Below are 226,617 nucleotides of genomic sequence, written 5' to 3'. Positions count from 1 at the left end.
GGCTTCACGGTAGTAGGGACCTCGGCGCAGGCGCGCCGCGATCCTCGGGTGCAACAGCACGTGGGCGCGCGATGGAGGCACCAGCTGGTAGGCGTCGATCTCTTCGGGCTGAAGCCGGATACCGGCGATCTGCCCGGCGGTGAGCGTTGGAGCGGTGAATACGAACGCCAGCCGCCCACGCCGCCCGGCCGTGCGGGCCGGTACCCATTCGACGACATGAAGAGGGCCGGGCTCGATGTCCAATCCGGTCTCCTCCCGGGCCTCCCGGCGCGCGGCGGCGCGCGGGGACTCGTTCGCCTCGACAAGACCCCCGGGCAACTGCCAGTACGTTCGGTCACGTGGGTGGAGGAGCAGCACGCGTCCGGCGGTGTCGCGGAGCAGCAGGGCGGCGGTGAGCGGATGGCCCGGGGCACGCATCAGTTGCTCTCGGTGGTGTCGGGCATGGCGGTTCTCCTTCGTGGGGTGTCGATCCTGGCGAACGCGTTCGCCCGTCCGGATGTCCGCTTCGTGGTCACCGCGAGGTGGCGGTCATCGGGGTCGGCCGCGCGGGATGCGGGGGTTGTGGCGGCGGGCGGCCCAGAGGACGGTGGTGCGGTTCATGACCAGGGTTTCGCCGGAGTGGAACTGAAGCCGTTTGCGTCCGGCGGCCAGTGCGGTCAAGTCCCGCACGACGAGAGGCTGTCCGCCGATCATGATCTGGTCTCCGACGGCGACGGTGCGGGCGTCGATTTCCACTGCGATGATGACGCCCTTCACCGGCTGGCCTCTTCGGCCGGCTTGGGGTCGGTGTCGGAGGCGGGTTGAGGGGTGGGCGGGCGCAGGTGGGCGCAGGCGCTTGCGGGGTAGATCAGGGCGTCGCAGCTCGGGCAGTGCGCGCCGTCCTCGCGGCGGTCCAACTCCGGGCCGAGGTGGCGACATGTGGACATGACGTGCTCCTACGGGGCGAGAACGAAGCAGGCCACGAGCAGGCAGGCCACGGGCGCGGTCACCGCGCCTGCTCCAACGCGCCGCGCAGCGCGTCCGGGTCGGTCAGGCAGGTAGCGTTCGGGGGGATCGCCCACCAGACGACGAACCGGCACGAGTCGAGCGCGTCAGCGGGCGGCACGAGGAGCGCGAGCCCGCGCCCGAGGACCTGCACGCCCAGCAGCCCGGCGTCCCACCCGGCCGTCGTCCCCGTCGGAACGAACCACGTCATCGTCCGCGCGAACTGGTCCTCGACCACCGGCCCGGACTGCTCCCGCAGCACACCGACCGTGCGGGTGCCGACGAACGACGGGGCCCTGACGGCATCCCACCAGCGGCCGGACGGCAGTATCGCCCCGAACCCGGACGGCAGCCATGAGGGTGCTGTCTCGGACATCGTCATCGTGCCTCCCACGCCCAGGGGTCTGTGCCGAGGACGGTAGAGAGCGCGAGAGATCAGCCACCAGAGAGTTGCGAGAAATTGCGGAAATTCACCCTAGGGCGTTCAGTGCGGCCAAGATCAGGCGACGCGCGCGGTCTCCGTGTACAGCCAGGTCCAGCAGGCGAGCGTGCGCCCGCACATATAGATCCACCTCGCCGGGCGCGGTCACCGTCACCTGGGCGCCGAGAAGTTCGACATGCACTCGCTGGTCATCGAACATCGTGAACCCTTCCAGTACCCATTGCGGGCGGGCTGGGGCGGAGAACGGCACGATGCCCAGGGACACGGCGGGCAGAGCCATGGCCGACAGCAGCGCCCCGAGCTGCCCAGCCATGACATCCGGCTGGCCGATCTGGTAGCGCAGCACGGATTCCTCGATTAGGAGCACGAACCGGTGCCGCCCCGACCGGATCACATCGGACCGCGCCAGCCGCGCCTCGACAGCCTCCGCGACGTCGTCAGGTGTGCCGTGAAAAGTGGCAATCGCAGTCAGCAACGCGGCAGCATATGCTGGCGTTTGGAGCAAGCCGGGCACGACCTGAGAGGAGTAGACGCGAAACAGGCTCGTGCGTTCGTACAGCGGCACGCGAGATTCTTGCAGGTGCCGCAGGCCGCCACGTTGGAGCCGACGCCACTCGATGTACATCGAATCGGCATTGCGCGAGGCCACGATCAAGTCGCTGATCTGGTCCTCGGCGTCACACGCTCTGCACCATGCGCGAATGTCGGCGTCCGAGGGTGCTGCCTTGGCGCTCTCCAGGCGTGATGTTTTCGCGGGGTGCCACCCGCACCGAGCGGCCACGTCGCGCCCAGTCAGTCCTGCGTCGAGTCGTATCTCACGCAGCCTACTCGCAATGGCACCGCGAGCGGCCTGAGCGCTGGATGATGATGATCCGGACATGGGTAGCTGCTCGGCGCGGTGATCAGACGCGGTCCTCGGCGTGCGGTGTTGCTCGCTCCCATACGGCCTCGAACGCCGTGGCGCACAGCTTCACCACAGCCGGGTCACCGACGACTTCGGGACCGGCGCTCGCGCCGTCACCGGTGAAGTGGTTGAACCGGACGACCTGGTCGTCGAAAAGCCAGAAGTCGTTCCCCGGGGGCGTGATGTCGGAGGCCCCGCGCCGTGACAGCCACCGCACGTCTTCGCCTGCCTCGATGTTGAGGGGAGTTCCGGCGTGCTCGAAGCGGATGTACCCGCTCACGGGCTCGGAGACAATGCGGGCGCGGCGGATGACCACCTCGCGGGCAACGGCGGCGCGTACGGTGTCGAGCCACGCATCGCGGCGCCCGGAGTGGTCGTGGCGGCTGCTGTCGTCGCCGGCCTTCCAGGCAGCAAAATCGGCCCCCTCCTCGGCAATGCCGTAGGCGTCACGCATCTCCAAATGGACGGCCAGCTGGCGGCAGTCGGCCAGTTGCTCAGTGAAGCTTGGTGGCTTCTGCTGCATCGCACGCCTTCCTGAGGATGGGGACCATACGAGCGGGGAGTCGGACGACGCCCTCGCTGTCGGGGATCTTGCCCGTCCTAAGACAGTCAGCCTCGGTGGCCGCATCGGCCTTCCAGCCTTGGATCACCAGGTCGAGGTCGCCTCGTCGACCCACACGGTGGGGCATTGGTTGCCGTCCGTGTTGGGGGCGATACCCATGAACCGTAGCGCCGTGGCCCGTACTCCTGTCGAGTGGGTTGCGTCTACTTGCGCACCATCGCCCATCCGTGGCGCTTCCGTCGACAGGTCGGCACTAACTGTGACGGGTCCAAGTGGCCGAGCTGCTTGGGGAGGTGACGCACGCGCATCCTTCTCCTCAGGGCGCCCCCGCGTAGGCGGGGAGAAGTTCCGCACAACATTAGGCATTTGCCCGTCTTCAGGAACACCCCCGCGCGTGCGGGGACGAGCCCAACGCTCCACTCCTCCCCGGCGACCTCGTCGGAACACCCCCGCGCGTGCGGGGACGAGGAACCGGATGTCGACGCTGTCCGCAGCGCGCAGGGAACACCCCCGCGTGGGCGGGGAGGAGGCTTTCTGACCCGCGGGTTCAGGGCGCGTGAGGTGCGTTTTTATTCGGTTGCATCTTGTGTCCCTTTCAGGATGGCTGCAACGAAGTGCTGAGGCGGGGCTGGTGGTTGCCCGTGTTGCTTCGATCGTAGGGGAGATAATCGATGCGGTGACTCGGCCGTGACGTCGCTGTGGCGGGTCGCGGTTGTCGGGTTAGCGGCTGCGGGCCTGCGCCGTTGGGCTGCGGCGCTCAAGCCGCGGGCGTGGTCCCCGGCGGTGGCTCGTACACGAACCCGCGCACAGCGACCCCGAGTCAGGGTGACGACAGCCCGGCTATCTGGACCGACACAGACCGTCGCGAAGTCGTGATCCGAGGCTGGAAAGCCACTCTGAGGAGGAGCGCTCTGCTACAGCGTGGGCACAGCCTCCAGTCCGCGAGGTCATTGTCCGCGTCCCCTTCATCCATATGGCTCCAACCATCAGGGAGGTACTGAGTGCCCTCGAACGTCCCACCGATCGCTGAACTGCTGGACGCGACGCAGCACAGTGCCGTTCACCTGGAAACGCGCGACGTGTACGCCGTTGACCCCGAGAACGCGGAACTGGCTGTGTGGCGGCGGACCGGTCGGCGATCGGGTCCGGACAGCGAGTATTGGCGCCCGTGGGTGCAGTTGATCCGGTGCACGGTCGCCCGCGGCGTTGCTGTTCGCCGGGCCCGTATCGTCTCGGAACCGACGACCGAGTACATCCGCTTCGAGCACGCAGGCACGGCCGTCAACGTGTCGGCGGGCGAGGAGGTGCGGTGGCTGCCGCGCAAGCGGACGTCCGATCTGCTGTTGCCCGGCAACGACTTCTGGCTGTTCGATGGCCGTCTTCTGCGGATCGGGCACTTCAGCGGAGACGGCTACCTGGCCGGCCACGAGGTCATCCGCGACTCGAACGTTGCCGGGATGTGCGCGAAAGCCTTCGAAGCCGTGTGGGTTCGCGCGACGCCACACGACCAGTACACGATCGCCTGACCGGGTTGGCCAGCTCATGACTGCGTCCCCGTCCGCGTCGGCGCAGGTTGTGCGCCAGGCCGTTGGCATCCAGGTCAGGGAACTACGACTTGACGCCGGGCGGACAGTCGTCGAGCCGGTCAGCCGGTGCGGCTGGCACCCCCGGGCCCGCCCGGCGCACCACCGGCCCGCCCGGCGCGGCTCCGCACCACCGCGCCGGGCCCGGCCCCGCCCCACGGGCCCGGCGCGGGGTCAGTAGGCGAAGATGCCCCAGCCGAAGCCCGGGACGGTGACCTCCTGGCCGTCCACGGTGGCGCCGCCCGTCTCCACCGGCCTGGCGCCGGGGGCGCCGGGGGCCGGGAGGGTGAACGAGGCGGGTTCGCGGCGCGGGTTGACGGCGACGAGGTAGGCGTCGCCGCGCGTGTACACCAGCGGGTAGCCGCTGTGCAGGACGTTGACGGGGGAGCGGCTGCCGAGTTCGGGCGTGGACGTGCGCAGCGCGATCAGGCGGCGCACCAGGTGCAGCAGCGAGCCGGGGTCGGCGCGCTGCGTCGCGACGTCGGGGCGCCCGGGGTCGGGGTCGAGCGGCAGGTAGTAACGGTCCTCGGGGGCCGTGGAGAACCCCGCGCCCGGCGTGTCGTCCCACTGCATCGGCGTCCGCGACCCGGCGCGGTTGTAGCCGGGGTCGAGCACGCTGCCCTCGTGGTCGGGCAGGCCGGGCAGGTACCGCATGCCGATCTCGTCGCCGTAGTAGATCGCGGGCAGCGTCGGCCAGGTCAGCTGGAACGCGAACGCGGCGGGCAGTTGCTCGGCGGTGCGCGGGCCGCAGGCCAGGCGGGAGAAGTCGTGGTTGGCCGTGGGCAGGGTGATGAAGCCCTGGTCGCCGATGACCGCGCTGACCGACTCCCAGGCGGTGACGAACGTGCCGGCGGTGCCGCCGCCGTCCGCGTCGAAGTAGCAGTGCTTCTGCGTCCAGTGGTCGGCGACGGTGCCGTGGCCGTTGTTCCACAGCGAGCGCAGGGGCAGGCCGTCCGATGGGCCGCCGAACTGGAGGAAGAAGTCGGAGTGGAAGCCGGCCGGGACCGAGACGGCCGGGTCGCCCCACTCGGCGAGCAGCGCGGCGTCCGGGTGGGTGGCGTCGAGCCATTCGCGCAGTTCGGTCCACAGCCGGCCGGTCTCGGTCAGGTCCGGGTCGTCCTTGACGAGGGAGTGGGCCATGTCGACGCGGAAGCCGGCCAGCCCGAGGCGCAGCCAGTGATCCATGATCTCGCGCAGCGCGGCCCGGTTGGCGCGCGGCCCCTCGGCGTGGACGGGCAGCCGCCACGGCTCTGCCGGGTTCTCGCGCGCGTAGCCGAAGTTGAGCGCGGGCTGGGACTCGAAGAAGTTCGGCAGGTAGCCGCCGGCCCGCAGGCCGGGCGAGGGCACGAAGCCGGGCGGCAGGCCGTCCCGCGCCTCGGTCCAGATGTACCGCTGGTCGGCCGGGTCGTCGATCGCGGCCTGGAACCACGGGTGCCGGTCCGAGGTGTGCCCGGCGACGAGGTCGAGCATGACGCGGATGCCGCGCCGGCGTGCGGCGTCGACGAGGTTGGCGAGGTCGTCGGCGGTGCCGTAGCGGGGCGCGACCGACAGGTAGTCGGAGACGTCGTACCCGGCGTCGTCGAAGGGGGAGGCGAAGCAGGGGTTGAGCCAGACGGTGTTGACACCCAGCCACGCCAGGTGGTCGATCCGCTCGGTGACGCCGTTGAAGTCACCGATGCCGTCGCCGTTGGAGTCGGCGAAGCTCTGCGGGTAGATCTGGTAGAGAACGGCGTCGGCGAGCCAGGCGGGAACGGGGCGGAAGGAGGGCATCGGGCGGCACACCTTTCGGTTCGCGGGTCGGGTGGCGGTTCAGCCCTTGACCGCGCCGGCGGTCAGCCCGGACACCACCGCGCGGCGGAACACCAGGACGAGCAGCGCGATGGGGAGCACCGAGACCGTCGCGGCGGCGAAGATGGTTCCGTACGGGACGGTGAACTGGCTGCCGAACAGCGCGAGCCCGACCGGCATGGTCCTGAACCGGTCGGCCGTGTTGAGCGTGAGCGCGATCAGGAACTCCGTCCAGCACGCGGTGAACGTGAAGATCGCCGCGGTGAACATGCCGGGTCTCGCCTGCGGCAGGATCACGGACAGCACCGTGCGCACCGGTGAGGCGCCGTCCACCCACGCGACCTCCTCCATCTCCTTCGGGATCCCGAGGAAGAAGTTCCGCAGGATCCAGACCGCGAACGGCACGTTCAGGGCCGTGTACACGAGGATGAGCCCCTGGTAGCTGTTGAGCCAGCCGATATCGCGCATCAGCAGGAACAGCGGGGCGGCCAGCGCGATCGTCGGGAACAGCGAGATCATCAGCAGGGCCACCATGATCGGCCCCTTGCCGCGCAGCGGCAGCCGGGCCAGCGCGTACCCGGCGAACGCGCTCAGGGACAGCACCAGGATCGTGGCCACGATCGAGACCGCCACCGAGTTGAGCAGGTAGGTGCCGAAGTTGTTGTCGGAGAACGCCTGCCGGTAGTTGTCCCAGGTGGCGCTCTTCGGCCACAGATCGGGCGGGTTGGCCCCGATCTCGTCCGGCCCCTTGAACGAGGACGCGGCCATCCAGTACAGCGGCGCGGCCACGAATGCGGCGATGGCCAGGGCCGCGAGGTGCGTCCAGGTCAGCCGGAGCCGCGTGTGCCCGATTCTCATGTGCCGGCCTCCTCCTCGCCGACCTGGGACCGGAAGGCGCGCAGGAACAGCAGGCAGCCGACCAGCACCAGGGCCGCCGTGCTCGCCGCCACGGCCGCGCCCGGGCCGAAGTCGAGGTTGGTGAACATGACCTGCCAGCCCAGCAGGGCCAGGGATTCCGTCGCGTTGCCCGGCCCGCCGCCGGTCAGCACGAACGGCAGGTCGAAGATGCCGAACGCCTGGAGGATGCGGAACAGCACGGCGATGGTCAGCGCGGGCCGCAGCAGCGGCAGCCGCACCCGCCAGAACGCGGTCCACGCGTCGGCGCCGTCCACCCGGGCCGCCTCGGTGACGTCCTTGGGCAGCATCATCAGCCCCGCGAGCACGATGATCGCGACGAACGGGGTGGTCTTCCAGATGTCGGCGACCGCCATCGAGATGATGGCGGGGAAACGGGTGCCGAGGAACTGCACGGGTTCGCCGGTCAGGTTCTCGGACGCGGAGGTCAGGATGCCGTAGACGCCGTTGTACATGTACGCCCAGAGCTGGGCCGAGACCACCGTGATCATGGCCCAGGGAAGCAGCAGCAGCGCCATCATCCAGCTGCGCCCGGCGCCGCCGAGGCGTTCGAGCACCAGGGCGATCAACGTCCCGAGCACCAGCTCGGCCAGCACGGTGCCGATGGTGTACAGCACCGTGAACAGCACCGCGTACCGCCACCGCTCCGAGCCGAGGAGCAGCCCGTAGTGGCCGGTGGTGAAGCCGGAGAGGCGGAAGCCGCCGGCGGAGACGTCGACGTTGCTCAGGCTCATGGCGACCGAGAAGGCGATGGGGAACAGCGTGACGGCCAGCACCACGAGCAGCCCGGGCAGCGCGAACCCCCAGCCGAGCCGGGCGAACTTGCGTTCCAGCGCGGTCCGTCCGCCGCGGTCCGGCCGCGATCCGCCCTTCTGGCCCTCGGGGCCCGGCGGCCCCTCCGCCGCGGCGGCGTCCGCCCGGTTCTGGCCGCCGCGCGGGGCCGGGTGGCGCAGGGAGTGCCCGTAGGCCAGCGTGTGGCCCTCGTCCTCGCCCGTCGGGGGACCGTCGGCCCGGGGGGTGCCCTCCGGGGGTGTGTCGCTCACAGGGCGTCGCCTTCCAGGGCCCGCTGGATGTCGTCGCACGCCTCGCGCAGGGCCGCGTCCGGCGGGGTCGAGCCTGCGAGCGACGCGTTGATGTTGCTGAAGATGCCGTAACTGACCTGCGCGTAACGGGGGATGACGGCGGGCCTGGCGACCGTCGGCACGTCGGCCGCGATGGCGAGCACGGGGTCCTCGCGTTGCAGCTCCTTGTCGTTCAGCACGTCGGAGACCGTGGGCAGCACGGCGTTCTCCGCGAGCATCCGCTGCGCGCGGTCCCCGGTCATCCACTCGATGAACGTCAGGACGGCGCCGATGGACTCGCTGTGCGGGTTGACCATGAGGTTCCAGCCGCCCGTGCCTGAGGGGCCGGGGTGCTCGCCGCCCTCGAACGCGGGCAGCGGGGCGATGCCGACCTTGCCCGCGATGGCGGAGACCTCGGGGTTGTTCGACTCGCCGAAGCCGTAGCCCCAGTTGCGGTGGAAGACCGCGTCGCCCTCGATGAACGTCTGGAGCGACTGCGGCTCCTGGAAGCTGGTGCTGGCCGAGGGCGCGATGCCCTCGTCGAGCATGCGGCGCATGAAGTCGAGCACCCGGCGGTTCTCCTCGGAGTCGATCGCGCAGCGCTCGCGGTCCTCGGTGACCACGCGCCCGCCGGCCGCGGCCGTCAGTTCGAGCCAGTTGACGCTCAGCCCCTCGTAGTTGGCCCACTGGCCGACGTAGCCGTAGCGGACGTCGCCCGCGTCCTGGATCGTCTTGGCGGTCTCGGCCAGCTCCTGCCACGTGCGCGGCACCGGCAGGTCGTGCTTCTCCAGCAGGTCCTTGCGGTAGTAGAGGAAGCCGGCGTCCGCGTAGAAGGGGGCCGCGACGTGCTCGCCCTGGTACTCCGCGAGCCGGGCGCGTTCCTCCGGGTAGCGGTCCCAGAAGTCGTCGGGCAGGTGCTCGTCCAGCGGCATGGCCAGGTCGGCCCGGCCGAACTGCGCGGGCCAGATCACGTCGCTGCTGAACACGTCGATGCTGCCCGAGCCGCCGGAGATCTCGGTGGTCAGCGTGGCGCGCATGGTGTCGGTGTTGTTCGGCGCCGCCTGATAGGTCACCGAGATGTCCGGGTGTTCCTTCTCGAAGGCGTCGATGAGTTTCTGTGGCAGGCCCTCGGGCCCGAAGTTGATGGCGTACCAGGTGATGGCGCCGGACGCCGGCCCCACGTCCCGCGGATCGACCGCCGCGGAGCCGACGCCGGAGCCGCATGCGGCTGCGGCCAGCAGAACGGGGACGGCGCAGAGCGCAGCTGCTCTGCGGATGGACATGCCCAGGACCTACTCCTCGTGGATGACCGCGTTCCTGGGCCTCAGAGTCCCGTGCGCACCTCCCGACACGAAGCGGAAAACGCTCTTATCGGAAATATTCACCGGGATGGCGCCGCGTGCTCCGGGCGGTCGCGGAGCGGGCGCCCGCGGTTCAGGGGGTCAGGGCGTCGCCCAGGTCCTGGAAGACGGCCGTGTTCAGCGCGAACGCCCGCTTGCACTCGTCCACCACGCGCAGCCGCTCGGGGCCGTCGAGGGGGAGCGCGTCGAGCAGGGCGCGGTACTCCCGCTTGAACGCCGCCGGGTTGTCGATGGCGTCGAACACGTAGAACCGCACGCCGTCGCCCTTGCGCTCGAAACCCCACCGCGCCTCCGCGGTGCCGCGGATGACCTGGCCGCCGGAGAGGTCGCCGAGGTAGCGCGTGTAGTGGTGCGCGACGTAGCCGCCGGGCCAGTCGCGGGCCACCTCCATCACGCGCGCCGCGTACGCCTCGGTCGCGGGCAGCGGGCGCAGCGCCGCGCGCCAGTCGGCGCCCTCGTGCAGGTGGTCGAGGTCGCGTTCGAGCGCGGCGGTGCGGAACAGCTCGGGCCGGATGAACGGGCCGGCCACCGGGTCGCCGGCCAGCCGGTCGGCGGCCCCCTCAAGGGCCCGGTACACGAACCACAGCTGTTCTGTGTACGCGCGGAAGGCGGCCACGCCGAGGCGCCCGCCGAGCAGGTCGCCCATGAACGCCGAGTTCTCGGCCTCCGTGTGCTGCTGGTGCGACGCGTCACGGATCAGGGTCGAGAACGGGGTGGCTTCGAGCACGGTCACAGCGGGCCTCCAGGCCGAACCGGGGCAGCGCGCGGCGGGGCGCCGCGCCCGGCCATCCTCGCTACTTAGGCTTACCTAAGTCAAGCGTTTGCCGACACCGTGTCGGTAACCCGCGCCTCGCCGTCCGGGCCTTGGAGCGGGCCCGGCGCGCGTTCACGGCAGCGTCAGGATCTCCGCCCCGCCGTCGGTCACGACGAGCGTGTGCTCGAACTGCGCCGTGCGCTTGCGGTCCTTGGTGACGACCGTCCAGTTGTCCGCCCACATGTCCCACTCGTGGGTGCCGAGGGTGAGCATCGGTTCGATGGTGAACGTCATGCCCGGCTGGAGGACCGTCGTCGCGTTCGGGTCGTCGTAGTGCGGGATGATCAGGCCCGAGTGGAACGAGCTGTTGATGCCGTGCCCCGTGAAGTCGCGCACCACGCCGTAGCCGAAGCGCTTGGCGTACGACTCGATGACGCGCCCGATCACGTTCACGCGGCGGCCGGGGCGCACCGCCTTCACCGCGCGGGCCAGCGCCTCGCGCGTGCGCTCGACGAGCAGGCGCGACTCCTCGTCGACGGCGTCCTCGCCGCCCACCAGGTAGGTGGCGTTGGTGTCGCCGTGCACGCCGCCGACGAACGCGGTCACGTCCAGGTTCACGATGTCGCCGGCGCGCAGCACGGTGGAGTCGGGGATGCCGTGGCAGATCACCTCGTTCACCGAGGTGCACAGCGATTTGGGGAACTTCCGGTAGCCGAGCGTGGACGGGTAGGCGCCGTGGTCGCACAGGTAGGCGTGCGCCACCTCGTCGAGCCGGTCGGTCGTCACCCCCGGCTCGATGTGCGCCGCCGCCTCCGCCAGGGCGCGCGCCGCGATGCGCCCGGCGGTCCGCATCCGTTCGATGGTCTCCGGGTCCTGCACGTCCGGGCCCTGGTAGGGCGAGGGCGCCTCGCGGCCGACGTACTCGGGCCGGGGGATGGCGGAGGGGACGGCGCGGGCCGGCGAGATGCGGCCGGGGACGAGAAGCGACTGGCCAGACATGCGAATGAGTTTACGGGTGGGCAGGATGAGGGCATGGCTGCTCTGTTCCGACGCACGACGGCCGGCCGGTCCGGCGAGTGGTACTACTGCCTCAGGCACCGCGCGGTCGAGGAGGGACCCGACTGCCCGGCCCAGGACCGCTTCGGCCCGTACCCCACCCGCGCCGAGGCCGAGCACGCGATGGACACCGCGCGCGAGCGCAACGAGGCGTGGCGCAAGGACCCGCGCTGGCGCGACGACGACGCCGAGGACGACGACGAGGACGGGAACGGCGGTCCCGCGGCCGTCTGACCGGGGGATCGCCGCCCCGGCCCTCTCGCTCCCCGCCCGTCGCTGGGTATCGTGCAACGGCCTCGCGCCTGTTCCGGCCGTGGCGGGGTATTGAGCGGAGGGGCGGCACGATGGTCGCAGGTCTTGAGGCGGACGACCCGCGTCAGGTGGGGCGCTACCGCATGGTCGCGCGGCTCGGCGCGGGCGGCATGGGCCGGGTCTACCTGGGGCGTTCGCCCGGCGGCCGGGACGTCGCGGTCAAGGTGGTGCGCGCCGAGCTCGCCGAGGATCCCGGGTTCAGGCAGCGGTTCGCCCGGGAGGTGGCGGCGGCCCGCCGGGTCACCGGCGTCTTCACGGCCTCGGTGGTCGACGCCGACCCGGAGGGCTCTCCCGCCTGGCTGGCCACCGAGTACGTACCCGGCATGTCGCTCGGGCAGGCGGTCGCCGGGCTCGGGCCGTGGCCGGAGCCGGCCGTGCTGGCCCTCGGGGCCGGCCTGGTCGAGGCACTTGAGGCGATCCACGGCGCCGGGGTGGTGCACCGCGACCTCAAGCCGTCGAACGTGCTGCTGGCGCCGGACGGGCCGCGCGTCATCGACTTCGGGATCTCGGTCACGGACGAACTCGGCGCCCTCACGCGGACGGGGACGGTCGTCGGCACCCCCGGGTTCATGGCGCCCGAGCAGCTGACGACGAACGGCAGGCCGGGCCCGGCGAGCGACGTCTTCGCGCTGGGGGCGGTGCTGGCCTTCGCCGCCACCGGCTCGGGCCCCTTCGGGTCCGGGGCGCCGCACACCCTGCACTACCGCACCGTCCACGAGGAGCCCGACCTGAGCCGGCTGCCCCCGGTGCTCGGCGCGGTGGTGGCCGGGTGCCTGGCCAAGACGCCGGAGGAACGGCCGGAGCTGGCCGCGCTGCTCCAGGAGCTGTCCCGGGCGTTCGAGGACGAGGCGGGTCAGGCGCCGGGGCCCCGTTCCGCGTACGGCTGGCTGCCGGGGCCCGTGGCCCTGGCACTCAGGGAGGAGCGCGCCGGCGGGGACCGCGGCGCCGGGGAGGGCGGCCTGCCCGACGCCCCCACCACGACCGGCGCGGCGCCGGGCACGAGCGCTCCCGCCCACCCGCCGACCGTCATCGGCGCGCCGGTGTCCCCGCCCCCGGCGCCCCGCACGCCCCCCGCGCCGGCGACCGCGCCCCCCAGGAGCAGGACGCGGCGCCAGGTGCTGGTGGCCGCGGCGGGCGCCGTGGGCGCCGGGGGCATCGCCCTCGCCGGCTGGCGCCTCCTCGGCGGGGACGGCGACGAGGCACCGGGCGACTCCTCGGGCCCGGGGCCGGGCGGCGGCGCTCCCGGCCCCGACGCCGAAAGCGGCACCGAGCGCTGGTCCCTCACCGACCTCGTCGCGCTCGACGCCGTCACCGTCGCCGACGGCGTCGTCTACGTGAGCACCGCCGAGGGAGTGGAGGGCCGGGTCGCCGGCCTGCACGCCCTGGACGCCGCCGACGGCGGGACGCGCTGGACGTTCCCCCTCGACGCCACGCTGGTCCGCCCGGCGGTGGCCGACGGCACCGTCTGGGTGACCGCGCGGAGCGACAGGCTGTACGCGCTCGACGCCGAGGACGGGCGCCTGCGCTGGACCTACGAGGGCAACGACACTCCGGCCTCGACCCCGACGGTCGTCGGCGACACGGTCTACGTCTGTAGTGGAGAGGGCAGGCTGTACGCCCTCGACGCCGCGAGCGGCGAGCGGCGCTGGCTCTACACCTACCCGTGGGAAGGCGGCTTGTCCGCCCCGAGTGCTCCGACGGTGGCCGACGGCGCGGTCTACGTGGGGGACGGGGACGGTGCCCTGCACGCGGTCGACGCCGCGACCGGGAGCGGCCGGTGGACGCATCCGTCCGAGAGCGGCCACCGGGTGTTCCCACCGGCCGCGGTCGCGGACGGCACCGCCTACTTCTCCAGCAGCAACGGCATCGTGTACGCCGTCGACACCGCGGGCGGGGAGCGGCGCTGGTCCTTCCGCGCCTCGGAGTACCAGCCCTCGGGGCCCGTCCTCGCGGACGGGACCGTCTACGCCCACGACTTCAGGGAGAACCTGTACGCCTTGGACGCCGCGAGCGGAGAGCAGCGCTGGGCATCCCCTCTCGGCGGCGACGTGGTCTTCGACCCGGCCGTCAGCGACGGCACGGTGTGCTTCGTCACCGAGAACGTGCTCCGCGCCGTGGACGCCCGCACCGGCCGCGCGCTGTGGTCCTTCGACATCCTCGCCGAGTCCGAGATCAGGACGCCTCCCGTGATCGCCGACCGCACCGTGTACTTCGCCATCAACGACGTGTACCACGAGGAGCACTTCGTGCTGTACGCGGTGGCGCTCTGAGGCACCGGGACGCCGCCCCGCCGCGCGCCGGCGGCCCGGCCGCCCGGCGCGTGCCGCCGGGGTGGCAGGATTTGGGCATGACTACCGCAGAATCCGGCGGCGCCAAGCCCGCCGCGAAGGACCCCTGGGAGCTGCCCGACGTCTCGGGCCTCGTCGTCGGCGTGCTCGGCGGCACCGGGGACCAGGGGCGCGGGCTCGCCTACCGCCTGGCCAGGGCGGGCCACCGGGTCGTCATCGGCTCGCGTTCCGCCGACCGGGCCGAGGCCGCGGCGGCCGAGCTGGGGGAGGGCGTCGAGGGCGCGGACAACGCGGGCTGCGCGCGCGCGAGCGACGTGGTGATCGTCGCGGTGCCCTGGGAGGGGCACGCGGCCACCCTGACCGCGCTGGCCGACGACCTCGCGGGCAAGCTCGTCGTCGACTGCGTCAACCCCCTCGGGTTCGACAAGAAGGGCGCCTACGCCATCGTTCCCGAGGAGGGCAGCGCCGCCGAGCAGGCCGCCGCGCTGCTGCCGCGCTCCCGGGTCACCGCGGCGTTCCACCACCTGTCCGCCGTGCTGCTCCAGGACCCGGCGGTCGAGCGCATCGACACGGACGTGATGGTGCTCGGCGAGGACCGGGCCGACTGCGCCGTCGTCCAGGCGCTGGCCGGCCGCATCCCCGGCATGCGCGGGGTGTTCGCCGGGCGGCTGCGCAACGCGCACCAGGTCGAGGCGCTGGTCGCCAACCTCATCTCCGTGAACCGCCGTTACAAGGCGCACGCGGGCGTCCGCCTCACCGACGTCTGACGGCGCGCCCGGCGGCGGTCCGCGCGGACCGCCGCCGGACCGCCGAAAGACCACCGCCGCACAGCCAAGCAGCTCAACGAAAGCCACCGGAGTCCCCAGATGCCCCCCGTCGCCCCGGCCGCCCGCCCGAGCCGGCTCGCCCTGTACGCGCTCGTCGTCTGCGTGCTCACCGTCGTCGCGGCGGTGGTCTCGTTCAGCCGGGGCAACTGGCTCGGCATCGTCTGGGTCCTGATGGCCGGCCTGTCCTCGAACCTGGCCTGGTACTACTTCAAGAAGTCCAGGACCCGGCCGACCGCCTGAAGCGGCCGGCCGGGCCGCCGGGCCTTTTCCGTCCGGTGTCAGTGGAAGCTGTGCTCCTCGGCCGGGTAGGCGCCGCCCACGACGTCCTCGGCGAACGCCCGCGCGGCGTCGCCCAGCGCCTCGCGCAGCCGCCCGTACTGCTTCACGAACCGGGGCGTGCGACCGCCGGGCCAGTCGGTCATCCCGGCCATGTCGGTCCACACCAGCACCTGCGCGTCGCACTCGGCGCCCGAGCCGATGCCCACGGTCGGGATGTGCAGGCTCCGCGTCACCTCGGCCGCCAGTTCCGCGGTCACGAGTTCGAGCACGACCGCGAAGGCGCCCGCGTCCTGCACCGCCTTGGCGTCCCGCAGCAGCTGCTGCGCGGCCTCCTCGCCGCGGCCCTGCACCGGGTGCCCGCCGTAGGCGTGGACGGACTGGGGGGTCAGCCCCACGTGCGCCATGACCGGAATCCCGGACTCGACGAGCAGCCGGATCTGGTCGGCGGAACGCTCGCCGCCCTCCAGCTTCACCGCGCCCACGCCGGCCTCCTTGACCAGGTGCGTCGCGCTGCGCAGCGCCTGCACGGCGCTCTCCTGGTAGGAGCCGAACGGCAGGTCGCCGACGATCAGGGCCCGGCGCGTGCCGCGCACCACGGCGGCGGCCAGCATGGTCATGTGGTCGAGGGTGACGGGCACGGTGCTCTCGTACCCGAGGTGGGCGTTCCCCGCCGAGTCGCCCACGAGCATCACCGGAATACCGGCCTCGTCGAACACCGAGGCGGTCATCGCGTCGTAGGCGGTCAGCATCGGCCACTTCTCGCCGCGCCGCTTGGCCGCCGCTATGTCCCGGACCGTGATCCTGCGGCTGGCGCTGCCGCCGTACAGACCGGGCCTGGCAGGCTTGTCCGTCGTCATCGCGCTGGTCATCGCGCTGCTCCTGTTCGTCGTCTCGAAGCGCCTTCACGGCGTCCCCGGATCACCTCCCATGGTGGCACCGACGCGGCACGCCCGGAAAGGGGTGCTGATATAACGGAACCCCGCACCCCGCCGTGACCGTCCTGAGATCACATGAACGCCTCACGCGATTCGCAGCCCCGGCCTGCCGGGTCGGGTCTGGCCCTCGGGGCCTATGGTTGCCGGGGCGGATCGCGACGGTCAGCGAGGGCAACGGATGGCACGTTTGGACACGACGGCAACCCGTTCGGACGGGGGCGACGACGAGGGCGCCGGGCCGGGAGCGGGCGAGGACCGTGCCAAGCCGCGCTGGCGGGACCGGATCGGCAGGTGGCGCCGCGGCTGGATCGTCGCCGGGTTCGCGCTCGTCCTGGCGCTGCTGCTGCTCCTGCACTCCCGCATCCCCAACCAGATCGGGAACCTCGGCAGCCTCACCCAGACCTTCCTGCCGTGGTTCGGCCTCGCGATCCCCGTCCTGGCGGCCTGCGCGGTGCTGCGCCGCTCGGCGACCGCGGTGATCGCCGTGCTGGTGCCCTCGCTGGTGTGGCTCAACCTCTTCGGCGGGCTCGTCGTCGACAAGACCGGCGGTGCCGACGGCCTCATGGTCGTCAGCCACAACGTGGACGCCGACAACGGCGACCCGGCCGCCACGGCCCGCGACCTCGCGGCGAGCGGCGCCGACCTCATCGCCCTCCAGGAGCTGCCGCAGGACGAGCAGTCCACGTACGAGGAGGGGCTGGCCGAGACCTATCCCCACCACAGCGTGCTCGGCACGGTCGGGCTGTGGAGCCGGTACCCGCTCAAGGACGCCGAGCCCGTGGACATCGGCATGGGCTGGACCAGGGCCATGCGCGCCACCGTCGAAAGCCCGGAGGGCGAGGTCGCCGCCTACGTCGCGCACCTGCCCTCGGTCCGCGTGCAGTTCCGCGCCGGGTTCACCGCGGGGCAGCGCGACGACGCGGCCGACCTGCTCGGCCACGCCATCGCGGAGGAGCCGGTGGCCCGCACCGTGCTCCTCGGGGACCTCAACGGCACGATGAACGACGGCGCCCTCGCCCCGCTCACCTCCCAGCTGCGCTCCACGCAGGGCGCCGCGGGGGCGGGCTTCGGCTTCAGCTGGCCCGCCGGGTTCCCGATGGCCCGCATCGACCAGATCCTCGTGCGCGATCTCGAACCCGTGTCGTCCTGGACACTGCCCGCGACCGGAAGCGACCACCTGCCCGTCGCGGCCCGCGTCGGCCTCTGAGCGGGCCGTTCCGCTCCCGTTCTCCCTTTTGCCCGGTCCTGCTCTACTTTTGAGAGAGAAGGAGACAAAGGGACAACACGGGACCGAAGGGACCGGTGAGGACGGCAGGCATGGCACGCACCCGATACGCGCCCGACCACGGGCTCACGCGCCGCATGGTGCTCACCATGTTCCTCATCGGCCTGCTCTACGTCGTCTTCGTCGGCGTGCTGATCGCCGCGCTCGGCAAGGCGTGGCCGCTGGTCATCGTGCTGGTCGGCGGCTTGTTCGTGGCCCAGTTCTGGTTCAGCGACCGGATCGCCGCGTTCAGCATGGGCGCCCGCGAGGTCACCCCTGAGCAGGCGCCGGAGCTGCACGGCGCGGTGGACCGGCTGTGCGCCCTGGCCGACATGCCCAAGCCGCGCGTCGCCATCGCGGACAGCGACGTGCCCAACGCGTTCGCCACCGGCCGCAGCCAGCACAAGTCCCTGGTCTGCGTCACCACGGGGCTGCTGCGCCGCCTGGAGCCCGAGGAGCTCGAAGGCGTGCTGGCCCACGAGCTGTCGCACGTCGCGCACCGCGACGTGGCCGTCATGACGGTGGCCGCGTTCCTCGGCGTGCTCGCCGGGCTGATCACCCGCATGGCCCTGTGGACCGGACTCTTCGGCCGCACCGGGCGCGACAACAACCAGAACGTGCTCCTGCTGCTGATCCCGCTGATCAGCGCCGTCGTCTACGTGATCAGCTTCCTGCTGACCCGGCTGCTGTCCCGCTACCGCGAGCTGTCCGCCGACCGCACCGGCGCACTGCTCACCGGCCGCCCCGCGGCGCTGGCCTCGGCCCTGACCAAGGTCTCCGGGCAGATGTCGCGCATCCCCACCCGCGACCTGCGGCAGGCCGAGCCGTTCAACGCCTTCTTCTTCGCCCCCGCCCTGTCGCCGGGGGCCAGCCTCGGGCGCCTGTTCTCCTCGCACCCGACGCTGGAGCAGCGCCTCGACCGGCTGGCGAAGCTGTCCTCCCAGCTCGGCGGGTGACGGCCATGGGTCTCCTCGACATCATCCTCGGCCGCCGCAAGCCCGCACGGCCCGACCTCGACCAGCTGTTCGCCGTGCCGTCGGCCGCCGTCACCCTCCAAGCCGGGGCGGGCCTGACCCCGACCGGGCGCGGCTCGGTGTGCTTCGCGAGCGTCGAGGGCGGCGCGTTCGACCGGGTCAGGCGGGAGGTGCGCGACCTGCTCGACGCCGACACCGCGACCGGCGGCATCCCCGTGGAGTTCAGCCAGGACGCCTACGGCTACACCTGGCTGCTCGCCGAGCACGCGCCGGACGACCTCGGCGGCCTCGTCAACGACCTGCACGCCGTGAACACCCTGCTCCAGGACGCGGGCTTCGGCCCGCAGCTGCTGTGCTCGCTGACCGGCTTCCGCACCGCGCCCGACGAGCGCGGCGAGCAGCGTTCCGTGGCCCTGGTCTACCTGTACAAGCGCGGCACGTTCTACCCGTTCGCGCCCCTGCCGGGCCGGGCCGAGCGCCGCGACAACGCGCTCGAACTCCAGACCCGCGCGCTGCTCGCGGACGACCTGCGGCTGGAACGCGACCTCGCCCGCTGGTTCCCGGTGTGGGGCGCGCCCGGCCTGTAGCGGCCGGGCGCGCCCCGCGGGTCACTCGCGCCAGCCGTTGGTGATGGGCAGCCTGCGGTCCTTGCCGAACCCCTTCGGGCTGATCTTCGTGCCCGGCGGGTACTGGCGCCGCTTGTACTCGGCGGCGTCCACCATCCGCAGCACGCGGCCGACCAGCTCGTCGGGGAACCCGGCCGCGACGATCTCCGCACGGCCGCGGTCGCGGTCCACGTAGAGTTCGAGCACGGCGTCGAGCTGGTCGTAGTCGGGCAGCGAGTCCGTGTCCACCTGCCCGGGGCGCAGCTCCGCGCTCGGCGGCTTGGCGATGGAGTTCTCCGGGATCGGCGGCGTCTCGCCGCGCCGGGCCGCGACCTCGTTGCGCCAGCGCGCCAGCCGGTAGACGCCCGACTTGTAGACGTCCTTGATCGGCGCGTAGGCCCCGACCGAGTCGCCGTAGAGGGTCGAGTAGCCGACGGCGAGCTCGCTCTTGTTGCCGGGGGCGAGCACGATGTGGCCCTCCTGGTTGGACACCGCCATGAGCAGGGTGCCGCGCAGCCGCGACTGGAGGTTCTCCTCCGCGAGGCCCGTCAGCTCCACGGCGGACATGTAGGCGTCGAACATCGGGCCGACCGGCACCGTGCGCAGGTTCAGTCCCGTGCGGCGCGCGAGTTCCGCCGCGTCGCTCCTGGAGTGCTCCGAGGAGTACCGGGAGGGCATCGAGATCCCGTACACGTTCTCGGGGCCCAGCGCGTCGCACGCGATGACGGCGCACAGCGCCGAGTCGATGCCGCCCGACACGCCGAGCAGCACCGAGCGGAAGCCGTTCTTCCTCGTGTAGGCGCGCACCCCGGTGACCAGCGCCCGGTACATCTCCTCGGCGTCGTCGATGCGTTCGGCCTCGCCGCCCGGGTACTGCGGCGCGTAGGGCGGCAGCGGGTCGGCCGACAGCGTCACGTGGTCCACGCGCAGCCCGTCGTCGACCCGCCCGGACGGGGGCGCCGGCGCGGCGGCCGGCAGCTGGAGGTCGAGCAGCAGGCTCTCGGCCGTGAACTGCGGCCCGCGCGCGAGCACCGCGCCCTCGTGGTCCACGACGATCGAGTCGCCGTCGAAGACCAGTTCGTCCTGCCCGCCGACCATCGCCAGGTAGGCCAGCGCGCACCCGGCCTCCCTGGCCCGCCTGCGCACCAGTTCGAGCCGCGTGTCGTCCTTGTGCACCTCGTAGGGCGAGGCGTTGATGGCCAGCAGCAGCCCGGCGCCCGCCGACCGCGCGGCCGGCACCCGGCCGCCGTCCTGCCACAGGTCCTCGCAGATCGCGAGCGCCACGTCGACGCCGTGGACGCGGACCACAGGCAGCGTCGCGCCGGGCACGAAGTAGCGGAACTCGTCGAACACCCCGTAGTTGGGCAGGTGGTGCTTGGCGAACGTCAGCACCACCTCGCCGCGGTGCAGCACGGCGCCCGCGTTGCTCGGCGAGCCGGGCGGAAGACCGGCGTTGACCCGGGTCTCCTCGGTCGAGCGGTCCAGGTAGCCGAGGACCACAGGCACCTCGCCGAGCCCCTCCCCGGCCAGCCGCGCGGCCAGCTCGCCGAGCGCCGCGCGGCTCGCGGACACGAACGACGAGCGCAGCGCCAGGTCCTCCACCGGGTAGCCGGTCAGCATCATCTCGGGGAACGCCACCAGGTGCGCGCCGCGTTCCACGCCGTGCCGGGTCCAGCGCAGCACGGCCTCGGAGTTCGCGGACAGGTCACCGACGGTCGCGTCGATCTGGTTCAGGGCGATACGTAGCTGAGGCACGCGGCCGAGTGTAATCGTCCGACTGACATTATGGGCTGACCCGCGGTCCCGGCCGGTCCCCGCCCGGCCCGGGCCGCGCGGGGACCGCGCGCCGGGCGGCCGTGAACCGGTGGGTCACCCGGCATATTCGGCCAGGGTGTGCCGGAGGGCGGTTGCCGGCGGCCCGGCCGGGGCAAGGCACCCCGGAAGGCCCGTCGCAGCGCCGTCCATGCCGGAGGGGTGGCATGCCGCAGGACGTCAGCTTCTTCCTGCCCTTCCAGCCGAGGACCAACCCGGAGGCGGACCGCGCGCGCGAGCGGCACCTGGGCTGGGCGGCAGGACTCGGCCTCGTGCGCGGCGCGCCCGCCCTGCGCCGCTACCGCGGCTGGCTGCTGACGGAGCTGGCCGCCACCGCCTACCCGGACGCCCGCGGCGCCGACCTCGACCTCGTCACGGACGCGGTGTGCCTCGGCTTCCCGCTGGACGACCAGTTCGCCGGGCCCGCGGGCCGGCAGCCGGACCGCGCCGCGCGGCTGTGCACCGAACTCGCCGCCATCCCCTACCGCGCCCCGGACGCCCGGCTGCTGCTCGACCTGCCGGTGACGCGCGCCTACCGGGACGTGTGGCGGCGCGGCGCCGAGGGCATGTCGCCGGCCTGGCGGCACCGGGCCGCCGGCCACCTCACGCGCTTCTTCCGCGCCTACGTGACCGAGGCGCTCAACCGGTCCCTCGGCGTCCGGCTGACCGAGGCGTCCTACCTGGCCGTGCGGCGCGACGCGGTGGGCACCGCGCCGTGCTTCGACCTGATCGAGCGCGCCGGGCACTTCGAGGTGCCGCCCGCGGCCTACTGGAGCCGCGAGGTGCGCACCCTGACGCGGTGCGCGGGCGACATCATCCTGCTGTGCAACGACGTGCACTCCGTGGAACGCGAGGAGGCCGGCGGCGATCCGCACAATCTGCTCCTGGTCAGGCAGCGCGCCCTGCGCTGCTCGCGCGCCGAGGCGATCGCGCACGTGGCCGCCCTGGTCGAGGAGCGGGCCCGGCTGTTCGGGACCGTGGCAGGGCGCCTGCCCGGCCTGTGCCGCGACCTGCGGCTCGACGCGGCGGGCGGTGCGGCCGTGGCGGCCTACGCGGACGGGCTGCGGTCCTGGATGGCCGCCAACGGCCGCTGGGGCGCGCTCTCCGGGCGCTACGCGCCGGGCGGCGCCCCCGGCGCGGGCGAGGACGACGGGGACGGCGCGCCCGGCGGCCGGGGCGCCCCCGGCGGCGGGCCGGGGGGCACCGGCCCCGCAGCCGGCCGAGTGCCGCCCGCGCCCCCGGGACCGCCCGCACGGCCGGCGCCGGTCGCCTGACCCACGCGCTCCCCGGCCGGGCGCGGCGTGAACACCACGGGGAGCGCGTCCAGGCGCCGGGACCAGGTCGAGGACGACCAGGTCAGCTCGCCCGCCGCCACGGCGGGCGCCAGGTCGGGCAGCCGGGAGAGCAGCACCTCGATCGTCGTCTCGGCGATGGCCCGGCCGATGTCCTGCCCGGGGCACTCGTGCGGGCCGCTGGTGAACGCCAGGTGGGAGCGGTTGCCGTGCATGGGCGTGCCGGCCCGGGGCCGGACCAGGGGATCGGCGTTGGCCGCGGCGAGGCCGAGGAGCAGCACGTCGCCCCCGCGGATGCGGCGACCGCCGAGGTCGGTGTCGCGCAGCGCGAACCCGCCCGGGCACACCGCGATCGGCGGCTCGTCCCACAGCACCTGCTCGACCGCCTCCGACAGCGTCATCCGCCCGTCCAGCAGGGAGCCGCGGAACACCGGGTGCACGAGAACGAGCCGCAGGACGTTCGCGACGAGGTTGGTGGTGGACTCGTTGGCCGCCACGAGCACCAGCCGCAGGTGGTGCTTGACCTCGTCGTCCGAGAGCGCGGCCGGGTGGGCGATCAGCCAGGACGCCAGGTCGTGCCCCGGCGCCTCGTGGCGGCTGAGCACCAGCCGGTGCAGCACCTGCTGGATGTGCCGGTCGCTGGTGACGGCCCGTTCCGTGCCGGTCAGCAGCTGGCGGCTCGCCTCCGCGAGCCCGGGCCCGAGCGGCCCAGGCACGCCGAGCAGGCGCGTGAGCGTCAGCGTCGGCGCCACGCGCGCGTACTGGCCGAGCAGGTCGGCCCGCCCGTCCGCGGCGAAGCGGTCGATCAGCCCGTGGGCGGCCGTCCGCGTCCAGCGGCGCAGCGCCCCGCGGTCGAAGCGCTGGAGGCTCTCGTGCACCGCGCCGCGCAGCCGCTGGTGCGCGGCGCCGTCCACGTGGGTGCAGTCGGGGCCCCACAGCAGGACGGGCGCGATGGGGGAGTCGGGCAGGACCCGCCCGCGCCGCCACTCCGTCCAGTTGCGCCCGTCGCGGCTGAAGCGGTGCGGATCGCGGGTCACTTCGAGCACCTCGCGGTAGCCGAGGACGAGCCACCCGGGCACGTCGCCCTCCAGCAGGACCGGGGCCACCGCGCCGTGCCGCGCCCGCAGCCGTTCGTACAGCGCGGCCGGGGCCGCGGACGCCGCGCGGCCGTACAGCCGCTGCACCCCGCCGGGGCCGAGGCCGTGCGCCGGGCAGCCCGGCGGAGGGGCGGCCCTCGGGCCTGCCGGGGGCGGATCGGGCGGGGGCGGGGTCACGTGGCGCTCCTTGGGACGTGGGGCTGCGGGCGAGGGCTGCGGGCGGGAACGGCGGGGAAACGGCGCCGGGTACGGAACGGACGGGCCCGGCGGCGGTCGGGTCCCGGCACCGCCCGGTGGCACGCCGGCGGGCGCGGTGACATTGGGTCACGGGCGCGGCGCACCGGGTGACTGGGAGAGTAGAGCGCGGTGGGCGCGTGTCGCAGGCGGTTGCCGAAACCTCCTCCGAACGAGCCCGCCGGCCCGGCCGGCGCGCGGTGCGCGGCGTCGCCCCGACCGGCGCTGACCTGCGGCCGGCCCCGCCGCCCCGGGCGGAGCCGGGGCCGTGCATCCTTGGCCAAAGGTCAAGTCGGCCGCCCGGGCGCCGGTGCCCCACAATGGACCTGGGCCGCCCCGGTCGCGCACGCGCAACGCCCTCGAAATCCCGTGCTGGGATGCTCGGGGCCCATGGCGGCCCGCGGCCCGGGGACGAAGCCGTCCGACCAGCGAGGAATGGGTGGAAATGGAGAAGCAGCAGGAGTTCGTGCTCCGCACGCTGGAGGAGCGGGACATCCGGTTCGTGCGCCTGTGGTTCACCGATGTGCTCGGCTTCCTCAAATCCGTCGCCGTCGCCCCCGCCGAACTTGAACAGGCGTTCGACGAGGGGATCGGGTTCGACGGCTCGGCCATCGAGGGCTTCGCCCGCGTCCACGAGTCCGACATGATCGCCAAGCCCGCGCCCAGCACGTTCCAGATCCTGCCCTGGCGCGCCGAATCCCCCGGCACGGCCCGCATGTTCTGCGACATCCTGATGCCCGACGGCTCCCCGTCCTACGCCGACCCCAGGTACGTGCTCAAGCGCGCCCTGGCCAAGAGCTCCGACCTCGGCTTCACCTTCTACACCCACCCCGAGATCGAGTTCTTCCTGCTCAACGAGAAGCCCGTGGACGGCACGCCGCCCACCCCGGCCGACACCTCCGGCTACTTCGACCACACCCCGCAGAACATCGGCATGGACTTCAGGCGGCAGGCCATCACCATGCTCGAATCCATGGGCATCTCCGTGGAGTTCTCCCACCACGAGGGCGCCCCCGGCCAGCAGGAGATCGACCTGCGCTACGCCGACGCGCTGTCGACGGCCGACAACATCATGACGTTCCGCCTGGTGATGAAGCAGGTCGCGCTGGAGCAGGGCGTGCAGGCGACGTTCATGCCCAAGCCGTTCTCGGAATACCCCGGCTCCGGCATGCACACCCACCTCTCGCTGTTCGAGGGCGACCGCAACGCGTTCCACGAGACCGGCGCCGAGTACCAGCTGTCCAAGGTCGGGCGCTCGTTCATCGCCGGGCTGCTGCGGCACGCGGGCGAGATCTCCGCCGTCACCAACCAGTGGGTCAACTCCTACAAGCGGATCTGGGGCGGCAGCCAGCGCACCGCGGGCGCCGGCGGCGAGGCGCCCTCCTACATCTGCTGGGGCCACAACAACCGCTCCGCGCTCATCCGCGTCCCCATGTACAAGCCGGGCAAGACGGGTTCGACCCGCGTCGAGGTCCGCTCGCTCGACTCGGGCGCCAACCCCTACCTCGCCTACGCGGTCCTGCTCGCCGCGGGGCTGAAGGGCGTGGAGGAGGACTACGAGCTGCCGGCCGGCGCCGAGGACGACGTCTGGGCCCTGTCCGACCGCGAACGCCGCGCCCTGGGGATCGAGCCCCTTCCGCAGAACTTGGGCGAGGCCATCCACCTCATGCAGCACAGCGAACTCGTCGCCGAGACCCTGGGCGAGCACGTCTTCGACTTCTTCCTGCGCAACAAGCGCCAGGAGTGGGAGGAGTACCGCTCCGAGGTGACCGCGTTCGAGCTGCGGAAGAACCTGCCGGTGCTGTAGGCCGGAACGCCCGCGCGGGCGTTCCGGCGCCCCGCGGTCCGGCCACCGGGCCGCCCCGGCTACCGGGCCGCGTGGGCGAACAGCAGGCCGAGCCAGAGCCAGCCGACGACGATCGCCGCGCGCTGGACGAGGCCGGTCCTCGGGTGGTCGTTCTCCCACGCCTGCCCGAACGCGAGCGCGGCCACCAGCATGACGGCCCCCGTCAGCACCGAGTACGTCTGCCACACCACCCCGTCCAGCACGAACGCGGCGACGACCGCCGTGACGGGCAGGGAGAAGAAGACGACGACCCCGGCCTCGTCGTGCCGCCGGTGGCGCCACGAGGTCTCCTCCGGCGTCCCCTCGGGCGCGCCCGGCGGATAGCCCCGCATGGCGTCCATCGGGAACACGCCCGACGCGACCAGCGCCACGCCGAACACCCCGATCAGCACCGCGAGCAGCACGCTGCCCCCGGTGGCAGCGAGGGCGACCGCGCCCGCCGTGACCGCCGCGCCGCAGACGACGAAGTTCGCCACCTGGAGCCAGCCGCGCGGGCCGAGCGCCAGCGCGCTGACGGCGTGCCTGACGGGGTGGTACCCGGGGCGGGTCCAGCCGTCCACGAGGAAGGTGACGACGAACAGCCACGCGCCGGCCGCGCCGAGCCACAGCACCGCCGTCACCGCGCGGGCCGTCCGGGAAGCGGTCCGGCGGGGCAGGGGCATCGGAACATGGGCGGCCGTCCGTTCGGGGCAAGGTGCGCGGTGCCGGCCGAACGTAGGCAGCGCCGGGCGCATCCGTCAAGCGCGGAAGGCGCCGCGCCCGGCTGCCGTGCCCGCGCCGCCGCCGCGCTGGCTACTCTCTATGCGGGGCCGGCCCCGCATGCCGGCCCCGCTGACCAAGCGGGACACCGCCACAGAGGGGACTTGCGACGTGCCGGTCGGTGGGCGAAGGGACAGCCGCTTCGGACAACTCCTGCGCCGGGGGTTCACCGATCCCACGGCCGCGACGCGGCTGCTCGACGCGCCCGCGCTCGGCCAGGCGGCGGCGGACGGCGTCCTGCTCGACGCGCTCGGCGCCACCGCCGACCCCGACCTCGCGCTGCGCGGACTCGTCCGGCTGGCCGAGGCGCAGCCGGAGGCGGAACGCACCCTGCTGCTCGACACCCTCCTGGCCGCCAAGCCGCTGCGGGACCGGCTGCTCGCCGTGCTCGGCGCATCGGAAGGGCTCGCCGACCACCTCGCCCGCCACCCGGGAGACTGGCGGTCCCTCGTCGCGTTCGAGACGGCCGACCTGCACCCGGGCACGCCCGAGTTCGAGGCCGCGCTCGCGCCGGCCGACGACCCCGACGCGCTGCGCGTGCGCTACCGCAGGGCCCTGCTGACCATCGCCGCCCGCGACATCACCGGCACCACCGGCTTCGCCGAGGCTGCGGCCGAGCTGGCCGACCTGGCGACCGCGACGCTGCGCGCCGCGCTGCGCCTGGCGGCCGAGGCCGCGCCCGAGGACGCGGCCCGCTGCCGGCTCGCCGTCATCGGCATGGGCAAGTGCGGCGGCCGGGAGCTGAACTACGTCTCCGACGTGGACGTCGTCTTCGTCGCGGAGCCCGCCGAGGGCACCGAGGAGGGCCCCGCCCTCCAGGCGGCGACCCGGCTCGCCTCGCACCTGATGCGGCTGTGCTCGGAGACCACGGGCGAGGGGACGATCTGGCCGGTGGACGCCAACCTCCGCCCCGAGGGCCGCAACGGCCCCCTGGTGCGCACCCTCAGCAGCCACCTCGCCTACTACCGCCGCTGGGCGAAGACCTGGGAGTTCCAGGCCCTGCTCAAGGCCCGCCCCGTGGCCGGCGACGCGGCGCTCGGCGAGGACTACTGCGCGGCCGTCGCCCCCCTGGTGTGGCGGGCGGTCGAACGGGAGAACTTCGTCCCCGACGTGCAGGCCATGCGGCGCCGCGTCGAGCAGTCCATCCCGGCCGGCCAGGCCGAACGCGAACTCAAGCTCGGCCCTGGCGGCCTGCGCGACGTCGAGTTCGCCGTCCAGCTGCTCCAACTCGTCCACGGCCGCACCGACACCGCCCTGCGCCCCGGGCCCCTCGGCGACGCCGACGGCATCCCGAGCGCCACCACGCTCGACGCCCTGGCCGCGCTGGCCGCCGGCGGCTACGTCGGCCGCCAGGACGCCGCGTCCCTCGACGCCTCCTACCGCTTCCTGCGCACCGCCGAGCACCGCCTCCAGCTGCACCGCCTGCGCCGCACCCACCTCATGCCCACCGACGAGGCCGACCTGCGGCGGCTCGGCCGCTCGCTCGGGTTCACCGGCGAGCCGGTCAGGGAACTGACCGCGGCCTGGCGCCGCCACACCGCGGCCGTGCGCCGCCTGCACGAGAAGCTGTTCTACCGGCCGCTGCTCGACGCCGTCGCGCGCCTCGACGCGGGCGGGGTGGGTCTGGGCGAGAACGCCGCGCGCGAACGCCTCGTCGCCCTCGGCTACGCCGACCCCGTCGCCGCCCTGCGCCACCTGAGCGCCCTGGCCTCCGGCGTCTCGCGCAAGGCGGCCATCCAGCGCACCCTGCTGCCCGTCCTGCTCGACCGGTTCGCGGACTCCGCCGACCCGGACGCCGGACTGCTCGGCTTCCGCAAGGTGTCCGACGCGCTCGGCGCCAGCCCCTGGTACCTGCGGCTGCTGCGCGACGAGGGCGCCGCGGCCGAGAACCTGGCCCGCGTGCTGTCCGCCGGGCGCCTGGCGCCCGACCTGCTGCTGCGCGCCCCCGAGGCGGTGGCCCTGCTCGGCGACCCGGTCGGGCTCAGGCCGCGCCCGCCGGCTGCGCTGACCCAGGAGATCAGGGCCGCCGTCCGCCGCTCCGAGTCCGCCGAGGGCGCCGCGGCCTTCGCCCGCGGCGTGCGCCGCCGCGAACTGTTCCGCACCGCCGCGGCCGACATCATCGACGCCTACGCGCCGGGGGAGCAGACCGGGGCCGGGGCCCCGGGCCGCGTACTCGACCGGGTCGGCGACGCGCTCAGCGACATCAACGCCGCCACCCTGGGCGGCGTGCTCGCCGCCGCCGTCGCGGCGCGGGGCGAGGAGCCGCCCACGCGCCTGGCCGTGATCGCCTTCGGCCGGTTCGGCGGCCACGAACTGAACTACGGCTCGGACGCGGACATCGTCTTCGTCCACGACCCGCTGCCGGGCGCCGACGAACAGTCCGCCGCACAGGCCGCGTTCGCCATCGCCAACGAGCTGATCCGGCTGCTGCACCTGCCGAGCGTCGACCCGCCGCTCGTCGTCGACACCGGCCTGCGGCCCGAGGGCAGGAACGGGCCGCTGGTCCGCTCGTTGGCCAGCTTCGCCGCCTACTACCGCCGCTGGTCGCTGAGTTGGGAGAGCCAGGCGCTGCTGCGCGCCGAACCCGTCGCGGGGGACCCGGAACTCGGCGCGCGCTTCATGGACCTCGTCGACCCGCTGCGCTACCCGGAGGGCGGGCTCGCGGACGACGCCGTCCGCGAGATCAGGCGGCTCAAGGCCCGGATGGAGGCCGAACGGCTGCCGCGCGGCGCCGACCCCACCACGCACACCAAGCTCGGCCGCGGCGGCCTGTCGGACATCGAGTGGACCGTCCAGCTGCTCCAGCTGCGGCACGCCCGCGAGGTGCCCGCGCTGCGCACCACCCGCACCCGCCGCGCGCTGGCCGAGGCCGCCGCCGCTGGCCTGCTCGACGGCACGGACGCCGAAGTGCTCGACGAGGCGTGGGTCCTGGCCTCGCGCGTCCGCAACGCCGTGATGCTGGTCCGCGGCCGGCCGCTCGACACCTTCCCCGCCGACACCCGCGAGGCCGCGGCCGTCGCCCGCTACCTCGGCTACGAGCCGGGCGCGGTCGGCCGCATGCTGGACGACTACCGGCGCGTCACCCGCCGGGCCAGGGCCGTGGTGGAACGCCTCTTCTACGAGGGCTGATTTCTGGGGGTCCCGCGGGTCCTGCGGGTTCGGCGGCGGTCCCGGGGACCGGGCTTCACGCTCCCCATTCCCGCCACGTCGGCAAAGGGCTGCCCGCGGTGTCGCGGGCTCCGTCAACTCTCCGGTAATCGCGGAGACTTGCGCGGTTACTCGACCTTCACGCACTCTCCCGCTGTGTGAAGACGCGGGCTAGACTGCCGCCTCGGTTCACCGAATCGTGACCATGCGACGAACTGCCCAGGAGGGCACATGACATCTCGCGACACACCGGCGTCGTTCGACCTCGACGGCCTCGACCTCGGTGAGATCACGGTCACCGCCATGCGCGACACCGCGGGCATCGGGGAGTCCACGTACTCCCTCTCCTCCTCGTCGTCCACCTCTTGTGCGGCGTGCAGCGGTTGCAGCGTGCAGCCGCCGACACACGGCCTGATGTGACACGAGGACACCTCGGACCTCCGGCGGTTCCCGGGCGCTTCGCCCGGCGCCGCCGGAGGTGCGCCCGCCCAGCCGCCCGCGCCCGCCGACGGGACCCACGTGACGCCCACCGCCCCTGAGCCCCGCACCGAGACCCGGCCGGCCGACCGCGCCGAGCCGGCGCCCGCCGTTCCCGCACCCGCCGTTCCCGACGTTCCCGCACCCGCGGCCCCGGCCGCGCGTCTCGCCCCCGGCGCCCTGGTCCGCGCCACGCTGGCGGCCCGGCCCCCGGAAGGCCAGGCCGCCGCCGTCTTCCGCGCCCGCCTCGCCGAACTCACCGAGGCCGAACGCCGACTCGCCGCGCTCGCGCCCGCCCTGGGCGACGCCCTCCACGCGAGCCGCGCGGGCCACTCGCAGGACTTCCACCGCGCCGTCGTGCTGCCCCTGCGCCGCGCCCTGCACAACGGGCGCCCCCCGCGCGCCGCAACCCTCGAACGGCTGGGCGACCTGCCCGGCCGCCTGCCAGAACTGCGCGCCTGGCTCGCGCTGTCGGAACGCCGCGCCCACCTGCTCGCCGCCCTGCGCGCCGCGGGCCCCGAGGCGCTCGCGGAGGACCGCGCGGCGCTCGCGGCGCTGTGCCGGGAGCCGGCGTTCCAGCGGGCCGCCTCGTTCACCAGCGCCGACTTGCTGCGCGCGGTGCTGCGCGCGGGCACGGGCCGCGAGGACCGCAGGGCCAGGAAGGAAGAGGCCGGCGTGCTGCGCTACGCGGCCCGTGCCGTGGCCCGCACCACCCCGCTGTCGTGGTTCGCCGCCGTCGGCTGGGGCGCGCTGCCGCCCCCGGCCGACGGGCCGCCGCCCGCCGCCCGTGGCGGCATCTCCCTGCCGGCCCGGGACGCCACCGCCGTGGTCCGCCCGAACCGCACCCTGGTCGACACCCTGAGCGCGGCCCTGTTCGCGTCGCCGCGCCGCGGCGCCCTGCTGCCGCACCGGATGTGCAGCGGCCCCCGGCTGGACGGCGACCGCGCCACCTTCGCCCGCGCCCGCACGGCCTGGACGGCCGCCAGGTTCCTCGCCGTCGAGGACGACGAGGTCACCCTCGCCGCCACGCAGCCGCTGCGCCGCCTCGCGGAGCTGGCCGCCGCACCGGCCGCCCTCGACACCCTGGCCGACGCGCTCGGCGGACCGGAACGCCGCGCGGAGGCCCGCGCGTTCCTCGACCGCGTGCGCGCGGCGGGGCTGCTGGTGCCCGTCGAACCGTTCGACCCGCAGGACCCCGACCCGCTGCCCCGCCTCGCCCGCTGGCTGCGCGAGCGCGGCGGCACGCCGGAGGACCTGCGACTGGCCGACCGCATCGCGGAGATAGCCGAGGCCACCGGCGCGTTCCGCACCGCGCCGCCGGAACGCCGGGCCGCGCTGCTCGCCACCCTCCGCGACCGCTGGGGCACCCTGCTCGACGACGTCGGCCGACCCGTCGGCCCCTCCGCGTCGGCCCTCTCCGTGCTCTCCGAGGACGTCGTGGTCCGCCGCCCTGTCCCGCTGGCCGGCGCCCTCGACCGCCGCGACCACCAGGCCCTGGGCGAACTCGCCCACATCGCAGAGCTGTTCGACGTCGGCCCGGCCCTGCGCCGTTTCGTCAGGGACCGGTTCGTCGCCCGGTACGGCGAGGGCGGCACCTGCGCGCAGGTGTGGGACTTCGGCGCCGAGGCGTTCGCGGCGTGGCAGCAGGCCGCCCGCGCGCCGGAGGGCGACGCGGCCGACCCGCTCGCGGCGCCGCGCGCCGACCTGGTGTCCGCCGTCCTGGCCGCGCACGACGGCGACCCCGGGCGGGACGCCGTCCTGCCCGCCGGCCTCGTCGCGGACCTCGGCCGCCGGTTACCCGAGGCCGTGCTGCGACGCCCGGTCTCCTACACGTGGTTCGTCCAGCGCGGAACGGACGGGCTGCTGGCCGTCAACCAGGTCTACGGCGGGTGGGGCCGCTTCACCAGCCGCTTCCTCGCCGCCCTCGACCCGGCGGCGGCCAGGGCGACCGCGGCGGCGGTGCGCGCGGCCACGCGCCCCGGCGCGCGGATCGCGCAGGTGCGCCCGGTCAGCGGCTTCAACGCGAACCTGCACCCGCTGTTCGCGCCGGACGAGATCGGCCCCGACTCCTCGCGCGCCTCGCTCGGCCCCGACGACATCGAACTCGCCCACGACCCGCGCACCGACGAGGTGCGGGTCCGGGTGCGCGCCACGGGCGAGCCGCTCGACGTGCTCTACGCGGGGGTGTTCGCCCCCGTGCTGCTGCCCCCGCGCCTGGCGCCCCTGCTGACCGACCACCCGCACGGCACCACCGACTTCTCCGCGCTCGTGCCCCGGCACACCTCGGCCGTCCCCGGCGGCCACCTGGTGCGGACGCCCAGGCTGCGGCACGGCCACGTAGTGCTGCGCCGCGGCCGCTGGCACCTGGCGGCCGGCAGCGTCGCGGCGCTGCGCGCCGAACTCGCCGCCGACGCCGACGTTCCCGCGGCCACGGCCGCGAAGTGGCGCGCGCTGCTCGGCGTTCCCGAGCACGTCTTCCTGCACGCCGTGCCGGAGCCGGGGGGCACCGGCCTCACGGACGGCCTGCTGGCCGCGCTCGACCGCAGGAAACCGCAGTTCGTCGACCTGGGGAACGCCCTGCACCTGCGCTGCCTCGGCAAGTGGCTGGCCAGGCACCCGCACGGCGTCGTGGTCGAGGAGGCGCTGCCCGTACCGGGAGCCGCCGGGGGCGGCCCCGCCGTCGAACTCGCCGTGGAGACCTACCGGCCCGGGCGTGACGCGTGAACGCCGGCGGCCCGCCGCCGGGGCGGCGCACCGGGCGGTCCGCGAACGCCCCCCGCGCGGACGGCCGGGCGACGGGCGGGGACGGCCCCGGGACGGACGGGGCGGTCCTGGCGTCCGCCGCCGCCGCGCCCCCCGACGCGCTTGACGAGCTGCCCCGATGGCGGCTGCGGCCCGGCGTCGCGGTGACCGCGCTCGCGTCCGGCGTCCACCTGAGGGGCTGGATCACCAGCGTCACCCTGGAGGGCAGCCCGGCGCTCGCCGCCCTCTGGCGGCACGTGGACCACGCGCTGGCGACGGACGGCGGCACGGCACTCGCCCGCGACACCCCGCGCGGCTCGCCGCTGCGCGCCGCGTTCGTCACCCTGATCGAACAGCTGCGCGCGCACGACCTGTTGACCGCACGCTCCCACGCGGGGGCGGGGCCCGCCGCCCCCTGGCTCGACACGGTCGCCGGCCGGCCAGGGCGCGCCGCCGCCCACCTCGCCCGCACGCACACCGAGGTGCGCGCCGCCGAGCGGGCGGGCGCGCTCGCGCGCGCCGCCGAACGCGCCCTCGGCGGCGCCGACCGGGCCCCGGCCCCGGCTCAGGAGGTCGGCCCCGACCTGCCCGCGGGGCAGGTGCTGCTGACCGCCACGACCGGCCGGCAGGTGCGGGCCGTGGCGGCCGGCGTGCGCGGCGGCACCGGGTTCGTCACCCCCGTCGGCAGCCCGGCCCAGGTCCGCGCCGACGCCCGCGCGCTGGCCGCGCGGCTGGCGGAGCGGGACATCCAGGACGTCCAGGACACCGGCGTTCCGCCCGGAACCGCCCTGACGGCGCTGGTGGCCGCAGGCGCGGCGCAGCGCCTGCTGTGCGCGGCGGCCGGGCTGCGCGACCCGTCGGCGGAAGCGGGCGACACGCGCCTGCTGCCCTGGCTGCCCGCCGTGCTGATCGCGGAGGAGGAGCCGTTGCGCGGCGAGTACCGCACCTGGCCGCGCCCGGCCCCGCCGGCCGGTGAGCGCGCGCCCTCGGGCCCCGCGCCCCGCACGCTCGCGGAGGCCCTGGCCCGGGTGCCCGTGCTCGGCGACCCCCTCGTCGGCGTGCTGGACGAGCCGTCGCCCGGCGCTCTGCCCCAACTGCCGGTGGCGCTGGCCGCGTGCGCCGTGCCGCACGGCCGCCTGCTCGCCGGCGCGGCGCGGCCCGACCTGGCGCGCCTCGAAGCGCTGTGCCGGGCCGCGGAGTCGCGGCTCGGCGGCGAGCGGGCCGGCATCGTCGTGGGCCTGAACCCCGGGCACGCCCGGGGCCGCGCGCTGCGCCGCGCCGCCGGACACGAGGACGCGGTCGGGCGCGAGGACGCGGCGCGGCACGCCCCGGCCGAGGGGGAAGGCGGCGGGGCGCCGGTCGACTGGCGCCCGTGCGTGGCCGAGGACCCCCAGGCCGGGCACTGGTGGTCGGTCCTGGTCCGCAGGCTCGGGGCGCGCGCGGAGCTGGGCCTGTGGCGGGTCGGCTCCACCGGCGCGTTCCGCGCGGTGGTGCGCGCCACTTCCGTCACTTCCGCCACCCCCGTCACCCGCGCCCCCGCCCCGCCGCCCGGGTCGGGCCGGCCGCTCGGCACCGCCGTCGAGGCGACCGCGGCCGACGCCGTCGCCTTCGCGGCGCTCTCGGCCGCCGTCCGCGTCCAGGCCCGTGACCGGGCCGCGGACGCGACGCACCTGGCCCTGCCCAGCGGCGCGCTCGCGCCGCTCGCCGCGACCGGGGACCGGGCGCCGTGGGAGGACCGGGGCTGGACGAGCGGGTGGCTCGCGGAGGTGGCCGACCGCGAGGCGGCCCTCCAGGCCGCGCTCGCCGCGTCGGCCGCGCCGCGCCTGGCCCCCTGGGCTCCCCGGCACCCGGCCGACGGCCCCGAGCACGAGCTGTGGACCGCGTTGCACGCGTCGGGCCTGACGGTCCTGGCCCTCGACCCGGCCCCCGGCGCACGCCACGACCTCGCGCCCGTCGGCGTGCCGGCGGCGGAGGGCGCCCGGTGACCCCGGCCGCCGATCCGCTCCTGCGCGCCCTGGCCGGCCACGGCGTCACCGCGCTGGACGCGGACGCCGCGCTCGCCCGCACCGAGGGGCGGGCGGTCGTCGTGCTCGACGCGTGGTCGCTCGGCACCGCCGCCGCCCTGTCGCGCCACGCGCTGCGCCACCCGGTCACCCTGGTCCCCGTGCGCGGCGACGGCGCCCTCACCGTCGTGGGGCCGGTCCTGCGGCCCGGCGCGCGCGGCTGCGCCGCCTGCGGCGAGTACCAGCGCCTGGCGACCATCGGGGGGCGCGTGCCCTGGGACAGCGAGCAACTGCGGCTCGCCGGGCGGCCCTCGCCCGCCTTCACCGACGCCGTCGCCACCCTGGCCGCCGGCCTGCTCGCGGCGGCGGGCGACACCGCGCACCCGCCCGCAGGCGACGACCAGGAGCCTGCCGCCGTGCACGTCGTGCACAGCGCGCGCGGCACCTGGACGACGCACGCCTTCCGGCCCACGGCCGGCTGCCGCGTGTGCCGCCCGCTGCCGCCCGAGGGCCCCGAGGTGGCCGAGGCGGCCTTCGGCCCGGCCGCGCGCCGCCGGCCGGGGCCGCCGCACGACCCGGCCACGCTGCGCGCACCGAACGCGAGGACGGACAACGCCGGGCTGCGGCGCGAACTGCTCGACGCGCGCTTCGGGCCCGTGCACCAGATCCTGCGCACCGAGGAGTCCGCCTACAGCCTGACCAGCGCCTACGTCACCTACGGGCGGCACCTGCGCGACGGCGGCTACGGGCGCGCCGCGGACTTCGCGAGCAGCGAGCGCGTCGCGCTCTTCGAGGCGGCGGAACGGCTCGCCTCCATGGCCCCCACGGGCCACGCGACGGTGCTGCGCGCCCCGTTCGCGGAACTCGGCCCGCACCGCGCGCTCGACCCGGAACGGCTCGGCCTGCCCGACCCGGCCCACCACGGCCACCCCGCGTCCGCCACGGTCCCCTACACGCCGGACCTCGAACTCGACTGGGTGCACGGCTGGTCCCTCACCCGCGACCGGGCCGTGGCGGTACCGGAGCACGTCGCCTACTGGGACCCGGCCCCCGGCGGGCCCCGCGTGGTGTACGAGAGTTCCAACGGCTGCGGCCTGGGCAACAGCCCGCAGGAGGCCGCCCTGTTCGGTCTTTTCGAGGTCGCCGAGCGCGACGCGTTCCTCATGGCCTGGTACGCCAGGACCCCGCTGCGCCGCGTCGCCCTGCCCGAGGACCAGGACACGCTGGCCCTCGTCGACCGCGCCGCGCTCGCCGGCTACCGGGTGACCGTGTTCGACGCGACCAACGACCTCGGCGTGCCCGCCGTGCTCGTGGCCGCCCTGCACCGGGGCGAGCCGGCCGCCGCGCCGCAGGCGTTCCTCGCGGCGGGCGCGCACCACGACCCGCGCGCCGCGATCCGCTCCGCCGTCGCCGAGGTGGTGACCAACGTGGTCAACGCCCCGCACCGGCACGCGGCCGAGCCCGACCTGTTCGACCCGGCGCGGCTGCGGCCCATGCTGGAACGGCCCGAGCTGGTCACCACGCTCGCCGACCACGTGGCCCTGCACACCCTGCCCGAGGCGCGGCCCCGGATCGAGTTCCTGTTCGCGGGCGGCCCCGAGGCCGACTGGCGCGAGGTCTGGCCCGGCGCGCCCGCGCCGGTCGCGGGCGCCGCCGCGCTCCTGGACGCGACCGTCGGCCGCCTGGCGGCGCTGGGCCTGGAGGTGGTCGTCGTGCCCCAGGACCTGCCAGGGGCCCGCGAACGGCTCGGGCTGCACACGGCCAAGGTCATCGTGCCGGGCACCCTGCCCATGACGTTCGGACACGTCAACCGCCGCACCCGCGGCCTGCCGCGCCTCCTTGAGGTGCCGCACCGGCTGGGCCGCGCCGACCGCGTGCCGCGCCACGACGAACTCGCCCTCCACCCGCACCCGTTCCCCTGACCGTCCCGCCGAAGTCCCCGGCGCACGACCGCCGGGACACCGACCGCCGACCGCCGAGCCGCCGAGGACACCGCGTGACCGAATCAGCCGATGCGACGCCCGCGCGGAACGCCGCCGCCGGCACCTGGCTCAGCCTGCACTGCTTCCTGCGGTGCGCGCCCGAGGAGACCGACGCGCTGCTGCACGAGGACCTCGCACCGCACCTCGACGGGCTCGTCGCCCGGGGCGACGCCTCGGCCTGGTTCTTCATCCGGTACGACGAGGGCGGGCCCCACCTGCGCGTCCGCGTGCGGGACCCGGCGCAGGACGCGGCGGCCGGCCTGCCGGGTGCCCTGTCGCGGATGGCGGCGCGGCGGCCCGCCGCGGCGGACGGCGGGCCGCGCGCGGCGGACGGGACGGGCCGGCACGGAGAGGTGCGCGCCGTTCCCTACGAGCCGGAGACCGACCGGTACGGCGGCCCGGCGGCCCTGCCGGTGGCCGAGGAGGTGTTCGCGCTGTCGAGCCGCGTCGCCGTGCGGGCCGTCGCCTCGGCGCCGCGCGGCAGCGCGCGCCTGGCCGCCGCGATCGACCTCGCCCACGCCACGGCCCTGGCCTGCGGCATGGACCGGCTCGCCGCGGCGCGCTGGCTGCGCGGGCACGCGGCCGGCTGGCGGTGGGTCGAGGGCGTCCCCCTGCTCGCCCCCCGGCACGTGCACGCGCGCGTCAACCACGTATACGCGGCGCAGCGCGAGGCGTTCGGCAGCCGCGCGGCGGCCCTGTGGGAGTCCCTGGGCGCGGGCGGCGGGCCCGAGGCCGCCCGGGACTGGCACGACGGCGTCCGCGCGGCCGACCTGGCCCTGCGGGCCGGGCCCGCTGCCGGGGCGCGGCCCCGCGTGTGGGCTTCCCAGCTGCACATGCTGCTGAACCGGCTGGGCGTCGCGCCGGACGAGGAGCGGGCCGTGTGCCGGCTCGCCGCCCGCACCCTGCTCGACTCCGCGGGCGAGGACGCCGGCGACCCCTACTTCCCCGGCGGGCACGCCTCGCCCGACCTGCGGTACCTGGAGCGCAGCAAGTTCCACATCGGCCGCGAGCAGGACTCGGCGGCCCGTCCGCTGCCCCCGCCCCCACCGGCCCAGGCGCCCGCGGCGGGAGCAGCCGACGACCGGCAGGCCGCGGACGGCGAACGCGGCGCCCCGGTGCCCGGCCTGCTGCCGCTGCCGGCCGGCCCGCTGCCCGACACGCCCCTGCGCGAGGTGCTGGCGAGCCGGGTCTCCGTGCGCGGCGCGCTGACGGGGCCGTTGACCGCGACCACCCTCGGGACCCTGCTGTGGCGGGCCCACGCCTCCTGGCACACCTCCGCGCCGCGCCTCGCCGACGGCACGCGCGGGCTCCTGCGGCACCGGCCCTACCCGAGCGCGGGCGCCCTGTACACCGCGGGCATCCGGCTCGTGGCCCTGTCGGTCGACGGCCTCGCGCCCGGCACCTACCAGTGCGTTCCCGAACGGCGCGCCCTGCGGCGCGTGGGGCCCGCGCCCGCGCTCGACGACGTCCGTTCGCTCTCCTCCTACCTGTCGCGCGCGCCGGAGGACCCCGACGCGATCGTGCCCGACGCCGTTCCCGCCGTCCTCGGCCTGTACGTGGACCTGGGCCGGCTCAGGCAGCGGTACGGGCTGCGCGCGCTGCGCCTCGGGCTGCTGGAGACCGGCCACCTGGCGCAGACGCTGCTGCTGACCGCCACGGCGCTCGGCCTGGCGACCACGCCGCTCGGCGGATTCCGCGACGACCTGGCGCACGAACTGCTCGGCCTCGACGACCTGGCGCAGCCCCTCCAGTACCTGCTGCCCGTCGGCCGCGGGCCGCAGGACGCCCCCGCGTGACGCCGCGGCGGGCCGGGGGCGCGGCGGCGGCCGTCAGGAGGCGCGGGGGCCGGCCGGCGCCGGCCCGTCCACGCGGCGCGGGAGCCGGAAGCAGGACCTGCCGTACCACAGGCGCGCCACGGCGAAGCCGAACGCGACGCACAGGACGCCGCCGACCGCGTCCAGCCAGAAGTGGTTCGCGGTCGCGACGATCACGAGCAGCGTGACCACCGGGTAGAGCACGCCGAGCGCCTTCAGCCACAGCGGCGCGGCGAGCACGCAGATCGTGATCCCGCACCACAGGGACCACCCGATGTGCATGGACGGCATGGCCGCGTACTGGTTGGACACCGAGGCCATGGCGCTGCCCTCGGCGGACAGCGACCCCCACGTGTTGTGGACGCTCGCGGTGTCGATGAAGTCCATGCCCTCCATCAGCCGCGGCGGCGCGAGGGGGTAGAAGTAGTAGCCGAGCAGCGCGACGCCCGTGGTGGCGAACAGCACCAGCCGGGTCGCGCCGTACCGCCCCGGGTGGCTGCGGAACAGCCAGACCAGCACGGCGATGGTCACCACGAAGTGCAGCGTGGCGTAGTAGTAGTTCATTGTCACGATGAGCCACGTCACGCCCTCGATGGCGTGGTTCACCGTGCGTTCGAACGCGAGCCCGAGCGCGTCCTGGACGTCCCAGATCCAGCGGGCGTTCTCCTGCGCCTTGTCGACGCGGGTGGGCGCGGCGTTGCGGATGACCGAGTAGACGCCGTAGCTGAGCGCGATGAGGAGCAGTTCGAACCAGAGTCTGGGGCGCTTCGGGACGCGCAGCGTGCTCAGGCGCCTGGGGGCCGGGGCGGCAGGGTCCTCGATGTCCTCGGTCACGGGATCTGCCGGGTCCACTCGCTCAACTTTCGGACTGATGCTTGTTGCCCCCATGGGCCAACAGTCTGCCAGAGGCCGTTCGCCGTCCGATCATCCTCCGGTCTGGTCCTGGCACCGGTGTATACACCGAGTGGAGGAGACGCCCCTGAGACCGGCCCCGGGGACGGCCCCGGACGGCGGCGGTTCCGGCCCGGCCGGGCGCGGGGGCGCGGGCGCGGTCAGGCGCGCTGTATCACGGGGGCGGTCGCGGTGGAGCCGCGCACCACCAGCTCGGGCATGAACACGAATTCGCTGTGCGGCGCGGGCGTGCCCCCGATCGCTTCGAGCAGCGCCCGGACGGCGGCCTGGCCCATCGCGGGCACCGGCTGGCGGATCGTGGTGAGCGGCGGATCGGTGAACGCGATCAGCGGCGAGTCGTCGAACCCGATGACCGAGCAGTGCTCGGGCACGGCGAGCCCGCGCTGCCGCGCCGCGCGGATCGCGCCGAGCGCCATCATGTCGCTGGCGCAGATCACAGCCGTGCAGCCCCGGTCGAGGAGCGCGACGGTGGCGGCCTGCCCGCCCTCCAGGGTGTAGAGGGAGTGCTCGACCAGCTGCTCCGCGGCGGCGGGCGGCGTGGCCACCTCGTCCTCCATGGCGCGCAGGAAGCCCTCGATCTTGCGCCGCACCGGGACGAACCGCGCGGGGCCGAGCGCCAGGCCGATCCTGCGGTGCCCCAGGGAGCCGAGGTGCGTGACGGCCAGCCGCATCGCGGCCCGGTCGTCGGGCGAGACGAACGGCGCCCGCACCTTGGGCGAGAAGCCGTTGATGAGGACGAACGGCACCCCGTGCCCGCGCAGCCGCTCGTAACGCCCCATGTCGGCGCTGGTGTCCGCGTGCAGTCCCGAGATGAAGATGATGCCGGCGACGCCGCGCTCCACGAGCATCTCGGTCAGCTCGTCCTCGGTCGAGCCGCCCGGGGTCTGGGTGGCGAGCACGGGCGTGTAGCCCTGCCGGGTCAGCGCCTGGCAGATGACCTGCGCGAACGCCGGGAAGATCGGGTTCTCCAACTCGGGCGTGATCAGCCCGACGAGGCCGGCGCTGCGCTTCTGGAGGCGCGCCGGGCGCTCGTACCCGAGCAGGTCGAGAGCCGCCAGGACGGATTCGCGGGTGCCGGAGGCGACTCCCGGCTTGCCGTTGAGCACCCGGCTGACGGTCGCTTCGCTGACCCCCGCCTGGGCTGCGATGTCGGCTAGCCGTGCGGTCACGTCCGGGACTGTACCGCCAGGGGGCACACCGTGCCCACCGGGCAGGGGAGAAGTTTCCCGGAAGGTATGAATCCGGCACCGGCCCTGACCGTTCCGGTGCCCGCGGTGTCACGGTGCGTGAGGCGCGCGGCGCTTCCGGCGTGAGGCGCGCAACGGACTTGCAGAAAATTGCCGCAAGGTCTTTCCAAAGCGGGGGTGCGCTGTTACGTTCCTGACCGGCCCGGCGCGGCAGTGGCGCGGCGCATAAAGTGGGATTCATCCGCTTGAAACGGGCGGAACGTTTGAAGGAGTTCACATGCGGCGCAGCATAGGGACGACGGCCGCCGTGGCGGCCCTGGCTCTTGCGGCAACGGCTTGCGGAAGCGACGGCGACAGCGAGGACACCGGCGCCGCCGACGGCGAGCTGTCCGGCACGGTCACCTACTGGGACACCTCCAACGAGACCGAGGCGGCGGTCTTCGAAGCCGTCGCCAAGGACTTCGAGGAGCTGCACCCCGGCGTCACCGTCGACTACGTGAACATCGGCTTCGACGACGCCCAGAACCGTTTCAAGAACGCCGCCGGCGCCAACGACGCCCCCGACGTCATGCGCACCGAGGTCGCCTGGGTCGCCGACTTCGCCAGCCTCGGCTACCTGTACCCGCTGGACGACACCGCCGCCCTCGACAACCAGGACGACTTCCTCGACGAGGCGTGGGCCAGCACCCAGTACGACGGCCAGACTTGGGCCGTGCCGCAGGTCACCGACACCCTGGCGCTGTTCTACAACCGGGCGCTGCTCGACGAGGCCGGCGTCGAGGTGCCCACCTCGCTCGCCGAGATCGAGGAGTCCGCCGGCGCGTTCGAGGACAACGGCGTCACCCCCCTCTACGTGCGCGGCGACGACCCGTACTGGTTCCTGCCGTTCCTCTACGGCGAGGGCGGCGACCTGGTCGACGCCGAGGCCCAGGAGGTCACCATCGACAACGAGGCCGGCGTGGCCGCGTTCGAGCGCATGCAGGGCCTGATCGACTCCGGCGCCGCGATCACGGACACCAGCGACGGCTGGGAGAACATGATGGCCGGCTTCTCCGGCGGCGACATCGCCATGATGGTCAACGGCCCGTGGGCCATCGCCGACGCCACCGCCGCCCTCGGCGACGACCTGGGCGTCGCCCCCGTCCCGGCCGGCGGCCAGCAGCAGGGCTCGCCCCTCGGCGGCTGGAACTACGGCGTCTACGCGGGCACTCCGGACGCCGACGCGTCCTTCGAGTTCGTCAAGTACATGGCCTCGGCCGAGACCCAGCAGCGCATCACCGAGGAACTGAGCCTGCTGCCCACGCGCGCGTCCGTGTACGAGGTGCCCGCCGTCCAGGACAACCCGATGGTGCAGTTCTTCAAGCCCGCCGTCGACGTCGCGCACGAGCGCCCCTGGATTCCCGAGGCCCAGTCCCTCTTCGAGCCGCTGCGCGTCTCCATCGAGGCGATGCTGACCGGCTCCGCCTCCCCCGAGCAGGCCGCGGCCGACACCGGGGACGCCTACCGCGACCTCCTTGAGGACTGGAGCTGACCACCATGGCTGACGCTGCGAGCCCCGGCGGGACGGCGGCCACCACCGCCGCCCCCCGGGACGACCGGCCGCGCGCCGGGCCGGCTGCGCCGGAAACTGACCGAGTACTGGTACGCGTGGGCGATGGTCGCCCCCGTGGTCCTGGTGATCGGCGTCATCATCGGCTGGCCGCTGGTCCGCGGGGTGTACCTCTCGTTCACCGACGCCGACGAGGCCAACGTCGAACGCACCATCGGCGTCAACACCATCCCGGCGACCTACGAGTTCGTCGGCCTGGACAACTACGCCGACATCCTCGGCGACGGCGCCTTCTGGGACCGGCTCGGCTGGACGGTCGTGTGGACCGTGGCGTGCGTCGCCGTCACGTTCCTCATCGGCCTCGGCCTGGCCAACATGCTCAACCGGAGCTTCCGCGGTCGCGCCGTCTACCGCATGGCGCTGATCCTGCCCTGGGCGATCCCCGCGTTCGTCTCCGTCTTCGCCTGGCGGATGCTGTACAACGAGCGCAACGGCATGCTGAACAGCCTCCTCGAAGGCCGCGGCATCGACGGCATCGCCTGGCTGTCCGACCCCACGTGGGCCAAGGTCGCCGTCATCGCCACCAACGTGTGGCTCGGCGTGCCGTTCATGCTCGTCGCGATCCTCGGCGCCCTCCAGTCCATCCCGGGCGAGCAGTACGAGGCGGCCGAGATGGACGGCGCCAACCCCTGGCAGCGGTTCCGCAACATCACGCTGCCCGGCATCAGTTCCGTCGCCATGACGGTGGTGCTGCTCAGCACGATCTGGACGTTCAACATGTTCCCGGTGATCTTCCTGCTGACCCGGGGCGGTCCCGCGGGTTCCACCGACATCCTCGTGACCGAGGCGTTCCGGCTGGCCTTCGTGTCCAGCCCCCGCGACTTCGCGAACTCCGCGGCCTGGGGCGTGCTCATCCTGCTGCTCCTGGTCCTCTTCGCGATGTCCTACCGCAGGGCACTGCGCAAGCAGGGAGAGGTGTGGTGACGATGGCCACCCCGACGACTCCGAGAAACGGCAGCGGCCCCGCCGCCCCCGCGGCCCGCCCGCAGGAGCCGCGCCCCGCGCCGAACGGCGGCGGCCGGCGCCCCGGCCGGGTGCGCCGGCGCGGCGAACGAAGCCGGGCGGCCTCCGTCGGCCTGCACGCCACGCTGCTCCTCGCGGCGCTGATCGCCATCTTCCCGCCGTTCTGGCTGCTGGTGACGTCCTTCAAGCCCAAGGCGGACACGTTCACCAGGTCCCTGGTGTCGAACTTCACGCTCGACAACTACGACCACGTGCTGAACAACACCGAGTTCCTGACCTGGTTCGGCAACTCCGTGCTGATCGTGCTGATCACCACCGTCATCGGCGTGTTCATCTCCTCGACCACCGGCTACGCGCTCAGCCGCTTCCGCTTCCCCGGCATGCGCCCGCTGATGTGGACCCTGCTGATCACGCAGATGTTCCCGATGGCCGTGCTCATCGTGCCGCTGTACAACCTGATGTCGCGCTACGGCCTGCTGAACCAGCCCACCGGCCTGATCGTGACCTACCTGACCATCGCGGTGCCGTTCTGCGCCTGGATGATGAAGGGCTTCTTCGACTCGGTGCCCGTCTCCATCGACGAGTCGGGCCGCGTCGACGGCCTCAGCCCGTTCGGCACGTTCTGGCGGCTCATCATGCCGCTGGCGCGCCCCGGCCTCGCGGTCACCGGGTTCTACACGTTCGTCACCGCCTGGGCCGAAGTGGCCTACGCCACCGCGTTCATGACCGGCGAGGAGAACCTGACCCTGGCCGGCGGGCTCCAGACGTTCGTCAACCAGCACACCCAGGACTGGCACCTGATGACCGCCGCCGCCGTGCTCATCGCGGTGCCCGCGATGCTCGTCTTCGGCTACGCGCAGCGCCACCTCCAATCCGGGCTCACCGCGGGCGCCATCAAGTCCTGACCGCGTTCCGGCCGGGCGCGCCCGGCCGGAACCACGGCTCCCGCCCCCACCAGGCCACCCCCCGCCCGCATGCGATCACTCACAGGGATGACATGACCCAGTACCTCGCTGACCGCACCGAGCCGACCGGCGACCCCACAGGCGACACGGGCCACCGCCCCGACTGGTGGCGCGACGCGGTCATCTACCAGGTGTACCCGCGCTCCTTCGCCGACGGGAACGGCGACGGCATGGGCGATCTGCCCGGCATCCGCAGCCGGCTGCCCTACCTGGCCGGCCTCGGGGTCGACGCCGTCTGGCTCAGCCCGTTCTACGCCTCCCCGCAGGCGGACGCGGGCTACGACGTCGCCGACTACCGGGCCATCGACCCGATGTTCGGCGACCTGCACGACGCGGACGCCCTCATCCGCGACGCCCACGACCTCGGCCTGCGCATCATCGTCGACCTGGTGCCCAACCACTCGTCCGACCGGCACGAGTGGTTCCAGCGCGCGCTGCGCGAGGGCCCGGACTCCCCGCTGCGCGCCCGCTACCACTTCCGCGAGGGGCGCGGCCAGGCCGGTGAACTCCCGCCCAACGACTGGGAGTCCATCTTCGGCGGCCCCGCGTGGACCCGCACAGAGAACCCCGACGGCACCCCGGGGGAGTGGTACCTGCACCTGTTCGCCCCCGAGCAGCCCGACTTCAACTGGGACAACCCGGCGGTGCGCGACGAGTTCCGCTCGGTGCTGCGCTTCTGGCTCGACATGGGCGTCGACGGCTTCCGCATCGACGTCGCGCACGGCCTCGTCAAGGCCGCGGGGCTGCCCGACATGGGCCACGCGGAGCAGCTCAGGCTCCTCGGCACGCAGACCCTGCCCTTCTTCGACCAGGACGGCGTGCACGAGATCTACCGCTCCTGGCGGCGGATCTTCGACGAGTACCCGGGGGCGCGCATCGGCGTCGCCGAGGCGTGGACCCCGAACGCCGAGCGCACCGCCCTGTACGTGCGCTCCGACGAGCTGCACCAGGCGTTCAACTTCCATTACCTCAACACCCCGTGGAACGCCGCGGAGCTGCGCCGCGTCATCGACTCCTCGCTGGACTCGATGCGGCCCGTCGGCGCGCCCACCACCTGGGTGCTGTCCAACCACGACGTCGTGCGGCACCGCACCCGCCTCGGCGGCGACCTCGGGCGGGCCCGCGCGGCCACGCTGCTGATGCTCGCGCTGCCCGGCTCCGCCTACATCTACCAGGGCGAGGAGCTGGGCCTGCCCGAGGTGACCGGGCTGCCGGACGAGGTGCGGCAGGACCCGGCGTTCTTCCGGCGCGGCACCGGGCCCGAGGCCGACGGGCAGGACGGGCTGCGCGACGGCTGCCGCGTTCCCGTGCCGTGGTCGTCGCAGGGCGACTCCTACGGCTTCGGCAGCGGCGGCAGCTGGCTGCCGCAGCCCGAGTCCTGGGCGAAGCTGGCCGTCGACGCGCAGACCGGCGACCCGGAGTCGACCCTGGAGATGTACCGGCGGGCCCTGGCCGTCCGCCGCGAGCACCCGGCGCTCGGCGCGGGCGACGCCGTCGAGTGGCTTCAGGCGCCCGAGGGCGTGCTCGCGTTCCGCCGCCGCGGCCCCGAGGGCTCCGAGCTGGTCTGCGCCGTCAACACCACGGACACCACCGTGTCCCTGCCCGGGCTGCTCACCGGGTCCGGCCGGCCGCTGCTCGCCAGCGGCCCCTGCCCGGGCGACGCCTCGCTGCCCGCGGACACCACCGTGTGGTGGCAGGCGTGAGGGCTGCCGCGCCGAGCGCGGGCGCGTGCGCGGGCGGGCTTCGCGGCCAGGACCGCGCCGCCGCCCGCCCAGGGACCGCCGCCCCGCCGGGGAGCGGTCGTGGCTGAGCCGGGCGCCCCGCTGCCGCAGCCGGCCCGGCTGGCCGACATCGCCGAGCAGGCCGAGGTCAGCGAGGCGACGGTCAGCCGCGTGCTGAACGGCAAGTCCGGTGTCGCCGCGGCCACCAGGCAACGGGTGCTCGCCGCGCTCGACGTCCTCGGCTACGAACGCCCGCTGCGGCTGCGGCAGCGCAGCGCCGGCCTGGTCGGGCTGGTCATCCCCGAGCTGACCAACCCGATCTTCCCGGCCTTCGCGCAGGTCATCGAGCAGGTCCTGGCGGGCCACGGCTACACGCCCGTGCTGTGCACGCAGAGCCCGGGCGGCGCGACGGAGGACGAGCTGGTGGACCAGCTCGTCGAACGCGGCGTCACCGGCATCGTGTTCATGTCCGGGCTGCACGCGGACACCAGCGCGGACCCGGCCCGCTACGCGCGGCTGGCCGGACGCGGGGTGCCGTTCGTGCTCATCAACGGGTTCAACCCGCAGGTGAAGGCGCCGTTCGTCTCGCCCGACGACGCGGCGGCCACGCGCATCGCCGTCCAGCACCTGCGGGCGCTGGGCCATCGCGACATCGGCCTCGCCGTGGGGCCGCAGCGGTTCGTGCCGGTGCGGCGCAAAGTGGCCGGGTTCCACGAGGAGACCGGCGGCCTCGGCGCCGTGCGGCACTCGCTGTTCAGCGTCGAGGGCGGGCAGGCCGCGGCCTCCGCGCTGCTCGACGCGGGCTGCACGGGCATCGTGTGCGGCAGCGACATGATGGCGCTGGGCGCCATCCGCGCGGTGCGGCAGCGCGGCCTCGACGTGCCGGGGGACGTGTCGGTCGTCGGGTACGACGACTCCGACCTGTTCGCGTTCACCGACCCGCCGCTGACCACGCTGCGCCAGCCGGTGCGGGCGATGGCCAGCGCCGCGGTCGACTCGCTGCTCGAAGAGATCAACGGCAACCCGGTCCAGCACACCGAGTTCGTCTTCCAGCCGGAACTCGTGGTCCGCGGCTCGACCGCGCAGGCCCGCTGAAAAACCCCGGCGGGCATCCCCCGGCCGGCCGTGCGCGTGGGGCCCGATGAGCCCTCGGCCGGCCGGGGGATGCCGGAAAGGTAGCAGCGCGCAAGTTCTTGCGAAAGAGGTTGCGGGGGGATCACGCGAACATTTCTGCCCGATGTCCTGGCTATTGACCGCCTCTCTGGGCGCCTCTACCGTCTGCGGTGCAACTTCTTGCAGAAAGAGCCTTCCGGCTCCGCCCGCCGCGCGGGCACGGCGCGTTGCTCAATGCGGCAGCACCTCACCCCCCAAGGAGGCGTTGTGTCCGCACGCACCCGTCGCGGCATCCGCGGCCTGGCCCGTTCCGCCCTGGCCGGCCTGGTCGCCCTCTCGGCCGCCGCACTCCCGCTCACCGTGGCCGCGCCCGCCGCCCAGGCCGCGCCCCCCGGTACCAGGGACGTCACCGCCGTCCTCTTCAACTGGAACTTCGACTCCATCGCCCGCGAGTGCACCCGCACCCTGGGCCCCGCCGGCTACGGCTACGTGCAGGTCTCGCCCCCGCAGGAGCAGATCCAGGGCTCGCAGTGGTGGACCAACTACCAGCCCGTCAGCTACCGGATCGACAGCCGCCTCGGCAACCGCGACCAGTTCGTCGCCATGGTCGACACCTGCCGCGACGCCGGGGTCGGCGTCGTCGTCGACGCCGTCATCAACCACATGACGGCCGGCTCAGGCACCGGCACCGGCGGCTCGCGGTACACCAAGTACGACTACCCGGCCGCCCCCTACAGCGACGGCGACTTCCACACCTGCCGCCGCGACATCGGCAACAACTACGGCGACCGCGGCAACGTCCAGAACTGCGAACTCGTCGGCCTCGCCGACCTCGACACCGGCAAGGACTACGTCCGCCAGCGCATCGCCGACTACCTGAACGACCTGCTGTCCCTGGGCGTCGCCGGGTTCAGGATCGACGCCGCCAAGCACATGTCGGCCGCCGACCTCGCCGCCATCAGGTCCCGCATGTCCGACCCGGGGGCCTACTGGAAGCAGGAGGTCATCCACGGCGCCGGCGAGGCCGTTCAGCCCGAGGAGTACACCGGCAACGGCGACGTGCAGGAGTTCCGCTACGGCCGCGACCTCAAGCGCGTCTTCCAGCAGGAGAACCTCGCCTACCTGGAGAACTTCGGCGAGGGCTGGGGCTACCTGCCCGACGCCGGCGCGGGCGTGTTCGTCGACAACCACGACACCGAACGCAACGGGTCGACCCTCAACCACAGGGACGGCGCCGACTACACCCTGGCCAACGTGTTCATGCTCGCCTGGCCCTACGGCTCGCCCGACGTCCACTCCGGCTACCAGTTCACGAACCACGACGCGGGACCGCCCAACAACGGCCGCGTGGACGCCTGCTGGCAGGACGGCTGGACCTGCCAGCACGCCTGGCCCGAGATCAGCGCGATGGTCGGCTTCCGCAACGCCACCCAGGGCCGCGCCGTCACCAACTGGTGGGACAACGGCGGCGACGCCATCGCCTTCGGCCGCGGCAACGCCGGATTCGTCGCCATCAACCACGAGTCCGCGTCCCTGACCCGCACCTTCCAGACCTCGCTCGCCGCCGGCTCCTACTGCGACGTGCAGTCCGGCAGGTCCGTCACGGTCGACGGCTCGGGCCGGTTCACCGCGACGCTGCCGAGCAACACCGCGCTCGCCCTGCACACCGGCGCCCGCGACTGCGGCGGCGGCGGCGAACCCGTGCCCGCCACCGGCGCCTCGTTCCAGGTCGACGCCAGGACCCAGTGGGGCGAAAGCGTCTGGGTGGTCGGCAGCGTGCCGCAACTCGGCGCCTGGGACCCGGCCCGGGCCGTGCGGCTCGACGCCGGCTCCTACCCGCTGTGGCGGGCCGAGCTGTCGCTGCCCGCGGGCACGACGTTCGAATACAAGTACATCCGCCGCTGGGACAACTCCGCGACCGTCACCTGGGAGAGCGGCGCCAACCGCACCGCGACCGTCCCCCGCGAGGGCCGGGTCAACCTGAGCGACGTCTGGCGCACCTGACACGCCGCGCCCGCGGGCGCCGCGGCCGGTGACCGGGTCACTCCCCGCCGGTCACCGGCCGCAGCCAGCCCGTCGGGACCACGGTGCCGTCCCCGAACTCCCCGGCCAGCTCCTCCCGCAGCTCCTGCGAGTCGAGCACCACGTCGGCGCGCACCACCCCGTGCTCCTCGTCGACGTGGGCGGAGAGCACGTCGTGCGGGAAGTCGTCCACCAACTCCCGCTGCACCTCGGTCAATCGCTCGGCGTCCAGCTCTTCCGCCGGCGCCTCGGGCCGCTCCGGCTCCCGGGGCGCGGGCGGCGCGCCGTCCGGCGCCTCCCGCTTGGCCGGGGCGGTGACCGTGAACCGCTCGCCGTCCCACGTTCCCGTGAGCACGAAGTGCCCCCACCGCACGCCCGAGGCCGACTCCGCCGCGACCGCGTCCCAGTCCCAGCCCGCCACGGGCAGGCCGTTCCCGCACTGCGGCGGCATCGACTCCATCAGGGCGGCGCACAGCATCGGCTCCCCGCCCGCCTCCTGGAACATCGTGCCCGACACCTCGTACCGCTGCCCCTCGCCGCCGCCCCCGCCGACGGGGGCCTGCGCGCCGGAGTCACCGGCCGGCGGGTCGCCCGGGTCGGCGGACTCCTCCCCGCAGGCACCGAGCAGCAGAACAAAGGGCACCATGCCGACAATCGTTCGCTTTCTCATACCGGTCCGACGCGGCCCACCGGCCACGGGTTCCGCCGCCCCGCGCGACGCCCGGGCTCAGCCCAGCATCCGCAACTCCCCGCCGCCGTCGAGCTCCCCGGTCAGCTCGGCCTGCGCGCCCTCCTCGGCGGCCAACGCCACCGTGTTGCCCGCACCGCGCCCGGTGACCCCGCCCTCGGCGACGATCGCCGACACCTGCTCGCTGCCCGCCGCCACCAGATACCACGCGTCCTGGGGCGAACGCCACAGCACCCCGCTGAGCACCCGCGGCTCGCGCGGCCCGCACGCCGGGGCGTCCTCCGCGCTCGCCGTCACGGAAGCCGGCTCGCCCGCCCGCCCGGCGGGCGCCACGAACTGCGCGAGCGTCCTGCTGCCCGCCCCCCGCCACGTCTCGGCCCGCGTGCACACCCACTGCGCCGTGCCCGCGCCGTCGGGCAGCGTCTGCTCCGCGAACTGCCACGCGTTCACCGAGCGCACCCCGCCGCCGTTCGCCGTCGACAGGTTGCACGCCAGACGCGTCCACCGCTCCCTGGCCTCCTCGTCCGCCGCGACCCGCCGCCCCTCGCCCGGCTCGCCGTGCGTCAGCAACGCGGGCACCAGCTCCCCGAGATCGGCCAGCATGAACGGCAGGTCGCCGCCCTGCGCGCCCACTTCGAGCACGGGCACCTCCGTGCACGCCGCGCCGTTCCCTTCCGGCGCCGCGACGGGCGTGCGCAGCGCCTCCGTCACACCGTGCGCGTCCACCCCGACCTCCGTCGCCCGCCCGTCCGGCACCAGCAGATCGCGCCGCACGGTCTCCGTGACCCACGGAGCCATCAGGTACCGGGTGTTGCCGTCGCTGCGGCCGATCACCACCGCCGAGGCCCCCAGCACGTCCGCCCCGTCGACCCGCGCGAAGTCCAGCGCGGCCCCGCCCGAGTCCGCCCCCACCGGCTCCGCGTACCGCACCAACCGCAGCCCGTCGTACAGCAGCACCACGGAAGCCCCGCCCGCCTCCCCCGCGAACAGCAGCTGCGCGGGTCCCGGCGCCGGGCCCGTCTGCGTTCCCGGCGTCGCCGACACCGCCACGTCGTCGCCCGGCCGCGCCCACACCGCCAGCGCGCGCCGCAGCAGCCCCGCGTCGTCGAGCGCGGAACCCCGCGCGGGCCACACGGAGAAGTCCGTGCGCGTGGCCCGCTGCCACACGCCCTCCGGCATGCGCCGCAGCCCCTGCGGATCGAGCGCGGCGCGCGCCGAGGCGTTCTCGCTGTACGGCGGCGCCGCCGCCCCGTCGGGGCCCCACCCGTCCGGCAGGAACGCCACCGTCCCCGCCGCCACCGCGAGCGCCACCCCGCCCAGCAGCGCGGTCCGCGCGTACTGGCGCCGGCGCAGCAGATCGGTCGGCCGCGCCTGGAGCGCGCAGGGATCGGCGAGACCGTCCGCAGGCGGCAGCTCGTCGGCCGTCCGCACCCCGGCCCTGGCCCGGCTCTCGGAGACCCCGGCCGCCTGCAACAGCTCCCGGACCGCGTCCTCGCCCAGCCCGTCGAGCCGCCGCAGCGCGAACGCCGCCCGCGCCGCCGCAGGCAGCCCCGCCACCTCCTGTTCGAGCGCCACGTCCCCGGCCTCCGCGGACCGCGGGATCAGCCGCAGCCCGACCACGTGCGGGAGCAACCGCGGCACCCGGCGCAGCCACCCGGGCCGCGCCGCGCCGAGCGCGGCCCGCAGCACGCGCAGCCGCAGATACGCGTACCCGGCGTCCTCCTCGCCCCGCTGCTGGGGCACCGCGCCGCCCTTCGGGCCACCCTTCCCGCGCGGCAGCGCGCGCTGCACCACCGCGTGCGCCGCGAGCACCCGCCGGTGCCGTCCCGGTGCGGCGGGCAGGACGAGGTAGGCGAGCCGCACCAGCCGCGGGTAGTGCTCGACGAGGGCCGCCTCGGCCTGGCTCAGCTCCGGCGTGGACTGCGTGGGGGAGGGAGACACATCAAGAGGAGACACAACCGGCAGAACGAGCCGCCCCGCCCGCGGTTACGACCCCGCCCGGCGCGCTGCGGTCCCGCGACTGCCGAGGCCACCGGGTGCGGCGCCGCGGCGATCCGGGTCACGCGCCGGGTGAGGGGCGTTCCGGGGGCGGGGCGGAGCGGTCGACGAGCCGCTTCGCCTCGGCCCTGACCTCGGCGTCGATCTCGGCCTCCGGCCTGGGGATGTACCCGAGGCTGCCGTAGACGTTGTCGTAGTCGTCGTCGAGCGCGGCGAGCGGCTGCGCCAGGGGCACGCGGTGCCCGCAGTGCCAGTGGACCTGGCGGGTCAGCTCGCGCGGGGTCAGCTCACCGGCCAGCAGCCGGGCGGCGAGCACGCGGGTGGCGGCCTCAAGGCCGGAGACGCTGTCCACCGGGTGGAAGACCAGGCCGAGTTCGTCGAGCGCGGGAGGAAGGAGGTCGGGCACGTCGCTCGCGGCCTCCGCGCGCGTGCACGCGGCCAGCATGCGCAGGGCGGGGCTGTCCAGGCCGGCGACGAGGGCGTCACAGGCGCCGTCGACGACATCGGTCGGCGTGGCCTCGCCGATGCTCCAGAGCGCGGCGAGATCCTGGAACTTCCCGGCTGCTGCTTCGGATGAGGGCACGCGGCCATTGTGCCGCCGCTCGCCCTGGCCGCACGACGGGTTTTCGCGGCACCGCTCACCCGCGCTCGGCGGCGCGGCTCATGGACGGCCGCGGGGCCAGCACCTGCTCCTCGGCGTCCAGCCACGGTGTCGCGGAGCCGTCCGGCCGGACGGTCAGCCCGAAGCGTTCGATGCCGGGCTCGCCGACCCTCCGCCACCAGGAGTGGGCCGCGGTGTACTCCTCCCACAGCGGTCGCCGCCCGGCCCGCCGCACCACGACGCCAGGCGCCACGCCGTCCCGCCGCACCGCCGCCGTCCACCCGGCACCGGCCAGGTCGTACAGCCACACCGTGCGCCCGTCCTCGTGGCGCTGCTCCGCGTACGCGGCGTCCGTCAGGCGCAGCCCGGCGAGAAAGGGGAACGGCGCCCAGCCGCCCGGCGGCCAGACGGCGGACTCGTGGTCGTGCAGCGGAAGATCCGGCGGATACGAGGGCAGCCGGTCGCGCTGGCTCCGGATACGCATGAACGACACCAGGCCGGCGAAGCGCCCGGCGGCCGTCCCGTCCGGCCGGGACGTCAGGGAGACGAGGCCGTCCCGGTGGAGGACGAACGGCGTTCCCCAGGGCATCAGGAGCCGGCCACCCGGGCGCAACTGCCGCAGCCACGCGGCCGGGACGTGCCGCATGCCGCACGTCACGACAATCCTGTCGAACGGCGCGTGCCCGGGCGCGCCGAGCGCGCCGTCCCCCACGACCAGGCGGGGGTGAAGACCCGCGCGCCGCAGGGCGCTTCCGGCCGCCCGCGCCACCCGTGCGTCGATCTCCACGCTGGTGACGTGCCCGGCGCCGAGCCGGTGGGCCAGGAGTGCGGCCGTCCAGCCGGTGCCGGTCCCGATCTCCAGCACGCGCATGCCGGGCTCGACGTCCAGGGCCGCGAGCATGGCGGCGACCAGGGACGGCTTCGACGACGAACTGGTGGCGTCCCGCCCGGCCACCGGGCCGGTGTGCCGGCCGTCGTCCCACTGGGTGACGATCGGGACATCGGCGTCGGCGGCGGCCCGCCATCCTTCGGGGTCGCTCGCGCGGTCGACGGTGGCGAACGTGTCCGTGACCTGGTCGTGCGGCCACATCACGCGCGGCAGGAAGGCTGCACGGGGCAGCGCGGCGAACGCCTCCTCCCACCCGGCCGGACGGGCGAACGTCACCGCTCGGTGCCGTCCTCGTCGTCCCCGCGGTGCCGCCCGTCCCCGGCGGGGGCGTTGCCGTCCGTACTGGGCGGCGGGGGCTCTGGCTTGGTGCGGTGTGCCAGGGCGGACTTGTCGAGCAGACAGCGCACGGTCACGCTGTCCTGGCGTCATGAGCGAGGTCGATTTCACCGCTGTCGATGGCATCCATGAGCGCGATCCGCTTGTGCAGCTTGACCGTCTCGTCGATGGCACGGCGAACGGCCTCGGCCTTGGTCTTCGCCCCGTACAGTCGCATCAGTTCCTCGGTTGCCTGGTCGTCCAGGTCGATCATGGCCCTCGACATGCTTGCCTCCCTCGTGGCGACCGCCGCAGCGCCTCCGCCGCCGATCTGATCACCGCCGCCGCCACGGCCTACCACGGCGCGGCCGTGCCGCACGATGACGCGCCATCCCCCGGTAAGAGGGCGCGCGTGCGCCTCGTTCTCCGCCCTGCCGGCCTGCCCGGCGTGCGTCATACCTGCGGGGTGCGCGCTTGGTGGGCGCGTTCGAGCAGTCGTCGTGCGGGGGCCGACCGCCGGTGCGGCCGGAGCCTGCGGACCATGGTGTCCAGGTGGTCGTCGCCACGCGCCGTCGACACCGCCGGGTAGGCGTCCAGGAAGCGGTCCCAGCTTTCGCAGGCGGCGTCGAGGTGACCCATCTCGAACTGCCTGCCGGCCAGCACCGCGTACGCGTGGACGCGCCCCTGCCGTTCCTGCGCCGGCTGCTCCCTGAGAGAGGCTTTCAGGGCCTTGACCGAGCCCGGAAGGTCGCGGCAGTGGTAGAGCACGGATGCCACGTGGAACTCGTACGCGCAGCGGTCGTACCCGCCGATGGCCTCCCGGCGGGCATCGGCCCGGTCGAGAGCGGATTCCGCCTCGCGCAGCCAGGCGAACGCCTGCCGCCGGTCGCCTGTCATCGCCACGGCGTACGCCTGCTGGCCTCTGAGGAACGCCGTGAGCCGCGGCCCCCCGGCGGGAACCGCCGCTGCCGCCGCTTCGGCGAGTTCGGATGCGCGCACGCCGTGACCGAGATGGGCCGCTTGCAGGCTCATGCCCCGCAGCGTGCGGCCGTAGGCCGTCGGGTCGTCGGCCGCCGTTGCCAGTTCGAGAGCCTTGAAGTAGTACCGCTGGCCGATCCCGTGATCCTTCTCGTACATCGCCATCCAGCCCAGCAGGTAGACCAGATCCGACGCGGCGGACAGCATGTCCTTCCTGACCTCGTCGCGGGCGGATGCCCTGAGGTAGGGAGCGACCGTGTTGACCAGGTAGGCGGCGGCCATCGGGCGGGCCTGCCTGCCCCCGAGTTCGTCGAGGATGTCGGCCACGCGTTCGGTCATGGTGCGGACCCTGGCGACCTCACCGGCGCCGATTCGGACTCCGTGCCCGGAATGGACCGCGACTGAGCGTTCGGTGAGTTCGCCGAACAGCGGTGTTCCCAGCGCTGTCGTGTACGCACCGGTCCTGAGCACTTGCCTGCGTGACGGGTCCATATCGCTTCTCCCTATGTCGACAAGTTGTTCGGCGAGGTCGATGCGCTGATCGTCGTTGTCAGGGGCGCTGGGAAACCCGGCTTCCGCCAAGGTCACCGGCCGGTGCAGGCGGCGAGCGAATGCCTCACACACGAGCGGGCGCACCGGGGCCCTGGGCACGGTTCCCGAAATTCAGTGTGAGACAGCCGACTGCTCGTAGGACAACTCCATACCGGTCTCGACGGCGACACGGTTGACGGCGTTCGCCAATTGCGTGCGGGACCATCGCGCTTGTTCGAGCAGCGAGGCGAGAGCGGCGTTTCGTGTGCGTGGGGGTGCCATGCGTGCGGACTCCCAAACTTTCATGGCTTTCACGTTCACTCGCCCACCCAACGGTACCGCCTCAGTGGCTCAGTGCAGTTGTCTCTTCACGTACGGGCACCGTGCTCACCGGTGCCGACGCCGGAGGAAGAGGAGACTGCGAGTTGACGGATCGACACATCGCTTCGTCGGCCCATGACATGTCGTGGATGCCGAGGGAGGGCCCGGCGCCGCTGCCGTGCGGGCGCTGGTGGGACGGAGTCCAACTGCCGACGATCACCGGAACGCAGATCATCGGCCACCTTCGGGAACGGTCAGGACCGGTCGTGGAGGACCAGGCGACAGGGCTCATGACCTGGCTGATCCCGGTCGGCGCGGCGGACGCCTGGGAGCCGCGACGTGCCGATGTCTCCGTGCTGGGCGCGGGGCGTGTGCTGCTGGTGCCGCCCGTGGAGTGGTCCGGAGGCCCGTGGCACGGCGGTTTCCCGACACGCTGGCTGATCCCTCCGCGGGAGACGTGCCTGACCGGGCCGGCCGACCTGTTCGCGGCCCTGCGCACGGTGAGCCCATCGCACGGGCAGCGGGGGGTGGCACGGCGGTTGCCCGCGGTGAGGCAGGTGTCGGAATGCGCGTCGTGCGGCGGCCTTGATGTCGTGGGGGTGCCTCATCGCTGCCCCGATGGGCACGGTCCGCACCGGCTCCCGCTGCTGCTCTCCGATATCGACGTGCGGCACCGCTTGTCCTGGCGGCAGCGGCACGGCTTGGACTGCGCCCTGTGTGCGCGGCGGCTGACCGGCGCGTCCCGTCGTCCGCTGGCCACCATCGAGGGGCAGGAGCTGTGCGCCTGTGCACCCGCCTGTCGGCCCTGACGGCTCGCTGTTCCTGCCCCCGCCCTTCCTCTCCGGAGAGCGATATGAGCGTTCGAACACTGTCGCGACCCGCCGGGCCGCACCTCTCGCGCCCATGCCGTGCCAGGGCGGTGATGCCGGGATGACCGCAGGGGTTCGGGTCGCTGTGGAGATCGACGCGGGCACCGTGCGACGCGGCGACCAACTCATGATCGGAGGCCAGGCGTTCGTCGTCGAGGACATGACCTCCATGGCGCATGGCGCCAAGCGCCTGATTTTCACGACCGGCGAGACGTTCACGCTGCGCCGGACCACCGTGCTGTGGGCCGCACGGTGCGTCGATCCGCGGCGGCGGGGAGGGCGCGGGCCCAACTGGTCGCGTAGTCGGATCAGTTAATCGTTTTGGGCCGGGAGGTCTTCCGTCTACGGTGGCCGGATGGCTTCTCCGCGTGTCCTGCTGCCGCGTTCCACCCCGGCCGCCTGCGGGGTGTCCTCCCGGTCGGTCATCGCGCTGCTCGACCGGTTCGAAGCGCGATCCGTCGAGTGCCACTCGCTCATGGTCGTGCGGCGCGGGCACGTCGTCGCCGAAGGCTGGTGGGCTCCCTACTCGGCCGGGCGCCCGCACCTTCTCTACTCGCTGACCAAGTCGTTCACGTCCGTCGCCGTGGGGCTCGCGATCGACGACGGACTGCTGTCGCTGGACGACCGGGTGGTGGACGTGCTGCCCGAGCACGTCCCGGCCGGCATGCCGGAGCAGGGGCGCCGGCTCACCGTCCACCACCTGCTGTCCATGACGACCGGGCACCGTGAGGACAGCCTCGCCGAAGCCTGGCAACGGGAACCGGGCGACCTGGTCAAAGGCTTCCTGCGCGTGCCGTTCCCCGAGCCCGAGGGAACGCGGCACGCCTACGACAACCCGACCACCTTCGTCCTGGCCCGGATGGTGGAACGGGTCACGGGCCGCAGCCTCCCCGACCTGCTGGACGAGCGGCTCTTCCGGCCGATGGGCGTCGACCACGCCGAATGGGACCGGGTGGCGAGCGGTGCCGCCTTCGGGTTCCACGGACTGCACCTCACGACCGAGGCCGTGGCCGCCTTCGGTGAGCTGCTGCTGCGCGGCGGGCTCTGGGGCGGGCGGCAACTCGTCCCGCGCGCATGGGTGGAGCTCGCGACGAGGCGGCACATCGGCACCCGGCAGATCGAGGGCTGGTCGGAGTACCCCGACGCGCTGTGCGGGTACGGCTACCAGTTCTGGATGTCGCGGCACGGCTACCGGGGCGAGGGCTCCTTCGGCCAGCTGTGCCTGGTCGTCCCCGCGCACGATCTCGTGGTCGCCGTGACCGGTGCCGTCCCGCAGGGCGAGGCCCTGCTCGACCCCCTGTGGGAGTGCCTGCTGCCCGGCCTCGACCACGCGGGGAGCAGCCGGGACGACGAGGTGCTCGCCGCACGGTTGCGGCGGCTGTCGCTGGCTCCGGTTCCGGGTTCTGCCGCGCCGGAACGTTCCGCCAAGGCGGTCATCGACGCCCCCGCCGGGGACGCGCCGCTGCCCGGCGGGACCACGGTGGCGGTGGAGCCCGTGGACGGCGGATGGCTGCTTCGGCTCGGGGCGTTCCCCGACATCGCGGTGGGCCACGGGAGTTGGCGGGAGAGCGCGCCGCTCGGCCGCGCGGTTGTCGCGGCGGGCGCCTGGCAGGGCGACACGTTCGTCGCCGACCTCTACGTCATCACCACACCGCACCGGGTCCGGCTGTCGGTCGACGCCGGCACGGGGACCGCGAGGGCGACGTGGAACGCCGTGCCCCTGACCGGCCCGAGCCTGGCGCCGCACCTGCGGTCGCCGCTGATGACACGGCCCGACGTCGCGTAGGTGCGAGCGTTCCGGCCGGTCACTCGCGGCGGCTCGCGGGCGACGGCCGAGGTCGCCGTGCGCGGTCGAGCAGGGCGCCCGGCCCACACGTCCGGGTGTTCGCCGCTCGCGCCGCGTTCGCGGCCCTCCGGGGCGGTCGCACGCCTTCGGTCCGCGGCACGGCGCGGCGTGGGCGGGCCGCGCGTCGGTCATTCCTCCCGGACGGAGACGGCCGGCAGGCCGCGCGGCGCGTTCTCGTCGACGAGGCGCTGGATGAGCGCGGTCCTGCCCTTGGTGGAGGCGAGCCCGTCCGTCTCCTGGGCGGCGAGGCGGCGCTTGAGCGGTCCGTACTCCCGCGCGGCCTCGGGGTCGGCGCGCAGCCGGTCGCGCGGGAGGCGTTCGTTGCGGCTGGGCCACGAGTCGGCCGTGACGACGTGCAGGTGGTGCGTGCGGCTGCCGGCGTCGTCGGAACGGCAACGGGCGACGCCGGTCACCTCAGGTGAGGTGCGGGCGGCTCGTGTTCACCGTTCGAGGTAGGCGAGGACCGCAAGGACGCGGCGGTTGTCGTCGTCGGACGGGGGGAGGCCGAGTTTGGTGAAGATGTTGGAGGTGTGCTTGGCCACGGCGCGTTCCGTGACGACAAGGCGCTCGGCGATGGCGGCGTTGGACCGGCCCTGCGCCATGAGTTCGATGACCTCCCGCTCGCGCGGGGTGAGCCGTTCCAGCGGAGAGTCCTGGCCGGCGCGCTGGGCCAGCAGCTGCTGGATGACCTGCGGGTCCATGGCCGTTCCGCCGGCGGCGACGCGGCGCACGGCGTCGATGAACTGGTCGGCGTCGAACACCCGGTCCTTCAGCAGGTAGCCGACGCCGCCGTTGCCGTCCGCGAGCAGTTCGCGGGCGTAGAGCTGCTCCACGTGCTGGGACAGGACGAGCACGGGCAGTCCCGGCTGCTCCCGGCGGGCGGTCAGGGCGCATTGCAGCCCCTCGTCCGTGAACGACGGGGGCAGCCGCACGTCCACGATCGCCACGTCGGGGCTCAGGTCGGCGAGGGCCCGGGTCAGTCCTGGGCCGTTGTCCACCGCGGCGGCGATCTCGAAGCCGTGGGCTTCGAGCAGCCGGACCAGTCCGTCCCTGAGCAGGAAAAGGTCTTCGGCGAGGACAACGCGCACGGGGTTCTCCGTCTCGTTCGGCGAGGCGGCCCTCAGCCTATCCGGCCCGGCGCCCCCCTCCGGCACGCCGCCCGCCGTTGCGGACCCGGGCCGCCGCGGCGGCGGGCGGCCGGGCCGGGACGGCGGGCGCGGAGGCGGCCCGGCTCAGCGGGTGGTGACGTGGGCGACGAGCCGGGCCATGTTCTCCGTGAACGAGCCGGTGGTGATGCCGTCCACCGGCTCGCGCGGCGCGTACGGCGGCTCGGCCGGCGGCGCGGCCGGGTCGTAGGGCGAGGTGTCGTACAGGTCCCCGACGTGCGTGCCCTGGTAGGCCCGCCCGTCGTACGGGGCCGGCGGGGGAGTGCCGCGGAACGGGTTCGTGGTGGCGTCGAGCGGCACGAGCCAGTGGTCGCGGTCGCCGAGGCCGGCGATCAGGTCCGCGGCCTCCGCCTCGCCGACGGCGGGCAGCGGCGGCGGGGCGGCCTCACGGAACAGGTGGGAGATCTCCACATCGGCCACGGAGAACCAGCGCGGAAGCGCCACCCGCCCGCCGCGCGAGAGGGGCGAACGGGCGCGCCAGTCCGCGAGTTCGGCGTCGCTCATCGCCATGATCCGGTCGTACCGCTCCCACAGATCGGCCACGTTCAGCCGCTTCGCGGCGTGCGAGTGGCCGAGGGTGTCGCGGTGGTCGTGGTCGAACCAGTAGGCGCCGTTGCGCACGTTCGACCCGAAGCGGTGGGTGAAGCGCGCCCGGTCGGTGCCGAGTTCGACGTACGTGGGGTGCGTCCGGCCGGCGAACCTGGGGTTCTCGGCGATCTGCTCCTCGGTCAGCCGGCAGCGCTCAAGCCAGTCGATGGCCTCGGGAACGCGCCGCACGTGGGAGCGGTCGCCGGTGAGCAGCGCGAACGTGCACAGGTGGCGCACGAGGTTCTGCGTGATCTCGGGGGCAAGACCGCGCGGCTCGTACGAACGGGCGCCGGCGGGCGCGCCCGCGGGCCGGCCGCGGCGCGCGGTCGCGAGGTGCTGGAGGCCCCAGCCGGGCTGCGGGGCCGGCTGCTGGAGGCGGTGGACGAGGGCCATGGTGCGTTCCACCACGGGGACCAGGTCGTGGCGGCCGAGCGTGTTCACGCACATCAGCAGGAAGACGAGGTTGCCGGTGAGGACGCCGTCGTTGAACGTCACGTGCCGCGTGTACTCGCCGTCCTCCATGCCGTGCGCGACGCCGTCGGGCAGCCAGGGCGGGCGGTGGCGCGGCCAGGGCACGGAGTCGGCGGCGCCGCGCACGCGCGGGTGGCGCTGCGGCCAGCCGCCGTCCGCGGCGCCGCCGCGGTACTGGGCGTCCACGACGAACGCGATGGCCCGCCCCAGCGCCTCGCCGACGCGCGGGTGGCGGCGTTCGAGCCACAGGCGCAGCAGCAGCTGCGCTGCCTGCGTGGTGCCGCCGTCGTCGAACGTGGCGTTGCCGTAGTAGTGCTGGAACTCCTCAAGGCGCCAGCCGTTCGCGCCGACGGTCGCGTACCAGTGCGCGAGGGCGCGTTCACCGGCGAAGTCGTGGACGTAGTTCCAGCCGCCGGAGGGCAGTTGGGCGTCGACGAGGGCCAGGGCGGTGTGTTCTGCCGCGGCGAGGAAGGTTTCCTCGCCGGTCGCGTAGTAGGCGTCGAGCATGCTGTGGCCGACGGCGGGCGTGCCGGGCGGCTGGACCCAGCACATGGTGCGCCGGGCGGCCATCTCCCCCCAGGACTGGGAGAGGTCGGGCAGGTAGCTCCACACGTAGGCGCCGCGGTAGGAGACGTGCTCGTCCATGAAGCGCGCGGCGCGGCTCATGGCGGGCACGATCCGGGCCGGCGGGTCCGGCGCGGCCGTGCGGCCGGCGGCGGCGGCCGGGGCGGGGAGCGGGCCGGCGAGCGGGGCGAGCAGGGAGGCGGCGGTGAGGCGTGCGAAGGTGCGGCGTTCCATGGGCGTCCCTCCAACGGGCGCATGTCGCGCGGGACTTCGGCCCCGTGCGGGCGGGGCGCGACCACGGTAGGGGAGCGTGCGCGACAGGGCCAGGCCCCGGCCGGGAACGGCCGGGAGCGGCCGGGGCCTGGCGGGGAGGGCGTTCAGCCGCGCGGCAGGACGGTGGGCAGCACCGAGGGCAGGCCGGACCAGTCGGAGGTGACGGTGGTGGCGCCGGCCGCGGCGAGTTCGCCCACGCGGGCCAGGGCCTCGGCCTCGCCGGGGGCGACCGGGTCGATGGCCGGCGGGACGGCGTGCGCGTCCGTCATGACCAGCAGGTAGTTGCGGTCCCGGTACCAGGAGGTGTCGATGGTGCCCTGGGTGTAGGCGGTGGCGCTGCCGTCGAAGACGACGAACCAGGGCCGCAGCGACGCGTCGGTGTAGCGGGTGCGCGGGTCGCCCGGCGCGGCGCCGAGGACGGCGGGGAACGCGGCGGTGCCCGCCAGCGTGCCGGCCGCCGCCGCGTCGCGCAGGTGGGTGGCGTACTCGCGGTCGGTCCACAGGCTGTCGAACGGGTTGCCCTGCTCGACCGTGCCGGGTATCAGGTGCACGATGAACCGGCCGGCCAGTTCGTCGCGGCCGGGGAAGCCGCCCGCCCGCACGGCCTCGTCGAGCGTGGCGTGGCCGCTGCCGGCCAGGAGGTCGCCGGGGCCGAAGACCGCGTCGCCGAGGGCGCCGCGCAGCAGGGCGTCCAGCTCGTCGGGCCCGCGGCCGAGGTTGTCGGCGAAGCCGTCCTTCAGTTCGATCTTGAGCTGGATCGGCGGGTGGTCGGGGTTGGCCTCGTGCCAGGCGCGGATGTCGGCCAGGCAGCCCGCGAGGTTCTGGTTGACCGGGCCGCTGCGGAACTCGGCGGCGGATGCGGCGTTCTCGCAGTTGTTCACGTTGCCGAGCGGGTTGCTGTGGGACACCCGCCAGTCGCGGCTGGTGAAGTTGGTCCAGACGTCGAGTTCCAGGAGGCCGGCTCCCGAGTCGAGGGCGTCGGCGAGGTAGGGGAACGTGCCGGTCTCGTAGGCGTTGTGCACGCCGACGGACGTGGTCGCCGAGTAGGCCGCGGCGGGGGCGTCGGCCTGGGCGGGGAGGGGGGAGCTGAGGACCAGCGCGGCCGCGGCGAGGGTCGCCGTGCCCGCCGCGGCCGTGAGCTTGACTGCCATGCAGTGCCGCCTTCGGTGAGTCGTGAGATCAGGGACTCGCAACGAGGCGAAACTGTACGCCAGTTCGGGTGCGGGCAGGTGACGTGCGGGAGGGGCGGGAGCGGCCCGCCGGCGACGGCGCGACGGCCCGCCCGCGCGATGGCGGGCGGGCCGTGCGGGGCCGTCGTGTCAGCGGGAGGTGGTCCGGTGGCCCGGTTCCGCCGGGGCGCAGGGGATCTCGATGGTGACCAGGGTGGGGCCGCCCACGGGGCTGCTGATGGCCAGCACGCCGTCGAACGCGCCCAGCCGCCGCTCCAGCCCGCGCAGCCCGCTGCCGCCCGCCGGGTCGGCTCCGCCGCGGCCGTCGTCGGTGATCGCGATGCGCAGCGTTCCGGCGCGCTCGTCGTAGTAGATGTCGAGCCACGCCTGCTTGGCCTCGGCGTGCTTGGCCGCGTTCGTCAGCACCTCGCTGATCGCGAAGTAGGCGGCCGACTCGACGGGTTCCTCCAGGCGGCTCGACAGGTCGACGTCGACCTCGACGGGCAGCTGCATGCGCAGGGCCAGCGCGCGGGCCGCGTCGCCGAGGCCGCGTTCCGCGAGCACCGGCGGGTGGATGCCGCGCACCAGGTCGCGCAGTTCCGACAGGGCCTCGGCCGAGTTCTCCCTGGCCTGCGCCAGCAGGCGCTTGGCCTGTGCCGGGTCCTTCTCGATCAGTGCCTCGACGGTGCCGAGGCTCATGCCCATCGCCACCAGCCTGGCCTGCGCGCCGTCGTGCAGGTCGCGTTCGATGCGGCGCAGCTCGGCCGCGGAGTTGTCCAGCGCGTCGTGCCTGGTCTCGGTCAGCCGGGCGACGCGCTGGGCGAGCATGCGCTTCTCGGAGGCCCCGATGAGGGCGCGGGTCATCTCGAAGTGGCCGACGAGGATCAGCGGGTTCCAGCGCAGGGCCACCGCGGCGAGCCCGAGGCCGGTGAAGGCGGCGAGCACGGCGGTCGGCCAGGAGGAGATGGGCACGAACAGGTACCAGAACGTGCCGCCCGCGTCCACGATCGGCATCCAGACACCGCACACCAGGACCAGGCCGTACAGCGTGTAGCCGAACATCAGCCACGGCAGCATGGCGGTGAAGAAGCCGGCCAGCGCGTCGACGAACAGCCAGCCCGCGTCGCGCCAGGTCGCCGGGTCCTTCAGCATGTGCACGGTGCGTTCGACCTGCCCCGCCAGGCCGCGGCGGGCGTTGCCGACGGGCAGCGGGCGGTAGCCGGCGTGGATGTCGATGCCGTACCAGCTCCTGGCGAGCGCCCTGCGGTGGTTGGCGTGCGCGCGGATGGTGTCCACGATCACCGGGGTGGTGAAGAGGCCGAAGCCCAGCACCATGAACACCAGGGACACGACGAAGAGTATGAACAGCAGGAGCGAGACCCCGAGCGAGAGCAGCGAAAGCAGCAGTCCCTGTGCGGCGGCCAGCAGAGAGCCGCGCACTCGGTGCCCGTTCATGGTGGAGCCTTCCTGTTTCCGTGGGTGCTGCTCATAGTCTCCTGTCCGCGATGGGCGCGGTCACGGGGGGCGGCCCGTGCGTGCGGGGGTGTACCCAGCACCACCCGGAACGGGGGCGGAGCGCACCGGCGTGCGCCCCCTCGCCGGGCCGCGTCCGAGCGGATTCCGGAGCCGCCGTACCCAGGGGGCACGCACGGAGGGCGCCCGCCGGATGGCGAGCGCCCTCAGTGTCTCCCCGGTACCGCGCCCGAGCTGCCGGCCCGCGGGCCGGGGAGACGTGTGATGCGGTTGGTCGGCCCGGGCCGGCCCTGGTCAGCCCTGGTCAGACGAGGTCGGCCTGCTCAAGCTCGGCGCAGACGGTGTCCACGAGCAGCCGGGTCACGACGTACGGGTCGCAGTTGGCGTTGGGGCGCCGGTCCTCGATGTAGCCCTTCTTGTCGCGCTCGACCTGCCACGGGATGCGCACGGAGGCGCCGCGGTCGGAGACGCCGTAGCTGTACTTGTCCCACGGCGCGGTCTCGTGGGCGCCGGTGAGGCGGTCCTCGACGCCGACCCCGTAGTTGCGCACGTGTTCGAGCGGCTTGCCCTCCTTGCCGAGGGCGTCGCAGGCGCCGATGATCGCGTCGTAGTTCTCGCGCATGGCCTTGGTGGAGAAGTTGGTGTGGGCGCCCGCGCCGTTCCAGTCGCCCTTGGCGGGCTTGGGGTCGAGCGTCGCGGAGATGCCGAAGTCCTCCGCGGTGCGGTACAGCAGCCAGCGCGCGATCCACAGCTGGTCGGAGACTTCGAGCGGGGACAGCGGGCCGACCTGGAACTCCCACTGGCCCGGCATGACCTCGGCGTTGATGCCGGAGAGGCCGAGACCGGCCTTCAGGCAGTTCTCCAGGTGCGCCTCGACGACCTCGCGGCCGTAGATCTCGTCCGCGCCGACGCCGCAGTAGTAGCCGCCCTGCGGTGCGGGGAAGCCGTTCTCGGGGAAGCCGAGGGGCCGGGAGCCCTTGAAGAACGTGTACTCCTGCTCGATGCCGAAGATCGGCTCCTGCGCCGCGAAACGCTCGGCGACCGGGCGGAGCTGTGCACGCGTGTTCGAGACGTGCGGCTCGCCGTTGACGTCGTAGACCTCGCACAGCACCAGCAGGTGGGCGCCGCCGCGGATCGGGTCGGGGTAGGAGGCGACCGGCTTCAGGACGCAGTCCGACGAGTGGCCCTCTGCCTGGTTGGTGCTCGAACCGTCGAAGCCCCACTCCGGCGGCTCCGCGCCGTCCGCCAGGATCTTCGTCTTCGAGCGCAGCTTGGCGGTCGGCTCGGTGCCGTCGATCCAGATGTACTCGGCCTTGTAGCTCACGGTCTTGCTCCTCGTCGGCAGCTCGGCGGGCGATCGCGGGTGCGCGTCATACGCTGCTCGTACCCTCGCGACCTGCGATTTCCCTTCAGTTGCCCGTTTGTTAAGCGGGTGTGAATCATGTCCGGACCGCCGCCTGGGGTGAACGGGGAACGCCACTGCGGTTCGTGCCGGAGACGGCGGCCTGGGTCGCCGCGCAGAGCACGACCGACGGCTGGCTCACGGGCCGCGTCGACCGGTACTCGCCGGTGTCCGCCGGGGCCGACACCCCGTACGCGGCCTCGGCGCGGCGCCGGGAGCGCGGCGCGCTGTGGGACGTCGGGCCGCACGCCCTTTCGCTGCTGCCGCCGCTCGGAGAGGTCACCGGCGTCACCGCGGCGCGTGGCGCGGGGGGACCTGGCGCACGTGGCGCTGCGGCACGCCTCGGGCGCCTCAAGCCTGCTGACGCTGACGCACACGATGCCGCCGCAGGCGTCGTCGGTGACGGCGGAACCGCGCGGCAGCGCCGGCATATCGTCGCTGCCGGAACGGGCGGACGGCGGCGCGGTGCGGCCGTTCATGCGCGCCTTCGACGCGCTGCTCGCGTCCGCGCGCACGGGCGAGGCGCACCCCTGCGACGCGCGGTTCGGGCTGCGCGTCACTCAGATCCTGGCCCGCGCGGAGACGGCGCTCGCCGCCCCCGCGCACTGAGGCCGCGGCCGGGGCGGCGCCGGTCGCTCCCGGGGCGTCGGGGGGCGGCGGGACGTATACGGCCGACCGCGATGCGTGGCCATGGCTCGGACGTCCTGAGCGCGGCCCGGCGGCGCCCGCCGAACGGGTGCCGTCCGCGCGGTCCCGTGTCGGCGGCCCGTCGCGCCGCGCCAGCGTGAGCACAGTGGACCATGCCGTTCACCTCATACGACTCATCGGACAAGTCGTACGTGCCAAGCGTGCCACGGCGCACGGGCGTCTCCCGGCGTGTCCTGCTCGGGGCCGCCGCCGGCGTGGGGCTGCTCGCCCTCAACCGCCTGCTCGTGGACTCCTCGGGCGCCGGCGGCGCGCTGGGCGCTGGCGGCGCCGACACCGGCACACCCGGCCGGCCGGACGCCGCCCCCGGCGCTGCCGGGGCGCGGCACGCCCCGGGCCGCGTGCTCGCGGGCTCGGGCCGCCGGCTCGCCCTGACCTTCGACGACGGCCCGCACCCCACGTGGACCCCGCAGATCCTCGGCCTGCTGCGGCAGCACGGCGTGCCCGCCACGTTCTTCGTCCTCGGCGAGAACGCCGTCTGGCAGCCCGACCTGCTGCGCGCCATCGCGGCCGACGGCCACCTGGTGGCCAACCACTCCTACGACCACCCGAGGTTCGACCGGCTGCCGCGCGATGAGGTGCGCGCGCAACTCGGCCGCACGAGCGAGGTGATCGAGAACGCCCTCGGCGCGCCGCCCGGCTGGGCCCGCGCCCCCTACGGGCTGTGGACCGCGGTGAGCCTGGAGATCTGCGGGGAACTGGCCATGAAGCCGCTCGACTGGTCGGTCGACACCGACGACTGGCGCCGCCCCGGCAGCGCAAAGATCGCCGACAACCTCATGCGCCGCGCCCACCCCGGAGGCATCGTGCTCGCGCACGACGGGGGCGGTGACCGCGCGCAGACGGTCACCGCCCTGCGGGACTGCCTGCCCCGCCTCCGTGAACGCGGCTACGAGCTGGTGCGGCCCGCGTGAGCGCGCCGCGCCGGAACGCCGCAGGTCACGCCTTGGGCTTGCGCCCGAGCGCGTCGACCACCTCTTGGACGTTCGCGTAACGGTGGTCGGCGGGCAGGTCCCGGACCGGCTCGGCCAGCCCGTCCGGCGCGTGCTCGGCGGCCAGCGTGTCGAGCAGCGTGTCGCGGTCGGCCGGGAACACCGTGCGCCGCAGGTGCCGTGCCAGTTCGAAACGGAAGCTCTCCCGCTCCGCCTCCTCGGTCGTCGGCGCGCCCCGCGGCGGTACCGGCCCGTCGGCCAGGGGCGGGTCGTCGTCGGCGCCAGGCTCGGCCTCGCGCCACTCCTCCGCCCGGTTGGGGTGATCACCGCGCAGCATGCCCTGAAGGTCGTGCTTCATCACGTCGTCCTGGTGGACGTTCACGTGATCGCTGCCCCGTTGCTGCATGGCTTCCTCCTCGCCGGCTCGCTTGCTGAGGAAGACCCGGGTACCCGGCGGGGCGCCATCCGACACGGCGTGCGCGCCGCGCGCTCGTCTCCTCGCGGCCGACCGCGGCGCGGTGTTTGCCCCGAGGGGGCGGGGGAACCCGGACCCCGGCCGAGCGAGCGGCCTCGTGGGGGCACGAGAGGCTCCGGGCGCGGGAATTCAGGGGCCCGCCCCGGGGCCCGTTCCGTTGAGCGGGAAAACGGGCGCCGGGGGAGACGGCCGCCCCGGCCCTGACGGGCCCGGTGCCGCTCCCTCGCGGCGGCTCAGCGGGCGAGGGCCGCGGTGATCTGCCGCGTGGTCTGCGCCGCGACGCGGGAGTCGACGGCGGCGTAGATGGTGTAGGCCGTCAGACCCGTGGCCAGGGCCCAGCCGCGCCCTCTGGTCCAGGTGGCGTCGTCCACGTCGAGCGCGGCCCTGAAGGCGGCCCGGCTGCCGGGCGACATCAGCGTGAAGGCGATCATCAGGTCGCGGGCCGGGTCGCCGATGCCGAGCCCGCCGAAGTCGATGACCGCGCTGAGGCGGCCGTCCACGGTCAGCAGGTTGCCGGTGTGGAAGTCCCCGTGGAACCAGACCGGTGTCCGGTCCCATGCCGGAGCGCTCAGCGCCGCGTCCCACAACGCGGTCATGGCCGCCGCGTCGAACACGCCGCCGGTCTCCGCGATGGCGGCGCGCGTCGTCCGGTCCAGGTCGGCCAGCGGCCGGGCGGCGAGGTCTCCGCCGGGGGCCACGGCCAGGAGGTCGTCGGCCGCCGGTCGTTGCAGGGCGGTCAGGAACCCCGCCAACTCGACGGCGGCGCCGACCGAATCGCCCAGCGTTTCGACGGTCGCCACCTCGCCGTCCAGCCAGCGGGAGACGGACCACGGCCACGGGTAACCGAAGTCCGGCTCGCCCACGGCCACCGGCACGGGCACGGCCAGGGGCAGGTGCGGGGCGAGCCTGGGCAGCCACGCGGCCTCCTTCTCCGCCTGCCCGATGGCTCCGGCGTGCCGGGGCAGCCGTACGGACAGCTCCCCGCCGAGCCGGTGGATCACGTGGTCGGAGCCCGCCGGGGCGACCGGCGCGAGAGGCAGGCAGGACCACTGCGGGAACTGCGTGTCGACCAGGCGCCTGGCCAGTCGGGTGTCGACGGCGGGACGCATGTCCTCCGGCTCTCCGGTCGGCAACGGCAACTCCCTCGGTGGGCCCGCTCGGTGGTGCGGACGGTACGGGCCATCACAGCGCGTCCCGGGCCGGCTGTCGACGCGTTTTCCCGGCGCGCTCCGCCCCGCGGCTGCGCCCCGCGTCTCCGCCCCGCGTCTCCGCCCCGCGCGCGTCAGCGGGCACCCGCACGGTCCGTCGCGGACCGCGGCCCGTTCCCGGGGCTCAGACCCGCCACGGTCAGGCGGAACATCCGGTCCGCCTGGGCGGCGGGGTCCTGGCGGTGCTCCGTGGCGAGCGCGATGCCGACGACCAGGGTGATCAGGTCGGCGACCGTGACCTCCGCCGCCACCGCGCCGTCCCGCACGGCGCGGTCGAGCAACGGGGCGCCCGCCTCCTCAAGCGTCGCCGCGCAGGAGTTCTCGTACACCGGGTCGGGCGCTGAGCCGTCATAGGCCAGGGCGGCTGCCAGCCCGCGGGCCGAGGCCGCGTAGGCGACGACGTCGCTCAGCCAGTCGAGCAGCGCCTTCCGGCTGTCGTCCTCGCCGGCCAGGTCGCGGGCGCGGGCGCTCAGGGCCTCGACCCGCCGGTGCGACACCGCTTCGAGCAGGGCGCGGCGGGTGGGGAAGTGCCGACGCACGGTGGCCGAGCCGACGCCCGCGACGCGGGCGATCTGCTCAAGGGACGCGTCGGCCCCGTGGGCCGCGACCTCGTCCTCGGCCACCGCGAGGATGCGCGCGTAGTTGCGCCTGGCGTCCGCGCGTTGGCGGCCGGTCATGGCGTCACCTCCGGTCTGGCGAAATGGCGGGCCCCGCCATATCGTATCGGGAGCGAAACGGCGGGCCCCGCCGTTTCTGTCGTCGATCATCCTGGGAGCCTCATGTCCATCGATTCCGCGCCCGTCCTGGTCACCGGCGCCACCGGCAGGCAGGGCGGTGCGACCGCCCGTGCCCTGCTCGCGAACGGCGTCCCCGTGCGCGCCCTGGTGCGCGATCCGGCCTCCGCGCGGGCCGCCGCCGTCGCGTCGCTCGGCGCGGAACTGGTCGCGGGCGACCTCCTCGACCGCGACTCCCTCGTGCGGGCCGCCGAGGGCGTTCGCGCCGTCTTCTCGGTGCAGATGCCGACCGCGACCGCGAACGGGTTCGACTTCGACGGGGAGGTGGCCCAGGGCGTCAACCTCATCGAGGGCGCGAAGGCGGCCGGAGTCCCGCAGTTCGTCCACACCTCCGTCAGCGGCGCCGGGCAGCACACGGCGACCCCCGGCTGGGCCGAGGGCCGCTGGGCGGCGCTGGAGCCCACGCTCGGCGCCAAGAGCGCGATCCAGGACCGGCTCCGCGAGGCGGGCTTCCCCGCGTGGACGCTCATCAAGCCGGGCTTCTTCATGGAGAACGTCCTGCCCGCCATGGCCTTCCTGTTCCCGCGCGGCGTCGAGGGCGGCATCGTGAGCGTCCTCAGGCCCGAGACCCGCCTGTCCCTCGTCGCGGTCGACGACATCGGCCGGGCCGCCGCCGCGGCGGTCGCCGCGCCGGAGCGGTTCCACGGGGTCGAACTCGAACTGGCCGGCGACCACCTGTCGATGACGCGGATAGCCGACGTGCTCTCCCGCGTCCTCGGCGTCCGCCTGTCCGCCCCCGACATGACCGAGGAGCAGGCCCGCGCCGCCGGAATGCCGGACATGGGGGCCTCGCACGCGTGGATGAACGCGGTCGGCCAGCCGGCCCGCCCCCAGTTCGCCAGGGAACTGGGCCTTCCACTCACCGACTTCGAGACGTGGGCGCGGGAGCACCTGCGGGCCGCCGCCTGACGCGCCCCGCGCGGCCCGGCACGCGCCCGCCCCCGGGCGGGCGCGTCAGCGGGCCAGGAGCGCGCCGAGCACCGAGTCGAGGTACCTGCGGTTCTCCTCCTCGCCGTGCGGCAGGAGTTCCGGCACCGCGCGGGCCAGTTGGGCGCGGCCGACGTATCCGGAGTAGGTCTGGATGCTGCGCTGGCGCGCGTCCTTCTCGTCGAGCCCGAGCTCGACGAACAGGCCGGACAGGTAGTCGAGCCGCCTGGCCACCACGCGCCTGAGAACGGGCGCCACCTGCGGATGCGCCGCCTCGCCGATCAGTACCAGCTCGGTGGGGTCCCTGGTGGCCAACGCCGTGACATGCGCGAAGAGTTCACGGATGCGTGCCAACGCGTCGCGCTGGCGGCCGAGATCGGCGATGACCTCTTCCGTCTGTGCCTTCTCCCAGCGCGCGAGCGCCGCCTCGATCAGCGCCTCGCGGTTGGTGAAGTGCCAGTAGAAGCTGCCTTTCGTCGCGCCGAGGCGGACCGCGAGCGGTTCGATGGCGATGGCCGCGAGGCCGCCCCCCTCACGAAGCGCGGACAGCGCCGCATCCGCCCAGTCCGCGGCCGACAAGCGGCTCCGTCCCCCTGGTCGTGGCATGTCTGAACGGTAACGTACCGTATATGCATACGCTGCCGCATGGAGTCGTCCGGCCCCCTCGGCGGCCATCGGCCCCGGACCTGCCGTAGACCGGTGCCGGCGAGGGCCGCGGCCCCGTGACCTCGCCCTGGCCAGCGGCAACGCCTCCGGTCCGGCGCCCAGGCCGCCGCCGCGACCGCCGCGACCTCGGGGTGCACACCCGAGAGTAACGGTCCGGTCACATGTCCGTTCGCCGGGGGATCGCGCGTCCGCTTCGCGCCCGTCACCCCCCGGCGCGCCCCCGGGGGCGGCGTTCCGGCGGTGCTTCGGCGGTGCTTCGATGGGAAGTCCCGCGCGGGCGCCGGGCGTTCACGCGTGCGCGCCCGTTTGTGACGTGGGTCACGGGAACTCGCGCCGACGGCACGGACAGGGGTGGGGGTATGCAGATGACACTGCGAGCGCGCATTCGCGACGGCGACAGCGAGGCGTTCGGCCACCTCTTCGACGCGTACGCCCGCTCGGTCTACAACCACGCGTTCCGGCTGGTGGGGGACTGGTCGGCCGCGGAGGACATCGTCTCGTTGACGTTCCTCGAAGCCTGGCGGCTGCGCGGACGCGTCGACCCCGAGGGCGGCTCGCTGCGGCCCTGGCTGCTCGGCATCGCCACGAACACCGCGCGCAACACCCGGCGCGCCGCCCGGCGGCACACCGCCGCGCTGGCCCGGCTGCCCAGGGGCGAGGACGTGCGCGACATCGCGGACGAGGTGGCGGGGCGGCTCGACGACACGGAAGTGCTGGCCGCCGTCCGGCTCGCCCTCGACACCCTGCGGCGCGGTGAACGCGAGGTGATCGCCCTGTGCGTGTGGTCCGACCTCGACTACGCGACCGCCGCCGAAACACTCGGCATCCCCGTCGGCACCGTCAAGTCACGGCTGTCCCGGGCCAGGAAGAAGCTCGCGGCGGCGGCGCGCGACCTGGAACCGCGCCGCCGCCCAGGACAGGTGAAGGGAGGCCGCACCCCAGCGGCCTGGCCCGCCCAGGAGGAATCACGATGAACGGATTCTTGCCACTCCCCGAGAAGGAGCTCCCACCGGGCCGTCACGGACAGCTCAAGGAGTTCATGATGCAGGAGATCCAGAACGCCGCGGCGCCGAGCGGGGCCGCGCCCGGCCGCCGCCGGTGGGCGCGCCCCGCGTTCGCCGTCCCGGGCCTCGCGGGTGCGCTGGCCCTCGCCGTGGCGGCGGGCATCGCCGTGTGGGGCCCGGACGACGCCGGGCGGCCGATCGGCAGGGACGGCGAGGCGACCTACGCCTTCGCGCCCAACGTGAACGCGGACACCACCGACGGGGCCGGCGAACTGCTGCTCCAGGTCGCGGCGGCCGTCGACCCCCAGGCCGAGGACATCCGCGACGACCAGTGGACGTACGTCCGCAGCCGGGAAGCGCACGTGACCGTGAACGACCACATCGAGACCGTGCTCCCCCCGCTGTCCGACCAGGAGCTCTGGCTGCCCGTCGACGGGCCGGGGAAACAGCACGCGCCCTACGACCTCAACTACCGCCATCTCCAGACGCTGCCCACCGACCCGGACGCGATGCTGGAGTGGCTGCGCTCGCACCAGGACATGGAGTCCGATGACCGCAACTACGACCAGGACGCCTTCGTGCGCGCGAGCGGCCTGCTGCGGGCCCCCCTGATGCCGCCGGACGTCACCGCCGCGCTGCTCGGCGCCCTGGCGCAGATCCCCGACGTGTTCGTGGTGCGCGACGCGGTGGACGCGGCCGGCCGGCAGGGGTTCGCCATCGTGCGCTACGACTCCTACAACCCCGGAGTCCGCGACGAGGTGCTGTTCGACCCCGGGACCCTGGAGTTGCTCGGCTTCCGCAGCGTCGCGACCCGGGCCACCGACACCATCGAGGCCGGCCAGGTCCTGAGCACGACGGCCGTGCTGGAACGCGCCGTGGTGGACGAGGACGGCCAGCGCCCGTAGCCGCGGGGCCGCCCGGTGTCCGGCGGACACCGGGCGGCCGGCTGCCGGGGGTGTCGCGGCTCAGACCCGGCGCCAGCGGGCCAGCGCGAAGGAGAACAGCCCGAACAGCGCCAGGCCGACGGCCATCGCCACCAGCAGCCACGGCCCGGCCGGGGTATCGGCGAACGTGCGGAGCGTGTCGTCCATGCCCTTGGCCTCGTCCGGGTCGTAGTCGGCCGCGGCCCGCACCGCGAAGGCGCCCGCGGCGGCGAAGAACGCGCCGCGCGCCACGCCGCCGGTCACCCCGAGGACATCGACCGCCCGCCGCGCGCCCTGCGGCATCTCCGCACGCTTCAGGTCCTTGTGGAACGACCGCCTCAGCGCCCGCACCCCGATCCACACACCGGCCCCGGCGATGGCCAGGCCGGCGCCGGCCACGAGCCACTGCCCGCCCGGCAGGCCGAGGGCCTGCGCCGTGACGTCCCGCGACTGCTCGTCGCTCGACCCGCTGCCCTGCTCGCCCGCGGCGAACGACAGGACCGAGTAGGCGATCACCCCGTAGAAGACGGCTCTGGCCCCCGACATCGCCCGCTTGTGCTTCTTGCGGCCGTCGGGGCCCGAGGCGCCGAACGCGGCCTCGGACAGGCGCCACAGCGCCATTCCGACGAGCCCGACGCCGACCGCCCAGATCAGGAATTCCCCGAACGGGCGGCTCGCCAGTTCGCGCAACGCGCCGCCCCGGTCGGCCTGTTCGTCGCCGCCGAAAGCGATGCTCAGCGCCAGCGCGCCGATCAGCAGGTACAGCGTCCCCCGGGCGGCCAGCCCCCAGCGGGCCGCCGCGTTCATGGGTGAGCTGCGGGCGGCGCGGCGGGCCGCCGACCTGCCGCGGAGTACGGCTGATGTTCCCATCTCGGGCCTCCAGGGTTGGTGACCCCTTTCCGGATGCCCCCGCACCCCGCACGAAAACGGCCTCCGGAACGGGCGGCCCGTGCCGCGTCACACCCCCCGGACCACGCGCGCCCTGCCCTGCGTGCGGAAACCGAGCGCGTGCCGGTAGATCTCGGGCATGCGGTAGCGCCCGTCGGCGTCCCTCGCCAGGGCGCCCCACTGTTCCAAGGACTCGACGTCGTCGGCCGTGAGCCCGACGTCGGCGGCGTCGAACGGCATCCGAACGGAGTCCGCGTATCCCGACATGCGCCCCAGCAGACTGCCGAGCGGCGGGTTCTCCTTGTTGATCTCTTCCACCTTCGCCCGGCTGCACGCAACGAGGGCGCGGCGCATCGCGGCCGGGGTCAGCACCCGGTCCGGCCACCGGTCGTCCCCGATGGACGCGGCGGCGGCTTCCCGCAGGAACCTGACGACATCGCGCGCCTGGATCTGTTCGTTGAAGTCCGCGAGTGCCGCGGGGACCCACCGCTCGCTCCACGCCTCACGTGACGTCTCCGTACCCAGCTTCGCGCCCCAGAGAGGCACGAGGGCCCGAACGATCTCGTCGTGCCCCAGGTTGACGACCGCATGTTTCGGCGCTTGCACCGCGCCGGCGTTCAACGTGACCCACAGGGACAGCCGCAGCGCGTCCTCGGTGTCCCAGCGCAGTTCGTAGGGGGAATAGCGGTCGAGGAACTGGCCGAGGTTCTGCCGGATCGCCCTGCGGACCAGGTCCTGGCGGACGAAGACCACGAGACCGAGCGAGCGGTTGCGCACCGTGCGCAGCCAGGCCGGGACGTCGAGCAGCAGCGTCCGGAGGGCGATGCGCTTCGGTTCGGTGTCCACCGTTTCGAGCCAGTCCTCCAGGCCGTCGACGATGAACAGGACGGCTTTCGACTGGTCGAGTGTGCGCTCGATCAGCGACTCCTCGGCGGGCGCGCCGCGTTCGCCGCCCGCCGCCAGGAAGAGGCATTCGAGCCAGCGGGTGCGCCAGAACTCCGGGTCATCGGCCCGCTCGTCGCGCAGTCCGGAGTTCAGGTGCCTGCGGATCTCCTCCGCCGTAATGCCGGTCCCTCCGGCGGCGAGGTCCCTGAGCCGCTGCGGCGACACCGCGCCCGGCTGCGGCTCGGCGATGTTCAGCGGGTCGAGAACGGGGACCACCGGAGCGGACCGCTCCACGACGTGCCCGTTGTCCTCGGCGAAGATGAGCCAGGAACCGGCCGCGCACATGCGGGCGAAGGTGAAGGTCTTGCCCGAGCCCTTCGCGCCGACCATGACCGCCACCGGCAGGTCCGTGCTGTGGTCCGTGATGAGCCGGCGCACCGGCTCCGTGGTGAGGAAGCCGAGCCCCAGGTCCGTGCCGCGCCGCTCGGCGAACACGAGCCGGTCCGCGGTGTCCTCAAGCGCGCGCCGCCGGTCGTCCAGGGCGGCCGGCTCCTCGGGGTGGGGCTGCGCGTCGGGGGCCGCCGGTGCGGCGCCGGCCGCGAAGTCGGTCAGAAGGGCGGGCAGGGAACACCGCCGGATGACGTCGACCACCGCGTCCCAGCTCTCCGGGAGCGCCAGCAACTCCTCGCGGAACGGGCTCAGCACCGGCTCGGTCAGCACCTGCTCGTCCACGGCGAGATCGTCCTCCGGGTGCTCGTCCGCCGCTGTGCCGGCCAGGCCGATCGTGGCGGACAGCGCCGCCGCGAGGCTTCTGCGTGCCGCGTCCGCGTGCTCCTGGTGAACGTCGAGCCGGTACTGCGTCACGATCGCGCCGGGCGCCGGATCGGTGCCCACCACGGCGGGGGACTGCGCCCCCAACTGCCGGATCATCGTCTCGGTGCCCTGGAGGGACTGGCTGCTGACGGTGGTGACGAACACGCGCGCCACCCGGGGGTCGAGCAGGATCGGCGCCGCCAGTTCCGAGGCCCCGGCGCGCAGATCGAGGATCACGGTGTCCACGTCGGCGGCGATGGCGAGTGCGGCCAGGGACTCGCTGAGGAAGTACGGCGAGCGGTCCTCGGTGAGCACGTCGGGAGGAGCGATCCGGGGCGGCCCCAGCTGTGTGCGCCGACTGGCCGGGAGAACGGTCACCCGGCCCGTGCCCGGGTAACGCGAGACGCGCTGGTTCGGCAGGTAGGCGGCGGCGGTCCGAACGGCCGGCCCGGGATCGCCGTGCTGGGCGGAGTGCAGCAGCGCGATGAGGTCCTCGTAGGCGATGTCGCACCGGCCGCCTTGCGCCTGGTACATCCACGTGATGCCGGGCGCCTCCAGGTCCGCGTCGATGAGCAGGACGTGCTGCCCCTGGGAGGCGAGCAGGTCGGCCAGCGCGACGGCGTGCAGGGTCCGTCCCACGCCGCCCTTGAAGGAGTGGAAGGCGACGAGCTGCTTCCCCTCGGGAAACCGGGGCTGCGCCGGGCGGGGCAGGGCGTCGCCGAGGGCGGAGGTGACACGGCGTTCGGTCAACCTGGGCCGCCGCGGCGCCGTTTCGGTGTCGGTGGCCTCGATCAGACGTACCGGGAGGGACGCGGGAGCGTGGGCCGGAGGCCGGTCCAGGAGGAGTTCGAGACCGCCCTCGTGCGCGGCGGCCGATCCGATGCCGAACCGCTCGTCGAGCCAGGCCCGGACCGTGGCGATCTCCGTCCCTGGCAGGACGGTCAGCTCCACGCCGTCCCACCAGGCGTCCACTTCGAGCAGCCAGGGACGCCACTGGCCGGCGACGGCCGCCTCCGCCAGCCGGGAGTCGACATCGACCCAGGTGTAGAGCTTGCCGGCCATGGCTCAGAATCCCTTCCTGGCATCCCGCACCAGCGACTTCAGAGCCTCGACGGCCGCCTTCTGGTCACTGGCGTTCAGCTCCGCACCATAGCGCCACGCCTCGTGCAGCTCGTGACTTTCGATCCAGCCACCGCCCTTGTGTCTGCGGCAGCGCAAGGGGTCGGGGCCCGGTCCCGGGGCGCGCAGGTTCAGTGCTTTCGCCAAGCGGCGCAGCTGGTGCGTTCTCAGGGCGTCCGGGAGCCCCGAGGTGTCCGCGCGCTGGAGGACCGAGCGCAGCACTTCCGCCTTCAGCGCGCACTCGGCAGCGTAGAAGAGCAGCAGTCCGCCGACGGCGTCCTCGCCCGCCTGCGAGGCCGCCTCGGCCCGTCGGGCGAGCCGGTCGCGGCTCCGCCGCAGTCCGCTGACCCCCACATCCACCATGGCGGCAGGCTACCGGTGTCCGCGCGCCGCCCGCCCCGGCCGCCGCCCTGGCATGGCGGAGGCCGCCGCCCTGGCAGGGCGGCGGCCTCCGGTGCGCGGGCGGTGCCCGCCGGTCACACGTCGAAGTACAGCTCGAACTCGTGCGGGTGCGGGCGGAGCTGCATCGGGGCGATCTCCTTCTCGCGCTTGAAGTCGATCCACGTCTCGATCAGGTCGGCCGTGAACACGCCACCGGCCTGGAGGTACTCGTTGTCCGCTTCGAGCGCTTCGAGCACGGCGGGCAGCGAGGTCGGCACCTGGGGCAGCTCGGCGTGCTCCTCGGGGGCCAGCTCGTACAGGTCCTTGTCGATGGGCTCGGCCGGCTCGATCTTGTTCTTGATGCCGTCAAGGCCCGCGAGCAGGAGCGCGGAGAACGCCAGGTACGGGTTCGAGGACGGGTCGGGCGCGCGGAACTCGACGCGCTTGGCCTTCGGGTTCGAGCCGGTGATCGGGATGCGCATGGCGGCCGACCGGTTCCGCTGCGAGTAGACCAGGTTGACCGGCGCCTCGAAGCCGGGCACCAGGCGGTGGTACGAGTTCACCGTGGGGTTGGTGAACGCCAGCAGCGACGGCGCGTGCCGCAGGATGCCGCCGATGTAGTAGCGCGCGGTGTCGGACAGGCCCGCGTAGCCCTGCTCGTCGTAGAACAGCGGCGTGCCGTTCGTCCACAGCGACTGGTGGACGTGCATGCCGGAGCCGTTGTCACCGAAGATCGGCTTGGGCATGAACGTCGCGGTCTTGCCGTTGCGCCAGGCGACGTTCTTGATGATGTACTTGAACAGCATCAGGTCGTCGGCGGCGGCGAGCAGCGTGTTGTACTGGTAGTTGATCTCCGCCTGTCCCGCGGTGCCCACCTCGTGGTGCTGGCGCTCCACCTTGAGACCGGCCTTGCTCAGTTCGAGCGACATCTCCGCGCGCAGGTCCGCGAAGTGGTCCACCGGGGGCGCCGGGAAGTAGCCGCCCTTGTAGCGGACCTTGTAACCGCGGTTGCCGCCCTCCTCGATGGCGCCGGTGTTCCACGCGCCGGCCTCGGAGTCGATGTAGTAGTAGCCGGCGTTCGACTTGGTCTCGAACCGCACGTCGTCGAACACGTAGAACTCGGCCTCGGGGCCGAAGTACGCGGTGTCCGCGATCCCGGAGGAGGCGAGGTACGCCTCGGCCTTCTTCGCCACGTTCCGCGGGTCGCGGCTGTACGCCTCGCCCGTGATCGGGTCCTGGATGAAGAAGTTGATGTTGATCGTGCTGTCCTTGCGGAACGGGTCGACCCGCGCGGTGGACAGATCCGGGACGAGCGCCATGTCGGACTCGTGGATGGCCTGGAAGCCTCGGATCGACGAACCGTCGAACATCAGGCTCTCGGCCGGGTCGAACGTCTCGGCCGGCACGGTGACGTGCTGCATGATGCCCGGCAGGTCGCAGAAACGCACGTCGATGAACTTGACGTCGTTGTCCGCGATGTACTTGTTGATCTCGTCGGCGTTTCGGAACATCCGGATGTCCTCCTAGTCCCGGCCGCGGGCCGGGAGCGTGCAGCTCGGGGTGGCCCGGTGCGCGGGCCTGCCGGGCCCGACCCTAAGGACGGGCCATTTCTCAAGCATGACCCATTTGTTTCACCGCTGTTAACCGGACTTCTCACCCGATACCGCCGACCACTCGTCCGGCCGGGCGCGCTACGGTTGACGGGTGGACAATCGGCAGGTACTTGGCTCCTGGCTCTCCGGACCCCGCGCGACGGCCGAGAGCATGGGCATCGACTTCGGTTACCGCGGGCAGCGGCTCGGTCTCCCCGAGGAGGGGCCCGGATCGGTCGCCCCCCTCGCCAAGCGGGTCGTGGCCATCCTCGTCGACTGGGCGATGTGCCTGCTGATCGCATACGGTCTCATCAGCCGCGAGCCGGCCACTCTCAGTAACTGGGCCCTGGCCGTCTTCGTCGTCATGGTCACGCTCACGGTCGGCACGCTCGGCATGACGCCCGGGAAGCGGCTCCTGCGCATCCGCGTCGTCAGCGTCCACGGCGGCCGGCTGACGTTCCCGCGCGCCGTGCTGCGCACGTTCCTGCTCGCCCTGGCCATCCCGCCGCTGGTCTGGGACCGCGACGGCCGCGGCCTGCACGACCGGTTCTCCGGCGCCGTGCAGGTCCGCGTCTGAGCCCGCGCGGGAACGGCCGCCTGAGCGCCCGGCCCCGCCGGAAGCCGCGCCCGGACGGCGCGCCACCGGATCGCGCCAGCGGAGCGCGCGACCGGCACCGTGGAGGACCACGCCGGGCCACCGGCGCCCGTCCCGAGCCGGCGGAGGCCGGATCGGGACACGGAAGACGGACCGGGGACTGAGAAAACGTTTCGGGCCCGCCCCTCTCGGAGGGACGGGCCCGATGAACGCGGGGGCGCGGGCTCAGCGACCGCCGCGGCGCGGCATGTTGCCGCCCTTCGGAAGGCGCATGCCCTTGGGCATCGGGCCCTTCGGCAGCGGCATGTTGCTCATCAGATCGCCCATGGCGCGCAGCCGGTCGTTCACCTCGGTCACGCGGGGCCCGGCCAGCACCCGCGGGAACTTCAGGATCGTGGAACGCAGCTTCTTCAGCTCCACCTGGCCCTCGCCGCGACCCACGATCACGTCGTGCACCGGCACCTCGGAGACCGCCCGGTTCATCCGGCGCCGCTCCGCGGCCATCAGGGCCTTCAGCCGGTTCGGGTTGCCCTCGCCGACCAGCACCACGCCGCACTTGCCGACCGCCCGGTGGACCACGTCCTGGTTCCGGTTGACGGCGATGGCGGGCGTGAACGCGATGCCGCGGCGCATGTTCTCCAGAACGGCCGCCGCCGCACCCGGCTGGCCCTCCATCTGGCCGAACGCCGCCCGCTCCGCGCGCCGCCCGAAGACGATGGCCGTCGCGAGCAGCGCGACGAGGAAGCCGAGGATGCCGAGGTAGATCGGGTGCCCGATCCAGAAGCCGAAGGCGAGGACCACCGCGAACGTGCCCAGGCCGACCGCCGAGATGATCAGACCGATCCAGCGGTCGGCCCGCTTGGTCATCTTGTACGTCAGGGCGATCTGCTTCATCCGCCCCGGAGTCTCGGAATCCTGAGCCTTTTCCTTCCGCGCCATGGCCCAAGTCTACGCGGCGGCGCGGTCGGGCGACTCCGCGGGGCGCGGGCCCGCGCCCCGCGGGCCGTCGCTCAGGTGCGCGGCGCGGGAAGCGCCGCGGGGCCGCCGCGCTCCACGACGGCCGCGAGCGCCCGTTCCGCGTCCCGGCGGGCCGCCGCCCGCGCCCGGTCCTCCAGGACGGCGGCGTGCGCGTTGGCGAGCGCGGTCCGCCGTCCACCCCGCGACAGCACTCCTTCGAGCGCGCGCAGTGCCCCGGTCACGCTCGCACGTGCCTCACGCGTGTCAGGCATGGACGGCCCCTCCCCTGGCAGTCGGACAACGTGCCCCTATTGTTATCGAACGGTGTTACGACGCCGTGACCCGGGGGTCAATCCCGGGGGAAGGGGCCGTCACGCGGCGGAGCGCTGCTCGACCGCCTGCCGGTACAGCCGCCCGGCGCGGTAGGAGGACCGCACCATCGGTCCCGACATCACGCCGGAGTAGCCGATCGCCTCGGCCTCCTCGCGCAGCTCGACGAACTCGTCCGGCTTCACCCAGCGCTCCACCGGGTGGTGGCGCGGCGTCGGCCGCAGGTACTGCGTGATGGTGATCAGCTCGCAGCCCGCCGCGTGCATCTCCCGCAGCGCCTGGCTGATCTCCTCGCGGGTCTCGCCGAGCCCGAGGATCAGGTTCGACTTGGTGACCAGGCCCGCGGCGCGGGCCTGCGTCAGCACGTCGAGCGACCGCTCGTAGCGGAACCCGGGCCGGATGCGCCGGAAGATGCGCGGAACGGTCTCGACGTTGTGCGCCAGCACCTCGGGCCGCGAGTCGAAGACCTCGGCCAGCTGCTCGGGCACCGCGTTGAAGTCGGGGATCAGCAGCTCGACTCCGGTGCCGGGCACCAGCGTGTGGATCTGGCGCACGGTCTCCGCGTACAGCCACGCGCCGCCGTCCGGCAGGTCGTCCCGGGCCACGCCGGTCACCGTCGCGTAGCGCAGCTCCATCTGCCGCACCGACTCCGCGACGCGCCTGGGCTCGTCGCGGTCGAGATCGGCGGGCCTGCCGGTGTCGATCTGGCAGAAGTCGCAGCGCCGCGTGCACTGCTCGCCGCCGATCAGGAACGTCGCCTCGCGGTCCTCCCAGCACTCGAAGATGTTGGGGCAGCCGGCCTCCTGGCAGACCGTGTGCAGCCCCTCCCGCTTCACCAGGCCCTGCAACTCGCGGTACTGCGGGCCCATTCTCGCCCGGGTCTTGATCCACTCGGGCTTGCGCTCGATCGGGGTCTGGCTGTTCCGGACCTCAAGGCGCAGCATCTTGCGGCCATCGGGTGCGACAGCGGACACGTCCGGCTCCCTACACTTTCGAATCTTCGGCGAACTCCAGCGTACGCCTGTGCTTGTGGTGCTCTCAGACGGCCCGCGGCAGCGGGACCTCGGCGTCGAGCACGGCGCGCAGGTGCCGCTCCACCACGGGAACCACCTCGGTCACCGGAACCTTCCGGCCGAGTTCCTGCGAGATCGACGTCACCCCCGCGTCGCGGATGCCGCAGGGCACGATGCGGTCGAACGAGGTGTTGTCCGGGTCGCAGTTCAACGCGAACCCGTGCATCGTCACGCCCTTGGCCACGCGGATGCCGATCGCGCACAGCTTGCGGTCCTCGTCGCGCTGGCCCGCGTTGGACGGCGCGTACTCGGGGCCGCTCAGCCGCGGGTCGAACTCCTCGTCGTGCAGCCGCGGGTCGAAGTCGAGCGACAGGCCGCCGGTGCCCGGCCGCTCCGTGCCCTCAAGCGCGGAGCCGAGCACCCACACGCCGCTGCGGCCCTCCACGCGCGTGGTGTCGAGGCCGAACTCGGCGCAGGCCCGGATCACGGCCTCCTCGATGCGCCGCACGTGCGCCACGACGTCCACCGGGCGCGGCAGCTTCAGGATCGGGTAGCCGACGAGCTGCCCGGGTCCGTGCCAGGTGATCTTGCCGCCCCGGTCGACGTCCACGACGGGCGTGCCGTCCAGCGGGCGCTCACTGTCCTCGGTGCGCCGGCCCGCCGTGTACACCGGGGTGTGTTCGAGCAGGAGGCAGGTGTCGGGGATCTCGTCGGCGAACCGGGCCGTGTGCACCCGCCGTTGCTCCTGCCACGCCACGTGGTAGTCGACGGCTTCGGTACCGAAGCCCAGATGGGCAAAGCGCAGCTCGCTCACGGCCGCGGCTCCTTCGTTTTCGTACACATGTGTCGTGTCTCGGTTCCACTCTAATCCCGCGCGGAAGCCATCCTCCCGAGACCCTCAGGCTCACACATATGGATGAATCCACGGGCGAGGAGCCGACTAAACCGGGCAGGACCGTTACATTCACGCCGTTCCAGCCGCACAGCCGTAAGGCAGGAGACCGCACCGCCGATGTCCACGGAACGACCCGGAGGCCCGCCCTCCCCCCAGCCCACAACCCCGCGCACTCCGAACCGCCAGCTCGCCGCACTCATCGCCGAGGCCGGATTCTCACACGCCGGTCTGGCCAGACGCGTCGACCAGCTCGGCCTCGAACACGGCCTCGATCTCCGCTACGACAAGACGTCGGTCACCCGCTGGCTGCGGGGGCAACGGCCGCGCGGCACGACCCCGGCGCTGATCGCCGAGGTGTTCACCCGGCGGCTCGGCCGCCGGTTGTCGGCGCAGGACCTCGGCCTTGAGGCGTGCGCGCCGGTCTACGCGGGTCTTGAGTTCGCCGCGAGTCCTGCCGAGGCCGTCGACATCGTCGCCGGCCTGTGGCGCAAGGACTCCGGCAGCTACGCCGAGCTGCGCAAGATCGCGTTCACCCCGGCCGGCCTCGTGGTCCCGAGCCGCGACTGGCTCATCGGCCGCCCGGACGAACGGGTCGCGCGCGGCGAGCCGCCCGAGCCCCCGGCCCCCGGGGCCGAGGCGCCGCCGGCCGCCCGCGTGCCCGAGCAGGCGCGCGGGCCCGTCAGGCCGCCGCAGCCGGGCGTGCCGCCCCAGCCGGGCGCGGCCGACCCGGCGGCCCAGGGCCGGCCGCCGCAGCCGCCGGGCGCGCGCCGCCCGGTGCCGCAGGCCGCGCGGCCCAGCCGCCTCGACCGCGTCGAGCGCGGGCCTGGCCAGCGCGTCACGGCCGGCGACATCGCGGCCCTGCGCTCGGTCGCGGACCTGTTCCGCACCCTGGACCAGGCGTACGGCGGCGGCCACGCCAGGCAGGCCCTTGTCCGGTATCTGGAGAACGAGCTCGAACCGATGCTGCGCGGCGCCTACGGCGAGCAGACCGGCCGCAAGCTGTTCTCCGCCGCCGCCGACCTGACCCGCCTCGCGGGCTGGACGGCCTACGACATCGCCGCCCACGGCCTGGCGCAGCGCTACTTCGTGCAGGCGCTGCGCCTGGCGCAGGCCGCGGGCGACCGCAGCTACGGCGCCTACGTGCTGGTCTCGATGAGCCGGCAGGCCGTGTACCTCGGGCACGGCAGGGAGGCCGTCCAGCTGGCCAGGGTGGCCCAGCAGGGCATGGCCAGTTCGGTGCCGCCCGTGGTGCAGGCGCTGCTGCACAGCGTCGAGGCGCGCGGCCACGGGCTGCTCGGCGAGGTCAGATCCTGCACGGCGGCCCTCGCCCGCGCCGAGCGCGCCCTGGAGGCCGCGCGGACGGCCGACGACGTGCCGGCGTGGGCGCGGTTCTTCGACGAGGCGCAGCTGGCCGACGAGTTCGCGCACTGCCACCGCGACCTCCAGCAGTACCGGGCCGCCGCCCGGCACGCGGAGCGCTCCCTCCAGCTGCGCAGCCCCGCCTACGCCCGCAGCAGGCTGTTCTGCCGCGTGGTGCTGGCCAGCGCGCGGCTGGGCCTCGGGGACGTGGAGCACGCCTGCACGCTGGCCGCGGAGGCCGCCGCGCAGGCGGGTGAGATGCGGTCGGTCCGCGTCCACGAGTACCTCCAGGACTTCGAGAGCCGCCTGGAGCCGTTCCGGGACGCCGCGGCCGTCCGTGTCTACCGCGAGCGCCTGGCCACGCTCGGCTGACCCGTCATCCGGCCGCCGCGGGGGCGAGCCCCGCGTCTGCGAGCACCGCGGACGCGGCGCGGCGGGCCGATGCCAGGTCCCCCGAGGGGCCAGGGGCGTCCCGGTGGTCGCCGCACACGTACAGGCCGTCGAGCAGGCGGGCCGACCGGGCGCCGGTGTACGGGGGCGGCACGGCCGGGACGGCCTGCGGGTCGTGGTGGGCGGCGAGCAGCTCCCAGTCGTCGGCCGGTGCCTGGTGCATCTCGGTGAGCTGGGGCCGCGCGGCCTTGTCGAGCAGCTCGGCCGGCTCGGCCGCCCGGTGCCCGAGGACCACGGAGGTGACCAGGGTCCTGCCCTCGGGGGCGCGGGACGGGTCGGCCGCCGAGGCGGCCAGGCTGTGCGCGAGCGGGCCGCGCCCGGCGGCCTCCACGACGAGCGTGGCGCCGGAACGCACCCCGTCAGGCGCCGCGTGGTGCAGCACGGTCACCGGGCGGAACGCGGGCACGCGCAGCCCCGGCAGCAGCCGGGCGGCCTCCGCGGCACCGGTCGCGACCACGACGCCGCGGCAGGCGAACGTCCCGTGCGCCCGCGTCGTGACCTCCGTCGTCGAGACCGACTCGACCCGCACGCCGGTGCGCACCGCCCCGGGCGGCAGGCAGGCCGCGAGCAGGCCGGGCAGCGCCGCCGCGCCGCCGGCGGGCAGGCCGAGGCCGTGCCGGGCGAACGCGCGCAGCGCGAGGTCCCCGAGGCGGCTCGATGTGGCCAGGTCCGGGTCGTGCAGCAGCGCCGACAGCAGGGGGCGCAGGGACGATTCGGCTATGCGCGGGGGTATCCCGCGCGTGCGCAGGGCGCCGGCCGCGGTCGGCTCCGAGCCGCGCGGCCGGGGCCCGGGGGAGCGGCCGAGCCTGGCCAGGTTGGCCTTCAGCCAGACCCGGTCGAACGCGGGGCCGTCGCGGTCGGCCGCCTGCTCGTCGGGCGCGCCCGGCGGCCGGCCGCCCGGCGGGGAGCCGGCGGGCTCGCCCTCGTGGCGGTGCCGCCGGCCCGCGCTGCCGCCGATCCGCCGGGCCGCGTCCGGGCCGCACAGCAGCACGCCGCCGGTGAGGGGGCGCAGCGGAAGCGGGCGCGGCAGGCGGCGGAGCGCGGGGGAGTCGGTGAGCGACAGCGGGCCCGACCGGTCGAGGCGGAAGCCGTCGCGGCGTTCCGTCGTCATCCGGCCGCCGATGTCGTCCGCGGCCTCAAGCAGGACCACGGTCAGCCCGGCGGCGGTGAGGTGGTGGGCTGCGGCCAGTCCGGCCGTTCCGCCCCCGACGACGACGATGTCGGCGATGTCCTTGAACGCGCGAGGCGTTCGACGCTTGAGCACGGGGCCTCCTGGTGAGGTGGTCGCTGCGTCGGAGCGGCGGGCACGCGGCTGCCTGTGGGCCTTCGGTGCTCCTGCCCGCGAGTGGCCGGGCAACGCCCTGGCCGCAGCCGACCATCTCACGCCGGGCGGAAGGAGTCAGAGCGCACGGACCGGGCATGGGGGCACACAGGTCGCACACCGGGGCGGGTGCGGCAGATGGCCCGATCCCGGCCCGGGGTCAGGGGCGCGGCGGGGTCACGCGGTCCGGTCGAGCGCGGCGCGCACCGCGTCCTCGATGCCGGGGTGCCTGAAAGTGAAGCCGGCGTCGAGCAGCCGCGTCGGCAGCACCCGCTGGCTGCCGAGCACGTCCTCGGCGAACTCGCCGAGGACGAGCCTGAGCACCGGTGCCGGCACGGCGCACACCGTGGGGCGGCGCAGGACGCGCCCCATCGCGCGGGTGGCCTCGCGGTTGGTCACGGGGGTGGGCCCGGTGAAGTTGACCGGCCCGGCCAGCTCGCAGCCGTCGGCGAGCAGGAAGCGCGTCGCGGCGATGTGGTCGGCCAGGGAGATGGCGCTCCAGAACTGGCGGCCGTTGCCGAGCCGGCCGCCGAGCCCGGCGCGGAAGATGGGGAACAGCTTCGCCCAGGCGCCGCCGGCCCTGGCGACCACGAGGCCGGTGCGCAGGAACGCGGTCCGCACGCCGGCCTCCGCGGCCGGGGCCGCGGCGGCCTCCCAGTCGCGGGCCAGGGCCGCGAGGAAGCCGGTGCCGTTCGGGGCGTCCTCGGTCACGGCCACGTCGCCGGTGTCGCCGTAGTAGCCCACGGCGCTGCCGGACAGGAAGACCCGCGGCGGCGTGTCGAGGGAGGCGATGGCGGCGGCGAGCGCGGCCGTGCCCAGCACGCGGCTGTCGCGCAGCACCTGCTTGTACCTGGTGGTCCAGCGGCGCCCCGCGACGGGGGCGCCGGCGAGGTGGACGACCGCGTCGCAGCCGCGCAGGGCGGCGGCGTTGCGCTCCTGCTCGCGCCCCGTGGGGTCCCAGCGCGCCTCGTCGCCGGCCCGCGGTTCGTGCCGCACCAGCCGCACGACGGTGTCCCCGTCCGTGCGCAGCGCGTCGGCGAGCGCGCCGCCGACGAGCCCTCGGGTGCCGGTGATGGCGATGCGGCGAGACGTCATGCGCCCATCCTCGTGGATCACGTCGCGGGCCGCTCACCCGGGGCGCTCGCTCCGGGGCGAGCGCCCCCTCGTGCGCCGGGCGGAACCGGCGGGGAAAGCCGGACACGAGGTGTCGGGTTTCGCTGTGAGAGTGCTCGCGATCGGCAAGGTCTCTGCCACGGAAGGACGAACGGTGCACGAGGTGGAACGGGCGGAGCGGCGGGAACGGCCGCTGGCGGGGCGGGTCGCGCTCGTCGCGGGCGCCACGCGCGGCGCGGGCCGGGCGATGGCGGTGGAGCTGGGCGCGGCGGGCGCGGTGGTCTACGCGACCGGCCGCACGACCCGCGCCTCGGTGAGCGAGGTCGGGCGGGACACGGAGACCATCGAGGGAACGGCGGAACTGGTCGCGGCGGCGGGCGGCGAGTGCGTCGCGGTGCCGGTCGACCACCTGGAACCCGACCGGGTGCGGGCCCTGGTGGACCGGATCGACCGGGAACGCGGCCGGCTCGACGTGCTGGTGAACGACCTGTGGGGCGGCGACCACCTGCTCGACCACCCGTTCACCGGCAGAATGTGGGAGCACAGCCTCGCTGACGGCCTGCGCATGCTGGAACTGGGCGTGCACGCCCATGCCATCACCAGCCACCGCGCGCTGCCGCTGCTGACCCGGCGGCCGGGCGGGCTGGTCGTGGAGGTGACGGACGGCACCGCGGAGAGCGACGCCGCCTACCGCGGGCACTTCTTCTACGACCTGGCGAAGCACGCGCCGATCAGGATGGCGCTGGCCCTGGGCGAGGAGTTGCGCGACGCCGGCTGCACGGCGGTCGCGCTCACGCCCGGCTACCTGCGCTCGGAGGCGATGCTCGACACCCACTTCGGCGTCACCGAGGAGAACTGGCGCGACGCCGTCGCGCGTGACCCGGCGTTCGCGGTCTCCGAGTCGCCCCGCTACGTGGCGCGGGCCGTCGTCGCGCTGGCCGCCGACCCGGACGTGGCCAGGTGGAACGGCAGGTCCCTGTCCTCGGGCGGCCTCGCGAAGGAGTACGGCTTCACCGACGCGGACGGTTCGCGCCCCGACGCCTGGCCGTTCATCGCGGCCCTGGCGGCGGGGGAGCGGCCGGACCCGGCCGACTACCGCTGAGGGGCCGCGCGGTAGCGGGCGGCGGTGCGTTCCGCCGCCCGCGCCACGCGCTCCCTGAGCGCGGCGGGCGCGAGCACCTCCGCCTCGGGCCCGAGCGCGAGTATCTGGCCGTACGCGACATCGGCCGACTCCACGGGCAGGGTGATCTCGACGCTGCCGTCCGCGTCCCGCGGCCCCGCGGCGGCCAGGGCCGCCTCGGCCGCCGCGCGGTCGGTGACGTGCCGCAGGACGCGTGCCCCGGCCGGCGTCAGGCGCAGACGCACCTCGTCCCGCAGGAGGGAACGCGCGAAGGCGGCGGCGTGTTCGGCCCAGAACGCGGGCAGGTCGAACGCGTCCTCCCGCGTGAACCGCGTGCCGTCCGGCTCGGCCGCGGTGAAGCGGGCCACGCGGTACACGCGCGGGCCCTCGCCGGGCGGGCGGGCGGCCACGTACCAGACGCCGGCCTTCAGCACCAGGCCGTAGGGCTCGATCAGGCGCTCGACATGGCGGCCGTCGCCCCTGCGGTAGCCGACCCGGAGCGTCAGGTCCCCCCACACGGCCTCGGCGACCACGGGCAGCAGCTCCGGTGCCTCCGGCGGCTGCCACCAGCCGGGGGCGTCGAGATGGAAGCGCTGGGTGGCGCTGTCGTGGGCGGTGCGCAGCTCGGGTATGAGGGCGGCGGACACCTTGAGGCGGGCCGCGGAGGCGGCGTCGGCCAGGCCCATGTCGCGCAGCGCGGAGGGGACCCCGGAGAGGAAGAGCGCCTCGGCCTCGCTGCGGCCGAGGCCCGTCAGGCGGGTGCGGTAGCCGCCGATCAGCCGGTAGCCGCCGGACCGGCCGCGATCGGCGTACACCGGCACCCCGGCTTCCGCCAGGGCCAGGACGTCGCGGGCCACGGTGCGTTCCGAGACTTCGAGCTCGCCGGCCAACTCCGCGGCCGTCATGGCCGACCGGGCCTGGAGCAGCAGAACCAACTTGATCAGGCGGGCAGCTCGCATGGCACCATGATGGACGAGCCGTGAGGGCCGGGCCCCGTGCGTTGGCGCGACAATCGGGACCCGGGCCTCGGGCGGGAGCCGCGCCACTGGGCAGGACAGGAGCTTGGCGGCGCGGCTCACTCTCCCGGGAACTGTATGCCCCTGATCGATGATCGATCAAAGCTTTCGAGGGAAAATCTCTGCGAATCGGGGAAATTGGCATCCCGTGCCAATCGGAGCCCGGGACATCTCCGGCGAATCGCCTTGGATCAGGCACGCGGTGCACAGTTGAGGACGTGCTCCTTGACCAGGCGGCCGATGTGCGGATCGCGGCGCAGGAACGCGTCGATCAGGTCCTGGTGCTCCTCGGCGTAGGCGCGCTGCCGCGTGCCGAGCCAGCGGATCGACAACGCCGTCCACACCTCGATGCCCAGGGACTCCCAGGTGTGCAGCAGCACGCTGTTCCCCGACGCCTTGACCAGCTCGCGGTGGAAGGCCACCGTGTGCCCGACCTGGGCCTCGGCGTCGCCGAGCCGGTCGGCCCTGTGCAGGGCCGCGACCTCGGGCACGAGCGCGGAGGCGTCGCGGGCCAGCCGGTCCGCGGCCAGCTCGGCCGCGATCTGTTCGAGACCGGCCCGCACCGGATAGATCTCCTCCAGGTCGGCGGCGCTCAGCGCCCGGACCCGCACGCCCTTGTTCGGCGCCGACTCGATCAGCCGCAGCGCTTCGAGTTCGCGCAGCGCCTCCCTGACCGGCGTCTGGCTGACGTCGAGTTCGACCGCGATCCGCCGTTCGACGATCCGCTCGCCCGGCTGCCAGCGGCCGGAGACGATTCCCTCCAGGATGTGCTCCCGGATCTGCTGGCGCAGCGAGTGGACGACGGGCGGACTCATCTCACCCTCCTATCGGGCCGCGCGGCGGCCCCAACAGGCCGCGCCCCGCCCGGTGGGTCCGGGCGGGGCGCGGCCGGTTTCTGCGGTGTCACCGGCCGGAACGGGCCGGGATGCTGCTACAGGCCGAGTTCACCTTCGAACTCGCCGGCCTCAAGGCGGGCCTTGACGTCCGTCAGGTAACGGGCGGCGTCGGCGCCGTCGACCAGCTGGTGGTCGTAGGACAGGGTCAGGTAGACCATGTCCCTGATGGCGATGGTCTCGCCCAGGTCCGGGTGGTTCACGACGACGGGGCGGCGCACGGTGGCACCGATGCCCAGCTCCGCGACCTGCGGGTAGTTCACGATGATCGTGTCGAACAGCGCACCGCGCGAGCCGGTGTTGCTGATCGTGAACGTGCCGCCCGACATGTCGTCGGGCGCCAGCCCGCCCTGGCGGACCTTGCCCGCGAGCTCGGCCGTCTTCTTCGCGATGCCGGCCAGGCTCAGGTCGCCCGCGTCCTTGATGACCGGGACCATCAGACCCTTCTCGGAGTCCACGGCGATGCCGACGTTCTCCACGTCGTGGTACGTGATGGTGCCGTCGTCGTTGATCCTGGCGTTGATGGCCGGGTGCGCCTTGAGCGCCTCGGCCGCCGCCTTGACGAAGAACGGCATCGGGGAGAGCTTGACGCCCTCGCGCGCCAGGAACGCCTCCTTGGCGCGCGCCCGCAGCCGCATCACGCGGGTCACGTCGACCTCGACGACGGAGGACAGCTGCGCCTGGTTGTGCAGCGCCTTCATCATGTTCTCGCCGATGAGCTTGCGGATGCGCGGCATCTTGACCGTCTGGCCGCGCAGCGGCGAGGGCTCGACCTTGGCGGGCTTCTTGGCCGCCGGCGGCGCGGGCGCGGGCGCCGTCTGCGCGGACCTGGCCGCCTCGGCCGCGGCCAGCACGTCCTGCTTGCGGATGCGGCCTCCGACGCCCGAGCCCTTGACGGTGCTCAGGTCCACGCCGTTCTCGCCGGCGAGCTTGCGCACCAGCGGAGTGACGTAGGCGCCGTCCGCCCCGGCGGAGGACGCCGCGGGGGCGGGCGCGGGAGCGGGCTTGGGCTCGGCCTTCGGCTTGGGCGCCTCCTGCTTCGGCGCGGGCGCCTGGGCCTGGGGGGCGGGCTTCGGCTCGGCCTTCGGCGCCTCCTGCTTGGGCGCTTCCTGCTTCGGCGCGGGCGCCGGCTCGGGCTCCGGCGCGGGCGCGGGCGCCTGCTGGGCGGGTGCCGCGCCCGGGGCGCCGATGACGCCGAGCTTGGCGCCCACCTCGGCCGTCTCGTCCTCACCCACGGTGATTTCGAGCAGCGTGCCGGCGGCCGGGGCCGGGATCTCGGTGTCGACCTTGTCGGTGGAGACTTCGAGCAGCGGCTCGTCCGCCTCCACCTCCTCGCCGACCTCCTTCAGCCAGCGGGTGACGGTGCCCTCGGTGACGGACTCGCCGAGCGCCGGCAGCACCACGTCGGTGCCCTCGGCGCCGCCCTGTGCGGCGGGCGCGGGGGCGGGCGCCCCGGACTCCGCCGGGTCGGCCGCGGTCTCCGCCTCGGCCTGCTGCTCCTGAGCGGCCTGCGGCTGCGCGGGCTGCTGCTCCTGCTGCGGCTCGGGGGCGGCGGGCGCGGGGGAGCCGGAGCCGTCGTCGATGACGGCCAGCTCGGCCCCCACCTCGACGGTCTCGTCCTCGGCGACCTTGATGGCGGACAGGACGCCGGCGGCGGGCGCGGGGATCTCGGTGTCGACCTTGTCGGTGGAGACTTCGAGCAGCGGCTCGTCGGCCTCCACGTGCTCACCTTCGGCCTTCAGCCAGCGGGTGACGGTGCCCTCGGTCACGCTCTCGCCGAGCGCCGGAAGGGTTACGGAAACCGCCATGGTTTCTGTTGCTCCTTACGAAAAGTGGCAAAGTGGCAAAGGAATACTGCGCGCTTCGGTGATGACGCGGCCGGGTCAGTCGTGGGAGTGCAGCGGCTTGCCGGCCAGGGCGAGGTGGGCTTCGCCCAGCGCCTCGTTCTGGGTCGGATGGGCGTGGATCAGCTGCGCGACCTCGGCGGGCAGCGCCTCCCAGTTGTAGATCAGCTGGGCCTCGCCGACCTGCTCGCCGAGCCGGTCCCCGACCATGTGGACGCCGACGACCGCGCCGTCCCTGACCCGTACGAGCTTGATCTCGCCCGCAGTCTTCAGGATCTTGCTCCTGCCGTTGCCCGCCAGGTTGTACTTGAGCGTGACCACCTGGTCGGCGCCGTACAGCTCCTTGGCCTTGGCCTCGGTGACGCCGACGGAGGCGACCTCGGGGTGGCAGTAGGTGACCCGGGGGACCCCGTCGTAGTCGATCGGCACCGGCGAGAGGCCCGCAAGGCGCTCGGCGACCAGGATGCCCTCGGCGAAGCCGACGTGGGCGAGCTGGAGCGTCGGGATCAGGTCGCCCACGGCCGAGATCGTCGGCACGTTCGTCCGGCAGTACTCGTCGACCAGCACGAAGCCGCGGTCCGTGGCGACCCCGGCCTCCTCGTAGCCCAGGCCCTGGGACACCGGGCCGCGGCCGATCGCGACCAGCAGCAGCTCGGCCTCGAAGGTCTTGCCGTCCTCCAGGGTGACCCGCACCCCGTCGGCGGTGTACTCGGCGGACTTGAAGAAGGTACCGAGGTTGAACTTTATGCCCCGCTTGCGGAAGGCGCGCTCCAGCAGCTTCGAGCTGTTCTCGTCCTCGGCCGGCACCAGGTGCGGCAGCCCCTCCACGATGGTGACGTCCGTGCCGAACGACTTCCACGCGGACGCGAACTCGACGCCGATGACGCCGCCGCCCAGCACGATCGCGGACTTCGGCACCCGGTCGAGCACCAGCGCGTGGTCCGAGGAGATGATCCGGTCGCCGTCGATGGTCAGCCCCGGCAGCGACCTGGGCACGGACCCGGTCGCGAGCAGGACGTGGCGACCGGTGTAGCGCCGGCCGTCCACGTCGACGGAGGTCTGCGAGGACAGCCGGCCCTCGCCCTCCACGTAGGTGATCTTGCGGGAGGCGACCAGGCCCTGAAGGCCCTTGTACAGGCCGGCGACCACGCCGTCCTTGTACTTGTGCACCCCCGCGATGTCGATGCCGTCGAAGGTCGACTTCACGCCGAACTCGGCGCCGTCGCGCGCCGCGTCGGCGATCTCCCCGGCGTGCAGCAGTGCCTTGGTGGGGATGCAGCCGTTGTGCAGACAGGTGCCGCCCAGCTTGTTCTTCTCGATCAGGGCGACGTCGAGACCGAGCTGCGAGGCGCGCAGGGCCGCGGCGTAACCACCGCTGCCGCCACCGAGGATCACTAGGTCGAAAACGGTGCTGGCGTCGTTCGCCACGTCACGTTCCTCCAAGGATGGGTTCGCCGCTGGCCGGTCGACGGTGACCGGCCGACAGCCCTGTGTGAGCCGCTGGTCGCGACCCGTGTGTGGCTCGCCTTGGTGGTTGAGCCCGGCCCTGTCCTGCCGGAAACCCATCTTCGCACGCTGCCGCGCCGGGCCGGGTGTCCGGGGCCGGGCCCGCAGGTCACCCGGCCAGCTCACCGTCCGCGACCCGCTCGGCCAGCCGCACGAGCGTCCGCACCGCGGAGCCCGTGCCGCCCTTGGGGGTGTAGCCGTAGGGCGCGCCCTCGTGGAACGCGGGGCCCGCGATGTCCAGGTGCGCCCACCGCGTGTCCTCGGCCACGAACTCCTTCAGGAACAGGCCCGCCGACAGGCCGCCGCCCATCCGCTCGCCCACGTTCGCCAGGTCGGCCACCGGGGACTTGAGGCCCTCGGCGAGCTCTGCGGGCATCGGCATCGGCCAGGACTGCTCCCCGGCCTGCCCGGCCGTCTCGTGCAGCAGCGAGCGGAACGCCTCGTCCGGGCTCAGCACGCCGAACGTCCGCTTGCCGAGCGCGAGCACCATCGCGCCGGTCAGCGTCGCCACGTCCACCAGCGCGTCGGGCGACTCCTCGCAGGCGCGGGCCAGCGCGTCGGCCATCACCAGGCGGCCCTCGGCGTCGGTGTTCAGCACCTCGACCGTCTTGCCGCTGTACATGGTCAGCACGTCGCCGGGGCGCACCGCGCCGCCCGACGGCATGTTCTCGGCGAGGGCGAGCCAGCCGGTGACGTTCACCTCAAGGCCGAGCCGCGCCGCGGCGACCACGGCGGAGAACACCGCGGCGGCGCCGCTCATGTCGCACTTCATCGTCTCGTTGTGCCCGACCGGCTTCAGCGACAGGCCGCCGGAGTCGAAGGTGATGCCCTTGCCGACCAGCGCGAGGGTCGCGGAGGCCGCCGGGTGGGTGTACGCCACCCGCACCAGCCGCGGCGGCGTCGCCGAACCCTGCCCGACGCCCATGATGCCGCCGTACCCGCCGTCGATCAGGGCCCGCTCGTCCCAGACCTCGGCCGTCACCCCGTACTCGGGCGCCGCGGCCTCCACGACGGCCGCGAAGTCCGCCGGGGACAGGGCGTTGGGCGGGGTGTTGATCAGGTCGCGCGCCCTGGCCACCTCCTCGGCCACGACGAGGGCGCGTTCGGCCGCCGCCGTGTGCTCGGCGTCGCCCGCGTCCGCGTCGAGCACGGTGATCCGCGCCAGCGGCGTGCTGGCGGCCGAGGCGTTCGCCCGGCCGCGGAACGCCGTGAACGCGTACGCCCCCATCAGCGCGCCCTCCGCGACCGCGCCGATCGCGTCGGCGTCGGCCACCGGCAGCGCGAACGTGGCGTGCTCGGAACCCGCCAGGGCGCGGGCCGCCGCGCCCGCCGCGCGGCGCAGCGTCTCCGGCGCCCAGCCGCCGGCGGGCTCGGCGCCGAGTCCGACCGCCACCACCAGCGGAACCGCCCAGCCCGCGGGGGCCGGCAGCCGGGTGATCTCGTCCTCGGCGCCCTTGGCGCCGAGGGTCGCCAGGGTCGTGGCCAGCGAGCCGCCGAACGCTTCGTCGGCCGCCGCGGCGGCCGGTGAGCCGGCCGGCGGAACCGGCCCCGACTCGCCCTTGGCGACGCCGATGACCACGGCGTCCGCGGGCACCGTGGTCGCGGGGAGGTTGCTGAGGGTGAGGGCAGTCACGGTGATGGTGTTCCGTTCTGTCTGAGCTTGCTTGGGGTTGCCTGGGCTTGTCTGTGCTTGTGCGGGTGTGTCCGAGTCGTTGCCGCGTGGCGGGCGCGGTGTCGTGCGCGCGCCGCCGTGCGGTGGTGCGCGCGGTGCGCCGCCGCCGCGGTCCGGCAGAAGACTACGCCGCGCCCCTCGTTCAGGGCGCGCCCACGGTCATGACCAGCAACGTCACCGTGGCCGCCGTCTCCGTGACGGCTCCGAGCACGTCCCCCGTGACCCCGCCGAACCGCCGCCGGCAGTGCAGCAGCAGCATCTCGGCGGCGCTCAACGCCAGCAGCACGGCGCACGCGCCCACCACCACGCCCGTGCCCGGTGGGCCGCCGGCCACACCCGCCGCGACGGCGGCGGCGAAGGCCACCACCCCGGCGACGGCGAACGCCGCGCCCGCCGGCACGGTGCCCGCCACCGTCGCGCCGAGCCCGTCGGCGCGCGCGGCGGGCACGCCCGCGCGGCAGGCCCAGGTCAGGGCCGTGCGCGAGACGAGGCCCGCCAGGACGACGGCCGTCAGCGCCCAGCCGCGGCCGTGCGCGTACAGCTCGTACAGCGCGGCGATCTGCGCGAGCAGCACGAACACCAGGGTGAGCACGCCGAACGGGCCGATGTCGGAGCGCTTCATGATCCGCAGCGCGTCGGCCGCGGGCCGGCCGCTGCCGAGGCCGTCCGCGGTGTCCGCGAGCCCGTCGAGGTGCAGGCCGCGGCTGAGGGCGGCCGTCACCGCGACGGTGAGCACGGCCGTCAGCAGCCACCCGGCGTCCAGCGCGAGGAACGCCCACGAGACGCAGGCGGCGGCCAGCCCGATCGCCAGCCCGGGCAGGGGCGCGCACAGCATGCCGGAACGCGCCGCCTCGCGGTCCCAGCGCCCGGGGCGCACGGGCAGCACGGTGAGGGCGCCGAACGCGAAGCGCGCCCCGCCGCCCGCGCCCCCGGGCGGCGGGCCGCCGCCCGGGGGGTCGGCGTCCGGAGGCGGCGGCGCGCCCGGCGGAGGGCCGGGCGGGGGCGGCGGGGCGGCGGGCGGCGGCGTGGCGTTCATCGTCGGGCAGCGTAGCGCCGGACGCTGGGGAGCCATGGAGCACTGGTGGGAACGCAACATCATCGAGCCGGGCAAGCTGCCGCTGCTGCTCGCGCTGACGGCTCTGGTCTGCGCGTTCGTCGTGACGCGCGGGGTGACGCGGCTGATCAGGGCGGGCCGCGGCCCGTTCCGCGACGTCTCGGCGGGCGGCACGCACGTCCACCACGTCGTGCCCGGGGTGGTGCTGATGACCGCGGGCGGCTTCTGCGGGCTCGCGGCAGGGAACCGAGGCTGGGCCGTCGCGGCGGCGGCCGTGGCGTTCGGCGTCGGCACGGGCCTCGTGCTCGACGAGTTCGCGCTCGTCCTCTACCTGCACGACGTCTACTGGTCGGATCAGGGCCGCAGGAGCGTGGAGGCGGTGGTACTCACCGTGGCACTGGCCGGAACGCTGCTGATCGGCTTCGCGCCGCTCGGCGTGGACGACGTGGACCCGGAGGAACGCCTCACGCGCGGCGGTGCGGTCCTCACCGTGCTGATCAACGTGCTGTTCGTGCTCGTGGCCCTCGTCAAGGGCAAGACCCGGCTCGGCGTGGCCGGGGTCCTGGTGCCGCCGGTCGCGCTGGTCGGGGCGTTGCGGCTGGCCAGGCCCGACTCGCTGTGGGCGCGGCGCCTGTACGCCCGCCGGCCGCGCACGCGGGCGCGCGCCGAACGGCGGGCCCGCGCGCACGACGCGCGCTGGGGGCGCGTGCGGCGCCGGTTCCAGCAGGTCGTGGCCGGCATCCCGCGCGACGCCGGGGACGCGTGAGGCGCACGAGGCCCGAGGGGGAAGTCAGGTCGCCTCGGCCGCCGTGGTGGAACGGGCGGCCTCGTGCGCCTCCCCGAGCGCGTCACCGGCCTCGTCCGCGGCCTCGTCATCGGGCAGTTCCGGCAGCTCGGCGGCCAGCGCGCCGGCCGCGCGGACCAGCGGCAGCGCGAGCAGCGCCCCCGTGCCCTCGCCGACGGCCACCCCGTGGTCGAGCAGCGGTTCGAGCGCCATCCGGTCGAGCGCCTTCGCCTGGCCCGGTTCGCCGCTCGCCTGGCCGGCCACCCACCAGTCCGGGGCGCGGAAGGCGACCCGCTGCGCGACCAGGGCGCACGCCGCGGAGACGACGCCGTCCAGGATCACCGGCGTGCGGCGCACGGCGCTCTGGAGCAGGAAGCCGGTCATCGCCGTCAGGTCGGCGCCGCCCACGGCCGCGAGCAGGCGCAGTTGATCCCCGAGCACCGGGCGGGCCCGGCGCAGCCCGTCCCTGATCGCCGCGCACTTGCGCATCCACGTCAGGTCGTCCACGCGCACGCCGCCGCGCCCGGTGACCACCGAGGCGTCGGTGCCGCACATGGCGGCGATCAGCACCCCGGCGGCCGTGGTGCCGCCCACCGAGAGGTCGCCGAGCACCAGCAGGTCGGTGCCCGCGTCGGCCTCCTCGTCGGCGACGGCCATGCCGGCGCGGAACGCCTGCTCCGCCTCGGCCGCGGTGAGCGTGTCCTCGATGTCCAGGCGCCCCGAGCCCCTGCGCACCCGGTGGCGGGTCACCTCGTCGGGCAGCTCCTCGGCCGGGCAGTCGACGGAGAGGTCGACGACCCGCAGCGGTACGCCGGCCTGCCGGGCCAGGATCGCGGCCGGGCTGTCCCCGTCGAGCACCCGGCGCACCAGCCCCGCGGTGGACCCGGCCGGCCGGGCCGAGACGCCGAGGGCCGCGACGCCGTGGTCACCGGCGAACAGCACCGCTCGCGGACTGGCCACGGGCGTGACCGGCACCCGGCCCTGGGCGGCGGCCAGCCAGCCGCCGAGCCCGTCGAGCCGTCCGAGCGCCTTGGGCGCCAGGCCGGTGCGCGTGCGCCGCTCCTCCGCCCTGCGCCGCAGCCGGACGCTCGGGCGCTCGATGAGGTCGCCGAAGTCGTCGAGGTTGAGACCGCCGTCACTCATGTGCACGAGACTACCGGCAGTCCCGGAGCGCAACTCGGCGCAGTGGCGGCGCGATACCGGCGGCGGGCACGGCGGGGGCCTCCCGCGCGGCGGCGCCCGCCGGCGCACCCCGGAGCGAGCGTGCGGTGACGGGCGCGAGCCCCGGCGTGCGGTCGAGCAGGAGTGCGGCGCGCGGTGGTGCGCGGGGAGCGCCCGCCGTGATTTAGTCTGCGATCAGGCAGTCGGGCCATCGGGCAGTCGGTCAGGAAGCGGAGGCTTCGCATGGCGTGGGAGTGGCGGTTCGAGAAGGCGGACGGCACGGCGGCCGAGCCGGCCCAGCCGCCGGGCGACTTCGGCACGCAGGGGGACGCGGAGTCCTGGATCGGCGAGGTGTGGCCCGAGCTGGTCGCCGACGGTGTGGACCAGGTCTCGCTGTTCGAGGACGGCACGAAGGTCTACGGGCCGATGAGCCTGCACGCCACCGACGACTGAGGGACCGCGTCCCGGACGGCTCCCGCGGCATCGCGCTCACGCCTCCCCGAGCGTGACCCCGGCGGTCCGCCGCTCCCCGTTCCGCTCGTAGACGACCTCGACCCGGTCCTCGGGGCGGTGCCCGGCCAGGGCCTCGGCCAGCGAGACGACGTCGGTGACCTCCTCGTCCCCCACGCGCACCACGACATCCCCCGGCCGCATCCCGGCGCGGTCGGCCGGGCCCGACGCCTCGACCTCGACGACCGCCGCGCCGGCGGGCTCGAAGCCGTCCCCGAGCACCGTGCGCACCGAGACGCCGAGCGCGGCCCGGCCCGAGTCGACGACCCGGCCGTGCTCGATCATCTGATCGGCCAGGAACGTCACCGTCGAGGCCGGGATCGCGAAGCCGATGCCGGGCGCCTGCCCGCCGCCGAGACTCGGGTCCCGCGCGGCCAGCGTGGGGATGCCGACGACCTGTCCCGAGAGGTTGACCAGGGCGCCGCCGCTGTTGCCGGGGTTGATGGCGGCCGAGGTCTGGACCATGTTGCCGAGGGTGGCGCGCCCCTCGCCCTCGCTCACCGAACGCCCGACCGCGGAGACGATGCCCTGGGTGACGCTCGACGCCAGGCCGAGCGGGTTGCCCATGGCCAGGACGATCTGCCCGACCTCCACCCGTGAGGAGTCGCCGAACGTGGCCGGGTGCAGCCGGTCCGGCGCGTCCGTGAGCACGACCACCGCGAGGTCCTGCTCGGGGTAGGACGCGACCAGCTCGGCGCGTTCCGGCTCCCGGCCGGTGGCGAGCAGCACTTCGAACTCGCGTTCGCTGCCCACGACGTGCGCGTTCGTGACGATGTGGCCCTCGTCGTCGTAGACGACCCCGGAGCCCTGGCCGTCCGCCGTGCTGATCTGCACGACCGAGGGCAGGACGTCGCCGACGACGTCCTCGTACTTGTCCTGGAGCGCGTCGGAGACGGTGGGCGCGGGCGCGCGGGCGGCGCGCGCCGCCGGCGTCTCGCGCGGTTCCGAGCCGGCGGTGCAGCCGGCGGTGAGCAGCGTTCCGGCGCAGACCAGGACCACGGCGCGCCGGGGCATGAAAGGTGCGTTCAGGACCATAGCCGCATTGTGGACGCGGGGAGGGCCGTGGACGCGGAGGGACGCCGGGCCGTGTCAGGCGACCGGGCGGCGGGCGCCGGGCCGGATCGTCAGCGCGGCGCCTCGCCCCGCTTGATCTGCGGCTTGGGCAGCCGCATGCGACGCATCTGCATGCTGCGCATCAGCGCGTAGGCCGAGGCGCCGCGCAGGCTCTCGTCGGGGAACCGGGTCCGCAGCTGCTTCTTCAGGCGCCTGCTCAGCAGCAGCGAGTCGAAGACGATCATCAGGATGACCGCGAGCCACATCAGCAGCGCGATGTTCCGCAGCTGGATCGACGGCATCATGCTCAGGATCAGGATGACGACGGCCATCGGCAGGAAGAACTCCGCCACGTGCCACTTCGCGTCCACGAAGTCGCGCGTGAACCGGCGGACCGGGCCGCGGTCGCGGGCGGGCAGGTGCCGCTCGTCGCCTGAGAGCAGCGCCTCGCGCTGCTTGGCCAGCGCGGCGCGCCTGGCCTCCTTGGCCCGCCTGGACGCCTCCTTGCGGCTCATCGCCGGCTTGACGACGGCGCGGCGCAGGGCCTCCGCCTCGCTGCGCTTGGGCGTGGGGCGCCCCTTGGGCGCCTGCGGGTCACGGACCTGGGGCTGCTCCGTCACGGTACGGGTGGCGGAATCTTCTTTCGAGCGGCTTCGGAACACGCCACCAGGGTACGTTCTCGCGCGCCTGCCCCCAATGGGTGAGGCGGGGGAGTCCCGGATGGGCCTCCGCGGGGGACCGGGCGGCACCCGGGCGACCCGGAGCCGCCGGGCGCCGGTGTCTACTCCTCTGGCGTGAGGGAACGGGCCGCGTGATCGTCCTGTGGGAGGAGTCATTCGCGGACGAGCAGTGCGCTAATGGATAAGGGCCCCGTAGGGTAGTAGGGGATCAGCAGCAGTATGGCCAGAGGTTCGAGCCGTCATGAAGGGGGCGCGCGAAGCCCATGAGCGGTGTCATGAAGCGGATGGGGATGATCTTCCGCGCGAAGGCCAACAAGGCCCTGGACCGGGCCGAGGACCCGCGCGAGACGCTGGACTACTCGTACCAGAAGCAGCTTGAGCTGCTCCAGAAGGTCAGGCGCGGGGTCGCGGACGTCGCCACGTCACGCAAGCGGCTCGAACTCCAGCTCAACCAGCTCAACGGCCAGTCCTCCAAGCTGGAGGACCAGGGCAAGAAGGCGCTGGCCCTGGGGCGCGAGGACCTGGCCCGCGAGGCCCTGACCCGGCGCGCGGCGTTGCAGCAGCAGGTGAGCGACCTCCAGCAGCAGCACGCGACGCTCCAGTCCGAGGAGGAGAAGCTCACCCTCGCGGCCCAGCGGCTCCAGGCGAAGGTGGACGCGTTCCGCACCCGCAAGGAGACGATCAAGGCGACCTACACGGCCGCCCAGGCGCAGACCCGCATCGGCGAGGCGTTCTCCGGCATCTCCGAGGAGATGGGCGACGTCGGCATGGCCATCCAGCGGGCGGAGGACAAGACCGCCCAGATGCAGGCCCGCGCCGGAGCCATCGACGAGCTGCTCGCCTCGGGCGCGCTCGACGACCCGACCGGGACCTCCAAGGACGACCTCACCGCCGAGCTGGACCGCATCTCGGGCAACTCGGACGTAGAGTTCGAGCTGGAGCGGATGAAGGCGGAGCTGGCCGGCGGCACCTCCTCGGGGCGGCAGGCCCTGGAGGGCGGCAACAGCGCGGGTGCCCAGCCCGAGACCCAGACGCAGGAATCCCCCAAGTTCGACAAGCAGTGAGTTCCTGGAGGGCATCGTGATCGTTCGGATCATGGGGGAAGGGCAGGTGAAGCTCGACGACAGCCACTTCCCCACGCTCAACGCGCTCGACGACGAGTTGATGGCGGAGGTGGAGTCGGGCGACGGGGACGGCTTCCGCAGGACCCTCGGTGCCCTGCTCGAAGCGGTCAGGACGATGGGCACCCCGCTGCCGGACGACGCGCTCGAACCGTCGGAGCTGATCCTGCCGTCGCCCGAGGCGTCCATCGACGAGGTCCGCGCGATGCTCACCGAGGACGGGCTGATCCCGGACTGACACCCGGGAGTGACCCGGGACCGACCCGAGCCGGAAGACCGAGACGAAGCCGCGAGGCCGTGACCTCTCCGCATCCGGTCCGCGCCGTCCACTGGCTGCGGACCCACCCCCGCGCGTTCGACGCGCTGCTCGCCGTGGGCGTCCTGGTGGCGATGCTGTGCGCGTCCGTGACCGTGGCGCGCCCACCGGACGGCGGCCCCGGCTTCGGCAAGCGCGACCTGCCCGTCCACACGCTGCTGCTCGCGGTGCTGGCCTGCACCGTGCTGGTGCGCCGGCGCAGGCACCCGATGGCCGTGCTCGTGGTCGTCGGCGCGCTGTCCCTGGTCGAGCTGGTGCTCGGCACCTTCTCGCACCGTCCCGAGGAGCGCCATTCCTCGTTCCTCATCATCCTGGTCGTCGCGCTGTTCACGGTGGCCGTCAGTACCGACCGGGCCACCACGCTGCGGGTGGGCACGGCCGTCGCCCTGGTGTTCACGCCGGCCGCGATGGTGCTGGGCGCGCAGCCCTGGTACGACCCGGCGAACCTGAGCGTCTTCGCGTGGACCGCGCTCGCGGCGGCCTCGGGCGAGGCGGTGCGCAGCCGCAGGGCCGCCGTCGACGCCATCTGGGAACGCGCGGAGCGGGCCGAGCGGACCCGCGAGGAGGAGGCGCGCCGGCGGGTCGCCGAGGAGCGCGTGCGGATCGCGCGCGAGCTGCACGACGTGGTCGCCCACCACATCGCCCTGGTCAACGTGCAGGCCGGGGTCGCGGCGCACGTCATGGACAGCCGCCCCGACCAGGCCAAGGAGGCGCTCGGCCACATCAGGGAGGCCAGCCGCAGGGCGCTGGGGGAGTTGCAGACCACCGTGGGACTGCTGCGCCACCGCGACGATCCGGTGGCGCCCACCGAGCCCGCGCGGGGCCTGGCGGTGCTCGACGAGCTGGTGGACGGCTTCGCGAAGGCCGGCATGGCCGTGACCGTCGAGGCCCCGGCGGCGGCCGGGCCGCTGCCTTCCGCGGTCGACCTGGCCGCCTACCGGGTGGTGCAGGAGGCGCTGACCAACGTGCACAAGCACGCCGGTCCCGAGGCGACCGCCCGGGTGCGCATCGTGCGCACGGGCACGGCGAACGACGCGGCGCTCGACGTCACCGTCGACGACGACGGCGTGGGCCAGGGGGGCGGGTCGGCCTCCGGCAGCGGGCACGGGCTCACCGGCATGCGCGAACGGGCCGCCGCGCTCAGCGGCACCTGCGAGGCGGGCCCGGGGCCGGAGGGCGGCTTCCGGGTGCGGGTGACACTGCCGCTCCAGGCCCCCAGGCAGGTCGCGCCCGCGGTCGAACACGCACGGCATGGAGGATGGTGCTCGTGATCCGGGTGGTGCTGGTCGACGACCAGGCGCTGCTGCGCAGCGCGTTCCGGGTGCTGGTGGACTCGGCGCAGGACATGACGGTCACCGGCGAGGCGTCCGACGGGGCGCGGGCGCTCGCGGTGATCCGCGAGGCCGGCGCGGACGTGGTGCTGATGGACATCAGGATGCCCGGCATGGACGGCCTCGCCGCGACCCGGGAGATCGGGGCCGACCCGGCGTTCGAGGGTGTCAAGGTCGTCATCCTCACCACCTTCGAGTCCGACGACTACGTGGTGGAGGCGGTGCGCGCGGGGGCCTCGGGGTTCCTGGGCAAGGGGGCGGAGCCGGACGACCTGCTGGCCGCCATCCGGCTCGTCGCGGCCGGTGAGGCGCTGCTGTCGCCCGCGGCGACGCGCGGCCTGATCGAGCGGTTCGTCGCGGAGGGCAGGGACCGGGACGCCTCCGCGCTCGACGCCTCGGCGCTCGACGTGCTGACCGCGCGCGAACGGCAGGTGCTGGCGGAGGTCGCGGCCGGCCTGTCCAACGACGAGATCGCCGGGCGGCTGTCGGTCAGCCCGCTGACGGTGAAGACCCACATCAACCGGCTGCTGACGAAGCTGGCGGCCCGTGACCGCGCCCAGCTCGTGGTCACCGCCTACGAGACGGGCCTGGTCCGCCCGCGGGCCGGCTGAGGCCGCGGCGCGCGGGCGCGTTCCCCCGGCGGCCCCGCGGGCGGCTCACAGGTACTGGACGGACGGCAGGTAGGGCGCGGGCGGGCGCATGCCGCGCAGGCACAGGAACCCGTCCGCCGACAGGTCGAGCCCGGCGGCGAGCCCGACGTCGACGGCCCACTCCTGCTCGGCCGTCAGGTGGCGGACCGAGGCGGCGACGCCGGGCGGCAGGCTCAGCAGGGCGGAGCCGAGCAGCCGGACGGCGATGCGGCGCGAGGTGGCCGCGAGCAGTTCGACGCGGCCCGAGTCGTCCAGGTAGCAGTAGCCGCTGCCGGCGAGGTCGTCGGCGACGACGACCCGGCAGTGCCGCAGCAGCTCGGTGTGGTCGGGCCCGTGCGCGGCGCCGCGCACCCGGCGGTCCACGGAGTCCATCAGGTCGCGGTGCGCGGCGCCGCCCTCGATGGCGGGCCCGTCGGGAGCGGCGAGCCGGCCGGCGTCCACCGCGCCGGTCAGTCGCACGGTGGGGTGCAGGGTGAACCCGGCGGCGCGGTAGAGGCGGGTCGCCGCCGGGTGCGGGCGGGCGCAGATCATGCCGCGCAGCACGCCCCGGCCGTACTCCGCCACGCGGCGCATCAGTTCGGTGCCCGCCCCCTTGCCCTGCGCCCGCGGCACGACGGCGAACAGCGACAGGCCCCACACGTTCTCGCGCAGGCAGGCCAGGGCGGCGCCCAGCGGCCGGCCCGCGTCGTCCTCGGCGAGCCAGCACCCGTCCGGGTCGGTGGTGACCAGGTGCCGCACCCGCCGCAGGAAACGGACGGCCTGCCGGTCCTCCGGCGCCCCGCCGAACGCTCCGTCGCCGAACGCGGCGGTGGCGACCGTGCGGACGGCCTCGGCGTCGGCGCGGCTGTCGCGCAGGCGGCGCAGGATCATGGCCCCATCGTGGCGCGGGCCCGCCCCCGTGGGCCAGGGGGCGTGCGGGGGCGCGGGGCTGTTGGTCCCCGCGCCGCCGCACGCCGTCACAGCGCTACCGCGCCACCGGGTCACCAGGGCACCGGGGCACTTGGGTCACGGCAGGGCCAGCATCCGGTCGAGCGCGACCCGGGCGAAGTGCGCGGTCTCGGGATCAACCGTGATTCGGTTGACCACCTTGCCGTCGGCCAGGGACTCCAGGGCCCACACCAGGTGAGGGAGGTCGATGCGGTTCATGGTGGAGCAGAAGCACACCGTGCGGTCGAGGAAGACGATCTCCTTGCCCTCGGGGGCGTACCGGGCGGCGAGCCGCCGCACGAGGTTCAGCTCGGTGCCGACGGCCCAGCGGGAGCCGGCCGGCGCCTCGTCGAGCAGCCGGATGATGTGCTCGGTCGATCCGACGTGGTCGGCCGCCGCGACGACCTCCTGCCGGCACTCGGGGTGCACCAGGACGTTCACGCCGGGTATGCGGGCGCGCACCTCGGTCACCGAGTCGAGCGAGAAGCGGCCGTGCACGGAGCAGTGGCCGCGCCACAGGATCATCTTCGCGCGGCGCAGCTCCTCCGGGGTCAGGCCGCCGCCGGGGCGGTGCGGGTTGTAGACGACGCAGTCCTCGGGCGCCATGCCCAGGTCGCGCAGCGCGGTGTTGCGGCCCAGGTGCTGGTCCGGCAGGAACAGCACCTTGCCGTTCTCGCCGGCCTGGGCGAACGCCCAGGTGAGGGCGCGCCTGGCGTTCGAGGAGGTGCAGACGGTGCCGCCGTGCCTGCCGGTGAACGCCTTGATGTCGGCCGAGGAGTTCATGTAGGTGACGGGCACGGTCGAGGCGGCCACGCCCGCGTCGGTCAGCACGTCCCACGCCTCGGCGACCTGCTCGGCGGTGGCCATGTCGGCCATGGAGCAGCCCGCCGCGAGGTCGGGCAGGATCACCTGCTGGGAGTCGTTGGTGAGGATGTCGGCGGACTCGGCCATGAAGTGCACACCGCAGAAGACGATGTACTCCGCCTCCGGGCGGGCCGCCGCCTCGCGCGCCAGCTTGAACGAGTCGCCGGTGACGTCGGCGAACTGGATGACCTCGTCACGCTGGTAGTGGTGGCCGAGCACGAACAGGCGGCTGCCGAGCCGTTCCCTGGCGGCGCGGGCGCGCCCGACCAGGTCGGGGTCGGAAGGCGCCGGCAGGTCGCCCGGGCAGTCGACGCCGCGTTCGCTCGCCGGGTCGGCGGCACGCCCCAGGAGCAGCAGGGCGAGCGGGGAGGGGGTGACGTCCAGGGGCTGGGCGGTGGTCACGGCACACAGCCTTCCTTCTGTTACTGGTCCGACGACTTTTCGTCGAATTGACGCAATGGATGATATCTTCTTCGCGTCAGTTTGACGATGCCGATAGCGTCAGTGTGACGCATTCCGCCCCACCGCCGGGTGTGCGAGCATGAGGGGAAAGGAACAAGGACGGCCCCGCCGGAATGAATCCGGCCCCCCGTCTGTTGGTGCACTCGCCAGAGCTTTCCGTACTACCCGGGAGATACTCAGATGTCCGTAACGGAAGAGACCGCTGTCAGCGGCGGCATCATCCTTTCCGACACGGCCGTGGGGAAGGTCAGGAGCCTGCTTGAGCAGGAGGGCCGTGACGACCTCGCGCTCCGCGTGGCGGTCCAGCCCGGCGGATGCTCCGGTCTGCGCTACCAGCTCTTCTTCGACGAGCGCTCGCTCGACGGCGATGTCGTGAAGGACTTCGACGGCGTGAAGGTGGTCACCGACCGCATGAGCGCCCCCTACCTGGGCGGCGCCTCCATCGACTTCGTCGACACGATCGAGAAGCAGGGCTTCACGATCGACAACCCGAACGCCACCGGCTCCTGCGCCTGTGGCGACTCCTTCAGCTGAGCCGCCCGCGGCCACCCGCACGGCGCGTGGCCGCGCCAGGACCGCGCACGAGGGACCCGGCACCCCAGGGGTGCCGGGTCCCTCACGCGTCCGCGCCCGCGCGAAACGGCCCCGCCGCGCGTCCCGCGGCCCCGCTCAGCGCACCGGCAGCTCGCGTCCGCTCTCGTCAAGAACGGTCCGGTCGCCGACCGGCGCGGCGAGGCGCACCTCGGCGGTCCGCTCCTCCGCGAGCATGACGCACACCCGCTCGGGGTCGGGGTTCGTGACCTCGACGCCCACCGTCACCTCGTCGGCGGACTCGCGCGCGACCGCCTCGTACTCGTCGCAGGGCGAGGCCCAGAACGTCACCGTCAGCGTCTCGTCCGACGCCTCGTACGGCGCGACGGACCACCCGCCGCCGTCACCCGCGGGCGCCTCGTCGGGCGTGCCCGGCTCGACGGGCCGAGCGGGGTCCGCGGGCCGGTCCGGCTCGGCCGGCTGCGCGGGCTCGGCCGGCTCGTCGGGCCGCGCCGGTCCGGCGTCCCCGGGCTCCGCCCGGTACTCGAACGGCACCGCGGGCTGGCTGCCCGCGAACGGCTCACCCGACGGCAGCGTGCCGCGGAACAGCCAGGACGGGACGAGCACCGGCTCGCCCTCCGCGTGGTTGAGCGCGAGACCGAACTCCGCCGTCACCTCGACCGGCTCCGGCTTCTCCGCCGGCGCGGGGCAGGTGCCCTCCGCCGCCGAGGACGGTTCGGCCGGCGCGCCGGCCGAACCGTCCTCGGGCACGGGCAGCGTGTCGGCCGGGGCACCCGGGCCGCACCCGGGCACGGGGCCCGGCGCGTCCGCCGCCCGGTTGTAGGCGTCGACCGCCTCCGCGACGCCCGTCACCGCGCGCGGCTCGCCCGCCTCGTGGGCGTGCAGCGTGCCGAAGGCCAGTCTCAGCTCCCCGGCCCCGCCGATGTACAGGTGGGTCTCGGTGCCCTGCACGGGCAGCCCGCCGACCTCGGGAGCGGCCCGCACGATCCGGTCGGGGCCCGCGACCTCTTCGGCCGTCACCTCCGAGCCGCCGAGGCCCAGGGCGTCGAGCACCGGTGCCGCGGCCGTCAGGGCCTCGTCCTTGGAGGGCGCCGCGCCGCCCGTGCCCCCCGTGCCCGCGTTCCCTGTGCTCGTATCCCCGGTGCCAGTATCCCCGGCACCCGCCTCGCCGCCGCCCGCCGCGTCCGCGCTCCGCGAGTCGCCGTCCCCCGCGTCCGCGCTCCGCGAGTCGCCGGCCCCCGCCTGCGCCGCGGCGTCGGGGCCGAAGTACCAGTGCCCCGGCGCCTCCTCGCCGACCCGCAGGGACAGGCCCCCGCCGTCCGCCGCGCCGGCCCTGCCGTGCCCGTCCGCCGCGGCCCCGTCGGCGCGCACCGTCCAGGACCCGTCCTCGCCCTGCTCGGGCGCCCCGGCCAGGCCGAGGGCCGCGCCGAGCCCGGCGACCCGCTCCTCGGTGACGTCCGCGAACCAGTGGACCGGCGCCTCCTCCGGCGCCGCGCCCGGCGATCCGGCCAGCCGCACCTGGGCGGCCCCCGACCACACGGCCCCCAGCTCCGCGCCGCCCGCGCCCTCCGCGGCGCCGACGGACCGCGGCGACGGCCCGTCGAGCACGAGCATCGCGGACTCGCCGCTCCCCGCCCCGCCCCCGGAATCGTCCCCGGTGACGGCCCGCGCGCCGTACAGGCCGCCGGCCGTCACCGCCACCGCGACGGCCGCCGCGACGACCGGCCACGCGCGCCGCGCCCGGCCCCCGGGAACGGGGCCGCCCGCGGCGCCGCCGCCCGCTGTCTCCGCCTCCTCGCGAGGCTTCTCGTCAGCCACTGCAATCGCTCCTCGGCTACTCGGGTCGCTCGGTGCCGTCCGGGGTGCCCGGCGCCCCGGACCCGGGCGCGGCCCATGACCCCCCTTGGACGGCGGCGCCCCGAAGCCGGTTCCCGCCGCCGGGCGTGCGCCGTTTCCGGCCTCGGAACGCCGTGCGCGAACCGTCGTGCGCCGTCCCGGCCGGGCCCACGCGCGCCCCGCGCTCGGTAGCCTGGTTCCCCCTGTCGCCTTCCCGGGAGCAGACCACCGTGCGTATCGCCGTTTCCGGCTCCATCGCCCATGACCACCTGATGACCTTCCCCGGCCGCTTCGCCGACCAGTTGGTGGGCGAGCAACTGCACACCGTTTCCCTGTCGTTCCTGGTCGACGCCCTCGAAGTCCGCCGCGGCGGGGTCGGGGCCAACATCGCCTACGGCATGGGCCAGCTGGGGGCCAGGCCCATCCTCGTCGGCGCCGCGGGCGCCGACTTCGACGAGTACCGGGCCTGGCTCGACCGGCACGGCGTGGACACCGGCTCGGTCCGCATCTCCGACATACTGCACACCGCGCGTTTCGTGTGCACCACGGACGCCGACCACAACCAGATCGGCTCGTTCTACACCGGCGCGATGAGCGAGGCCCGCCTCATCGAGCTGAAGTCCGTCGCCGACCGCGTGGGCGGCCTCGACCTGGTGCACATCGGGGCCGACGACCCCGAGGCCATGCTGCGGCACACCGAGGAGTGCCGCACCCGCGGCATCCCGTTCGCGGCGGACTTCTCGCAGCAACTGGCGCGCATGGAGGGCGAGGAGATCAGGACCCTGACCGAGGGCGCCGCCTACCTCTTCCACAACGAGTACGAGAAGGCGCTCGTGGAGACCAAGACGGGCTGGTCGGCCGACGAGGTGCTGAGCAAGGTCGGCACCCGCGTCACCACCCTCGGGCCGCGCGGCGTCCTGATCGAACGGGCCGGCGAGGAGCCCATCGAGGTCGGCTGCGCCGAGGAGGAGCGCAAGGCCGACCCGACCGGGGTCGGGGACGCCTTCAGGGCCGGCTTCCTCTCCGGTCTCGCCTGGGGGAGCACGCTGGAGCGGGCCGCGCAGGTCGGCTGCATGCTGGCCACCCTCGTCATCGAAACGGTCGGCACCCAGGAGTACACCCTCTCCCGCGGCCCGTTCCTCGAACGGTTCGCCAAGGCCTACGGCGCCGACGCCGCCGACGAGGTGCGCGTCCACCTCTCCTGAGCCGCGGGCGGCGGCCCCGCCGCCCACCGGGTGCTACGCCGTGCGCCGCACCCGGTAGGCGGTGCCGGGGCCGCCCTCGCGGGGCGCCTCGCCCAGGTACTCCTGGCCGCGCATCGCGCACCAGGCCGGGATGTCGAGCCGCGCGGCGGCGTCGTCGGCGAGCACGGTGATCACCCCTCCCACGCGCACGCGGGTGAGGTGCGCGGCCAGTTCGATCACGGGCACGGGGCAGCGCTTGCCCAGCGAGTCCACCGTGAACGCCTCCGCCCCGCCGCCGGCAGTGTCCCCCGTGTCCCCCGTGTCCCCCGTGTCCCCCGTGCTCGCCGTGCTCGCCGTTTCCGCCGCCGGGCCGTCGGCGGCCCCGGGCGGCAGCAGCTGCGCCCGCACCCCGGCCACCGCGTCCGGCAGGACCGCCAGGAACCGGTCCACGTCCTCCGACGTGGTGCCGGGCGGCAGCGAGACCCGCACGTTCCCCTCGGACAGCACTCCCATCGCGCGCAGCACGTGACTGGGCGTCAGGGTGCTCGACGTGCACGAGGAGCCGGACGAGACGGCGAACCCCGCCACGGCCAGCGCGTGCAGCAGCGCCTCCCCGTCGACATGGAGACAGGAGAACGTGACGACGTGCGGCAGCCGGTGCACGGGGTCGCCCACCACCACGGTGTCCGCGACCAGCTCGGGCACCCGCGCGCGGACGCGTTCCACCAGCTCGGACAGCCGGGCCGCCTCGGCCTCCGCCTCCGCCCGGAACGCGCGCAGCGAGGCCGCCGCGGCGACCACCGCGGGAATGTTCTCGAAGCCCGGCGCCCGCCCCGACTCCCGCTCGTCCGCGGGCCGCGCGGGCGCGAAGCGCACGCCCTTGCGCACCGCGAGCAGCCCCACGCCCCCGGGGCCGCCCCACTTATGCGCGCTCGCCGCGAGCAGCGACCAGGCCCCCGGCTCCGGGCCCCACGGCAGCGACTGGGCGGCGTCCACCAGCAGCGGCACGCCCGCCGCGCGGCACACCTCGGCGATCTCGGCCACCGGCTGCCGGGTGCCCACCTCGTGGTTGGCGGCCTGCACGCACACCAGGCCCGTGCCGCCGGGGGCGGCGGCCAGCGCGGCGGCCACGTCGGCGGGCGCCACCCGGCCGCCGCGGTCCACGCCGACCTCCGCCGCGGTGCCGCCCGCGTCGCGGTGCGCCGCCGCGGCGTGCAGCACCGCCGAATGCTCCACGGCCGAGACCAGCAGGTGCCGGCCGGCCCGCGCGCGGCCGGTGAGGGCGCCGGCGATCCCGGAGTGCAGCGCGTGCGTCCCCGAAGGAGTGAACGTCAGTTCGTCGGGACGGCACCCGACCGCCTCAGCGGCGGTCTCGCGCGCGGCGTCGAGCAGCATCCTGGCCCTGCGCCCCTCCCGGTGCGGGCGCGCGGGGTCGGCCCAGCCGTCGTCGAGCGCGGCGAGCAGGGCCTGGCGCGCGACCGGGTGCGGGGGCAGCGATGAGGCGGCGTCGAAGTAGGGCACCGCAGCACGCTAACGCCCCGCACCCGTCCGGCCGCGGGCGCGGTCGCGCCGTTCCCGTCCCGTGGCCGCCCGCCGTTCCCGGTCCCGTGGCCGCCCGCGCCGGCCGCCCGCGGCCCGCTCGGAGGGCGCCCCGGCGCGTTGACGCACCCTCCCCGCGTGCCGCCCGGGGGCGTCCAGTAGGGTTTGGTCCGCATAAACATCCAAACCCCTGCCCGTGTCAGGGCCGGCCCCCGCACTCCGCGCGAAGGCAAGCCCGGGCCATGGGCGAGACTCTCGGGAAGGCGCTACGTGAGTCCCAACGGCTCCGACCGCTCGTCGCGGCGCCCGATGCGGCGGACCCTGCCGCAGGCGCTGATCGCGGGCCTGGTCCTGGCAACCGCGACAGGTTGCACATCCGAGGACTTCCCCCGTCTCGGCATGCCCACCCCGGTCACGGAGGAGGCCCCGCGCATCCTGTCCCTGTGGCAGGGCTCGTGGGCCGCCGCGCTCGTCACCGGCGTGCTGGTGTGGGGCCTGATCCTGTGGAGCGTGTTCTTCCACCGGCGGTCGCGGACGAAGGTCGAAGTTCCCCCGCAGAACCGGTACAACCTCCCCATCGAGGCCCTGTACACGCTCGTTCCGCTGATCATCGTGTCGGTGTTGTTCTACTTCACCGCGCGGGACCAGACCGAGCTGATGAAGACGTCGGACGAGCCCGACCACATCATCAACGTCGTCGGTTTCCAGTGGAGCTGGGCGTTCAACTACATCGAGCCGGTCGGTGCCTCCGACAACGACGCGCGCACCGCTCCCGAACTCGCCTCGATCCCGGACCGGATCGCCGAGCGCTTCCCCGAGAACGCCGACGGCGTGTACGAGGTCGGGACGCCGAGCGACCGGAACGAGAACACCGGCAACCCCGGGCCCACCCTGGTGCTGCCCGAGGGCGAGACGGTCCAGTTCGTCCTCACCTCGCGGGACGTCATCCACTCGTTCTGGGTCGTGCCGTTCCTGATGAAGCAGGACGTGATCCCGGGCCACACCAACACCTTCGAGGTGACCCCGGACCGGCAGGGCACCTTCATGGGCAAGTGCGCGGAGCTGTGCGGCGTCGACCACGCCCGCATGCTGTTCAACGTCGAGGTCGTCTCCCCCGAGGAATACGACGCGTATCTACAGGAACTGGCCGACGCCGGCCAGACCGGCTACGTCCCGGCGGGCATCGAGCAGACCGACGCCGCCAGGAACGCCGAGACCAACGAGGGGCAGTCGTGACCATCCTCGACAAGAACCAGGCGTCGGACGTCGCACCCGCGATCTCCGCCGCGCGCCGGCGCGAGCCGGGCTCCATCGTGGTCAAGTGGCTCACCACCACCGACCACAAGACGATCGGCACCATGTACCTGGTGACGTCGTTCCTCTTCTTCGTCATCGGCGGCGCGATGGCGCTCATCATGCGCGCCGAGCTGGCCAGGCCGGGTACGCAGCTGGTCAGCAACGAGCAGTTCAACCAGCTGTTCACCATGCACGGCACGGTGATGCTGCTGCTGTTCGCGACGCCGCTGTTCGCCGGGTTCGCCAACTGGATCATGCCGATCCAGATCGGCGCGCCCGACGTGGCGTTCCCCCGGCTGAACATGCTGGCCTACTGGCTGTACCTGTTCGGCGGCCTGCTCGTCGTGGCCGGCTTCTTCACCCCGCAGGGCGCCGCGAGCTTCGGCTGGTTCGCCTACTCGCCGCTCTCCGACGCGATCCGCTCGCCCGGTGTGGGCGCGGACATGTGGGTGATGGGCCTGGCCCTCTCCGGCTTCGGCACCATCTTCGGCGCCGTCAACTTCATCACCACCATCATCTGCATGCGCGCGCCCGGCATGACGATGTTCCGCATGCCGATCTTCACCTGGAACGTGCTGCTGACCGGTGTGCTGGTGCTGCTCGCGTTCCCGGTGCTCGCCGCCGCCCTGTTCGGCCTTGCGGCCGACCGGCTGTTCGACGCACACGTCTTCGACGCGGCCAACGGCGGTGCGATCCTGTGGCAGCACCTCTTCTGGTTCTTCGGCCATCCAGAGGTGTACATCATCGCGCTGCCGTTCTTCGGCATCGTCTCCGAGATCATCCCGGTCTTCAGCCGCAAGCCCATCTTCGGCTACATCGGCCTGGTCGCGGCCACGATCCTGATCGCCGGCCTGTCCGTGACGGTCTGGGCGCACCACATGTACGTGACGGGCGCGGTGCTGCTGCCGTTCTTCTCGTTCATGACGTTCCTCATCGCGGTCCCGACCGGTGTGAAGTTCTTTAACTGGATCGGCACGATGTGGAAGGGATCGCTCAGTTTCGAAACGCCGATGCTGTGGTCGATCGGCTTCCTCGTGACCTTCCTCTTCGGCGGTCTCACCGGCGTCATCCTGGCCTCGCCGCCGCTGGACTTCCACATCTCCGACAGCTACTTCGTGGTGGCCCACTTCCACTACGTGGTCTTCGGAACGGTGGTCTTCGCGATGTTCGCAGGCTTCCACTTCTGGTGGCCGAAGTGGACGGGCAAAATGCTCGACGAGCGCCTGGGCAAGATCACGTTCTGGACGCTGTTCATCGGCTTCCACGGCACCTTCCTTGTGCAGCACTGGCTGGGTGCCGAGGGCATGCCGCGCCGTTACCCCGACTACCTGGCGGCGGACGGCTTCACGGCCCTGAACACCATCTCCACCATCAGCTCGTTCCTGCTCGGCATGTCGCTGCTGCCGTTCTTCTACAACGTCTGGAAGACGTGGAAGTACGGCGAGAAGATCGACGCGGACGACCCGTGGGGTTACGGCCGCTCGCTGGAGTGGGCGACGTCCTGCCCGCCGCCGCGGCACAACTTCACCACCCTGCCCAAGATCCGCTCCGAGTCCCCGGCCTTCGACCTGCACCACCCCGAGGTGGCGGCGCTCGACCGGCTGGAGAACGACGCCCGCCACGAGGCCGAGGCCCTGACCGGAAAGGAGGCGGGCCAGTGAGGATTCAGGGGCACCTGTTCGCCTGGATCGCCGTCTTCATGCTCGCCGTGGCCGTCGTCTACGGCCTGTGGTCGAAGGAGCCGGTCGGCACCACGGCGCTGTTCCTGTCCTTCGGGCTCTCCGCGATGATCGGGTTCTACCTGATCTTCACGGCCCGCCGGGTCGACACCGGGGCCCAGGACAACAAGGAGGCGGACGTCGCCGACGACGCCGGCGAGATGGGCTTCTACAGCCCGCACAGCTGGGCGCCCCTGGTGCTCGGCGCCGGCGCGGTCTGCGCCTTCATGGGGCCGGTCTTCGGCTGGTGGTTCCTGTACTTCACCGCCCCCCTGCTGGCCGTCGGCCTGTGGCTGTGGGTCTTCGAGTACTACCGCGGCGAGAACCAGAACCAGTAGCACCGGCACCGCCGGCGTACCGACGGCGCGGCCCCCGGGGGACTTCCCCGGGGGCCGCGCCGCTCGTTTGCAGTAGGCCGCCGCGCCCGGGACCGGGCGAGTCCGTACGTTGTGGCTATGAATCACAAAACCGCCCATAGCCGTAAGAAGCGCCTCATCCGCCTCCAGGGCCGGCACGGCCGTACGGGTGAGAAGAGCGGCATAAAACTTGGCTGCCTGCTCATACTCGCGCCGCTGCTCGCCGGGCTCACCGCCTGCGGTGGCGGCGGCCGGTCGCTCACCGGCGACCTCGTGGACGCCTCGGGCGCCCTGTCGTTCGGCTCGGCCGACGGCGAGAACGCCACCGGCGTCGACCCCGACCAGCCGCTGAAGATCAGCACCAAGGGCAGCGGAACGCGCATCACCGACGTCAGGGCCGCCGACGCGGGCGGGCGCCCGCTGGCCGGCGAACTCTCCGCGGACGGCCGCGGCTGGCGCAGCACCTCGCCCCTGGCCGCCGACGCCACCTACACGGTCCGGGTCAGCACGGAGAACAGCGACGGCGCCCCGGGACGCGGCGTGCACAGCTTCACGACGGCCCCGGCGGGGGGCGAGCGCCTCGACGTCACGTTCGGCCCGGAGCCGGGCACCTACGGCGTCGGCCAGCCGGTGACGGCCGAGCTGAGCCGTCCCGTCGACGACCCGGAGGAACGCGCGCTGGTCGAGGGCGCCCTGACGGTGACCTCGTCCCCCCGCGTCGAGGGTGCCTGGCACTGGGTGGACGGCACGAAGCTCCACTACCGCCCGCGCGACTACTGGCCCGCGCACGCCCGCGTCTCCGTGCGTTCCCACCTGGCGGGCCTGCCGATCCGGGAGGGGCTGCGCGGCGGCAACGGCAAGGCGCTCGACCTGACCACGGGGGACCGCGTCGAGGCCGTCGCCGACATCGCCGCGCACACCATGACGGTCTCCCGCAACGGCGAGGAGCTGCGCACGATCCCCATCACGACGGGCAAGGAGGGGTTCGCGACCCGCGACGGCAAGAAGGTGATCCTGGGCCGCGAGCAGTTCGTGCGGATGACCGGCACGAGCATCGGCATCGCGGCGGGCTCGGCGGAGGACTACGACCTGCCCGTCTACTGGGCCGCACGGCTGACCTGGAGCGGCGAGTACGTGCACGGCGCGCCCTGGTCGGTCGCCTCCCAGGGCTCGGCCAACGTCAGCCACGGCTGCACAGGACTGAGCACGGAGAACGCCCAGTGGTTCTACGAACTGGTCAGACCGGGAGACATCGTTGAGCACGTCAACGGCTTCGGCGAGGACATGGCGCCGTTCGGCAACGGCTTCGGCGACTGGAACCTCGACTGGGACCAGTGGCTGGCCGGCAGCGCCCTGCACGCGGGCGGCGGCGGGGACGCGGCAGGCGACGACCCGCGGCCCCTGCGCGGCTCCGGCCGCCTCCAGCCCCGCGTCTGATCCCCCGCCGCCCGGTCGGCGCGGGACCGGGCGGCGGGCGGGGGAGGCGTCAGACGGCCGAGGGCAGCCGCTCGCGCAGCAGCGAGGCCAGCGAGGCGGCCATGTCGGAGGGGTCGAGCGGGTGCGCCACGGTGGCGTCCGCGCGGCACCACGTGGCCAGCCACGCGTCCTGCGGGCGCCCGATCAGCAGCAGTACCGGCGGGCACGCGAAGATCTCGTCCTTGATCTGCCGGCACACGCCCATGCCGCCCGCGGGCGCAGACTCGCCGTCGAGGACGCACACATCGACCCCGCCCTCCTCCAGCGCGGCGAGCACCGCGGGCAGCGTCGCGACCTCCAGGTACTCGATCTCGGGGACGTCGGGGGCGGGTCGCCTGCCGGCGGCCAGCCGCACCTGCTCGCGGGTGGTGGTGTCGTCGCTGTAGACCAGCACCGTGGCGGTGCGCTGCATCGTTCCTCCGCGAGGTGGACGGATCTCGTTGGGCCGGATGCTACTCCGTCAGCGCCGGTGTGGGCAGTGCCGCGACCGCCGGGACACACCGAACCCCACCCCCGGGACAAGCCCCGGAAAACCGACCGACATAATGACGGGCGTGGCGACAGCAACAGCAGCAGAAACCGGGCACGCGATCCCCTCGGTCAACCGGCCGAACGTCACCAGTGTCGGAACCGTCATCTGGCTGAGTTCCGAGCTGATGTTCTTCGCGGCCCTCTTCGCGATCTACTTCACCCTGCGGTCGGTGACGGGGGCGGACTACTGGCAGGAGAACGCCGATACGCTCAATCTGCCGTTCTCCGGGGCCAACACCACGATTCTGGTGCTGTCCTCCCTCACGTGTCAGCTCGGTGTGTTCGCCGCCGAGCGGGGCGACGTCAAGAAGCTCCGCAAGTGGTTCGTGGTCACCTTCGTCATGGGGGCCATCTTCATCGGCGGACAGGTGACGGAGTACGTCGAGCTGGTGGTGCACGAGGGCCTCTCGCTGTCCTCCGGGCCCTACGGTTCGGCCTTCTACCTGACCACCGGCTTCCACGGGCTGCACGTCCTGGGCGGGCTGATCGCGTTCCTGTTCGTCCTCGCCCGCACCTATGCCGCTCGGCGCTTCACCCACGAGCAGGCGACCACGGCCATCGTCGTGTCCTACTACTGGCACTTCGTCGACGTCGTCTGGATCGGCCTGTTCGCCACGATCTACCTGATCAAGTAGCTCCGCCGACCGCACCGGACGCGCACCTTTCAAGCACCGACGCAGAAGATCCTGACACCGGGGTAATCCGTGAAAAAGCTCTCCGCACGACGGCGCCATCCGCTGGCGGCGCTCGTCGTCCTCCTCTTCGCGCTGGCGGCCACGGGGGGGCTGTACGCCGCGTTCACCCCCGCGGGTGAGGCCAAGGCCGACGCCTCGGCGCAGTCCCTGGCCATCGAGGAGGGCAAGAAGCTCTACGACGTTGGCTGCTCAAGCTGCCACGGCCGCGAGGGCGAGGGCGGCAGCGACGGCCCGAGCCTGGTGGGCGTCGGCGCCGCCGCCGTCGACTTCCAGGTCGGGACCGGCCGGATGCCGCTCCAGGCGCCAGGGCCGCAGGCCCCGGAGAAGCCCACCGCCTACACGCAGGCCGAGATCGACCAGCTGGCCGCGTACGTCGCCTCTCTCGGCCCCGGGCCCGCCGTGCCGGAGGAATCGAGCTACGACCCCTCGCAGGGCGATGCCGCGCGCGGTGGGGAGCTCTTCCGCACCAACTGCTCGCAGTGCCACAACTTCACCGGCCAGGGCGGCGCGCTGACGCACGGCAAGGAAGCGCCCGGCCTGGACGACGTCAACCCGCGGTACATCTACGAGGCCATGATCACCGGCCCGCAGGCCATGCCCTCCTTCCCGGACTCGACGCTGCCCGAGGACCAGAAGCAGGACATCATCGCGTGGCTGCACGCGGTCAACACCTCCGAGTCCCCGAACCCCGGCGGCTTCTCGCTCGGCGGCTTCGGCCCCGTCAGTGAGGGGCTGTTCGCCTGGACCTTCGGTATCGGCCTGCTGATCGCCACGGCCGTGTGGATCGGCGCCAGGACCGCAAAGGCCAGGAAGTCATGAGTAGCCACACCGACCACAGCGAAGCGCGCTCGGACGCGCCGGACGAACACCTGCCGGAAGGCCGCGGGAGCGGCGCCGTCTCGACCGCGGACGACCCGTTCGCGGACCCGGGACTGCCCCCCCACGAGCACCGCAGGCAGGACATCGACGAGCGGGCGGCCAAGCGTTCCGAACGCACCGTCGCCCTGCTGTTCACGCTCTCGATGCTCGCGACGGTGGGCTTCATCGTCTCGTACGTGGCGATCCCGATCGACGAGATCGTCTACATCTGGCCGTTCGGGCACGTCAGCGGGCTGAACTTCGCCCTCGGCCTGACCCTGGGCGCCGCCCTGTTCTGCATCGGCGCCGGCGTCGTCCACTGGGCCAGGACGCTGATGTCCGACGTCGAGGTCGCCGAGGAGCGGCACGGCGTCGAGGCGAAGCCCGAGGTCAAGGCGTTCGTCCTGGAGGAGTTCGCCAAGGGCGCCGAGGAGTCGCAGCTCGGCCGCAGGAAGCTCATCCGCGGCACGCTGTTCGGCGCGCTGGCCCTGGTGCCGCTCTCCGGCGTGGTGCTGCTGCGCGACCTCGGCCCGCTGCCGGGCAACAAGCTGCGCGTCAGCGCCTGGGAGGAGGGCTCGCTGATCATCAACGAGTCCACCATGCAGCCGCTGCGGCCCGAGGACATCACGGTGGGGTCCCTGACCCAGGCCATGCCCGAGGGGCTCGACCCGCACTCCCCGGACTTCAACACCGAGATCGCCAAGGCCGCGGTCATGCTGGTGCGGCTTGAGCCCGAGGACATCAAGGACGAGCGGTCCGCCGACTGGGGCCACGAGGGCATCCTGTGCTTCTCGAAGATCTGCACCCACATCGGCTGCCCCGCCACGCTCTACGAGCAGCAGACCCACCACGCGCTCTGCCCCTGCCACCAGTCGACGTTCGACCTCTCGGACGGCGCCCGGGTGCTGTTCGGCCCCGCGGGCCACCCGCTGCCGCAGCTGCGCATCACGGTGAACGACGAAGGCTTCCTCCAAGCGCTCGGCGACTTCGAGGAGCCCCCCGGCCCGAGCTTCTGGGAGCGCGGATGAGTACGGCCACGAAGTCCCCCACCCCGACGAAACGGGGCAAGGCACCCGCGGGCGAGAAGGTCGCCGACTGGGCCGACGGCAGGCTTGGCATCTACAGCCTGGCCAAGGCCAACATGCGCAAGATCTTCCCCGACCACTGGTCGTTCCTGCTGGGCGAGATCTGCCTCTACGCCTTCATCATCGTCATCCTGACCGGCGTCTACCTGACCCTGTTCTTCGTCCCCAGCATGGGCGAGATCGAGTACGACGGGTCGTACGTGCCGATGCAGGGCGTGGTCATGACCGAGGCGTACGCCTCGACGCTCGACATCAGCTTCGACGTGCGCGGCGGCCTGCTGGTCCGGCAGATCCACCACTGGTCGGCGCTGATCTTCGTCGTCGCGATCATGTTCCACATGATGCGGGTGTTCTTCAACGGCTCCTTCCGCAAGCCGCGCGAGGTCAACTGGCTGTTCGGCTGGACCCTGTTCCTGCTCGCGGTCTTCACCGGCCTCACCGGCTACTCGCTGCCCGACGACCTGCTCTCCGGCACCGGTGTCCGCTTCGCCGAGGGCGCCATCCTGGCCGTGCCCGTGGTCGGCACCTACCTCCAGATGTTCCTGTTCGGCGGGGAGTTCCCCGGACACGCCATCATCCCGAGGTTCTTCGTCATCCACGTCCTGCTGCTGCCCGGCATCATGCTGGGCCTGGTCGTGGCGCACCTGATCCTGGTGATCTACCACAAGCACACCCACTACGCGGGCCCCGGCCGCACCAACGACAACGTGGTCGGCATGCCGTTCCTGCCCGTCTACATGGCGAAGGCCGGCGGCTTCTTCTTCCTGGTCTTCGGTGTCATCGCGGCCATCGCGGCGACCGTGACGATCAACCCCGTATGGGTGCTGGGGCCATATCGACCCGACCAAGTGTCGACCAACGCGCAACCGGACTGGTATCTCGGCTTCTCCGAGGGTCTGGTGCGCATGATGCCCGGCTGGGAGTGGGTGATCCCGGGCGGCTACACGCTGAACTTCGGGCTCCTCGTCCCGCTCGCGGTCTTCCCGCTGATGCTGGTCCTCATCGCGGTCTACCCGTTCTTCGAGGCCTGGGTCACGAAGGACAACCGCGAGCACCACATCGCGCAGCGGCCGAGGAACGCGCCGACCAGGACCGGCCTCGGCGTGGCCTGGCTGACCGCGTACTTCGTCACCCTGGTGGCGGGCGGCAACGACGTGTGGGCGGTCAACTTCAACCTGTCCATCAACGCCATCACCTGGTTCTGCCGGATCGGCTTCTTCGTCCTGCCGGTGCTGACCTTCCTCGCCACCCGGCGCATCTGCCTCGGCCTCCAGCGCCGCGACCGCGAGAAGGTGCTGCACGGCCGCGAGACCGGCATCATCAAGCGGCTGCCGCACGGCGAGTTCATCGAGGTGCACGAGCCGCTGTCGGCCGAGGAGCGCTACACCCTCACCGCGCACGAGCAGGCCAAGCCGGCCGAGCTCGGCCCGGCCACGGACGAGAACGGCGTCCGGCGCAAGGTGAGTCCGCTGGAGCGGCTGCGGGTCAGGATCAACCGCGGCTACTTCGGGGAGAACGCGCAGATCGCGAAGCCGACCGCCGAGGAGTACAAGGCCATCACCAGCGGCCACGGTCACCACTGAGGCGCCGGGCGCCGGGGCACGCCCCCGGCGCCGGGCCCTCACCTGAAGGGGCCGTTGCCCCCCGCCCGTGCGGGCGGGGGGCAACGGCCCCTTCCGCGCGCCCTCGCGCGCTTCCGCTCGCGCCTGTCGCGGGCGTCCGCAGTACGGGCATGCTGTCCGCGGCGCACCGCGCCACCGCTAGGCTCGGGCCGGACCGTCAGCCGACTCGCCAGGAGTGATTCCCATGAGCGTTGTGACCCCCGCCGGAGGCGACCCCGCGGCGGCACACACCTGGCCCGACGTGCTGAGTACGCTGCTCGCCGGCCAGGACCTCACGCCCGACGAGGCGGCCTGGGCGATGGACCGCATCATGAGCGGCGAGGCCACCGACGTGCAGATCGCCGGCTTCGCGGTGGCGCTGCGCGCCAAGGGCGAGACGGTCGGGGAGGTCACGGGACTGGTGCGGGCCATGTACCGGCACGCCCATCTCATCGAGGTGCCGGGCCCCGCGGTCGACATCGTCGGCACCGGCGGCGACCGGGCCAGGACGGTCAACATCTCGACGATGTCCGCGATCGTCGTGGCCGGCACCGGCGCGACGGTCGTCAAGCACGGCAACCGCGCCGCGTCCAGCGCGAGCGGCGCCTCGGACGTGCTGGGCGAGCTGGGCGTGAACCTCGACCTGGAGCCGCGGCGGGTCGCGGAGGTCGCGGTCGAGGCCGGCATCAGCTTCTGCTTCGCGGTCACCTTCCACCCCGCCCTGCGGCACGCGGGCCTGGCCAGGAAGGAGCTCGGCATCCCGACCACGTTCAACTTCCTCGGCCCGCTGACGAACCCGGCCCGCGTCCCCGCGCAGGCCACCGGTGTCGCGGACCGGCGGATGGCGCCGATCGTGGCGGGCGTCCTGGCGGAACGGGGCACCTCCGCGCTCGTCTTCCGCGGCGACGACGGTCTTGACGAGCTGACCGTCACCTCTACGTCCACGGTGTGGATCGTGCAGGACGGCAAGGTCACCGAGCAGTCCTTCGATCCGCGGGACGTCGGCCTCTCACTGGCCCCGGTCGAGGCCCTGCGCGGCGCCGACGCCGCCTACAACGCGGATGTCGCCCGCAGGCTCCTCGACGGCGAGACAGGACCCGTGCGGGACGCGGTCCTGCTCAACTCGGCTGCTGCCCTGGCCGCGCTCGACCCGAGGGACGCGCCGCTCACCGACCGGATCGCCGAGGGGATGGCGCGCGCGGCCGAGTCCATCGACTCGGGCGCCGCGGGGGAGACGCTCAGGCGCTGGGTCGCCGCCACCCACAGGTAGGCCCGCCGCGGCACGGCGGGGGGCGTTCAGGCGTCGAGGCCGATGGCGAACGCGGCTTCCAGGTCGTGCCGCGAGTAGGTCCTGAAGGCGATGTGGGTCTCGGTCGACTCGACGCCCGGAACCTTGCTGATGCGGCCGGGGATCACTTCCGCGAGATCGTCGTGGCTGTGCACGCGGACCATGGCGATGAGGTCGTGGGGGCCGGTCACCGAGTAGACCTCGCTGACCCCTTCGAGCGCCGCGATCTGCTCCGCGACCTCCGGGACGCGGTCCACACTGGTCTTGATGAGCACGATCGAAGTGATCACGGCTGGGGCCTCTTCCTTGCGGCGGACGCGGTACGCAGGGCTCACCATAGCCCGGTACGTGGGCCGTGACGGCTACCAGGCCGTAGGGTGAACGTCGACGACGACCGGGCCTACGGATGGTGTGAACGGTGGTGGACTCCACGGAGGGCGAGCAGGAGACGGGGCGGTCCGAGCCGGACGAGACGCTCGACCGTCCCCTGCCGGACCGGGTCCGGCACCGCGTCATCGCACTCGCCGGTGACGCGTTCGGTGCCCTGACCCTCGCGGAACTGCCCCCCGCACTCCGGCAGTACGCGCGGTTCACGCCCTCCCGGCGGGTGAAGTTCGGCGGCACCGCCATGGCCACCGCGCTGGAGGACGACGCCGTCTTCCGCCAGCGCGTGGCCGCGCGGCTGCGCGCCGTGGAACCCGAACTGGCCGAGGCGGTGGAACGCGGCACGCCGCCGCCCGCGGCCGACCCGGCCGACGTGGCCGCTGCCGCCTTCCTGCTGCGCCCCTCGGGCTGGGCCAAGCTGGTGGCCGCCGCGAGCGAGGAGGCGCAGCGCGCGCAGTCCGAGCAGCGGGAACGCGAGCGCGAGCGGGAACTGGCCAGGCTGCGCGAGGAACTGGACCAGGCGCGCGCCGGCGCGCGCGCCGAGGGCGAGCGCCTGCGCACGGAACTTGAGGCGGCGCGCAAGGAGAACGACGCGGTGCACCGCAAGCTCCGCAGCGCGCTGGCCGACGTGCGGCGCGGCGAGGCGGCGCTGCGCAAGCTGCGGGCCGAGTCGGAGGCCGCCCGCGCCGAGGCGACCGCGGCCAGGGCCGCCGCCGAGGGCGAGGCCCGGCGGCTGCGGGCCCGGCTGAGCGAGGCGGAGTCGGCCCTGGAGTCCAGCCGCAAGGCGGTCCGCGAGGGGCGGGGCATCGAGGACATGCGGCTGCGGCTGCTGCTCGACACCGTCCTCGACGCGGCCCAGGGCATCCGGCGCGAACTGGCCCTGCCACCGACGGAGCTGAAGCCCGCCCAGACCGTCGAGGCCATCGAGCCCGGCGGGATGTCGCCGCAGGACATCGCGCACCGCGCGCTGGCCGAGGACGACCCCGCGCTGCTCGACCAACTGCTCGCGCTGCCCCAGGCCCACCTGGTGGTGGACGGCTACAACGTGACGAAGACGGGCTACCCGGCGCTGCCCCTTGAGCGGCAGCGGCTGCGGCTGATGCGGGGCCTCGCGGTGCTCGCGGCGCAGACCGGGGCCGAGATGACGTGCGTCTTCGACGGCGCCGAGCTGACCGCGCCGGTGCTGCTCAGCCCGCCGCGCGGGGTGCGCGTGCTGTTCAGCAAGCCCCGGCAGACCGCGGACGAGCTGATCCGGCGGCTGGTACGGGCCGAACCGCCGGGGCGGCCCGTGGTGGTGGTCTCCGCCGACCGCGAGGTCGCCGACGGGGTGGCGAGGGCCGGGGCCCGCCCGGTGTCCGCGACCCTGCTGCTGAGGCGGCTCGACCGCACGTGACCCGTTCCGCCGGCGACGCCTCCCGCCCGCGCCGCCGGCGTTCCGGTGGGTACGGGCCGATCCGGCGGGATGCGGGCGGATTGCCCGCGGTTCGCGCCCCTGGTCCGGTCGGTCCCCCCTCGTCCGCCACCCAGGGTGCCGTGGCGGTCGCGGCCCGTGTGAGGTAAGTAAAAAATCGCCGGGGGGATTTGAAGGAACGAATCCGACCTCGCTAAGGTCGGGCGTCGAACCTCCGCGCGGTAGACCATCCACCAGGGATGTCCGCGGGGGAACCGCCGATTCCGCGCCGCGCGGAGCCGGGGCCAGGCCCCCACACCCGGCAGGCGGCTGAGGAAGAAGGAGCTCGCCCCAGTGGCGTCCCACCGTCGTCCCAAGCAGCCGAGCCGGGCCCGTGTCACCTTTTTCGGCGCCACCGCGGTCGCGACCGTCGCGCTGTCCTCGCAGACGGCGCAGGCCGACCCCGCCCCCTCCGTCCAGGATGTGCAGGAGGAGGTCGACCGGCTGTACCAGGAGGCGGAGGCCGCCACCGAGGAGTACAACGGCGCCAAGGAGCGCGAGGAGGAACTCCAGGCCGAGGTCGAGGAGTTGCAGGACTCCACCGCGCGCGGCCAGGAGGAGCTGAACGAGCTGCGCAGCACGCTCGGCTCCGTCGCCTCCGCCCAGTACCGCAACGGCGGGCTCGACCCGTCGCTGCAACTGTTCCTCTCCTCGGACCCGGACGCCTACCTCGACCAGGCCTCCACGCTCGACCAGGTCAGCGGCAAGCAGGCCGAGACGCTGCGGCTCATCGAGGAGCGGCAGCGCACCCTCGACCAGCAGCGCCAGGAGGCCACCGACCGGCTCGCGGAGCTTGAGGAGCTGCGCGGCGAGCTGGGGGACCAGAAGGACACCATCCAGGGCAAGCTCAACGACGCCCAGTCGCTGCTCAACACCCTCACCGAGGAGGAGCGGCAGCGCATCGCCGACGAGGAGGCCGCGGCGGCGGCCGAGGCCGAGGCGCGGGCCAACAGGGACGCCTCCTCGCGCTCGGGCGGGGCGGGGGCCGGCGGTGGCGGCGGCACCGTCGAGAGCGCCGGCATCGGCACCTCCTACGGTCTCACCGCGCTGAACGCCGCGGCGACCAAGATCGGCGCGCCCTACGTGTGGAGCGCCACCGGTCCCGACGCGTTCGACTGCTCGGGCCTGACCACCTGGGCGTTCGGCCAGGCCGGCGTCTCGCTGCCCCGCACCTCGCAGGCGCAGGCCGGGATGGGCCCGGCGTTGAGCCAGAGTCAACTCGCGCCCGGCGACCTCGTGTTCTTCTACAGCGACCTGCACCACGTCGGCATCTACGCAGGCAACGGGCAGATCATCCACGCGCCGCGGCCCGGCGCCAGCGTCGAGTACCTCTCCATCAACGCGATGCCGTTCCAGTACGGCGTCCGCGTCGGCTGACCCGGGCGGTCCGAACCTGCGCCAACCAGGTGATCCGGGGTCAACGCGCGCCGTCGCGCGCCCCGGGTGACCTGCGGTTGTGCGTTCCGTCCGGGCGCGCGGGCGGCCGTCATCCGTCAACTCCCACTGCCTCGCCGCTACATTCTGCTGCGCTCAGGTCCCCACCGAAGGGAGCGCGGCCCGCAGTGGTTTCCCAACGACGCAACGTGCCCGCCTGTCCGAGACGGGTGGCCAAGGCCACCGTGCTGTCCGCCGCCGCCACCGCGGCGGCCGTCATGAGCGCCGTGCCGGTGCTCGCGGAACCCGGCGCACCCCCCGCCGACAGCGCCGCCGCGGCGCGCGAGGTGGATCGTCTCTTCGCCGAGGTCGAGCGGGCCGTGGACCGGTACAACGGCACCGCGGAGCGGGTCGACGCGCTGCGGGACGTGCTCGAACGACGGCAGGGCCGGGTCGCCAGGAGCCAGGAGGCCGTCAACGCCAAACGGCGCGCGCTGGGTTCCGCCGCCGCCGCCGAGTACCGGGTGGGCGGCTTCGAACCGACGCTGACGCTGATGCTCTCCGACAGCCCCGAGACCTACCTGGACCGCGCCGCGGTGTTCGACCGGCTCGGCACGCGGCGCGCGGCCGAACTGCGCGACCTGCTCGCCGCCCAGCGCGTGCTCGACCAGCGCCGCGAGGAGGCCGAGGAGCAGCTCGCGGAACTCACCGAGGAGCAGGCCCGCCTCGCCCGCGACAAGCGCGCCGTGCAGACGAGGCTGGCCGCCGCGCGCCGCTTGTACGAGCGCCTCGACGACGCGGAACGCGCCGCCAGGGAACGGGCCGACCGCGCCGCGGAGCGCCGTTCCCCCGGCGCGGACGCCGAGACGCGCGCCGCCGCCCCGGCGCCCGCGAGCGCCGTTTCGTCCCGGGCCGCCGCCGCGGTGGCCGCGGCCCGCGGCGCGGTCGGCCTGCCCTACGGCTGGGGGCAGGCAGGGCCCGACGCGTTCGACTGCTCGGGGCTCATCCAGTGGGCCTGGGGCCGCGCGGGCGTCGCGCTGCCGCGCACCTCCCAGGCGCAGGCGGGCGCGGGCCGCAGGGTGGCGCTGTCCCAGGCCCGGCCGGGCGACATCGTCGTCTACCGCGCGGACGCGAGCCACGTGGCCATGTACGTGGGCGGCGGGCAGATGGTGCACGCCCCCTACCCGGGCGCGCGGGTGCGCTACGAGGCGGTCGACGTCATGCCGGTCTCCTCCGTCGTCCGCCCCTGACCGGGCTCGGTATCGTCTCACCCGATGCGTAAGACGTTGATCGTGACGAACGACTTCCCCCCGCGCCCCGGAGGCATCCAGGCGTTCCTGCACAACATGGCGACGCGCCTCGACCCGCAGCGCGTGGTCGTCTACGCCTCCTCGTGGCAGCGGAGCGGCGAGAAGGCGCGCGAGATGGCCGAGTTCGACGCGGCGCAGCCGTTCCCCGTGGTGCGCGACCGCACCACCGTGCTGCTGCCGACCCGGCGGGCCACCCGGCGCGCCGCCGCGCTGCTGCGGGCGCACGGCTGCACCGCCGTGTGGTTCGGCGCCGCCGCGCCGCTCGGGCTGATGGCCCCCGCCCTGCGGGCCGCGGGCGCCGAGCGCCTGGTGGCGACCACGCACGGGCACGAGGCCGGGTGGGCGCAACTGCCCGGGGCGCGCACGCTGTTGCGGCGCATCGGCGAGTCCGTCGACACCGTGACCTACCTCGGCGAGTACACCCGCGGCCGTATCGCCCGCGCGCTCACGCCAGAAGCGGCCGGTCGGATGGCGCAACTGCCGCCCGGTGTCGACGAGAAGACCTTCCACCCGGGCTCGGGCGGCGACGCGGTGCGCGCCGCGCTCGGCCTCACGGACCGCCCCGTGGTGGTGTGCGTCTCCCGGCTGGTGCCGCGCAAGGGCCAGGACACGTTGATCCGGGCCCTGCCGCACGTCCTCGCCGCGCACCCGGAGACGGTGCTGCTGATCGTGGGCGGCGGCCCGTACCGGGCCGATCTGGAGAAGCTGGCGGCGGGCCTGGGCGTCAGCGAGGCCGTGCGGTTCACGGGCGAGGTGCCGTGGGAGGAACTGCCCGCGCACTTCGGCGCGGGCGACGTGTTCGCGATGCCCTGCCGCACCCGGCGCGGCGGCCTCGACGTGGAAGGGCTCGGCATCGTCTACCTGGAGGCGTCGGCGACCGGCCTGCCGGTCGTCGCGGGGGATTCCGGCGGGGCCCCCGACGCGGTGCTCGACGGGGAGACCGGGTGGGTCGTGCGCGGCGCGGGGGAGGGGGCGCCGGCGGAGACCGCGGAGCGGATCTCGACCCTGCTCGGGGACGCGGAGCTGCGCCGCCGCATGGGCGAACGCGGCCGGGCCTGGGTCGAGGAGCGCTGGCGCTGGGACCTGCTGGTGCAACGGCTGCGCGCGCTGCTCGACTGAGCGCGGGGCGGCCCAGGACACCTCAGCCCCGCCCCGCCGCCGCGCCGGGGGCCCCTGAGCCGTCGGCGGCGGTCGCGGGCAGCTCCATCAGCACGTGCTCGCTCCCCCCGTACCTGACGGTCCCGACGCGCGAGAAGCCGTGCTTCTCCAGCAGCCGCAGCGATCCGGTGTTCCCCGCGAAGGGGTCGGCGTACAGCGGGCGGGTGGTCTCGCGGGCCAGGAAGAGCGCGAGCGCCCGGGTGCCGACGCCCCGGCCCCAGTACCGCCTGCCCAACCAGTACCCGAGGAAGCGCCGCTCCTCCTGCCACCAGGCCACCACGTTGCCCGCCAACTCCCCGTCGACGGTGACGGCCTGGACGAGCACGGTCGGGTCGCCGAGCACCCGCGTCCTCCAGTGCGCCATGAAGGCGTCGCGCTCCCGGGGCGGGAAGTCGGCCCGCCGCGCCGCCTCCGGGTCCTGCTCCTGCGCGAAGAACACCTCCACGTCGCCCGGCTCGACGTCCCTCAGACCCACTCGCTCGCTCATGCGACGGAAGTCTGCCACCGCCCACTGACACAGAACCGGCCGCGCGGCGGCCGGGCCCGTCGGCACGCGGGCCCCCGCGCGGTCAGTGCGCGCGGCCGTGGTGCTCGACGAGACGGGTGAGCAGGCCGGTCAGGGCGTGCCGGTCGGCCGCGGGCAGCGGGGCCAGGAATTCGTCCTGCGCGGCGGCGAGCAGCCGGTCGAGGTGGGCGAGCCGGTCGCGGCCCGCCGCCGTGATGCTGATGACGTTGCGCCGGCGGTCCCGCGGGTCGGGCGCGCGGTCGAGCAGGTGCCGTTCGGCGAGGTCGTTGACGGTCGCCACCACGTCGCTGCGGTCGATGCCGGTGCGGAGCCCGAGGGCGGCCTGGCTGGCCGGGCCGTACTCCTCAAGCGCGGCGAGCAGGGCGTAGTGGTAGCGCCGGGAGTCGGCCCCCGCGAGCGCCCGGTCCACGATCCGGTTGGCGGCCAGTGCCGCCTGGTTGGTCAGCCTGCTCGGCAGCGTGCGCAGGCGCTGCGGCGGCGTTGTGTGCTCGGTGTCCACGGAGGCACGGTAGCAATTCGTTGGCCGCGCCCACGAACGCGTGTATGGTTGGCCGCGCCAATGTTGGTCGATCCAATGAAAGGGAGACTCATGGATGACGCCGACCGCCACCAGCTCACCGACCTCGTGTCCCGCCTCGGACGCTGCCTGGACCAGAAGCGTTTCGGCGACCTGCGCGCCGTCTTCGTCGAGGACGCCTCGGTCGCCACGGCCGGCGGCACGGTCCTGGGAATCGACGCCATCGTCGAGAAGGCGCGCGCGGCCCGCCCGGCGGACGTCATGACCCAGAGCTTCGCCACCAACCCCCTGATCGAGGTGGACGGCGGGACGGCCACGATCACCGCCAACCTGCTCGTGGCCTTCGTCGGCCGGCCGGAGGGGCGCGGGCGGCTGTTCGCCGAGCGCTACCACCTGGCCGCCGCCCGCACTCCGCGCGGATGGCGCGTCTCCCGGGTGGACGGCGTCCCCCTGTGGGAGGCGGCGCTGCCCGAGGTCACCCGGTTCGACGCGGACGCCTCGCGAACGGGCGCACAGGCCGCGGCGGTTCCGGGTACGTGAGCGGGCCCGCGCGTCCCGGCGCCGGACACGGCCCGCGCGGCGTTCCGCGACGTCCCCGACCCCGCGCGGTCAGTGCGGGCGGCCCGCGCCGTTCCGCGTGTCCCGGTCGTAGAGCGCGTCGATCTCGGCCGCGAAGTCCCGGGCCACCACGTGCCGTTTCAGCTTCAGCGACGGCGTCAGGTGCCCGGACTCCTCGGTGAACTGGCCAGGCAGCACCCGGAACGCGCGGACCGACTCGGCGCGCGAGACCGCCGCGTTGCCCTGGTCGACCGCCTCCTGGACGGCCGCGAGCAGCCGCGGATGGCGCAGCAGCTCCTCCGGCGGCAGGCCGCCGAGGCCCTCGCCCTCCGCCCAGCCGCTCAGGAACGCGTCGTCCAGCGTGATCAGCGCCCCCACGAACGGCCGGCCCTCGCCCACCACCATGCACTCGGCGATCAGGGCGTGCGCGCGCACCCGGTCCTCGATGACCGCGGGCGCGACGTTCTTGCCGCCCGCCGTCACCAGGATCTCCTTCTTGCGCCCGGTGATGCTCAGGTAGCCGTCCTCGTCCAGCGCCCCGAGATCCCCGGTGCGGAACCACCCGTCCACCATCGCCGCGGCGCCCGCGGCCTCGTCGTTCAGGTAGCGCGTGAACAGGTGCTCGCCGCGCACCAGCACCTCGCCGTCGTCCGCGATGCGCACGGAGGTGCCCGGCAGAGGGCGGCCCACGGTGCCGATGCGCGGCGCGTCCCACGGGTTGAACGCCGTCGGCGCGCACGTCTCGGTCAGCCCGTAGCCCTCAAGCACGGTGAACCCGATGCCCCGGTAGAAGTGGCCGAGGCGCGCGCCCAGCGCGGCGCCGCCGGAGATCGCGTGCGTGGCGCGCCCGCCGAGCGCGGCGCGCAGCCGCCGGTACACCAGGCGGTCGAAGATCCGGTGCCGCAGCCGCAGCGGCCACGAGGGCCCGGCCGCGGTGTCGAGCGCGCGGCTGTACGCCACGGCCGTGTCGGCGGCCCGGTCGAAGATCCGGCCCTTGCCGCCCGCACGGGCCTTGGCCCGGGCCGCGTTGTAGACCTTCTCGAAGACCCGCGGCACGCCCAGCACGATCGTCGGCCGGAACGACGCCAGGTCGTCGGTCAGCCTGCCGACGTCCCCGACGTGGCCGAGCCGGATCGGCGCGAGCGCCGCGGCGACCTGGACCATGCGCGCGAAGACGTGCGCGAGCGGCAGGAACAGCAGCACGGAGCTGTGGCCCGTGCGGAACAGCGGCCCGAGCGCGGCGACGACGTTCCCGCAGACCGTGAGGAACGCCCGGTGGGTCAGCACGCAGCCCTTGGGCCGGCCCGTGGTGCCCGAGGTGTAGATCACGGTGGCGGGGGAGTCGGGCGTCAGCGTCGCCGTCGCCGCGCGCAGGTCCTCGTCGGGCACGTCCGCGCCCGCCGCGGTGAGCAGGCCCACCGCCTCCTCGCCCGGCGCGTCGAGGCACCACACGTGGTCGAGCGCCGGCAGCTCCTCGCGCACCGACGCGACGGCCGCCCGGTGCTCGGGCGTCTCCACGACGACGGCGACCGCGCCGGAGTCCGAGAGGTTCCAGGCGATCTGCTCGGCCGAGCTGGTCTCGTACACCGGCACGGTCACCGCGCCGACCGTCCAGATCGCGAAGTCGACCAGGGACCACTCGTACCGGGTGCGCGACATCAGCCCCACGCGGTCGCCCGGCGCGATCCCGGCCCGCAGCAGCCCCTTGGCCACGGCCTCGACCTCGGCGTGGAACCGCCGCGCGGTCACGTCGGCCCACCCCTCGCCGCCGTCGCGCGCGTACACCGCGACGTCCCCGTGCCGCTCGGCGTTCGCCGCCAGCAGCCCGGGCAGATGGCCGTCGGCGGGTACCTGGTACCGGGCCGGAAGGCTGAACTCCTGCACCACTGCTCCTCGTCTGTCGCGTTCCGGACCCTTCACGCAGCCTACTGCCCGAACTCCCGTGGCCCCGCCCCCACCGGCGCGCGATAGCCTTCCCACGACGGACGCCGGCGGAGAGCAGCGCGAGGAGCCACGGCCATGGCCGAACACACCAGGTCGAGCATCACCATCGAGGCCAGCCCGGCCGATGTCATGGCGGTGATCGCCGACTTCGGCCGCTACCCCGAGTGGACCGGTGAGGTCAAGGAGGCGGAGGTGCTCGGCACCGACGCCCGGGGCAGGGCCGAGCAGGTCAGGCTGCTCCTCGACGCCGGGGCGATCAAGGACGAGCACACCCTGGCCTATACCTGGCAGGGCGAGGAACAGGTCAGCTGGTCGCTGGTGAAGTCCCGCATGCTGCGCTCCCTGGACGGCTCCTACCGCTTGGTGCCGACGGCCGGCGGGCAGCGGACCGAGGTCACCTACCAGCTCACCGTCGATGTGAAGATCCCCATGCTGGGCACGATCAAGCGCAAGGCCGAGAAGGTCATCATCGATCGGGCGCTCGACGGCCTCAAGAGGCGCGTGGAGAACGGCCCGGGCGCCACCGCGCGCGGCGCCGAGGGCTGACGGAGGTGGACGCGCCGGCCACGCTGTTCGTCACCGGGCCCGGCGGGGACGGCGCCACCACCGTCGCCGCCGCCACCGCCCTGGCCGCCGCCCGCGCCGGCCGGCCGGCCCTGCTGCTCAGCCCCGCGCCGCCCGCCCGCCTGGCCGCGCTGCTCGGCGCCGTTCCCCCGACCCTGGACGACTCCCCGCCCGAGATCGAGCCCGGGCTGACCGCGGCACGCGTCGACCCGGCCGCCGCGTTCCGCGCCGGAGTGCTGGCCGCGCAGCGGCGCGCGGGCCCCCTGCTCGACGTGCTGGGCGCCACGCCGCTGGACGACGACGAGCTGACGGACCTGCCGGGCGCGGCCGAGGCGGCCCTGCTCACCGCGCTCCACGCGGCGCACGCCCCCGGCGCGGACCGGCTCGTCGTGCTCGACCTGCCCGCGGTCACGGACGCCGTGCGGCTGCTCGCGCTGCCCGGCCGGCTCCGGCGCTACCTGCGCCGGCTGCTGCCGCGGGAGCGGCGCACCGCCCGCGCGCTGCACCCGCTGCTCGCCCAGCTCGCCGGGGTGCCGATGCCCGTGGCCGGGCTGTTCGGCGCCGCGGACGGCTGGGACGCCGGGCTCGCCGCCGTCGAACGCCTGGTCCAGGGCCCGGGCGCGGCCGTGCGGCTCGTGCTCGACCCCACCGAACGTTCGGCGGGCCTGGCCGCCGCCGCGCGGGCCGGCCTCGCGCTGCACGGGATCGCGGTGGAGTCCGTCGTCGCCAACCGACTGGCCCCCGCCGGGCCTTCCGGCACCTGGCCCGCCGCGCTCGCCGAGCGGCAGGAGGCCGTGCTCGGCGGCCTCCTGCGCGCGACAGGGCTGCCGGAGGCGCACCGGGTGCCGCACCTGGGCGCGGGCCCCGGGCGCGCCGACCTGCCGGACCTGGGAGTCCCGCCGCCCGGGCCGCCGCGGCGGAGCGAGCCCGTGCTCGACGACCGGCTGGCCACCGAGGGGCTGCTGGTGTGGCGGCTGCCGCTGCCCGGCGCCACCCGCGACACCCTGGGACTCGTGCGCCGGGGCGACGAACTCATCGTCACCACGGGACCGTTCCGCCGCGCCCTGCCGCTGCCCGCCGCGCTGCGCCGCTGCACCGTCACGGGGGCCGCGCTCGGCGACGACGGCGAACTCGCCGTGCGCTTCGCGCCCGACCCCGAGCACTGGCCGGCGGGGGAGGGCGGGACCGGCGGTGGCACCGGCGCGCCGGGGTAGTCTCGAAGGAGGCGCATGTCCCAGGAGGCCGCGATGAGCAACCCGAGCGAGCACCCCGCAGCAGACCCGGCGGAACCGGGCCCTGGCCGCGCCGCGGACGCGGGGCCCGCGGGCCAGGGGCCGGACCCGGACGCCTGGGCCACGGCGTGCGAGGAGGATCTGGCCGCCGAGCGGGCCAGGCGGCGCGAGCGGTACGGAGCGCCGCCCGGTGACGCGGCGGACGAACTGCGCAAGCTGGCCGATGCCGTGACCGAGCGGCTCGGGCACCTCGGCGCCGCCCTCGGCGGGGCCCTCGGCCCCGCGGCGGGGCTGGCCGCGGGCCCGCTCGCGGAACGGGCGAGGGCCGCGGTGGAGCCGGTGATCGAGCGCAACGCCGACGTGATCCAGCACTTGGCGGGCGCGGGGCAGGAACTGCTGGCCGCCTACCGGTCCGCCGTCATGAAGCAGGAGCAGCGCTGGGCGCGGCCGTCGGGTGCCGCGACCGAGGGGTCCGGGGCGCGTTCCGGAGCCGCGGCGGACGATGCGGGGGCCCGTTCCGGTGGCGCCGCGGACCCGGAGCGGCCCGGCGGGCAGGACGGACCCGGGGCCGGGGAGAAAGCGGCGGAGCGGGACGATCCGGACGGGCCCGCGGGGTCGGGCGGCTCCCAGCGCATCGACCTGGACTGAAGCCGGGGCGGCGACGGGGGCAGTCGGGCACGCCTCCCTCCGGTACCGTGGTGCCGGGGAACCACTACCTGACATCACTTGAGGGACCAGTCACTCCACCCCCTTGGGCGCGAGGGGGACTTCACCCGGCCGCGTCGGCCTCCGGAGCGGCCCGGCCTGTCCTGTGCCCGAAAGGGGGCCGGGGCGCGGTCGCGGTGCGGCCTCGTCGCGCGCGGGTGGCCGGGGTGCGCGGTCCATGCGAAGGAGATCTGATGGGACTGACCATCGGCGTCGATATCGGTGGCACGAAGATCGCGGCCGGCCTGGTCGACGAGGCCGGAACCATCCTCGACACCTGTCAGGTGGCGACCCCGCCCTCCCCGGAGGGCGTCATCGAGGCCATCGCCGACGCGATCAAGGCGGTGGGCGAGGGCACCTCGGCCGAGGCGGTCGGCATCGGCGCCGCGGGTTACGTCGACGACAAGCGCGCCACCGTGCTCTTCGCGCCGAACATCGCCTGGCGGCACGAGGCGCTCAAGGACAAGATCGAGCAGCGCGTGAGCCTGTCCGTCGTCGTGGAGAACGACGCGAACGCCGCCGCCTGGGGCGAGTACCGCTTCGGCGCCGGCACGGGACACGACGACGTCGTGGTCATCACCCTCGGCACCGGCCTCGGCGGCGGCATCATCATCGGCGGCCGGCTGCACCGCGGCAGGTTCGGGGTCGCCGGCGAGTTCGGCCACCTGCGGGTCGTGCCCGACGGGCTGCTGTGCGGCTGCGGCAGCCAGGGCTGCTGGGAGCAGTACGCCTCGGGGCGGGCGCTGGTCCGGTACGCCAGGCAGCGCGCCACCGCGACCCCCGAGGCCGCGAAGATCCTGCTCGCCGAGGGCGACGGCACCCCCGAGGGCATCGAGGGCCGGCACGTCAGCTCGGCCGCGAGGCAGGGCGACCCGGTCGCCATCGACTCCTTCCGCGAGCTGGCCCGCTGGGCCGGCGCGGGACTCGCCGACCTGGCCTCGCTGTTCGACCCGTCCGCGTTCATCGTCGGCGGCGGCGTCTCGGACGAGGGCGACCTGGTGCTCGACCCGATCCGCAAGTCGTTCCGCCGCTGGCTCGTCGGCAGCAGGTACCGGCCGCACGCCCAGGTGCTCGCCGCCCGGCTCGGCGGCAGGGCCGGCCTGGTGGGCGCCGCCGACCTCGCCCGCCAGGGCTGACGGCGCGCGGGCCGGCCCTGGCCGTGGAGGTGCGGCTGCTCAGCTACAACGTCCGCTCGCTGCGCGACGACCGCGCGGCGCTCGGCCGCGTCGTCCGCGGCTGCGCCCCCGATGTGCTGTGCGTCCAGGAGGCGCCGCGGTTCTTCGGCTGGCGGTCCGCCGCGGCCCGCCTGGCCCGGGAGACGGGCCTGCTGTACGTGACCGGCGGCGCGCCGTCCTGCGGCACGATGATCCTCGCTGCGCCGCGCCTGGCGGTCGAGCACGCCGAGGACGTGACGCTGCCGCTCACCCCGGGGCTGCACCGCCGCGGCCTGGCCACCGCGGTGCTGCGGGCCGCGGGCGGGCCGCGGTTCACCGTGGTCAGCTGCCACCTGAGCCTGGACGCGGCCGAGCGCGCCCGGCAGGCCGGTGCGCTGCTCGACCGGCTCGCGGCGCTGTCCGCGCGGGGCGGGCCCGCGGGGATCGTGGCCGGAGACCTCAACGAGGTGCCGGGCGGGCGGGCGTTCCGGCTGCTGACCGGGCCGTTGCGCGACGCGTGGCGCGAGGCGCCCGAGGGGGGCGGCGACACGTTCCCCTCGCGCCGCCCGGCCCGCCGCATCGACGCCGTGCTGTGCACGCCGGCCGTGCGCGTCCTCGGCTGCGGCGTGCCCGCCCGGCCGCAGGGGACGGAGCCGGGGGACCTGGCGCGGGCGACGGACCACCTGCCGCTCCTCGCACGGCTGAGCGTGCCCGCGCCGGGGTGACGCGTCGGGCCGCCGTCACCTGGAGGAGTGAACGGCCGCCGCGGCCGGGACCGCCTGCGGGCCGCCGCGCGCCCCCGGGCCCCGAGGGCTGACGCGGAGTGGGGTGTCAGACGACGGCTCCGTTGCCCGGGTCGGTCCAGTCGTCGTCGTGGCCGTCCCGCATGCGGGACACCAGGGTGGCGAAGCCGCCGAGGAACCCGCCGATGCCCAGGGTGACGACCCACCAGCTCATGTCGCGCTGGAGCAGCGTCGTGCCGACGAGCAGCAGAGGGCCGCCGATGACCGCGAGCCAGGCCAGTTTGGTGGACAGGTCGGTCTCCGGCAGCGGCGGCGGCTCGGGCGGGACGAAGTGGTCCTCCTCCTCGTCCTCGGCCGCCTCCCAGTCCCGCGGGCCGGGCGGCGCGTCGCCCGCCGGCGGTTCCGCCACGTGCACGCGGTCGGCGCCGTCGGCCGCCGCGTCCTTCCCGTCGGTCTCCGCGGGCGGCGTCGCCGAGGACGCCGGGGGCCACATGCCGGGCGGGTCGGCGGGCTCTTCGCCGTAGCCGGCGACGATCTCGGCCCACGCGGCTTCCTCGTCGATCGGGTCGCGGCCGTCACCGCGCTCCTGGTCACGTTCCGTCACGGGCTGTCTTCCTTGTCGCGAGCCGGCTGATGAAGGCGTCCGTCTCTTGAAAGATACGCTCCGCGTCGCGGTCAAGGGTGGCCACGTGAAAGCTGAATTCGAGCACATGCTCGGTGACGTCCGTGGCCGACACGGCGGCCCGCACGAGGGCCGAGTCCGAGGCGGGCACGACGTGGTCGACGCGGCTGCGCAGCAGCAGGACGGGCTGGGTGACCTGCGGCAGTTCCTCGCGCACCCGGGCGAACAGCGCGCGCAGCGAGTACGCCGCGTGCAGCGGCACCCGGTCGTACCCGACCTCCGCCACCCCCTCCCTGGCGATGTCCGAGATCAGACCCCGGGTGGTCGGCACCACGTGCCGCAGGACGGGCAGGGCGCGGCCCTGGAGCCTGGGGAACGTGACGGCCGGGTTCACCGCGACCACCCCGCGTACCGCCGCCCCGCGGCGGGCGGCGAGGCGCAGCGCCAGCGCGGCCCCCATCGACAGGCCGCCGACGAACACGTGCTCGCACCGGTCGGTCAGCTCCCGCAGCGCCCGGTCGACGGCCGCGTACCAGTCCTGCCACCCGGTGCGTTGCAGATCCTGCCAGCGCGTGCCGTGCCCGGGCAGCAGCGGAAGGGACACCGTGAGCCCCCGGTCCGCGAGGTGCTCGGCCCAGGGCCGCAGGGACTGCGGGGAGCCGGTGAAGCCGTGGCACAGCAGCACGCCTGTCGCCGACCCCTCGTGCGAGAAGGGCTCGGCCCCGGGAAGAAGCAGCATCGGCTCGACTCCGTTCCTCTTCTCGGAAACGGCTGCCACCCTACGCGGGCCCCTCCTCGGCGCGCCATGCGCGGCCGTTGCCCAGTAAGGTCGGGCCAGGCGGACAGAAGGGCGAACGGGTGCTTTACGGGGCGATGAAGGTGTCGGTGGGGGCGGGTCTCAAGCTGGCGTTCCGGCCCTGGGTCGAGGGGAAGGAGCACGTGCCGGCCGAGGGGCCCGCGATCCTGGCGAGCAATCACCTGTCGTTCTCGGACTCCTTCTTCCTGCCGGCCGTGCTCGACCGCAAGGTCACGTTCATCGCGAAGGCCGAGTACTTCACCTCGCCCGGCGTGAAGGGGCGGCTGACGGCCGCGTTCTTCAAGGGCGTCGGGCAGCTGCCGGTGGACCGCTCGGGCGCGAGGGGAGCCGGCGAGGCGGCGATACGCAGCGGCATAGCCGTGCTGGAGCGCGGGGAGCTGTTCGGCATCTACCCCGAGGGCACCAGGTCGCCGGACGGGCGGCTGTACCGCGGCAAACCGGGGGGACTGGCCAGGGTGGCCCTGGCCACCGGGGCCCCCGTGCTGCCGGTCGCCATGATCGACACCGAGAAGATCCAGCCGCCGGGCAAGGTCGTGCCCAAGCTGATGCGGCCCGGCATCCGGATCGGCGAGCCCCTCGACTTCCGCAGGTACCAGGGGATGGAGGGGGACCGTTTCATCCTCCGCTCGCTGACCGACGAGGTGATGTACGCCATCATGAAGCTGTCCGGCCAGGAGTACGTCGACGTGTACGCCACCGCCGCCAAGCGGGCCCTGGCGGAGAAGCAGAAGGAAGCCCGCAGGAGCGGCGACTGAGACCGCCGCGCGGGCGGCCCCGGTGCCGGGGCCCGGCGGGCGCCGGTCCTGGACGGGGAGGGAACGGGGGAGCGCATGGCCGGGGGACCGGCGATATCCGTGGAAACGCCGCTGTGGCGCGCGCTGTCCGGGTACCGGCTGCTGTCGGCGGGCTACGCGTGGCTGCTGTTCCTGACCGCGTACGGCGCGTACGACCGGGCCTGGGTCGGCGCCGCCTACCTCGGGGTGCTGCTGCTGTGGACGCTGGTGACGTTCCGCGCCGTCTCGTCCGCCGAGCGCTGCCCGCCGCGCTTCCTCGCCGCCGACCTCGTGCTGGGCGTCGCGGGCGTGCTGCTGAGCCCGGTGGCCGACCCGGGGGACGCGGTCGCTCCCACGCTGCCCTCGATCTGGGTCGCGGGCTCGGTGCTCGCCGTCTCGCTCAAGGGCGGGTGGCGCTGGGGCCTGGTCGCGTCGGTGCTGGTCGGGGCCGCGAACCTCGTCGAGGACGGCGAGTTCTCCGGCGTCACGGTGCAGAACGCGGTCCTCGTGTGCGTCGCGGCCATCACCATCGGCTACGTCGTCGAGGTGGCGCGGGCCAGTGAACGCACCCTGGCGAAGGCGCTGCGCATCGAGGCGGCCACGAGGGAACGGGAGCGGCTGGCGCGCGACATCCACGACAGCGTCCTCCAGGTGCTCGCGATGGTGCAGCGCCGCGGCGCCGCCATCGGCGGCGAGGCCGCCGAGCTCGGCCGGCTGGCCGGCGAGCAGGAGCGGGCGCTGCGCGCCCTGGTCAGCGCGGAGCCGGCGCCGGGCACGGCCGGCGGGGACACGGATCTGCGGGCGGTCCTGGCGGGCGCGGCAGGCGCGGACGAACGCGTCACCTACGCGGGCCCGGGCGAGCCGGTGACGCTGCCGGCGCCGGTCGCGACGGAGCTCGCCGCGGCCGTGGCGGCGGCGCTGGACAACGTGCGCAGGCACGCGGGCGAGGCGGCGAGCGCCTGGATCCTGCTGGAGGACGAGCCGGACGAGGTGCTGGTGACGGTGCGCGACGACGGCCGCGGCATTCCCGAGGGGCGCCTGGCGGCGGCGGAGGCGGAGGGCCGGCTCGGCGCCGCGCTCTCCATCCGCGGCCGGCTGCGCGACCTGGGCGGTGACGCGGAGTGGGTGTCCCTGCCCGGGCAGGGCACGGAGGTGGAACTGCGGCTGCCGAAGCGGCCCGGCGGAAGAGACGGAGGGAGCGGCGGAACATGAGCGAGAAGCCGTTGACCGTGATGGTCGTCGACGACCATCCCATGTGGCGGGACGCGGTCGCCCGCGACCTGGGTGCGGCGGGCTGCGAGGTGGTGGCCACCGCGGGCGACGGCCCGCAGGCGGTGCGCAGGGCACGGGCGGCCAGGCCCGACGTGCTCGTGCTCGACCTCAACCTGCCGGGCCTGCCGGGCGCCGAGGTGTGCCGGCAGCTCGCGGGGGACGTCAAGGTGCTGGTGCTCTCGGCCAGCGGCGAGCAGGAGGACGTGCTCGAAGCGGTGAAGGCGGGCGCGACCGGCTACCTGGTGAAGTCGGCGAGCGCCGAGGAGCTGGTCGCCGCGGTGTGGCGCACGGCGGACGGCGACGCGGTCTTCACGCCGGGGCTCGCGGGCCTGGTGCTCGGCGAGTTCCGGCGGCTGGCCACGGCCTCGGCGCCGGGCACGGCGGACGAGGCGGACGTGCCGCGCCTGACCGGGCGCGAGACGGAGGTGCTGCGGCTGGTCGCCAAGGGGCTGACGTACCGGCAGATCGCGGACCGGCTGGTCATCTCCCACCGCACGGTGCAGAACCACGTGCAGAACACCCTCGGCAAGCTCCAGCTGCACAACCGGGCCGAGCTGGTGCGGTACGCCATCGAGAGCGGCCTCGACGCGGAGTGACCCGGCGGGCGGGCGGCGCGGGGTCAGGTGCCCGTCGGCGCGCGGGGCGCGACGGGGGCGGGGGCCAGCAGGTCAGCCGCGATGCGGGGGCCGTTCAGGGTCAGCACCGACTCGGGGTGGAACTGCACGCCGCGGAACCCGGGCCCGCGCAGCGCGTGCACCTCGCCGGTCGCCGCGTCCCTGGCCACCTCGATGCCGCGGCCGGCCAGTTCGGTGGCCGCGTCGTCGTCGCAGCGGGCCGCCCACGAGTTGTAGAACCCGACGGTCTCCGCGCGGCCGAAGAGGTCGACGCGCTCCTGCGCTCCCTGCCGCGGCCGTTCCTTGCGCACGACGGGCAGGCCGAGTTCCGCGGCGATCAGCTCGTGGCCCAGGCAGAGCCCCACCACCGGGTGCGGGTGGCGGCCGAGCAGCGCGGCGGTCAGCGCGCGCAGCCGCCGCATCTTCGGGTCGGCCGCGTCGTTCGGGTTGCCGGGGCCGGGCCCGAGCACCACGGGACCCGGGTGCCGGCGCGCCAGGACGCACGCGCCCGGCGCGTCGTGGCGCACCACACGGACCCGCGCGCCGGTGGCGCGCAGCAGGTGCGCGAGCATCGAGGTGAACGTGTCCTCGCCGTCGACCACCAGCACCTCGCGCGCCGCGGGCCCGGCCTCGGCGGGTTCCCGCATGCGGAGCCAGAACGGGGCGAGCGCGGTCCTGCGGTGCGCGAGCGCCGCCCGCACCCGGGGGTCGGCGGCAAGGCGCGGGCTACTCGGCGCGCGCGCCGGCGCGGCCGGGCGCACGCCGAGCGCGGAGAGCACGGCCGCGGCCTTGGCGTGCGTCTCGGCCACCTCGCCCTCGGGGCGCGAGCCGCGCACGAGTGTCGCGCCGACCGGGACGCGGAGCGTGCCGTCCCGGGCGTCGATGTCGGCGGTCCTGATGAGGATGGGCGAGTCGAGGGTCTGCGCCCCCGAGGCGTCCCGGCCGATCAGCGCGAGCGCGCCGGCGTAGTAGCCGCGCCCGCCGCGCTCGTGGCGGCGGATGACGCGGCAGGCGTTCTCCACGGGGCTGCCGGTGACGGTGGCGGCGAACATCGTCTCGCGCAGCACCTCCCGCACGTCGAGGGACGTCCGCCCGCGCAGCTCGTACTCGGTGTGCGCGAGGTGCGCCATCTCCCGCAGCCGGGGGCCGACGACCAGGCCGCCGCGGTCACCGACGGCGCACATCATCTTCAGCTCCTCGTCGACGACCATGGACAGCTCCTCGGTCTCCTTGCGGTCGGCGAGGAACGCCAGCAGGCCCTCGGGGTCGGGGCCGTCCTCGGGATAGCGGTAGGTGCCCGAGATCGGGTTCATCACCACCGTTCCGCCGGCCATCCGCACGTGCGCCTCCGGGCTGGCCCCCACGAGCACGCGGCGTCCTGTGTGCACCACGAAGGTCCAGTAGGCGCCGCGTTCGCCGGTCAGCAGGCGGCGGAACAGGGCGAGCGCGTCCCGCGCGGAGAAGCCGTCGACGCGGCCGGTGAAGGTCCGGCGGATGACGAAGTTCGCGCCCTGCCCGGTGCCGATCTCCTCGCGCAGCACCGCGCCGACGGTGTCCGCGTAGGCGTCGTCACCGACGTCGAAGCCGCCGTCACGGACGGCGACCTCGTGGCGCGGCAGCGCGTCGAGGACGTCGCGCAGGGGCAGGCGCGCGGTCAGTTCCGGCACGAGCACCGAGAGCGGCGTGCCGTCGTCGGCCGCGGCGAAGCCGCGCTCCGCGATCTGCCGGAACGGCACGAGGGCCAGGGCCCCCGAGGCGGGCAGCGGCAGGTCGGCGAGCCGGGCGAGGTCGGTCACCGGCCCGCTCAGGGCCTCGATGACGGCGGGGTCGGCGCCCGGGGCCCCGCGGTGCAGGAGGGCGAACGGGGTGCCGCCGGCCGCGAACGAGGCGAGCACGGCGGCGGTGTCCGCGTCCGCGGGCGGCGTGGTGTGCGGGGTGAGATCGGTCACGGGACGGGTTCCCTTCCGGGAATCGGGAGGGACGGGCCCGCGAACGCGCCGAAGGCCGCCCCTCGGGCGGCCTTCGTGGCGCTGGCGCCAGTGCGATGACGCGCAGTCAGTGGGCCGCCGGATGAGCGGTCCACCACCAGGTGCGGGTGTGCTGCGCGAACATGCGGGCACTATACGCGAAGCCTTGACCGGCGTCTCACTCCTCGATCAGGGCGGCCCGTGCGGTTGCCGACCCCGTAACCTGGAGCGGTGACCGTGAACGCTGACAGCAGCACTTCCATCGCCACCTCATGGCGGGACCTGCCCGCGGCGCAGCAGCCCGACTACCCGGACCTAGAGGCTCTGCGCGCTGTGACCACGGATCTAGAGACCTATCCGCCACTCGTCTTCGCCGGCGAGTGCGACCAGCTGCGCGCCCAGGTGGGCGCGGTCGCCAGGGGCGAGGCGTTCCTGCTCCAGGGCGGGGACTGCGCCGAGGCGTTCGACCAGGTGAGCGCCGACCAGATCAGGGCGAAGCTGAAGACGCTCCTCCAGATGAGCGCGGTGCTCACCTACGCCGCCGCGGTTCCCGTCGTGAAGGTGGGGCGCATCGCGGGGCAGTACTCCAAGCCGCGTTCGAAGCCGACGGAGACCCGGGACGGCGTCACGCTGCCCAGCTACCGGGGCGACTCGGTGAACGGCCCCGAGTTCACGGCCGAGGCCCGGGTGCCCGACCCGGAGCGGCTGCGGCGGATGTACCACGCCTCCGCCTCCACCCTGAACCTGGTGCGCGGCTTCACTACCGGTGGGTACGCGGACCTGCGGCAGGTGCACGCCTGGAACCAGGACTTCGTGCGCACCTCGGCCTCCGGGCAGCGCTACGAGGCGCTGGCCCGCGAGATCGACAACGCGCTCAACTTCATGAAGGCGTGCGGAGCCGACCCGGCGGAGTTCCACTCGGTGGAGTTCTACGCCTCGCACGAGGCGCTGCTGCTCGACTACGAGGCGGCCCTGACGCGTGTCGACTCCCGCAGCGGGGCGCTGTACGACGTCTCGGGACACATGGTGTGGATCGGGGAGCGGACGCGGCAGCTGGACGGCGCGCACATCGCGTTCGCTGCCAACATCCGCAACCCCATCGGGGTCAAGCTGGGGCCGACGACGACGCCGGACGAGGCCCTGGCGCTCATCGACCGGCTGGACCCGGAGCGTGAGCCCGGCCGGCTGACGTTCATCACGCGGATGGGCGCCGACAAGATCCGCGACCGGCTGCCGGCGCTGGTGGAGCGCGTCACCGCTTCGGGCGCGCAGGTGGCCTGGGTGTGCGACCCGATGCACGGCAACACCTTCGAGGCGGCCTCCGGGCACAAGACACGCCGTTTCGACGACGTGCTCGACGAGGTCAAGGGCTTCTTCGAGGTGCACAAGGGCCTCGGCACCCACCCGGGCGGCATCCACGTGGAGCTGACCGGCGACGACGTCACCGAGTGCGTCGGCGGCGGCGACGAGATCTTCGTGCACGACCTGCACCAGCGCTACGAGACGGCGTGCGACCCGCGGCTCAACCGCAGCCAGTCGCTCGACCTGGCGTTCCTGGTGGCCGAGATGTACCGCGGCTGACGGCGGGCCCGCGCGAGCCCCGGGGGTGGCCCGAGCCACAGCCCGGGGCTCTGTCGCGTCCGCACCGGCGCCGGGTAAGGTTAGGTTTACCTCAGTAGGCCGTCGGAGGGTGGACCGTGTTCGTGTGCTCGTGCTTCGGCATCACGGAGCAGCAGGTGCGGGAGCACGCCGCCGCGGGCGCCTGCACTCCGCGGCAGATCGCGTCCGCCTCCGGGGCCGGGACGGACTGCGGCTCCTGCGTGCGGCGCATCCAGGGCCTGCTCGGCCGGGAGGGCTGCCCGCGCCGTGAGGCCGCTGCCGCCCGGGCGGCAGCGGCGGTCACCGCTCCCGCCGCGCCCTCCGTTCCCACGGCTCCCGCGCCCTCGCCCGCCGCCGCCGTGGCGCGGGAGGCCCGGAAGGCGGCCGTCGCGGCGGTGTAGGAGCGCGCGGTCAGGCTTGGCCCGGCTGCTGCTGCTCGATCTGCTGCGCCAGGTAGAGCGCCTCACCCAGCTTGTCGACGAGGTCGAGCTGCGTGTCGAGGTAGTCGATGTGGTGCTCCTCGTCCTTGAGGATGTCCTCGAAGATGTTGGCCGAGGTGACGTCCCCCTTGGCCCGCATCACCTCGATGCCGCGCCTGAGGCGGTCGATCGCCTCCACCTCGATCTGCCGGTCGGCCTGGAACATCTCGGTGACGGTCTGGCCGACCCGCACGTGGAACAGCCGCTGGTAGTTCGGCAGTCCTTCGAGGAAGAGAATGCGGTCGGTGAGCACCTCGGCGTGCCGCATCTCGTCGAACGACTCGGCGCGGGTGTAGGCGGCGAGCTTCGTCCACCCGAAGTGCTCCTGCATCTTGGCGTGCAGGAAGTACTGGTTGATGGCGGTGAGTTCGGCGGTCAGCTGCTCGTTCAGGAACTCGATGACCTCGGGGTCGCCCTGCATGGCGGCGCGCTCCTTCTCTTCGGCTTTTCCGGCTCTTCTGGGTCTTCGTCGGGTCTCGTCGGTTCTTCGTCGGGTCTCGCCGGCGTGGTGATCGGCTGCGATCGTCAGGACCGGTGTCCTGTTCCGGTGCCCGGTCGTGGTGTGGCTGAACGCGCATCGTGGCACCGCCGAGGCGATCCGTCCAGTAAGCGAAGGCTTACCGAATTGGCCGGATTCCGCGTCGTTCGTGCAGGTCGGGGCGGCTTGCGGGGTGGCGGTGCGAGCCCGCCGAGCGGGTCTGACACCATGGACGCATGGGTCAGCCGGACAGCCGCGGGGGAGGAGAGCGCCGGCCGGACGCGGACGGGCTCCCGCCGGGGCAGCGCCCCCAGCGCGGGTGGCCCGTCACGCACTACGGGCCGGTGCCGAGGTTTCGGCCGGAACGCTGGGAGTTCCGCGTCTTCGGAGCCACGGCCGACGGGGACAAGCGCTGCTGGACCCACGAGGAGTTCTCCGCGCTGCCCCACGAGACCGTCCTGGCGGACCTGCACTGCGTGACCAAGTTCAGCATGCGGGACGTCGAGTGGGGCGGGGTGCGGGCGCGCACGCTCCTCGCCCTCGTCCCGCCCGCCCCCGGGGTCACGCACGTGATGGTGTGGGCCGAGTACGGCTACAGCGCGAACCTGCGGATCGAGGACTTCGCGGCCGGGCACACCGTGTTCGCCACCCACAGGGACGGTGAGCTGCTGACGGCCGAGCACGGCTTCCCCGTGCGCCTGGCGGTGCCGCACCTGTACGCGTGGAAGGGCCCCAAATGGGTCCGCGGTGTCGAGTACATGACGGCCGACCGGCGCGGGTTCTGGGAGGAGCGGGGCTACCACAACATCGGTGACCCCTGGCGCGAGCAGCGCTACTCCTACCAGGAGCAGCCGGGCGAGGGCCCCGAACTCTAGATCCGAACGCCGAACGGCCGTGCCCCGCGCGGTGCGGGGCACGGCCGTTCGGACGTCGCGATCGCGACGCGTTGTCAGTAGGGGCCGTTGACGTTGTCGATGGAGCCGTAACGGTCCGCGGCGTAGTTGGCGGCGGCAACGATATTGGCGACCGGGTCGTACTGGTCGTAGGGAGTTCCCTCGACGTGATAGGCGTCGAACGTCGGCTTGATCACCTGCAACAGGCCTATGGAAGGCGTGCCGTTGATGGCGTTGATGTCCCAGAGATTGATGGCGTTCGGGTCACCGCTGGATTCACGCATGATGTTGCGGTGAAGTCCCTCGTAGGTGCCGGGAATTCCGTGCTGCGCCATGATGTCGAGGGCCTCGCGGATCCAGCCGTCGAGATCGTCCGTGTAGACGGGCGCCGCGGGCTCGGCGGCCGGGGCCTCGACGGGCTCGGGCGCGGGCTCGGGCTCGGCGACCGGCAGCTCCTGCCGCTGCGCGGCCCGGCTCGCCGCCTCCTCGGCCGCGCGCTCCTCGGCGGCCAGGCGCTCGGCCTCGGCGCGCTGCTCGGCCCGCTCGGCCGACACGGCCGCCTCCGCGGCCACGGCCTGCTGCCCGGCCACGGCAGCGGCCACGACCGACGCGGTCGCCGGGGCGAGGTCGGGGCGCCGCGGCTCCTCCTCGGGCTCGGGCGTCGCGGGCCCGCGCTGGCCCGGTACGCCGGCGGACTTCACGGTCCAGTCGGCCGCGCCGCCGTCCGCGCCCGCGCCGCCCGTTCCCGCGACGGCAGGCACGGCGGTGAGGGCGAGTGCCGCGGCGCCCGCGGTGGCGAGAGCCGCGGTCGTGGTTCTCCGCAGTCTCCTGCGGGGCTTCTGCGTGCTGCGGTGAGCGGGCATGTCAGGGGACCTCGTGTTCCTCGCGTGGCTTGCGATGGCTCTTCGTAACAGCACCCGAAAAGCGGACGCAAAGACGTCCCTTACTAGGTCGGATAGTGCTCGAAGGTCCGGGAACAGGTCCGGATAAAAGAATTGAGCCCGGTCAGTGGCTCACTACGAAAATCCTAAGCATCTTCGTATGTGACCCAACTCCTATGACCGGGCTCACACGCTTCGCGCGTTGTTCTGATGTTTCGCGAGGGCAAAGCTGTGGGATCAGCGGACCCAGATGGTGATCGTCGAGCCACGCGGAGCGCGGTCCCCGCTGTGCACGGACTGGTTGAACACCGTGCCGGTGAAGAAGACGCGGTTCACGTCCACCTCGAAGCCCTCGGCCTCCAGCGTGTCGCGGGCCTCGTCCTCGTCCATGCCCCGCACGTCCGGCACCTCGACCAGCTCGGGCCCCCTGGAGACGGCCAGCTCCACCGTGTCCCCCTCGCCGAGGCTTTCGCCGGCCCCGGGGGACTGCTCCGCGACGGTGCCCGACTCCTCGTCGGAGTAGACCCGCTCGTCCGCGATCTCCACATCGAGGCCCCGCGAGGCCAGCTCCTCGATCGCCGTCCCCTCGGGCAGTCCGACCACATCGGGCACGGACACCTCACGGCCCCGGCTGACCGCGATCCCCACCGCCGAGTCGGGCCGCCGCTGCTCGCCGGCGACCGGGTCCGTCTCGATGACGGAGCCGCGCGGCACCTCCCCCGAGTACCGCCGGGTCTCCTCGCCCGGGGTGAGTCCCGCGGCGCGCAGCTCCTCCCGTGCCTCGTCCAGCGGCATGCCGCGCACGTTGGGCACCTCGGCGACCTCGGGGCCGGTCGAGACGGTGATGGTGACGGTCGCGTTCCTCCTGACGCGCTCCCCGCGTTCGGGGTCGGTGCGCAGCACGAGACCGCGTTCGACGGCCTCCGAGGTGTCCCGCGCCACCTCCACCTCAAGGCCCGCGTCCCGCAGCACCTCGACCGCCTCGGCCTCTTCGAGCCCGAGCACGCCCGGTGTGCGCATGAACTGGCCCGAGTTGATGTACCAGACGCCCACGCCGCCGGCCAGGACCACGAGCACCGCCACGATCAGCGCGAGCGCACGCCCGCGCGGCAGCCGCCGCCCGCCGGGGGCGGAGCCCGGCGGGTGCGGCGGCGGGGCCGGCGGCAGGTCGATGCGCGCCGTCACGTCGGTCCCGTCCCGGCCGTCAGGACCGGTCGCGGCCACCCCCGGCGGCCGGGGCACGACCCTGGTCCTGTCCTCGGGGCCCACGGGCGACCGGCCCGCCGCGCCCGCCTCGCGGGCCGCGACCGCGGCCGGCGGCTCCGCGTCGAGCTGCGCCTCGGTCAGCGACTCCCGCGCCGCGCGCAGCAGCGAGAGCGTCGCGGCGGCGTCCTCGGGGCGTTCGCGCGGCTCGCGGGCCGCGACCTCGGCGACCAGCCGGTCGAGCGCGGCCGGCAGCCCCGCCGCCTCGCGCGAGGGCGCGGGCACCTCCTCGTGCACCCGCGCGTACATCACCCGCGCCGGGGAGTCCGCGTCGTGCGGGCGCGCGCCCGTCAGCATCTCGTACAGCAGCAGCCCGCAGGCGTAGACGTCGGTGCGCGCGTCGACCTCGCCGTCCTCGATCTGCTCGGGCGCCAGGTAGGCGACCGTGCCGAGCAGCGATCCGGTGGTCGCCGAGGTCCGGCCGTCCACACCGCGCACCAGCCCGAAGTCGGCGACCTTCACGCGGCCGTCGTCCCCGATCAGGACGTTCTCCGGCTTGATGTCGCGGTGCACCAGGCCCGCCCGGTGCGCGGCGGCGAGGCCGGCCAGCATGGGCTCCAGGATGTCGAACGCCGCGCGCGGGCGCAGCGCGCCCCGGTCGCGCAGCACGTCCCGCAGCGTGCAGCCCGCGACGTACTCCATCGCCAGGTAGACGTACTCACCCGCCGTGCCCTGGTCGTACACGCCCACCACGTTCTGGTGGTCGAGCCTGGCCGCCGACTTGGCCTCGCGGATGAACCGTTCGACGAACGCCGCGTCGTCCGCCAGGGACGGGTGCATCACCTTCAGCGCGAGCACCCGGTCGAGCCGGACGTCCAGGCAGCGGTAGACCGTGGCCATGCCGCCGACGGCGATCCGCTCCTCGACGCGGTAACGGCCGTCGAGGACGGCGCCGATCAGCGGGTCGTGAAGGGTGGTGTCCACGGCCATCGAGTCTACGAGCCGCCGCGCCCGCACCGGCCGTCACCACCGTCTCGCGGCAGGACTGGAACGGGATGGTGACGCGCGCGGCGCCCCGTTCCGGCGGACGGCGGCCGAGGGCCCCGGGGGCGCGGGACCGTCAGGGCGCGAACGCCGGCCGTTCGGGATCGAACGACGCCAGCCCCGTGACCGGCGACGACGCCTCCGCGAAGTGCCGGCGCGGGATCCGGCCCGCGAGCCGGGCGAGCCGGCCGGCCGCGACCGCGTGCCGCATCGCCCGCGCCATCCGCACCGGGGAGTGCGCCCGCGTGACGGCGGACGCCAGCATCACCCCCGCGCACCCCAGCTCCATCGCGAGCGCCGCGTCGGACGCCGTGCCCGCGCCCGCGTCCATGATCACCGGCACTCCGGCCCGCTCGGTGATCAGCTCGAAGTTGTGCGGATTGCGGATGCCCAGGCCGGAGCCGATGGGGGAGCCGAGCGGCATGACCGCCGCGCACCCCACGTCCTCAAGCCGCCGCGCGAGCACCGGGTCGTCGTTGGTGTAGGGCAGCACCGTGAAGCCGTCGTCGACGAGGATCTCGGCCGCGTCGAGCGTGGCCACCGGGTCGGGCAGCAGCGTCCGCTCGTCCGCGATCACCTCAAGCTTGACCAGGTCGGTGCCCAGCGCCTCGCGCGCCAGCCTGGCCGTCAGCACCGCGTCGCCCGCGGTGTGGCAGCCCGCCGTGTTCGGCAGCGCGCGCACACCGAGCTCGTCGAGCACCGAGAGCACGGAGCCGTGCACCGACGGGTCGACGCGCCGCATCGCCACCGTCGTCAGCTCCGTTCCCGAGGCGGCGAGCGCGTCGCGCAGCACGGCCAGGCTCGGCGCGCCGCCGGTGCCCATGATCAGCCGCGAGGTCAGCCGCAGCCCGCCGATGACGAGAACGTCCTCGGCGTCGCGCGGCCCGCTGCCCTCGCCGCGGTCGTGCGTCGTCACGGTCATGCGGTCAGCCTCCCTGAACGGCGGTCAGCACCTCGACGCGGTCACCCTCGGCCAGCGTCGTGTCCGGCCACTGGCCGCGCGGTATCACCGATTCGTTGACGGCGGCGGCAATGCCCGCGGGCGCCGCGGACAGCTCCGCCACCAGGTCGGCGAGCGTCGTTCCGGCCGCGATCCGGCGCGGCTCGCCGTTCACCCGCACCGCCACGCGGGGCGCGGCGGTGTCCTGCGCGCCCCGCACGTCCTCCCGCTCGTCCTCGCGCCCGCTCACGCCGGCACCCCCGGGGCGCCGACGGAGAACCTCTGGGCGCCGAACGGGCGTGCGTAGTCCGGCAGTTCGCCCGTGACCAGCGCCTCGGCCACGGCGTCCCCCGTGACCGGCGCCAGCAAAATCCCGTTGCGGTGGTGTCCGGTGGCCAGGTGCAGCCCCGGCAGCGCGGTCGGGCCGAGCAGCGGCGCGTTGTCCGGCGTGGCGGGGCGGAGGCCCGCGCCCGTCTCCACCAGCGGCAGCTCCGTGATCCCTGGCACCAGCTCGTGGGCGTCGCGCAGCAGTTCGTACACGCCGCCCGCGGTCACGGTCGTGTCCCGGCCGCGCTCCTCCGAGGTCGCCCCGATCACCAGCTCGCCGCTCACCCGGGGCACCAGGTAGACCGGGTTGCCGCGCACCACCGCCCGCACCGTCCTGGACAGGAACGGCGGCTGCGTCCGCGGCATGCGCAGCCGCAGCACCTGGCCCTTCACCGGGCGCACCGGCACCGCGACGCCGGGCGGCAGCCCGGCCGGCTCACCGCTGCGGCAGCCGCCGGCCAGCACCACGCGGCCGGCGGCCAGCGCCGTGCCGTCCGCGAGCAGCACACCGGCCGCCCGGCCGCCCCGGACGTCCACCTCCCGCACCCAGTCGCGGTGGAACGCCACGCCGGCCCGTTCGCACGCGGTCAGCAGCGCCGCGGCCAGCAGGCGCGGATCGGCCTGGTGGTCGCCGTCCACGCGGAGCCCGCCGCGCACGCCGGGCGCGAGCATCGGTTCGAGGCGGCGGCACTCGCGCCCGGTCAGCCACTGGGCGTCGAGGCCGCACCGCTGCTGGAGCAGGTGCACGTCCCGCAACTGCGCCCGGTCGTCGGCGTCCAGCGCCACGGAGAGGGTGCCGCAGGACCGGTAGCCGATGCCGGCCCCGGCGGCCTCGGACAGCTCGGCGGCGAACCGCGGATAGCGCGAGGCCGACTCCAGGTTGAGGTCGAGCAGCGCCTCCTCGCCGTGGTGCAGTTCCGTGACGGCCGCCAGCATCCCGGCGGCGACCCGGGCGGCCCCGCCGCCCGGCTCCGGATCGACGACCGCGGTGGTCAGGCCGCGCCCGGCCGCCCGCCAGGCGACGACGAGACCGATGACGCCCCCTCCGACGACCACCGCGTCGAACGCGCGGCGCGCCGGGGGCGACTGCTGGGTGCGCGTGTCCACGCGCCTCCTCCCTTCGCCGGCATGACCCGGATCAGGTGCGTACGGTCGGAGGCCGGAGAACGCCTCCCTCTCAGCCCGGTGCGCCGGGCTCCCGCGGAATGCCTTGCCTCCGCCAGCCTAGTACGCGCGCCGGGGACGGGTCAGGCGCGGGGGCCGGACGCCGCGGCCCGGGGCGGGGCGGGGGCCGCCGCCGCGTTCCGGGCCCGGACGCCGGGAGGGCTTCGTGGCCGCCCCGCGCTCCTCCCCTCGTAGGGTGGGGCCGTGACTGATGAGCGTGCCGTGATCGTCGGGGCGGGACTCGCGGGTTCGTGGACCGCGGCGCGGCTGCGGCAGGAGGGGTTCGAGGGCCGGATCACCCTGCTCGGGGCCGAGCCGCACCCGCCGTACGACCGGCCGCCCCTGTCCAAGGACGTCCTGCGCGGCGCCCACGAGCCGGGCGCCGACGCGGAGGCCGCCGGGCTCGGCCTCGACTTCGACGCCCTCGGTGTCGAACTGCTCACCGGCCGCGCCGCGACCGGCCTGCGCCCGGGACCGCGCCTGCTCGACACCGACCAGGGCCCGCTGCCGTACGACCACCTCGTCCTCGCCACGGGCGCCGAGCCGGTGACGTTGCCCGGCACCGAGGGGCGGCCGGACGTGCACGTGCTGCGCACGCTGGACGACGCGCGCCGCCTCAAGCGGGTGCTCGACGCCCGTGCCGCCCTCGTGGCGGTCGGTGCGGGCTGGATCGGCGCCGAGGTCGCGACGGCGGCCAGGGCAGCCGGCTGCCGCGTCACCGTCGTCGAGGCCGCGGGCCGGCCCCTGGCCGGCACGCTGCCCCGCGAGGCCGCCGAGCCGATGCGGCGCTGGTACGCGGAAGCCGGCGCGGAACTGCGCACCGGGCACGCCGTCACCGCCGTCCGCGACGGCGAGGTGGAGCTGGCGGACGGCACGGTCGTCGGCGCCGACGCCGTGCTCGTCGGCATCGGCTCCCGCCCCGCGACCGGCTGGCTCGCCGGTTCCGGCGTGGCCCTGGCCCCGGACGGCTCGGTGCGCGCCGACGCGCGGCTGCGCACCTCGGCCCCCGGCGTGTGGGCCGTGGGCGACTGCGCCTCCTACCCCTCCGCCCGGTACGGCGAACGGCTGCTCGTGCACCACTGGGACAACGCGCTCTCCGGGGCCGGGGCGGCCGCCGCGGGCGTCCTCGGCCGGGAGGCCGCGCACGACCCGGTGCCGTACTTCTGGTCCGAGCAGTTCGGGCGGCGGGTGCAGTACGCGGGCCATCGCGGCCGGGACGACCTGGCGGTCACGCGCGGCGACCCGGGCGCGGGAACGGACGGCTGGTCGGTGTGCTGGCTGCGCCCCGACGGCACGCTCGCCGCGCTGCTGACCGTCGACAGGCCGCGCGACCTGGCCCAGGGCCGCCGCCTCGCCGAGCGCGCGGCGCCGCTCGACCCCGGACGTGTCGCCGACCCGTCCGTACCACTCAAGGCGGCCGTCCGCTGACGAGTGTCGGTGCGAAGTGGCAGGCTGGAGGGGTGACCGAGATTGATGCGAAGACCGACGCTCTCGTCCCCGCCTGGCTCACCCTCCCCGACATCGCGGAGGAGCTGGACGTGGAGGTGACCCGCGTGCGGCAGCTGGTCAAGGAGGGCCAGCTGATCGCGGTCCGCAGGGGCGAGAACCGAGTCCTCCAGGTGCCCGCCGCGTTCGTCGGCGAGGGCAAGATCGTCCGCGGCCTGGCCGGGACGCTGACCCTGCTCAGGGATGACGGCTTCACCGACGAGGAGATGCTGGAGTGGCTGTTCACGCCCGACGACAGCCTCCCCGGCACGCCGGCGCAGGCCCTGCGGGAGAATCGGGGCACGGAGGTGAAGCGCCGCGCCCAGGCGCTCGCCGTGTGAGCTGACCACCGCACCACCCGACCGCGACCCAGGGGGACCCATGCGCCTGGCCGATGCCCGGCTCTACCTGTGCACCGACGCGAGGAAGCGGCAGGGCGACCTGCCGGCGTTCCTCGACGCCGTCCTGGCGGGCGGAGTCGACATCGTGCAGTTGCGCGACAAGGGCATGGAGGCGGCCGAGGAGCTCGACCACCTGGCCGTCATGGCCGACGCCTGCCGCAGGCACGGCAAGCTGCTGGCCGTCAACGACCGTGCCGACGTCGCGCACGCCGCGGGTTCCGACGTGCTCCACCTCGGGCAGGGCGACCTGCCCGTCGCCGCCGCCCGGGCCGTCCTGGGCGGCGGCGTGGCCATCGGCCGCTCCACGCACGCCCCCGAGCAGGTGGACGCGGCCCTGGCGGACCCCGACGTGGGCTACTTCTGCACCGGTCCCTGCTGGCCGACCCCGACCAAGCCGGGGCGGGCGGCCCCCGGGCTGCCCCTGGTGCGGTACGCGGCGTCCGTGGCGGGCGACCGCCCGTGGTTCGCGATCGGCGGCATCGACGCGGGCAACCTCGACGAGGTCGTCGCGGCCGGGGCCCGCCGCGTCGTGGTCGTCAGGGCGCTGACCGAGGCGGAGGACCCGGGCGCGGCGGCAGCCGCCCTGGCCGCCCGCCTGCGCGCGGTGACCGGCCCCGTCCGTGGGGCGGACACCGGTGCCCTGCCGGCGCCGCCTGGGTAACCTGCACGCATGGCCCTAGGGATTGCCAGCAGGATGTACGGACAGGCGCAGACCGTGCGCGAACTGCTCGCCGCGGGCGAGCGGTCGTTCTCCTTCGAGTTCAGTCCACCGAAGACCGAGAAGGGCGAGCGCACGCTGTGGAACGCGATTCGCCGGGTCGAGGCGGTCGGCCCGACGTTCGTGTCGGTCACCTACGGCGCCGGCGGCTCCTCGCGCGAGCGGACCGTGCGGGCGACGGAGCGCATCGCCACCGAGACCACCCTGACCCCCGTCGCCCACCTCACGGCCGTCAACCACTCCGTGGCCGAACTGCGCAACATCGTCGGCCAGTACGCCGACGCCGGCATCCGCAACATGCTGGCGCTGCGCGGCGATCCGCCCGGCGACCCGATGGGGGAGTGGACCCGGCACCCGGAAGGGGTCGGGTACGCCGCCGAACTGGTCAGGCTCATCAAGGAGTCGGGCGACTTCTGCGTCGGGGTGGCCGCGTTCCCCGAGATGCACCCGCGGTCGACGGACTGGGAGACCGACGTGCGGCACTTCGTCGACAAGTGCCGCGCCGGCGCCGACTTCGCCATCACGCAGATGTTCTTCTACCCCGACGACTACCTGCGGTTGCGCGACCGGGTGGCCGCGGCGGGCTGCGATACGCCGATCATCCCCGAGATCATGCCGATCACGAGCGTGCGCCAGATCGAGAAGTTCACGCAGCTGAGCAACGCCACGTTCCCGCCCGAGTTGGAAAGCCGCATCCGTGCGGCAGGGGACGATCCGATGGCTGTACGCTCGATCGGGATCGACTTCGCCACGGAACTGTGTGGGAGGCTGATGTCCGAGGACATCCCCGGACTTCACTTCATCACGCTCAACACCTCGACCCACTCCACGGCGACGCTCGACGTGTACCGCAACCTGGGTCTGCACCAGCGGACTTAGGACCTTGAACTGCGCAGTGAGGGTAAGGGGCGTACATGGGCTGGACGGTCCTCTACATCGCATTCGGCGTCGTGGCCCTGTGGCTGCTCGGTGAGGTCCTGCTCCAGTACAAGGCGCGCCTGCGCTGGCGTCTCATCGCGTTCACCGGCTTCCTCGGCGTGGTGGTCGGCGTCCTGCTGTCCAACGTCCCCGTCATCGCGCTCGGCGCGGTGGCCTTCGCCACCGGGCAGACGTTCGTCACCCTCTCGTTCCGCCGCGGCTTCTCCACCGGCTGGGCGCTCGGCGGCCGTCCCGGCACGAGCAAGCGGCGCAGGGCCGAGCGTTCCGACGCGGCGCGGGAACGGCCGGTGCCGCCGCGCCCCGACGAGCCGGTCGGCCCGCCGCGGGAAGAGGGCCCGGCCACCGCGCAGTTCGCCGCGATCGGCACGCCGGACGACGGGGACGGCGACGGCGGCCACGGCGCCGACCGGGGGGACGCGGCGGAGGACGGCGGTTCCCCCGACGGCCTGTACGGCGGTTCCTACGACGGCCCCTACCCCGATCCGCGCAACGGCGTCCCCGCGGCCGGCGGGCACCCCCCGGCCGACTACGCGGAGTCCTACGCGCAGGAGTCCTACGACGCCTACGGGGAGGGCGGGCAGGCCCCCGCGGGAGCCGGCGACTCCTACGGCTACGCCGGGTCCTACCTGGCGGGCACCCCGGGGTGGGCCCCGGCGGAGGAGAGCTGGGCCGCCCCGTCGTTCCCGGCGGCGGACGCGGCCGGGGCCCAGTCGTCCTACGGAGACCCGGCCTACCCGGGGGACCAGCACGCCGCGGAACGGGCCGGGTACGGCGAGGACCCGGGCGGTGCCGCCGGGTGGCCGGCGGCGGGCGGCGGCGACCCGTACTACCAGGAGACGCCGCCCGGCGGGGTGTGGGTGCCGCAGCAGCGCGACCCGGCGGGCACCGCGCCCGGCACGGGCTACGGCTACCCGCCGCAGGAACCGCCGCGGCCCGAGCACCCGGGCCAGGGGCAGCAGGACCCGCAGGGGCAGGGCTACTACTTCACCGACGGCCAGCGTTACTGAACGGCCGCCTCCCTCGTCACTGAACGGGCGCCACCGAAGGGGCGTCACCGCACGGCCCGCGCCCACCGAGGGCGCGGCGGCGCGGGCCGTTCAAGATCAGGCCGAGCCGCGCCAGTCGGGGCCCTCGGTGATCAGCCCGGCGGCCAGCGCCCCTGACATGCCCGCGTTGGCCAGGCCGCCGCCCGGGTGGGCCAGGGCCCCGGCCCGGAAGGCACCCGGCAGGCGGCCCGCTGTGGCGGCGGCCAAGTGGGCCCCGCCGCCCCCCGCGAACGCCGGCGGGGGCACCACCCCGCCGGGCACGCCGGTCTCCCGCTCGATGTCGACCGGTGTGCGCGTCTCCCGCCACAGCACGCGGGCGCCGAGCCCGAGGCCGGCCGCGTCCGCCGTGGCGAGCAGCAGATCGGCCCACTCCGCGGCGGTCCCGGGGGCGGCCCAGTCCGGGCCGCCCGCACCCGCCGCCGGCACCCGCGCCGACAGCACCGCCGACTCGTGGCCGGCGTCGGGCCGCAGCGCCGCGTCGTCCGGGCGCAGCACGGACACGGTGAGCGCGCCCGCGTGCACCAGGGTCCGGTGCGCGGTGCCCGGGGGCCGCGCGCCCCGCAGCGCGAGCAGCAGCGTGAAACGGCTGTCGCCCGCCGGTGGTTCGCCGAGCCCGGCCGCGCCCCACACCACGGTGTCCGCGGCAAGCCGGGTGCCGTCGGCGAGTTCCACGCCCGCGACCCGGCCGTCGCGCGACAGCACGCGGGCCGCGGCCGTGCCGAACGCGAACTCCACGCCGCGGTCGAGGCAGCGCTGGTACACGGCGTCGGCCAGGGCCCGCATCCCGCCCGCCGGGTACCAGGAGCCGAAGGTCTGCTCGATGTAGGCGAGGACGGCCGCGCCCGGCGGGACGCGCGCGGGATCGCAGCCGTAGTCCTGGACCAGCCCCGTCAGCAGCGCGGCGAGCCGGGGATCGCGCAACTCCCGTGCGGCCAGGGCCGCCAGCGTCGCCGGGCGGCGGCGCAGCACCCCGCGCACGGCCGGATAGGGATCGGCCGGGCCGGTCAGCGCGGGCGCGGGCGGCGAGGTCAGCGGCTCCTCCATCAGCGGGCGGCGCACCGTCTCCCACGTGGCGCGGGCCCGCCCGAGGAGCGCGGCCCACCGGTCGCCGGCGCCGCCGCCCAGGGCGGTGTCGAGCGCCTGCCGCACCCCGCCGAGCGCCGCGGGGAGGAGCACCGAGGTGCCGTCGGTGAACCGGTGCTCCACCGCCGGGTCGACGCGGGTCATGGCGACCCGGTCGGCGAGCTGGCCCCGGCCGGTCTTGATGAACAAGTCGCGCCACACGGCGGGGAAGTGGAGCAGTCCTGGGCCCGTGTCGAACGCGAACCCGTCGCGCTCCAGGCGGCCGAGCGAGCCGCCGTGGGTACCACTCCGTTCCACCACCGTCACCCGGCGGCCCGACCGGGCCAGCCGGGCGGCGGCGGCCATGGCGCCCATGCCGGCGCCCACCACCACGATCCGGGACATGGGCCAGCACCCTACCCGGCCTGAGTACCCGGCTGAGTAGGCGCCTGAGTAGGAGCGCCGATGGGCGGGCGCCGCGGAGACGGAAGGGTAATGCCCGGCAGGGCCCCGCTGGGGGAGACGCACCGCCGGCACGGGGCGGCGGAGCGCGGGGGCCGTGCCGGCCCGAGGGGGGCCCGGGGGGTGGGAGACTCGCCGGGGGCGGGCGGCCGTGGGTTCACGGTCCGCCGCCTCCGGCGAGCCGGCCCCGCAGCAGCGGGCACAGCGCGGCGTGCACCTCCTCGATCGGCCGCCCGGGGTGGAAGGTCTGCCAGTCGAGCGCACCGGCCACGACGGTGCCGAGCAACGCGCCTGCGGCCAGCCCGACATCCACGGAGGCGTCGAACTCCCCGTCGGCCACGCCCCGTTCGAGCACCTCCTCGACGACGCCCGCGGCGTGTCCGCGCAGTTCCGCGAGCGCGGAGTGCCAGGTCCGGTTGGGCCGCCATAACTCGGCGACGAGCAGGCGGGTCAGGTCGGGTTGCGCCGCGACGAAGGCGAGGCCGGCCCTGGCCATGGCGTCCAGCGCGGCGGCGGCGCTCCCGCCGCGGGCGAACTCCGCCCGGGCCGCGCGGGCCAGTTCGGCCGTGAACGGCCTGGCGCCGTGCCGCAGCAGCTCCTCGAACAGTTCCGTCTTGCTGCCGAAGTTGTAGTAGACCGTGCCCTTGGCCACCCCGGCCCGTTCGGCGATCTGCTCCACCGTGGTGGAGGAGAAGCCCTGCTCGGCGATGAGCGTGATCGCGGCCTCGTAGAGCCGCTGCCGGGTCGCCCCCCGCCGGGTGCCCGTCCCCGTCCTTGTCATGGGGCGATTGTCCTCCTGCGCGCGGGACCTGGTGGCAAAGGGATTGTCAGTGGCGTGCGCCACCATGTGCACAGGTGCGCATACCGCGCGGATTCCGCGCACGGCGCGCACGGAACGCACGGGGACGCACCGTGCGGAACGGAGCGGACCGGAACGGAGCGGAAGGGACCGGAGCGCGAGGGACCGGGTCCGGCGGTGTGGCCGGCGACAGCGGCGAGTGAGCCACGAGACAACGCAAGCGACGGCGGCGGGCGGAAGACCCGCGGCCGACGACGACCGAAGAGTGACCGACGTGAGTGACGACTGACTGGAGGCTCGTCATGACCGGACTCCCGACAGAAGCACACGCCGTGCCGCGCCGGGCGCCCGTGCCGCCGGCCGCGCTCGGCCTGCTGGCACAGGCCGCACGCGGCCTCGACGAGGCGGCGGCGCTCGCCGATCCCGGCGAGTCCTATGTCGCCGCCCACCTCGCCGCGCTGCGCACCGCCGCGGCCGTCCTGGCCGTCAGGGGCCGGCCGGAGACGACGGCGCGCGGCCGGCGCCGCATCCGCAGCGTGTGGGAGGTGCTGCCCGAGACGGCCCCGGAGCTTGCCGAGTGGAGCATGCTCTTCGCCGCGAGCGCCGACCGGCGCGCGCGCATAGAGGCGGGCATCAAGGGCGTGGCCACACCGGAGGACGCGGCCGACCTCCGCCGTGCCGCGGGCTTCTTCCTGCGGCTGGTGGAGGACCGGCTGCTGCCGCGCCGCCCGGTGCGGCGCACCGGGGACGAGCGGCACGGCTCCGCCTCGCCGTAGGCGCGCCACCGCGGGTCCCGCCCGGCGGCCCGCGGCCCGCGCCGCACCGCGCCGCACCGGGGCGCGCGGCGGCGCCCGGGCAGGGCGGACGGGACGGCACCTCGGCGGGGCCGGGCGCGAAGTAGGGTGGTGGCGCCCCGTCGTCGCGTACCGAGGAGCCACCTGCCATGCCGTCACAGTCGAGGGCCCGCGGTGCCGCGGACCCCAGGTCGGGGCCGCATGCCGCGCTGCGCGCCGGCGTGGTGTGGGACCTGCTGCGCGACGCGCTGGAACGGCGGGTCGCGGCGGCCGGGCGTGAGTCGCTCGACGTCCTCGACACCGGTGGCGGCAGCGGCAGTTTCGCCGTCCCCGTGGCCGGGCTCGGCCACCGGGTGACGGTGGTCGACCCGAGCCCCGACGCGCTGTTCGCGCTGGAGCGCCGGGCCGCGGAGGAGGGCGTCGCCGAACGCGTGTCCGGCGTGCAGGGCGACACGCACGACCTGCACGAGGTGGCGGGGCGCGAGCGGTACGACCTGGTGCTGTGCCACGGCGTGCTGGAGCATGTCGACGATCCCGCCGCCGCGCTGCGCGCCGTCGCCGGCGCGCTGCGGCCCGCGGGCGGCACGGTCAGCCTGCTGGTGGCGGGTTCGGGCGGCGCGGTGCTGTCGCGGGCCCTGGCGGGGCGGTTCAGCGAGGCCAGGCAGGCGCTCACCGATCCGGCCGGGCGCTGGGGCGAGGGCGACCCGGTGCCCCACCGGTTCACCGTGGCGCGGCTGGCCGAGCTGGTGGCGGAGGCCGGTCTGGTGCCCGGGGAGGTGCGGGGCGTGCGGATCTTCACGGATCTGGTGCCAGGCTCCCTGGTGGACACCGAGCCGGACGCGCTCCAGGCGCTGACCCGCCTTGAGGCGGAGGCCGCGGCGCTCCCGGCCTTCCAGGCCGTCGCCGGGCAGCTGCATCTGCTCGCGGGGCTCCCGGGAGAACTGTAGGCCCGTTCCTCGTATCATCGGGAGGAAGCCCTCCGGCATGATCCGGGTCAGGCGAGGGAATGAGATTTCCACCCCCGCAGGGTCCGGCGCGCCGGGTGTGGTGGGCGAAATTGGCGTACAGGGGTGGGTTTCACAGGGAGACTTCCCTGCCTATCCTTGAAGAGTCGGATCGGGTCGCACCGCGACCGACGAGTAGGAGGACTCCGTGCCGCTCTCGGACCACGAGCAGCGCATGCTCGAACAAATGGAGCGAGCGCTGTACGCCGAAGATCCCAAATTCGCGACAGCGCTTGAGGGGACCGAGCTGCGCACGTTCACGCGCAAGCGGGTCTACCAGGCCATTGCCGGCTTCCTCGTGGGCATCGGCCTCCTCATGGGGGGGATGGTCGCCCAGTTCATCGCGTTGAGCGTGGTCGGCTTCCTGGTCATGCTGGGCTGCGCCGTCGTCGCGGTGACGGGCTGGCGCAGGGCCCCGGCGCAGGCGGCGGGCTCGCAGCCGCGGGCGGCCGGCGCCGTGCGCGGCCGTCAGCCCCGGGGGCAGCGGCAGCGCCGTTCCATGATGAACCGCATCGAGGACCGCTGGCAGCGGCGCCGGGAGGAGCGGGACGACTGAGCCGGAGCGCGGACGCCTATTCGAGAATTCGGTAAATCCCCGTACAGCGGCGGAGGGCCACCCGGAAACTCCGGGTGGCCCTCCGCCGTTTCGGCCCGGTCGCGGTATCCCGCTCATTTCCCGGGGCACACGCCCGAGGCGCGCCTGAATGTGATCCTCCGGTCACGTTCCGCGCGGCCGGGCCGCCCGGTCAGCGCCGGCGTGCGGTCAGCCGGGCCAGCTGTTCCCCGAGCCGCCGCGCGGCGGCCGTCCGGCGCTCGGCGACCGCGCGGGTCACCCGCATGGCGGAACGCGGCAGCAGGGACGCGCGCAGCGCCCCCCACCGGCCCGAGCCGGAACGCAGCGCCCCGGCCGCCGCGCGCACGTCGTGCGCCAGCGCCCTGGCCTGCCGCGGCGGGTGCGGCGCGTACAGCTCCTCCTCGACGGCCGTGGCCACCCGGCGCACCGCGGCGGCCGGCTCGTCGGGCAGCCGCGCCGCGCGCACCACGCGCTCGGCGGCCTGCCGCGGCGTCTCCCACGGCTGCGGCGGGATGCCGAAGTCCCAGGCCGTGTCGTTCAGCTCCCGCCAGGCGGCCAGGGTCCCCGCCTCCGGCGCGAGCCGCCGCCCCGTGGCCCGGCGCCGCCACAGCAGCGGCGCGGCCAGGACGAGCGCGACCAGCAGCCCGCCGCCCGCCCACAGCGCCGGCCGCACCGGGAACCCGGCTCCGCCCTGATCGCCGTCCGCGAGGTCGGGCAGCGCTCCGCAGCCCTCCTCGCCCGGCGCGCAGGACTCGGGCGCGGTGGGCGTCGCGGCTTCCTCGGGCCGTTGCGGCTCGGGCTGCGGCAGCTCCTGCCGGTCGGGCTCCTCCGGGTCGGGGAGCGCGGGCTCCGGCCTGGTGTACTCGGGGGCGCTGCCCTGTCCCGGAGTCGGCTCGAAGCGGACCCAGCCGACGCCCTCGAAGTACAGCTCGGGCCAGGCGTGGGCGTTGTGCGTGCCGACCTGGAAGGAGCCGTCGCCCTGCCGGAGCCCCGGGGTGAAGCCCACCGCGACCTGCGCGGGGATGCCGAGCGAACGGGCCATCGTCGCCATGGTGAAGGCGAAGTGGACGCAGAACCCCTCGCGGTTGTCGAGGAAGGTGACGATGGCGTCGGCGCCGGTGCCGGACTCGACGGAGGTGTCGTAGCGGAAGCCGCCCTCCCGCGTGAACCAGTCCTGGAGCGCGACGGCCCGCTCGTAGTCGTTCGCCGCGCCCGCCGTCACCTCAAGCGCGGCGGCCCGCACCGCGGGGTCGAGGTCCTCGGGCAGGCGCGTGAAGTACGAGGCCCAGTCCTGGGCCGCGGCCGGGGCGTTCGCCAGCTGCGCGGCCGTCGGGCGCACGAGCAGGTGCCGCACGTCGTAGGCCAGGCCCATGGTGGTCAGGTCCTCGTCGTCCGACGCCAGCGTCTGCGAGCCGCGGTCGAACAGCCACCCGCCGCCGGCCTCGATCCACCGCGCCGGATACGGCACGGGCAGCGACGCCTGGGCGTACGAGCCGGCCGCCTCGACGCGGGTGAGCACCTCATGCCCGGCCACGTCGGGGGCGAGCCCAGGCACCGGCCACGGCGCCCGCGGGACCTCGTTCTCGATCCACCGGGCCGAGGTCCACTCCTCGCCGTCGAAGGTGTCGAGCGCGATCAGCCGCAGGTACATCTCGGACGCCGAGGGGCTGTCGGTCGTGTAGGTGAGCACCTCCCGGTTCTGCGGCCGGTTCAGCTGGTCCTGGAGGGCGACCACGGGGTTCACCGAGGTGGCCTCGCCGCCCCCGCCGCCGCGCCCGCCGTTCTCGTTCAGGTCGAGGATGCCGCCGCCGAGCGAGGGCAGCATCGCCGGCGCGAGCACGGCCACCCCCAGCGTCAGCGCGCCGATGCGCCGCCCGGCCCGCGCCCTCGGGGCCGCGCCGAGCGCCCGGTCGTGCGGTGTCGGCGCCCGCCCGTCGCCCGGGCCGGTCAGGAACCTGCCCCACCGGCCCAGCCGGTCCCGCCCCTCCGCGAGCAGCAGCACCAGGTAACCGGCCGCGGCCGTCAGGAAGTACGGCCACCCCCCGTCGTCCTGGGCCACCCCGGCGGCGACCGAGTAGAGCGCGAGCAGCGGCAGCCCGGCCGCCGCCGCGCCGCGCAGCGGCCCGGCCAGCAGGTCCACGAGCAGCCCGACGAACAGCACCCCGCCGAACACCATCAGCCGGATGCCGTCGGTCGCCGGCGCGGGCGCCACGTAGCGGCTGATGTCATCGGCGCCGTCCGCGAGCAGCTGCCCCAGCGCGTCCAGCGCCGCGGGCCCCGGCAGGATCCCGGCCGCGGCGTGTTCTGGCACGCTGACCATCGTGAGCATCAGCAGCGAGGCCAGCACCTGAACGGCCACCGTGCCCGCCGCGGGCATCCCGCGCCAGCGCAGCAGCACCCCGATGCCCGACTGCACCGCCAGCAGCACCGACGTCTGCACGAGCCAGTCGGAGCCGTCGATCAGCGGCAGCAGCGCGGCGGCCGAGGCCAGCGTGGCCAGCCACGCCGCGCCGGCCACCCGGGCCCTGCCGTCCATCAGGCCGTTCATCCGCCCGTCCACCTCGCCCGGTTCATCGCCAGGTCCATCAGGTTCTTCCGCTTCACTCGGTCCCCCCGCGGGGACTCGCCCGCCCCGCGCCGGTCAGTAACGGCCGCGCCCCGCGGCCGACAGCTCCGTGGCGGCCTGCTGCCACAACCGCGCGAGCGACTCGCCCGGGTGGTGGGCGAGCGCGGTCCAGCCGGTCCTGCGCAGGGCCGTCAGCCGCTCCTCCTCCAGGGCCCTGGGCACCTGCCCCGAGGCGACGAAGGCCACGGCCGCGCCCGTGCGCCCCCGCAGCGCGGCGAGCGCCTCGGGGTCCTCCGGCCCCAGCGCTCCGGTGAACGCGATCAGCGGCCCGCCGTTCGCACCACGCGGCGCCGCGCCCGCGTCCGCGAGGAGCGTGCCGGGGGAGTGGTCGACCACGGCCAGCGCGTCCATCAGCAGCCCCACCGCCTCCGCCGCGTCCACGCCCTTGGCCCCGGGGCCCGGCAGCACCGGGCCCGTGTCCGTCACCAGCCGCACCTCGTACCCGGCCGCGGCCAGGTGCGACAGGACCGAGGCCGCGCCCGACACCGCGCGTTCGAACGCCGAATCCGGGCCGCCGCCGACGTACGCGCCGCGCCGGGTGTCGAGCAGCACCGTGCAGCGCGCGCGCAGCGGCTGCTCCTCCCGGCGCACCATCAACGAGCCGCGGTGCGCGGTGGAGCGCCAGTGCACGCGCCGCAGGTCGTCGCCCTGCCGGTAGTCGCGGGGAATGATGTCCTCGTCGCCCGCCACCGCGATCGTGCGCTGCGAGCCGCCGCCGCGCCCCACGCTGTCGCCGCCGGGCCGTACCGGGGGCAGCGCCTCGATCCGCGGCAGCACCGTCAGCATGTCCTGCGTGTGGAACGACCGGTTCAGCTCGACCATCCCGAACGGGTCGGACAACCGCAGCTGGAGCGGCCCGAGCGGATAGCGCCCGCGCTGCTCGGACCGCACCCGGTAGGCGACCTCGCGCCGCCCGCCCGGCTCGATGCGGTCGAGCACGAACCGCGGCCTCGGCCCGAGCATGTACGGCACCCGGTCCTGGAGCTGGAGCAACCCGCTCGGCACCCGGGTCACGTTCTCCACCCGCAGGTGCGCCCACGCCTCCGTGCCCGCGGGCACCCGCGCCGGCGCGAGCCGCCGCGCGGCGGCCACGCGGCTGCGCGTGCGGTGCAGCACCAGCACGCACAGCACGGGCAGCACGGCGAGCAGCGCGCCCACCCGCAGCAGGTCGGGCTGGCCCAGCACGTAGGAGCAGGCGCCCGCGGCACCGCCCGCGGCCATGAACGACCTGCCGCGCGTCGTCAGCCCGCTGAACGCGGCCCGCAGCGGCCCGCGGTCGTCCGCACCGCCCGGCCCGCCCGCACCGCCGGGCGCGGTCCCGCCACCCGGAGCGGGGGCGGACACCGCCATCAAGCACCCCGCAGACGCTGCGCGGCGTACGGGTCGGGCACGGAGGTGCGCCGCAGGATCTCCGTCACGAACTGCTCCGTCGAGTGCCTGTTCAACTGGGCCTGCGCCCCGGGCAGCAGCCGGTGCGCGAGCACGGGGACCGCGAGCTGCTGGATGTCGTCGGGCAGCACGAAGCCGCGCCCGGCGAGCGCCGCCGCCGCCTTCGCCGCCCGCACCAGGTGGAGCGTGGCGCGCGGCGAGGCGCCCAGACGCAGCTCAGGATGGGTGCGCGTGGCGGTGGTGATGTCCACCGCGTACCGCCGCACCGCGTCCGACACGTGCACCTCGCGCACCGACTCGATCAGCTTCACCAGCTCGTGCGCGCCCACCGCGGGCCGCAGCGCGTCCAGTGGCGAGAGCCCGTCGCGCGACTCCAGCATCCGCAGCTCCGCCTCCGGGCTCGGGTACCCGACGGAGACCCGGGCCATGAAGCGGTCCCGCTGCGCCTCGGGCAGCGGATAAGTGCCCTCCATCTCCACGGGGTTCTGGGTGGCGATCACCATGAACGGGTCGGGGAGCGGGTAGGTGCGGCCGTCGGCGGAGACCTGCCGTTCCTCCATGGCCTCAAGCAGCGCCGACTGGGTCTTGGGCGAGGCGCGGTTGATCTCGTCCCCGATGACGATCTGCGCGAACACCGCGCCCGGTTTGAACTCGAACTCCTGGCGGCCCTGGTCGTAGACGCTGATGCCGGTGATGTCGGACGGCAGCAGGTCGGGCGTGAACTGGATGCGCTGCACCGAGCAGTCGACCGACTTCGCCAGCGCCCTGGCCAGCATCGTCTTGCCCACGCCCGGCACGTCCTCAAGCAGCAGATGCCCACCGGCCAGCAGGACGGTCAGCGACAGCCGCACGACCTCCGGCTTGCCCTCGATCACGCTTTCGACCGCCCGGCGCACCCGCTCCGCTGTGGCGCTCAGATCGGTGAGCTTGGACTGCTCCTCATAGGTCGTCACCCGGCCCTCCTCGGCCCCTCGTCCCTGCCCGGTCCGCCGCGCGGCCGGGCGGCGCCACGGACACCCGGGACACCGCATCCACCCCCGACGTTCGCGCGCCACAGGCAATCTTCACACCTGTGGCCATCGCGTCACGGAGCCTGGGTGCCCTCCGGGTGGACCTCGCGGAGCAGACCGGTCGTCACATCGAACACAAAGCCGCGTACGTCATCAGTGTGCGGGAGGAACGGCGAGCTGCGCACGCGGGCCATGGACTGGCGCACGTCCTGGTCCAGATCCGTGAACGACTCCACGGCCCAGGCCGGCTTCTGGCCGACCTCGCGTCCGAGCCGCTCCCTGAACTCCTCCGTGAGCGTCAGCAGCCCGCAGCCCGTGTGGTGGATCAGGACGACGCTCCGCGTGCCGAGTTCGCGCTGACTGATCGTCAGCGAGCGGATGACGTCGTCCGTGACCACACCGCCCGCGTTGCGGATGGTGTGGCAGTCGCCCAGGGAGAGCCCCAGGGCCGCGGGCAGGTCGAGCCTGGCGTCCATGCAGGCGACGATCGCGACGCGGCGCCCGGGGGGGCGCGCCCAGGCCCGGGTCGGTGAACGCGGCGGCGTAGGCCCTGTTGGCCTCGATGAGCTGGTGCGTGACCCCGTCTGTCATGGGGGCGACGTTAATACGGCGCGGCCCCCGCCGCTCCACCGACCTGGGTGATGCGGATCACAGCCGGCGCCCTGGGCGCGCGTTAGCCCGAAACGCCGCACCCGACCAACCTCAGTGATTGACCGCGGAAACAGGTGGGCTAGGGTCCGTCTTCAAAGGGGCGTCCGAACAGCGAGCGGCGGGTGGCGCCACGCACCGGGCCGCCGTCTTCGCCCGTCACCTGTCTCACCTCCCCGGAAGGCACATGACGACCAGCAACGACCGGCCGCCGGAGGTCCGGCACCGCCCCGTGATGCTCCAGCGCTGTCTCGACGTGCTGGGGCCCGCGCTGCGCGGCGACGAGCCGGTGGCGGTCGACTGCACGCTCGGGCTCGGCGGGCACAGCGAGGCGCTGCTCGCGGCCTTCCCCGGCCTCCGGCTGGTCGCGCTCGACCGGGACCCGGAGGCGCTGCGGCTCGCGGCCGAGCGCCTGGCCCCCTTCGGGGACCGCGCCACGCTCGTGCACGCCGTCTACGACGAACTGCCCGCCGTGCTCGAACGCCTCGGCCTGCCCCGGGTGGCCGGTGTGCTGTTCGACCTCGGCGTCTCGTCCATGCAGCTCGACGAGTCGGAACGCGGCTTCGCCTACGCGAGGGACGCCCCGCTCGACATGCGGATGGACCAGACCACCGGCCCGAGCGCGGCCGACGTGCTCAACACCTACCCGCCCGGTGACCTGGTCCGCGTGCTGCGCAGGTACGGCGAGGAACGCAACGCGCGCCGCATCGTCGAGGCGGTCGTCGCGGAACGGGACAGGCGCCCCCTCACATCGAGCGCGCGCCTGGTCGAGCTGATCCGCGAGGCGCTGCCGCAGGCGGCCATGCGCACCGGGGGCAACCCGGCGAAGCGCACCTTCCAGGCCCTGCGCATCGAGGTCAACGGCGAGATCGCCGTCCTGGAACGCGCGCTGCCCGCCGCGGTCGCCGCGCTCGCCGTCGGGGGCCGCATCGCCGTCCTCTCCTACCACTCGCTTGAGGACCGGCTGGTCAAGCGCACCCTCGCCGAGGGCGCCGCGAACACCGCGCCCCCGGGCCTGCCCGTCGTCCCCGAGGAGTACCAGCCGCGCCTGCGGCTGCTGACCCGCGGCGCGGAGCTGCCCGACGAGGCCGAGGTCGCCGCCAACAGCCGTGCCGCGCCGGCCCGGCTGCGCGCGGCCGAACGCGTCCGGGAGGCCGTCGCATGAGTCCGCAGCGTCCGCGGGGCGCCGCGGCCCAGGGCAGGCTGGCCCGGCTGGCCGGCCTGGCCCCCGGCCGTTCCTCATCGGCGGCCAGGACGCCGTTCGTCCTGCTGGTCGTCGTGCTCCTCGGTACCGGCATGCTGGGCCTGCTGTTCCTCAACGCCTCGCTCAACGAGGGCTCGTTCGAACAGAGCGAACTGCGTCGGGAGCACAGGGAACTGACCGACAGGCGCCAGCAGTTGCAGGCCGAGATCGACGGCTACGCGGCCCCCGACGCACTGGCGGAACGCGCCGGCGAGCTGGGCCTGGTGCCCGGCGGGCCGCCCGCGTTCCTCGCCCCGGACGGCTCCGTGCTCGGCGACGCCGAGCCGGCCCCCGCCCCCTCGGAGGACGAGGAGCCGGACACCGGCGGCAGCCCCGTGCCCGAGGGGCCCGTCGCCCCGCAGTCGGGACCGGCCGGCGACGGCCTGCCCCGGCCCGCGCCCGCCCCCGAGCCGGGCGCCGGCGTGCCGTCCTCCGAGCCCGCCGCGCCGGGCGCCCCCGAGGCGCCCGGCGCGCACCTCGCCCCCGCGCCGGAGCGCGCGCCCGTGACGGAACTCGGGCCCGCGCCCTCCGCACCGGCCACCGACCCGGCGGACCCCTCCGCCGGGCCCCCACCGGCCTCGCCGCCGGCCGCGCCCGCCGCACCGGACCCAGGGGAGACCCCATGAGCAGCAAGCCGAGCAGCACGACGAACGGCAGGAAGCCGCCGCGCCCCCGGCGCCCCGCCCCCGAGGGCGGCCCGCTGCGCCTGGCCGGCCACCGGCCCCGCCTGCGCCTCATCGGCTTCGCCCTCGCGCTCGTCATGGTGGCGTTCGGCGTCCGCCTGATCCAGGTCCAGGCCGTCGACGCCGCCTCGTACACCGAGCAGGCCGCCCGCAACCGGACCGTCTCCGTCGTCCTGCCCGCCGAGCGCGGCGACATCACCGACCGCGACGGCCAGGCGCTCGCGACCACCGTCGACGCCTACGACATCACCGCGGACCCGTTCCACTTCAGCGAGGAGGAGTCGGGCATCCCCGACGCGCCGGAGCAGGCCGCCGCTCTGCTCGCCCCGATCCTCGGCCGCGACGCCGCCGAGCTGACCGACCTGCTCGACGACCCCGGCTCCCGCTACGCGCTGCTCGCGCGCCAGCAGACGCCGCAGACCTGGCGCCAGATCCAGGACGTGCGCAGCAACCTGGCCGAGCAGGCCGCCAAGGGCACGGGCCACCAGGTGCTCTCCGGGATCTTCGCCGAGGAGAACCCCAGGCGCACCTACCCCAACGGCGACCTGGCCGCCGCGGTCCTCGGGTTCGTCAACGCCGAGGGGCAGGGCGGCGGCGGCCTTGAGGCCCAGCTTGAGGACCAGCTGCGCGGCGAGGACGGCGAGGCCAGGTACGCGCAGTCGGGCGGCAGGCGGGTGCCGACCGCCGAGGGGGAGGAACGCCCCGCGGTCCCCGGGCTCGACGTCGAGCTGACCCTGCACCGCGACATCCAGTGGGCCGCGCAGAACGCCATCGAGGAGCAGGTCGAGGCGTCAGCGGCCGACAGCGGCTACGTCGTCGTCCAGGACACGCGGACCGGCGAGATCCTCGCCCTGGCCAACGCGCCCGGCTACGACCCGAACGACATCGCCTCGGCCGACGCCGCGGGACTCGGCAACCCGGCCCTTGAGGACGCCTACGAGATCGGCTCGACCAGCAAGGTCATCACCATGGCCGCCGTCCTTGAGGAGGAGGCCGCCACCACGGGCACCCACGTCACCGTGCCCAACCGGCTGCCGCGCGCCGACCGCAGCTTCGCCGACCACGTGGAGCACGAGACGCTGTACCTCACCCTCGCCGGCGTGCTGGCCCACTCAAGCAACATCGGCACCATCCTCGCCGCGGAGGAGCTGGGCGAGACCCAGGCGGAGGCGAACGAGGTGCTGCACTCCTACCTCGAAGCCTTCGGCTTCGGCCGCCCCACGGGCCTCGGCTTCCCCGGCGAGACCGCGGGCATCCTGGCCGCCCCCGAGGACTGGGACTCCTCCCAGCAGTACACGATCCCCTTCGGGCAGGGCATGTCCGTGAACGCCGTCCAGGCGGCCTCCGTGTACTCCACCATCGCGGGCGGCGGCGAGCGCGTCACGCCCACCCTCGTGCGCGGCACCACGGGCCCGGACGGCGAGTACCGGCCCGCGCCCGAGCCGGAGCGGGAACGGGTCGTGAGCGAGCGGACGGCCGAGGAGCTCACCCGGATGCTGGAGACCGTGGTCGCCAGCGAGGAGGGCACGGGCAGCGCGGCGCGCATCCCCGGCTACCGCGTCGCGGGCAAGACAGGCACCTCCAACCGGGTGAGCCCGGAGACCGGCGTCTACGACGGCTACACCTCGTCGTTCGCCGGCTTCGCCCCCGCCGACGAGCCCCGCGTCACCGTCTACTGCGCCGTCCAGAACCCCACCGAGGGCGCCTACAGCGGCAGCCAGGTGTGCGGCCCGGTCTTCAACGAGGTCATGCGCTTCACCCTGGCCGCGCTGGAGATCCCCCCGACCGGCGAGGAGTTCTCCGGGCTCCCGGTCCGCTTCGACCCCGGCTCATGAGAGCCCGTCCGCCCAGGTGTTCCGCCGGGCCCCGCGTCCGGCGGGAACGGCGGGAACGCCTCCCGCGGTCGCGGGCGCCCGCGACCGCGGGAGCGCGCCCGGCGGGACATCGCCCGCCGGGGCACGCACAATCGGCACGACCGGAACAGCACCACCGAAACCGGAGCAGCAGCACGTGAGAACCACCACTGACGAGTCGGCCTCGTTTCGCTCCACCCCCGCCGCGCCCGGTACGCTCACCGCCGTGCCACACGCTGATCAGTCCCGCCCGGCGCCCCGCCCGCGGCACGTGGACCCCGTGCCGCTCACGAAGCTGGCCGCGTTGCTCGGAGTGCCGGCCCCCGCCGGCGAGCACGAGGTCACCGGCATCACCCACGACTCGCGCGCCGTGCGGCCAGGAGACGTCTACGCGGCCCTGCCGGGGGCGCGCTTCCACGGCGCCGACTTCGCGGTCCAGGCCGCACGCCTCGGCGCCGTGGCCGCCCTCACCGACCCGGCGGGCGCGGAACGCGCCGCCGCCGCCGGGCTCGCCGTGCTGACCGTGCCCGACCCGCGCACCCGGATGGGGGAAGCGGCCGTCGCCATCTACGGCGACCCGGGGCGCGAGCTGCTCCAGATCGGCGTCACCGGCACCTCGGGCAAGACCACCACCGCCTACCTGATCGAGGGCGGTCTTCGCCGCGCGGCGGGGGACGACGCCGCGCGGACCGGCCTGATCGGCACGGTCGAGACCCGCATCGCGGGGGAGCGCATCAAATCGGAGCGCACCACCCCGGAGGCGACGGAGCTCCAGGCCCTGTTCGGGGTCATGCGCGAACGCGGCGTGCGGTCCGTCGCGATGGAGGTGTCCAGCCACGCGCTGGCCCTCGGCCGCGTGGACGGCTGCGTGTTCGACGTCGCGGTGTTCACCAACCTCAGCCCGGAACACCTCGACTTCCACCCGGACATGGAGGACTACTTCCGGACGAAGGCGCAGCTGTTCACCCCGGCGCGCGCCGCGTCGGGCGTGGTCAACATCGACGACGAGTACGGCAGGCGGCTGGCCGCGGAGGCAGGCGTCCCCGTCACCACCTACTCGGCCGAGGGGCACCCGGACGCCGACTGGCGGGCCGCGGACGTCGAAGTCGGGCCGCTCGGCTCCACGTTCACCGTCCTGGGCCCCGGCGGGGTCTCGGTGCGCGCCGCGGCCCCGCTGCCCGGGCCGTTCAACGTCGCCAACGCGCTGGCCGCCATCACCGCGCTCGCCGTCGCGGGCATCGACCCGCACACGGCCGCGGACGGCGTGGCCGCCGTGCCCGGCGTGCCCGGCCGCCTCGAACGCGTCGACGCCGGCCAGTCCTACCTCGCCGTGGTCGACTACGCGCACAAGCCGGACGCCGTCGAGTCGGTGCTCTACGCGCTCCGCAAGGTCACCCGCGGCCGTGTGCACGCCGTGCTCGGCTGCGGCGGCGACCGCGACCCGCACAAGCGCCCCCGCATGGGCGCCGCGCTGGCCCGGCTCGCCGACACCGCCGTCCTCACCTCGGACAACCCGCGTTCCGAGGACCCGCTGGCCATCCTGGCCGCCATGCTGGCCGGCGCCGCCGAGGTGCCGGCGCACGAACGCGGCACCGTGCTCGTCGAGGAGGACAGGGCCGCCGCCATCGCCGCGGCCGTGGCCAGGGCGGAACCCGGCGACACCGTGCTCGTGGCGGGCAAGGGCCACGAGCAGGGTCAGGACATCGCCGGCGTCATCCGGCCCTTCGACGACCGGGACGAGCTGCGCGCCGCGATCGGGCGCTGCCCGTTCTCCCCCACGACGGCGCGATCCGACACCACCTGCGCCCCCTCTTCCCCCACTGCCCCACCCGATCAAGACCCCGATGCCAGGCGAGGCCCGTTGCAGTGATCCCCCTATCCGTTGCTGAGCTCATCACGGTCGTGCGGGGAGAACCGCACGACATACCGGAGTCGCCACCCCGCATCACCGGGCCCGTGGTCATCGACTCCAGGCTGGCAGAGCCCGGCTCCCTCTTCGCCGCGCTGCCGGGCGAACGCGTCGACGGGCACGAGTTCGCCGCCGGCGCCGTCGCGGCCGGCGCGGCCGTCGTGCTGGCCACGCGCCCGGTCGGCGTGCCCGCGGTCGTCGTCGACGACGTGACGGCCGCGCTCGGCGCGCTGGCTCGCCACGTCGTCGGCCGCCTCGGCGCCACCGTCGTGGCCCTCACCGGCTCGGCCGGGAAGACCAGCACGAAAGACCTCATCGCGCAGCTGCTTGAGCGCGCCGCGCCGACCATCTGGCCCGCCGGCTCGTTCAACAACGAGATCGGGCTGCCGCTGACCGCGCTGCGTGCCGCGGAGGACACCCGCTACCTGGTCCTCGAAATGGGCGCCCGCGGCATCGGCCACATCCGCTACCTGGCCTCGCTGACGCCGCCGCGCATCGGCGCCGTGCTGAACGTGGGCACCGCGCACATCGGCGAGTTCGGAGACAAGGACGCCATCGCCACCGCCAAGGGCGAGCTGGTCGAGGAGCTGCCGCCGGCCGACGAGGGCGGCGTCGCGGTGCTGAACGCCGACGACCCGCTGGTGCGCGCCATGGCCGCCCGCACGCGCGCCCGCGTCGTCCTCTTCGGCGAGGCCGAGGAGGCGGACGTGCGCGCGCTCGACGTGCGGCTGACACCGGACGGCAGGCCGGCGTTCCGGCTGAGCACCCCCACCGGGTGCGCCGACGTCACCCTGCGGCTGTACGGTGAGCACCATGTGTCGAACGCGCTTGCCGCGGCGGCTGTTGCGCATGAGGTAGGCATGTCCGCTCACGACATCGCCGAAACACTGGCAGCCGCGCGACCGCTCTCGAAGTGGCGGATGGAGGTCACCGAGCGGGCGGACGGCGTGACCATCGTCAACGACGCCTACAACGCCAACCCCGACTCCATGAAGGCCGCCCTGCGGGCCCTGGTCGCCATGGGCGAGGCCGGCAGGGCCAAGGGGGGCCGCACGTGGGCCGTGCTCGGCCGGATGGCCGAGCTGGGTGACGAGGCGTTCGCCGAGCACGACGCCGTCGGGCGGCTCGCCGTCCGGCTCAACGTCAGCAGGCTCGTGTCCGTCGGCGGCCAGGAGGCCGCCTGGCTCGACATGGGCGCCAAGAACGAGGGTTCGTGGGGTGAGGAGTCGGTGCACGTGTCCGACGCTCAAGCAGCGGTGCGGCTGCTGCGTGATGAGCTGCGGCCGGGAGACGTCGTGCTGGTGAAGGCGTCCAGGTCGGTCGGCCTGGAGGACATCGCCCTCCAGCTCGCGGGCGACGCCGACGGCGTCGATGGCGAGGTCGCCGCCCGATGAGGCAGATCCTGTTCTCCGGCGTGATCGGGCTGTTCCTGACCCTGGTCGGCACGCCGCTGCTGATCAAGCTGCTGGCCCGCAAGGGCTACGGCCAGTACATCCGCGACGACGGTCCGCGCGACCACGCGAGCAAGCGCGGCACGCCCACCATGGGCGGCATCGCGTTCATCCTGGCCACCCTGATCGCCTACGCGGTCACCAAGGTCGTCACGAGCTCCCAGCCGACCATCTCGGGCCTGCTCGTGCTGTTCCTCATGGCCGGCATGGGCCTGGTCGGGTTCCTCGACGACTACATCAAGATCGTCCGGCGGCGCAGCCTCGGCCTGCGCGCGGGCGCCAAGATGCTCGGCCAGTTCATCGTCGGCGTCACCTTCGCGATCCTGTCGCTGAACTTCGCCGACGCCCGCGGGCTCACCCCGGCCTCCACGCACCTGTCGTTCACCCAGGACTTCGGCTGGTCCATCGGGCCCGTGCTGTTCGTGCTGTGGGCGCTGTTCATGATCCTGGCCATGTCCAACGGCGTGAACCTCACCGACGGCCTCGACGGCCTGGCCACCGGTGCCTCCGTCATGGTCTTCGGCGCCTACGTCTTCATCGGCGTCTGGCAGTACGGGCAGACCTGCGCGGACGCCGCGACGGCGGGTGCCTCGTGCTACGAAGTGCGAGATCCCCTCGACACGGCGGTCGTGGCCGCCGCGCTGATGGGGGCGCTGTTCGGATTCCTGTGGTGGAACACCTCGCCCGCCAAGATCTTCATGGGCGACACCGGCTCGCTCGCCCTGGGCGGCGCGCTGGCCGCCCTGGCCATCGTGTCCCGCACGCAGCTGCTGATGGCGGTGCTCGGCGGCCTCTTCGTCCTCATCACCATGTCGGTGGTCATCCAGGTCGGCTCCTTCCGGCTGACCGGCAGGCGCGTGTTCAAAATGGCACCGCTCCAGCACCACTTCGAGCTCAAGGGCTGGAGCGAGGTCCTCGTGGTGGTCCGCTTCTGGATCATCCAGGGAATGTGTGTGATCGTCGGCATCGGCATCTTCTACGGAACCTGGGTGGCGGACTGGTGAGCACCTTCGCGGGCCGGCGGATCACCGTCGCGGGTCTGGGCGTCAGCGGCGTCAGCGCCGCCCGCGCCCTGGCCCGGCTCGGCGCCCACGTCACGGTCGTCGACGGCGGCGACGGGGAGCGGCAGCGCACCCTCGCGGCCGGACTCGCGGGGGAGGGCGTGGCCGCCGTGCTCGGCGACGGCCGCACCCTGCCGGCCCGCACCGAACTCGTCGTCACCTCGCCCGGCTGGCGCCCGGACAGCCCGCTGTTCGCCGCCGCCGGGGCGGCGGGCGTCGAGGTCATCGGCGACGTCGAGCTCGCCTGGCGGCTGCGCGGCGCGGGCGGCCCGCCCTGGCTGGCCGTCACCGGCACCAACGGCAAGACCACCACCGTGCGCATGCTCGCCGCCATCCTGACGGCGGCGGGCCTGCGCACCGCGGCGGTCGGCAACATCGGCACCCCGCTGGTCGACGTCGTGCTCGACGAACGGCCGTACGACGTGCTCGCCGTCGAGCTGTCCAGCTACCAGCTGCACTGGGCCCCCTCGCTGCGGGCGCACTCGGCGGCCGTGCTCAACCTCGCGCCCGACCACCTCGACTGGCACGGCTCGATGGAGTCCTACGCGGCCGACAAGGGCCGGATCTACGAGGGCAACCGGGTCGCCTGCGTCTACAACGCGGCCGACCCGGCGACCGAGACGCTGGTCCGCGAGGCCGACGTGACCGAGGGCTGCCGCGCCGTCGGCTTCACCCTGGGCCCCCCGGCGCTCTCGCAGCTCGGGGTCGTCGACGGCGTGCTGGTGGACCGGGCCTTCGTCCCCGACCGCCGCACCCACGCCCAGGAGCTGGCGGAGATCGGCGACATCGACCCGCCCGCGCCGCACAACGTGGCCAACGCCCTGGCCGCCGCGGCCCTGGCCCGCGCCTACGGCGTGCCGCCCGCGGCCGTCAGGGACGGGCTGCGGGCCTTCCGCCCCGACGCGCACCGCATCCAGCATGTCGCGGACGTGGCGGGCGTGGCGTTCGTCGACGACTCCAAGGCGACCAACACGCACGCGGCCGAGGCGTCCCTCGCGGCCTACCCCTCGGTGGTGTGGATCGCCGGCGGACTCGCGAAGGGCGCGACGTTCGACGACCTGGTCCGCCGGGCCGCGCCGCGCCTGCGCGGGGCGGTGCTCATCGGCGCGGACCGCGCGCTCGTGGCCGAGGCACTGGCGCGACACGCCCCCGATGTGCCCGTGGTCGCCCTCGACCGGACGGACACTGGGGCGATGGCGGCGGCCGTCGCCGAGGCGGCCGGGCTGGCCCGTGCGGGGGACACCGTCCTGATGGCGCCCGCGTGCGCGTCGATGGATATGTTCACCAACTACAACGAGCGCGGTGACGCCTTCGCCGCCGCCGTCCGTGAGCTGGCCGGCCACGGCCGGGCAGAGAACGAGCAGTAGCCCGCGGACCGCAGGCGCGGGACGAAGGAGGGGCCACGATGAGGGCTGACCACCGCGTGCCGCAGAAGTCGTCCCCGGCGGGCCGGGCGCGCGGTCCCGCGCGGGCCAGGCCCGCGCGCCCCCGCGGCGGCGACGGGCGCTCCGCACCGCGCCAGGCGGCGCGGCCGGCGAGCCGCCCGCGCACGCAGCGCTCCCCGCGCCGGCTGTTCCCGCTGCGCCCGCCGCGGGCCGTCACGCGGCTGCGCCGGGCCTGGGACCGGCCGCTGACGGCCTACTACATCGTCATGGGCACCGGGATGCTGATCACGCTCCTCGGCCTCGTGATGGTCTTCTCCGCCTCCCAGATCCAGGCGCTGCGCTACGACCTGCCGGCCACGTTCTACTTCAGGAAGCAACTGCTCGCCGCCGTGCTCGGCACGCTGCTGCTGCTGGTGGCCACCCGCGTGTCGGTCCGGCTGCTGCGCGCGCTCACCTACCCGTTCCTGGTCTGCACCACGGTGCTGCTCGTGCTGGTCCAGGTGCCCGGCATCGGGGTCGAGGTCAACGGCAGCACCAACTGGATCGCGATCGGCGGATCGTTCCAGCTCCAGCCGAGCGAGATCGCGAAGCTCGCGCTCGTGCTGTGGGGCGCCGACCTGCTCGCGCGCAAGGGCGACAAGCACCTGCTCACCCAGTGGCGGCACCTGATGGTCCCTCTGGTGCCCGGCGCCCTGCTGGTGTGCGGCCTGGTGATGGTCGGCGGGGACATGGGCACCGTGATGATCATGGTGGGCATCCTGTTCGCGCTGCTGTGGCTGGTCGGCGCGCCCACCCGGCTGTTCGGCGGCGTGCTGGCGGCGGTCGCCGTGCTCGGGGTCCTGTTCATCACGACCAGCCCGCACCGCATGGACCGGCTGGCCTGCCTGGGCGCCGCGGAGCCCGGCGAGAACGACCGCTGCTGGCAGGCGGTGCACGGCATCTACGCCCTGGCGTCGGGCGGGTGGTTCGGCTCAGGACTCGGGGCCAGTGTGGAGAAATGGGGCGAACTCCCCGAGCCGCACACCGACTTCATCTTCGCCATCACGGGGGAGGAACTGGGGCTCGCGGGGACGCTGTCGGTCCTCGCCCTGTTCGCGGCTCTAGGCTATGCGGGTATCCGCGTGGCCGGACGCACGGAGGACCCCTTCGTGAGGTATGCCGCGGGAGGGGTGACGGCCTGGCTGATGGTCCAGACCGTGATCAACGTCGGCGCGGTCCTGGGCCTGCTGCCCATCGCCGGCGTGCCCCTGCCGCTGTTCTCCTACGGGGGTTCGGCGCTGTTGCCCACCATGTTCGCCGTCGGTCTGCTGATCGCCTTCGCGCGCAGCGACCCGGCGGCCAGGGCGGCCCTGGCCATGCGGGGTTCTGGGCCCAAGTGGAAGACGATGGGACGGCGCGGCAAGGCGGCGTCGTCCGGAGAGCGGTGAAATTCGGTGCATGTTGTCCTCGCCGGCGGGGGGACCGCCGGCCACATCGAGCCCGCGCTCGCCCTCGCGGACGCGCTGCGCAGGCAGGACCCGACCGTGGGCGTCACCGCCCTCGGCACGGAACGTGGCCTGGAGACCCGCCTGGTGCCCGAGCGCGGCTACGAGCTCGGTCTCATCCCCGCGGTGCCGCTGCCGCGCAAGCCGACGCCCGAGCTGATCACGGTGCCCGGCCGGCTGCGCGGCACGGTCAAGGCGGCCGAGGAGATCCTGGAGCGGACGAAGGCCGACTGCGTGGTCGGCTTCGGCGGATACGTGGCCCTGCCCGGCTACCTGGCCGCCAAGCGGCAGCGGGTGCCGATCGTGGTGCACGAGGCCAACGCCCGTCCCGGGCTCGCCAATCGCATCGGCGCCCGCTACACGCGCTTCGTGGCCGTCTCGACGCCGGACAGCAAGCTGCGCCACGCCAGGTATCTCGGTATTCCGCTGCGGCGCTCGATCGCGACCCTGGACCGGGCCGCGCGGCGCCAGGAGGCGCGCGCCTTCTTCGGCCTCGACGCCAACCTGCCGACCCTGCTGGTCTCCGGCGGCTCGCAGGGCGCGAGGCGGCTGAACGAGGTGGTCGCCGCCGCCGTTCCCCAGCTCCAGCGCTCCGGGGTGCAGGTGCTGCACGCGGTCGGACCGAAGAACGAATTGCCGCAGCCGGACACGATGCCCGGAATGCCGCCGTATGTCCCGCTATCGTATGTGGACCGCATGGACCTCGCGTACGCGGCGGCCGACATGATGCTCTGCCGCGCGGGCGCGATGACCGTCGCGGAACTGTCCGCCGTCGGCCTGCCCGCCGCCTACGTCCCCCTGCCCATCGGCAACGGCGAACAGCGGTTGAACGCGCAGCCGGTGGTCAACGCCGGTGGCGGACTGCTGGTCGACGACGCGGAGCTGACGCCCGAGTGGGTCGGGGCCACCGTGCTGCCGGTGCTGACCGATCCGGGCAGGCTGCTGGCGATGTCCCGCGCCGCCGCCGAGTTCGGCCGCAGGGACGCCGACGACCTGCTCGTCGGCCTGGTGCACGAGGCGATCGCCGCGCGCAGGGCGTAGCGCGGCGCGGACCGGGGAGTTGACGAGGACGTGGCCGGAGCGACGACCGCAGAGCGCGGCAGGAAGCGCCGCCAGCAGGACGCCGGCCCGCGGCCACCCGCGGGGCGCTCGCCGCTCGGCCGCCTCCGGCCGGGCCGCCCCCGGCCGCTGACGGTGGCCCTGCTCGTGCTGGCCGCCCTGCTCTGCGGCTTCGGCCTGTGGGTGCTGTACGGCTCGGACTGGCTGCGGATCGAGCGCGTCACCGTGCACAGGTCCGGCGGCCCCCAGCGGCTGACGGAGGAGCAGATCCTGCGGGCCGCGCAGGTGCCGGACGGTGCCCCCATGGCGTCGCTCGACAAGGGGGCCGTGCGGGACCGCGCGCTGGAGCGGCTGCCGCGCCTGGCGGCGGTCGAGGTGGTCAGGGGCTGGCCGCACGGCGTCACCCTGAAGGTGACGGAGCGCACGGCCGAGGTCCTGATGCCCGCCGACGGCGAGGGATACACGGAGGTCGACGCGGACGGCGTCGCGTTCGGCACGGTGCCCGAGGCGGCCGAGGGAGTTCCGCTGCTTGAGCTGGAACTGGAGGAGAACGCGAGCCTGCGCCACTTCGGCGAGGACCGCGTGCTGCGCGAGGCGGTGTCCGTGGCCGACGCGCTGCCGGCCGAACTGCGGGAGCGCACGCGGGTCATTCGCGTCACTTCCTACGACTCCATCACGCTGGAGCTCGCGGACGACCGCGTCGTGCGGTGGGGGAGTGCCGAGCGGTCCGAGGGGAAGGCGGAGGCCCTGGCCGCGGTGATGAACGCGTCCCCCGACGCACGGTACTTCGATGTCAGCGCGCCCAGCGCACCAGCGGCGTCCGGGGGTTGACGGGTGGAAACGCGACACCCCCCGCGGCCCCCAGGTTGACGGGGACCGAGCGCGATCACATAGGGTGAAAAGAAAAACAGGAGGTTCGGCGTGTTCGTTGAACGCGTACCACTTGTCGACTTAGTGTCCGTTCCGAGGAATCCAAGGAACGGCACGCACAGGTAACCCTAAACTTGGACGTTAGGGTTCGGGGTGGCTTATCCAACCCCATCGGCATCAGTCGGCGCACTGCGGCTCACGCGGAGCGGCGACACGTAAATCGAGGCGAGAGGCCTTCGACGTGGCAGCACCGCAGAACTACCTCGCAGTCATCAAGGTCGTCGGTATCGGCGGCGGTGGCGTCAACGCCATCAACCGGATGATCGAGGTCGGTCTCAAGGGCGTCGAGTTCATCGCGATCAACACCGATGCTCAGGCGCTGCTGATGAGCGACGCCGACGTCAAGCTGGACGTCGGCCGGGAGCTCACCCGAGGGCTGGGCGCGGGTGCCAACCCCGATGTCGGGCGCAAGGCTGCCGAGGACCACAGGGAGGAGATCGAGGAGGTCCTCAAGGGGGCCGACATGGTCTTCGTCACCGCGGGCGAGGGCGGCGGCACCGGCACCGGTGGCGCTCCGGTCGTGGCGAACATCGCGCGCTCCCTCGGCGCACTGACCATCGGCGTGGTCACCCGCCCGTTCACCTTCGAGGGGCGCCGCCGGGCGAACCAGGCGGAGGACGGCATCGCGCAACTGCGCGACGAGGTCGACACCCTCATCGTCATCCCGAACGACCGGCTGCTGTCCATCTCGGACCGCCAGGTGAGCGTTCTCGACGCCTTCAAGTCCGCGGACCAGGTGCTGCTGTCCGGTGTCCAGGGCATCACCGACCTCATCACCACCCCCGGCCTGATCAACCTCGACTTCGCCGACGTCAAGTCCGTGATGTCGGAGGCCGGCTCGGCCCTCATGGGCATCGGGTCCGCGCGCGGGGACGACCGCGCCGTCGCCGCCGCCGAGATGGCGATCTCCTCCCCGCTGCTCGAAGCCTCCATCGACGGTGCCAGGGGCGTCCTGCTCTCCATCTCCGGCGGCTCCGACCTCGGCCTCTTCGAGATCAACGAGGCCGCGCAGCTCGTGAGCGAGGCGGCGCACCCGGAGGCCAACATCATCTTCGGCGCCGTCATCGACGACGCGCTGGGGGACGAGGTGCGCGTCACCGTCATCGCCGCCGGCTTCGACGGCGGGCAGCCGCCGTCCCGCAGCAGGGACAAGGCGCTCGGCGGCTACGGAGCCAAGGAGGAGCCGACGCCGCTCGGCCAGGAGCGCTCCGTTCCCGAACCCGAGCCGGAGCGACCGGCGTTCGGCGGCCTCGGCGCCCTGCCGCCCCGCGACACCGGCGGCCTTCCTGAGCGGGAGAGCGCGCCGCCCGTGCCCGAGCCGAGTGCAGACCAGCGCGAGCCGGTCAAGGGCACCCCGCAGGTGCCTTCCGCCCGGCCGTACGACGGGGGCCAGGTCGAGGAGCTCGACGTCCCCGACTTCTTGAAGTGATAGCGCGGCAGAGCACGGACGACGGCGCCCGTTTCGCCTTCACCGACCGGTGGGGCGGAGCGAGCGCCGTTCCGTACGCGTCCCTCAATCTCGGCGGAGCGGTCGGGGACGACCCGGGCACCGTCCGGCGCAACCGGCGGGTGGCGGCCGAGGCCCTGGGGCTCGACCCGGCGCATGTGCGCTGGATGCACCAGGTGCACGGCGGCGACGTGGCCGTGGCCGGGGAGCCGTGGCCGGGCGGCGAGCCGCCTGCGGCGGACGGGATGGTGACGGCGCGGCGCGGCCTCGCGCTCGCGGTGCTCACCGCGGACTGCGTCCCCGTGCTGCTCGCCGACCCCGTGGCCGGGGTCGTCGGCGCGGCGCACGCGGGACGTCCCGGCCTGCTGGCCGGTGTCGTTCCCGCGACCGTCGAGGCGATGCGCTCCCTGGGCGCGGAACCGGCCCGTATCATCGCCCGCACCGGCCCCTCGGTGTGCGGTCACTGCTACGAAGTCCCCGAGGACATGCGGCGGGACGCGGAACGCGCGGTGCCGGGCAGCGCGGCCACCACCCGGTGGGGGACACCCGCCGTCGACATCCCGGGGGGAGTGGGACGGCAATTGCGCGCCTCGGGCGTGCGCGACATCGTCCTCTCGCCGGTGTGCACCCTCGAATCCGACGACCACTTCTCCTACCGCAGGGACAGGACCACGGGCCGGCAGGCCGGCTATGTATGGGTGGCGGAACAGTGAGCGCGGGAAGCGGAGTGCCCGGTGCGCGCGAGGCCGAACTCGCGGCGAACCTCGCCCGGGTGGAGGAGCGCGTGACCCGCGCATGTGACGCGGCGGGGCGCGCGCGGGCGGACGTGACCCTGATCGTCGTCACCAAGACCTACCCGGCCGAGGACGTGCGGCGGCTGGCGGCGCTCGGGGTTCGGCACGTCGCCGAGAACCGCGACCAGGAGGCCGCGGCCAAGGCGGCGGCCTGCGCGGATCTTCCGCTCAACTGGCACTTCGTCGGCCAGTTGCAGACGAACAAGGCGCGTTCCGTCACGTCGTACGCGCGGTGTGTGCATTCCGTGGACCGGGTGCGGCTGGTGGACGCGCTGTCGTCGGCCGTCGTGAACGCCGGCCGGCCGCCCCTCGACTGCCTGGTGCAGGTCGCACTCGAAAAGAAGCCGGGGGACTCCGGTGGCCGCGGTGGCGTCGCGCCCGAGGGGGTCGAGGAGTTGGTGGCGGCCCTGGCCGGGGCGCCGGGGCTGCGCGCGGCCGGTCTCATGACCGTCGCTCCGCTCTCCGGGAGGTACGCGGGCGAGCCCGCGGCGGCGTTCGAGCGGCTGCGGGAAATGTCAAGGGACCTGCGCGCGCGGCATCCGGCTGCGAACATGGTCTCGGCAGGCATGAGCGGCGACTTGGAGCAGGCGATCGCGGCGGGAGCGACACACGTACGCGTCGGGAGCGCGGTGCTCGGAGTCCGCCCCACCCTCGGGTAACGTCGCCAAACGAGGGGCCACAGCCGAAAATATGGTCTATCCCGATTCACTCGGGGGCAGGTTACGTGGATGCGCGGTCCGGGCAGATCGGAGCCGATCCACCACAGAGCGGAGGACGCAGTCGATGGCTGGCGCGATGCGCAAGATGGCGGTCTACCTCGGCCTCGTGGAGGACGACGGGTACGACCGCCCGGGGTACGGCCCCGACGACGAATTCGAGCCGGAGCCCGAGCCGGAGCGCGCGCGGCGCCAGCCGGCGCATGAGCCGCCGCCGCGCGAGCGGGCCGAGGAGCCCGTGCGCGTCGTGCCCCCGCCGGCCCAGCGGGAGCCGGAGCCGACGCCGGCCCCGTTGCTGACCGAAAGCAGACGGTCCGGGAGGATCGCTCCCGTGTCTTCCATCACACCCGAACGACAGAACGCGGAGAAGAGCGCACCGGTGATCATGCCCAAGGTCGTGTCAGAGCGGGAGCCGTACCGGATCACCACGCTCCACCCCCGGACGTACAACGAGGCCCGTACCATCGGGGAACACTTCCGCGAGGGCACCCCGGTGATCATGAATCTGACGGAGATGGATGACACGGACGCAAAGCGACTTGTCGACTTTGCCGCTGGTCTGGTCTTCGGTCTCCATGGCAGCATCGAGCGCGTGACACAGAAGGTGTTCCTGCTGTCGCCTGCTAACGTCGATGTAACGGCGGAGGACAAGGCCCGGATCGCCGAGGGCGGGTTCTTCAACCAGAGCTGACGGCAGGACACGGAAGGTCACGCCCCCGGCCGAGCGGTCGGGGCACTGAGACAAGGGGAGAGGGACAGGCAGGAATGGGCATCGTTCAACAGGTGATCCTGATTGCCTTGTACTGTCTGCTCGGCTTGCTGCTCTTCCGACTGGTGATGGACTACGTGTTCATGTTCGCCCGCTCCTGGAGCCCCGGCAAGGCGATGGTCGTTGCCCTGGAGGCCACCTACACAGTCACTGATCCGCCACTGAAGACGCTGCGGAAGGTGATCCCACCGCTGCGCTTCGGGGGTGTGGCGCTTGATCTGTCCTTCTTCGTACTGATGATCATCGTCTACATCCTGATCAACGTCGTGGCCAGGCTGTGAACGAGTACGGTCTTGCCGATATGCCGACGAATTACGTTGAGGTGAAGAGATGCCGTTGACCCCCGAGGACGTGCGGAACAAGCAGTTCACCACCGTCCGTCTCCGAGAAGGCTATGACGAGGACGAGGTCGACGCCTTCCTCGACGAGGTCGAGGCAGAGCTGACCCGGCTGCTGAGGGAGAACGAGGACCTGCGCGCGAAGCTGGCCGCGGCCACCCGCGCCGCCGCGCAGAACCAGCAGAACATGCGCAAGCCCGAGCCGCAGGACCGGCCGGGCGGTCCCATGTCGGCCATATCGGGTCCGGGCCCCCAGCAGCAGCATCCGCAGCACCAGCAGCAGATGGGCGGCCCCCCGCAACTCCCCGCCGGACCCGGCGGTCCCGGTGGCCCGGGCGGCCCGCAGGGCCACCCCGGCGGCCACGGCCCGATGGGCCACGGCGGTCCGATGGGCGGCCCCGGTGGCCCGGGCGGCCCGGGCGGCCCGCAGGGCCACCCCGGCGCCCCGGTGCCGATGGGCGGTCACGGTACCCACGGCGGCCAGGGACTCGGCGGTCCTGGGCTCGGTGGTCCCGGACTCGGCGGCCCCGGCCCGCAGCACCAGCAGCCGGCCGGCGGCAACGAGAGCGCGGCCCGTGTCCTCTCGCTCGCCCAGCAGACCGCGGACCAGGCGATCGCGGAAGCCCGTTCCGAGGCGAACAAGATCGTCGGTGAGGCCCGCAGCCGCGCCGAGGGCCTGGAGCGCGACGCCCGCGCCAAGGCCGACGCGCTGGAGCGGGACGCGCAGGAGAAGCACCGGGTCGCGATGGGCTCCCTGGAGTCCGCCCGCGCCACGCTCGAACGCAAGGTCGAGGACCTGCGCGGCTTCGAGCGGGAGTACCGCACCCGGCTGAAGTCGTACCTGGAGAGCCAGCTGCGCCAGCTGGAGAGCCAGTCCGACGACTCGCTCGCACCGCCGCGTTCGCCCGCGGCTGCCTCCCTGCCGCCGTCGCCCGCCCCCTCGCTGGCCTCCGCGGGTGCCCCGGCGGGCCCCGGCGGCGGTATGGGCGGCCACCAGTCGCTCGGCGGCGGTCCGCAGATGGGCGGCGGTGGCGGCGGCCACAGCTCGCACGGCGGCCCGGGCGGCCCCGGCGGTGCCCCCTCCTACGGCGGGCAGCAGCAGATGTCGCCGGCCATGACCCAGCCGATGGCGCCGGTCAGGCCGCAGAGCCCGCAGCCGATGCAGCAGGCGCCGTCCCCGATGCGGGGCTTCCTCATCGACGAGGACGACAACTGAGCCACCACGGCGTCGGCTGACGCCGGGACACGGCATATCGCGGCGGGCCGGCCGGAACCCCTCGGGGTCCCGGCCGGCCCGCCGCGTCGCGTCTCACATGCGGCGCAGCCGGAACGCGAAGCCGAGCGACTCCTCGCCGAACCGCTCACCGAACGCGTCGTCGCCCGCGCCCTCGGCGAAGTCCGCCGCGAGCACCTCGCCCGTGATCAGCGCCTGGTGGTCGGCCAGCGCGCGCACCGTCTCCTCGCCCTCGGCCTCCCAGCGCACCGCGATGCGGTCGGTCACCTCAAGGCCGCTGTTCTTGCGGGCCTCCTGGATCAGCCGGATCACCTCGCGGGCCAGGCCGGCCCGGCGCAGCTGGGGCGTGATCTCCAGGTCCAGCGCCACGGTCGCGCCCGGGTCCGAGGCCACCGACCAGCCCTCGCGGGGCGTTTCCGTGATGATGACCTCCTCGGCCGACAGCGGCACGAGCTCGCCGTCGACCTCGACGGCCGCGGTCCCCGCGCGCAGCGCCGCGGACAGGGCCGCGGCGTCCGCCTCCGCGATGGCGCGGGCCACCGGCTGCGTTCCCTTGCCGAACCGGCGGCCCAGGGCGCGGAAGTTGGCCTTGGCCGAGGTGTCGACCAGGGAGCCGCCCATGCCGGAGAGCGCCGCGAGAGAGGTGACGTTCAGCTCCTCGGCGATCTGCTCGCGCAGCTCGTCCCCGAGCAGTTCGAAGCCCTGGGCTGCGACCAGCGCTCGCGACAGCGGCTGCCGGGTCTTCACGCCGGACTCGGCGCGCGTGGCGCGGCCGAGCTCCACCAGCCGCCGCACCAGCAGCATGTCCTGCGACAGGTCGGGGTCCACGAGGCCGGGATCGGCCTCGGGCCACGACGCCAGGTGCACCGAGTCGGGACTGCCGGGCGTCACCGGCACCACGAGGTCCTGCCAGACGCGTTCGGTGATGAACGGGACCAGCGGCGCCATCAGCCGGGTCACCGTCTCCAGCACGTCGTGCAGCGTGCGCATGGCCGCCGGGTCGCCCTGCCAGAAGCGGCGCCGCGAGCGGCGGACGTACCAGTTGGACAGGTCGTCGACGAACGTCGAGATCAGCTTCCCCGTGCGCTGGGTGTCGAAGTCGTCCATGGCCTTGGTGACCATGCCGACCAGCGCGTGCAGCTCGCTGAGCAGCCAGCGGTCGAGCAGCGGGCGGTCCGCGGGCGCCGGGTCGGCCTCGCTCGGCGCCCAGCCCGCGGTGCGGGCGTACAGCGCCTGGAAGGCCACCGTGTTCCAGTAGGTGAGGAGCGTCTTGCGGACGACCTCCTGGATCGTGCCGTGCCCGACCCTGCGCGCCGCCCACGGGGAGCCGCCCGCGGCCATGAACCAGCGCACGGCGTCCGCCCCGTGCTGCTCCATGAGGGGCAGCGGCTTGAGGATGTTGCCCAGGTGCTTGGACATCTTGCGGCCGTCCTCGGCCAGGATGTGGCCGAGGCAGACCACCGACTCGTACGAGGAGCGGTCGAAGACCAGCGTGCCGACGGCCATCAGCGTGTAGAACCAGCCGCGGGTCTGGTCGATCGCCTCGCAGATGTACTGCGCCGGGTAGTGCCGCTCGAACTCCTCGCGGTTGCGGTAGGGGTAGCCCCACTGCGCGAACGGCATCGAGCCCGAGTCGTACCAGGCGTCGATGACCTCGGGCACCCGCGTGGCCGTCTCCGCGCAGCCCTCGGCCGTGCACCCGAAGGTGACCGCGTCGATGAACGGCCGGTGCGGGTCGAGCCCCGACTGGTCCGTTCCCGACAGCTCGCTCAGCTCCGCGAGCGACCCGACGCACGTGAGGTGGCCCTCGGCGCAGCGCCAGATGGGCAGCGGCGTGCCCCAGTAGCGGTTGCGGGACAGGGCCCAGTCCACGTTGTTCGTCAGCCAGTCGCCGAAGCGGCCGTGCTTGACGGACTCCGGGTACCAGTTGGTCTTCTCGTTCTCCCTGAGCAGGGCGTCCTTCACCTGCGTGGTGCGGATGTACCAGGCCGGCTGCGCGTAGTACATCAGCGGGGTGTGGCAGCGCCAGCAGTGCGGGTAGCTGTGCTCGTAGGCGAGGTGGCGGAACAGCAGGCCGCGCTCGCGCAGGTCGGCGACGAGCACCTCGTCGGCCTTCTTGAAGAACTGGCCGCCCACCAGCGGCAGTCCCTCGTCGAACGCGCCGTCCGCGCCGATCGGGCGCACCACGGGCAGCCCGTACGCGCGGCAGGTCAGGAGGTCGTCCTCACCGAACGCGGGGGCCTGGTGCACCAGGCCGGTGCCGTCCTCCGTGGTGACGTAGTCGGCGGTGACCACGAAGTGCGCCTCGGCGCCGCCGAAGTCGACGAGGTCGAACGGCCGCCGGTAGGCCCAGCGCTCCATCTCGGCGCCGGTGAACGTCTGCCCGGTCGGCGTCCAGCCCTCGCCGAGGGCCTGTTCGAGCAGCGGCTGCGCGACCACGAGGCGCTGCTCGCCGTCCGTGGCGACCGCGTAGGAGACCTCGGGGTGCACGGCCACCGCCGTGTTCGACACCAGGGTCCACGGCGTCGTCGTCCACACCAGCAGGTCGGCCTCGCCCGCCAGCGGCCCGGAGAGCAGCGGCAGGCGCACGTACACCGAGGGGTCGACGACCGTCTCGTAGCCCTGGGCCAGCTCGTGGTCGGACAGCCCGGTCCCGCAGCGCGGGCACCAGGGCGCCACCCGGTGGTCCTGCACCAGCAGTCCCTTGCCGAAGATCTCCTTCAGCGACCACCACACCGACTCGATGTAGGCCGGGTCCATGGTGCGGTAGGCGTCGTCCATGTCGACCCAGTAGCCCATGCGCCGGGTGACCTCGGCGAACGCGTCCGTGTGCCGCGTCACGGACTCGCGGCACCTCGCGTTGAACTCCGCGATCCCGTACGCCTCGATGTCCTGCTTCCCGCTGAAGCCCAGCTCCTTCTCCACCGCCAGCTCCACGGGGAGGCCGTGGCAGTCCCAGCCCGCCCTGCGCGTGACGTGGTAGCCGCGCATCGTGCGGTAGCGGGGGAAGAGGTCCTTGAAGACGCGGGCCTCGATGTGGTGCGCGCCCGGCATGCCGTTGGCGGTGGGCGGCCCCTCGAAGAACACCCACTCGGGGCGGCCCTTCGACTGCTCAAGGCTGCGGGCGAAAGTCTTTTGGTCCTGCCACAGATCGAGCACACCGCGCTCCAGGGCGGGCAGGTCGACCTGGGCCGGTACGTGGTGGTACTGCGTCATCGGATCGTCCTCCGGCGGACACACATGGCGTTCTCCGTCGGAGGGACGAGAGCACGCTCCCGCGGTACCACCCTCCTTGGCGGGTGGCGGCGACCGTGGCCGCGCCCCCCTGCCCTCTCATTGCGCCGCGGTGCCGGATCTACTCGCTCGCTGAGCTTTCCGCCGGCGGCTCCGGGGTGATCTTCACGTCGCGCTCGCCCCCGGGCTCGCACCGTCCCCGGGTCGCTCACGGCTGCGGACGACGCTACTCGTCCCCATCACTGCCTTCCGCTGCGACCAGTGTACGGGCCGCCACCCGGCGGCGGTGACCGGTTACGGCGCCGCCGGGCGGGGCACAAGGCAGTCAGACCGGCGCGTCTCCGTTGCCGCACCCTTCCAGTCGATTTATCGTTCCGGTCACGATTCGCGCGCAAGATCACACCATGTGAGGGGACCGGCGGCGTGGCGGCAGCGAGGAAGAGCACGCCGGAGGCGCCGGCGGCGGGGGACACGAAGAAGCACGGGAAGACAGGAGCCGAGAAGGTGGCAGCGAAGAAGAGCACCGCGGACGATCCGTCCGCGCCCCTGGCGTCCGCCCGTGCGTCCGCGGCGGCCGACCCGGGTGAGCTGGCCGTCCGCTCCGGCGAGGACCCGTGGACCGCGGCGGAGGTGGCCGAGGCCAGGGACTCGCTGACCACGGAGGCGGAACGGCTGCGCGGTGAGATCGCCGCCGCCGAGGAGGCGCTGACCGGGCTGATGCGGGACTCGGGCGACGGGGCCGGCGACGACCAGGCCGACACCGGCACCAAGAACGTCACGCGCGAGCACGAGATGGCCCTGGCGACCAACGCCCGCGAGATGCTGTACCAGACCGAACGCGCCCTCGGCCGCCTTGAGGCCGGCACCTACGGACTGTGCGAGAACTGCGGGCAGCCCATCGGCAAGGCGAGGATGCAGGTGTTCCCGCGCGCCACGCTGTGCGTGGACTGCAAGCAGAAACAGGAGCGGCGGTTCTGACTGATTTCCGGTGATCGCACTGGCGTGGCGTACCCTCATCACGTGAGCGAGGCGGAAACCATCGAGACACCGGACGACTCGGAGAAGACGCCTGCCGGCGGCGAGGTCGCGGCGGACGGCGACGGCGGTACCGGGGTCCCCGACCGCGGCAAGCGGCGGATCGCCGTGCTCGCCGTGCTGGCCGCGGTCATCTACCTGTCCGACCTCGTCACCAAGATCATGGCCGTGGAGTGGCTTGAGCACGAGCCGCCTGTGGAGATCCTCGGCGAGTGGCTCCAGCTGCGGGTCGTGCGCAACGGCGGCGCCGCGTTCGGCATCGGCGAGGCGCTGACCGTCGTCTTCACCTGCATCGCCGCCGCCGTGATCGTCGTCATCATCCGGCTTGCCAGGAAGCTGTACAGCACCCCGTGGGCCGTCGCGCTCGGGCTGCTGCTCGGCGGCGCGCTCGGCAACCTGACGGACCGCGTCATGCGGGCCCCGGGCTTCCTCGAAGGGCACGTGGTGGACTTCGTCGCGCCCAAGCACTTCGCCGTGTTCAACATCGGGGACTCCGCGATCGTGTGCGGCGGCATCCTCATCGTGCTGCTGTCCTTCCGCGGGCTCGACCCCGACGGCACGGTGCACCGGGACTGACGGGGCGGGCCCGCCCGGCCGTCCGGCATACTCGACGGGTGAACAGCCTTCCCGAGACCCGCGCACTGCCCGTACCGGAGGGACTTGAGGGGGAACGCGTCGACGCCGCCCTCGCCCGCATGCTCGGCTTCTCCCGCACCAAGGCCGCGGAGCTCGCCGCCGCGGGCAAGGTGCGCCTGGACGGCGCCGAGGTCGGCAAGTCGGAACGGGTCATCGGCGGCGCGTGGCTTGAGGTCGAGATGCCGCCGCCGGCCGCGCCGGTGCGGGTCGTGGCCGAGCCCGTCGAGGGCATGCGGGTCGTCCACGACGACCCGGACCTGGTCGTCGTCGACAAGCCCGTCGGCGTCGCCGCCCACCCGAGCCCGGGCTGGAGCGGCCCCACCGTCATCGGCGGCCTGGCCGCCGCCGGTTTCCGGGTCGCGACCTCGGGCGCCGCGGAACGGCAGGGCATCGTGCACCGCCTGGACGTCGGCACCTCGGGGCTGATGGTCGTCGCCAAATCGGAGACGGCGTACTCCCGGCTGAAGCAGCAGTTCCGCGAGCGGACCGTCGACAAGCGCTACCACGCCCTGGTCCAGGGCCACCCCGACCCGCTCAGCGGCACCATCGACGCCCCCGTGGGGCGGCACCCGCAGCACGACTACAAGTGGGCGGTGACCGCGGACGGCAAGCCCTCCGTCACCCACTACGACCTGATCGAGGCGTTCCGCGGGGCGAGCCTGCTCGACATCAAGCTGGAGACCGGCCGCACCCACCAGATCCGCGTGCACATGTCCGCGCACCGGCACCCCTGCGCGGGCGACCTCACCTATGGCGCCGACCCCGTGCTGGCCAGGCGGCTCGGCCTGACCAGGCAGTGGCTGCACGCGGTGCGGCTCGGCTTCGCGCACCCGGCGGACGAGGAGTGGACGGAGTTCACCTCGCCCTACCCCGACGACCTCGACACCGCGCTCGGCAGGCTGCGCGCGGAAAGCGCCTGAGGGGGCGCGCCCGGTGTTCGCGTGTCGCGGGCGCCGGGCCGACCCTCACGGGGTCGCGGCGGTCCCGGCCCCGGGGGGCTGCGCGGCCGGCGAGGTGGCCACGCGGGGCAGCGCGTAGGGGTGGTGCTCGCGCAGCCAGGAGACCAGCTCCTCGCGGACCGCGCAGCGCAGCGTCCACACGTCGTCCGCGTTCCGCGCCGACATCGCGGCCCGCACCTCGATGGTGGTGGGGGTGGTGTCGGTGACGACCAGGCTCCACGTGCGCCCGTCCCAGTCCTTGCGGCCGAGCAGGTACTCCTGGAGGCGCTTGCGCAGCTCGGCCACGGGCGTGCTGTGGTCGAGGTGGAGGAACACGGTGCCGGTGATCTCGTGGCCGCCGCGCGACCAGTTCTCGTAGGGCTTGCTGTTGAAGTACGACACCGGCATGGTCAGGCGCCGGTCGTCCCAGATCCGCACGGTGAGGAACGCGAGGGATATCTCCTCGACGGTGCCCCACTCGCCGTCGACCACGACGGTGTCGCCGATGCGCACCGAGTCGCCGAACGCGACCTGGAGGCCGGCGAACAGGTTGCTCAGCATGGACTGGGCGGCGACACCGGCGATGATGCCGATGATGCCCGCGGACGCCAGCATCGAGGCACCCAGGGCCCGCAGCCCGGGGAACAGGAGCAGCATCGCCACGGCCGTGGCGACGATGGCCAGGATGGTGGTGACCACGCGGCGGATCATCGCCAGCTGCGTCCTGAACTGCCGCACGCGCGCCAGGTCGGTCGTGCGCGCCGCGTAGCTGGCCAGCGTGTTCTCCGCTATGGCGTTGGCCGCTCTGATCGTCATCCAGGCGGCCGAGAAGATCGTCACCGTGGCGAGCAGGTTCTGGATCAGGTCGTTCCGCCGCAGCTCCAGATCGAACGCGTCGTAGGCGATCTGCACGGCGGCCGACGCGAGGAGCACCTGGAGCGGCAGCTGGCAGCGCCGCAGGAGCGCCCACACCCGGGTGTCCGGGTGGCGCCGGTCGGCCGCGCGCAGCGCGCGGTCGATCACCCAGCCGATGAGCAGGGTGAGCGCGATGGTGCCGCCGATGACCAGGACGGGTCGCAGCACGTCGTCCATGACTTCTCTCAGTTCCTCGGTTTCCTGGGTTCCTGCCTTCCGTCCGCAAGGGTAGCCAGCAGGGCTGGCAGGATGGCGGGCGATCAGACGCGTACCACCGGAAGGACCGGTCAAGACCGTGAGCCACGTCATGCTTCTGCACTCCGCCTACGGGCCGCGGCCCGCCGTCGAGTCCGCGGCCCAGCGGCTGCGGCGGGCCGGGCACGAGGTGTTCGTTCCCGACCTCTACGAGGGGAGGACGGCGGACACCGTCGAGGAGGGCATGGCCGTCAAGGACGAGATCGGCTCCGACGAGCTGCTGCGGCGGGCGATCGCGGCGGCTGCCCCGCGTTCCGACACGGGACTCGTCTACGCCGGTTTCTCGCTGGGCGCCTCGCTCGCGCAGACCGTGGCGCTCGGCGATGCCAGGGCCAGGGGGCTCCTGCTGCTGCACGGCACCGGGGATGTCGCCGAGGACGCGTCGGCGGACGGGCTGCCGGTGCAGCTGCACGTCGCCGACCCCGACCCGTTCGAGCCGCACGACTGGCTGAACGCCTGGTACCTGCGGATGCGGCGGGCGGGCACGGACGTGGAGGTGTTCAGGTACCCGGGGGCCGGGCACCTGTACACCGACCCGGATCTCGACGACTGGGACGAGGAGGCGGCCGAGCGGACCTGGCGGATCGCGCTCGGCTTCCTCGCGGACCTCGACGCGGACTGACCGGCCGGCGCGGCGCGGGCGGGACGCCGCCCGCGGACAGGCGAGACCCTGCCGCGGACGCTTGACCTCAACTTCAGTTGAACTACAAGCATGGGGGTGCCGGCCCGCCACCGGGGTGGGCCGCACACCGGAGGTCAGCATGTCCGTGCGCATCGGCACCCTTCCCTCACTCGACCGTTCCGACGCGCGGGTGGTGCTCGCCAGCACCTGGCGGGTCGGTACCCCGCAACGGCAGCGGGCCGCCGTCGAGGCCATCGCCAGGACCTGGCGGAGCAGGCCGTGGCCGGACGAGGGGCTCCTCGCGTACTCCGTGCTCACCAGCACGGACGGCGGCACGTTGCTGCACTACTCGCAGTGGCGCGACCTGACGGCGTACGAGTCCTACGCCATGAACCACCGTGACGAGCGCTTCGCGGAGATCGAGGCGGCCGTGCCCGGAATCGAGCGCGGCGGCCTGCACGCCTACGAGCTGTACCGCAGCACCCCCGCCGCGCGCGAGGCCGGGACGCCGGGCTGCGTCGTGATCGTCGACATCACGTTCGAGGGTCCCGACCCGCGTCGGCAGCGCGACTGGGTCGACGCGGTCTTCGAGGCGCTCGGCTCGGACCCGGCGCCCCACCCCGGTGGCATCTCCGCCCACTTCCACACCGGCCTCGACGGCAGCCGGGTGCTCAACTTCGCCGAGTGGGAGAGCGAGCGGGCGCACGTCGAGGCACTCGCCGCGGCGGGGGAGGGCGTCGGCTCGCCGACCGAGCAGTGGCAGCGGGTGCAGACCTTCCCCGGCCTGAGCGGCAGCCGCGTCACGCGCTACCTGCCCGCGATCAGCATCGAGGCGGCCTGACCGGCCGCCGCGCGCGGGCGGGCCCCGCGGGCGGAATCAGCCGCCCTGCCCGTCCTCGCACCGCCCGCTGCCGCCGTTCTCCGGGTGGCAGATGAGACCGGCGTCGGCCGCCGACGCGCCGAGGTAGCGGCCCACGCACTCGTTGCCCGAGGTCCTGCCGCGCTCGGCGCAGAAGGAGACCGCGTCGTAGCCGTCGTCGAAGCCGCCGGAGACGTAGATCACCCAGTAACCGGGATTGAGGGACGGGAAGTCGTCGCTCAGCAGGACCTCGGCCTCCGGGATGTCGGCGCGGACGGCCGCGAGGCGCTGGTCGCGGACGGCCGTGCCGCTGCCGACCGGCTCGGAGAACAGCTGGGCGATCCAGATGCCGGTGGCGGGGCCGCCGGCGCCCGGCTCGGGGTCGGGCTCCTGCTCCTGGTCCGGCTGCTCCTGCTCCTGGTCCGGCTCCTCCGGGTCCGGCGTGGAGTCGGGGTCGGGCTCCGGAGGCGGTTCCCGGTCCGTCAGGTCCTCCGACGGCTCGGGAGGCGACTCCTCCTCCACGGGCTCATCGGTCGGGCCGGGGCCCGCCGGCCGCTCGCCGTCCTCATCGGGCGCGGGCCCGGTGGCGGTCGGCGCGGTCGTGGGACCGGCCGAGCCGTTCCCGTCCGTGCCGCCGCCGAGCAGCACGGCGGCGGTGACACCGCCGGCCAGCAGTACCGCGCCCGCGGTGAGCCCGGCGACGAGCGCGGTGCGCGACCGCCGGGGCGGCACCTCGGGCGCCGTGGCCGTGGTGGTGGACCAGCCGGCCGGCGGGTGGCCGTTCCGCGGCGGCACCGGAGGCGGCCCCGGCGGTGGGTGCGGCGGCGGGTGCGGCGGGCCGGGCCGTTGGGCGAGGGCGAGCAGTTCGTCGACCCGCGCCGCGTCCGGGCGCGCCGCCGGGTCCTTGACCAGCAGCGCACCCAGCACTTCGGCCAGCGGTCCCGAGGCGACCGGCGGCGGCACCGGGTCCTCAAGGACCGCGGAGAGCGTGGCCAGGGTGGTCCCGCGGCGCAGCGGGCTGCGCCCCTCGGTGAGCACGTAGAGCGTGATGCCGAGCGACCACAGGTCGGCGGCGGCGTGGTCGGGCGCGCCCCGGATGCGTTCTGGCGCCATGTACTCGGGGGAGCCGATGATGCCGCCGGTCACGGTGAGCGAGGTGGTGCCGGCCACCGCGGCGATCCCGAAGTCGGTCAGCACCGCGGAGCCGTCCTCGCGCAGCAGGATGTTGGCGGGCTTCACGTCGCGGTGGTGGATGCCGGCGGCGTGCGCGGCCCGCAGGCCGGCCAGCACGTCGCGGCCCAGCCGGGCCGCCTCGGCCGGCGGCAGCGGGCCGCGGGACGCCAGCGCGTCGAGGCTGCCCCCGCGCAGCAGCTCCATCACCAGCCACGGGTGCGGCACGGCGTCGACGATGTGGTGGACGCGCACCACGTTCGGGTGGTCGATCCTGGCCAGTGCGCGGGCTTCGCGCACGACCCGCTCCCGCAGTTTGCGCTCGGCCTCCGGCTCCGCGTACGCCGCCGGATCGGCGGGCCGCACCTCCTTGACGGCGACCTCGCGGTCCAGCGCGAGGTCGCGGGCCCGCCACACGGCCCCCATGCCGCCGGTGCCGATGCGCGAGAGCAACTCGAAGCGGTCGTCGACTATGTGTCCCGGCTGTGCCCCTGCCACGGGCACAGCCTACGGAACGCCCGGCGGGCGGGCGGGGCCGGTACCGGCCCCGCCCGCCCGTTGTGGCTGCTTCGTTACGCGTCCGGCTCGGTGTCCTCGCCGGCGTCGGGCTGGATGCTGTTCGCCTCGATCATCGCGTCGAAGTCGGCGACGGACTCGGGAACGGCCACGACCTCGCCGTTGTACTTCAGGGTCGGGGTGCCGGACACGTCCGGTGCCTCGTCGAACTTCTGCGACATCTGCACGGTCCACACCGCGAACGTGCTGTCGGTCACGGCCGCCTCGAACTCCTGGTTGCCCTCAAGTTCCGGTACGGACTGGGCTATCTCGATCAGCCGCTCGTCGTCGGCGAACGTGTCGGAGGACTCGGAGGGGTGGAACTCCTCGGAGAACAGCGCGTCGTGGAAGTCGAGGAACGCGGTGGGGCTGACGTCGAGGGCGGCGCCCAGCGCGTTGATCGCGTTCTTCGAGCCCGAGCCCCCGAGCCGGTCGTCGAGGAAGGAGCCGAAGACGTACTCGACGGCGTACGTGCCGTTCTCGATGTCCTCCCTGATGTCGCCGCCGATGCCCTGCTCGAACGAGGCGCAGGCCGGGCAGCGGGCGTCCTCGTAGAGGGTGAGGGTGTTGGCCGCGTCCTCCTCGCCGACGCGGACGGTCAGGCCGTCCTCGCCCGAGGCGTGGGCGGGCGCCTCGGTCGGGAAGTCGCCCGAGCCGCCGTCCTCGACCTGGGAGCGGACGGCGCCCCAGTCGGTGTTGTCGTCGTCGCCGCCCATGTTCGCGACGGCGACGCCGATGCCGCCCGCGACGGCCAGGATGGCCACCGTGGAGCCGCCGACGACCAGTCGGCGGCGCAGCCGCTCCTGCTTGGCCTGGCGTTCGCGTTCCGCGCGCAGCCGTTCGCGGGCGGCGCGCTTGGCCTCGGCGGAATTGCGCTTGCTCATGTGGAGTGTCTCCGTTCGCGTGCGAAGGGGCCGGAACGGCGCGTATCGCGCGCGGCGTTCCGGGGGAGTGCCTGCCGGTGCGGGCCCGCGTCAGAGCGCGGGCGCCGGGCCGGGCGGGCCGCGACGCAGGACGGAGCGGAGCGACGGCTGCCGGGCGGGCGCGGCCGGCGCGGCCCACGGGCGGTGCCGGGTGGCCCGCGCGCCGCCGGCCGTGCGGCGCGCGTGCGCGGCGCGGGCGGCGCGGGCGAGCAGCAGCGGCCTGAAGCCGGCCGCCGCGGCCGCGCTCAGCACGCGGGCGAGGGCGCGCTCGCCGCCGCGCAGCCAGCACGCGGCCAGCAGGGCGGCGCCGACGTGCGCGGCCAGCAGCAGCCAGGGGCCGGCCGGGCCGCCCGCGGCCAGCGGCTCGCGGCCGGCGGCGGCGAGGTGGGCGAGTGGCGCCCCGATGTCGCCGGCGCACAGCAGGTCGACGCCGAGCAGGCGCAGCGGGCCGGTCACCGGGCCGCCCGCGGGCCCGTAGCAGGAGGACTGCCCCGCGGTGAACACGGTGTCGGCCGCCAGGTGCAGCGGCACGAGCAGCGCGGCGATGGCGCCGAAACGGCGTTCGCCCGCGCCGAACAGCAGCCACGCGCAGCCGAAGACCGCCGCCGCGACGACCAGGGCGGCGGGCGCGGGGACGGGCGCGCCGGAGAGCACGACGTGGGCGCCCGCGGAAAGCGTGAGGCACAGCGCGGCGAACATCGCCGCGCGCACCGCGCGCATCCCAGGAGCCGATATACCCATCGAGCCGAGTGTGCCATGGCCCCCCGGCGGGAGGCAGGGGGCGGGTGGCCCGGGCCGCGGGGCCGGCCGGCCCGGTCGCCGCGGTGGAACGGCCGCGGGGCCGTTCCGGTGCTGTGCCGGGGGCCGTTCCGGGGCCGTCGCGGGGCCGTTGAGGTGCTGCCGCCCCGGGTCGGCGCGGGGCGTCCCGCACGTACGTCCTGACCTCGTCGATCCTGTCGATCATGCCTTTGACCTGCGAAAACGCGGGCGCGGCGCGGTGTCGCCCGCGAGCGGACGGCGGGCCGCGCGGATGTAGGGTTCGGGGTGATCCCTGCCCCTGCTGCGGAAGGCCGTGGAGTGACGAAGCCCTTCACACACCTGCATGTGCACACCCAGTACTCGCTGCTCGACGGAGCGGCGCGGCTGAAGGACATGTTCAAGGCGTGCCAGGAGATGGGCATGTCGCACATCGCGATCACCGACCACGGGAACCTGCACGGGGCGTACGACTTCTTCCAGCAGGCGCGCGCGGCGAACGTCACGCCGATCATCGGCATCGAGGCGTACGTGGCGCCGGAGTCGCGGCGGCACAAGCGCCGCGTCCAGTGGGGGCAGCCGCACCAGAAGCGCGACGACGTCTCCGGCTCCGGCGGTTACACGCACAAGACGATCTGGGCGTACAACAAGACCGGTCTGCACAACCTGTTCCGGCTCTCGTCCGACGCGTACACCGAGGGCTTCTTCGTCAAGTGGCCCCGCATGGACCGGGAGACCATCGCCCAGTACGCCGAGGGCCTGATCGCGTCCACCGGCTGCCCCTCGGGCGAGGTGCAGACGCGCCTGCGCCTCGGCCAGCCCGAGGAGGCGCTGAAGGCGGCGGCCGACTACCGGGACATCTTCGGCAAGGGCCGCTACTTCCTCGAACTGATGGACCACGGGCTTGAGATCGAGACCCGGGTCAGGGACGGGCTGCTCGACATCGGCCGCAAGCTGGGCATCCCGCCGCTGGTCACGAACGACTCGCACTACACGCACGCCCACGAGGCGGACGCGCACGACGCGCTGCTGTGCGTGCAGACCGGCAAGAACCTCTCCGACCCCGGCCGGTTCCGCTTCGACGGCACCGGCTACTACCTGAAGTCGCCCGAGGAGATGTACGCCATCGACTCGTCCGACGCCTGGCAGGAGGGCTGCGCCAACACCCTGCTGGTGGCGGAGCAGGTCGACACCGAGGGCTGGTTCGAGTCGCGCGACCTGATGCCGCGCTTCGACGTCCCGGAGGGGTACACCGAGGTCTCCTGGTTCAAGGAGGAGGTGGCCCGGGGCATGGCCCGCCGGTACCCGGGGGGCGTGCCCGAGTCGCGGCAGCGGCAGGCGGACTACGAGATGGACGTCATCATCCAGATGGGGTTCCCCGGCTACTTCCTCGTGGTCGCCGACTTCATCATGTGGGCCAAGCAGCAGGGCATCGCGGTGGGCCCGGGCCGCGGCTCGGCGGCGGGCTCGATCGTGTCGTACGCGCTGGGCATCACCGACCTCGACCCGCTCGAACACGGGCTGATCTTCGAGCGGTTCCTGAACCCCGAGCGCGTCTCCATGCCGGATGTCGACATCGACTTCGACGAGCGCAGGCGCGGCGAGGTGATCCGCTACGTCACCGAGAAGTACGGCGCCGACAAGGTGTCGATGATCGGCACCTACGGCACCATCAAGGCCAAGGCGGCCATCAAGGACGCCTCCCGCGTGCTCGGCTACCCGTACGCGATGGGCGACCGCATCACCAAGGCGATGCCGGCCGACGTGCTGGGCAAGGGCATCCCGCTGTCCGGGATCACGGACAAGGACCATCCCCGCTACAGCGAGGCCGCCGAGGTCCGCGGCATGTACGAGAACGAGCCCGACGTCCGCAAGGTCATCGACACGGCCAAGGGCCTTGAGGGCCTGGTCCGGCAGATGGGCATGCACGCCGCCGGCGTGATCATGTCGAGCGAGCGGCTGGTCGACCACGTTCCGCTGTTCGCGCCGAAGAACGACGGCGTCGTCGTCACGCAGTGGGACTACCCGACGTGCGAGTCCCTCGGCCTGCTGAAGATGGACTTCCTCGGGCTGCGGAACCTCACGATCATGGACGACGCCGTCAAGCTGATCAAGAAGAACAAGGGCGTCGACATCGAGCTGCTCGGCATGTCGCTCGACGACCCGAAGACGTTCGAACTGCTCGGCCGCGGTGACACGCTCGGCGTCTTCCAGTTCGACGGCGGTCCGATGCGCTCGCTCCTGCGCATGATGAAGCCGACCCACTTCGAGGACATCTCCGCCGTCGGCGCCCTGTACCGGCCCGGCCCGATGGGCATGAACTCCCATATCAACTACGCGCTGCGCAAGAACGGGCAGCAGGAGATCACGCCCATCCACAAGGAGCTTGAGGAGCCGCTGAAGGAGGTCCTCGACGTCACCTACGGCCTGATCGTCTACCAGGAGCAGGTGCAGAAGGCCGCGCAGGTCCTGGCCGGATACAGCCTCGGACAGGCGGACCTGCTCCGGCGGGCCATGGGCAAGAAGAAGAAGGAGATCCTCGACAAGGAGTTCGTCCCGTTCCAGAAGGGCATGCGGGAACGCGGCTACTCGGACGAGGCGATCCAGGCCGTGTGGGACGTGCTGGTGCCGTTCTCCGGCTACGCGTTCAACAAGGCGCACTCCTCGGCGTACGGCCTCGTCACCTACTGGACGGCCTACCTCAAGGCCAATTACCCGGCCGAGTACATGGCCGCGCTGCTCACCTCGGTGCGCGACGACAAGGACAAGTCCGCCGTCTACCTGAACGAGTGCCGGCGGATGGGCATCAAGGTCCTGCCGCCGGACGTCAACGAGTCGGAGGCCTTCTTCACCCCGCGCGGCGACGAGACGATCGTTTTCGGCCTCACGGCCGTGCGCAACGTGGGACAGAACGTCGTCGACTCGATCGTCGCGACGCGCAAGGCCAAGGGGAAGTACAGCTCGTTCCCCGACTTCCTCGACAAGGTCGAGGCGGTCGTGTGCAACAAGCGGACCATCGAGTCCCTGATCAAGGCGGGCGGGTTCGACAGCCTCGGTCACACGCGCAAGGGGCTGACCGCGCATTTCGAGCCGATGATCGACAACGTCGTGCAGGTCAAGCGCAAAGAGGCGGAAGGGCAGTTCGACCTCTTCGGCGGCATGGACGACCAGGCGGGCGCGGACAGCGGTCCCGGCTTCGGCATGGACGTCGTCTTCACCGACGAGGAGTGGGAGAAGACCTACCTGCTGGCGCAGGAGCGGGAAATGCTCGGCCTCTACGTGTCCGACCACCCGCTGTTCGGGATCGAGCACGTGCTCGACGAGAAGGCGGACGCGGCGATCGCCGCGCTGACCGGCGGGGAGCACGCCGACGGCACCATCGTCACCATCGGCGGCATCATCTCCGGCCTCCAGCGGAAGATGACCAAGCAGGGCAATCCGTGGGCGATCGCGACCGTCGAGGACCTGGCCGGCTCGATCGACTGCATGTTCTTCCCCGCGACCTACCAGCTCGTCTCGACCCAGCTGGTCGAGGACGCCGTCGTGTTCGTCAAGGGGCGGCTCGACAAACGCGAGGACGTGCCGCGCCTGGTCGCCATGGAACTCATGGTCCCCGACCTGTCGGAGGCGGCCTCGGACGCGCCCGTGACGATCACCATTCCGACGCTGAAGGTCACTCCGCCGCTGGTGGAAAGACTCGGTGAAGTCCTCGGCCAGCACCGCGGGCCGACCGAGGTCCGGGTCAGGCTCCAGGGCAGCCGCAGCACGACCGTACTGCGGCTCGACCGGCACCGGGTGCAGGCCGACCCCGCGCTGTTCGGCGACCTCAAGGCGCTCCTCGGGCCCGCGTGCCTGGCCGGATGACGCCCCCGTCCGCTCCGCCCCGGGGCGGAGCGGACGGTAAAGCCGGACAGTCGAGCCGGACAGTCGAGCCGGACAGTCGAGCCGGACAGTTGAGCCGGATAGTTGAGCGGATAATGGAATCGGCTTTACCGAATCGGGAATCCGGGCGGTCTACCTTCGAGAAGGAGAATGAGCCTCTTGAGGGGTGGGCCGTCATGGATGCCCGAATGATCGAAAAAGCCTTGTTCTTATTGCGCCAGGCGCACGTGTCGCGCCAGGAGGCCGTGCACGCGCTCGCGGCGTATTTCCCCGGATCCGCTTTCGAGGACCGGCTGACCTGTGTCCACGAGGCGTCGGACACCGTCCACCGCGGTGAACGGCCGCGGTGGCCGGCCGGGTCAGGCCCCCGGCCGAGCGGCCCGCGCCGGGCCGGCGGCGGTGGCGCGCCGGCCGGCGGCGCCGCCTGACGGCCGCCCCGGCGCGCGAGGGCGCACCCCTGCCGCAGGGGTGCGCCCTCACGTGCCGTGGCTGGTCAGTTGTGGCCGAAGCGCCGTTCGCGCTTCTTCCCCCTCGGCTGCTCGACTGGCGCGTCGGGACGGGGCGGTTCGGGCTCGGGGCGCCGCTCCGCCTGCCGGTCGCGGTTCTTGTTCCTGGCCATGATCGCCTCCTGGTGACACATCATCCGGGCGTGGAACGCCGACCGCCACCAGATTCGCACGGCGCACCATAGTTCGCATTCCGGGCGGGTGTGCTCCGTGGATTCCTCACGCCCTCCCCGGATTCGCCACGCCGAAGATCGAGTTGGGACAGATAACGGCGGCGCGGTCGGGCAGACTCAAGAAAACGCCCGGGGAACGTCGGAGAAAGAAGGTGCAACGTGGACCGCTGCGTCGTCCTGGTGGATGCCGGCTATCTGCTTGGCGCCGCCGCCAGCCTTCTCGCCGGAGAGCCGGCCCGGCCCCGCATCACCGTGGACCACACGGCCCTCATCCAGGGCCTGCGGGAGCGCGCGGAGGCGGACACAGGCAGCCCTCTGCTGCGGATCTACTGGTTCGACGGCGCGCCCGACCGCGTACCCCAGCCCGAGCACCGGCGGTTGCGCGTCATGCCGCGCGTCACCGTGCGGCTCGGCGCGCTCACCCGCAGCGACGGCCGCTGGGCGCAGAAGGGCGTCGACGCCGCGATGCACGCCGAGCTGACCGAACTCGCCCGCAACCGCGCCTGCGCCGACATCGTGCTCGTCACCGGCGACGGCGATCTGCTGCCAGGACTGATGTCGGCCAAGGAGCACGGCGTCGCGGTCCACCTGTGGGCCGTGCAGGCCGCCGACGGCGACTACAACCAGTCCGAGGACCTGGTGGCCGAGGCCGACGAACGCCGCGTCCTCGACCGCGCCTGGATCACGCGGGCCGTGCGCCTCAGCGACGCGGTCCCCGCCGGCGCCAGGCCGGGCGTGCCCCGCCCGGAGATCGCCGCGATCCTCGCCGCGCCGCTGCCCGAGACCTCCGCGCCCGCCGCCGGGCAGACCCCCGCCCGCCACGAGAGCGCGGTCGGGGCGAAGAACGGTGTCGCCAGGCCACCGGAGCAGCCCTGCGGCCCCGAGCCGCGCGAGGCCGCGGGGCCCGCGCCCAAGGGGGTGCCGACGCCCAAGGACCTGGCCTCGCTCGGCCGTCCTGTCCCGCCGCCCGCGACCGCCACGCTGCGCTGGTCCTCCGACCGCGGCTGGGTGGACCGCGGCGCCCCCGAGGAGCCACCGGAGATCGCGGGACTTCCGATGCTCTCCCAGCTCACCACGGCCGAGCAGCGCTGGGCCGACCGCGAGGAGGACATCACGGCGGTCAGCGGCGACCCGTTCGAGGTCGGGCAGGTCTTCGCCCGCCGCTGGGCCGAACGCCTCTCCGCCGCCGCGCACTTGCAGCAGCTCTCCGGCGAGTACCCGCGCATCCCGCACCGGATCGATGGCGAACTGCTGCGCTACGCCGCCCGCTTCGGGCTGCTGGCGCACAAGGACGACCAGATCGACGAGCAGGACCGGTACGCGATCCGGGCCGGGTTCTGGCGCGAGGTCGACACCCGCACCGGCGCGGAACGCGCCTCCTGACCGCGCCCCGCCGCCCGGCGGGGACATGACCGGAACGCGCCCCGGTGTCCCGCCGGGCCCGGTCGCCACGTAGGCTGGCCCATCGTGGCCTCATCCATCGCACGGGCCGGCTCCCGCCCTCCCACGGAGCGGCACGCGCCGGGCGGCGCGGCGACCGCCGCCGCCCGGGCCGCGTTCGCCGTGCGCGGCCTGACCAAGACCTACCCGGCCGCCCGCCCCCGCCGCGGGCGGGGCGCCGAGCCCCCGCGGCCGGTCCGCGCCAGCGACGACATCAGCCTCGACATCGCCCGCGGCGAGATCTTCGGGCTGCTCGGTCCGAACGGCGCGGGCAAGACCACCCTCGTCCGGCAACTCACCGGCCTGCTGCGGCCGGACGCGGGCAGCATCACCCTGCTCGGCCACGACCTGGTGCGCCACCCGCGGCGCGCGGCGCGGCTGCTCGCCTACCTCGGCCAGGAGTCCACGGCACTCGACGAGCTGACCGTCGCGCTCGCCGCCGAGACCACCGCGCGGCTGCGCGGCCTCGACGCGCCCGCGGCCCGCGCGGCGCGCGACGCCGTGCTCGACGAGCTGGACCTCGCGCCCCTGGCCGGTCAGCCGCTCAAGAAGCTCTCCGGCGGCCAGCGCCGACTGGCCTGCGTCGCGGCGGCGCTCGCGGGCGAGCGCCCGGTGCTCGTGCTCGACGAGCCGACGGCGGGCATGGACCCGGTGGCCAGGCGCGCCGTGTGGGCGGCGATCGACCGGCGGCGCACCCGGGACGGCACCACCGTGCTGCTCGTCACCCACAACGTCATCGAGGCGGAGACCGTGCTCGACCGCGTGGCGGTCCTGGACGCGGGCCGCGTCATCGCGTGCGACACCCCCGGCGGGCTCAAGGGCATGGTCAGCTCCGAGGTCCGCCTCGACCTGGTCTGGCGCGGCGAGCCGCCGCTCGGGGAGCCGGAGATCGCGGCCCTGTTCGGCTCGGCCACCGTCGCGGGGCGCCGCTGGACCCTGCGCCTGCCGCCCGAGCGGGCCAGGTCGGTGGTCGCGGCCGTCACGCGCGGGCCCGCGTTCGCCGCGCTCGACGACTTCACGCTGGCCACGCCGAGTCTTGAGGACGTCTACCTGGCGCTCGGCGGCCGGGGCGAGGGACTGGAGAGGGCATGACCGCTCGGCAGGAACGGCCGGCCGGGACCCGGTCGGCCCCGCCCGGCGCGCACCCGCTGGCGCCGCGCGCCCGTCTGTGGCCCGCGCTCGGCGCCGTCTACCGGGCGCAGCTCTCACGGGCCCGCGTGGCGCGCATTCCGCTGCTGTTCGTCGCGACGTTCCAGTCCATCGGCATCATGGTGCTGATGCGGGGCGTCGTCGACGGCGGCGCGGGGGAGGAGGCGCGCGCGGTGGTCGCGGGCTCCGCCGTGCTCGTCGTGGCGTTCGTCGCCCTCAACCTGCTGGCCCAGTACTTCGGGCAGTTGCGCTCCGCGGGCGGGCTCGACCACTACGCGACGCTGCCGGTGCCCGCCGCAGCCGTGGCGCTCGGCACGGCCGCCGCGTACGCCTCTTTCACCGTGCCGGGCGTGCTCGTCACGGCCGTGACGGGCAGCCTGCTCTACCAGCTGCCGATGGGCGGCCTGTGGGTGCTGCTCGCCGTCGTGCCGCTGGCGGGCGCCGCGCTCGCCGGGCTCGGTGCGGCGCTCGGGCTGCTCGCGCCCCGGGCCGAGCTGGCCACGCTGTGCGGCCAGCTGGGCATGTCGGCGGCGCTGCTGCTCGGCGTGCTGCCGGAGGGGCGGCTGCCCGGCCTGGTGCGGCTGGCCAGGGACCTGCTGCCCTCGACGTACGGGGTGGACGCGCTCGCCGTCGCGCTCGGGCCCGACCCGGCGTGGGCCTCGGTGGCGGCGAACCTCGCCGTGTGCGCCGCCGTGGGCGCCGCCGCCCTGGCCCTGGCGACGTGGGCGTACCGCAGGGCCGCGCTCCGCTGAACCGCGGCCCTGCCGCGGCCCGGGCCCGGGCCCTGCCGCGCGGCCCCGCGCACCGCTCCGGCCGGACCATACGCTCATACGCCCGAACGGCCGTCCCGCGGGCCGAACAGATGCCCGCGCCTGGCAGGATGACGGGGTGACCGTTCCCCAGCCTGCACCGGACCACCGCTCGGCCGCCGACCGGCGTCACGATCCGTGGGCCGCCCCGCCGCCGGCCGCCGGCTCAGGGCCAGGGGGGCCGCGGGCGGTGTCCGACTGGGGACGCGAGATACGCACCGCCCTGCTCGTGGCCCTCCCGCTCACCCTGGCCACCGGCCTCGTCCTCGGCCTCGTGTGGCTGTGGCGCGCGCCCCGCGTGCCACTGGTCTCCGACGGCCGCGCGGTGCTGCTGGCCAACTCCGAGGGACAGGCGGCCATCGGCGCGGACGGCACGTTCCTGCTCGCCGGCCTCCTCATCGGGCTGCCGGCCGGCGTCGTCGTCTTCCTGCTGCGGCGCGACGGCGGCGTGGGCGTGCCGCTCGGCGTGGCCGCGGGCGCCCTGGCCGGCGCGTGGCTCGCCTGGCGGACCGGCGTGTGGCTCGGTCCCGGCCAGGACGTGGCGGCCCGCGCGCGGGAGGCGGGGGTCGGCGTGGAGTTCGACGCCCCGCTCGACCTCGGCGCCCGCGGCGTGCTGCTCGGGCTGCCCTTCGCCGCCGTCGGCGTCCACCTGCTGTGCCAGGCCGTCTGGGGCCCGCGCGACCCGCAGTCGCCCCCGGCCCAGCCGCCGCACTGGCCGGCCGGGCCCGCGCCGCACGGCCCCGACGCGCAGGAGCCTCCGGCGCGCGGTCCGGACACGCAGGGCCCCGAGGCGCCCGGCGCGCGGTAGCTCCGGCCACGCCTTCCTCACGAACGGCCGCCCCCGCGCACGCGCCCCGGCGCGCCCCCTCAGAAGCGCGCGATCGGCGCGGTTGTCGCGCCGGTCAAGGCCACCAGGTCGGCGGGCGCCAGTTCGATCTCCAGACCCCGCCGCCCCGCCGAGACGAACACCGTGGCGTGCCCGGCCGCCGAGGAGTCGACCACCGTCGGGAGCCGCTTGCGCTGCCCCAGGGGCGAGATCCCGCCCCGCACGTAGCCCGTGGTCCGCTCGGCCGCCGCCGGGTCGGCCATCGCGGCCCGCTTCCCGCCGACCGCCGCCGCGAGCGCCTTGAGGGCGAGCGAGGCCGACACCGGTACCACCGCCACGGTCAGCGCCCCGTCCACCTCGGCCACCAGCGTCTTCAGCACCCGGCCCGGGTCGGCCCCCAGCGCCCGCGCCGCCTCCTCGCCCCACGCGGCCGCCGCGGCCTGGTCGTGGGTGTACGCGTGCAGCGTGAACGCGATCCCCGCCCGGGTCGCGGCCGCCGTCGCCGGCGTCCCGCCCGCCGCGGCCCGCTGCTTCCTGGCCACCGCCCCGCCCTCCCGTCGTGTCGTCCCGCCGTCTCCCCGCCCCCGAACGCGCCTCAGTTCAGGCTGGTGGGGCGCGTGGTGTACTCCGCGCCAGGCACCGAGGGCAGCCGGCTGATCAGCGAGGTCTCCTGCCGCAGGATGCGCAGCTCCTCCGCGAGCCGCGTCGCGGTGTCCCTGGCCTGGAGCAGCCGCTGCTTGTCGCCCGTGTACAGCATCGTCGCCGCCGCCACCAGGTAGGACACCACCGACGGGTCGTCCGGCAGCTCCTGGCCGGGCGCGAGCGTCCGCTCGTTCGCCCCGGCGAGCACCTTCTGATAGGAGCGGAACGCCCGCAGCACGCCGGAGGCGAGCGCCCCCGCGCCCTCGCCCGGCACCTCGGGCAGCGGCTCGACGTCCGCCGTCAGGTACGGCCCGTCGGCGTGCACCGCGAGCAGGCGGAACCGCGTCGTGCCCGTCGCCAGCACCTCGTAGCCCTCCGCGTCCCCGCCCTCTCCGCCGCCCGCCGCGGCGCGCGGCCTGATCGTGGAGGCGTCGGCGACGCAGCCCACGCCGTGGAACGACCGCATCGGGTCGGCCGCGAACCGCGCGCCCGCGCCCTCCTCGGGCGGCTCGTCGCCGTCCGGCAGCCCGAGCGCGCTCGGCACCCGCTCGTGCCCGTCCCTGATGGCGACCACTCCGAACGGCCGCGGGCCGTCCTCCGGCAGGTCGAGCAGGTCGCGCATCAGGGCCCGGTATCTCGCCTCGAACACGTTCAACGGCAGCACCAGCCCGGGAAACAGCACGGTGTTCAGCGGGAAGAGCGGCAGGCGCGTGGTCGTCACGACCGGCCAGCCTATCGGCTGGGTCCACGGGCGTGGCCCGCATGGTGAAACGCGTCGGCGGGGCCCCCGCGCCGTCTGCGAGACTGGACGGGTGCTGACCCGAATCGACCTGCGGACTTCACCCGTCGGGGGTGTCGTCGACCGCGACCTGCTGCCCCGCGCCGAACTCGACGTCGAGGCCGCCCTGGAAAAGGTGCGGCCCATCTGCGAGGACGTGCGCCATCGGGGCACCGCGGCGCTGATCGACCTGGCGCGGCGGTTCGACGGGGTCACCATCGAGCGCACCCGCGTTCCCGAGGAGGCGCTGCGGCGCGCGCTCGACGAGCTCGACCCGGCCGTGCGCGCCGCGCTTGAGGAGTCCATCAGACGCGCCCGGCTCGTGCACCGCGAGCAGCGGCGCACCGACACCACCGTGCGCGTCGTGCCCGGCGGCACCGTCACCGAGCGCTGGGTGCCGGTGGAGCGCGTCGGCCTGTACGTGCCGGGCGGCCAGGCCGTCTACGGTTCGTCCGTCGTGATGAACGTGGTGCCCGCGCAGGAGGCGAGGGTCGGCTCCATCGCGCTGGCCTCGCCCCCGCAGCGCGCCCCGGGCGACGACTGGAGCGCCGGCCTGCCGCACCCCACGATTCTGGCGGCCTGCGCGCTGCTCGGCGTCACCGAGGTGCACGCGGCGGGCGGCGCCCAGGCGGTGGCGATGTTCGCGCACGGCACCGCCGAGTGCGCGCCGGTCCGGATGGTGACGGGCCCGGGGAACGTGTACGTGGCCGCCGCCAAGCGGCTGCTGAAGGGCATCGTCGGCATCGACGCCGAGGCCGGGCCCACCGAGGTCGCCGTCATCGCCGACGACTCCGCCGACCCCCGGCTCGTCGCCGCCGACCTCATCAGCCAGGCCGAGCACGACGTGCTGGCCGCCGCCGTCCTGATCACGCCGTCCGAGGCGCTCGCCGACGCCGTCGACGCGGAACTCGCCCCGCAGGTCGCCGCCGCGAAGCACCACGAGCGCATCGCCACCGCGCTCACCGGCCGGCAGTCGGGCACCGTCCTGGTCCGCGACCTCGACCACGCGCTGGCCGTCAGCGACGCCTACGCCGCCGAGCACCTGGAGATCCACACCCGCGACGCCGCCGCGCTGGCCGCCCGGGTCCGCAACGCGGGCGCGGTCTTCGTCGGCCCGCACGCGCCGGTCTCGCTCGGCGACTACTGCGCCGGGTCCAACCACGTGCTGCCCACCGGCGGTTGCGCCTGCCACTCCTCCGGCCTCTCCGTGCAGTCCTTCCTGCGCGGCATCCACGTCGTCGACTACGACCGGCAGGCGCTCGCCGACGTGGCCCACCACGTCGTGACCCTCGCCGACGCCGAGGACCTGCCCGCACACGGCACCGCGGTCAAGGTCCGGTTCGAGAACGGGAAGGCCCCCCAGAGCACGTGACACGCATCGACGACCTGCCCATCAGGGACGAGCTGCGCGGCAAGACGCCCTACGGCGCGCCGCAGTTGGACGTCCCGGTGCGGCTGAACACCAACGAGAACCCGTACCCGGCGCCGGACGCCCTGGTGCGCCGCATCGCGGAACGCGTCGCCGAGGCCGCCCGCGACCTCAACCGCTACCCGGACCGGGACGCGGTGCGCCTGCGCGCCGAGCTGGCCGGCTACCTCTCCAGGACCACGGGCCACCCCGTGGCGCCCGAGGAGGTCTGGGCCGCCAACGGCTCCAACGAGGTGCTCCAGCAGCTCCTCCAGGCGTTCGGCGGCCCCGGCCGCCGCGCGCTGGGCTTCGACCCCACCTACTCGATGCACTCCCTCATCGCCCGCGGCACCGGCACCGGCTGGGTGCCGGGGCCGCGCACCGAGGAGTTCGGCATCGACCCGGAGGCGGCCGTCGCCGCCGTGCACGAGCACAGGCCCGACATCGTCTTCGTCTGCTCGCCCAACAACCCGACCGGCACCGCCGTCGACCCCGGCACCGTGCTCGCGCTCCACGACGCGGCGCAGCGGGCGGCGCCCGGGCCGCGCGGCGCGCTCGTCATCGTGGACGAGGCGTACGCCGAGTTCAGCCACCGGCCCTCGCTGCTGCCCCTCACCGAGGGCCGCCCGCTGCTGGTGATCAGCCGCACCATGTCGAAGGCGTTCGGCGCGGCCGGGCTCCGCCTGGGCTACCTCGCGGCCGACCGCGCGGTCGTGGACGCGGTGCAGCTGGTGCGCCTGCCCTACCACCTGTCGACGGTCACCCAGGCCACCGCGCTCGCCGCCCTTGAGCACGCGGATACGCTGCTCGGGTACGTCGAAGAGCTGAAGGCCGAGCGGGACCGGATCGTCGCCGAGCTGCGCGCCCTGGGGTGCGAGGTGACCGAGTCCGACGCGAACTTCGTGCAGTTCGGCCGGTTCGCCGACGTGCCCGCCGTCTGGCGGCGCCTGCTCGACCGGGGCGTCCTCGTCCGGGACAACGGGGTGCCGGGGCGGCTCCGGGTCTCCACCGGGACCCGGCAGGAGAACGACGCGTTCCTCGACGCGGTACGCGCAGTGATGAAGGAGATCAGCGAATGACCCGCGTGGGCCGCGTTTCGCGCACCACCAAGGAGACCTCGGTCGCCGTCGAGATCGGCCTGGACGGCACCGGGCAGGTCGACGTGTCGACGGGCGTCGGCTTCTTCGACCACATGCTCGACCAGCTCGGCCGGCACGGCCTGTTCGACCTCAGCGTCAAGACCGAGGGCGACCTGCACATCGACAGCCACCACACCATCGAGGACACCGCGCTCGCGCTGGGCGCGGCGTTCCGGCAGGCCCTGGGCGACAAGCGCGGCATCGTGCGCTTCGCCGACGCCTCGGTACCGCTGGACGAAGCGCTGGCCCAGGTGACGGTCGACCTGTCGGGCCGGCCCTACCTGGTGCACCGCGAGCCGGAGCGGATGGCGCCCATGATCGGCTCCTACGACACCACGATGACGCGGCACATCCTGGAGTCCTTCGTGGCCCAGGCCCAGATCGCGCTGCACGTCCACGTGCCCTACGGGCGCAACGCGCACCACATCGTCGAGTGCCAGTTCAAGGCCCTGGCCAGGGCCCTGCGCCGGGCCAGCGAGATCGACCCGCGGCAGACCGGCATCCCCTCGACCAAGGGCGCCCTGTGAACGGCGTCTCCACGCTGCTCATCGTCGTCGGCCTGTTCCTGGCCGGCGGGGTGTACTCGTTCGCCAAGCAGGGCCTGCCGCGCGGCGTCGTGGTCCTGCTCGGCGTCGCCAGCGGGCTGTGCCTGCTCGCGGGCGTGCTGAGACTGGAGTGACCGCATGAAGAATGTCGTCGTCTTCGACTACGGGTTCGGCAACGTCCGCTCCGCCGAACGGGCCGTGGCCAGGGCCGGGGCGCGGGTGGAGATCACCCGGGACCTCGACGCCGCGCTGAACGCCGACGGCCTGCTCGTGCCCGGGGTCGGCGCGTTCGCCGCCTGCATGAAGGGCATCCGCGCGGCGCGCGGCGACTGGGCCGTGCAGCGGCGCCTCGCGGGCGGGCGCCCGGTGCTCGGGATCTGCGTGGGCATGCAGATCCTCTTCGCCCGCGGCATCGAGCACGGCGTGGAGAGCGAGGGCCTGGACGAGTGGCCGGGAACGGTCGGGCCGCTGCACGCGCCCGTCGTGCCGCACATGGGCTGGAACACCGTCCGCGCGCCGGCCGACTCGGCGCTGTTCGCCGGCCTGTCAGCCGAGGAGCGCTTCTACTTCGTGCACTCCTACGCCGTCCACGCGTGGGAGCTGCCGCCCGACAGCGGCACCGCGGCCGTCGCGGCGCCGAAGGTCGCCTGGGCGACCCACGGCGAGCCGTTCGTCGCCGCCGTGGAGAACGGCCCGCTGTGGGCCACCCAGTTCCACCCGGAGAAATCGGGCGACGCCGGCGCCCGCCTCATCACCAACTGGATCGGGACCCTTTGATGCTCGAACTGCTTCCCGCCGTCGATGTCCGTGACGGACAGGCGGTGCGCCTGGTGCACGGCGAGTCCGGCACCGAGACCTCCTACGGCGACCCGCTGGCCGCCGCCCTCGCCTGGCAGCGGGCCGGGGCGCCCTGGCTGCACCTGGTCGACCTCGACGCGGCGTTCGGCACCGGGGACAACCGCGAGCGGATCGCCGAGGTCGTGCGGGCCATGGACATCAAGGTGGAGCTGTCCGGCGGCATTCGCGACGACGCCTCGCTGCGGGCCGCGCTCGCCACCGGCTGCACCCGCGTCAACCTGGGGACCGCGGCCCTTGAGTCCCCCGAGTGGGTGGCGGGCGTCATCGCCGAGTACGGCGACCGCATCGCCGTCGGCCTCGACGTGCGCGGCACGACCCTGCGCGGCCGGGGCTGGACGCGGGACGGCGGGGACCTGTACGAGACGCTGGCGCGGCTGGACCGCGAGGGCTGCGCGCGCTACGTCGTCACCGACATCAACAAGGACGGCACCCTCCAGGGCCCCAACCTGGACCTGCTGCGGAACGTGTGCGCCGCCACCGACCGCCCGGTCGTCGCCTCGGGCGGCGTCTCCTCGCTCGCGGACCTGCGGGCCCTGGCCGGCCTGGTGCCCGAGGGCGTCGAGGGCGCCATCGTCGGGAAGGCGCTGTACGCGGGGGCGTTCACTCTGGAAGAGGCGCTGGAGGCTGTGTCGGTATGACGATCGAGCGGGTGCGGGGCGGGACGCCCTGGCAGGAGAGCCTCGGTTCCGCGCGCGCGGTGGCGGCCGGCGACCTGGTGCTGGTCGCCGGCACCGCGCCGCAGGGGGCGGCGGCCGAGGGCGACCCCTACGAGCAGGCCGCCTCCGCGCTCGGTGCGGCGCTGTCCGCGCTGGGCGCGTTCGGGCTCGACGCCGCGTCCGTGGTCCGCACCCGCCTGTACCTCGTGCACGGCCGCGACGCCGAGGACGTGGCGCGGGCGCACCGTGAGCTGCTCGGCGCGACCGGGCCCGCGGTCACCCTCGTGGTGGTCTCGGGCTTCGCCGAGCCGGGGGTGCTGGTGGAAGTGGAACTGGAAGCGTACCGAGGAGCCGCGACGTGACGCTGGCCGTACGAGTCATCCCCTGCCTGGACGTGGACGGCGGCCGGGTGGTCAAGGGGGTCAACTTCAAGAACCTGCGGGACGCGGGCGACCCGGTCGAGATGGCGCAGGTCTACGGCGCCGAGGGCGCGGACGAGCTGACGTTCCTCGACATCACGGCGTCGTCGGCGAACCGGGAGACGACCTACGACGTGGTGCGCAGGACCGCGGAGCAGGTGTTCATCCCGCTCACGGTGGGCGGGGGCGTCCGCACCGCCGACGACGTCGACCGGCTGCTGCGGGCGGGTGCCGACAAGGTCGGCGTGAACACCGCCGCCATCGCGCGGCCCGACCTCATCCGGGAGATCGCGGAACGGTTCGGCCGCCAGGTGCTCGTCCTCTCGGTGGACGCGCGGCGCTGCCCGGAGGGCACGAGCACGCCCTCGGGGTTCGAGGTCACCACGCACGGCGGCCGGCGGGGGACCGGGATCGACGCGGTGGAGTGGGCGCACCGGGCCTCGGAGCTGGGCGCGGGCGAGATACTGCTGAACTCGATGGACGCCGACGGCACGAAGGACGGCTACGACACGGAGATGATCGCCGCCGTCCGCGAGCACGTGACCGTGCCGGTGATCGCCTCGGGCGGCGCGGGCCGCAGGGAGCACTTCCCGCCGGCCGTCGGCGCGGGCGCGGACGCCGTGCTCGCCGCCTCGGTCTTCCACTTCGGTGACCTGCGCATCCCCGAGGTCAAGTCCGGTCTGCGCGAGGCCGGTCTCCCGGTGCGCTGAGCCGCGCGGGACGCTGCCCGGCACGACCGGGCGGCGCCGCGGCTGTTGACATGTTCGCGGTAAGCGCTTACTTTCCCGGTAGTAAGCGCTTGTCCGGGGTGGGGACGACCCCCGGGCAAGCGACTTCACGGCACCGGCGCGCGCGTTCCGCCGGGCCTTCCACCAGTCGTGAGCCGCACCCCGGGCGTGCCCGCCCGAGGGGGCGAGGAAGAGGTGGCACCGTGCACTTATCCGGGAACGGGCACGACAACAGGAGGCGGGGCGGCCCGCGCGCACGGCGGGTCGGCCGGGCGGCGGTGGTGCTGCCCGCCGCGCTGCTGCCGGCGGCCCTGCTGCCGGCAGCGCCGGCGGCGGCCTTCGCGGCCCCCGCACCGGCCGCGCCGTACGCCGCGGTCGCGGACGGCTTCGCGTCCGTCGCGGCGCTCGGGCAGAACGGCACCACGGGCGGCGCCGGCGGCGCGGTGGTCACCGCCACGACGACCGCGCAGTTCCTCGACTTCATCGCGCGGCCCGAGCCGCTGGTCGTGCGGGTCGAGGGCACCATCGCGCTGCCCACGGGCGACAGCGACGGCATGCACGACGTGGCCTCGGACAAGACGATCGTCGGGCTCGGGGACGACGCGGCGCTCACCGGCGGCGGGCTGAACATCGGCCTGCCCGTCGACGAGGACGCCACCTCGCCGCCGCCGGACGCCGTGCACAACGTCATCATCCGCAACCTGTCGCTCTCCGGGGCCACGGACGACCTGATCAACGTGCAGATGTTCTCGCACCACATCTGGATCGACCACAACGACTTCTCCAACGGCGACGACGGCGCGGTGGACATCAAGCGCGGCTCCGACTACGTCACCGTGTCGTGGAACCACTTCCACGACCACGACAAGACCCTGCTCCTCGGGCACGACGACGACAACGCCGCCCAGGACGACGGCCGGCTGCGCGTGACGTACCACCACAACTGGTTCGACGCCTCCGACCAGCGCAACCCGCGGGTGCGCTTCGGCGAGACGGTGCACGTCTACAACAACTACTACGACGACAACAGCTACGGCGTGGTGTCCGCCATGGACGCGGGCGTGGTGCTTGAGGGGAACTGGTTCCACAGCGTCAACAACCCGGGCCGCGTCGACTTCAGCGGCGACCTCGGCCGCATGGTCGAACGGGACAACGTCCTCGTCGACTGCAACCACGAGATCGAGACGCGCGGTTCGGTCGTCGAGCCCCGCACGTACTACGCCTACACGCTCGACCCGGTGGCGGGCGTTCCGCAGTCGGTGCCCGCGGGGGCCGGAGCCGGGCGCGTCGACGGAGGTGCGGCATGACGCGCGGCAGGGACGTCACCCGCAGGGGCCTGCTCGCGGGCACGGCGGCCACGGCCGCCGCGCTGGCCCTGGCCGCGCCCGCCCGGGCGGCGGCGCGGCACGCGGTGCCGGGCGCGCTCGCGACGGCCGACGGGTTCGCCGGCGTGTCCGCGCTCGGCCGGAACGGCACCACGGGCGGCGCCGGCGGCGCGGTGGTCACCGTGACGGACGCGGACACGTTCCTCGACTACTGCGACCGCAACGAGCCCTACGTGATCCAGGTGCGGGGCACCATGGAGATCACCAGCAAGCAGGGCGTGCGCTCGGACAAGACGATCATCGGCCTCGGCCCCGACGCCGAGATCACCGGCGGCGGACTCGACATGTACCGCAGGCAGAACGTCATCATCCGCAACCTGCGCTTCACCGGGGCCGAGGACGACGCCCTCAGCATCCAGCAGGACTCGCACCACATCTGGATCGACCACTGCGAGTTCACCGGGGGCCAGGACGGCCTCATCGACATCGTGCGGGGCGCCGACTACGTGACCGTGTCGTGGAACCACTTCCACGGGCACAGCAAGACGATGCTGATCGGCCACTCCGACGCCAACGGGAGCCAGGACACCGGGAAGCTGCGGGTCTCCTTCCACCACAACTTCTTCGACGGAACGGACCAGCGGCACCCGCGGGTGCGTTTCGCCGAGCCGGTGCACGTCTGGAACAACTACTACCGGGACAACGCGCTCTACGGCGTCGCCTCCACCGAGAACGCCGGAGTGCTGGTGGAGGGCAACTGGTTCGAGAACGTGCCGCACCCCATCTACTCCGGCTACGACGAGAGCGGCCCCGGCCGCGTCGTGGAACGGAACAACGTCTACGTCGCCTCAGGCACCCCGGAGACGCTGGGCACGGTCGTCGAGCCGCGCACCTACTACTCCTACACGCTGGACGACCCGCGCGACCTGCCCAGGACCGTGCCGGCGGGCGCCGGAGTCGGCCGCGTGGCCTGAAGCACCCGCCGCACCCCCCACACCTCTGGAGAAGACATGAAGCTGCGCAGGAGGACGACCGCGGCGCTGGCCGCGCTCGCGCTGGGCGCGGGACTCGCCGCGACGTGGCCGGCCGCCGGCCACGCCGCGCCCGCCCCCGCCCCCGCCGCCCTGGCGTCCGTGCTCGCCGAGACCCCCACCGGGTTCGCCGGCGTGTCCGCGTTCGGGCAGAACGGCACCACGGGCGGCGCCGGCGGGCCGCAGGTCACGGTCTCGGACGCCTCCTCGTTCATCGAGGCGATCGGCGCCGAGGGACCGCGCGTGGTCCTCGTCGACGGCATGATCACGCTGCCGGACGGCATGTACGACGTCAGTTCCGACACCACCGTCCTCGGGCTCGGCGCCGACTCCGGCATCACGGGCGGCGGGCTGAACATCGGCCTGCCCGTCGACGAGGACGCCACCTCGCCGCCGCCGGACGCCGTGCACAACGTGATCATCCGGAACCTGAACTTCCGGGACGCTAGCGACGACTCGATCAACGTGCAGATGTTCTCGCACCACATCTGGATCGACCACAACGACCTGGCCGACGGGTACGACGGGCTGATCGACATCAAACGCGGGTCGAGCCACATCACCGTCTCGTGGAACCACACGCACGACCACACCAAGAACATGCTGCTCGGCCACGACGACGACAACGAGGCCCAGGACACCGGCCGGCTGAAGGTGACGTACCACCACAACTGGTACGACGACACCCCGCAGCGCAATCCCCGGGTGCGGTTCGGCGACCCGGTGCACATCTTCAACAACTACTTCTTCGACAACAGCGACACGGGACCGGCCTGCCAGGCCGACTCGGGCTGCTGGATCGAGGCGAACTACTTCGAGGACGTCGAGGAGCCCATGACCAACAGCTACTCGGGCCCCGAGGGCAACATCGTGGAGCGGGACAACCACTTCACGGGCGAGACCGGCGACCCGGTCACGGGCGGCCGGGTGCAGGACCCGGGGGCGTACTACGACTACGCTCCCGACCCGGCCGCGGACGTCAAGGCCCTGGTCACGGCCGGCGCGGGCACCGGCACGATCGGGCTGTGAGCACACGGAAGCGGCCCTCCGGCGGGAGGGCCGCTTCCCGTTCCGCCGGAGGACCGCTCCGCGGTCCCGCGGGTCAGACGCCCTTGCGCACGGCGCGCAGGTACTCGCGGTTCATGGTGGTGATGGACGACAGCGGGATGCCCTTGGGGCAGACCGTGGTGCACGCGCCCGTGTTGGTGCAGCCGCCGAAGCCCTCGGCGTCCATGGTGCCGACCATGTCGAGCACCCGGCTCTCCCGCTCGGGACCGCCCTGCGGCAGCGTGTTGAGGTGGACCACCTTGGCCGAGGTGAACAGCATCGCCGACCCGTTGGGGCAGGCCGCCACGCACGCGCCGCAGCCGATGCACTCGGCGTGCTCGAACGCCGTGTCCGCGTCGGCCTTGGGCACCGGCGTCGCGTGCGCCTCGGGGGCGCTGCCGGTGGGGGCGGTCACGTAGCCGCCCGCGCCGATGATGCGGTCGAAGGCCGACCGGTCCACGACCAGGTCCTTGACCACGGGGAACGCGGCGGCCCGCCAGGGCTCGATGTCGATGACGTCGCCGTCGCTGAACTGCCGCATGTGGAGCTGGCAGGTCGTGGTCCGCTCCGGGCCGTGGGCCGCCCCGTTGATGACCATGCCGCACGCGCCGCAGATGCCCTCGCGGCAGTCGTGGTCGAACGCCACGGGCTCCTCGCCGCGGAGGATCAGGTCCTCGTTGAGGGTGTCGAGCATTTCGAGGAACGACATGTCGGGGGAGACACCGGTGACCTCGTAGGTGGTCATGGAACCCTCGGTGTCGGGGCCCGACTGCCGCCAGATGCGCAGGGTGAGGTTCACGCGTAACTCCGCTGGGTGGGGTGGACGTCCTGGAAGACGAGGTCTTCCTTGTGCAGCACGGGTGCCGTGCCGCTGCCGGTGAACTCCCAGGCCGCGGCGTAGGAGAACTCCTCGTCGCGCCGCTCGGCCTCGCCGTCGGGGGTCCGGCTCTCCTCGCGGAAGTGGCCGCCGCAGGACTCGCTGCGGTGCAGCGCGTCCAGGCACATCAGCTCGGCCAGCTCCAGGTAGTCGGCGACGCGGTTGGCCTTCTCCAGCGACTGGTTCAGCTCGGCGCCGGAACCGGGCACCTTGACCCGGCGCCAGAACTCCTCGCGCAGGGACGGGATCCGGTCCAGGGCCTTGCGCAGCCCGGACTCGCTGCGGGACATGCCGCACTCGTCCCACAGCAGCTCGCCCAGCTCGCGGTGGAACGAGTCGGGCGTGCGGTCGCCGTCGTTGGACAGCAGCCGCTGGAGCCGTTCGGTGACACCGGTGACGGCCTCGCCGACCGCCGGGTGGTCGGCGAGGACCTCGTCGTGCGGGTGGCGCGCGAGGAAGTCGGCCAGGGTCGAGGGGAGGATGAAGTAGCCGTCCGCCAGGCCCTGCATCAGCGCCGAGGCGCCCAGCCGGTTCGCGCCGTGGTCGGAGAAGTTGGCCTCACCGATCGCGAAAAGACCGGGCACGGTGGTCTGGAGGTCGTAGTCGACCCACAGGCCGCCCATCGTGTAGTGGATGGCCGGGTAGATGCGCATCGGCACCTGGTACGGGTCCTCGGCGGTGATGCGCTGGTACATGTCGAAGAGGTTGCCGTACTTGGCCTCCACCGCCGGGCGGCCCATGCGGGCGATGGCGTCGGCGAAGTCCAGGTACACGCCCTGCCCGCCGGGGCCCACGCCGCGGCCCTCGTCGCAGACGGTCTTCGCGGCGCGCGAGGCGATGTCGCGCGGCACCAGGTTGCCGAACGAGGGGTAGATCCGCTCCAGGTAGTAGTCGCGCTCGTCCTCGGGGATCTGCGCGGGCGGGCGGGTGTCGCCCGCCTGCTTGGGCACCCAGATGCGGCCGTCGTTGCGCAGCGACTCGCTCATGAGCGTGAGCTTCGACTGGTGGTCGCCCGAGCGCGGGATGCACGTGGGGTGGATCTGGGTGAAGCACGGGTTGGCGAAGTAGGCGCCGCGCCGGTGGGCGCGCCAGACCGCCGTGGCGTTGGAGTTCTTCGCGTTCGTCGACAGGTAGAAGACGTTGCCGTAGCCGCCGGTGGCCAGGACCACCGCGTCGGCGAAGTAGGTGTCCACGCGGCCGGTGATCAGGTCGCGCGCCACGATGCCGCGGGCCCTGCCGTCGACGACGATCAGGTCCAGCATCTCGGTGCGCGGGTGCATCTCGACGTTGCCGGCCGCGATCTGCCGGGAGAGCGCCTGGTAGGCGCCGAGCAGCAACTGCTGCCCCGTCTGGCCGCGGGCGTAGAAGGTGCGGGAGACCTGCACGCCGCCGAACGAGCGGGTGTCGAGCAGGCCGCCGTACTCCCGGGCGAACGGGACGCCCTGGGCGACGCACTGGTCGATGATCTCCACGGAGACCTCGGCCAGCCGGTGGACGTTGGACTCCCGGGCGCGGAAGTCGCCGCCCTTGACGGTGTCGTAGAACAGGCGGCGCACCGAGTCGCCGTCGTTGCGGTAGTTCTTCGCGGCGTTGATGCCGCCCTGCGCGGCGATCGAGTGCGCGCGGCGCGGCGAGTCCTGGTAGCAGAACTGGATGACGCGGTAGCCCTGCTCGGCCAGCGTGGCGCCGGCGGCGCCCCCGGCGAGGCCGGTGCCGACGACGATGACGGTGTGCTTGCGCCGGTTGGCCGGGTTGACCAGCTTGGCCTCGAAGCGGCGGCGGTTCCACCGCTCCGCGACGGGCCCGTCGGGCGCCTTGGTGTCGTGGACGGGCTCGCCGACGGTGTAGTCGAGGTAGCTGCCGTTGAACGCGGTCATTCCACTACTCCGATGATCACGCCGATGGGTACGGACAGGAAGCCGAGGGTGAGGACCAGCGCGAGGCCGTTCGCGGCGGCCTTCAGCGCGCGGTCGCGGGTCGGGCTGCCGGCGCCGAGGGTCTGCGCCGCGCTGAAGAAGCCGTGCCGGATGTGCAGGCCGACGGCGATCATCGCCACGAAGTAGATGACGTTGCCGTACCACGTGCTGAACGTGGCCACGATGTTCTCGTACGGGCGGCCGTACTCGCCGTTCGGGTTCACCGTGCCGGTGGTCAGGTCCAGGATGTGCCAGACGATGAACAGCGCCAGGATGACGCCGCCCCAGCGCATGGTGCGGGCGGCGTAGCTCGTCCGGTGCCGGTGCACGTACTTGACGGGGCGCGCCGCGATGTCGCGGCGGCTGAGCTGGTAGGCGGCGACTCCGTGCGCGACCACGGCGGCGACCAGGCCGACCCGCATGATCCACAGCCCCCACTCGTGGTGGAGCACCGGCTCCCCGAGGGTGCGCAGCCAGTGCGCGTAGCTGTTCATGTCGTCCGGGCCGAAGAAGACCTTCAGGTTCCCGGCCATGTGCGCGATGAGATACAGCAGCATGAAGAGACCGCTGACGGCCATGACCGTCTTCTTGCCGATCGTCGACTGCCACAGCCGCCCGACCGCCGTGCGGGGGCGTGCGGGGCGCTGCGTCTCGCGAGATTGCTTGTCGCGCTGTTCAGGGCGCGTCGCCAGAGCCATGGATCCGACCGTAGGCCGACCGGAAGGCATCAGTCCAAGACATAGAATGGCTGATTCCGATAGTCGTAGACTATCGATATGCAGTTGCAGCAGCTCCGCTACTTCGCGGCCGTCGCCGAGACCCGCCACTTCACGCGGGCCGCGCGCCGCGAACACGTCGCCCAGCCCTCGCTGTCCCAGCAGATCCGCGCACTGGAACGCGAGCTGGGCGCCGAGCTGTTCCACCGGGCCCGCGGGCACATCTCGCTGACCGACGCCGGGGCCGCGCTGCTGCCGCTGGCCCGCCGCATCCTCGCCGACACCGAGACCGCGCGCCGCGAGGTGCAGGAGGTCGCCCAGCTGCGGCGCGGCCGGGTGCGCCTGGGCGCGACGCCCAGCCTGTGCGCGAGCCTGGTGCCCGGCGTGCTGCGGACGTTCCGCGACAGCTATCCGGGCGTCGAGCTGTTCGTCCACGAGGACGGCTCGCAGGACCTGGTGCGCATCCTGGCCGCCGGCGAACTCGACCTGGCGCTGATCATCACCCCGCTCCAGAGCCAGGCGCCCGCGCTGGCCACCGAGGAACTGCTGCGCGAGGACCTGGTGGTGATCTCCTCACCCGTGCTGCCGCCGCCCGTGCCGGGGGAGCGCATCGCGATCGCCGACCTGCGCGACCGGCCGCTGGTGATGTTCCGCCACGGCTACGACCTGCGGGAGCTGACCCTCGCCGCGTGCCACGGCGCCGGGTTCGAGCCGACGTTCAGCGTCGAGGGCGGCGAGATGGACGCGGTGCTCGGCTTCGTCAAGGCGGGGCTCGGCCTGGCCGTGGTGCCCAGCATGGTCGCCGAGCGCGCGGCCCTGCGCGCGACCCCGTTCGAACCGCCGGGTCTGCACAGGACGATCTCGATCGCGCACCGCAGCGACGTGTCGCCGCCGCGCGCCGCCCGCGAGCTGCGCCGCATCCTCATGGCGCACGGGAGCTGAGCGGGCGCCGGCCCGGTCCTGCAAGCGCGGACGGGCTCAGCCGCGCGCGGCCTCGCCCGCGCCCGCGTCGGCCGCCTCGGACTCCTCCGCGCGCACCGCCGCGCGGTGCTCGACCGCGAGGGCGGCGAGCGCGAGCAGGCCGCCGGCCACGAGGACCAGCGGCAGCAGCATCCACACCAGCATCACGGCCATCCCGCACGCGAACGCGAGCAGCACGGAGCCCGAGACGTCCTCGCCCATCCGCCGGGCCGCGACCGACACCGTGCCGGCCGCCGGCCGCTCCGGCCGCCACGCCGCCGCGGTGCGCAGCAGCAGCACGCCCCACGCGGCGATCAGCAGCCACATCACCACGAGCAGCCCGCCGGAGCCCGGGATCACCGCGGCCTCGGCGAGCGACAGGTTCCACAGCAGCAGCAGGGCCGCCGCGCTCAGGGCGAGCGCGGCCGGCCACAGCGTGCGGCAGGCCGCGCCGAAGTCCCGCAGCAGATCCGCCATCCGCACGCTGTCGCCGCCGAGGTGGCGCCGCAGGTGGGCGGCGCCGGCCGCCAGCGCGGGAAGCGCCGTGACGACCGGCACGGTGAGCAGTGCCACCACCACGCCGGTGATGACGACCTCGCCGAAGAGGGCGAAGCCCGTTTGCCACCGTTTGCCTCGCATGGATCAGCCCTTCAGACCCTGGGTCGCCACGCCTTCGACGATATAGCGCTGGAACAGGATGAAGAACAGCAGCACGGGCGCCAGGGCCAGCACGGCCGCCGCCATCTGCGCGCCGTAGTCCGAGACGCTCGTCTGGTCGGTGTACTGCCGCAGCATCAGCGGCAGCGGGTACTTGTCGGGCGTGCGCAGGTAGATCAACGGCGCGAGGAAGTCGTTCCAGCTCCAGATGAACGCGAAGATCGACGCCGTCGCGAGCACGGGCCGCATCAGCGGCAGCATGATCGCGGTGAAGATCCGTATGTGCCCGGCGCCGTCGATGCGCGCCGACTCGTCCAGCTCGCGCGGCAGGTTCCGCATGAACTGCACCATGAGGAAGACGAAGAACGCCTCCGCCGCGAGGAACTTGCCGATCAGCAGCGGCAGGTAGGAGTCCGTCCAGCCGATCTCGTTGAACATGATGAACTGCGGGATGATCAGCACGTGGAACGGCAGCAGCAGCGTGCCGATCATCAGCGAGAAGAACAGGTTTCTGCCGGGGAAGTCGATGCGCGCGAACGCGTAGGCCGACACCGAGCAGGACACGCACACGCCGATGGCCGAGCCGACCGCGAGGATCATCGAGTTGGAGAAGAACGTCCAGAATGAGACGCCGCCGATGCCCTCGAACGCGGTCCTGAAGTTGTCGAGCGTCGTCTCGTCCGGGATGAGGCCCGTCTGGCCGATGATCTGGTTCGTCGGCCGGAAGGACGACAGCAGCATCCACACGCCCGGGTAGAGCATGACCACGGCGAGCGCGATGATGCCCAGGTGCAGGAGCAGCGTCTTGCCGGCGCGGCGCCGCTTGGCGCGGCGGCGCAGCTCGGTGCCCCGGCCGGGCGCGGGGGCGGGCCGGTCGTCGGTGAGGATGGTGGCGCTCATCGGCCCTCCCCTGAGTAGTGGACCCAGTAGCGCGAGGTCCTGAAGAAGATCAGCGTGATGATGCCGACCACGATGACCAGCAGCCACGCCATCGCCGCGGCATAACCGAGCTGGCCCTGCCCGAAGCCGCGCTGGTAGAGGTACAGCGTGTAGAACAGCGTCGAGTTCGCCGGCCCGCCGCGCCCGCCGGAGATGATGAAGGCGGAGGCGAAGACCTGGAAGGAGTTGATCGTCTCAAGCACCAGGTTGAAGAACAGCACAGGCGACAGCATCGGCAGCGTGATCTTCGTGAACCGGCGCACCGGCCCGGCCCCGTCCACCTGGGCCGCCTCGTACAGCTCGTTCGGGATCTGCTTCAGGCCCGCGAGGAAGATGACCATCGGCGCGCCGAACTGCCACACCGCGAGCAGGATCATCATCGGCATGGTCCGGCCCGGGTCGCCGACCCAGCCGCCGCTCCACGTGCCGAAGTAGTCGCCGATGTCGTCGATGATGCCCTGGTCGTTGAACATCGCCTTCCACACGATGGCGATGGAGACGCTGGCACCGATCAGGGACGGCGCGTAGAAGAGCGAGCGGTAGGTGCCCTTGCCGCGCTTGCGGTTGTTCAGCAGCATGGCGACGCCGAGCGCGGCGGCCAGCTTGATCGGCGTCCCGACGATCGCGTAGGTCACCGTGACCTGGACCGAGTCGAGGAACCGCGGGTCGTCGAAGAGGCGCGTGAAGTTCTCCGTACCGATCCACTCACCGCCGCGGATGGGGTGGTAGTCGGTGAACGCCAGGTAGGCGGAGGCGATCATCGGCCCGGCCGTCAGGGCGATGAAGCCGAGCAGCCACGGGGCGAGGAAGGCGTAGCCGGCCCGGGTCTCGGCAGCCCGGCGCGACGGCCGCTTGGTCTGCGGCCGTCGCGCGGGCCCGCCGGCCCGACGAACCGGGGACGCCTCGTGCGTCACGGTCATGTGGGTGTTCCGTTCGAGGAGGTCGTCACGGGCGGGCGCCGGCGGGGCCGGTCACGAGGTCACCAGCAGGTTGGCGGCCTCGGAGAACCAGCGCTCGACGAACTGGTCCGCGTCGATCTGCCGGTAGCCGAACTCCTGGGCCAGCACCTCGACGTACTCGGTCTCCACCGCGCCGAAGCCCTCCGGGTGAGCGGGCACCTGGGCGGTCGCGTGCCCCTCGTCGCGGACCCGCTGCTCGTACTCCATGATCCGCTGGTCGAGGCTGCCCTCCTCGACCTCAAGGGCGTCCAGACGGGTCTGCGAGGCGGGAACGCCCAGGTCGGTGCCGATGATGGCGCCGGCCTCGGGGGAGTTGACGAGGAAGTCGATCAGCTGCGCGGCCTCCTCCGGGTGCGCGGAGTTGCCGCCCATGGCCAGCTGCATCGTCGGCTTGAAGAACATGTGCTTCTCGCCGTCGGGGCCGCTGGGCATCGGCATCAGCTGAACGTTCTCGCTGTTCAGGTCGTGCGAGTAGCTGTGCAGGAAGTTGTCCCAGTGGAACTCGACGGCGGCCTCGCCGCTGGTGAAGCCGTTCTTCGGCAGCAGCTGCTCGGCGCGCGAGGCGGGGAAGGTGACGTCCTCGGGCTCGCGCAGCGGCGCGGCGCTCTCGATCCACTCCCGCATGTCGTCCTCGGTGAAGTTCATCTCGCCGTTCTCGGAGAACGGCTCGATGCCCTGCTGCACCAGGTGCTGGAGGAAGAACCACCAGGTCATGGTGTAGTCGCCGGCGCCGTACACGCGCGGCTCGTGCGAGGCACCCGCTTCGGTGACCTCGATCATGAACTCCTGGTACTCCTCCCAGGTGTAGTCCCAGTCCGGTATTTCGACGCCGATTTCGGCGAGCAGATCCGGGTTGTAGAACAGCGCCAGGGTGTTCGTGCCCGTGGGAAGGGCGACCAGTTGTTCGTTCACTTCGCCCGAGGCCAGCAGGGCCTCGTCGATAGTGGAGACGTCGAGCTGGTTCCCCGTGAATTCGTTCATGTCGTACAGCAGGCCGGCGTTCGCGTATTCGAGCAGCCGGGAGAGGTCCATCTGCATGACGTCGGGGAGTTCACCCGACGTCGCGTCGGTGCTGCGCTGCGTCCAGTAGTCCTGGAACTCCGCGAAGCTGGTCTGCACGGTGATGCCGGGGTTCTCCTGCTCGAAGAGGTCGATGGCCTCCTCGTATCGCTCCGCGCGCTCGTCACCGCCCCACCAGGTGAAGTTCAGCGTGACGTTTCCGTCGCCGTCGCCGCTGTCGTCGCCGGAACCGCACGCGGTAAGTGCCAGCGAACCCACGAGGGCCAGGGCCAGACCGCGCGTGGCGGCCTTACTGATTGACATAGGAGCCTCCCTGCTCTGTCAATGCGAAACAGCACTTCAGGAGCGGTGTCGAGCCTTATCAACCCCCGGCTGGCACCCGAAGTGAATCGTTACAATACCGCCGGGGTCGGTGGCGGCAACCGGATAGCTGGTAACTTTTCGGAAACGTCGGCGCGGGCTTTTCCCGGCCTTCGGGCGGCCTCGCGCCACCGTGTGCCGCGGGGCGGCGCCCGGCCGTTACCGCCGCGTCACGCGGTGGCGCGCGGGCCGGGCCGGCGTCGTTCCGCCCGCCGGGCCGGCGGTGTCGTGTCCGTGGTGGCCGCGCGAGGTCCCGTGCGGCGGTCCGGCCGGGGGCGGCCTGCGCGCCCGGGGTGTCCGGCGGCGGTGGCCGTGGGTGTCCGGCTCATCCGGTGCTCCTTTGCTTCCCGAATGCCCCCCGGGCGGGGTGGATCGGAACGCGCCCTGTGAATCGATTCATTCACCAACCGCGACAAGACGGCCCGAGGGGCCGTCCGCAAGCGCTTGCGGCTGCACCGGAGTGTGGCAACGGATGATTGGTTAAGTCAAGACTTGTGTAAGCCTGTGTGAACGTGATCTTCCGGCCGTGTTGCGGGCGCGGGTTCCCCGCGGCGCCGGGACCGCGGCGCGGGCGCCCGCCGTGCGCCGGGCGCCGGCCGGCCCCCACCGCGGCGGGCGGCGGCTCAACCGCCGCAGCGGGGAGGGGAGTTGCCGCCGGTCGGCGGCCGGTGCCGCCGCGCCTAAGGGCTGCCCACGGGGTCGGGCCCCTGGCCGAGACCGCACGACGGTTCCGCGGCCAGCCGGTCGAGCAGCGGCGCCCGGTGCAGGTCGGCCACCGGGGCGGTCAGGTCGGGGTGCCGCAGCAGCGCGGCGGCGCGCCGGTCGCGTTCCGCGGGCCGGGTCAGCCGGCGGAACTCCGCCGGGTACGCGCCCGCGTGCGCGGTGTGCGCCACGGCGGCCACGGCGCGTTCCGCGAGCGGCGCGGACGTCAGCAGGCACGCGGCCCAACTCGCGACCGCCTCGTCCACCCACGAGCGCCAGGCGAACTCCTCCTCGTCGAGCGGCACCGCATCGTAGGGGTCTGCCCCGGTGATCCAGTCGAGCCGGGCGCAGCCCCCGGGCCCGGCGAGCGCCACGAGCGCCGCGTCCATCTCGGTCGGGTAGCGCAGCCAGGCCGCGACGGTGACCGCCTGCCGGGCCTGCACCTCGGCCAGCACCTCGCTCAGCGGCCCGTCGGCGGCCGGGTAGGCGCGCACGAGCCACTGCGCGGTGGCGGCGATGACAGGGGAGAGGCCGGTGCACACGAGACGTCTCCCTCCCGGTCCTGGGTGCGCGGGGCGCGAACGCCGACCAGCGTAATCGGTGCGCCGCGCCGTACGGTCACCCGAACGGCGGCGGACGGTGTGCGACGCGGCACGCCGGCGCGGAGAGTGACGGCTGAGGCGCGTCCGCGCCCCGGGGCGCCCCGCCCCGTTCCCGAAGGTGGAGTAGCCATGAGAGCAGCCCGGACAGCCATGATCACCGTGAGCGCCCTGTGCCTGGCGGTCGCCCCGGCGGGCCTCGCGCACGCGCAGGACGCCGGCGGCACCGTGTCGGCGGCCGACGAGACGTTCGCCGCGGGCGCGCACCAGAGCAACCTCGCGGAGATCGCCGCGGGGGAGGACGCGGAGAAGAACGCGACCACCGAGTGCGTGCAGCACGTCGGCGCCGCGCTGGTGCGCGACCATACCCGCCTGGACCGGTCGCTCACCGCGCTGGCCGAGCGGCTGGGAATACCGCTGCCCGACGCGCCCACGGAGGAGCAGCGCCGGCAGCTCGAAGAGGTCAGGGCGCTGGCCGGCACGCCCGAGTACGACGAGGCGTGGCTGACCGTCCAGGCCGCGGCCCACGAGGCGACCCTGGCCCTGATCGACGAGGAACTGGAGACGGGGACGAACGCCGAGGTCAAGGCCGCGGCCGAGGCCGCGCGCCCGGTCGTGGCGGCGCACCTGGAGATGGTGGAAGGAGGCGTCTGCCGCCACTGAGCGCCCCCGGCCCACCCCGAACGCCCCCGGCGGTGCCGCGCGGGCGCCGCCACCGGGTTTCCCGCGCGCCCGCGCGGGTTACCCGGGCGCGCGTCGCGCGGCACCGCACCCGCCGCGCGGCCCCGTACGTCGAAGGAGACAGCAGCATGGGTCACGGCGGAGACATCATTCGTGAACTGGCCACCGACCACCGGGAGGTGGAGGACGCGTTCCGGCACATCGAGGCGCTGCCACCCGGGCACGAAGGGCGCAAGGAACTGGCGGACCGGGCCACGATCGAACTGATCCGGCACTCCATCGCGGAGGAGCAGTACCTGTACCCGGCCGTGCGCGAGCACGTCCCGGACGGGGACCGCATCGCGGACAAGGAGATCGAGGACCACGCCACCGCGGAGCGCATCATGAAGGACCTGGAGCGGCACGAGGCGGCCGATCCCGAGTTCGACCGGCTCATCGGCCGGCTGATGATGGAGATCCGGGAGCACATCAGGGACGAGGAGGACAACCTCTTCCCGATGCTGCGCCAGAGCTGCTCGCAGGACCGGCTCGAAGCGCTGGGCGACAAGGCGCGCCGCGCCAAGTCGATGGCGCCCACACGCCCCCACCCCTCGGCGCCCGACCGCCCCCCGCTGAACAAGATCCTCGCGCCAGGCGCCGGGCTCGTCGACCGCGCGCGCGACGCGCTCAGCGGGCGCGGCAAGGACTGAACCCCGCCGCGCGGCGCCGCGCACCCGGACCGCCCCGGCCGGCGCTCACCCACTCAAGTGACCGCCGGCCGGGGCGCGTCCGCCGGGTCCCCGGCAGCGAGGACGTTCGAGGGCGAGCCGCAGGACACGGCCCGCGGTGCCTCAGCCGAGACCGAGCCTCGCCTGCCGCACCTTGGCGACCGCCTCGGGCTCGCCCTCCTCCTCGACGCGCGCCACCCGCTGCCGCCCCGAGGCGTACAGCAGCAGCTCGCCGGGCTCCCCCGTGACCGTCACGACCGGCGCGCCCTTGTGCGCGACCACCGTCTGGCCGTTGGGCCGGCGCAGCACCAGGCCCGCGGGGCTGCGGCGGCCCATGATGCGCCCCGCGGTCTCCAGGCGCTTCCACAGCGTGTCCGCGAACACCCCGTCCAGCGGGCGCGGCGACCAGTCGGGCTGCGCCCGCCGCACGTCCTCGGCGTGGATGAAGAACTCCACGGTGTTGGCGGCCTCGTCGATCTGCTTCAGCGAGAACGGCGACACCCGCGGCGGGCCGGTCCTGATCAGCTGGAGCAACTCGTCGTAGGGCCGCGCCGCGAACTCGTTGCGCACCCGCTCGGAACGGGCCGCGAGCGGCTTGATCAGAATGCCGCCCGCGGCGTCGGCGCGGCGCTCGCGCACCACCAGATGCGCCGCCAGGTCACGGGTCGTCCACCCCTCGCACAGGGTGGGGGCCTCGGGGCCCGCGGATTCCAACAGGTCCGCGAGCAGCAGACGTTCACGCTTGGCATGGGTAGACATGCCCTCAACCCTAAACGGGCGGGCCCGCCCGCCGCGGGAGCGCGGGCCCCCCGTCCGCGACCGGCGCGCCGCCGGGGGCGCGGGCGCGGCAGAATGGGCCCATGTCCCGCACACCGCCGACCCTCGATCCGGCGATCGCCGACCGCCTCAAGCGCACCCCCGACGGGCTGATCGCGGCCATCGCCCAGCAGTACGACACCGGGGAGGTGCTGATGCTCGGGTGGATGGACGACGAGGCCCTGCGCCGCACCCTCACCACCGGGCGCTGCACCTACTGGAGCCGCAGCCGCCGCGCCTACTGGGCCAAGGGCGACACCTCGGGGCACGTGCAGCACGTCAAGTCCGTCGCCCTCGACTGCGACGGCGACGCCGTCCTCGTACGGGTCGACCAGGTCGGCGCCGCCTGCCACACCGGGGACAGGACCTGCTTCGACGCGAACCCGC

Annotated in this window: 208 protein-coding genes, 3 pseudogenes and 1 riboswitch (2 of these 212 only partly in view); of the genes and pseudogenes, 115 read left to right on the top strand and 96 right to left on the bottom strand. The window is 74.0% G+C overall.

Translation table 11 applies throughout. The features are described from left to right. From LC193_RS05925 to LC193_RS05900, 6 genes are all read right to left on the bottom strand, one after another. Positions 1–417: the 5' portion of an NUDIX domain-containing protein gene (locus LC193_RS05925; protein ID WP_226072230.1), read on the bottom strand. 27 nt of this gene lie to the left of the window's left edge; the window shows 417 of its 444 coding nt (coding positions 1–417); the start codon lies at positions 415–417; its stop codon lies off the left edge, out of view. A 111-nt stretch (positions 418–528) separates the two neighbouring features. Further along, complete coding sequence (locus tag LC193_RS05920) at positions 529–756, bottom strand: hypothetical protein (RefSeq protein ID WP_226072225.1); 228 nt, start codon at positions 754–756, stop codon at positions 529–531. Beyond that, positions 753–926: a hypothetical protein gene (locus tag LC193_RS05915; RefSeq protein WP_226072223.1), complete on the bottom strand. Its 174-nt coding sequence runs from the start codon at positions 924–926 to the stop codon at positions 753–755. Before LC193_RS05915 ends, LC193_RS05920 begins: the two co-directional genes overlap by 4 nt. 59 nt (positions 927–985) lie before the next feature. Next, a complete protein-coding gene (locus tag LC193_RS05910) occupies positions 986–1,360 on the bottom strand; it encodes a hypothetical protein (RefSeq protein WP_226072221.1) in 375 nt (124 codons plus the stop codon). A gap of 94 nt (positions 1,361–1,454) precedes the next feature. Continuing rightward, positions 1,455–2,306, bottom strand: a complete 852-nt coding sequence (locus tag LC193_RS05905; protein ID WP_226072219.1) for a helix-turn-helix domain-containing protein — start codon at positions 2,304–2,306, stop codon at positions 1,455–1,457. Positions 2,307–2,328: 22 nt separating this feature from the next. Further along, positions 2,329–2,853 (bottom strand): DUF6879 family protein, encoded by a 525-nt coding sequence (locus LC193_RS05900; protein ID WP_226072218.1) that lies wholly within the window; start codon positions 2,851–2,853, stop codon positions 2,329–2,331. Between the two features lie 1,040 nt (positions 2,854–3,893). Here LC193_RS05900 and LC193_RS05890 point away from each other — a divergent pair. Beyond that, complete coding sequence (locus LC193_RS05890) at positions 3,894–4,418, top strand: DUF6879 family protein (RefSeq protein WP_226072216.1); 525 nt, start codon at positions 3,894–3,896, stop codon at positions 4,416–4,418. Positions 4,419–4,649: 231 nt separating this feature from the next. On the opposite strand, the gene LC193_RS05885 is transcribed toward LC193_RS05890, so the two are convergent. The 6 genes from LC193_RS05885 to map all read right to left on the bottom strand — a co-directional run bounded on the left by LC193_RS05885 (position 4,650) and on the right by map (position 11,353). Further along, a complete protein-coding gene (locus LC193_RS05885) occupies positions 4,650–6,245 on the bottom strand; it encodes an alpha-amylase family glycosyl hydrolase (protein ID WP_226072213.1) in 1,596 nt (531 codons plus the stop codon). 39 nt (positions 6,246–6,284) lie between these two features. Further along, complete coding sequence (locus LC193_RS05880; protein ID WP_226072212.1) at positions 6,285–7,121, bottom strand: carbohydrate ABC transporter permease; 837 nt, start codon at positions 7,119–7,121, stop codon at positions 6,285–6,287. Next, positions 7,118–8,221, bottom strand: a complete 1,104-nt coding sequence (locus tag LC193_RS05875; protein ID WP_226072209.1) for a carbohydrate ABC transporter permease — start codon at positions 8,219–8,221, stop codon at positions 7,118–7,120. Before LC193_RS05875 ends, LC193_RS05880 begins: the two co-directional genes overlap by 4 nt. After that, positions 8,218–9,522: an ABC transporter substrate-binding protein gene (locus LC193_RS05870; protein ID WP_226072207.1), complete on the bottom strand. Its 1,305-nt coding sequence runs from the start codon at positions 9,520–9,522 to the stop codon at positions 8,218–8,220. Before LC193_RS05870 ends, LC193_RS05875 begins: the two co-directional genes overlap by 4 nt. Positions 9,523–9,673: 151 nt before the next feature. Beyond that, a complete protein-coding gene (locus LC193_RS05865) occupies positions 9,674–10,333 on the bottom strand; it encodes a biliverdin-producing heme oxygenase (RefSeq protein ID WP_226072204.1) in 660 nt (219 codons plus the stop codon). A 153-nt stretch (positions 10,334–10,486) separates the two neighbouring features. After that, a complete protein-coding gene (gene map, locus LC193_RS05860; protein ID WP_226072202.1) occupies positions 10,487–11,353 on the bottom strand; it encodes a type I methionyl aminopeptidase in 867 nt (288 codons plus the stop codon). A 33-nt stretch (positions 11,354–11,386) separates the two neighbouring features. Between map and LC193_RS05855 the strand changes: the two genes are divergently transcribed. The 4 genes from LC193_RS05855 to LC193_RS05840 all read left to right on the top strand — a co-directional run bounded on the left by LC193_RS05855 (position 11,387) and on the right by LC193_RS05840 (position 15,077). Next, complete coding sequence (locus LC193_RS05855) at positions 11,387–11,644, top strand: hypothetical protein (RefSeq protein ID WP_226072200.1); 258 nt, start codon at positions 11,387–11,389, stop codon at positions 11,642–11,644. Between the two features lie 110 nt (positions 11,645–11,754). After that, complete coding sequence (locus LC193_RS05850) at positions 11,755–13,992, top strand: outer membrane protein assembly factor BamB family protein (protein WP_226072198.1); 2,238 nt, start codon at positions 11,755–11,757, stop codon at positions 13,990–13,992. Between the two features lie 77 nt (positions 13,993–14,069). Next, on the top strand, positions 14,070–14,777 hold the full coding sequence (gene npdG, locus LC193_RS05845) for an NADPH-dependent F420 reductase (protein ID WP_226072195.1): 708 nt from the start codon (positions 14,070–14,072) through the stop codon (positions 14,775–14,777). Positions 14,778–14,876: 99 nt separating this feature from the next. Beyond that, complete coding sequence (locus LC193_RS05840; RefSeq protein WP_226072193.1) at positions 14,877–15,077, top strand: hypothetical protein; 201 nt, start codon at positions 14,877–14,879, stop codon at positions 15,075–15,077. 38 nt (positions 15,078–15,115) lie between these two features. On the opposite strand, the gene panB is transcribed toward LC193_RS05840, so the two are convergent. Further along, positions 15,116–15,985 (bottom strand): 3-methyl-2-oxobutanoate hydroxymethyltransferase, encoded by an 870-nt coding sequence (gene panB, locus LC193_RS05835; protein WP_226072189.1) that lies wholly within the window; start codon positions 15,983–15,985, stop codon positions 15,116–15,118. A gap of 244 nt (positions 15,986–16,229) precedes the next feature. Between panB and LC193_RS05830 the strand changes: the two genes are divergently transcribed. The 3 genes from LC193_RS05830 to pspAB all read left to right on the top strand — a co-directional run bounded on the left by LC193_RS05830 (position 16,230) and on the right by pspAB (position 18,876). Next, positions 16,230–17,258, top strand: coding sequence for an endonuclease/exonuclease/phosphatase family protein (locus tag LC193_RS05830; protein ID WP_226072187.1), 1,029 nt, complete (start codon positions 16,230–16,232; stop codon positions 17,256–17,258). A gap of 110 nt (positions 17,259–17,368) precedes the next feature. Continuing rightward, positions 17,369–18,271 carry a zinc metalloprotease HtpX gene (gene htpX, locus LC193_RS05825; RefSeq protein WP_226072186.1) on the top strand — a complete coding sequence of 301 codons (903 nt, stop codon included), beginning with the start codon at positions 17,369–17,371 and terminating at the stop codon, positions 18,269–18,271. Positions 18,272–18,276: 5 nt separating this feature from the next. Beyond that, positions 18,277–18,876: a PspA-associated protein PspAB gene (gene pspAB / locus LC193_RS05820; RefSeq protein WP_226072185.1), complete on the top strand. Its 600-nt coding sequence runs from the start codon at positions 18,277–18,279 to the stop codon at positions 18,874–18,876. Between the two features lie 21 nt (positions 18,877–18,897). Here pspAB and LC193_RS05815 read toward each other — a convergent pair whose 3' ends face one another. Next, a complete protein-coding gene (locus tag LC193_RS05815) occupies positions 18,898–20,649 on the bottom strand; it encodes an NAD+ synthase (RefSeq protein WP_226072183.1) in 1,752 nt (583 codons plus the stop codon). Between the two features lie 224 nt (positions 20,650–20,873). Here LC193_RS05815 and LC193_RS05810 point away from each other — a divergent pair. Next, positions 20,874–21,656, top strand: a pseudogene (locus LC193_RS05810) (terpene synthase family protein); the annotation flags it as partial. 161 nt (positions 21,657–21,817) lie between these two features. On the opposite strand, the gene LC193_RS05805 reads toward LC193_RS05810, so the two are convergent. After that, positions 21,818–23,272, bottom strand: coding sequence for a cytochrome P450 (locus LC193_RS05805; protein WP_226072181.1), 1,455 nt, complete (start codon positions 23,270–23,272; stop codon positions 21,818–21,820). Positions 23,273–23,774: 502 nt separating this feature from the next. On the opposite strand from LC193_RS05805, the gene glnA (LC193_RS05800) reads away from it, so the two are divergent. Beyond that, positions 23,775–25,136 (top strand): type I glutamate--ammonia ligase, encoded by a 1,362-nt coding sequence (gene glnA, locus LC193_RS05800; RefSeq protein WP_086160984.1) that lies wholly within the window; start codon positions 23,775–23,777, stop codon positions 25,134–25,136. Between the two features lie 59 nt (positions 25,137–25,195). On the opposite strand, the gene LC193_RS05795 is transcribed toward glnA (LC193_RS05800), so the two are convergent. Beyond that, complete coding sequence (locus LC193_RS05795) at positions 25,196–25,837, bottom strand: DUF998 domain-containing protein (RefSeq protein ID WP_226072178.1); 642 nt, start codon at positions 25,835–25,837, stop codon at positions 25,196–25,198. 208 nt (positions 25,838–26,045) lie between these two features. Between LC193_RS05795 and LC193_RS05790 the strand changes: the two genes are divergently transcribed. The 6 genes from LC193_RS05790 (at position 26,046) to LC193_RS05765 (ending at position 38,081) form a co-directional block, all read left to right on the top strand. Beyond that, the gene (locus LC193_RS05790; RefSeq protein WP_226072176.1) at positions 26,046–29,063 is read left to right on the top strand and encodes a bifunctional [glutamine synthetase] adenylyltransferase/[glutamine synthetase]-adenylyl-L-tyrosine phosphorylase; all 3,018 of its coding nucleotides are present in this window, start codon (positions 26,046–26,048) and stop codon (positions 29,061–29,063) included. Positions 29,064–29,312: 249 nt separating this feature from the next. Next, a complete protein-coding gene (locus tag LC193_RS05785) occupies positions 29,313–29,501 on the top strand; it encodes a thiazolylpeptide-type bacteriocin (protein WP_226072174.1) in 189 nt (62 codons plus the stop codon). A 99-nt stretch (positions 29,502–29,600) separates the two neighbouring features. Then, on the top strand, positions 29,601–32,282 hold the full coding sequence (locus tag LC193_RS05780) for a lantibiotic dehydratase (RefSeq protein WP_226072172.1): 2,682 nt from the start codon (positions 29,601–29,603) through the stop codon (positions 32,280–32,282). Next, complete coding sequence (locus LC193_RS05775; protein WP_226072170.1) at positions 32,279–34,285, top strand: hypothetical protein; 2,007 nt, start codon at positions 32,279–32,281, stop codon at positions 34,283–34,285. Before LC193_RS05780 ends, LC193_RS05775 begins: the two co-directional genes overlap by 4 nt. Beyond that, entirely contained in the window at positions 34,282–36,225 is a 1,944-nt protein-coding gene (locus LC193_RS05770; protein ID WP_226072166.1) for a TOMM precursor leader peptide-binding protein, read from the top strand. Before LC193_RS05775 ends, LC193_RS05770 begins: the two co-directional genes overlap by 4 nt. A 74-nt stretch (positions 36,226–36,299) precedes the next feature. Next, entirely contained in the window at positions 36,300–38,081 is a 1,782-nt protein-coding gene (locus tag LC193_RS05765) for a thiopeptide-type bacteriocin biosynthesis protein (RefSeq protein WP_226072164.1), read from the top strand. Positions 38,082–38,114: 33 nt separating this feature from the next. Here the strand turns inward: LC193_RS05765 and LC193_RS05760 are convergent, their stop codons facing one another. Further along, complete coding sequence (locus tag LC193_RS05760) at positions 38,115–38,987, bottom strand: phosphatase PAP2 family protein (RefSeq protein ID WP_404819355.1); 873 nt, start codon at positions 38,985–38,987, stop codon at positions 38,115–38,117. Between the two features lie 164 nt (positions 38,988–39,151). Further along, positions 39,152–40,180, bottom strand: a complete 1,029-nt coding sequence (locus LC193_RS05755; RefSeq protein ID WP_226072160.1) for a LacI family DNA-binding transcriptional regulator — start codon at positions 40,178–40,180, stop codon at positions 39,152–39,154. A gap of 295 nt (positions 40,181–40,475) precedes the next feature. On the opposite strand from LC193_RS05755, the gene LC193_RS05750 reads away from it, so the two are divergent. The 6 genes from LC193_RS05750 (at position 40,476) to LC193_RS05725 (ending at position 48,573) form a co-directional block, all read left to right on the top strand. Continuing rightward, entirely contained in the window at positions 40,476–41,729 is a 1,254-nt protein-coding gene (locus LC193_RS05750) for an extracellular solute-binding protein (protein WP_226072158.1), read from the top strand. Positions 41,730–41,852: 123 nt separating this feature from the next. After that, positions 41,853–42,731: a carbohydrate ABC transporter permease gene (locus LC193_RS05745; protein WP_226072155.1), complete on the top strand. Its 879-nt coding sequence runs from the start codon at positions 41,853–41,855 to the stop codon at positions 42,729–42,731. 2 nt (positions 42,732–42,733) lie between these two features. After that, entirely contained in the window at positions 42,734–43,675 is a 942-nt protein-coding gene (locus tag LC193_RS05740) for a sugar ABC transporter permease (protein ID WP_226072153.1), read from the top strand. Between the two features lie 92 nt (positions 43,676–43,767). Further along, the gene (locus LC193_RS05735; RefSeq protein WP_226072151.1) at positions 43,768–45,438 is read left to right on the top strand and encodes a glycoside hydrolase family 13 protein; all 1,671 of its coding nucleotides are present in this window, start codon (positions 43,768–43,770) and stop codon (positions 45,436–45,438) included. Positions 45,439–45,537: 99 nt separating this feature from the next. Further along, positions 45,538–46,551, top strand: a complete 1,014-nt coding sequence (locus tag LC193_RS05730; protein WP_226072149.1) for a LacI family DNA-binding transcriptional regulator — start codon at positions 45,538–45,540, stop codon at positions 46,549–46,551. Between the two features lie 318 nt (positions 46,552–46,869). Continuing rightward, the gene (locus tag LC193_RS05725; protein ID WP_226078495.1) at positions 46,870–48,573 is read left to right on the top strand and encodes a carbohydrate-binding module family 20 domain-containing protein; all 1,704 of its coding nucleotides are present in this window, start codon (positions 46,870–46,872) and stop codon (positions 48,571–48,573) included. A 37-nt stretch (positions 48,574–48,610) separates the two neighbouring features. On the opposite strand, the gene LC193_RS05720 is transcribed toward LC193_RS05725, so the two are convergent. The 7 genes from LC193_RS05720 to LC193_RS05690 all read right to left on the bottom strand — a co-directional run bounded on the left by LC193_RS05720 (position 48,611) and on the right by LC193_RS05690 (position 54,723). Beyond that, positions 48,611–49,237 (bottom strand): hypothetical protein, encoded by a 627-nt coding sequence (locus tag LC193_RS05720; RefSeq protein ID WP_226072147.1) that lies wholly within the window; start codon positions 49,235–49,237, stop codon positions 48,611–48,613. 81 nt (positions 49,238–49,318) lie between these two features. Then, positions 49,319–51,220 carry a hypothetical protein gene (locus LC193_RS05715; RefSeq protein ID WP_226072144.1) on the bottom strand — a complete coding sequence of 634 codons (1,902 nt, stop codon included), beginning with the start codon at positions 51,218–51,220 and terminating at the stop codon, positions 49,319–49,321. 118 nt (positions 51,221–51,338) lie between these two features. Beyond that, entirely contained in the window at positions 51,339–51,860 is a 522-nt protein-coding gene (locus LC193_RS05710) for a hypothetical protein (protein ID WP_226072143.1), read from the bottom strand. A 55-nt stretch (positions 51,861–51,915) separates the two neighbouring features. Beyond that, on the bottom strand, positions 51,916–53,043 hold the full coding sequence (locus LC193_RS05705; RefSeq protein WP_226072142.1) for a methyltransferase domain-containing protein: 1,128 nt from the start codon (positions 53,041–53,043) through the stop codon (positions 51,916–51,918). Then, positions 53,040–53,180: a hypothetical protein gene (locus LC193_RS05700; RefSeq protein ID WP_226072141.1), complete on the bottom strand. Its 141-nt coding sequence runs from the start codon at positions 53,178–53,180 to the stop codon at positions 53,040–53,042. Before LC193_RS05700 ends, LC193_RS05705 begins: the two co-directional genes overlap by 4 nt. Beyond that, positions 53,177–53,539 carry a type II toxin-antitoxin system VapB family antitoxin gene (locus LC193_RS05695; RefSeq protein WP_226072139.1) on the bottom strand — a complete coding sequence of 121 codons (363 nt, stop codon included), beginning with the start codon at positions 53,537–53,539 and terminating at the stop codon, positions 53,177–53,179. The genes LC193_RS05700 and LC193_RS05695 overlap by 4 nt, the downstream gene beginning before the upstream one ends. Beyond that, positions 53,536–54,723, bottom strand: a complete 1,188-nt coding sequence (locus tag LC193_RS05690) for a hypothetical protein (protein ID WP_226078494.1) — start codon at positions 54,721–54,723, stop codon at positions 53,536–53,538. The genes LC193_RS05695 and LC193_RS05690 overlap by 4 nt, the downstream gene beginning before the upstream one ends. A gap of 293 nt (positions 54,724–55,016) precedes the next feature. On the opposite strand from LC193_RS05690, the gene LC193_RS05685 reads away from it, so the two are divergent. The 3 genes from LC193_RS05685 to LC193_RS05675 all read left to right on the top strand — a co-directional run bounded on the left by LC193_RS05685 (position 55,017) and on the right by LC193_RS05675 (position 57,567). Further along, the gene (locus LC193_RS05685; protein WP_226072138.1) at positions 55,017–55,721 is read left to right on the top strand and encodes a hypothetical protein; all 705 of its coding nucleotides are present in this window, start codon (positions 55,017–55,019) and stop codon (positions 55,719–55,721) included. A 145-nt stretch (positions 55,722–55,866) separates the two neighbouring features. Further along, entirely contained in the window at positions 55,867–56,097 is a 231-nt protein-coding gene (locus LC193_RS05680; RefSeq protein ID WP_226072137.1) for a hypothetical protein, read from the top strand. A gap of 39 nt (positions 56,098–56,136) precedes the next feature. After that, positions 56,137–57,567 carry a serine hydrolase domain-containing protein gene (locus LC193_RS05675; protein ID WP_226072135.1) on the top strand — a complete coding sequence of 477 codons (1,431 nt, stop codon included), beginning with the start codon at positions 56,137–56,139 and terminating at the stop codon, positions 57,565–57,567. A gap of 188 nt (positions 57,568–57,755) precedes the next feature. On the opposite strand, the gene LC193_RS05670 is transcribed toward LC193_RS05675, so the two are convergent. The 6 genes from LC193_RS05670 to glnII form a co-directional block, all read right to left on the bottom strand. After that, entirely contained in the window at positions 57,756–58,040 is a 285-nt protein-coding gene (locus tag LC193_RS05670) for a GrpB family protein (protein ID WP_226072134.1), read from the bottom strand. Between the two features lie 27 nt (positions 58,041–58,067). Next, positions 58,068–58,715 (bottom strand): LuxR C-terminal-related transcriptional regulator, encoded by a 648-nt coding sequence (locus LC193_RS05665; protein WP_086161004.1) that lies wholly within the window; start codon positions 58,713–58,715, stop codon positions 58,068–58,070. A gap of 144 nt (positions 58,716–58,859) precedes the next feature. After that, positions 58,860–60,650, bottom strand: coding sequence for a pectate lyase (locus LC193_RS05660; protein WP_226072133.1), 1,791 nt, complete (start codon positions 60,648–60,650; stop codon positions 58,860–58,862). A gap of 143 nt (positions 60,651–60,793) precedes the next feature. Then, positions 60,794–61,840: a phosphatidylinositol-specific phospholipase C domain-containing protein gene (locus tag LC193_RS05655; RefSeq protein WP_226072132.1), complete on the bottom strand. Its 1,047-nt coding sequence runs from the start codon at positions 61,838–61,840 to the stop codon at positions 60,794–60,796. Between the two features lie 168 nt (positions 61,841–62,008). Further along, positions 62,009–63,313, bottom strand: a complete 1,305-nt coding sequence (locus LC193_RS05650) for a sensor histidine kinase (protein WP_226072131.1) — start codon at positions 63,311–63,313, stop codon at positions 62,009–62,011. Positions 63,314–63,635: 322 nt separating this feature from the next. After that, the gene (gene glnII / locus LC193_RS05645; RefSeq protein ID WP_226072126.1) at positions 63,636–64,655 is read right to left on the bottom strand and encodes a glutamine synthetase; all 1,020 of its coding nucleotides are present in this window, start codon (positions 64,653–64,655) and stop codon (positions 63,636–63,638) included. A 378-nt stretch (positions 64,656–65,033) separates the two neighbouring features. Here glnII and LC193_RS05640 point away from each other — a divergent pair, with 378 nt between their 5' ends. Then, positions 65,034–65,342: a hypothetical protein gene (locus tag LC193_RS05640; protein ID WP_226072124.1), complete on the top strand. Its 309-nt coding sequence runs from the start codon at positions 65,034–65,036 to the stop codon at positions 65,340–65,342. A gap of 191 nt (positions 65,343–65,533) precedes the next feature. After that, positions 65,534–66,352, top strand: coding sequence for a polysaccharide deacetylase family protein (locus tag LC193_RS05635; protein WP_226072121.1), 819 nt, complete (start codon positions 65,534–65,536; stop codon positions 66,350–66,352). 25 nt (positions 66,353–66,377) lie between these two features. Here the strand turns inward: LC193_RS05635 and LC193_RS05630 are convergent, their stop codons facing one another. From LC193_RS05630 to LC193_RS05620, 3 genes are all read right to left on the bottom strand, one after another. Continuing rightward, a complete protein-coding gene (locus LC193_RS05630; RefSeq protein ID WP_226072119.1) occupies positions 66,378–66,776 on the bottom strand; it encodes a DUF2795 domain-containing protein in 399 nt (132 codons plus the stop codon). A gap of 302 nt (positions 66,777–67,078) precedes the next feature. Beyond that, positions 67,079–67,954, bottom strand: coding sequence for an aminoglycoside phosphotransferase family protein (locus LC193_RS05625; protein WP_226078493.1), 876 nt, complete (start codon positions 67,952–67,954; stop codon positions 67,079–67,081). Between the two features lie 173 nt (positions 67,955–68,127). Further along, positions 68,128–68,730: a TetR/AcrR family transcriptional regulator gene (locus tag LC193_RS05620; protein WP_226072117.1), complete on the bottom strand. Its 603-nt coding sequence runs from the start codon at positions 68,728–68,730 to the stop codon at positions 68,128–68,130. A gap of 102 nt (positions 68,731–68,832) precedes the next feature. Between LC193_RS05620 and LC193_RS05615 the strand changes: the two genes are divergently transcribed. Next, complete coding sequence (locus LC193_RS05615) at positions 68,833–69,756, top strand: NmrA family NAD(P)-binding protein (RefSeq protein WP_226072115.1); 924 nt, start codon at positions 68,833–68,835, stop codon at positions 69,754–69,756. Between the two features lie 45 nt (positions 69,757–69,801). Here the strand turns inward: LC193_RS05615 and LC193_RS05610 are convergent, their stop codons facing one another. Continuing rightward, on the bottom strand, positions 69,802–70,380 hold the full coding sequence (locus LC193_RS05610; protein ID WP_226072112.1) for a TetR/AcrR family transcriptional regulator: 579 nt from the start codon (positions 70,378–70,380) through the stop codon (positions 69,802–69,804). 419 nt (positions 70,381–70,799) lie between these two features. Between LC193_RS05610 and LC193_RS05605 the strand changes: the two genes are divergently transcribed. Both LC193_RS05605 and LC193_RS05600 read left to right on the top strand, forming a co-directional pair. Further along, positions 70,800–71,414, top strand: a complete 615-nt coding sequence (locus tag LC193_RS05605; RefSeq protein WP_226072110.1) for an RNA polymerase sigma factor — start codon at positions 70,800–70,802, stop codon at positions 71,412–71,414. Continuing rightward, positions 71,411–72,349 (top strand): CU044_5270 family protein, encoded by a 939-nt coding sequence (locus LC193_RS05600; protein WP_226072108.1) that lies wholly within the window; start codon positions 71,411–71,413, stop codon positions 72,347–72,349. Before LC193_RS05605 ends, LC193_RS05600 begins: the two co-directional genes overlap by 4 nt. A 60-nt stretch (positions 72,350–72,409) precedes the next feature. Here the strand turns inward: LC193_RS05600 and LC193_RS05595 are convergent, their stop codons facing one another. The 4 genes from LC193_RS05595 to glnA (LC193_RS05580) all read right to left on the bottom strand — a co-directional run bounded on the left by LC193_RS05595 (position 72,410) and on the right by glnA (LC193_RS05580) (position 77,964). Then, positions 72,410–73,237 carry a DUF1206 domain-containing protein gene (locus LC193_RS05595; protein WP_226072105.1) on the bottom strand — a complete coding sequence of 276 codons (828 nt, stop codon included), beginning with the start codon at positions 73,235–73,237 and terminating at the stop codon, positions 72,410–72,412. Between the two features lie 87 nt (positions 73,238–73,324). Further along, entirely contained in the window at positions 73,325–76,015 is a 2,691-nt protein-coding gene (locus tag LC193_RS05590; RefSeq protein ID WP_226072103.1) for a KGGVGR-motif variant AAA ATPase, read from the bottom strand. Positions 76,016–76,018: 3 nt separating this feature from the next. Further along, on the bottom strand, positions 76,019–76,435 hold the full coding sequence (locus LC193_RS05585; RefSeq protein ID WP_226072100.1) for a hypothetical protein: 417 nt from the start codon (positions 76,433–76,435) through the stop codon (positions 76,019–76,021). A gap of 113 nt (positions 76,436–76,548) precedes the next feature. Further along, a complete protein-coding gene (gene glnA / locus LC193_RS05580; protein ID WP_086161016.1) occupies positions 76,549–77,964 on the bottom strand; it encodes a type I glutamate--ammonia ligase in 1,416 nt (471 codons plus the stop codon). Between the two features lie 193 nt (positions 77,965–78,157). Here glnA (LC193_RS05580) and LC193_RS05575 point away from each other — a divergent pair, with 193 nt between their 5' ends. Then, positions 78,158–78,622 carry an RDD family protein gene (locus tag LC193_RS05575; protein WP_226072097.1) on the top strand — a complete coding sequence of 155 codons (465 nt, stop codon included), beginning with the start codon at positions 78,158–78,160 and terminating at the stop codon, positions 78,620–78,622. Positions 78,623–78,865: 243 nt separating this feature from the next. Here LC193_RS05575 and LC193_RS05570 read toward each other — a convergent pair whose 3' ends face one another. The 4 genes from LC193_RS05570 to lipB form a co-directional block, all read right to left on the bottom strand. After that, entirely contained in the window at positions 78,866–79,579 is a 714-nt protein-coding gene (locus tag LC193_RS05570; RefSeq protein ID WP_226072095.1) for a DUF4191 domain-containing protein, read from the bottom strand. Positions 79,580–79,650: 71 nt separating this feature from the next. Further along, a complete protein-coding gene (locus LC193_RS05565; protein ID WP_226072093.1) occupies positions 79,651–79,869 on the bottom strand; it encodes a hypothetical protein in 219 nt (72 codons plus the stop codon). 99 nt (positions 79,870–79,968) lie between these two features. Next, positions 79,969–80,901: a lipoyl synthase gene (lipA, locus tag LC193_RS05560; RefSeq protein WP_226072091.1), complete on the bottom strand. Its 933-nt coding sequence runs from the start codon at positions 80,899–80,901 to the stop codon at positions 79,969–79,971. A 64-nt stretch (positions 80,902–80,965) separates the two neighbouring features. Beyond that, positions 80,966–81,754 (bottom strand): lipoyl(octanoyl) transferase LipB, encoded by a 789-nt coding sequence (gene lipB, locus LC193_RS05555; RefSeq protein WP_226072088.1) that lies wholly within the window; start codon positions 81,752–81,754, stop codon positions 80,966–80,968. A gap of 198 nt (positions 81,755–81,952) precedes the next feature. Between lipB and LC193_RS05550 the strand changes: the two genes are divergently transcribed. Continuing rightward, on the top strand, positions 81,953–83,566 hold the full coding sequence (locus LC193_RS05550; protein ID WP_226072086.1) for a regulator: 1,614 nt from the start codon (positions 81,953–81,955) through the stop codon (positions 83,564–83,566). Positions 83,567–83,570: 4 nt separating this feature from the next. Here LC193_RS05550 and LC193_RS05545 read toward each other — a convergent pair whose 3' ends face one another. Continuing rightward, positions 83,571–84,908 (bottom strand): FAD-dependent oxidoreductase, encoded by a 1,338-nt coding sequence (locus LC193_RS05545; protein ID WP_226072083.1) that lies wholly within the window; start codon positions 84,906–84,908, stop codon positions 83,571–83,573. 234 nt (positions 84,909–85,142) lie between these two features. After that, positions 85,143–86,060: a TIGR01777 family oxidoreductase gene (locus LC193_RS05540; protein ID WP_226072080.1), complete on the bottom strand. Its 918-nt coding sequence runs from the start codon at positions 86,058–86,060 to the stop codon at positions 85,143–85,145. A 172-nt stretch (positions 86,061–86,232) separates the two neighbouring features. On the opposite strand from LC193_RS05540, the gene LC193_RS05535 reads away from it, so the two are divergent. Further along, complete coding sequence (locus tag LC193_RS05535) at positions 86,233–87,180, top strand: SDR family oxidoreductase (RefSeq protein ID WP_226078492.1); 948 nt, start codon at positions 86,233–86,235, stop codon at positions 87,178–87,180. Here LC193_RS05535 and LC193_RS05530 read toward each other — a convergent pair. From LC193_RS05530 to LC193_RS05505, 6 genes are all read right to left on the bottom strand, one after another. Next, entirely contained in the window at positions 87,171–88,157 is a 987-nt protein-coding gene (locus LC193_RS05530) for a helix-turn-helix transcriptional regulator (protein WP_226072078.1), read from the bottom strand. The genes LC193_RS05535 and LC193_RS05530 overlap by 10 nt on opposite strands. Positions 88,158–88,405: 248 nt before the next feature. Then, entirely contained in the window at positions 88,406–89,029 is a 624-nt protein-coding gene (locus tag LC193_RS05525; RefSeq protein WP_086161025.1) for a GntR family transcriptional regulator, read from the bottom strand. 116 nt (positions 89,030–89,145) lie between these two features. After that, positions 89,146–90,915, bottom strand: a complete 1,770-nt coding sequence (gene sucB / locus LC193_RS05520; RefSeq protein ID WP_226072076.1) for a 2-oxoglutarate dehydrogenase, E2 component, dihydrolipoamide succinyltransferase — start codon at positions 90,913–90,915, stop codon at positions 89,146–89,148. Between the two features lie 75 nt (positions 90,916–90,990). Next, positions 90,991–92,379: a dihydrolipoyl dehydrogenase gene (gene lpdA, locus LC193_RS05515; protein ID WP_086161027.1), complete on the bottom strand. Its 1,389-nt coding sequence runs from the start codon at positions 92,377–92,379 to the stop codon at positions 90,991–90,993. 187 nt (positions 92,380–92,566) lie between these two features. After that, on the bottom strand, positions 92,567–94,090 hold the full coding sequence (locus LC193_RS05510) for a leucyl aminopeptidase (protein WP_226072073.1): 1,524 nt from the start codon (positions 94,088–94,090) through the stop codon (positions 92,567–92,569). A gap of 181 nt (positions 94,091–94,271) precedes the next feature. Then, entirely contained in the window at positions 94,272–95,165 is an 894-nt protein-coding gene (locus LC193_RS05505; protein ID WP_226072070.1) for an adenosylcobinamide-GDP ribazoletransferase, read from the bottom strand. Between the two features lie 34 nt (positions 95,166–95,199). Between LC193_RS05505 and LC193_RS05500 the strand changes: the two genes are divergently transcribed. Further along, complete coding sequence (locus tag LC193_RS05500) at positions 95,200–95,949, top strand: hypothetical protein (RefSeq protein WP_226072068.1); 750 nt, start codon at positions 95,200–95,202, stop codon at positions 95,947–95,949. A gap of 24 nt (positions 95,950–95,973) precedes the next feature. On the opposite strand, the gene LC193_RS05495 is transcribed toward LC193_RS05500, so the two are convergent. Then, entirely contained in the window at positions 95,974–97,110 is a 1,137-nt protein-coding gene (locus LC193_RS05495; protein ID WP_226072065.1) for a nicotinate-nucleotide--dimethylbenzimidazole phosphoribosyltransferase, read from the bottom strand. A 261-nt stretch (positions 97,111–97,371) separates the two neighbouring features. Here LC193_RS05495 and LC193_RS05490 point away from each other — a divergent pair, with 261 nt between their 5' ends. Next, positions 97,372–97,581, top strand: a complete 210-nt coding sequence (locus tag LC193_RS05490) for a hypothetical protein (RefSeq protein ID WP_226072063.1) — start codon at positions 97,372–97,374, stop codon at positions 97,579–97,581. A 36-nt stretch (positions 97,582–97,617) separates the two neighbouring features. Here LC193_RS05490 and LC193_RS05485 read toward each other — a convergent pair whose 3' ends face one another. Both LC193_RS05485 and LC193_RS05480 read right to left on the bottom strand, forming a co-directional pair. Beyond that, entirely contained in the window at positions 97,618–98,673 is a 1,056-nt protein-coding gene (locus tag LC193_RS05485; RefSeq protein ID WP_226072062.1) for a S1C family serine protease, read from the bottom strand. An 89-nt stretch (positions 98,674–98,762) separates the two neighbouring features. Beyond that, the gene (locus tag LC193_RS05480; RefSeq protein WP_318842129.1) at positions 98,763–99,311 is read right to left on the bottom strand and encodes a DUF3043 domain-containing protein; all 549 of its coding nucleotides are present in this window, start codon (positions 99,309–99,311) and stop codon (positions 98,763–98,765) included. 335 nt (positions 99,312–99,646) lie between these two features. Here LC193_RS05480 and LC193_RS05475 point away from each other — a divergent pair, with 335 nt between their 5' ends. From LC193_RS05475 to LC193_RS05460, 4 genes are read left to right on the top strand one after another with little or no spacing between them, the layout of a single operon-like run. Next, positions 99,647–100,435 carry a PspA/IM30 family protein gene (locus tag LC193_RS05475; RefSeq protein ID WP_226078490.1) on the top strand — a complete coding sequence of 263 codons (789 nt, stop codon included), beginning with the start codon at positions 99,647–99,649 and terminating at the stop codon, positions 100,433–100,435. Positions 100,436–100,451: 16 nt separating this feature from the next. Then, positions 100,452–100,730, top strand: coding sequence for a PspA-associated protein PspAA (pspAA, locus tag LC193_RS05470; RefSeq protein ID WP_226072060.1), 279 nt, complete (start codon positions 100,452–100,454; stop codon positions 100,728–100,730). 59 nt (positions 100,731–100,789) lie between these two features. Further along, positions 100,790–102,079 (top strand): sensor histidine kinase, encoded by a 1,290-nt coding sequence (locus LC193_RS05465; RefSeq protein ID WP_226072057.1) that lies wholly within the window; start codon positions 100,790–100,792, stop codon positions 102,077–102,079. Further along, positions 102,067–102,750: a response regulator gene (locus tag LC193_RS05460; protein WP_226072055.1), complete on the top strand. Its 684-nt coding sequence runs from the start codon at positions 102,067–102,069 to the stop codon at positions 102,748–102,750. The genes LC193_RS05465 and LC193_RS05460 overlap by 13 nt, the downstream gene beginning before the upstream one ends. 45 nt (positions 102,751–102,795) lie before the next feature. Here the strand turns inward: LC193_RS05460 and LC193_RS05455 are convergent, their stop codons facing one another. Beyond that, positions 102,796–103,659, bottom strand: a complete 864-nt coding sequence (locus LC193_RS05455) for a GNAT family N-acetyltransferase (protein ID WP_226072053.1) — start codon at positions 103,657–103,659, stop codon at positions 102,796–102,798. Positions 103,660–103,794: 135 nt separating this feature from the next. After that, the gene (gene nadA / locus LC193_RS05450) at positions 103,795–104,982 is read right to left on the bottom strand and encodes a quinolinate synthase NadA (RefSeq protein WP_226072050.1); all 1,188 of its coding nucleotides are present in this window, start codon (positions 104,980–104,982) and stop codon (positions 103,795–103,797) included. 240 nt (positions 104,983–105,222) lie between these two features. Between nadA and LC193_RS05445 the strand changes: the two genes are divergently transcribed. Then, positions 105,223–105,576 (top strand): HesB/IscA family protein, encoded by a 354-nt coding sequence (locus tag LC193_RS05445; protein WP_086161039.1) that lies wholly within the window; start codon positions 105,223–105,225, stop codon positions 105,574–105,576. 135 nt (positions 105,577–105,711) lie between these two features. On the opposite strand, the gene LC193_RS05440 is transcribed toward LC193_RS05445, so the two are convergent. After that, positions 105,712–107,412 (bottom strand): hypothetical protein, encoded by a 1,701-nt coding sequence (locus LC193_RS05440; RefSeq protein ID WP_226078919.1) that lies wholly within the window; start codon positions 107,410–107,412, stop codon positions 105,712–105,714. 248 nt (positions 107,413–107,660) lie between these two features. Here LC193_RS05440 and LC193_RS05435 point away from each other — a divergent pair, with 248 nt between their 5' ends. Further along, positions 107,661–108,635 carry a carbohydrate kinase family protein gene (locus LC193_RS05435; RefSeq protein WP_226072049.1) on the top strand — a complete coding sequence of 325 codons (975 nt, stop codon included), beginning with the start codon at positions 107,661–107,663 and terminating at the stop codon, positions 108,633–108,635. A gap of 33 nt (positions 108,636–108,668) precedes the next feature. Here the strand turns inward: LC193_RS05435 and LC193_RS05430 are convergent, their stop codons facing one another. After that, positions 108,669–110,135, bottom strand: a complete 1,467-nt coding sequence (locus LC193_RS05430; protein WP_226072048.1) for a cysteine desulfurase/sulfurtransferase TusA family protein — start codon at positions 110,133–110,135, stop codon at positions 108,669–108,671. Positions 110,136–110,423: 288 nt separating this feature from the next. Between LC193_RS05430 and ctaC the strand changes: the two genes are divergently transcribed. The 4 genes and pseudogenes from ctaC (at position 110,424) to LC193_RS05410 (ending at position 114,960) form a co-directional block, all read left to right on the top strand. Next, positions 110,424–111,389 carry an aa3-type cytochrome oxidase subunit II gene (gene ctaC / locus LC193_RS05425; protein ID WP_226072047.1) on the top strand — a complete coding sequence of 322 codons (966 nt, stop codon included), beginning with the start codon at positions 110,424–110,426 and terminating at the stop codon, positions 111,387–111,389. Positions 111,390–111,442: 53 nt separating this feature from the next. Then, a pseudogene (gene ctaD, locus LC193_RS05420) lies at positions 111,443–113,110 on the top strand (aa3-type cytochrome oxidase subunit I); the annotation flags it as partial. Next, on the top strand, positions 113,107–113,505 hold the full coding sequence (locus LC193_RS05415; protein WP_226072046.1) for a cytochrome c oxidase subunit 4: 399 nt from the start codon (positions 113,107–113,109) through the stop codon (positions 113,503–113,505). The pseudogene ctaD and the gene LC193_RS05415, both read left to right, overlap by 4 nt. A gap of 117 nt (positions 113,506–113,622) precedes the next feature. Continuing rightward, complete coding sequence (locus LC193_RS05410; RefSeq protein ID WP_226072045.1) at positions 113,623–114,960, top strand: L,D-transpeptidase; 1,338 nt, start codon at positions 113,623–113,625, stop codon at positions 114,958–114,960. A gap of 49 nt (positions 114,961–115,009) precedes the next feature. Here LC193_RS05410 and LC193_RS05405 read toward each other — a convergent pair whose 3' ends face one another. Beyond that, the gene (locus LC193_RS05405; protein WP_226072044.1) at positions 115,010–115,411 is read right to left on the bottom strand and encodes a DNA-binding transcriptional response regulator; all 402 of its coding nucleotides are present in this window, start codon (positions 115,409–115,411) and stop codon (positions 115,010–115,012) included. Between the two features lie 133 nt (positions 115,412–115,544). Between LC193_RS05405 and ctaE the strand changes: the two genes are divergently transcribed. From ctaE to trpD, 5 genes are all read left to right on the top strand, one after another. Next, complete coding sequence (ctaE, locus tag LC193_RS05400; RefSeq protein WP_226072043.1) at positions 115,545–116,165, top strand: aa3-type cytochrome oxidase subunit III; 621 nt, start codon at positions 115,545–115,547, stop codon at positions 116,163–116,165. Between the two features lie 69 nt (positions 116,166–116,234). Next, positions 116,235–117,044 carry a cytochrome bc1 complex diheme cytochrome c subunit gene (qcrC, locus tag LC193_RS05395; RefSeq protein ID WP_226072041.1) on the top strand — a complete coding sequence of 270 codons (810 nt, stop codon included), beginning with the start codon at positions 116,235–116,237 and terminating at the stop codon, positions 117,042–117,044. Next, the gene (qcrA, locus tag LC193_RS05390; RefSeq protein WP_226072039.1) at positions 117,041–118,111 is read left to right on the top strand and encodes a cytochrome bc1 complex Rieske iron-sulfur subunit; all 1,071 of its coding nucleotides are present in this window, start codon (positions 117,041–117,043) and stop codon (positions 118,109–118,111) included. Before qcrC ends, qcrA begins: the two co-directional genes overlap by 4 nt. Next, a complete protein-coding gene (gene qcrB, locus LC193_RS05385) occupies positions 118,108–119,751 on the top strand; it encodes a cytochrome bc1 complex cytochrome b subunit (protein WP_226072038.1) in 1,644 nt (547 codons plus the stop codon). The genes qcrA and qcrB overlap by 4 nt, the downstream gene beginning before the upstream one ends. Positions 119,752–119,974: 223 nt before the next feature. After that, on the top strand, positions 119,975–121,039 hold the full coding sequence (gene trpD / locus LC193_RS05380; protein ID WP_226072036.1) for an anthranilate phosphoribosyltransferase: 1,065 nt from the start codon (positions 119,975–119,977) through the stop codon (positions 121,037–121,039). Between the two features lie 26 nt (positions 121,040–121,065). Here the strand turns inward: trpD and LC193_RS05375 are convergent, their stop codons facing one another. After that, the gene (locus LC193_RS05375; RefSeq protein ID WP_086161053.1) at positions 121,066–121,347 is read right to left on the bottom strand and encodes an Lrp/AsnC family transcriptional regulator; all 282 of its coding nucleotides are present in this window, start codon (positions 121,345–121,347) and stop codon (positions 121,066–121,068) included. A gap of 131 nt (positions 121,348–121,478) precedes the next feature. Here LC193_RS05375 and LC193_RS05370 point away from each other — a divergent pair, with 131 nt between their 5' ends. From LC193_RS05370 to LC193_RS05355, 4 genes are all read left to right on the top strand, one after another. Next, positions 121,479–122,834, top strand: coding sequence for an NYN domain-containing protein (locus LC193_RS05370; protein WP_226078489.1), 1,356 nt, complete (start codon positions 121,479–121,481; stop codon positions 122,832–122,834). 351 nt (positions 122,835–123,185) lie between these two features. Further along, complete coding sequence (locus LC193_RS05365) at positions 123,186–124,268, top strand: C40 family peptidase (protein WP_226072035.1); 1,083 nt, start codon at positions 123,186–123,188, stop codon at positions 124,266–124,268. 185 nt (positions 124,269–124,453) lie between these two features. After that, positions 124,454–125,515 (top strand): C40 family peptidase, encoded by a 1,062-nt coding sequence (locus LC193_RS05360; RefSeq protein ID WP_226072033.1) that lies wholly within the window; start codon positions 124,454–124,456, stop codon positions 125,513–125,515. A 24-nt stretch (positions 125,516–125,539) separates the two neighbouring features. Continuing rightward, on the top strand, positions 125,540–126,694 hold the full coding sequence (locus LC193_RS05355) for a glycosyltransferase family 4 protein (protein WP_226072031.1): 1,155 nt from the start codon (positions 125,540–125,542) through the stop codon (positions 126,692–126,694). A gap of 22 nt (positions 126,695–126,716) precedes the next feature. Here the strand turns inward: LC193_RS05355 and LC193_RS05350 are convergent, their stop codons facing one another. Together LC193_RS05350 and LC193_RS05345 are read right to left on the bottom strand one after the other, a co-directional pair. Continuing rightward, entirely contained in the window at positions 126,717–127,220 is a 504-nt protein-coding gene (locus tag LC193_RS05350) for a GNAT family N-acetyltransferase (RefSeq protein WP_226072029.1), read from the bottom strand. 82 nt (positions 127,221–127,302) lie between these two features. Further along, a complete protein-coding gene (locus LC193_RS05345) occupies positions 127,303–127,758 on the bottom strand; it encodes a MarR family winged helix-turn-helix transcriptional regulator (RefSeq protein WP_226072027.1) in 456 nt (151 codons plus the stop codon). Between the two features lie 90 nt (positions 127,759–127,848). Here LC193_RS05345 and LC193_RS05340 point away from each other — a divergent pair, with 90 nt between their 5' ends. Further along, positions 127,849–128,316, top strand: coding sequence for a nuclear transport factor 2 family protein (locus tag LC193_RS05340; RefSeq protein ID WP_226072025.1), 468 nt, complete (start codon positions 127,849–127,851; stop codon positions 128,314–128,316). A gap of 69 nt (positions 128,317–128,385) precedes the next feature. Here LC193_RS05340 and LC193_RS05335 read toward each other — a convergent pair whose 3' ends face one another. Then, positions 128,386–130,218 (bottom strand): AMP-dependent synthetase/ligase, encoded by a 1,833-nt coding sequence (locus tag LC193_RS05335; RefSeq protein ID WP_226072021.1) that lies wholly within the window; start codon positions 130,216–130,218, stop codon positions 128,386–128,388. 135 nt (positions 130,219–130,353) lie between these two features. Between LC193_RS05335 and LC193_RS05330 the strand changes: the two genes are divergently transcribed. The 5 genes from LC193_RS05330 (at position 130,354) to LC193_RS05310 (ending at position 134,658) form a co-directional block, all read left to right on the top strand. Next, on the top strand, positions 130,354–130,824 hold the full coding sequence (locus LC193_RS05330; RefSeq protein ID WP_226072020.1) for an SRPBCC family protein: 471 nt from the start codon (positions 130,354–130,356) through the stop codon (positions 130,822–130,824). 5 nt (positions 130,825–130,829) lie between these two features. After that, positions 130,830–132,056 carry an ArsA family ATPase gene (locus LC193_RS05325; protein WP_226072019.1) on the top strand — a complete coding sequence of 409 codons (1,227 nt, stop codon included), beginning with the start codon at positions 130,830–130,832 and terminating at the stop codon, positions 132,054–132,056. A gap of 15 nt (positions 132,057–132,071) precedes the next feature. After that, a complete protein-coding gene (locus tag LC193_RS05320; protein ID WP_226072018.1) occupies positions 132,072–132,722 on the top strand; it encodes a DUF5304 family protein in 651 nt (216 codons plus the stop codon). Between the two features lie 251 nt (positions 132,723–132,973). Beyond that, complete coding sequence (locus tag LC193_RS05315; protein ID WP_226072016.1) at positions 132,974–133,915, top strand: ROK family glucokinase; 942 nt, start codon at positions 132,974–132,976, stop codon at positions 133,913–133,915. 29 nt (positions 133,916–133,944) lie between these two features. Then, on the top strand, positions 133,945–134,658 hold the full coding sequence (locus LC193_RS05310) for an endonuclease/exonuclease/phosphatase family protein (protein WP_318842128.1): 714 nt from the start codon (positions 133,945–133,947) through the stop codon (positions 134,656–134,658). 106 nt (positions 134,659–134,764) lie between these two features. Here LC193_RS05310 and LC193_RS05305 read toward each other — a convergent pair whose 3' ends face one another. Together LC193_RS05305 and LC193_RS05300 are read right to left on the bottom strand one after the other, a co-directional pair. Then, positions 134,765–135,280: a hypothetical protein gene (locus LC193_RS05305; RefSeq protein ID WP_226072014.1), complete on the bottom strand. Its 516-nt coding sequence runs from the start codon at positions 135,278–135,280 to the stop codon at positions 134,765–134,767. After that, positions 135,267–136,037 (bottom strand): alpha/beta hydrolase, encoded by a 771-nt coding sequence (locus LC193_RS05300; protein WP_226072013.1) that lies wholly within the window; start codon positions 136,035–136,037, stop codon positions 135,267–135,269. Before LC193_RS05300 ends, LC193_RS05305 begins: the two co-directional genes overlap by 14 nt. Positions 136,038–136,171: 134 nt before the next feature. On the opposite strand from LC193_RS05300, the gene LC193_RS05295 reads away from it, so the two are divergent. The 3 genes from LC193_RS05295 to LC193_RS05285 all read left to right on the top strand — a co-directional run bounded on the left by LC193_RS05295 (position 136,172) and on the right by LC193_RS05285 (position 138,756). After that, positions 136,172–136,870 (top strand): lysophospholipid acyltransferase family protein, encoded by a 699-nt coding sequence (locus LC193_RS05295; RefSeq protein WP_226072011.1) that lies wholly within the window; start codon positions 136,172–136,174, stop codon positions 136,868–136,870. Positions 136,871–136,945: 75 nt separating this feature from the next. After that, positions 136,946–138,100: a MacS family sensor histidine kinase gene (gene macS / locus LC193_RS05290; protein ID WP_226072010.1), complete on the top strand. Its 1,155-nt coding sequence runs from the start codon at positions 136,946–136,948 to the stop codon at positions 138,098–138,100. Continuing rightward, on the top strand, positions 138,097–138,756 hold the full coding sequence (locus tag LC193_RS05285) for a response regulator (RefSeq protein ID WP_226072009.1): 660 nt from the start codon (positions 138,097–138,099) through the stop codon (positions 138,754–138,756). The genes macS and LC193_RS05285 overlap by 4 nt, the downstream gene beginning before the upstream one ends. Before the next feature lie 23 nt (positions 138,757–138,779). Here the strand turns inward: LC193_RS05285 and LC193_RS05280 are convergent, their stop codons facing one another. Then, entirely contained in the window at positions 138,780–140,723 is a 1,944-nt protein-coding gene (locus LC193_RS05280) for an anthranilate synthase family protein (RefSeq protein WP_404819354.1), read from the bottom strand. Positions 140,724–140,829: 106 nt separating this feature from the next. Continuing rightward, positions 140,830–140,886: a trp operon leader peptide gene (locus tag LC193_RS29150; protein WP_107485992.1), complete on the bottom strand. Its 57-nt coding sequence runs from the start codon at positions 140,884–140,886 to the stop codon at positions 140,830–140,832. 86 nt (positions 140,887–140,972) lie between these two features. Between LC193_RS29150 and LC193_RS05270 the strand changes: the two genes are divergently transcribed. Together LC193_RS05270 and LC193_RS05265 are read left to right on the top strand one after the other, a co-directional pair. Further along, positions 140,973–142,322, top strand: a complete 1,350-nt coding sequence (locus tag LC193_RS05270) for a class II 3-deoxy-7-phosphoheptulonate synthase (RefSeq protein WP_226072008.1) — start codon at positions 140,973–140,975, stop codon at positions 142,320–142,322. A gap of 116 nt (positions 142,323–142,438) precedes the next feature. Then, complete coding sequence (locus LC193_RS05265; RefSeq protein ID WP_226072007.1) at positions 142,439–142,741, top strand: (2Fe-2S)-binding protein; 303 nt, start codon at positions 142,439–142,441, stop codon at positions 142,739–142,741. A gap of 10 nt (positions 142,742–142,751) precedes the next feature. Here the strand turns inward: LC193_RS05265 and bfr are convergent, their stop codons facing one another. Further along, positions 142,752–143,240 (bottom strand): bacterioferritin, encoded by a 489-nt coding sequence (bfr, locus tag LC193_RS05260; RefSeq protein WP_226072006.1) that lies wholly within the window; start codon positions 143,238–143,240, stop codon positions 142,752–142,754. Between the two features lie 293 nt (positions 143,241–143,533). Here bfr and LC193_RS05255 point away from each other — a divergent pair, with 293 nt between their 5' ends. Further along, positions 143,534–144,172, top strand: a complete 639-nt coding sequence (locus LC193_RS05255) for a sulfite oxidase-like oxidoreductase (RefSeq protein ID WP_226072004.1) — start codon at positions 143,534–143,536, stop codon at positions 144,170–144,172. 74 nt (positions 144,173–144,246) lie between these two features. Here the strand turns inward: LC193_RS05255 and LC193_RS05250 are convergent, their stop codons facing one another. From LC193_RS05250 to thiO, 5 genes are all read right to left on the bottom strand, one after another. Next, positions 144,247–145,053, bottom strand: a complete 807-nt coding sequence (locus LC193_RS05250) for a transglycosylase SLT domain-containing protein (protein ID WP_226072003.1) — start codon at positions 145,051–145,053, stop codon at positions 144,247–144,249. Between the two features lie 255 nt (positions 145,054–145,308). Further along, entirely contained in the window at positions 145,309–147,258 is a 1,950-nt protein-coding gene (pknB, locus tag LC193_RS05245) for a Stk1 family PASTA domain-containing Ser/Thr kinase (RefSeq protein ID WP_226072001.1), read from the bottom strand. A 136-nt stretch (positions 147,259–147,394) separates the two neighbouring features. Further along, positions 147,395–148,240 (bottom strand): thiazole synthase, encoded by an 846-nt coding sequence (locus LC193_RS05240; protein ID WP_226072000.1) that lies wholly within the window; start codon positions 148,238–148,240, stop codon positions 147,395–147,397. Positions 148,241–148,244: 4 nt separating this feature from the next. After that, positions 148,245–148,478 (bottom strand): sulfur carrier protein ThiS, encoded by a 234-nt coding sequence (gene thiS, locus LC193_RS05235; protein ID WP_226078486.1) that lies wholly within the window; start codon positions 148,476–148,478, stop codon positions 148,245–148,247. Positions 148,479–148,504: 26 nt separating this feature from the next. Further along, positions 148,505–149,692 (bottom strand): glycine oxidase ThiO, encoded by a 1,188-nt coding sequence (gene thiO, locus LC193_RS05230; protein WP_226071998.1) that lies wholly within the window; start codon positions 149,690–149,692, stop codon positions 148,505–148,507. Further along, a riboswitch (TPP riboswitch) is annotated at positions 149,684–149,797 on the bottom strand. (Overlaps the previous gene by 9 nt.) Positions 149,798–149,953: 156 nt before the next feature. Here thiO and LC193_RS05225 point away from each other — a divergent pair. The 5 genes from LC193_RS05225 to LC193_RS05205 are packed head-to-tail and all read left to right on the top strand — an operon-like array spanning position 149,954 to position 154,299. Next, positions 149,954–151,177, top strand: a complete 1,224-nt coding sequence (locus tag LC193_RS05225; protein ID WP_226071997.1) for an NAD(P)/FAD-dependent oxidoreductase — start codon at positions 149,954–149,956, stop codon at positions 151,175–151,177. 32 nt (positions 151,178–151,209) lie between these two features. Beyond that, positions 151,210–151,575, top strand: coding sequence for an Rv2175c family DNA-binding protein (locus LC193_RS05220; protein WP_086161078.1), 366 nt, complete (start codon positions 151,210–151,212; stop codon positions 151,573–151,575). Positions 151,576–151,615: 40 nt separating this feature from the next. Next, positions 151,616–152,296 (top strand): thiamine phosphate synthase, encoded by a 681-nt coding sequence (gene thiE / locus LC193_RS05215; protein WP_226071996.1) that lies wholly within the window; start codon positions 151,616–151,618, stop codon positions 152,294–152,296. A 9-nt stretch (positions 152,297–152,305) separates the two neighbouring features. Further along, positions 152,306–153,232 (top strand): methylenetetrahydrofolate reductase [NAD(P)H], encoded by a 927-nt coding sequence (gene metF / locus LC193_RS05210; protein WP_226071995.1) that lies wholly within the window; start codon positions 152,306–152,308, stop codon positions 153,230–153,232. Positions 153,233–153,267: 35 nt separating this feature from the next. Then, entirely contained in the window at positions 153,268–154,299 is a 1,032-nt protein-coding gene (locus LC193_RS05205) for a hypothetical protein (RefSeq protein ID WP_226071993.1), read from the top strand. A gap of 96 nt (positions 154,300–154,395) precedes the next feature. Here the strand turns inward: LC193_RS05205 and LC193_RS05200 are convergent, their stop codons facing one another. Together LC193_RS05200 and LC193_RS05195 are read right to left on the bottom strand one after the other, a co-directional pair. Further along, the gene (locus LC193_RS05200) at positions 154,396–155,805 is read right to left on the bottom strand and encodes a phytoene desaturase family protein (RefSeq protein WP_226071991.1); all 1,410 of its coding nucleotides are present in this window, start codon (positions 155,803–155,805) and stop codon (positions 154,396–154,398) included. Positions 155,806–156,019: 214 nt separating this feature from the next. Further along, a complete protein-coding gene (locus tag LC193_RS05195; protein WP_226071989.1) occupies positions 156,020–156,643 on the bottom strand; it encodes a TetR/AcrR family transcriptional regulator in 624 nt (207 codons plus the stop codon). Positions 156,644–156,963: 320 nt separating this feature from the next. Between LC193_RS05195 and LC193_RS05190 the strand changes: the two genes are divergently transcribed. The 3 genes from LC193_RS05190 to LC193_RS05180 all read left to right on the top strand — a co-directional run bounded on the left by LC193_RS05190 (position 156,964) and on the right by LC193_RS05180 (position 159,015). Then, positions 156,964–157,437: an SAV_6107 family HEPN domain-containing protein gene (locus LC193_RS05190; protein ID WP_226071987.1), complete on the top strand. Its 474-nt coding sequence runs from the start codon at positions 156,964–156,966 to the stop codon at positions 157,435–157,437. Between the two features lie 167 nt (positions 157,438–157,604). Continuing rightward, complete coding sequence (locus LC193_RS05185) at positions 157,605–158,402, top strand: class I SAM-dependent methyltransferase (protein ID WP_226071984.1); 798 nt, start codon at positions 157,605–157,607, stop codon at positions 158,400–158,402. Positions 158,403–158,607: 205 nt separating this feature from the next. Next, a complete protein-coding gene (locus LC193_RS05180) occupies positions 158,608–159,015 on the top strand; it encodes a DUF3040 domain-containing protein (RefSeq protein WP_226071982.1) in 408 nt (135 codons plus the stop codon). Between the two features lie 190 nt (positions 159,016–159,205). Here the strand turns inward: LC193_RS05180 and LC193_RS05175 are convergent, their stop codons facing one another. From LC193_RS05175 to LC193_RS05160, 4 genes and pseudogenes are all read right to left on the bottom strand, one after another. Then, positions 159,206–161,581, bottom strand: coding sequence for a transglutaminaseTgpA domain-containing protein (locus LC193_RS05175; RefSeq protein WP_226071980.1), 2,376 nt, complete (start codon positions 161,579–161,581; stop codon positions 159,206–159,208). A 93-nt stretch (positions 161,582–161,674) separates the two neighbouring features. Continuing rightward, on the bottom strand, positions 161,675–163,009 hold the full coding sequence (locus LC193_RS05170) for a DUF58 domain-containing protein (protein ID WP_404819353.1): 1,335 nt from the start codon (positions 163,007–163,009) through the stop codon (positions 161,675–161,677). Then, positions 163,009–164,001 carry an AAA family ATPase gene (locus tag LC193_RS05165; RefSeq protein ID WP_226071978.1) on the bottom strand — a complete coding sequence of 331 codons (993 nt, stop codon included), beginning with the start codon at positions 163,999–164,001 and terminating at the stop codon, positions 163,009–163,011. Before LC193_RS05165 ends, LC193_RS05170 begins: the two co-directional genes overlap by 1 nt. A gap of 131 nt (positions 164,002–164,132) precedes the next feature. Then, positions 164,133–164,649 (bottom strand): annotated as a pseudogene (locus LC193_RS05160) (beta-class carbonic anhydrase). A 244-nt stretch (positions 164,650–164,893) separates the two neighbouring features. Between LC193_RS05160 and rsmH the strand changes: the two are divergent. The 16 genes from rsmH to LC193_RS05080 all read left to right on the top strand — a co-directional run bounded on the left by rsmH (position 164,894) and on the right by LC193_RS05080 (position 183,044). Next, positions 164,894–165,871 (top strand): 16S rRNA (cytosine(1402)-N(4))-methyltransferase RsmH, encoded by a 978-nt coding sequence (gene rsmH / locus LC193_RS05155; RefSeq protein ID WP_226071975.1) that lies wholly within the window; start codon positions 164,894–164,896, stop codon positions 165,869–165,871. Next, a complete protein-coding gene (locus LC193_RS05150) occupies positions 165,868–166,575 on the top strand; it encodes a hypothetical protein (RefSeq protein ID WP_226071974.1) in 708 nt (235 codons plus the stop codon). Before rsmH ends, LC193_RS05150 begins: the two co-directional genes overlap by 4 nt. Continuing rightward, positions 166,572–168,467 carry a peptidoglycan D,D-transpeptidase FtsI family protein gene (locus LC193_RS05145; protein ID WP_226071973.1) on the top strand — a complete coding sequence of 632 codons (1,896 nt, stop codon included), beginning with the start codon at positions 166,572–166,574 and terminating at the stop codon, positions 168,465–168,467. The genes LC193_RS05150 and LC193_RS05145 overlap by 4 nt, the downstream gene beginning before the upstream one ends. 175 nt (positions 168,468–168,642) lie before the next feature. Next, positions 168,643–170,355: a UDP-N-acetylmuramoyl-L-alanyl-D-glutamate--2,6-diaminopimelate ligase gene (locus LC193_RS05140; RefSeq protein WP_404819352.1), complete on the top strand. Its 1,713-nt coding sequence runs from the start codon at positions 168,643–168,645 to the stop codon at positions 170,353–170,355. Further along, positions 170,352–171,788 carry a UDP-N-acetylmuramoyl-tripeptide--D-alanyl-D-alanine ligase gene (locus LC193_RS05135; RefSeq protein WP_226071971.1) on the top strand — a complete coding sequence of 479 codons (1,437 nt, stop codon included), beginning with the start codon at positions 170,352–170,354 and terminating at the stop codon, positions 171,786–171,788. The genes LC193_RS05140 and LC193_RS05135 overlap by 4 nt, the downstream gene beginning before the upstream one ends. Further along, the gene (gene mraY, locus LC193_RS05130; protein WP_226071969.1) at positions 171,785–172,849 is read left to right on the top strand and encodes a phospho-N-acetylmuramoyl-pentapeptide-transferase; all 1,065 of its coding nucleotides are present in this window, start codon (positions 171,785–171,787) and stop codon (positions 172,847–172,849) included. Before LC193_RS05135 ends, mraY begins: the two co-directional genes overlap by 4 nt. Beyond that, positions 172,846–174,273, top strand: coding sequence for a UDP-N-acetylmuramoyl-L-alanine--D-glutamate ligase (gene murD / locus LC193_RS05125; RefSeq protein ID WP_226071968.1), 1,428 nt, complete (start codon positions 172,846–172,848; stop codon positions 174,271–174,273). The genes mraY and murD overlap by 4 nt, the downstream gene beginning before the upstream one ends. Before the next feature lie 38 nt (positions 174,274–174,311). Continuing rightward, the gene (ftsW, locus tag LC193_RS05120) at positions 174,312–175,718 is read left to right on the top strand and encodes a putative lipid II flippase FtsW (protein WP_226071967.1); all 1,407 of its coding nucleotides are present in this window, start codon (positions 174,312–174,314) and stop codon (positions 175,716–175,718) included. Between the two features lie 6 nt (positions 175,719–175,724). Continuing rightward, entirely contained in the window at positions 175,725–176,816 is a 1,092-nt protein-coding gene (murG, locus tag LC193_RS05115) for an undecaprenyldiphospho-muramoylpentapeptide beta-N-acetylglucosaminyltransferase (RefSeq protein ID WP_086161099.1), read from the top strand. Between the two features lie 30 nt (positions 176,817–176,846). Further along, on the top strand, positions 176,847–177,665 hold the full coding sequence (locus tag LC193_RS05110) for a cell division protein FtsQ/DivIB (RefSeq protein WP_226071966.1): 819 nt from the start codon (positions 176,847–176,849) through the stop codon (positions 177,663–177,665). 280 nt (positions 177,666–177,945) lie between these two features. Next, positions 177,946–179,193 (top strand): cell division protein FtsZ, encoded by a 1,248-nt coding sequence (gene ftsZ, locus LC193_RS05105; RefSeq protein WP_226071965.1) that lies wholly within the window; start codon positions 177,946–177,948, stop codon positions 179,191–179,193. After that, positions 179,190–179,924, top strand: a complete 735-nt coding sequence (pgeF, locus tag LC193_RS05100; RefSeq protein WP_226071963.1) for a peptidoglycan editing factor PgeF — start codon at positions 179,190–179,192, stop codon at positions 179,922–179,924. The genes ftsZ and pgeF overlap by 4 nt, the downstream gene beginning before the upstream one ends. A 14-nt stretch (positions 179,925–179,938) precedes the next feature. Further along, positions 179,939–180,664, top strand: coding sequence for a YggS family pyridoxal phosphate-dependent enzyme (locus tag LC193_RS05095; protein ID WP_226071962.1), 726 nt, complete (start codon positions 179,939–179,941; stop codon positions 180,662–180,664). Between the two features lie 124 nt (positions 180,665–180,788). Further along, positions 180,789–181,412 (top strand): cell division protein SepF, encoded by a 624-nt coding sequence (locus tag LC193_RS05090; RefSeq protein ID WP_086161104.1) that lies wholly within the window; start codon positions 180,789–180,791, stop codon positions 181,410–181,412. A 74-nt stretch (positions 181,413–181,486) separates the two neighbouring features. Beyond that, complete coding sequence (locus LC193_RS05085; RefSeq protein WP_086161105.1) at positions 181,487–181,771, top strand: YggT family protein; 285 nt, start codon at positions 181,487–181,489, stop codon at positions 181,769–181,771. A 49-nt stretch (positions 181,772–181,820) separates the two neighbouring features. Next, positions 181,821–183,044, top strand: a complete 1,224-nt coding sequence (locus LC193_RS05080; RefSeq protein WP_226071961.1) for a DivIVA domain-containing protein — start codon at positions 181,821–181,823, stop codon at positions 183,042–183,044. A gap of 93 nt (positions 183,045–183,137) precedes the next feature. On the opposite strand, the gene ileS is transcribed toward LC193_RS05080, so the two are convergent. Continuing rightward, positions 183,138–186,278, bottom strand: a complete 3,141-nt coding sequence (ileS, locus tag LC193_RS05075) for an isoleucine--tRNA ligase (RefSeq protein ID WP_226071960.1) — start codon at positions 186,276–186,278, stop codon at positions 183,138–183,140. A 522-nt stretch (positions 186,279–186,800) separates the two neighbouring features. Between ileS and LC193_RS05070 the strand changes: the two genes are divergently transcribed. The 3 genes from LC193_RS05070 to LC193_RS05060 are packed head-to-tail and all read left to right on the top strand — an operon-like array spanning position 186,801 to position 188,887. Beyond that, positions 186,801–187,274 carry a TraR/DksA family transcriptional regulator gene (locus tag LC193_RS05070; protein WP_404819351.1) on the top strand — a complete coding sequence of 158 codons (474 nt, stop codon included), beginning with the start codon at positions 186,801–186,803 and terminating at the stop codon, positions 187,272–187,274. Between the two features lie 42 nt (positions 187,275–187,316). Beyond that, positions 187,317–187,907, top strand: a complete 591-nt coding sequence (locus LC193_RS05065; RefSeq protein ID WP_226071959.1) for a signal peptidase II — start codon at positions 187,317–187,319, stop codon at positions 187,905–187,907. Between the two features lie 38 nt (positions 187,908–187,945). Next, entirely contained in the window at positions 187,946–188,887 is a 942-nt protein-coding gene (locus LC193_RS05060; protein ID WP_226071958.1) for an RluA family pseudouridine synthase, read from the top strand. Positions 188,888–188,932: 45 nt separating this feature from the next. Here LC193_RS05060 and LC193_RS05055 read toward each other — a convergent pair whose 3' ends face one another. Then, positions 188,933–189,997 (bottom strand): mechanosensitive ion channel family protein, encoded by a 1,065-nt coding sequence (locus tag LC193_RS05055; RefSeq protein WP_226071956.1) that lies wholly within the window; start codon positions 189,995–189,997, stop codon positions 188,933–188,935. Positions 189,998–190,115: 118 nt separating this feature from the next. Here LC193_RS05055 and LC193_RS05050 point away from each other — a divergent pair, with 118 nt between their 5' ends. Together LC193_RS05050 and LC193_RS05045 are read left to right on the top strand one after the other, a co-directional pair. Continuing rightward, on the top strand, positions 190,116–190,697 hold the full coding sequence (locus tag LC193_RS05050; RefSeq protein ID WP_404819350.1) for a dienelactone hydrolase family protein: 582 nt from the start codon (positions 190,116–190,118) through the stop codon (positions 190,695–190,697). A 139-nt stretch (positions 190,698–190,836) separates the two neighbouring features. Then, positions 190,837–191,538, top strand: coding sequence for an antibiotic biosynthesis monooxygenase (locus LC193_RS05045; RefSeq protein ID WP_226071955.1), 702 nt, complete (start codon positions 190,837–190,839; stop codon positions 191,536–191,538). 36 nt (positions 191,539–191,574) lie between these two features. Here the strand turns inward: LC193_RS05045 and LC193_RS05040 are convergent, their stop codons facing one another. The 3 genes from LC193_RS05040 to LC193_RS05030 all read right to left on the bottom strand — a co-directional run bounded on the left by LC193_RS05040 (position 191,575) and on the right by LC193_RS05030 (position 194,945). Beyond that, complete coding sequence (locus LC193_RS05040; protein WP_226071954.1) at positions 191,575–193,224, bottom strand: serine/threonine-protein kinase; 1,650 nt, start codon at positions 193,222–193,224, stop codon at positions 191,575–191,577. Between the two features lie 74 nt (positions 193,225–193,298). Further along, on the bottom strand, positions 193,299–194,165 hold the full coding sequence (locus LC193_RS05035; RefSeq protein ID WP_226071953.1) for a thioredoxin domain-containing protein: 867 nt from the start codon (positions 194,163–194,165) through the stop codon (positions 193,299–193,301). A 90-nt stretch (positions 194,166–194,255) separates the two neighbouring features. Further along, positions 194,256–194,945 carry a hypothetical protein gene (locus tag LC193_RS05030; protein ID WP_226071951.1) on the bottom strand — a complete coding sequence of 230 codons (690 nt, stop codon included), beginning with the start codon at positions 194,943–194,945 and terminating at the stop codon, positions 194,256–194,258. Between the two features lie 336 nt (positions 194,946–195,281). On the opposite strand from LC193_RS05030, the gene dnaE reads away from it, so the two are divergent. After that, complete coding sequence (gene dnaE, locus LC193_RS05025; protein ID WP_226071950.1) at positions 195,282–198,824, top strand: DNA polymerase III subunit alpha; 3,543 nt, start codon at positions 195,282–195,284, stop codon at positions 198,822–198,824. Positions 198,825–199,335: 511 nt separating this feature from the next. Here dnaE and LC193_RS28915 read toward each other — a convergent pair. Next, positions 199,336–199,461 carry a hypothetical protein gene (locus LC193_RS28915; protein ID WP_255308292.1) on the bottom strand — a complete coding sequence of 42 codons (126 nt, stop codon included), beginning with the start codon at positions 199,459–199,461 and terminating at the stop codon, positions 199,336–199,338. A gap of 219 nt (positions 199,462–199,680) precedes the next feature. Here LC193_RS28915 and LC193_RS05020 point away from each other — a divergent pair, with 219 nt between their 5' ends. The 4 genes from LC193_RS05020 to LC193_RS05005 all read left to right on the top strand — a co-directional run bounded on the left by LC193_RS05020 (position 199,681) and on the right by LC193_RS05005 (position 203,727). Further along, positions 199,681–200,904, top strand: coding sequence for an NYN domain-containing protein (locus LC193_RS05020; RefSeq protein WP_226071949.1), 1,224 nt, complete (start codon positions 199,681–199,683; stop codon positions 200,902–200,904). 180 nt (positions 200,905–201,084) lie between these two features. Then, a complete protein-coding gene (locus LC193_RS05015) occupies positions 201,085–202,053 on the top strand; it encodes an ABC transporter ATP-binding protein (protein WP_226078483.1) in 969 nt (322 codons plus the stop codon). Further along, positions 202,050–202,862, top strand: a complete 813-nt coding sequence (locus tag LC193_RS05010) for an ABC transporter permease (protein ID WP_226071947.1) — start codon at positions 202,050–202,052, stop codon at positions 202,860–202,862. The genes LC193_RS05015 and LC193_RS05010 overlap by 4 nt, the downstream gene beginning before the upstream one ends. Before the next feature lie 247 nt (positions 202,863–203,109). Continuing rightward, positions 203,110–203,727 (top strand): ABC transporter permease, encoded by a 618-nt coding sequence (locus LC193_RS05005; RefSeq protein WP_226071946.1) that lies wholly within the window; start codon positions 203,110–203,112, stop codon positions 203,725–203,727. A 59-nt stretch (positions 203,728–203,786) separates the two neighbouring features. On the opposite strand, the gene ybaK is transcribed toward LC193_RS05005, so the two are convergent. Beyond that, entirely contained in the window at positions 203,787–204,287 is a 501-nt protein-coding gene (gene ybaK / locus LC193_RS05000; RefSeq protein WP_226071944.1) for a Cys-tRNA(Pro) deacylase, read from the bottom strand. Between the two features lie 53 nt (positions 204,288–204,340). Further along, positions 204,341–205,108: an LON peptidase substrate-binding domain-containing protein gene (locus LC193_RS04995; protein ID WP_226071942.1), complete on the bottom strand. Its 768-nt coding sequence runs from the start codon at positions 205,106–205,108 to the stop codon at positions 204,341–204,343. A 91-nt stretch (positions 205,109–205,199) separates the two neighbouring features. Between LC193_RS04995 and hisD the strand changes: the two genes are divergently transcribed. The 11 genes from hisD (at position 205,200) to LC193_RS04940 (ending at position 214,303) form a co-directional block, all read left to right on the top strand. Next, positions 205,200–206,537 (top strand): histidinol dehydrogenase, encoded by a 1,338-nt coding sequence (gene hisD, locus LC193_RS04990; protein ID WP_226071941.1) that lies wholly within the window; start codon positions 205,200–205,202, stop codon positions 206,535–206,537. Beyond that, on the top strand, positions 206,534–207,652 hold the full coding sequence (locus LC193_RS04985; RefSeq protein ID WP_226071939.1) for a histidinol-phosphate transaminase: 1,119 nt from the start codon (positions 206,534–206,536) through the stop codon (positions 207,650–207,652). Before hisD ends, LC193_RS04985 begins: the two co-directional genes overlap by 4 nt. Then, positions 207,649–208,239: an imidazoleglycerol-phosphate dehydratase HisB gene (gene hisB, locus LC193_RS04980; RefSeq protein ID WP_086161125.1), complete on the top strand. Its 591-nt coding sequence runs from the start codon at positions 207,649–207,651 to the stop codon at positions 208,237–208,239. Before LC193_RS04985 ends, hisB begins: the two co-directional genes overlap by 4 nt. After that, positions 208,236–208,391, top strand: a complete 156-nt coding sequence (locus LC193_RS04975) for a hypothetical protein (protein ID WP_176582976.1) — start codon at positions 208,236–208,238, stop codon at positions 208,389–208,391. The genes hisB and LC193_RS04975 overlap by 4 nt, the downstream gene beginning before the upstream one ends. Before the next feature lie 4 nt (positions 208,392–208,395). Further along, entirely contained in the window at positions 208,396–209,034 is a 639-nt protein-coding gene (hisH, locus tag LC193_RS04970) for an imidazole glycerol phosphate synthase subunit HisH (protein ID WP_226071937.1), read from the top strand. Continuing rightward, positions 209,034–209,753, top strand: a complete 720-nt coding sequence (gene priA / locus LC193_RS04965; RefSeq protein WP_226071935.1) for a bifunctional 1-(5-phosphoribosyl)-5-((5-phosphoribosylamino)methylideneamino)imidazole-4-carboxamide isomerase/phosphoribosylanthranilate isomerase PriA — start codon at positions 209,034–209,036, stop codon at positions 209,751–209,753. The genes hisH and priA overlap by 1 nt, the downstream gene beginning before the upstream one ends. Then, a complete protein-coding gene (locus LC193_RS04960) occupies positions 209,750–210,133 on the top strand; it encodes a Rid family hydrolase (RefSeq protein ID WP_226071933.1) in 384 nt (127 codons plus the stop codon). Before priA ends, LC193_RS04960 begins: the two co-directional genes overlap by 4 nt. Continuing rightward, positions 210,130–210,900, top strand: coding sequence for an imidazole glycerol phosphate synthase subunit HisF (gene hisF / locus LC193_RS04955; protein WP_086161129.1), 771 nt, complete (start codon positions 210,130–210,132; stop codon positions 210,898–210,900). Before LC193_RS04960 ends, hisF begins: the two co-directional genes overlap by 4 nt. A gap of 221 nt (positions 210,901–211,121) precedes the next feature. After that, entirely contained in the window at positions 211,122–212,225 is a 1,104-nt protein-coding gene (locus LC193_RS04950) for a pectate lyase family protein (protein WP_226071931.1), read from the top strand. Continuing rightward, positions 212,222–213,217, top strand: a complete 996-nt coding sequence (locus LC193_RS04945; protein WP_226071929.1) for a pectate lyase family protein — start codon at positions 212,222–212,224, stop codon at positions 213,215–213,217. The genes LC193_RS04950 and LC193_RS04945 overlap by 4 nt, the downstream gene beginning before the upstream one ends. Positions 213,218–213,253: 36 nt before the next feature. Further along, a complete protein-coding gene (locus LC193_RS04940; protein ID WP_226071927.1) occupies positions 213,254–214,303 on the top strand; it encodes a pectate lyase family protein in 1,050 nt (349 codons plus the stop codon). A 73-nt stretch (positions 214,304–214,376) separates the two neighbouring features. Here the strand turns inward: LC193_RS04940 and LC193_RS04935 are convergent, their stop codons facing one another. Genes LC193_RS04935 through LC193_RS04925 form a run of 3 tightly spaced genes read right to left on the bottom strand, consistent with a single transcriptional unit; the run spans position 214,377 to position 217,812 of the window. Continuing rightward, positions 214,377–215,120 carry a succinate dehydrogenase/fumarate reductase iron-sulfur subunit gene (locus LC193_RS04935; protein WP_226071925.1) on the bottom strand — a complete coding sequence of 248 codons (744 nt, stop codon included), beginning with the start codon at positions 215,118–215,120 and terminating at the stop codon, positions 214,377–214,379. Further along, positions 215,117–217,075, bottom strand: a complete 1,959-nt coding sequence (locus LC193_RS04930; RefSeq protein WP_226071921.1) for a fumarate reductase/succinate dehydrogenase flavoprotein subunit — start codon at positions 217,073–217,075, stop codon at positions 215,117–215,119. Before LC193_RS04930 ends, LC193_RS04935 begins: the two co-directional genes overlap by 4 nt. Next, entirely contained in the window at positions 217,072–217,812 is a 741-nt protein-coding gene (locus LC193_RS04925) for a succinate dehydrogenase (protein WP_226071920.1), read from the bottom strand. The genes LC193_RS04930 and LC193_RS04925 overlap by 4 nt, the downstream gene beginning before the upstream one ends. A 78-nt stretch (positions 217,813–217,890) precedes the next feature. On the opposite strand from LC193_RS04925, the gene LC193_RS04920 reads away from it, so the two are divergent. Continuing rightward, positions 217,891–218,772, top strand: a complete 882-nt coding sequence (locus LC193_RS04920; protein ID WP_226071918.1) for a LysR family transcriptional regulator — start codon at positions 217,891–217,893, stop codon at positions 218,770–218,772. A gap of 36 nt (positions 218,773–218,808) precedes the next feature. Here the strand turns inward: LC193_RS04920 and LC193_RS04915 are convergent, their stop codons facing one another. The 5 genes from LC193_RS04915 to LC193_RS04895 form a co-directional block, all read right to left on the bottom strand. Then, positions 218,809–219,429: a hypothetical protein gene (locus LC193_RS04915; RefSeq protein ID WP_226071916.1), complete on the bottom strand. Its 621-nt coding sequence runs from the start codon at positions 219,427–219,429 to the stop codon at positions 218,809–218,811. A 3-nt stretch (positions 219,430–219,432) separates the two neighbouring features. Next, a complete protein-coding gene (locus tag LC193_RS04910; RefSeq protein WP_226071911.1) occupies positions 219,433–220,347 on the bottom strand; it encodes a carbohydrate ABC transporter permease in 915 nt (304 codons plus the stop codon). After that, positions 220,344–221,306 carry a carbohydrate ABC transporter permease gene (locus LC193_RS04905; protein WP_226071910.1) on the bottom strand — a complete coding sequence of 321 codons (963 nt, stop codon included), beginning with the start codon at positions 221,304–221,306 and terminating at the stop codon, positions 220,344–220,346. The genes LC193_RS04910 and LC193_RS04905 overlap by 4 nt, the downstream gene beginning before the upstream one ends. Positions 221,307–221,357: 51 nt before the next feature. Next, entirely contained in the window at positions 221,358–222,668 is a 1,311-nt protein-coding gene (locus tag LC193_RS04900; RefSeq protein WP_226071909.1) for an ABC transporter substrate-binding protein, read from the bottom strand. A 737-nt stretch (positions 222,669–223,405) separates the two neighbouring features. Further along, positions 223,406–223,969, bottom strand: a complete 564-nt coding sequence (locus tag LC193_RS04895) for a hypothetical protein (protein WP_226071907.1) — start codon at positions 223,967–223,969, stop codon at positions 223,406–223,408. Positions 223,970–224,158: 189 nt separating this feature from the next. Between LC193_RS04895 and LC193_RS04890 the strand changes: the two genes are divergently transcribed. Further along, on the top strand, positions 224,159–224,689 hold the full coding sequence (locus LC193_RS04890; RefSeq protein WP_226071905.1) for a DUF4142 domain-containing protein: 531 nt from the start codon (positions 224,159–224,161) through the stop codon (positions 224,687–224,689). A gap of 146 nt (positions 224,690–224,835) precedes the next feature. Continuing rightward, positions 224,836–225,396 (top strand): hemerythrin domain-containing protein, encoded by a 561-nt coding sequence (locus tag LC193_RS04885; protein ID WP_226071903.1) that lies wholly within the window; start codon positions 224,836–224,838, stop codon positions 225,394–225,396. A 141-nt stretch (positions 225,397–225,537) separates the two neighbouring features. Here the strand turns inward: LC193_RS04885 and LC193_RS04880 are convergent, their stop codons facing one another. After that, on the bottom strand, positions 225,538–226,173 hold the full coding sequence (locus LC193_RS04880; protein WP_226071899.1) for a TIGR03085 family metal-binding protein: 636 nt from the start codon (positions 226,171–226,173) through the stop codon (positions 225,538–225,540). Positions 226,174–226,274: 101 nt separating this feature from the next. On the opposite strand from LC193_RS04880, the gene hisI reads away from it, so the two are divergent. Next, on the top strand, positions 226,275–226,617 hold the 5' portion of the coding sequence (hisI, locus tag LC193_RS04875) for a phosphoribosyl-AMP cyclohydrolase (protein ID WP_086161142.1). It continues 20 nt past the right edge of the window; the window shows 343 of its 363 coding nt (coding positions 1–343); it begins with the start codon at positions 226,275–226,277; its stop codon lies beyond the right edge, outside the window.

This window comes from Streptomyces marincola (genome assembly GCF_020410765.1).
Classification (GTDB): Bacteria; Actinomycetota; Actinomycetes; order Streptomycetales; family Streptomycetaceae; genus Streptomyces; species Streptomyces marincola.
This window is presented reverse-complemented; position numbering and strand designations above follow the sequence as displayed.

Excerpts from the sequence above, each read along its gene's own strand:
- LC193_RS05915 (WP_226072223.1), bottom strand. The coding sequence starts at position 926 with ATGTCCACATGTCGCCACCTCGGCCCGGAGTTGGACCGCCGCGAGGAC.
- LC193_RS05910 (WP_226072221.1), bottom strand. The coding sequence starts at position 1,360 with ATGTCCGAGACAGCACCCTCATGGCTGCCGTCCGGGTTCGGGGCGATA.
- LC193_RS05905 (WP_226072219.1), bottom strand. The coding sequence starts at position 2,306 with ATGTCCGGATCATCATCATCCAGCGCTCAGGCCGCTCGCGGTGCCATT.
- LC193_RS05900 (WP_226072218.1), bottom strand. The coding sequence starts at position 2,853 with ATGCAGCAGAAGCCACCAAGCTTCACTGAGCAACTGGCCGACTGCCGC.
- LC193_RS05885 (WP_226072213.1), bottom strand. The coding sequence starts at position 6,245 with ATGCCCTCCTTCCGCCCCGTTCCCGCCTGGCTCGCCGACGCCGTTCTC.
- LC193_RS05880 (WP_226072212.1), bottom strand. The coding sequence starts at position 7,121 with ATGAGAATCGGGCACACGCGGCTCCGGCTGACCTGGACGCACCTCGCG.
- LC193_RS05870 (WP_226072207.1), bottom strand. The coding sequence starts at position 9,522 with ATGTCCATCCGCAGAGCAGCTGCGCTCTGCGCCGTCCCCGTTCTGCTG.
- map (WP_226072202.1), bottom strand. The coding sequence starts at position 11,353 with ATGTCTGGCCAGTCGCTTCTCGTCCCCGGCCGCATCTCGCCGGCCCGC.
- LC193_RS05855 (WP_226072200.1), top strand. The coding sequence starts at position 11,387 with ATGGCTGCTCTGTTCCGACGCACGACGGCCGGCCGGTCCGGCGAGTGG.
- LC193_RS05850 (WP_226072198.1), top strand. The coding sequence starts at position 11,755 with ATGGTCGCAGGTCTTGAGGCGGACGACCCGCGTCAGGTGGGGCGCTAC.
- npdG (WP_226072195.1), top strand. The coding sequence starts at position 14,070 with ATGACTACCGCAGAATCCGGCGGCGCCAAGCCCGCCGCGAAGGACCCC.
- LC193_RS05840 (WP_226072193.1), top strand. The coding sequence starts at position 14,877 with ATGCCCCCCGTCGCCCCGGCCGCCCGCCCGAGCCGGCTCGCCCTGTAC.
- panB (WP_226072189.1), bottom strand. The coding sequence starts at position 15,985 with ATGACCAGCGCGATGACGACGGACAAGCCTGCCAGGCCCGGTCTGTAC.
- LC193_RS05830 (WP_226072187.1), top strand. The coding sequence starts at position 16,230 with ATGGCACGTTTGGACACGACGGCAACCCGTTCGGACGGGGGCGACGAC.
- htpX (WP_226072186.1), top strand. The coding sequence starts at position 17,369 with ATGGCACGCACCCGATACGCGCCCGACCACGGGCTCACGCGCCGCATG.
- pspAB (WP_226072185.1), top strand. The coding sequence starts at position 18,277 with ATGGGTCTCCTCGACATCATCCTCGGCCGCCGCAAGCCCGCACGGCCC.
- glnA (WP_086160984.1), top strand. The coding sequence starts at position 23,775 with ATGGAGAAGCAGCAGGAGTTCGTGCTCCGCACGCTGGAGGAGCGGGAC.
- LC193_RS05795 (WP_226072178.1), bottom strand. The coding sequence starts at position 25,837 with ATGCCCCTGCCCCGCCGGACCGCTTCCCGGACGGCCCGCGCGGTGACG.
- LC193_RS05785 (WP_226072174.1), top strand. The coding sequence starts at position 29,313 with ATGACATCTCGCGACACACCGGCGTCGTTCGACCTCGACGGCCTCGAC.
- LC193_RS05760 (WP_404819355.1), bottom strand. The coding sequence starts at position 38,987 with ATGGGGGCAACAAGCATCAGTCCGAAAGTTGAGCGAGTGGACCCGGCA.
- LC193_RS05750 (WP_226072158.1), top strand. The coding sequence starts at position 40,476 with ATGCGGCGCAGCATAGGGACGACGGCCGCCGTGGCGGCCCTGGCTCTT.
- LC193_RS05745 (WP_226072155.1), top strand. The coding sequence starts at position 41,853 with ATGGTCGCCCCCGTGGTCCTGGTGATCGGCGTCATCATCGGCTGGCCG.
- LC193_RS05740 (WP_226072153.1), top strand. The coding sequence starts at position 42,734 with ATGGCCACCCCGACGACTCCGAGAAACGGCAGCGGCCCCGCCGCCCCC.
- LC193_RS05735 (WP_226072151.1), top strand. The coding sequence starts at position 43,768 with ATGACCCAGTACCTCGCTGACCGCACCGAGCCGACCGGCGACCCCACA.
- LC193_RS05720 (WP_226072147.1), bottom strand. The coding sequence starts at position 49,237 with ATGGTGCCCTTTGTTCTGCTGCTCGGTGCCTGCGGGGAGGAGTCCGCC.
- LC193_RS05695 (WP_226072139.1), bottom strand. The coding sequence starts at position 53,539 with ATGACGCACGCCGGGCAGGCCGGCAGGGCGGAGAACGAGGCGCACGCG.
- LC193_RS05675 (WP_226072135.1), top strand. The coding sequence starts at position 56,137 with ATGGCTTCTCCGCGTGTCCTGCTGCCGCGTTCCACCCCGGCCGCCTGC.
- LC193_RS05660 (WP_226072133.1), bottom strand. The coding sequence starts at position 60,650 with ATGGAACGCCGCACCTTCGCACGCCTCACCGCCGCCTCCCTGCTCGCC.
- LC193_RS05655 (WP_226072132.1), bottom strand. The coding sequence starts at position 61,840 with ATGGCAGTCAAGCTCACGGCCGCGGCGGGCACGGCGACCCTCGCCGCG.
- LC193_RS05650 (WP_226072131.1), bottom strand. The coding sequence starts at position 63,313 with ATGAACGGGCACCGAGTGCGCGGCTCTCTGCTGGCCGCCGCACAGGGA.
- LC193_RS05635 (WP_226072121.1), top strand. The coding sequence starts at position 65,534 with ATGCCGTTCACCTCATACGACTCATCGGACAAGTCGTACGTGCCAAGC.
- LC193_RS05630 (WP_226072119.1), bottom strand. The coding sequence starts at position 66,776 with ATGCAGCAACGGGGCAGCGATCACGTGAACGTCCACCAGGACGACGTG.
- LC193_RS05625 (WP_226078493.1), bottom strand. The coding sequence starts at position 67,954 with ATGCGTCCCGCCGTCGACACCCGACTGGCCAGGCGCCTGGTCGACACG.
- LC193_RS05620 (WP_226072117.1), bottom strand. The coding sequence starts at position 68,730 with ATGACCGGCCGCCAACGCGCGGACGCCAGGCGCAACTACGCGCGCATC.
- LC193_RS05615 (WP_226072115.1), top strand. The coding sequence starts at position 68,833 with ATGTCCATCGATTCCGCGCCCGTCCTGGTCACCGGCGCCACCGGCAGG.
- LC193_RS05610 (WP_226072112.1), bottom strand. The coding sequence starts at position 70,380 with ATGCCACGACCAGGGGGACGGAGCCGCTTGTCGGCCGCGGACTGGGCG.
- LC193_RS05605 (WP_226072110.1), top strand. The coding sequence starts at position 70,800 with ATGCAGATGACACTGCGAGCGCGCATTCGCGACGGCGACAGCGAGGCG.
- LC193_RS05600 (WP_226072108.1), top strand. The coding sequence starts at position 71,411 with ATGAACGGATTCTTGCCACTCCCCGAGAAGGAGCTCCCACCGGGCCGT.
- LC193_RS05595 (WP_226072105.1), bottom strand. The coding sequence starts at position 73,237 with ATGGGAACATCAGCCGTACTCCGCGGCAGGTCGGCGGCCCGCCGCGCC.
- LC193_RS05590 (WP_226072103.1), bottom strand. The coding sequence starts at position 76,015 with ATGGCCGGCAAGCTCTACACCTGGGTCGATGTCGACTCCCGGCTGGCG.
- LC193_RS05585 (WP_226072100.1), bottom strand. The coding sequence starts at position 76,435 with ATGGTGGATGTGGGGGTCAGCGGACTGCGGCGGAGCCGCGACCGGCTC.
- glnA (WP_086161016.1), bottom strand. The coding sequence starts at position 77,964 with ATGTTCCGAAACGCCGACGAGATCAACAAGTACATCGCGGACAACGAC.
- LC193_RS05570 (WP_226072095.1), bottom strand. The coding sequence starts at position 79,579 with ATGGCGCGGAAGGAAAAGGCTCAGGATTCCGAGACTCCGGGGCGGATG.
- LC193_RS05565 (WP_226072093.1), bottom strand. The coding sequence starts at position 79,869 with ATGCCTGACACGCGTGAGGCACGTGCGAGCGTGACCGGGGCACTGCGC.
- LC193_RS05550 (WP_226072086.1), top strand. The coding sequence starts at position 81,953 with ATGTCCACGGAACGACCCGGAGGCCCGCCCTCCCCCCAGCCCACAACC.
- LC193_RS05540 (WP_226072080.1), bottom strand. The coding sequence starts at position 86,060 with ATGACGTCTCGCCGCATCGCCATCACCGGCACCCGAGGGCTCGTCGGC.
- LC193_RS05530 (WP_226072078.1), bottom strand. The coding sequence starts at position 88,157 with ATGCGAGCTGCCCGCCTGATCAAGTTGGTTCTGCTGCTCCAGGCCCGG.
- LC193_RS05525 (WP_086161025.1), bottom strand. The coding sequence starts at position 89,029 with ATGAGTCCGCCCGTCGTCCACTCGCTGCGCCAGCAGATCCGGGAGCAC.
- sucB (WP_226072076.1), bottom strand. The coding sequence starts at position 90,915 with ATGGCGGTTTCCGTAACCCTTCCGGCGCTCGGCGAGAGCGTGACCGAG.
- LC193_RS05505 (WP_226072070.1), bottom strand. The coding sequence starts at position 95,165 with ATGAACGCCACGCCGCCGCCCGCCGCCCCGCCGCCCCCGCCCGGCCCT.
- LC193_RS05500 (WP_226072068.1), top strand. The coding sequence starts at position 95,200 with ATGGAGCACTGGTGGGAACGCAACATCATCGAGCCGGGCAAGCTGCCG.
- LC193_RS05495 (WP_226072065.1), bottom strand. The coding sequence starts at position 97,110 with ATGAGTGACGGCGGTCTCAACCTCGACGACTTCGGCGACCTCATCGAG.
- LC193_RS05490 (WP_226072063.1), top strand. The coding sequence starts at position 97,372 with ATGGCGTGGGAGTGGCGGTTCGAGAAGGCGGACGGCACGGCGGCCGAG.
- LC193_RS05485 (WP_226072062.1), bottom strand. The coding sequence starts at position 98,673 with ATGGTCCTGAACGCACCTTTCATGCCCCGGCGCGCCGTGGTCCTGGTC.
- LC193_RS05475 (WP_226078490.1), top strand. The coding sequence starts at position 99,647 with ATGAAGCGGATGGGGATGATCTTCCGCGCGAAGGCCAACAAGGCCCTG.
- LC193_RS05460 (WP_226072055.1), top strand. The coding sequence starts at position 102,067 with ATGGTGCTCGTGATCCGGGTGGTGCTGGTCGACGACCAGGCGCTGCTG.
- LC193_RS05455 (WP_226072053.1), bottom strand. The coding sequence starts at position 103,659 with ATGATCCTGCGCCGCCTGCGCGACAGCCGCGCCGACGCCGAGGCCGTC.
- LC193_RS05445 (WP_086161039.1), top strand. The coding sequence starts at position 105,223 with ATGTCCGTAACGGAAGAGACCGCTGTCAGCGGCGGCATCATCCTTTCC.
- LC193_RS05410 (WP_226072045.1), top strand. The coding sequence starts at position 113,623 with ATGAATCACAAAACCGCCCATAGCCGTAAGAAGCGCCTCATCCGCCTC.
- LC193_RS05405 (WP_226072044.1), bottom strand. The coding sequence starts at position 115,411 with ATGCAGCGCACCGCCACGGTGCTGGTCTACAGCGACGACACCACCACC.
- ctaE (WP_226072043.1), top strand. The coding sequence starts at position 115,545 with ATGACGGGCGTGGCGACAGCAACAGCAGCAGAAACCGGGCACGCGATC.
- qcrA (WP_226072039.1), top strand. The coding sequence starts at position 117,041 with ATGAGTAGCCACACCGACCACAGCGAAGCGCGCTCGGACGCGCCGGAC.
- qcrB (WP_226072038.1), top strand. The coding sequence starts at position 118,108 with ATGAGTACGGCCACGAAGTCCCCCACCCCGACGAAACGGGGCAAGGCA.
- trpD (WP_226072036.1), top strand. The coding sequence starts at position 119,975 with ATGAGCGTTGTGACCCCCGCCGGAGGCGACCCCGCGGCGGCACACACC.
- LC193_RS05355 (WP_226072031.1), top strand. The coding sequence starts at position 125,540 with ATGCGTAAGACGTTGATCGTGACGAACGACTTCCCCCCGCGCCCCGGA.
- LC193_RS05350 (WP_226072029.1), bottom strand. The coding sequence starts at position 127,220 with ATGAGCGAGCGAGTGGGTCTGAGGGACGTCGAGCCGGGCGACGTGGAG.
- LC193_RS05340 (WP_226072025.1), top strand. The coding sequence starts at position 127,849 with ATGGATGACGCCGACCGCCACCAGCTCACCGACCTCGTGTCCCGCCTC.
- LC193_RS05330 (WP_226072020.1), top strand. The coding sequence starts at position 130,354 with ATGGCCGAACACACCAGGTCGAGCATCACCATCGAGGCCAGCCCGGCC.
- LC193_RS05320 (WP_226072018.1), top strand. The coding sequence starts at position 132,072 with ATGTCCCAGGAGGCCGCGATGAGCAACCCGAGCGAGCACCCCGCAGCA.
- LC193_RS05315 (WP_226072016.1), top strand. The coding sequence starts at position 132,974 with ATGGGACTGACCATCGGCGTCGATATCGGTGGCACGAAGATCGCGGCC.
- LC193_RS05300 (WP_226072013.1), bottom strand. The coding sequence starts at position 136,037 with ATGCTGCTTCTTCCCGGGGCCGAGCCCTTCTCGCACGAGGGGTCGGCG.
- LC193_RS05295 (WP_226072011.1), top strand. The coding sequence starts at position 136,172 with ATGAAGGTGTCGGTGGGGGCGGGTCTCAAGCTGGCGTTCCGGCCCTGG.
- macS (WP_226072010.1), top strand. The coding sequence starts at position 136,946 with ATGGCCGGGGGACCGGCGATATCCGTGGAAACGCCGCTGTGGCGCGCG.
- LC193_RS05285 (WP_226072009.1), top strand. The coding sequence starts at position 138,097 with ATGAGCGAGAAGCCGTTGACCGTGATGGTCGTCGACGACCATCCCATG.
- bfr (WP_226072006.1), bottom strand. The coding sequence starts at position 143,240 with ATGCAGGGCGACCCCGAGGTCATCGAGTTCCTGAACGAGCAGCTGACC.
- LC193_RS05255 (WP_226072004.1), top strand. The coding sequence starts at position 143,534 with ATGGGTCAGCCGGACAGCCGCGGGGGAGGAGAGCGCCGGCCGGACGCG.
- LC193_RS05250 (WP_226072003.1), bottom strand. The coding sequence starts at position 145,053 with ATGCCCGCTCACCGCAGCACGCAGAAGCCCCGCAGGAGACTGCGGAGA.
- LC193_RS05240 (WP_226072000.1), bottom strand. The coding sequence starts at position 148,240 with ATGACCGTGACGACGCACGACCGCGGCGAGGGCAGCGGGCCGCGCGAC.
- thiE (WP_226071996.1), top strand. The coding sequence starts at position 151,616 with ATGCGCCTGGCCGATGCCCGGCTCTACCTGTGCACCGACGCGAGGAAG.
- metF (WP_226071995.1), top strand. The coding sequence starts at position 152,306 with ATGGCCCTAGGGATTGCCAGCAGGATGTACGGACAGGCGCAGACCGTG.
- LC193_RS05205 (WP_226071993.1), top strand. The coding sequence starts at position 153,268 with ATGGGCTGGACGGTCCTCTACATCGCATTCGGCGTCGTGGCCCTGTGG.
- LC193_RS05200 (WP_226071991.1), bottom strand. The coding sequence starts at position 155,805 with ATGTCCCGGATCGTGGTGGTGGGCGCCGGCATGGGCGCCATGGCCGCC.
- LC193_RS05195 (WP_226071989.1), bottom strand. The coding sequence starts at position 156,643 with ATGACAAGGACGGGGACGGGCACCCGGCGGGGGGCGACCCGGCAGCGG.
- LC193_RS05190 (WP_226071987.1), top strand. The coding sequence starts at position 156,964 with ATGACCGGACTCCCGACAGAAGCACACGCCGTGCCGCGCCGGGCGCCC.
- LC193_RS05185 (WP_226071984.1), top strand. The coding sequence starts at position 157,605 with ATGCCGTCACAGTCGAGGGCCCGCGGTGCCGCGGACCCCAGGTCGGGG.
- LC193_RS05175 (WP_226071980.1), bottom strand. The coding sequence starts at position 161,581 with ATGAACGGCCTGATGGACGGCAGGGCCCGGGTGGCCGGCGCGGCGTGG.
- LC193_RS05170 (WP_404819353.1), bottom strand. The coding sequence starts at position 163,009 with ATGGCGGTGTCCGCCCCCGCTCCGGGTGGCGGGACCGCGCCCGGCGGT.
- rsmH (WP_226071975.1), top strand. The coding sequence starts at position 164,894 with ATGACGACCAGCAACGACCGGCCGCCGGAGGTCCGGCACCGCCCCGTG.
- LC193_RS05150 (WP_226071974.1), top strand. The coding sequence starts at position 165,868 with ATGAGTCCGCAGCGTCCGCGGGGCGCCGCGGCCCAGGGCAGGCTGGCC.
- LC193_RS05145 (WP_226071973.1), top strand. The coding sequence starts at position 166,572 with ATGAGCAGCAAGCCGAGCAGCACGACGAACGGCAGGAAGCCGCCGCGC.
- mraY (WP_226071969.1), top strand. The coding sequence starts at position 171,785 with ATGAGGCAGATCCTGTTCTCCGGCGTGATCGGGCTGTTCCTGACCCTG.
- ftsW (WP_226071967.1), top strand. The coding sequence starts at position 174,312 with ATGAGGGCTGACCACCGCGTGCCGCAGAAGTCGTCCCCGGCGGGCCGG.
- LC193_RS05090 (WP_086161104.1), top strand. The coding sequence starts at position 180,789 with ATGGCTGGCGCGATGCGCAAGATGGCGGTCTACCTCGGCCTCGTGGAG.
- LC193_RS05085 (WP_086161105.1), top strand. The coding sequence starts at position 181,487 with ATGGGCATCGTTCAACAGGTGATCCTGATTGCCTTGTACTGTCTGCTC.
- LC193_RS05080 (WP_226071961.1), top strand. The coding sequence starts at position 181,821 with ATGCCGTTGACCCCCGAGGACGTGCGGAACAAGCAGTTCACCACCGTC.
- ileS (WP_226071960.1), bottom strand. The coding sequence starts at position 186,278 with ATGACGCAGTACCACCACGTACCGGCCCAGGTCGACCTGCCCGCCCTG.
- LC193_RS05055 (WP_226071956.1), bottom strand. The coding sequence starts at position 189,997 with ATGGACGACGTGCTGCGACCCGTCCTGGTCATCGGCGGCACCATCGCG.
- LC193_RS05045 (WP_226071955.1), top strand. The coding sequence starts at position 190,837 with ATGTCCGTGCGCATCGGCACCCTTCCCTCACTCGACCGTTCCGACGCG.
- LC193_RS05035 (WP_226071953.1), bottom strand. The coding sequence starts at position 194,165 with ATGAGCAAGCGCAATTCCGCCGAGGCCAAGCGCGCCGCCCGCGAACGG.
- LC193_RS05030 (WP_226071951.1), bottom strand. The coding sequence starts at position 194,945 with ATGGGTATATCGGCTCCTGGGATGCGCGCGGTGCGCGCGGCGATGTTC.
- LC193_RS28915 (WP_255308292.1), bottom strand. The coding sequence starts at position 199,461 with ATGGCCAGGAACAAGAACCGCGACCGGCAGGCGGAGCGGCGCCCCGAG.
- LC193_RS05010 (WP_226071947.1), top strand. The coding sequence starts at position 202,050 with ATGACCGCTCGGCAGGAACGGCCGGCCGGGACCCGGTCGGCCCCGCCC.
- hisB (WP_086161125.1), top strand. The coding sequence starts at position 207,649 with ATGACCCGCGTGGGCCGCGTTTCGCGCACCACCAAGGAGACCTCGGTC.
- hisH (WP_226071937.1), top strand. The coding sequence starts at position 208,396 with ATGAAGAATGTCGTCGTCTTCGACTACGGGTTCGGCAACGTCCGCTCC.
- priA (WP_226071935.1), top strand. The coding sequence starts at position 209,034 with ATGCTCGAACTGCTTCCCGCCGTCGATGTCCGTGACGGACAGGCGGTG.
- LC193_RS04960 (WP_226071933.1), top strand. The coding sequence starts at position 209,750 with ATGACGATCGAGCGGGTGCGGGGCGGGACGCCCTGGCAGGAGAGCCTC.
- LC193_RS04945 (WP_226071929.1), top strand. The coding sequence starts at position 212,222 with ATGACGCGCGGCAGGGACGTCACCCGCAGGGGCCTGCTCGCGGGCACG.
- LC193_RS04940 (WP_226071927.1), top strand. The coding sequence starts at position 213,254 with ATGAAGCTGCGCAGGAGGACGACCGCGGCGCTGGCCGCGCTCGCGCTG.
- LC193_RS04930 (WP_226071921.1), bottom strand. The coding sequence starts at position 217,075 with ATGACCGCGTTCAACGGCAGCTACCTCGACTACACCGTCGGCGAGCCC.
- LC193_RS04925 (WP_226071920.1), bottom strand. The coding sequence starts at position 217,812 with ATGGCTCTGGCGACGCGCCCTGAACAGCGCGACAAGCAATCTCGCGAG.
- LC193_RS04920 (WP_226071918.1), top strand. The coding sequence starts at position 217,891 with ATGCAGTTGCAGCAGCTCCGCTACTTCGCGGCCGTCGCCGAGACCCGC.
- LC193_RS04915 (WP_226071916.1), bottom strand. The coding sequence starts at position 219,429 with ATGCGAGGCAAACGGTGGCAAACGGGCTTCGCCCTCTTCGGCGAGGTC.
- LC193_RS04910 (WP_226071911.1), bottom strand. The coding sequence starts at position 220,347 with ATGAGCGCCACCATCCTCACCGACGACCGGCCCGCCCCCGCGCCCGGC.
- LC193_RS04905 (WP_226071910.1), bottom strand. The coding sequence starts at position 221,306 with ATGACCGTGACGCACGAGGCGTCCCCGGTTCGTCGGGCCGGCGGGCCC.
- LC193_RS04900 (WP_226071909.1), bottom strand. The coding sequence starts at position 222,668 with ATGTCAATCAGTAAGGCCGCCACGCGCGGTCTGGCCCTGGCCCTCGTG.
- LC193_RS04890 (WP_226071905.1), top strand. The coding sequence starts at position 224,159 with ATGAGAGCAGCCCGGACAGCCATGATCACCGTGAGCGCCCTGTGCCTG.
- LC193_RS04885 (WP_226071903.1), top strand. The coding sequence starts at position 224,836 with ATGGGTCACGGCGGAGACATCATTCGTGAACTGGCCACCGACCACCGG.
- LC193_RS04880 (WP_226071899.1), bottom strand. The coding sequence starts at position 226,173 with ATGTCTACCCATGCCAAGCGTGAACGTCTGCTGCTCGCGGACCTGTTG.